The sequence below is a fragment of the Massilia sp. BGA-UO-ETr-WB1 genome (genome assembly GCF_059567845.1).
Genome location: NZ_JCAQOT010000025.1, coordinates 281172 through 506560, shown reverse-complemented (window position 1 = coordinate 506560; position 225389 = coordinate 281172). Strand labels below are relative to the sequence as shown.

198 protein-coding genes, 4 tRNA genes and 1 pseudogene (2 of these 203 cut by a window edge) are annotated in these 225389 nt (G+C 65.0%); 69 read left to right on the top strand and 134 right to left on the bottom strand.

Annotated features, from left to right (window positions below; translation table 11 throughout):
• The 27 genes from AC56DV_RS20405 to AC56DV_RS20275 all read right to left on the bottom strand — a co-directional run.
• Positions 1 to 57, bottom strand: partial view of a hypothetical protein gene (locus AC56DV_RS20405; protein ID WP_496316060.1) — the beginning only. 468 nt of this gene lie to the left of the window's left edge; the window shows 57 of its 525 coding nt (coding positions 1–57); the start codon lies at positions 55 to 57; the stop codon falls past the left edge of the window.
• Positions 58 to 171: 114 nt separating this feature from the next.
• Positions 172 to 648 (bottom strand): lysozyme, encoded by a 477-nt coding sequence (locus AC56DV_RS20400; RefSeq protein WP_496316059.1) that lies wholly within the window; start codon positions 646 to 648, stop codon positions 172 to 174.
• Positions 645 to 1121 (bottom strand): hypothetical protein, encoded by a 477-nt coding sequence (locus tag AC56DV_RS20395; RefSeq protein WP_496316058.1) that lies wholly within the window; start codon positions 1119 to 1121, stop codon positions 645 to 647. Before AC56DV_RS20395 ends, AC56DV_RS20400 begins: the two co-directional genes overlap by 4 nt.
• The gene (locus AC56DV_RS20390; protein ID WP_496316057.1) at positions 1118 to 1357 is read right to left on the bottom strand and encodes a hypothetical protein; all 240 of its coding nucleotides are present in this window, start codon (positions 1355 to 1357) and stop codon (positions 1118 to 1120) included. Before AC56DV_RS20390 ends, AC56DV_RS20395 begins: the two co-directional genes overlap by 4 nt.
• The gene (locus AC56DV_RS20385) at positions 1357 to 1719 is read right to left on the bottom strand and encodes a hypothetical protein (RefSeq protein ID WP_496316056.1); all 363 of its coding nucleotides are present in this window, start codon (positions 1717 to 1719) and stop codon (positions 1357 to 1359) included. Before AC56DV_RS20385 ends, AC56DV_RS20390 begins: the two co-directional genes overlap by 1 nt.
• 40 nt (positions 1720 to 1759) lie before the next feature.
• Complete coding sequence (locus AC56DV_RS20380) at positions 1760 to 3799, bottom strand: phage late control D family protein (RefSeq protein WP_496316055.1); 2040 nt, start codon at positions 3797 to 3799, stop codon at positions 1760 to 1762.
• A 1-nt stretch (position 3800) separates the two neighbouring features.
• The gene (locus AC56DV_RS20375) at positions 3801 to 3974 is read right to left on the bottom strand and encodes a tail protein X (RefSeq protein WP_496316054.1); all 174 of its coding nucleotides are present in this window, start codon (positions 3972 to 3974) and stop codon (positions 3801 to 3803) included.
• Between the two features lie 7 nt (positions 3975 to 3981).
• Positions 3982 to 4887: a phage tail protein gene (locus tag AC56DV_RS20370; RefSeq protein ID WP_496316053.1), complete on the bottom strand. Its 906-nt coding sequence runs from the start codon at positions 4885 to 4887 to the stop codon at positions 3982 to 3984.
• A 9-nt stretch (positions 4888 to 4896) separates the two neighbouring features.
• On the bottom strand, positions 4897 to 7263 hold the full coding sequence (locus AC56DV_RS20365) for a phage tail tape measure protein (protein WP_496316052.1): 2367 nt from the start codon (positions 7261 to 7263) through the stop codon (positions 4897 to 4899).
• A 94-nt stretch (positions 7264 to 7357) separates the two neighbouring features.
• Positions 7358 to 7699, bottom strand: a complete 342-nt coding sequence (locus tag AC56DV_RS20360) for a phage tail assembly protein (RefSeq protein ID WP_496316051.1) — start codon at positions 7697 to 7699, stop codon at positions 7358 to 7360.
• Positions 7700 to 7754: 55 nt separating this feature from the next.
• On the bottom strand, positions 7755 to 8258 hold the full coding sequence (locus AC56DV_RS20355) for a phage major tail tube protein (protein ID WP_496316050.1): 504 nt from the start codon (positions 8256 to 8258) through the stop codon (positions 7755 to 7757).
• 30 nt (positions 8259 to 8288) lie between these two features.
• Positions 8289 to 9458, bottom strand: a complete 1170-nt coding sequence (locus AC56DV_RS20350) for a phage tail sheath subtilisin-like domain-containing protein (RefSeq protein WP_496316049.1) — start codon at positions 9456 to 9458, stop codon at positions 8289 to 8291.
• A 78-nt stretch (positions 9459 to 9536) separates the two neighbouring features.
• On the bottom strand, positions 9537 to 11309 hold the full coding sequence (locus AC56DV_RS20345; protein ID WP_496316048.1) for a hypothetical protein: 1773 nt from the start codon (positions 11307 to 11309) through the stop codon (positions 9537 to 9539).
• Between the two features lie 2 nt (positions 11310 to 11311).
• Complete coding sequence (locus tag AC56DV_RS20340) at positions 11312 to 11632, bottom strand: hypothetical protein (RefSeq protein ID WP_496316047.1); 321 nt, start codon at positions 11630 to 11632, stop codon at positions 11312 to 11314.
• Between the two features lie 9 nt (positions 11633 to 11641).
• Positions 11642 to 12085 (bottom strand): hypothetical protein, encoded by a 444-nt coding sequence (locus AC56DV_RS20335; protein WP_496316046.1) that lies wholly within the window; start codon positions 12083 to 12085, stop codon positions 11642 to 11644.
• Complete coding sequence (locus AC56DV_RS20330; protein WP_496316045.1) at positions 12082 to 12756, bottom strand: hypothetical protein; 675 nt, start codon at positions 12754 to 12756, stop codon at positions 12082 to 12084. Before AC56DV_RS20330 ends, AC56DV_RS20335 begins: the two co-directional genes overlap by 4 nt.
• Positions 12757 to 12763: 7 nt before the next feature.
• The gene (locus tag AC56DV_RS20325; protein WP_496316044.1) at positions 12764 to 14317 is read right to left on the bottom strand and encodes a hypothetical protein; all 1554 of its coding nucleotides are present in this window, start codon (positions 14315 to 14317) and stop codon (positions 12764 to 12766) included.
• A gap of 9 nt (positions 14318 to 14326) precedes the next feature.
• Positions 14327 to 14671 (bottom strand): hypothetical protein, encoded by a 345-nt coding sequence (locus AC56DV_RS20320; protein ID WP_496316043.1) that lies wholly within the window; start codon positions 14669 to 14671, stop codon positions 14327 to 14329.
• Complete coding sequence (locus AC56DV_RS20315) at positions 14672 to 18154, bottom strand: DUF4815 domain-containing protein (RefSeq protein WP_496316042.1); 3483 nt, start codon at positions 18152 to 18154, stop codon at positions 14672 to 14674. It lies immediately after the preceding gene.
• 10 nt (positions 18155 to 18164) lie between these two features.
• The gene (locus AC56DV_RS20310) at positions 18165 to 18647 is read right to left on the bottom strand and encodes a BW3TFN family phage tail fiber component (protein ID WP_496316041.1); all 483 of its coding nucleotides are present in this window, start codon (positions 18645 to 18647) and stop codon (positions 18165 to 18167) included.
• Positions 18648 to 18650: 3 nt separating this feature from the next.
• Entirely contained in the window at positions 18651 to 19688 is a 1038-nt protein-coding gene (locus AC56DV_RS20305; RefSeq protein WP_496316040.1) for a phage tail protein, read from the bottom strand.
• Complete coding sequence (locus AC56DV_RS20300) at positions 19682 to 20512, bottom strand: baseplate assembly protein (RefSeq protein WP_496316039.1); 831 nt, start codon at positions 20510 to 20512, stop codon at positions 19682 to 19684. The genes AC56DV_RS20305 and AC56DV_RS20300 overlap by 7 nt, the downstream gene beginning before the upstream one ends.
• The gene (locus tag AC56DV_RS20295; RefSeq protein WP_496316038.1) at positions 20509 to 20841 is read right to left on the bottom strand and encodes a GPW/gp25 family protein; all 333 of its coding nucleotides are present in this window, start codon (positions 20839 to 20841) and stop codon (positions 20509 to 20511) included. Before AC56DV_RS20295 ends, AC56DV_RS20300 begins: the two co-directional genes overlap by 4 nt.
• Positions 20842 to 20843: 2 nt before the next feature.
• Positions 20844 to 21038, bottom strand: coding sequence for a hypothetical protein (locus AC56DV_RS20290; protein ID WP_056405117.1), 195 nt, complete (start codon positions 21036 to 21038; stop codon positions 20844 to 20846).
• A 77-nt stretch (positions 21039 to 21115) separates the two neighbouring features.
• Entirely contained in the window at positions 21116 to 21652 is a 537-nt protein-coding gene (locus AC56DV_RS20285) for a phage baseplate assembly protein V (protein ID WP_496316037.1), read from the bottom strand.
• Positions 21653 to 21662: 10 nt separating this feature from the next.
• Positions 21663 to 22211, bottom strand: coding sequence for a hypothetical protein (locus AC56DV_RS20280; RefSeq protein ID WP_496316036.1), 549 nt, complete (start codon positions 22209 to 22211; stop codon positions 21663 to 21665).
• A gap of 153 nt (positions 22212 to 22364) precedes the next feature.
• Positions 22365 to 23024 (bottom strand): hypothetical protein, encoded by a 660-nt coding sequence (locus tag AC56DV_RS20275; RefSeq protein WP_496316035.1) that lies wholly within the window; start codon positions 23022 to 23024, stop codon positions 22365 to 22367.
• A gap of 106 nt (positions 23025 to 23130) precedes the next feature.
• Here AC56DV_RS20275 and AC56DV_RS20270 point away from each other — a divergent pair, with 106 nt between their 5' ends.
• The 6 genes from AC56DV_RS20270 to AC56DV_RS20245 all read left to right on the top strand — a co-directional run bounded on the left by AC56DV_RS20270 (position 23131) and on the right by AC56DV_RS20245 (position 30375).
• The gene (locus tag AC56DV_RS20270; protein ID WP_496316034.1) at positions 23131 to 23853 is read left to right on the top strand and encodes an XRE family transcriptional regulator; all 723 of its coding nucleotides are present in this window, start codon (positions 23131 to 23133) and stop codon (positions 23851 to 23853) included.
• A 130-nt stretch (positions 23854 to 23983) separates the two neighbouring features.
• Positions 23984 to 26011 (top strand): methyl-accepting chemotaxis protein, encoded by a 2028-nt coding sequence (locus tag AC56DV_RS20265; protein ID WP_496316033.1) that lies wholly within the window; start codon positions 23984 to 23986, stop codon positions 26009 to 26011.
• Positions 26012 to 26181: 170 nt separating this feature from the next.
• A complete protein-coding gene (locus AC56DV_RS20260) occupies positions 26182 to 28446 on the top strand; it encodes a CehA/McbA family metallohydrolase (RefSeq protein ID WP_496316032.1) in 2265 nt (754 codons plus the stop codon).
• A gap of 105 nt (positions 28447 to 28551) precedes the next feature.
• Positions 28552 to 29205, top strand: coding sequence for a MarR family transcriptional regulator (locus AC56DV_RS20255; RefSeq protein WP_496316031.1), 654 nt, complete (start codon positions 28552 to 28554; stop codon positions 29203 to 29205).
• 50 nt (positions 29206 to 29255) lie between these two features.
• On the top strand, positions 29256 to 29804 hold the full coding sequence (locus AC56DV_RS20250) for a carboxymuconolactone decarboxylase family protein (RefSeq protein WP_496316030.1): 549 nt from the start codon (positions 29256 to 29258) through the stop codon (positions 29802 to 29804).
• A gap of 13 nt (positions 29805 to 29817) precedes the next feature.
• Positions 29818 to 30375: a peroxiredoxin family protein gene (locus AC56DV_RS20245; protein ID WP_496316029.1), complete on the top strand. Its 558-nt coding sequence runs from the start codon at positions 29818 to 29820 to the stop codon at positions 30373 to 30375.
• Between the two features lie 35 nt (positions 30376 to 30410).
• Here AC56DV_RS20245 and AC56DV_RS20240 read toward each other — a convergent pair whose 3' ends face one another.
• The gene (locus AC56DV_RS20240; RefSeq protein ID WP_496316028.1) at positions 30411 to 31415 is read right to left on the bottom strand and encodes a 2-hydroxyacid dehydrogenase; all 1005 of its coding nucleotides are present in this window, start codon (positions 31413 to 31415) and stop codon (positions 30411 to 30413) included.
• 129 nt (positions 31416 to 31544) lie between these two features.
• On the opposite strand from AC56DV_RS20240, the gene AC56DV_RS20235 reads away from it, so the two are divergent.
• Both AC56DV_RS20235 and AC56DV_RS20230 read left to right on the top strand, forming a co-directional pair.
• Positions 31545 to 31988, top strand: a complete 444-nt coding sequence (locus tag AC56DV_RS20235; RefSeq protein WP_496316027.1) for a hypothetical protein — start codon at positions 31545 to 31547, stop codon at positions 31986 to 31988.
• A gap of 142 nt (positions 31989 to 32130) precedes the next feature.
• Positions 32131 to 32649, top strand: a complete 519-nt coding sequence (locus AC56DV_RS20230) for a pyridoxamine 5'-phosphate oxidase family protein (protein WP_496316026.1) — start codon at positions 32131 to 32133, stop codon at positions 32647 to 32649.
• Between the two features lie 17 nt (positions 32650 to 32666).
• On the opposite strand, the gene AC56DV_RS20225 is transcribed toward AC56DV_RS20230, so the two are convergent.
• Together AC56DV_RS20225 and AC56DV_RS20220 are read right to left on the bottom strand one after the other, a co-directional pair.
• A complete protein-coding gene (locus AC56DV_RS20225; RefSeq protein ID WP_496316025.1) occupies positions 32667 to 33014 on the bottom strand; it encodes a YggL 50S ribosome-binding family protein in 348 nt (115 codons plus the stop codon).
• A gap of 66 nt (positions 33015 to 33080) precedes the next feature.
• Positions 33081 to 33227, bottom strand: coding sequence for a hypothetical protein (locus AC56DV_RS20220; protein ID WP_496316024.1), 147 nt, complete (start codon positions 33225 to 33227; stop codon positions 33081 to 33083).
• Between the two features lie 323 nt (positions 33228 to 33550).
• Between AC56DV_RS20220 and AC56DV_RS20215 the strand changes: the two genes are divergently transcribed.
• The gene (locus AC56DV_RS20215; RefSeq protein WP_496316023.1) at positions 33551 to 36514 is read left to right on the top strand and encodes a sensor histidine kinase; all 2964 of its coding nucleotides are present in this window, start codon (positions 33551 to 33553) and stop codon (positions 36512 to 36514) included.
• 3 nt (positions 36515 to 36517) lie between these two features.
• Here AC56DV_RS20215 and AC56DV_RS20210 read toward each other — a convergent pair whose 3' ends face one another.
• Complete coding sequence (locus tag AC56DV_RS20210; protein WP_496316022.1) at positions 36518 to 37462, bottom strand: LysR family transcriptional regulator; 945 nt, start codon at positions 37460 to 37462, stop codon at positions 36518 to 36520.
• A 190-nt stretch (positions 37463 to 37652) separates the two neighbouring features.
• On the opposite strand from AC56DV_RS20210, the gene AC56DV_RS20205 reads away from it, so the two are divergent.
• Complete coding sequence (locus AC56DV_RS20205; protein WP_496316021.1) at positions 37653 to 38282, top strand: response regulator; 630 nt, start codon at positions 37653 to 37655, stop codon at positions 38280 to 38282.
• A gap of 98 nt (positions 38283 to 38380) precedes the next feature.
• Here the strand turns inward: AC56DV_RS20205 and AC56DV_RS20200 are convergent, their stop codons facing one another.
• The gene (locus AC56DV_RS20200; protein WP_496316020.1) at positions 38381 to 39718 is read right to left on the bottom strand and encodes a type II toxin-antitoxin system HipA family toxin; all 1338 of its coding nucleotides are present in this window, start codon (positions 39716 to 39718) and stop codon (positions 38381 to 38383) included.
• A 3-nt stretch (positions 39719 to 39721) separates the two neighbouring features.
• Entirely contained in the window at positions 39722 to 39979 is a 258-nt protein-coding gene (locus AC56DV_RS20195) for a helix-turn-helix domain-containing protein (protein WP_496316019.1), read from the bottom strand.
• Positions 39980 to 40648: 669 nt separating this feature from the next.
• Between AC56DV_RS20195 and AC56DV_RS20190 the strand changes: the two genes are divergently transcribed.
• The gene (locus AC56DV_RS20190) at positions 40649 to 41923 is read left to right on the top strand and encodes a tyrosine-type recombinase/integrase (protein ID WP_496316018.1); all 1275 of its coding nucleotides are present in this window, start codon (positions 40649 to 40651) and stop codon (positions 41921 to 41923) included.
• Between the two features lie 12 nt (positions 41924 to 41935).
• Here AC56DV_RS20190 and AC56DV_RS20185 read toward each other — a convergent pair whose 3' ends face one another.
• The gene (locus AC56DV_RS20185; protein WP_496316017.1) at positions 41936 to 42793 is read right to left on the bottom strand and encodes a hypothetical protein; all 858 of its coding nucleotides are present in this window, start codon (positions 42791 to 42793) and stop codon (positions 41936 to 41938) included.
• Positions 42794 to 43169: 376 nt separating this feature from the next.
• Between AC56DV_RS20185 and AC56DV_RS20180 the strand changes: the two genes are divergently transcribed.
• Both AC56DV_RS20180 and AC56DV_RS20175 read left to right on the top strand, forming a co-directional pair.
• A complete protein-coding gene (locus tag AC56DV_RS20180) occupies positions 43170 to 43358 on the top strand; it encodes a helix-turn-helix transcriptional regulator (RefSeq protein WP_496316016.1) in 189 nt (62 codons plus the stop codon).
• Between the two features lie 342 nt (positions 43359 to 43700).
• Positions 43701 to 44351: an inovirus Gp2 family protein gene (locus AC56DV_RS20175; RefSeq protein WP_496316015.1), complete on the top strand. Its 651-nt coding sequence runs from the start codon at positions 43701 to 43703 to the stop codon at positions 44349 to 44351.
• Positions 44352 to 44386: 35 nt separating this feature from the next.
• Here AC56DV_RS20175 and AC56DV_RS20170 read toward each other — a convergent pair whose 3' ends face one another.
• Together AC56DV_RS20170 and AC56DV_RS20165 are read right to left on the bottom strand one after the other, a co-directional pair.
• A complete protein-coding gene (locus AC56DV_RS20170) occupies positions 44387 to 44734 on the bottom strand; it encodes a hypothetical protein (RefSeq protein WP_496316014.1) in 348 nt (115 codons plus the stop codon).
• Positions 44735 to 44922: 188 nt separating this feature from the next.
• Entirely contained in the window at positions 44923 to 45234 is a 312-nt protein-coding gene (locus AC56DV_RS20165; RefSeq protein ID WP_496316013.1) for a hypothetical protein, read from the bottom strand.
• Between the two features lie 215 nt (positions 45235 to 45449).
• Here AC56DV_RS20165 and AC56DV_RS20160 point away from each other — a divergent pair, with 215 nt between their 5' ends.
• Complete coding sequence (locus tag AC56DV_RS20160; RefSeq protein WP_496316012.1) at positions 45450 to 45701, top strand: helix-turn-helix domain-containing protein; 252 nt, start codon at positions 45450 to 45452, stop codon at positions 45699 to 45701.
• 21 nt (positions 45702 to 45722) lie between these two features.
• Here AC56DV_RS20160 and AC56DV_RS20155 read toward each other — a convergent pair whose 3' ends face one another.
• Together AC56DV_RS20155 and AC56DV_RS20150 are read right to left on the bottom strand one after the other, a co-directional pair.
• Positions 45723 to 46295: a recombinase family protein gene (locus AC56DV_RS20155; protein WP_496316011.1), complete on the bottom strand. Its 573-nt coding sequence runs from the start codon at positions 46293 to 46295 to the stop codon at positions 45723 to 45725.
• Positions 46296 to 46442: 147 nt separating this feature from the next.
• The gene (locus tag AC56DV_RS20150; RefSeq protein WP_496316010.1) at positions 46443 to 46841 is read right to left on the bottom strand and encodes a hypothetical protein; all 399 of its coding nucleotides are present in this window, start codon (positions 46839 to 46841) and stop codon (positions 46443 to 46445) included.
• A 95-nt stretch (positions 46842 to 46936) separates the two neighbouring features.
• Here AC56DV_RS20150 and AC56DV_RS20145 point away from each other — a divergent pair, with 95 nt between their 5' ends.
• The 6 genes from AC56DV_RS20145 to AC56DV_RS20120 all read left to right on the top strand — a co-directional run bounded on the left by AC56DV_RS20145 (position 46937) and on the right by AC56DV_RS20120 (position 57617).
• Positions 46937 to 47149, top strand: coding sequence for a ribbon-helix-helix domain-containing protein (locus AC56DV_RS20145; protein WP_496316009.1), 213 nt, complete (start codon positions 46937 to 46939; stop codon positions 47147 to 47149).
• Positions 47149 to 49977 carry an SNF2-related protein gene (locus AC56DV_RS20140; protein ID WP_496316008.1) on the top strand — a complete coding sequence of 943 codons (2829 nt, stop codon included), beginning with the start codon at positions 47149 to 47151 and terminating at the stop codon, positions 49975 to 49977. Before AC56DV_RS20145 ends, AC56DV_RS20140 begins: the two co-directional genes overlap by 1 nt.
• Positions 49974 to 51251, top strand: coding sequence for an ATP-binding protein (locus tag AC56DV_RS20135; RefSeq protein ID WP_496316007.1), 1278 nt, complete (start codon positions 49974 to 49976; stop codon positions 51249 to 51251). The genes AC56DV_RS20140 and AC56DV_RS20135 overlap by 4 nt, the downstream gene beginning before the upstream one ends.
• Before the next feature lie 17 nt (positions 51252 to 51268).
• Positions 51269 to 53014, top strand: a complete 1746-nt coding sequence (locus AC56DV_RS20130) for a site-specific DNA-methyltransferase (RefSeq protein WP_496316006.1) — start codon at positions 51269 to 51271, stop codon at positions 53012 to 53014.
• 1 nt (position 53015) lies between these two features.
• Entirely contained in the window at positions 53016 to 55817 is a 2802-nt protein-coding gene (locus tag AC56DV_RS20125) for a DEAD/DEAH box helicase (protein ID WP_496316005.1), read from the top strand.
• A 285-nt stretch (positions 55818 to 56102) separates the two neighbouring features.
• A complete protein-coding gene (locus AC56DV_RS20120; RefSeq protein ID WP_496316004.1) occupies positions 56103 to 57617 on the top strand; it encodes a hypothetical protein in 1515 nt (504 codons plus the stop codon).
• Between the two features lie 191 nt (positions 57618 to 57808).
• On the opposite strand, the gene AC56DV_RS20115 is transcribed toward AC56DV_RS20120, so the two are convergent.
• From AC56DV_RS20115 to AC56DV_RS20105, 3 genes are all read right to left on the bottom strand, one after another.
• On the bottom strand, positions 57809 to 58768 hold the full coding sequence (locus tag AC56DV_RS20115) for a DUF932 domain-containing protein (protein ID WP_496316003.1): 960 nt from the start codon (positions 58766 to 58768) through the stop codon (positions 57809 to 57811).
• Positions 58769 to 58927: 159 nt separating this feature from the next.
• Positions 58928 to 59251, bottom strand: a complete 324-nt coding sequence (locus tag AC56DV_RS20110; RefSeq protein ID WP_496316002.1) for a hypothetical protein — start codon at positions 59249 to 59251, stop codon at positions 58928 to 58930.
• Positions 59252 to 59286: 35 nt separating this feature from the next.
• Positions 59287 to 59451 carry a hypothetical protein gene (locus tag AC56DV_RS20105; protein WP_496316001.1) on the bottom strand — a complete coding sequence of 55 codons (165 nt, stop codon included), beginning with the start codon at positions 59449 to 59451 and terminating at the stop codon, positions 59287 to 59289.
• Between the two features lie 490 nt (positions 59452 to 59941).
• On the opposite strand from AC56DV_RS20105, the gene AC56DV_RS20100 reads away from it, so the two are divergent.
• Positions 59942 to 62149: an AAA family ATPase gene (locus AC56DV_RS20100; protein WP_496316000.1), complete on the top strand. Its 2208-nt coding sequence runs from the start codon at positions 59942 to 59944 to the stop codon at positions 62147 to 62149.
• Between the two features lie 273 nt (positions 62150 to 62422).
• Here AC56DV_RS20100 and AC56DV_RS20095 read toward each other — a convergent pair.
• From AC56DV_RS20095 to AC56DV_RS20075, 5 genes are all read right to left on the bottom strand, one after another.
• Positions 62423 to 62512, bottom strand: a tRNA-Ser gene (locus tag AC56DV_RS20095).
• Between the two features lie 22 nt (positions 62513 to 62534).
• A complete protein-coding gene (locus AC56DV_RS20090; RefSeq protein ID WP_496315999.1) occupies positions 62535 to 64592 on the bottom strand; it encodes a putative bifunctional diguanylate cyclase/phosphodiesterase in 2058 nt (685 codons plus the stop codon).
• Positions 64593 to 64594: 2 nt separating this feature from the next.
• The gene (locus tag AC56DV_RS20085; protein ID WP_496315998.1) at positions 64595 to 65698 is read right to left on the bottom strand and encodes an EAL and HDOD domain-containing protein; all 1104 of its coding nucleotides are present in this window, start codon (positions 65696 to 65698) and stop codon (positions 64595 to 64597) included.
• Between the two features lie 286 nt (positions 65699 to 65984).
• On the bottom strand, positions 65985 to 66605 hold the full coding sequence (locus tag AC56DV_RS20080; protein ID WP_496315997.1) for a response regulator transcription factor: 621 nt from the start codon (positions 66603 to 66605) through the stop codon (positions 65985 to 65987).
• 15 nt (positions 66606 to 66620) lie between these two features.
• Complete coding sequence (locus tag AC56DV_RS20075; RefSeq protein ID WP_496315996.1) at positions 66621 to 67964, bottom strand: cache domain-containing protein; 1344 nt, start codon at positions 67962 to 67964, stop codon at positions 66621 to 66623.
• 187 nt (positions 67965 to 68151) lie between these two features.
• Here AC56DV_RS20075 and AC56DV_RS20070 point away from each other — a divergent pair, with 187 nt between their 5' ends.
• Complete coding sequence (locus AC56DV_RS20070; protein ID WP_496315995.1) at positions 68152 to 70212, top strand: carbon starvation CstA family protein; 2061 nt, start codon at positions 68152 to 68154, stop codon at positions 70210 to 70212.
• Positions 70212 to 70412: a YbdD/YjiX family protein gene (locus AC56DV_RS20065; protein ID WP_057155826.1), complete on the top strand. Its 201-nt coding sequence runs from the start codon at positions 70212 to 70214 to the stop codon at positions 70410 to 70412. Before AC56DV_RS20070 ends, AC56DV_RS20065 begins: the two co-directional genes overlap by 1 nt.
• Before the next feature lie 52 nt (positions 70413 to 70464).
• On the opposite strand, the gene AC56DV_RS20060 is transcribed toward AC56DV_RS20065, so the two are convergent.
• A complete protein-coding gene (locus tag AC56DV_RS20060; protein WP_496315994.1) occupies positions 70465 to 71160 on the bottom strand; it encodes a hypothetical protein in 696 nt (231 codons plus the stop codon).
• Positions 71161 to 71536: 376 nt separating this feature from the next.
• Positions 71537 to 72580, bottom strand: coding sequence for an AAA family ATPase (locus AC56DV_RS20055; RefSeq protein ID WP_496315993.1), 1044 nt, complete (start codon positions 72578 to 72580; stop codon positions 71537 to 71539).
• Between the two features lie 39 nt (positions 72581 to 72619).
• Between AC56DV_RS20055 and AC56DV_RS20050 the strand changes: the two genes are divergently transcribed.
• Positions 72620 to 72859, top strand: coding sequence for a hypothetical protein (locus AC56DV_RS20050; RefSeq protein ID WP_496315992.1), 240 nt, complete (start codon positions 72620 to 72622; stop codon positions 72857 to 72859).
• Between the two features lie 51 nt (positions 72860 to 72910).
• On the opposite strand, the gene pnp is transcribed toward AC56DV_RS20050, so the two are convergent.
• Complete coding sequence (pnp, locus tag AC56DV_RS20045; RefSeq protein ID WP_496315991.1) at positions 72911 to 75037, bottom strand: polyribonucleotide nucleotidyltransferase; 2127 nt, start codon at positions 75035 to 75037, stop codon at positions 72911 to 72913.
• A 205-nt stretch (positions 75038 to 75242) separates the two neighbouring features.
• Positions 75243 to 75512, bottom strand: coding sequence for a 30S ribosomal protein S15 (rpsO, locus tag AC56DV_RS20040; RefSeq protein ID WP_056405183.1), 270 nt, complete (start codon positions 75510 to 75512; stop codon positions 75243 to 75245).
• Positions 75513 to 75669: 157 nt separating this feature from the next.
• Between rpsO and AC56DV_RS20035 the strand changes: the two genes are divergently transcribed.
• Positions 75670 to 76164: a hypothetical protein gene (locus AC56DV_RS20035; protein WP_496315990.1), complete on the top strand. Its 495-nt coding sequence runs from the start codon at positions 75670 to 75672 to the stop codon at positions 76162 to 76164.
• Here the strand turns inward: AC56DV_RS20035 and AC56DV_RS20030 are convergent.
• The 3 genes from AC56DV_RS20030 to AC56DV_RS20020 all read right to left on the bottom strand — a co-directional run bounded on the left by AC56DV_RS20030 (position 76161) and on the right by AC56DV_RS20020 (position 79492).
• Positions 76161 to 77714, bottom strand: a complete 1554-nt coding sequence (locus tag AC56DV_RS20030) for a 2-isopropylmalate synthase (protein WP_496315989.1) — start codon at positions 77712 to 77714, stop codon at positions 76161 to 76163. The genes AC56DV_RS20035 and AC56DV_RS20030 overlap by 4 nt on opposite strands.
• 52 nt (positions 77715 to 77766) lie before the next feature.
• Entirely contained in the window at positions 77767 to 78639 is an 873-nt protein-coding gene (gene pssA, locus AC56DV_RS20025; RefSeq protein WP_496315988.1) for a CDP-diacylglycerol--serine O-phosphatidyltransferase, read from the bottom strand.
• A gap of 97 nt (positions 78640 to 78736) precedes the next feature.
• Complete coding sequence (locus tag AC56DV_RS20020; RefSeq protein WP_496315987.1) at positions 78737 to 79492, bottom strand: SIMPL domain-containing protein; 756 nt, start codon at positions 79490 to 79492, stop codon at positions 78737 to 78739.
• Positions 79493 to 79662: 170 nt separating this feature from the next.
• On the opposite strand from AC56DV_RS20020, the gene AC56DV_RS20015 reads away from it, so the two are divergent.
• A complete protein-coding gene (locus AC56DV_RS20015) occupies positions 79663 to 80079 on the top strand; it encodes a YidB family protein (protein ID WP_496315986.1) in 417 nt (138 codons plus the stop codon).
• Between the two features lie 10 nt (positions 80080 to 80089).
• Here AC56DV_RS20015 and AC56DV_RS20010 read toward each other — a convergent pair whose 3' ends face one another.
• The 4 genes from AC56DV_RS20010 to AC56DV_RS19995 all read right to left on the bottom strand — a co-directional run bounded on the left by AC56DV_RS20010 (position 80090) and on the right by AC56DV_RS19995 (position 85455).
• A complete protein-coding gene (locus AC56DV_RS20010; protein ID WP_496315985.1) occupies positions 80090 to 81892 on the bottom strand; it encodes a putative bifunctional diguanylate cyclase/phosphodiesterase in 1803 nt (600 codons plus the stop codon).
• A 276-nt stretch (positions 81893 to 82168) separates the two neighbouring features.
• The gene (ilvC, locus tag AC56DV_RS20005; protein WP_057155844.1) at positions 82169 to 83185 is read right to left on the bottom strand and encodes a ketol-acid reductoisomerase; all 1017 of its coding nucleotides are present in this window, start codon (positions 83183 to 83185) and stop codon (positions 82169 to 82171) included.
• 54 nt (positions 83186 to 83239) lie between these two features.
• Complete coding sequence (gene ilvN, locus AC56DV_RS20000) at positions 83240 to 83731, bottom strand: acetolactate synthase small subunit (RefSeq protein ID WP_057155845.1); 492 nt, start codon at positions 83729 to 83731, stop codon at positions 83240 to 83242.
• Positions 83731 to 85455 carry an acetolactate synthase 3 catalytic subunit gene (locus tag AC56DV_RS19995; protein WP_496315984.1) on the bottom strand — a complete coding sequence of 575 codons (1725 nt, stop codon included), beginning with the start codon at positions 85453 to 85455 and terminating at the stop codon, positions 83731 to 83733. The genes ilvN and AC56DV_RS19995 overlap by 1 nt, the downstream gene beginning before the upstream one ends.
• Positions 85456 to 85936: 481 nt before the next feature.
• Here AC56DV_RS19995 and AC56DV_RS19990 point away from each other — a divergent pair, with 481 nt between their 5' ends.
• The 4 genes from AC56DV_RS19990 to AC56DV_RS19975 all read left to right on the top strand — a co-directional run bounded on the left by AC56DV_RS19990 (position 85937) and on the right by AC56DV_RS19975 (position 88248).
• Entirely contained in the window at positions 85937 to 86506 is a 570-nt protein-coding gene (locus AC56DV_RS19990) for an RNA polymerase sigma factor (RefSeq protein WP_496315983.1), read from the top strand.
• Positions 86503 to 86904 carry a DUF3619 family protein gene (locus AC56DV_RS19985; protein WP_496315982.1) on the top strand — a complete coding sequence of 134 codons (402 nt, stop codon included), beginning with the start codon at positions 86503 to 86505 and terminating at the stop codon, positions 86902 to 86904. Before AC56DV_RS19990 ends, AC56DV_RS19985 begins: the two co-directional genes overlap by 4 nt.
• Before the next feature lie 65 nt (positions 86905 to 86969).
• On the top strand, positions 86970 to 87728 hold the full coding sequence (locus AC56DV_RS19980; RefSeq protein ID WP_496315981.1) for a DUF3106 domain-containing protein: 759 nt from the start codon (positions 86970 to 86972) through the stop codon (positions 87726 to 87728).
• Positions 87718 to 88248 (top strand): RDD family protein, encoded by a 531-nt coding sequence (locus AC56DV_RS19975; RefSeq protein WP_496315980.1) that lies wholly within the window; start codon positions 87718 to 87720, stop codon positions 88246 to 88248. Before AC56DV_RS19980 ends, AC56DV_RS19975 begins: the two co-directional genes overlap by 11 nt.
• Here AC56DV_RS19975 and AC56DV_RS19970 read toward each other — a convergent pair.
• The 13 genes from AC56DV_RS19970 to AC56DV_RS19910 form a co-directional block, all read right to left on the bottom strand.
• Positions 88245 to 88973 carry an rRNA pseudouridine synthase gene (locus AC56DV_RS19970; RefSeq protein ID WP_496315979.1) on the bottom strand — a complete coding sequence of 243 codons (729 nt, stop codon included), beginning with the start codon at positions 88971 to 88973 and terminating at the stop codon, positions 88245 to 88247. The two genes, AC56DV_RS19975 and AC56DV_RS19970, sit on opposite strands and share 4 nt — an antisense overlap.
• Positions 88970 to 89989, bottom strand: coding sequence for a low-specificity L-threonine aldolase (ltaE, locus tag AC56DV_RS19965; RefSeq protein ID WP_496315978.1), 1020 nt, complete (start codon positions 89987 to 89989; stop codon positions 88970 to 88972). Before ltaE ends, AC56DV_RS19970 begins: the two co-directional genes overlap by 4 nt.
• 18 nt (positions 89990 to 90007) lie before the next feature.
• Positions 90008 to 90916 carry a class I SAM-dependent methyltransferase gene (locus AC56DV_RS19960; protein WP_496315977.1) on the bottom strand — a complete coding sequence of 303 codons (909 nt, stop codon included), beginning with the start codon at positions 90914 to 90916 and terminating at the stop codon, positions 90008 to 90010.
• A complete protein-coding gene (gene iscX / locus AC56DV_RS19955) occupies positions 90903 to 91097 on the bottom strand; it encodes a Fe-S cluster assembly protein IscX (RefSeq protein WP_496315976.1) in 195 nt (64 codons plus the stop codon). The genes AC56DV_RS19960 and iscX overlap by 14 nt, the downstream gene beginning before the upstream one ends.
• A gap of 10 nt (positions 91098 to 91107) precedes the next feature.
• Positions 91108 to 91449 carry an ISC system 2Fe-2S type ferredoxin gene (gene fdx / locus AC56DV_RS19950; protein ID WP_056405212.1) on the bottom strand — a complete coding sequence of 114 codons (342 nt, stop codon included), beginning with the start codon at positions 91447 to 91449 and terminating at the stop codon, positions 91108 to 91110.
• A 15-nt stretch (positions 91450 to 91464) separates the two neighbouring features.
• Positions 91465 to 93345 (bottom strand): Fe-S protein assembly chaperone HscA, encoded by a 1881-nt coding sequence (gene hscA, locus AC56DV_RS19945; protein WP_496315975.1) that lies wholly within the window; start codon positions 93343 to 93345, stop codon positions 91465 to 91467.
• Positions 93346 to 93377: 32 nt separating this feature from the next.
• Entirely contained in the window at positions 93378 to 93893 is a 516-nt protein-coding gene (gene hscB / locus AC56DV_RS19940) for a Fe-S protein assembly co-chaperone HscB (protein WP_496315974.1), read from the bottom strand.
• A 26-nt stretch (positions 93894 to 93919) separates the two neighbouring features.
• A complete protein-coding gene (gene iscA / locus AC56DV_RS19935) occupies positions 93920 to 94243 on the bottom strand; it encodes an iron-sulfur cluster assembly protein IscA (protein WP_056405219.1) in 324 nt (107 codons plus the stop codon).
• A 15-nt stretch (positions 94244 to 94258) separates the two neighbouring features.
• Complete coding sequence (gene iscU, locus AC56DV_RS19930) at positions 94259 to 94660, bottom strand: Fe-S cluster assembly scaffold IscU (protein ID WP_496315973.1); 402 nt, start codon at positions 94658 to 94660, stop codon at positions 94259 to 94261.
• A 24-nt stretch (positions 94661 to 94684) separates the two neighbouring features.
• Entirely contained in the window at positions 94685 to 95950 is a 1266-nt protein-coding gene (locus tag AC56DV_RS19925; RefSeq protein ID WP_496315972.1) for an IscS subfamily cysteine desulfurase, read from the bottom strand.
• A 39-nt stretch (positions 95951 to 95989) separates the two neighbouring features.
• Positions 95990 to 96463 carry a Fe-S cluster assembly transcriptional regulator IscR gene (gene iscR, locus AC56DV_RS19920; RefSeq protein WP_056405225.1) on the bottom strand — a complete coding sequence of 158 codons (474 nt, stop codon included), beginning with the start codon at positions 96461 to 96463 and terminating at the stop codon, positions 95990 to 95992.
• Between the two features lie 131 nt (positions 96464 to 96594).
• Positions 96595 to 97341 (bottom strand): uracil-DNA glycosylase family protein, encoded by a 747-nt coding sequence (locus AC56DV_RS19915; protein ID WP_496315971.1) that lies wholly within the window; start codon positions 97339 to 97341, stop codon positions 96595 to 96597.
• Positions 97342 to 97436: 95 nt separating this feature from the next.
• The gene (locus AC56DV_RS19910; RefSeq protein ID WP_496315970.1) at positions 97437 to 98051 is read right to left on the bottom strand and encodes a LysE/ArgO family amino acid transporter; all 615 of its coding nucleotides are present in this window, start codon (positions 98049 to 98051) and stop codon (positions 97437 to 97439) included.
• Between the two features lie 112 nt (positions 98052 to 98163).
• On the opposite strand from AC56DV_RS19910, the gene AC56DV_RS19905 reads away from it, so the two are divergent.
• From AC56DV_RS19905 to AC56DV_RS19885, 5 genes are all read left to right on the top strand, one after another.
• A complete protein-coding gene (locus AC56DV_RS19905) occupies positions 98164 to 99069 on the top strand; it encodes a LysR family transcriptional regulator ArgP (RefSeq protein WP_496315969.1) in 906 nt (301 codons plus the stop codon).
• Between the two features lie 67 nt (positions 99070 to 99136).
• Complete coding sequence (locus AC56DV_RS19900; RefSeq protein ID WP_496315968.1) at positions 99137 to 100357, top strand: efflux RND transporter periplasmic adaptor subunit; 1221 nt, start codon at positions 99137 to 99139, stop codon at positions 100355 to 100357.
• Positions 100354 to 101052 (top strand): ABC transporter ATP-binding protein, encoded by a 699-nt coding sequence (locus AC56DV_RS19895; protein ID WP_496315967.1) that lies wholly within the window; start codon positions 100354 to 100356, stop codon positions 101050 to 101052. Before AC56DV_RS19900 ends, AC56DV_RS19895 begins: the two co-directional genes overlap by 4 nt.
• A gap of 34 nt (positions 101053 to 101086) precedes the next feature.
• Positions 101087 to 102244 carry an ABC transporter permease gene (locus AC56DV_RS19890; RefSeq protein ID WP_496315966.1) on the top strand — a complete coding sequence of 386 codons (1158 nt, stop codon included), beginning with the start codon at positions 101087 to 101089 and terminating at the stop codon, positions 102242 to 102244.
• Positions 102244 to 103410: an ABC transporter permease gene (locus AC56DV_RS19885; RefSeq protein WP_496315965.1), complete on the top strand. Its 1167-nt coding sequence runs from the start codon at positions 102244 to 102246 to the stop codon at positions 103408 to 103410. The genes AC56DV_RS19890 and AC56DV_RS19885 overlap by 1 nt, the downstream gene beginning before the upstream one ends.
• Here AC56DV_RS19885 and AC56DV_RS19880 read toward each other — a convergent pair.
• Both AC56DV_RS19880 and AC56DV_RS19875 read right to left on the bottom strand, forming a co-directional pair.
• The gene (locus AC56DV_RS19880) at positions 103407 to 110516 is read right to left on the bottom strand and encodes a hybrid non-ribosomal peptide synthetase/type I polyketide synthase (protein ID WP_496315964.1); all 7110 of its coding nucleotides are present in this window, start codon (positions 110514 to 110516) and stop codon (positions 103407 to 103409) included. The genes AC56DV_RS19885 and AC56DV_RS19880 overlap by 4 nt on opposite strands.
• Positions 110517 to 110540: 24 nt before the next feature.
• Positions 110541 to 111779 (bottom strand): annotated as a pseudogene (locus tag AC56DV_RS19875) (MFS transporter); the annotation flags it as partial.
• Between the two features lie 180 nt (positions 111780 to 111959).
• Between AC56DV_RS19875 and AC56DV_RS19870 the strand changes: the two are divergent.
• The gene (locus AC56DV_RS19870; protein WP_496315963.1) at positions 111960 to 113654 is read left to right on the top strand and encodes a diguanylate cyclase; all 1695 of its coding nucleotides are present in this window, start codon (positions 111960 to 111962) and stop codon (positions 113652 to 113654) included.
• A gap of 4 nt (positions 113655 to 113658) precedes the next feature.
• Here AC56DV_RS19870 and maiA read toward each other — a convergent pair whose 3' ends face one another.
• Genes maiA through AC56DV_RS19855 form a run of 3 tightly spaced genes read right to left on the bottom strand, consistent with a single transcriptional unit; the run spans position 113659 to position 115883 of the window.
• Positions 113659 to 114303, bottom strand: a complete 645-nt coding sequence (maiA, locus tag AC56DV_RS19865; RefSeq protein WP_496315962.1) for a maleylacetoacetate isomerase — start codon at positions 114301 to 114303, stop codon at positions 113659 to 113661.
• Positions 114300 to 115343 (bottom strand): fumarylacetoacetate hydrolase family protein, encoded by a 1044-nt coding sequence (locus tag AC56DV_RS19860; RefSeq protein WP_496315961.1) that lies wholly within the window; start codon positions 115341 to 115343, stop codon positions 114300 to 114302. The genes maiA and AC56DV_RS19860 overlap by 4 nt, the downstream gene beginning before the upstream one ends.
• Before the next feature lie 3 nt (positions 115344 to 115346).
• On the bottom strand, positions 115347 to 115883 hold the full coding sequence (locus AC56DV_RS19855) for a VOC family protein (RefSeq protein WP_496315960.1): 537 nt from the start codon (positions 115881 to 115883) through the stop codon (positions 115347 to 115349).
• 108 nt (positions 115884 to 115991) lie between these two features.
• On the opposite strand from AC56DV_RS19855, the gene AC56DV_RS19850 reads away from it, so the two are divergent.
• Positions 115992 to 116885: a LysR family transcriptional regulator gene (locus AC56DV_RS19850; RefSeq protein ID WP_496315959.1), complete on the top strand. Its 894-nt coding sequence runs from the start codon at positions 115992 to 115994 to the stop codon at positions 116883 to 116885.
• 24 nt (positions 116886 to 116909) lie between these two features.
• Here AC56DV_RS19850 and AC56DV_RS19845 read toward each other — a convergent pair whose 3' ends face one another.
• Complete coding sequence (locus AC56DV_RS19845; RefSeq protein ID WP_496315958.1) at positions 116910 to 117800, bottom strand: LysR substrate-binding domain-containing protein; 891 nt, start codon at positions 117798 to 117800, stop codon at positions 116910 to 116912.
• A 136-nt stretch (positions 117801 to 117936) separates the two neighbouring features.
• On the opposite strand from AC56DV_RS19845, the gene AC56DV_RS19840 reads away from it, so the two are divergent.
• From AC56DV_RS19840 to AC56DV_RS19830, 3 genes are all read left to right on the top strand, one after another.
• The gene (locus AC56DV_RS19840; RefSeq protein ID WP_496315957.1) at positions 117937 to 118554 is read left to right on the top strand and encodes an FMN-dependent NADH-azoreductase; all 618 of its coding nucleotides are present in this window, start codon (positions 117937 to 117939) and stop codon (positions 118552 to 118554) included.
• Between the two features lie 55 nt (positions 118555 to 118609).
• On the top strand, positions 118610 to 119209 hold the full coding sequence (locus tag AC56DV_RS19835; protein WP_496315956.1) for a gamma-glutamylcyclotransferase: 600 nt from the start codon (positions 118610 to 118612) through the stop codon (positions 119207 to 119209).
• 110 nt (positions 119210 to 119319) lie between these two features.
• Positions 119320 to 120357: a sensor domain-containing diguanylate cyclase gene (locus AC56DV_RS19830; RefSeq protein ID WP_496315955.1), complete on the top strand. Its 1038-nt coding sequence runs from the start codon at positions 119320 to 119322 to the stop codon at positions 120355 to 120357.
• Positions 120358 to 120366: 9 nt separating this feature from the next.
• On the opposite strand, the gene AC56DV_RS19825 is transcribed toward AC56DV_RS19830, so the two are convergent.
• Entirely contained in the window at positions 120367 to 121536 is a 1170-nt protein-coding gene (locus AC56DV_RS19825) for a PA0069 family radical SAM protein (RefSeq protein WP_496315954.1), read from the bottom strand.
• Between the two features lie 140 nt (positions 121537 to 121676).
• On the opposite strand from AC56DV_RS19825, the gene AC56DV_RS19820 reads away from it, so the two are divergent.
• The 4 genes from AC56DV_RS19820 to AC56DV_RS19805 all read left to right on the top strand — a co-directional run bounded on the left by AC56DV_RS19820 (position 121677) and on the right by AC56DV_RS19805 (position 129558).
• Positions 121677 to 123872 carry a methyl-accepting chemotaxis protein gene (locus AC56DV_RS19820; protein ID WP_496315953.1) on the top strand — a complete coding sequence of 732 codons (2196 nt, stop codon included), beginning with the start codon at positions 121677 to 121679 and terminating at the stop codon, positions 123870 to 123872.
• 257 nt (positions 123873 to 124129) lie between these two features.
• Positions 124130 to 124753: a DUF2760 domain-containing protein gene (locus AC56DV_RS19815; RefSeq protein ID WP_496315952.1), complete on the top strand. Its 624-nt coding sequence runs from the start codon at positions 124130 to 124132 to the stop codon at positions 124751 to 124753.
• Positions 124750 to 126627 (top strand): Hsp70 family protein, encoded by a 1878-nt coding sequence (locus AC56DV_RS19810; RefSeq protein ID WP_496315951.1) that lies wholly within the window; start codon positions 124750 to 124752, stop codon positions 126625 to 126627. Before AC56DV_RS19815 ends, AC56DV_RS19810 begins: the two co-directional genes overlap by 4 nt.
• 9 nt (positions 126628 to 126636) lie before the next feature.
• Entirely contained in the window at positions 126637 to 129558 is a 2922-nt protein-coding gene (locus AC56DV_RS19805; RefSeq protein WP_496315950.1) for an Hsp70 family protein, read from the top strand.
• On the opposite strand, the gene AC56DV_RS19800 is transcribed toward AC56DV_RS19805, so the two are convergent.
• The 9 genes from AC56DV_RS19800 to AC56DV_RS19760 form a co-directional block, all read right to left on the bottom strand.
• A complete protein-coding gene (locus AC56DV_RS19800; RefSeq protein ID WP_496315949.1) occupies positions 129555 to 130181 on the bottom strand; it encodes a tRNA-uridine aminocarboxypropyltransferase in 627 nt (208 codons plus the stop codon). The genes AC56DV_RS19805 and AC56DV_RS19800 overlap by 4 nt on opposite strands.
• Positions 130182 to 130220: 39 nt before the next feature.
• Positions 130221 to 131849, bottom strand: a complete 1629-nt coding sequence (locus AC56DV_RS19795) for a methyl-accepting chemotaxis protein (RefSeq protein ID WP_496315948.1) — start codon at positions 131847 to 131849, stop codon at positions 130221 to 130223.
• 117 nt (positions 131850 to 131966) lie between these two features.
• Complete coding sequence (tssA, locus tag AC56DV_RS19790) at positions 131967 to 133064, bottom strand: type VI secretion system protein TssA (RefSeq protein ID WP_496315947.1); 1098 nt, start codon at positions 133062 to 133064, stop codon at positions 131967 to 131969.
• 12 nt (positions 133065 to 133076) lie between these two features.
• Positions 133077 to 135701, bottom strand: a complete 2625-nt coding sequence (tssH, locus tag AC56DV_RS19785) for a type VI secretion system ATPase TssH (RefSeq protein ID WP_496315946.1) — start codon at positions 135699 to 135701, stop codon at positions 133077 to 133079.
• On the bottom strand, positions 135698 to 136162 hold the full coding sequence (tssE, locus tag AC56DV_RS19780; protein WP_496315945.1) for a type VI secretion system baseplate subunit TssE: 465 nt from the start codon (positions 136160 to 136162) through the stop codon (positions 135698 to 135700). Before tssE ends, tssH begins: the two co-directional genes overlap by 4 nt.
• Positions 136163 to 136225: 63 nt before the next feature.
• Positions 136226 to 136717: an Hcp family type VI secretion system effector gene (locus tag AC56DV_RS19775; RefSeq protein WP_056405272.1), complete on the bottom strand. Its 492-nt coding sequence runs from the start codon at positions 136715 to 136717 to the stop codon at positions 136226 to 136228.
• Positions 136718 to 136737: 20 nt separating this feature from the next.
• Positions 136738 to 138228: a type VI secretion system contractile sheath large subunit gene (gene tssC / locus AC56DV_RS19770; protein WP_496315944.1), complete on the bottom strand. Its 1491-nt coding sequence runs from the start codon at positions 138226 to 138228 to the stop codon at positions 136738 to 136740.
• Between the two features lies 1 nt (position 138229).
• Positions 138230 to 138742: a type VI secretion system contractile sheath small subunit gene (gene tssB / locus AC56DV_RS19765; protein WP_496315943.1), complete on the bottom strand. Its 513-nt coding sequence runs from the start codon at positions 138740 to 138742 to the stop codon at positions 138230 to 138232.
• A gap of 18 nt (positions 138743 to 138760) precedes the next feature.
• Positions 138761 to 139330 (bottom strand): tetratricopeptide repeat protein, encoded by a 570-nt coding sequence (locus tag AC56DV_RS19760; protein ID WP_496315942.1) that lies wholly within the window; start codon positions 139328 to 139330, stop codon positions 138761 to 138763.
• A gap of 190 nt (positions 139331 to 139520) precedes the next feature.
• Between AC56DV_RS19760 and tssJ the strand changes: the two genes are divergently transcribed.
• Both tssJ and tssK (AC56DV_RS19750) read left to right on the top strand, forming a co-directional pair.
• Positions 139521 to 140069: a type VI secretion system lipoprotein TssJ gene (tssJ, locus tag AC56DV_RS19755; protein ID WP_496315941.1), complete on the top strand. Its 549-nt coding sequence runs from the start codon at positions 139521 to 139523 to the stop codon at positions 140067 to 140069.
• 49 nt (positions 140070 to 140118) lie between these two features.
• The gene (gene tssK / locus AC56DV_RS19750) at positions 140119 to 141465 is read left to right on the top strand and encodes a type VI secretion system baseplate subunit TssK (protein ID WP_496315940.1); all 1347 of its coding nucleotides are present in this window, start codon (positions 140119 to 140121) and stop codon (positions 141463 to 141465) included.
• A 26-nt stretch (positions 141466 to 141491) separates the two neighbouring features.
• Here the strand turns inward: tssK (AC56DV_RS19750) and gcvA are convergent, their stop codons facing one another.
• On the bottom strand, positions 141492 to 142385 hold the full coding sequence (gene gcvA / locus AC56DV_RS19745; RefSeq protein ID WP_496315939.1) for a transcriptional regulator GcvA: 894 nt from the start codon (positions 142383 to 142385) through the stop codon (positions 141492 to 141494).
• A gap of 103 nt (positions 142386 to 142488) precedes the next feature.
• Here gcvA and tssK (AC56DV_RS19740) point away from each other — a divergent pair, with 103 nt between their 5' ends.
• Together tssK (AC56DV_RS19740) and icmH are read left to right on the top strand one after the other, a co-directional pair.
• Complete coding sequence (tssK, locus tag AC56DV_RS19740) at positions 142489 to 143712, top strand: type VI secretion system baseplate subunit TssK (RefSeq protein WP_496315938.1); 1224 nt, start codon at positions 142489 to 142491, stop codon at positions 143710 to 143712.
• Entirely contained in the window at positions 143709 to 144491 is a 783-nt protein-coding gene (icmH, locus tag AC56DV_RS19735) for a type IVB secretion system protein IcmH/DotU (RefSeq protein ID WP_496315937.1), read from the top strand. The genes tssK (AC56DV_RS19740) and icmH overlap by 4 nt, the downstream gene beginning before the upstream one ends.
• Positions 144492 to 144518: 27 nt before the next feature.
• On the opposite strand, the gene AC56DV_RS19730 is transcribed toward icmH, so the two are convergent.
• The 4 genes from AC56DV_RS19730 to AC56DV_RS19715 all read right to left on the bottom strand — a co-directional run bounded on the left by AC56DV_RS19730 (position 144519) and on the right by AC56DV_RS19715 (position 150967).
• Positions 144519 to 145340, bottom strand: a complete 822-nt coding sequence (locus AC56DV_RS19730) for an OmpA family protein (RefSeq protein ID WP_496315936.1) — start codon at positions 145338 to 145340, stop codon at positions 144519 to 144521.
• A gap of 10 nt (positions 145341 to 145350) precedes the next feature.
• The gene (gene tagF, locus AC56DV_RS19725; RefSeq protein WP_496315935.1) at positions 145351 to 146346 is read right to left on the bottom strand and encodes a type VI secretion system-associated protein TagF; all 996 of its coding nucleotides are present in this window, start codon (positions 146344 to 146346) and stop codon (positions 145351 to 145353) included.
• Positions 146343 to 150131 (bottom strand): type VI secretion system membrane subunit TssM, encoded by a 3789-nt coding sequence (tssM, locus tag AC56DV_RS19720; protein ID WP_496316430.1) that lies wholly within the window; start codon positions 150129 to 150131, stop codon positions 146343 to 146345. The genes tagF and tssM overlap by 4 nt, the downstream gene beginning before the upstream one ends.
• An 83-nt stretch (positions 150132 to 150214) precedes the next feature.
• Positions 150215 to 150967 (bottom strand): M15 family metallopeptidase, encoded by a 753-nt coding sequence (locus AC56DV_RS19715; RefSeq protein ID WP_496315934.1) that lies wholly within the window; start codon positions 150965 to 150967, stop codon positions 150215 to 150217.
• Positions 150968 to 151094: 127 nt separating this feature from the next.
• On the opposite strand from AC56DV_RS19715, the gene AC56DV_RS19710 reads away from it, so the two are divergent.
• Positions 151095 to 151895: a hypothetical protein gene (locus tag AC56DV_RS19710; RefSeq protein ID WP_496315933.1), complete on the top strand. Its 801-nt coding sequence runs from the start codon at positions 151095 to 151097 to the stop codon at positions 151893 to 151895.
• Positions 151896 to 151917: 22 nt separating this feature from the next.
• Here AC56DV_RS19710 and AC56DV_RS19705 read toward each other — a convergent pair whose 3' ends face one another.
• The 3 genes from AC56DV_RS19705 to AC56DV_RS19695 are packed head-to-tail and all read right to left on the bottom strand — an operon-like array spanning position 151918 to position 154382.
• Positions 151918 to 152295, bottom strand: a complete 378-nt coding sequence (locus tag AC56DV_RS19705) for a VOC family protein (protein ID WP_496315932.1) — start codon at positions 152293 to 152295, stop codon at positions 151918 to 151920.
• Positions 152292 to 153062 (bottom strand): alpha/beta fold hydrolase, encoded by a 771-nt coding sequence (locus AC56DV_RS19700; protein WP_496316429.1) that lies wholly within the window; start codon positions 153060 to 153062, stop codon positions 152292 to 152294. Before AC56DV_RS19700 ends, AC56DV_RS19705 begins: the two co-directional genes overlap by 4 nt.
• A gap of 30 nt (positions 153063 to 153092) precedes the next feature.
• On the bottom strand, positions 153093 to 154382 hold the full coding sequence (locus AC56DV_RS19695; RefSeq protein WP_496315931.1) for an MFS transporter: 1290 nt from the start codon (positions 154380 to 154382) through the stop codon (positions 153093 to 153095).
• Between the two features lie 78 nt (positions 154383 to 154460).
• Between AC56DV_RS19695 and AC56DV_RS19690 the strand changes: the two genes are divergently transcribed.
• A complete protein-coding gene (locus AC56DV_RS19690) occupies positions 154461 to 155636 on the top strand; it encodes a citrate synthase family protein (RefSeq protein ID WP_496315930.1) in 1176 nt (391 codons plus the stop codon).
• A gap of 12 nt (positions 155637 to 155648) precedes the next feature.
• On the opposite strand, the gene AC56DV_RS19685 is transcribed toward AC56DV_RS19690, so the two are convergent.
• Genes AC56DV_RS19685 through AC56DV_RS19675 form a run of 3 tightly spaced genes read right to left on the bottom strand, consistent with a single transcriptional unit; the run spans position 155649 to position 158671 of the window.
• Positions 155649 to 156452 carry a ParA family protein gene (locus AC56DV_RS19685; RefSeq protein ID WP_496315929.1) on the bottom strand — a complete coding sequence of 268 codons (804 nt, stop codon included), beginning with the start codon at positions 156450 to 156452 and terminating at the stop codon, positions 155649 to 155651.
• Positions 156453 to 156494: 42 nt separating this feature from the next.
• The gene (locus AC56DV_RS19680) at positions 156495 to 157175 is read right to left on the bottom strand and encodes a response regulator (RefSeq protein WP_496315928.1); all 681 of its coding nucleotides are present in this window, start codon (positions 157173 to 157175) and stop codon (positions 156495 to 156497) included.
• A gap of 2 nt (positions 157176 to 157177) precedes the next feature.
• Positions 157178 to 158671 carry an ATP-binding protein gene (locus tag AC56DV_RS19675; protein WP_496315927.1) on the bottom strand — a complete coding sequence of 498 codons (1494 nt, stop codon included), beginning with the start codon at positions 158669 to 158671 and terminating at the stop codon, positions 157178 to 157180.
• 176 nt (positions 158672 to 158847) lie between these two features.
• Between AC56DV_RS19675 and AC56DV_RS19670 the strand changes: the two genes are divergently transcribed.
• Positions 158848 to 160479, top strand: coding sequence for a cytochrome C (locus tag AC56DV_RS19670; RefSeq protein ID WP_496315926.1), 1632 nt, complete (start codon positions 158848 to 158850; stop codon positions 160477 to 160479).
• Positions 160480 to 160498: 19 nt separating this feature from the next.
• On the opposite strand, the gene AC56DV_RS19665 is transcribed toward AC56DV_RS19670, so the two are convergent.
• Positions 160499 to 162409 (bottom strand): DUF6351 family protein, encoded by a 1911-nt coding sequence (locus AC56DV_RS19665; RefSeq protein WP_496315925.1) that lies wholly within the window; start codon positions 162407 to 162409, stop codon positions 160499 to 160501.
• Between the two features lie 220 nt (positions 162410 to 162629).
• Between AC56DV_RS19665 and AC56DV_RS19660 the strand changes: the two genes are divergently transcribed.
• A complete protein-coding gene (locus tag AC56DV_RS19660) occupies positions 162630 to 163220 on the top strand; it encodes a YdeI/OmpD-associated family protein (protein ID WP_496315924.1) in 591 nt (196 codons plus the stop codon).
• 11 nt (positions 163221 to 163231) lie between these two features.
• Here the strand turns inward: AC56DV_RS19660 and AC56DV_RS19655 are convergent, their stop codons facing one another.
• The 5 genes from AC56DV_RS19655 to AC56DV_RS19635 all read right to left on the bottom strand — a co-directional run bounded on the left by AC56DV_RS19655 (position 163232) and on the right by AC56DV_RS19635 (position 172218).
• Positions 163232 to 163465: a hypothetical protein gene (locus AC56DV_RS19655; protein ID WP_496315923.1), complete on the bottom strand. Its 234-nt coding sequence runs from the start codon at positions 163463 to 163465 to the stop codon at positions 163232 to 163234.
• A 44-nt stretch (positions 163466 to 163509) separates the two neighbouring features.
• Positions 163510 to 165027, bottom strand: a complete 1518-nt coding sequence (locus AC56DV_RS19650) for a S8 family serine peptidase (protein ID WP_496315922.1) — start codon at positions 165025 to 165027, stop codon at positions 163510 to 163512.
• A 1299-nt stretch (positions 165028 to 166326) separates the two neighbouring features.
• Positions 166327 to 166402 (bottom strand) — tRNA-Asn (locus AC56DV_RS19645).
• 87 nt (positions 166403 to 166489) lie between these two features.
• Positions 166490 to 168709 (bottom strand): TonB-dependent receptor, encoded by a 2220-nt coding sequence (locus tag AC56DV_RS19640; RefSeq protein WP_496315921.1) that lies wholly within the window; start codon positions 168707 to 168709, stop codon positions 166490 to 166492.
• 209 nt (positions 168710 to 168918) lie between these two features.
• On the bottom strand, positions 168919 to 172218 hold the full coding sequence (locus AC56DV_RS19635) for a DUF748 domain-containing protein (RefSeq protein ID WP_496315920.1): 3300 nt from the start codon (positions 172216 to 172218) through the stop codon (positions 168919 to 168921).
• Between the two features lie 83 nt (positions 172219 to 172301).
• On the opposite strand from AC56DV_RS19635, the gene AC56DV_RS19630 reads away from it, so the two are divergent.
• Complete coding sequence (locus tag AC56DV_RS19630) at positions 172302 to 173219, top strand: transporter substrate-binding domain-containing protein (RefSeq protein ID WP_496315919.1); 918 nt, start codon at positions 172302 to 172304, stop codon at positions 173217 to 173219.
• 20 nt (positions 173220 to 173239) lie between these two features.
• On the opposite strand, the gene AC56DV_RS19625 is transcribed toward AC56DV_RS19630, so the two are convergent.
• Positions 173240 to 173926 carry a DUF3334 family protein gene (locus tag AC56DV_RS19625; protein ID WP_496316428.1) on the bottom strand — a complete coding sequence of 229 codons (687 nt, stop codon included), beginning with the start codon at positions 173924 to 173926 and terminating at the stop codon, positions 173240 to 173242.
• Positions 173927 to 174130: 204 nt separating this feature from the next.
• Positions 174131 to 174206: transfer RNA gene (locus AC56DV_RS19620), tRNA-Asn, on the bottom strand.
• A gap of 213 nt (positions 174207 to 174419) precedes the next feature.
• On the opposite strand from AC56DV_RS19620, the gene AC56DV_RS19615 reads away from it, so the two are divergent.
• Genes AC56DV_RS19615 through AC56DV_RS19595 form a run of 5 tightly spaced genes read left to right on the top strand, consistent with a single transcriptional unit; the run spans position 174420 to position 178760 of the window.
• Positions 174420 to 175025, top strand: coding sequence for a hypothetical protein (locus AC56DV_RS19615; RefSeq protein WP_496315918.1), 606 nt, complete (start codon positions 174420 to 174422; stop codon positions 175023 to 175025).
• Positions 175022 to 175726 carry an ABC transporter ATP-binding protein gene (locus tag AC56DV_RS19610; RefSeq protein ID WP_496315917.1) on the top strand — a complete coding sequence of 235 codons (705 nt, stop codon included), beginning with the start codon at positions 175022 to 175024 and terminating at the stop codon, positions 175724 to 175726. The genes AC56DV_RS19615 and AC56DV_RS19610 overlap by 4 nt, the downstream gene beginning before the upstream one ends.
• Positions 175716 to 176945 (top strand): ABC transporter permease, encoded by a 1230-nt coding sequence (locus tag AC56DV_RS19605; RefSeq protein ID WP_496315916.1) that lies wholly within the window; start codon positions 175716 to 175718, stop codon positions 176943 to 176945. Before AC56DV_RS19610 ends, AC56DV_RS19605 begins: the two co-directional genes overlap by 11 nt.
• Positions 176938 to 177669, top strand: coding sequence for an outer membrane lipoprotein-sorting protein (locus AC56DV_RS19600; protein WP_496315915.1), 732 nt, complete (start codon positions 176938 to 176940; stop codon positions 177667 to 177669). The genes AC56DV_RS19605 and AC56DV_RS19600 overlap by 8 nt, the downstream gene beginning before the upstream one ends.
• Complete coding sequence (locus AC56DV_RS19595) at positions 177666 to 178760, top strand: hypothetical protein (protein ID WP_496315914.1); 1095 nt, start codon at positions 177666 to 177668, stop codon at positions 178758 to 178760. The genes AC56DV_RS19600 and AC56DV_RS19595 overlap by 4 nt, the downstream gene beginning before the upstream one ends.
• Before the next feature lie 14 nt (positions 178761 to 178774).
• Here the strand turns inward: AC56DV_RS19595 and AC56DV_RS19590 are convergent, their stop codons facing one another.
• Positions 178775 to 179572, bottom strand: a complete 798-nt coding sequence (locus AC56DV_RS19590) for a LytR/AlgR family response regulator transcription factor (protein ID WP_496315913.1) — start codon at positions 179570 to 179572, stop codon at positions 178775 to 178777.
• A complete protein-coding gene (locus AC56DV_RS19585) occupies positions 179569 to 180657 on the bottom strand; it encodes a sensor histidine kinase (RefSeq protein ID WP_496315912.1) in 1089 nt (362 codons plus the stop codon). The genes AC56DV_RS19590 and AC56DV_RS19585 overlap by 4 nt, the downstream gene beginning before the upstream one ends.
• 161 nt (positions 180658 to 180818) lie before the next feature.
• On the opposite strand from AC56DV_RS19585, the gene AC56DV_RS19580 reads away from it, so the two are divergent.
• Positions 180819 to 181427 carry a TetR/AcrR family transcriptional regulator gene (locus AC56DV_RS19580; RefSeq protein WP_496315911.1) on the top strand — a complete coding sequence of 203 codons (609 nt, stop codon included), beginning with the start codon at positions 180819 to 180821 and terminating at the stop codon, positions 181425 to 181427.
• A 23-nt stretch (positions 181428 to 181450) separates the two neighbouring features.
• Here the strand turns inward: AC56DV_RS19580 and AC56DV_RS19575 are convergent, their stop codons facing one another.
• A complete protein-coding gene (locus AC56DV_RS19575; RefSeq protein WP_496315910.1) occupies positions 181451 to 182191 on the bottom strand; it encodes a hypothetical protein in 741 nt (246 codons plus the stop codon).
• Positions 182192 to 182355: 164 nt separating this feature from the next.
• Between AC56DV_RS19575 and AC56DV_RS19570 the strand changes: the two genes are divergently transcribed.
• The 3 genes from AC56DV_RS19570 to AC56DV_RS19560 are packed head-to-tail and all read left to right on the top strand — an operon-like array spanning position 182356 to position 185025.
• Entirely contained in the window at positions 182356 to 183657 is a 1302-nt protein-coding gene (locus tag AC56DV_RS19570; RefSeq protein WP_496315909.1) for a sensor histidine kinase, read from the top strand.
• Positions 183654 to 184289, top strand: a complete 636-nt coding sequence (locus tag AC56DV_RS19565; protein WP_496315908.1) for a response regulator — start codon at positions 183654 to 183656, stop codon at positions 184287 to 184289. Before AC56DV_RS19570 ends, AC56DV_RS19565 begins: the two co-directional genes overlap by 4 nt.
• Positions 184290 to 184308: 19 nt before the next feature.
• Positions 184309 to 185025, top strand: coding sequence for a MipA/OmpV family protein (locus tag AC56DV_RS19560; RefSeq protein ID WP_496315907.1), 717 nt, complete (start codon positions 184309 to 184311; stop codon positions 185023 to 185025).
• A gap of 3 nt (positions 185026 to 185028) precedes the next feature.
• On the opposite strand, the gene AC56DV_RS19555 is transcribed toward AC56DV_RS19560, so the two are convergent.
• The 4 genes from AC56DV_RS19555 to AC56DV_RS19540 form a co-directional block, all read right to left on the bottom strand.
• Positions 185029 to 185604, bottom strand: a complete 576-nt coding sequence (locus tag AC56DV_RS19555) for an outer membrane beta-barrel protein (protein WP_496315906.1) — start codon at positions 185602 to 185604, stop codon at positions 185029 to 185031.
• 138 nt (positions 185605 to 185742) lie between these two features.
• Positions 185743 to 185955: a PIN domain-containing protein gene (locus AC56DV_RS19550; protein ID WP_496316427.1), complete on the bottom strand. Its 213-nt coding sequence runs from the start codon at positions 185953 to 185955 to the stop codon at positions 185743 to 185745.
• A gap of 127 nt (positions 185956 to 186082) precedes the next feature.
• On the bottom strand, positions 186083 to 186385 hold the full coding sequence (locus tag AC56DV_RS19545; protein WP_496315905.1) for a hypothetical protein: 303 nt from the start codon (positions 186383 to 186385) through the stop codon (positions 186083 to 186085).
• 92 nt (positions 186386 to 186477) lie between these two features.
• The gene (locus AC56DV_RS19540; RefSeq protein WP_496315904.1) at positions 186478 to 187659 is read right to left on the bottom strand and encodes a hypothetical protein; all 1182 of its coding nucleotides are present in this window, start codon (positions 187657 to 187659) and stop codon (positions 186478 to 186480) included.
• 209 nt (positions 187660 to 187868) lie between these two features.
• On the opposite strand from AC56DV_RS19540, the gene AC56DV_RS19535 reads away from it, so the two are divergent.
• Positions 187869 to 188858, top strand: a complete 990-nt coding sequence (locus AC56DV_RS19535; RefSeq protein ID WP_496315903.1) for an energy transducer TonB — start codon at positions 187869 to 187871, stop codon at positions 188856 to 188858.
• 23 nt (positions 188859 to 188881) lie between these two features.
• Here AC56DV_RS19535 and AC56DV_RS19530 read toward each other — a convergent pair.
• Both AC56DV_RS19530 and AC56DV_RS19525 read right to left on the bottom strand, forming a co-directional pair.
• Positions 188882 to 188957 (bottom strand) — tRNA-Asn (locus AC56DV_RS19530).
• Between the two features lie 42 nt (positions 188958 to 188999).
• Positions 189000 to 190202 carry an amino acid aminotransferase gene (locus tag AC56DV_RS19525; RefSeq protein ID WP_496315902.1) on the bottom strand — a complete coding sequence of 401 codons (1203 nt, stop codon included), beginning with the start codon at positions 190200 to 190202 and terminating at the stop codon, positions 189000 to 189002.
• Positions 190203 to 190312: 110 nt separating this feature from the next.
• Between AC56DV_RS19525 and uvrB the strand changes: the two genes are divergently transcribed.
• On the top strand, positions 190313 to 192385 hold the full coding sequence (gene uvrB / locus AC56DV_RS19520; RefSeq protein ID WP_496315901.1) for an excinuclease ABC subunit UvrB: 2073 nt from the start codon (positions 190313 to 190315) through the stop codon (positions 192383 to 192385).
• Positions 192386 to 192425: 40 nt separating this feature from the next.
• Here the strand turns inward: uvrB and AC56DV_RS19515 are convergent, their stop codons facing one another.
• Positions 192426 to 193022: a MarC family protein gene (locus AC56DV_RS19515; RefSeq protein WP_496315900.1), complete on the bottom strand. Its 597-nt coding sequence runs from the start codon at positions 193020 to 193022 to the stop codon at positions 192426 to 192428.
• A gap of 100 nt (positions 193023 to 193122) precedes the next feature.
• On the opposite strand from AC56DV_RS19515, the gene czcI reads away from it, so the two are divergent.
• From czcI to AC56DV_RS19495, 4 genes are all read left to right on the top strand, one after another.
• Positions 193123 to 193506, top strand: coding sequence for a cation efflux protein, CzcI family (czcI, locus tag AC56DV_RS19510; RefSeq protein ID WP_496315899.1), 384 nt, complete (start codon positions 193123 to 193125; stop codon positions 193504 to 193506).
• 67 nt (positions 193507 to 193573) lie between these two features.
• Entirely contained in the window at positions 193574 to 194890 is a 1317-nt protein-coding gene (locus tag AC56DV_RS19505) for a TolC family protein (protein WP_496315898.1), read from the top strand.
• Positions 194891 to 194896: 6 nt separating this feature from the next.
• The gene (locus AC56DV_RS19500) at positions 194897 to 196183 is read left to right on the top strand and encodes an efflux RND transporter periplasmic adaptor subunit (RefSeq protein ID WP_496315897.1); all 1287 of its coding nucleotides are present in this window, start codon (positions 194897 to 194899) and stop codon (positions 196181 to 196183) included.
• Positions 196184 to 196201: 18 nt separating this feature from the next.
• Entirely contained in the window at positions 196202 to 199333 is a 3132-nt protein-coding gene (locus tag AC56DV_RS19495) for an efflux RND transporter permease subunit (protein WP_496315896.1), read from the top strand.
• Here the strand turns inward: AC56DV_RS19495 and AC56DV_RS19490 are convergent.
• The 17 genes from AC56DV_RS19490 to ndk form a co-directional block, all read right to left on the bottom strand.
• The gene (locus AC56DV_RS19490) at positions 199330 to 200244 is read right to left on the bottom strand and encodes a hypothetical protein (RefSeq protein ID WP_496315895.1); all 915 of its coding nucleotides are present in this window, start codon (positions 200242 to 200244) and stop codon (positions 199330 to 199332) included. The genes AC56DV_RS19495 and AC56DV_RS19490 overlap by 4 nt on opposite strands.
• A gap of 259 nt (positions 200245 to 200503) precedes the next feature.
• A complete protein-coding gene (locus AC56DV_RS19485; RefSeq protein ID WP_496315894.1) occupies positions 200504 to 201049 on the bottom strand; it encodes a phosphoribosyltransferase in 546 nt (181 codons plus the stop codon).
• A gap of 14 nt (positions 201050 to 201063) precedes the next feature.
• Positions 201064 to 202377, bottom strand: coding sequence for an adenylosuccinate synthase (locus AC56DV_RS19480; RefSeq protein WP_496315893.1), 1314 nt, complete (start codon positions 202375 to 202377; stop codon positions 201064 to 201066).
• A gap of 4 nt (positions 202378 to 202381) precedes the next feature.
• Positions 202382 to 203542 (bottom strand): ATP phosphoribosyltransferase regulatory subunit, encoded by a 1161-nt coding sequence (locus AC56DV_RS19475; RefSeq protein ID WP_496315892.1) that lies wholly within the window; start codon positions 203540 to 203542, stop codon positions 202382 to 202384.
• Between the two features lie 204 nt (positions 203543 to 203746).
• Positions 203747 to 204649 carry a protease modulator HflC gene (gene hflC, locus AC56DV_RS19470; protein ID WP_496315891.1) on the bottom strand — a complete coding sequence of 301 codons (903 nt, stop codon included), beginning with the start codon at positions 204647 to 204649 and terminating at the stop codon, positions 203747 to 203749.
• Positions 204649 to 205941 carry an FtsH protease activity modulator HflK gene (gene hflK / locus AC56DV_RS19465; protein ID WP_496315890.1) on the bottom strand — a complete coding sequence of 431 codons (1293 nt, stop codon included), beginning with the start codon at positions 205939 to 205941 and terminating at the stop codon, positions 204649 to 204651. Before hflK ends, hflC begins: the two co-directional genes overlap by 1 nt.
• Before the next feature lies 1 nt (position 205942).
• Positions 205943 to 207124 carry a GTPase HflX gene (gene hflX / locus AC56DV_RS19460; protein WP_496315889.1) on the bottom strand — a complete coding sequence of 394 codons (1182 nt, stop codon included), beginning with the start codon at positions 207122 to 207124 and terminating at the stop codon, positions 205943 to 205945.
• A gap of 44 nt (positions 207125 to 207168) precedes the next feature.
• A complete protein-coding gene (gene hfq, locus AC56DV_RS19455) occupies positions 207169 to 207405 on the bottom strand; it encodes an RNA chaperone Hfq (RefSeq protein WP_008450615.1) in 237 nt (78 codons plus the stop codon).
• Positions 207406 to 207578: 173 nt separating this feature from the next.
• Entirely contained in the window at positions 207579 to 208922 is a 1344-nt protein-coding gene (der, locus tag AC56DV_RS19450; RefSeq protein WP_496315888.1) for a ribosome biogenesis GTPase Der, read from the bottom strand.
• Between the two features lie 4 nt (positions 208923 to 208926).
• Positions 208927 to 210084: an outer membrane protein assembly factor BamB gene (bamB, locus tag AC56DV_RS19445; protein WP_496315887.1), complete on the bottom strand. Its 1158-nt coding sequence runs from the start codon at positions 210082 to 210084 to the stop codon at positions 208927 to 208929.
• Between the two features lie 37 nt (positions 210085 to 210121).
• The gene (locus AC56DV_RS19440; protein ID WP_496315886.1) at positions 210122 to 210778 is read right to left on the bottom strand and encodes a YfgM family protein; all 657 of its coding nucleotides are present in this window, start codon (positions 210776 to 210778) and stop codon (positions 210122 to 210124) included.
• A gap of 50 nt (positions 210779 to 210828) precedes the next feature.
• Complete coding sequence (gene hisS / locus AC56DV_RS19435; protein ID WP_496315885.1) at positions 210829 to 212187, bottom strand: histidine--tRNA ligase; 1359 nt, start codon at positions 212185 to 212187, stop codon at positions 210829 to 210831.
• Positions 212180 to 213439, bottom strand: coding sequence for a flavodoxin-dependent (E)-4-hydroxy-3-methylbut-2-enyl-diphosphate synthase (gene ispG, locus AC56DV_RS19430; RefSeq protein ID WP_496315884.1), 1260 nt, complete (start codon positions 213437 to 213439; stop codon positions 212180 to 212182). Before ispG ends, hisS begins: the two co-directional genes overlap by 8 nt.
• Positions 213440 to 213475: 36 nt before the next feature.
• A complete protein-coding gene (locus AC56DV_RS19425; protein WP_496315883.1) occupies positions 213476 to 214510 on the bottom strand; it encodes a RodZ domain-containing protein in 1035 nt (344 codons plus the stop codon).
• 13 nt (positions 214511 to 214523) lie between these two features.
• Positions 214524 to 215348, bottom strand: a complete 825-nt coding sequence (gene pilW, locus AC56DV_RS19420) for a type IV pilus biogenesis/stability protein PilW (protein WP_496315882.1) — start codon at positions 215346 to 215348, stop codon at positions 214524 to 214526.
• Positions 215348 to 216520 (bottom strand): dual-specificity RNA methyltransferase RlmN, encoded by a 1173-nt coding sequence (gene rlmN, locus AC56DV_RS19415; protein ID WP_496315881.1) that lies wholly within the window; start codon positions 216518 to 216520, stop codon positions 215348 to 215350. The genes pilW and rlmN overlap by 1 nt, the downstream gene beginning before the upstream one ends.
• Before the next feature lie 104 nt (positions 216521 to 216624).
• Positions 216625 to 217050: a nucleoside-diphosphate kinase gene (gene ndk, locus AC56DV_RS19410; protein WP_496315880.1), complete on the bottom strand. Its 426-nt coding sequence runs from the start codon at positions 217048 to 217050 to the stop codon at positions 216625 to 216627.
• Positions 217051 to 217258: 208 nt separating this feature from the next.
• Between ndk and AC56DV_RS19405 the strand changes: the two genes are divergently transcribed.
• The gene (locus AC56DV_RS19405; RefSeq protein WP_496315879.1) at positions 217259 to 217942 is read left to right on the top strand and encodes a Bax inhibitor-1/YccA family protein; all 684 of its coding nucleotides are present in this window, start codon (positions 217259 to 217261) and stop codon (positions 217940 to 217942) included.
• 56 nt (positions 217943 to 217998) lie between these two features.
• On the opposite strand, the gene pbpC is transcribed toward AC56DV_RS19405, so the two are convergent.
• The gene (pbpC, locus tag AC56DV_RS19400; RefSeq protein ID WP_496315878.1) at positions 217999 to 220134 is read right to left on the bottom strand and encodes a penicillin-binding protein 1C; all 2136 of its coding nucleotides are present in this window, start codon (positions 220132 to 220134) and stop codon (positions 217999 to 218001) included.
• Positions 220131 to 225389: the 3' portion of an alpha-2-macroglobulin family protein gene (locus AC56DV_RS19395; RefSeq protein WP_496315877.1), read on the bottom strand. 438 nt of this gene lie beyond the right edge of the window; only the last 5259 of its 5697 coding nucleotides appear in the window; the start codon falls outside the window, past its right edge — the gene reads right to left on this strand; it ends in the stop codon at positions 220131 to 220133. Before AC56DV_RS19395 ends, pbpC begins: the two co-directional genes overlap by 4 nt.

Here is a 225389-nt window from a genome sequence, read left to right as displayed (position 1 = left end):
CTTCTTGATTTTCGAGAGCATCTCCCAGATGCCGTGATTCACCGGATGCGGGCGCATGATGGCGGCCTCCGAAAACGGCGGCGCACAGCGCGCCGCCCAGTCACCCCAGTATAGCCAGCGCACACGAGCCCGGCGCATCGTCCGCTTTGATCCAGCGCAAACCCGGCCCACCTAGCCCGGCGACAGGAACACCGCCCGCTCCGCCTCGCGCCGCCGCGCCAGCCCGGCCACGCGCCGTCCGCCGGCCTTGTTCCACACCAGGAAGCTGTCGGCCGCCGCCGCCAGCTCCTGCGCCATGGTCTTGCGGCACACCGAGCTGGCGCCGAACGCGCCCAGGCCGATGTTGTAGGCCAGCGAAACGCAGGCGGCGGCGCGCTGCGGCGGCTCCAGGTACAGCGCCGGGCAGCGCTTGAACACGCCCAGCAGGAACTGCGCCACGCGCCGCTCCAGCTCGGCGTCCGCCTGCCGCTGGCTCCACACCATGCCCGGCGCCACGCCCAGCGTCTCGCCCCAGCCTATGGTCCACACGCCCACCAGGTCCTGGTAGGCGCGCAGGCGGCAGCCTTCGAAGCGGCGGATCAGCTCCAGTCCCAGCTGCAGCGCGCCGGGTTCCGGCAGCGCAGCGAAGCGGTCCCGTGCGGCCGTCATTTGCCGCGCTCGCGGATGGCGCGGCCGACGAACCAGAACGCCAGGATGCCGGACAGGATGGCGCGGTCCTCGGCGTCGTAGATTTTCAGGATCGCGTCCCAGCCGCCGATGCCGGCCTGGCGCGCCACCATGAACATGGCCAGCTTGGCCAGGCCGTACATCAGCAGCACGTAATAGGTGGCCAGCGGCCGCACCAGCACGTTGAGCGCGTCGGCCCAGCGGATGCCGCTCAGCTGCATCTGCCCCTGCAGCGCGGCCTTTTGCGCGTCCAGCAGCGCCAGCGTTTCATCGACGCCGCCCTGGAGCTCGGCCAGCGCCTGGCGGCTGGCCGCGCGCGTCTGTTCGAGCTGGAACTGGCGGTCCAGCATGGCCAGCTCGTGCGCGTTGTCGCTGCGCTTGTTGAGAAAGCCGAACAGCTCGGGCAGCAGCCGCAGCAGGCCGCCGCCCAGCATGGACAACAGGGAAATAATCATGAACGTTCTCCTTTCAGATACCAGGCCAGCCAGGCCAGCAGCAGCGCGTCGCCGTAGCCGGGCGCGGCGGTGCGGCCGAACAGCGGCGCCAGCACGATGTCGAGCGCGCCGGTGGTCAGCAGCAGCCAGCCCAGGCGGGCCGCCAGCTGCGTGTGGCGGCCCATGTGGTTGATGGTGTAGAACAGCCCCTGGCACAGGATCGCCAGGGCTGCGATGAGATAGATAGCCGGCAGCATCACTGCCCTCCGACGAAAGAGCGCAGCCGTTTCAGGCCGGCAGGGATCAGCACCTGCGCGGCGATGCCGAGGCCGGCGCCGCCGGCCAGTCGCATGAAATCGCCCACGCTGTGCAGCCAGGGAAAGTAATGCAGCGCCGCCGCCGCGATCACCGGGGCGAAGAAGCCCGCCAGCAAGGCCGAGCCGGCCACTGTGCTGGCGATTTTCAGCGCCGACATCGGCGGCAGATAGGACAGCGACACCAGGCCGCCGAAAAAGCCGGCCAGCAGCGCGTCATACTGCACGCCGAACACCGAGCCGCTCAGCGTGATGGTGCCGGCGGCGATGGCTATCGACGCAGTCGAGCTTGCGGGTTCCGCCATGGGGTTCCTTTCGTAATGGTTTATCTGGATGACGCCTGTACTAAGGCAGCAGGCCGTAGTGCAAGTGGTGGCGATGGTCATGCTGAACGCCAGCGGCACCACGGTTGATGACTGCCTCTTTGGAGGTCGCGTACCACAAGCGCCACGGCTGCAATACCGCCTGGTAGCCGCGCAGCGCCAGCAATGCCGCGGTGAACTGCTGCACCAGCTCGGGCTCAGCGGAACGTGGCGCGTTCACGATCTTGCCACTGCCATCCTTCACCGGGCCATAGCTGGTCTCGATCCTGACCTTGTTCAGATCGGACAGGTCCAGCGCGCGGCTGGTAACATGTGCTTCCGACCAGCCCTTCTTCTTGCCGGCATAGCGCCGCATGCGCTGCAGTCTGCCAGCGTCCGCGGCGGGGTCCTGAAGCAGCGCCTCGTAGGTGCGCTTGTAGTCCGCAAACAGCGGCCGCCAGGCGCCGTTGATGGTCAGGCTCTCCATCGCCGGCACGGCGAACGCCGCATCGAGCAGGTGCTGGTACACGTCGAAGTCCGTCTTGCGCAAGGCCTCGTCCGCGCTAACGCCTAAATCCCCGGCCCAGTTGGCGAAGTCGGCGCGCCAGAGTATTGCCATGCTCCGTCCGCCGCGCGACACGGTCGCCTTCCGGGCATTGCCGGCCAAGGGCTGGATGCCGCTATAGAACGCGCAACGGGCCTCCTGCAACGCCGCCGGCAAGCTGCAAAAATTGTGGACCAGCCTGCGGAACAGCGGCGTATTGCGGGCGTCCACGCCGCCGACGACGTCGGCCGTGGCGCCGCGCTGCACTCCCATGGGATAGCCGTACTTGTTGAACAACAGGGATTTGGCCGTGAGCACGTCCCCGGACTCCAGGGCCATGCCTGCGCGCAGACGTTCATCGACTGCTTCCAGATACGCTTTAAAGTCCGCCTGGCTGCGCAGCAGCGCGCCCTTGCGCAGCGGGCCTGCGGCGACCGGGCTGGCCGCTGCCGCCGCAGGCGCAACCGGCCTGGCCGCGTTGGCGCCGCTCTTGCCGTTGTCCGCCACCACCAGCTTGGGCGGCGCGGCGGGTTTGGCGGCCCCGATCCGCGCCGGTTCGGGCTTGCGGCCATTGCCGCCGTTGACCTCGATCTCGGTTCGCCACGAGTCGCCGTCGTAGCTATGCACCACCGACTGCACCAGGTAGTCGCCGTTGAGCTGCTCCATCATGCCGGCAAGGCGGATGTACTTTTCCGCAGCGATATCGGCCCGTCCCGCCGTGTGCAGGCTGCCATTGAAGGTGGCGCGATTCAGCGCTTGCAGGCGCGCATTGGCGGCGGCCTGCGCCGATGCCGGATTGGGATAGACGTGACGCAGAATATCGACATTGCCGCCGCTCGCCACACCGTCGGGATTGCGGGCTTCCACTTCTATTTGCTTGCCGGTGGCGGGATCCTGCGCCTTGGCCAGCACCGCGTCGTAACTGCTGCGATTGGCCCGCGTAAATTGGAAATCGCTCAGATCGGTCAAGGTCAGCGCAACCGGCGGCAAGGCCGTACCGCTCGCCGACTTTCCAGCGCCCTGCGGCATGACCAGCAGTTTCCCGTCCTTGGCCGTTGCCGTGGCGCCGTGCAGGCGCGCCATGCGCGTGATGAAATTCAGATCGCTTTCGTTGACCTGGTCGGCACGCGGCACCGCCGCGTCCACGCTGCAAACGGGCTGCAGCTTCATGCGCGCTGCCACCGCCTGCACGATAGCGGCCAGGGTCGTCGCCTCGTAGCCGAAGTTCTGCCCAACCTTAGCTGCCGCCGCCATATCGATCGCCTTGCCATGAATGGTCAGCGCCGCCGGTGCATGCTTCAGTTCACTGACATAGTAAGTGCCCAGGTAGGTCAATCCCTTGCCGGCCCAGCCGATGGAGATCCGCAACGCGCTGCCGGTCGGCGGTTCCTGCAGCACCGCCCCGCGATTGTCCAGGTGCAGCTCGCAAGTGTCCGACTCCAGACCCGGCTGGTCGGTGACCCTGAGACTGATCAATCTGTCGCTCAGCTGCTGCGTAATGTCCTGGCCATCGGCTTCAATTTGAAATTCGGCGCGCATTTCAGCTCCACAGTTGAATGACTTCGGTACGCGGCGCAGGCAGCTCCGGCAGGCGTATCAGCAAGCCGGCGGCAAAGGGCTGCGGCTGCGCCGCCAGGCCGGGATTGGCCGCGTAGGCCGCCTCCACGGCGCGCGCCACGAAACCGTAGTGGGCGTGGCATATGGTGTCCAGCATGTCGCCGTCACAGGTTCTGATAATCGTCGCCATAGCGTTTGAACTCCAGGTTGAAAATATGTTTGCGGGCGGCGCCATCGGCCATCAAGCCGTCCAGTTCCTGGCTGATGCTGGTCATATACCAATGGCCCAGCACCTCGCCGTAGCCGGTGGTCAGCAGCAGCGGCTCCAGCGCATTGCCGATGGCGCGCAACTTGTCCAGCTCGCGCGCGCCGCGCTTCGCGGCCGCATACACCACGCCGGACAAGGACAAGGTGTCGCCGCCCTGGCTTACCGCGTGCGCCGCCTCCTTGCGGTTCAGGCGGGCCGCCGCCGTAATGCCGTAGCTGGTCTGCCGTTTCAGCGTGCTGAACGCCGCAGCGGACAGGCCGAAGTGGTACAAGGTACCGTTCTTGGTGCTCAGCATCAGCAAGTGCGGCGTGGCGGCGGTGGTGGCCACCGCCGCCGATGCCGCAGCGGCGGCGCCGCCGACTGCGGACGCCTCGGGCGGCTTGTCCAGCGACGACACCGCCGCCGGCAATGCGGGCTTGCCCGTCATGCCGGAAACCGCCTGGAATTTCTGCTGCAGGCTGCCCACCGCCCCTTCCAGCTTGGCCGCCGCGCCTTTCACCGCCGCGATCTTGCTGTCCACCAGCTTGCCCGCCGCCGCCTGCATGACGCCGATGCTGCGCTGTATCACCTCGCCATCCAGCAGCGGTACCACCCGGTTCAACAGCGCGGTGGACGACGTGACCAGCTTGGTCGCCTCGTCCACATGGCCAACCGCCATGTCGGCCAGCTTGGTGAACCGCACGGCCTGCTTTTGATACTGCTGATCCATCTTCAACGTCACCTGCGCTTCCGCCTTCGCGGCCCGCTCGGTGGCGCGCGCCACTTCGCTCGTGGCCTTGCTGATCAGATCCTTGATACTCATATGGCCCTCCTAAAGCATGGGTACATCAAACAGGCTGCTGCGCTGACGCTGAGCCTGGAACTGGCCCAGCAAACGCTGCAGATGCGGCAGCAATTGCTCGGCAAAACCGCGCGGATCCTTGGCGTCGCCTTGCACCGTGACAGAGATGGATGGACTGAAATGGACATTGGACGGCGCGGCCGCCTGCAATGCCGCCTGTGCCTGGCCTCGCGCAACGTCGCCTGCCGCCGCCGTTCCGCCTGCCGCCATGGCCTGCGCTTGAGCCAATGCTCCGCGCGGATCGGCCGCATCCGGTTTGGCTGCCGCCCGCATACCCGCGTACAGCAAGGCGCCCGCGCCGGCCACCGCCAGCCCGGCCGTGGCGGAGACCGCGAGACTGCGCCTGCCCAGCCGGGGCTCGGCGGCGCCAACCACGCTGCTGGCCGCACTGCCGGCCGCATTGCCGGCCGCGTTGCTGACCGTGTTGCTGGCCCTACTCCCGGCCGTATTGCCGGCCGCCTTGCGCGTCCGGCGTGCAGCCCAGGCCTTGCCCAGCGCATCGATGCCTTCCGCGCCCAAGGCGGCGCCTACCCCGCCGCCGATCAGGCCGCCAACGGCAGCGCCGACAGGTCCGCCAAACGCGCCAAGCAGCGCGCCCACCTTGGCGCCGGCCGCACCGCCAGCCAGGCTACCGCCTACCTTGCCCAGGCCGCGCGCCTTGTCCCCAACCGTACCGGGTCCCCGCAGCACCTCGTACGCCTCGTAGGCCGCGCCCAGACTGCCCAGCGAGCGCCGGCCGAGGCGCCCCAAAACTTTGGGCGCCTGCTTCAGCCGCTCCAGCATGCCTGTCTTGCCGCGCGCCGCAGCCGGTGCGGGCGCTCCCGCCGCGCCGTCAGTCGCCGCGCCGCCGCTTGCCCGGCCGCTTGCCCGGCTGCCTGTTCCGGCAGCCGCGCCGCTTCCGCCGGCCCCGCCCCTGGCCTTCCTGTTCTTCTTGCCCTTCTTCTTCGCGTCGCCCCGCTCCGCACCGGCGCCGCCGGCGTCAATCGCCTCGCCCGGCCAATTCACAACGAACACCTTCTGCGTGCCGCCTACCGCAGGCGCTTCGCCTCCGGCTACCGCAGCCACCGCCTCGGCGGCGCTCCTGGACACCTTCATCCGTCCCAGCATCGCGCCGATGCCGAATTCCCCCGCGCCCCGCAGCATGCCCACGCCGGCCTTGGCCAGCCTGAACGCGCTGATCGCCCCCACTATGCCGACGATGCCAGCCACCGCATGCGGCGACGACTTGGCGAACGCGCCCGCCGCATCGGTCAGCGCGGTCAATCCCTTTGCCGCCATATCGCTGGCGGGCCGGATCGCATCGCCCACGCTGCGCTTGGCCTCGTTGACGGAGCGGTCAAGATCGGACCACAGTTCCTGCGATTGGCCACGCTTTTCCTGCTGGTCCTTCTGCAGGCGATCCATATCGTTCCCGACTTCCTGCGTGGGCAGTTTGTTCAAGTAATTCCGTGCCAGTACCCCGGCAGGCACCGGCGGATGTTCTCCCGAGGCCGCCGCGCTGCGCGTGGCCAGCTTGGCCAGCACTTCCTTTGCGCCCTTGGCCGCATCCTCGGGCGTGGCCGCTGTCTTCGCCTGCTCGTTCAACAAGGCGACGGATTTCACCACCGCCTCCTGCCCGGTGATGCCCAGCTTCTTCATTTCCATCAGCAGCGCAGGCAGCTGCTTCGCCATCTCTTCCGCGCCGAATTCCCCGCCGCTCAGTTGCGCCACCGAAGTCAACGCCGCCTGCATCGCGGCCGGCGTCATCGCGCTGTCCTTGCTGCCGGACGTCTTGCGCAATGCATTCATCAGCGCCGCCGTATCGCCGGCCGACACGCCCTGGCCCACCGAGAACATGGACAGCAACCTGGCTTCATCCAATATGGCCGAACCCTGAGCGCCGCCCGAAGCCAGCTTGCCGGTGGCCTTTGCCAATGCGTCGCGGTCGATGCCGTTGGCGCGCGCGGCCTCTGCCACCTGGTCGCCGAACGCCTTTTTCTCAGCCGCAGTCTGCTTGCCCACCAGCGGCGCCACGTCGTTGACGATGGCCTGGTAATCGGCCGAAATCTTCACCGGCTCCGATAGCGCCTGCCACAGCGTGGCCATGTCGCCCACGGCGGCCTTGCCCTGCTCCAGGCTCTTGCCCATACGCTCGAAGCCGTCCGCCTTCCACTGCATGCCCTTTGAAGCGAGGCTGAGCCGCAAAGGGCTGCGGCTCAGTCGCTCCGCGTGCTTGGCCAAGGCCTCCGCCTGGCGCCGCAGGCTCGCCACCTTGCCCTCCACGTCTGCAAAGACGCGCCCCAGGGTGGGGTCCGCCACGGCCTTGAACAGCACGTTCAATTCCAATTTATCGGCCATCTTCTACTGCCCTCCTTCCTTGCCTTCATCGTCCAGCCACCACAACATATCCTCCAGCGTCATGCCGTCGATCTCCGATGGCTGGAACGCGTACTCACGCGCCAGGCGCCGCGCCAGGCTGCGCAGCTGCGCCGGGGTCACCTGCAGCATCGGATACCAGGCGAAAATAGGCTTCCTGGATGCGGTTGTAATCGGTCAGCTTGAGCTGCTCCAGGTCCGCCGGCGACACTTGCGCCAGGCTGGCGAACAGCGCCAGCTCGCGCTCCTCCACGTCGTTCGGATGCATCTTCTGCGCGCCGCGCATGTCGCGCACGGTGGGCGCGCGCAGCACCAGCTGGTTGGTCTTCACGCCGTTGAACGACTCGGGGCGCGACAGGGTGACGGTGATGGCGTCGGTGCCCGGACGCAGCCAGGCGGGAATGGTGTTGTGGTCCATGGTGATCCTTGAGATGAAAAGGCCCGGCGCCAAGGCCGGGCTTGGGGTTATGGGATTACTGGCCCAGCGCGGCGCGCACGCCGGCCAGCTGGTCCTGGCCGTCGACCATGCGGATGCCGGCCACCGGATCGATCTCGATCACAGGCGCGCCGTCGATCTCCAGCTTGTAGTAGCTGCAGCCCACGCTGTACTTGGTTTCGCCCTTCTCGCCGGTCTTCCAGTCGCCCATGTCCACTTCCTGCAGCAGGCCGCGGAAGGTGGCCACGGCCGCCACCACTTCGCCCTTCTGGTTCTTGAAGGCGCCACGGAAGCTGCCGTTGAAGCTGTTCTGGTCGGACAGGCCGAAGAACTTCAGCACGTCCTTGGCCACGCCGGTCATGGAAAATGCCGCGTCCATGGCCTCCAGGCCCATGTCCATCTTGACCGGAGCGTCCATGCCGCCGGCGCGGTAGTCTTCGGTTTTCACCTTCAGCTTGGGCAGGGTCACCTGGCTGGCCACGCCCGCGTAGGAGTTACCGTCGACGAACAGGTTGAAGTTGTAGAGAGTCTGAGGAATCATGTTGTGGTCCTTTGTAGTAGTCGGGTTTGATTAGTTCGATGCGTCCAGCACTTCGGCGACCCACTGGTTGGTCACCTCGACGCGGAAGTTCGGGTTCTCGGCCGGCGGCACGTCGGTGAAGCGGATGTTCCAGTACACCTTGCCCTGCTCCAGCTGGCTGGCCGAATTCAGCTCGGGGTCCGCGTAGACCTCGAAATTGATAATGCAGCCGGCGTTGCGCAGGTCGCGCATGAAGGCATTCAGGCCCTCGGTCACGTCCTTCACGTAGGTCTTGGTGATGCCGCGGTCCACCGCCCACTTGTGCGCGTACAGGATGGCGTCCATCACCATGTCGGTGGTGCGCACGCGCGTGACGAAGGCCCACTTCGGATCGGCCGACAGCGTGCGGTTGCCCCACAGGCGGAAGCCGCCGTCGCGGATGATGGTGGCGATGTTGGCCTGGTTCAGCAGGTTGGCGCGGCAGGTTGCGTCGCCGTCCAGGAACTCGACCGGGCGCTTGGTGCCGGTGATGCCCACCAGTTCCTTGTTGGACGGCGAAACCCAGAAGCCGTATTCGGCGTCGGTCCAGGCGAACAGGCCGGCGGCGGCGGCCGACGCAGGCGCGTCGACGTCCTTGCTGGTGGCCGCGTCCCATACGCGCACGCCCGGGTCCACCATGTACAGGCGCTTGCTGCCGAAGTTCAGCGCGTGGGTGACGGCCGACTCGTCGTCGGTGTTGGGGCCGTCGATGATGGCGACCGCGCGCAGCTTGCCGGCGATGCCGTCCATCTCGGTGGCCACCGCCTGGGACGAGGAATGGCCGGGCGCGGCCAGCAGGCGCGGGTGCAAGCCCAGGATGGACTTGGCGTCAAGCAGCGCCTGCAAGCCGGTGCGGGCGCCTTGCGCGGTGACGCCGCCGATGATGGCGGTGGTCTGCGCGGCGGCGTCAGCCACTTTGGCTACGCCGACGGCGGCCACCACCGCGCTGGTGCGGGCGTAGATGGCGCGCAGCGACTGGTAGATGGCGCTGTCGGCGCCAAAGGCGGCAGCCGCTTCGCGCAGCGAGGTGATCTTCACCGGTGTGTTCGGCGCGGCCAGGTTGGCGCCGGGAGTGTAGGTATCGACCAGGCCGATCACCGAGCTGGATGGAGTGGCGATCGAGCGTGGGCCGGTGTCGACCAGGGTAACGGTGACGCCGTGGAAGAAGGATGTTGCTGGCATTGTGAATCTCCTAGAAATGAAAAAACCCGCTCGGGGCGGGTTGGAAGGGACTGCGATGGGTGCTGCTGATCGGCGTGCTTAGTTCAAGGTCAGCACGCCGGAACTGATGTTGCCTTTCACGCCGGCGATAGGCGTGGCGGTGGTGTAGTTGAACACCAGGTTGGGATGGTTGATGCGGTAAGTCCCTTTGCCGAATATATTGGACAGATCCCCCTCGTTCGGGCAATACGACCCGGCGATGCCGGAGAAGACGCACTGCTCGAACACAAAGCGCGTCAGGTTGCGCGTGCCCGCCGAAGCCTGCGAAAGCGTCAGGACTTGCATGCCGTCGCCGACCGCGCTGACTGGGCAGTTCTTGGCCGATCCATTGTCAATGGTGAAAAACTGGCGGAAGTTCTCAGTCCCCGCCGCGTTCACGCAAATGGCGAGAGAGTGATAGGTGTAGTACGTGTTGGATTCGGCATCCTCGTATTGCGATCGAAACGCTCCTTGTACAATAGCTGCCTGGCCTGCTGCATTAGTCTTGTGCATGGCCCAACCCAGTCCGGCGCCGTCCACTGTATTGCCTGAAAAGGTGAGCCGCGTGGCGCTTACCGGCGTGCCGTCGTTCAGGAAGATCGCGCCATAGCCTGCCACACCAGACCCCGCCACCAGCAGCAGGAAGCGGTCGCCAAACGGTACAATCAGATGCGAGCCGTACATCCCTTGCCCGTTCACAACAGTGGCGCCGCGCCTGACCAGCGTGCCGTCGGTTTTCACGATGCTCAAATCCATGATTCCACTGTCGTTAGAAAAAGCGAACGCCACCTTGCCATCGGAGAGCCGTCCCATCACTGCCGTGCGCTGAGCGGAAACCGCCGCACTGAGCACCTGGCTCAGCACACCGGCGTTCGTCAAGACGAACAGAAATGCCTTGCCAGGCGTCTGCGTGCCCCAACAGACCTTGTCGTCGCCAAGCGTACTGATGCGACGGGTTACATAGTTGGCAAGCGACCCTACGCTCGCCACAGTTGCGGTCTTGGGTGTGCCAATGATGGCCAGATTTGCATCGTAGACGGCGAAATTCACATCCGAGGTGGGCGAAACCTTGTAAACAAATGCGACCTGTCCGGTGCCGAATCGCTCCATATCAAACGCGCGGGTCCGCGATACCTGATGCACATACATGGCCGCAACGTTTGCCGCGACCGTCACCGCCGCCAAACTGGCCCCGGTAATCAGATTGACCCTGGCGGCAGAGATGGTTCCTCCGGCAAGCCAGCTATAGTAAAGATTGCCGCTCGCTGCATCGAATGCATGGTTCCAGTTGTTCGGACCGCCGCTCGCACCGGCGATGACGACCGGTGCCAGTACCTGGCCATTGCTGCCGTTGCTGCGCTGGCCGGCGTTGAAGAAGAAAATCTTCATCTGCGAAGCGACCGAGACAATCACCGCGATGTTGACGCCATCGGTGACAACATCCGAAACCTGGCAGTCGCCCGTCGCAAGCACCAGGTCCGCTTCCAGAGTGGCGTCTTTCGACGCCCAGCAGGTGCGCAGTTCGGTCAGGTTCTTGTAAACCATGAACAGCATGCCGCCAGCCTCGACCATCTTGTCGCCATAGTCATTGCTCGAATTGCTCAAGTTGCTGTTGGGGACCGATGTGGTCCTCAGCACTGCATTCGATGCCGTTTGCGAGCCGCCCAGAATATTCTGCAGCGATGCCTGCGCGATAGTCACACCGCCGGTTAGCGGGACGAACTTGCCATCGGGGCGGCGAAATACCGGCACACCTGCAGAAAATGGCGCCCCCGCAACCGCGACCTCGGCAATTTGCGTGCCGAGCGCGCTGCTATTGAGATAAATCGTCATGGTCAGGTATCCGCAGTAATCGCGCCGTTGTAGGTCACGCCCACGAAGCCGCTGGTGCGCACGAATATTTTCTGGCCGCTGCCCACCACCAGGCCAGTGACCGTTGCTGGGATAGCATCCATCAGCATCTCCTCGAACATCCAGTCCGCGGCGACGGGAGCGCCGCCTGCGGTGACCGCCAGGGAGATAGTCGCGTTGGTGCGCGCCCGGTTGTTGAACACCAGTGTGCCGACTGCCTTGCGGCCGGGTGCGGACGTAAACAGCTCGACGTCCTGCCCGCCCGGCGGGACTGCCGCCGCGAGCCTTCCAGAATTATTAGCCATCATTCCTCCTTAAAAACTTGCATAAAAAAGTGCCTGGCCGATGTCGCCGGAATCGGCTTTGGCCGCCAACTGGCCATCCACGTAGGACTGGTCGGCCTTCCCGGCAACGCGGCTTTCCACATAGGCAGGGGTGGCCTTCAGGGCCAGCTGGTCGTCGACGTAGTCGGCGTCCGCCTTCAGCGCCAGGCTGGCGGCGACATCGCTCTTGTTCGCCTTCAGCGCCAGCAGCGACGTGATGTCGCCGATGTTGCCCTGGGCCTGCTTGAGCACGGTGACGATTTCCTGCACCGTGTCGAGGTTGACGTCGTCGCTGGCGACCAGGGAACGCAGCGAGAACAAGGCACCGTCCACTTGCGTGAACGCCTCGCGTAGGCGGGCGACATCGGTTTCCAGATCGTTGTCCGGGTGCGGCAGCGGAAGTCCTAGGTGGGGAGTGGATTGAAGTATCGTCACGCCAGCACCTCCGCTGCGCGGCCGTTGCCGATCAGGCCTGCGATCTCCAGCGCTTGCGCGCCGGCCAGCGTGGCCGGGTCGTCGAGGTTGATGTCGTCCGCCAGGCAGAACTTCTCCCACCAGGCGCGCAGGGCACCGTTCGCGCCGACGGCAGCCAGCACGGCTTGCAGTTCGGCCGAGGTGAAGCGCTCGGTGAACTGCTTCCGCGTCAGGCGGCGCGGAGCGGCGACCGGCACGTCAACGGACCAGGTGAAGGCCGGTACGCTGGCGACGTCGGTCAACGCATCCAGCGCAGCTTCCGCAGCATCGCTGGAGCGACGAATTGCCTCGCGCTCGGCCAGCACCGCATCGACTTCCGCCAGCGTCGCCCAGCCGGCCGCCTCGCGTTCACGGGCCCGCCCCAGCTTCCAGTCCAGAGCTTCGATCAGGCGAGCGGCCTCAGACTTGATCCGAATCTGGCGGGCTGCCTTTGCTTGAGTCAGCAGCGCGGCGGCGTCGTGGAATACCGTCGCGCCGTCGCTGTCCAGAAACAGGCAGGATGGATCGGTCAGGTCCAGGTCTACCGGCAAGCCGCTCAGCGGAATGCATACGCCGCGTCCGTGAAACTCCGCAGTTCCATCGATCGAACCGATGCAGCGGCGCGTGATTTCATCGAATATCAGTTTTTTCATTGTTGTCCTAAGCATTTAGCGGAATAAAGGCGAATTCAACGGCTGCGTAGCCGCGGTAAGACAGCGAAGTAGCAAAGCGGCGCATCGGCAGGCGCGGTGACGCGGTCAGCGCTGTATGGTTGTACGGATTAGCGTTACGTTCAGAGTACTGGACATTGGCACCGTCGTAGGTAACCCACTCATTCGTAACATTCCCGTCACCCCACCCTGCGTTACCAGCCTTGGTCGTCAGCCGGACAAACAGCCCAATGCCGTTTCTCAAAGTCGTTTGAGCAGACCACGTAGCCGCTGAGCCATAGCTAATTTTCGCAACCAGCGGCGAGGTGTAGAGCGCATCCATTGCGACATTCGACGCATTGAGAAATGCCATGGCGGTGGCCGATGCGGCCATCGCGGCCACTGCTGTGCTCGATGCAACGACAGCATTCGTTGCCGGCGGCGAAGCGAATATCGCAGTCATCGCCGAAGCCGATGCCGCTACCGCAGTCATTGCCGTGCTTGAAGCCACAACCGCATTTAGCGCAGTCGTGTTAGCTAGCATTGCCGATATGCCGGTGGCGAATCCGACTAATGAAGTCATTGCCGTAATCGACGACGCAACGATGTTGAGGGCGTTTGCGGAGGCAAGCAATGCGCTGATGGTTGATGCCGATGCCGATATGATATTCATGGCAGTGCTTGATGCCGCGATTGAGCCCATGGCGACGGATGAGGGGTAAATCACGCTCATCGCAGCTGACGTAGCTATCAGCGCCGACATAGCAGAAGACGACGCTGCCATGGCATTCATCGCCACTGTCGAGTGGACAATGAAGTTGATAGCCTGTGCGGACGCGGCAACAGCGCTAGCTGGCGACGACGCTGCCGCCAGGGCCGTCATGTCGCTCCACACAACAGGGTCGAGACCGGCGGCACCGGAAGCGAGTTTCGCCATCGCCACCGAACTAGCCCTAAGGATGGCCATGGCTGGCGCGCTGTTGAGCAAAGCGGTCCGCGCAGCGGACGACGCGCCCAGCACGTTCATGGCTGAGGCCGAAGCCGCCAGCGCGGTCACTGCGGTGGTGGATGCAGCCACCGCATCCACATTGGCAAACACCAGCGGATCAAGTCCGACGATACCAACTGCCAGTTTGGTTGTCGCCAGCGGACTTGCGTTGATGGCCGCCACGGCCACGCTGGACGCCAGCAGCGCCGTGCGGGCAACACTGGATGCCGCGACCGCATTCATCCCCTTCGTGCTGCCCGCAACGGCGGCCATGGCCGGCACACTGGCAGCCATCGCCTTCATCGCCTCTTGCGACGACAGCACCAGTTCAAAGCTCTGCCGGTTGCTGGCATCCTCCAGGTAGGCGTCGAGTTCGGCGCTGGTCATGCCTTCGATCGGGGCAATGGCTTCGGGCAGGATGGCGTCGAAGCGGTTCACGCTGTCATAGCTGCGCAGCATGGCGCCGGTCAGGACCAGCGTGGCATCGTCGGCCGTCGCCAGATCCACGGCGGTCAGCCGCGCCTTGGCCCGCGCCAGGTACTGGTTGCGGAAGTCGGTTAAATTGGTACTGGACATGGGTCCTCCTTATAAGCCTGCATACAGCAGCGACGATATCGCCGTCAGCTGCGCGGCGACGCGTTCGTCCTGGCTGGATAGCTGGGTGTTGACGGCGGCGTTGTTGGCCGCCAGCTGCTCGGCCACCAGCGTGTTGACGGCGCCGATGTCGGTGCGCGCGGCCTTGATGGCGGCGATCAGTTCCTGGACCGTGTCCAGGGTCAGATCGTCGCTGTGCAGCAGCGCGTCCAGCGACTCGACCTTTTGGTCGAGCGCCGCCAGCGCGGCGCGGATGCGCGGCACGTCGTCTTCCAGGCTGTTGTCCGGGTGCGGCAGCGGCAGCCCCAGGTGGGGCGTGGTTTGTTGTATCGTCATTTACATCACCATGATGCGAAGGTTGCGGACAAAGGGACGGGCGGCGGCGGAACCGGCGGTGGCCAGGCGCGCCTGCACCACGTTTTCGTTCACGCCGGTCTGCTCGTACACCAGCTCGTGCCAGCCGTTGTCCAGCGCCGTGGTGCGGATCTGCGGAATCGGCGCGGACCAGGTGTCGCCGACGTCGCCGCCTTTCAGCTGCACGGTGGCGGCGGCGCCGCTCGGCAACTTGGCGTCGATCACCACCCGCACCCGCGAACCGGTGCCGGCCTTGACGGTGCGGCTGACGTAGTCGCCGTTCTCGCCCAGCCAGCCCACCATTAGCTGGCCGCCACGGTGCAGCACCGGCGACACCGAACTGTCGCCGCGCAATTGGGCGCGCAGCGTGACGTTGCCGGTGACCGGCGCCGACAGCGCCAGCGGCTGGTTGCTGGACGCGGCGATCTCGCTGCCGTCCGGCAGTACGACGGTGTAGCCGATGGTGGCGTGCGCGCTGGACTTCTGCTCCAGGGCCATCACCATCAGGTCGGTGGCGCCGTTCACCGCCACCGTGCCCAGGTCGATATTGCGCACGGTCTCGGTGTAGTTGGCGGCCAGTACGCGGAACTTGATGTCACGGTCCTGGTGCGGGGTCCAGGTGCTGTTGTTGCTGGACGAGAGCAGCACGCCGATGGTGTACGGCTGCGCGGTCACCCAGGCGGCGCCGTCCCACTTGCCCAGCTCCGCTATCGACAGCGCGGTCTCGGCGTCGTTGCACATGACGACGAAGGCCAGCTCCTCGTTCGCTTCCGTGTAGTACGGCAGCGCGAACAGGGCGCGGGTGGCTGTGCCGTCGGTGCGGATCTGGCTTGGCGACAGGCGCGCTTCGGCCAGCACGCGCAGGGCCGGCAGGCCGGTCTGCACGGTGCGCAGCTGCACCACCACGTCGGTAGCGCCGACCGCCTCGAACCACAGGTCCACGCCCACCAGATGCGCCGGGGTAGGCGACAGGAAGGTCTGCGCCAGCGGGTCGACGCCGACGTTGGCATAGTGCGCTTCGCCCTTCTTGATCACTTCCCACGCATCCTTGGCGCTTTGCTGCATGTTCTTCTCGGCGTTCGCCACCGCGCCGGTGAGGAATTCCTTCAGCAACGCGGCGCCGGTCACGCCCTGGTTGATGGCGCCCATCCAGAATTCCACGCCCGCCGGCTCGCCCTCGCGGCCGAGGAAGGTGGTGTACATGCTCTCCACCTGCGCGCGGATCGGATCGGTCGACGGAGGCTTAGGCACTGGCTTCGGAATGGGAACCGGCGATTCATCGACCTCCGTTTCCGGCACGATCACCGGTACGGCGGGCACCGGCGCCGGTTCGTAGCGGTACACGTACTCGGTGACCACGCGCCGCAGTACGCGGTCCTCGGCCCAGCTGGCGGCGGTGTAGAACGCGCTGCCGCGGCTGCCGCCGCTGCCGATGATCTGCACCAGCTTGCGGCCGACAGGCACGTTCGGCGGGATGTTGAACTGGCCGCTGACCACGCCGTTCGCGTCCGCCACCGGCCGCACTGCCGGGTTGGACTGCGAGCCGGGCGTCACGGCCACGCTGTCGAAACTGGCCCCCACCACGGTCTCGTTCGGACCGAAGCCGGTGATGCTGAATTTCACCGTCACCGGCCGGATCACCTGGTCCTGGTTGCGCGCGCTGCTCAGCGTTTCCACCGACGTGGTGGACGACGGGCCGGCGCTGTCGCCATACGGCACGCGCACCACGATGCGGTTGGTCAGGTTGCTGGTCCAGCTCTCGGTGGTGTAGGTCATCTGGTCGATGGCCGGGTCCAGCACCACGCTGGCGGGCAGCGGCGCGAAAGCCTGGTAGGGATTCACCGCCATGGAGCCGGTGCGGCGGTTCTGCTCCACCAGCGAAATCACGGTGTGCGCCAGCGTGGTCGGCCCCGCCACGTCGTTGCCGTAGCGCGAGGCGGACAGCGCCACCGGCAACGTCAGCGTGCCGCTGACGATGGCGCCGGACTGCACCTGGCCCGCGTCGCGCATGCTGTCGTCCATGAAGGGATCGACGAACACGCCCTTCTTCTGCACCGCTTCGCGGTTCATCGCGTCCGATTGCAGCTGCTGCTGGGCGATCAGCATCTTCAGGCCGTCCAGCTGGTCCTGCACGTGCGCCAGGTCGGACATGGGCACCATGCGCGGGCTGTCGAGGCTGATGCTGGTGCTGGCGTTCCAGTGCTGGTAGATGGTCGCCAGCAGCAGCAGGCCCGCAGGCACGCTGGGCGGCGGCGGCATCCAGTCGCTGGCCACGCCCTTGATCGGCACGATGTCGCCGGCCTCGTTCAGGCACAGGCGGTCCACGCGCGGCATCTTGTAGCGGTAGCTGGCCAGGATCAAGGTGCCGGCCACCGCGCCGGTCACGGTGAAGCCGGCGTTGTCCACCAGCGTGGGCGCAACGGTCACGATGTGCTGGTACTTCACCGTGTAGGTGCTGCCGGCGGCCGGCTCGGCGCCGGCCGGGCTCCAGTCCACCTTGCCGCCGGTGAGCTTGTAGTCGGTGTTCTTCACGTAGACGGTGGCGCCCTGGCGCACTTCCACGATCTGCAGCACCGAGGTGTCGGGCAGCGGATCGAGGCCGCCGGCGATCACGCCGTGGCTCAAGGTCACGCTGCGTTCGGCGGTCATGCTCACGCTTTCCAGCTGCGCAATCGGGCCGTAGTCCACGTTCACGCGCTGCGCCGCCGTGCCGCTCGACACGTGCGGTTCGTCGGCAATGGCATTCAGGTCCGGCGCGGCGGAGTACACGTAGCGTAGCGCGGCGCGCAGCTCCACCTGCTTGCCGTTGGCGCGCGCGGCGCCGGCCGAGATGATGTAGCTTTGCTTGTCGCCTTCCAGCTCGGCGCCACGGCGCACGTCCATGCCGCTGATGATGTAATTGCCGCCGGTGCTGTCGCGGTCATAGCGCTGCAGGGCCACCGATACGGCGTCGATGGTCGGCGGCGCTTCCTTGGCCTTGAGCACGCCGTTCAGCACCTGGTACACCGGGTAGAACTTGCCGGCCTTGCCGTCGCCCGCCACGCCCCACACGGGGTTCAGCTGCAGGCGCGCGGCGCCCGGTTCCATGTAGCCGCGCGTGCCTTGCGCGGGGTTGAGCAGTTCCGGGTCGTCCAGTTCGGTGACGGTGGCTTCCTGCAGGTAGACGCCGACGGCGATCTCGCCTTCCACCGGCACCTTCAGCGTGGCCGGGCCGATGCCGCGCACGGCGCCGGCCAGCCACAGCGCGCCGGACGCCAGGCGGGTGTCGCCGGTGACGCCGTCCACCACGCAGCCGGCATCGCGTATCAGGTCGCCGTCCTTGAACAGCACATTGCCGATGTTGGCGATGCGGTCGATCAGGCCGGTCTGCATTTCATTCAGTTCCGCCGACTGCAGCACGCGCTCGGCACTGAACAAGTGCTTCTCGTGCCGCTTGGCGGGGTTGAAACGGTCGTAATAGGTCATGCACTTCCCCTTAGAACGGTAATACGTATTCGAACGCCGGACGCACCGCGCCGTTGCGGTCGAACATCTGGCTGCGGTCCAGCAGGTACAGCTTGCCGGGGTTGGTGATCTCGTCCGGAGCGAAGTAGCGCTGGCCGGCCGGCAGGCCGCTCTTCAGCTGCGTGCCCAGGAAGATGCCCAGCTCGCGGATACGGGCCGACGGCGCCTCGTTGAAGGCGAACACCACGCGCACGTACAGCCAGCGCGTGGGCGTGGCGGACATGCGGAAGTTGCCCTGCGGGGTTTCGATGGTGCCGGCCGGATCGGGTTCGACGAAGCCCACTTGCGTGGCGGCGCGGCGGCCGATCTCGTTGACCAGGGCGGCGGCGTTCACCGGCTCGGGTTCGGCCTGGGTGTCCCAGGCGGGATTGCCGCTGCCCCAGGCCACATGGACGGGCTGGGCGGCGACCAGTTCGGCGACGGCCACGCGGCCGTCCAGTTGTTTTGCTGGCATGGATCAAACTCCTTCGAAGGTGGTACGGGTTGGTATTGGTTCGCGCCAGGCGCCGGCCCAGCGGCCGGTCCAGGTGCGCGTTTCGATCGCCATGGCGATGGCGGCGCCGTCGCTGCGGGCGTTGCTGCTTGCTTCGTCCTGCACCGGCATGACGTTGACGTAGCCGTCGTAGCCGGTCGAGATGGCTGCTTCCTCAGCCTCGGGCTGCAGCGCGTAGCCCTGCTGCGAGACCATGCCGCCGACCACGTCCACCAGCACTTCCGAGTCCAGCTGGAAGGCGTCCAGGCGCCAGCTGTTGTCGTCCCACACGCGGGTGGAATAGGTGCTGAGGGTGCCGTAGCTGGCGGGCGGGTCTTCCGCCGGCATGGCGGCGGCGGCGCGGGTGCCGAAGCTGAGCTTCACGCCGTCCACGTACACGCCGGAATCGTCGTCGAGCAGGGACTGGTCCAGGCGCGAGAAGTCCAGCTGCACCGGGCGCAGGTCGTAACCGTGGTACATGCGGTAGAAGCGCGCGTGCGCCGGCAGCGACTGCCCCACCAGGTGGCGGATGGCCGCCAGCTGCGGCTGCGCCTGCGCGGTGCCTGGGTCGATCTGCAGCCAAGGACCCTGCTGTTCCAGCGCGGCCTGGTAGCCGATCCAGGACAGGGCGCGCTTCACGGAAGCGGCGCTGCCGCGCTGGCGCAGCCACGGCAGGCCCTGTTCGATCAGCTCCCCGGTGCTGCTGAAGTAAGGCGCGAACTCGGCCAGCTGCCATTCGGCCGCTTGCCACGGGGCGAAGCCGGGCGGACGGCGCGTGCGCAGGCCGGACGGCGCGTCGGCCAGCGCATCGAGCCCAGGGCGCGGCGCTGTGCGGGCCAGCGCGCGTTCCAGCGCGGTGCTGTTGGATGGCAGCAGGCGCGCAGCGTCGGGCAAAAGCACGGGCAAGGGCACGGGCGCTGCGGCGCCGGCCAGCGCTGCGGCGGCAAACGCGCCGGCTACCGCGAAGGCGCCCGCTTCGCTGGCGCTGATGCCACCGAGGTCGCCGACATCGCCGGCTACCATGCCACACCTCCGTCGCGGATCTCGACGCTGCCCGGCTCCACGTACTCGTTCGGCGCCACGCTCACGCCGTCGGTGTCAAGCTGTACGCGGGACACGCCTTCAACGTGCAGGCGCCCCGCCAGCCACGAGGCGGACAAATCGCGGCCGAGGCGCGCATGCTCGGCGATCTGCAGCGGCAGCGCTTCCTGCAGCTGCGCCGCCAGGTCGAGCGGCGCCGTGCTTTCGCGGTAGATGGTGGCCGTCACCGCCAGCTGACGCGCTTGCGCCAGCACCACCGTCAGCGGCACGCCGAGCGGCTTGGCGTCGTCGGCGGCGAAAGCCTGCTGCACGCCGGCCAGCACGGCGGCAGCGTCGGCTTCCGGCTCCGGCCACACGGCCAGCGCCACGCTGCCTGGCGTGGACGGCATGATGGCCGCGTCATGCACCTGCGGACTGGCCGACAGCGCCACGTAGCGGTACTGCTCGGGCGTGCCGTTGCCGGCCAGCGCGGCAATGCGCAACTGCGTGCGCAGGCGCAGGCGCTCGTCGCCTTCCTCCGGCAGGCGCGCCACGTTGTAGAACGCCGCCGCGTGGTCCAGGTCCGTGTCTTCGGCGTAGGCGATCAGGTTGGCGCGCGCCGCGTCGTTGATGCGGGCGCGGATCTGCAGTTCGCGGTAAGCCGCCAGCTGCAGCAGCTTGACCACCGGGTCCGATTCCAGCGCCGCGTTCCAGCCCTCGCCCATGTTGGCGCGAAAGCCGGCCAGCATGTCCTGGTAGATCTGCTCGAAGTCGAGCGCCTCCACCACGTCGGGCGGAGGCAGTTGTGTGAGGTCGATGATGCTCATGTTTGCACTTCCATAATCATGCTGGTCCCCAGGTAAACGCCGCTCAGCTTGAGCGTGACGCTGCCATCGATAACCGACTCCACCGCCACCGCCTGCAGCTGCAGGCGCGGTTCCCAGCGTCCCAGCGCGCGCGCCACTTCGGCCTGCACCGACGATTTCCAGCCCGCCGTCAGCGGCAGGTCCACCATGCGCGGCAGCTCCGAGCCGTACTCGGGCCGTTCACGGCGGCTGCCTTGCGGCGTGGTCAGGATGTCGCGCACGCTTTGCAGCAGATGGGCCACGGCGGTGAGCGGCTGGCCGGTCTGCCGGTCCATGCCGACGATGCCCATGGTCAGGCCGCCGCGCGGACCACGGGCACGCGCTGGAATTCAGCGTGCTGGTCGAGGTGCGCGATCAGTTCGGGACTGGCGGCGGTGATGTGGCCGTGCAGCACGCGGTGCGTGGTGCCGTTGGCCAGCACAATGCTGCGGCTCTTGTAGGCGGTGTCGCGGAAGACGACGGGGGTTTTCGGTTCGGCTTTTGCCATGCTGTAGCTCCTTGAGGTTAACAATGGGCGAAAAAAAACCCGCACGCGGCGGGTCGGGTTCGGGTTTGAAATTCCAGTTAATGCTTATGGTGGTTGCTGTTGCCGCCGCCGTCCATGACGGCGCCGGCGGCATCGACGTTGCCGTCGATTTTGAGGTTGCCTTTGAACGTGGCGCTGGGCGCGTCCACCACCAGCGCGGCGCACTTGAGCGTCACCGTGCCGCTGCTTTCCACGCTGATGCTTTTGCTGCCGCTGGCTTTCAGCGCGCCCGCTTCCCAGTCGTATTCGAGCAGGCAGCCGTCGGGCATGCGCCAGGCCATGGCCTTGGGGCGCGCATCGCCTGCCTGCGCATGCTGGTCGGTGTAGAAACCTGGCAGCACGAAGCCGCCCGCCGGTTCGCCGGACGGCGCCACGATCAGGGCCTGCTCGCCCACCGACGGCGCGCGCCAGTGCCGCGCTTCGCCCGCGCCCAGGCTGAGCCAGGGCAGCATGGCCGATATCCACGGCCCCACCTGCACCCGGCAGCGCGCGTTGGCGTGGTCCACTTCGGCCACCGTGCCGGCCTGTATCAGCGCGGCCAGGCGGCGGTCCAGTTCCGCTATTGCGTAGTCCATGCCGCCTCCATCAGATTGCCGGCTCGGCGCCGGCCGGCCAGTAGTGCGCTTCGCGGCCGGCGCCGGTTTCGGGATCGATGCCCAGCATCAGCGCCAGGCCGCTGCTGTCCTCGTAAGGCCAGGCGGGCTGGCCCAGGTCGATTTCATGGGTCCATTCCAGCAGCCAGGCCAGGCGCCCCGCTTCGGGCGCCGGGTCCAGGTCCAACGCGGGCGCCGGCCCGGCCTGCACGAACTGCGCCACTCCGATGGCCAGGTTCCAGGTTTCGTGGTGGATGGCCAGCGCCAGCCGCGCCGCCAGGCCGCGCACCTGCAGCGCCGCGCCGCTGGCCGCCGCGTCGCAAATGACGCGCGCCTGGAAGCGCGCCAGCAGGCCCATTTCGCCGCTGCCCGGATCGCGCGCCGGCGCCAGCTGCGCCAGTTCGACCAGCACCGCCGGCAGCGCCAGCGCGGCGCCGGCCGCCGGGTAGTGCGCCACGGTGGGCACGTCGTGCAGCTTGGCGGCGAGGCCGGCGCGGATCGCCTCGTGCAGCTGTTCTATGGTTTGTAATGGTTCACTCATGCCGCAAACTCCTGAGGCGAAAAAAAACCCCGTGCGGCAAAACCGGACGGGGAAAGTAAAAAAGCCCGCTTAAGCGAGCTTTGGATGCAATTACTGCGATGATGACTAAATCATATAGGCGCTGTAACACGCCGTCAAGCCCTTTTTCAAAAATTATTCAAAAAAGTCGCCGACCACGCCCTGCTCGCGCAGATACGGCTCCAGGCGGTCCAGCGCCACCTGCTCCAGTTCGCGCAGGCGGGTGCGGATTTTTTCGAAGGCGCGCGCATACGTCATATGGTTGCCGCCGAAATTGCCGGCCAGCTCGCGGAAGCTGATCTCCATCTTCTTGTGGTTCGCGTACAGCTTGCCGATCATGCAGTCCACCGCGAACGGCTTCACCGCCGGGAAGGCCGGCGCCAGCCAGTCGGACAAGCCCTTGATCGCTTCGATGCGCTCGGCAGAGAAGGCGAAACGGCGGTTGCCCTCATCGTCCTCCATCTCGGTGTGGCCGTAGCGCGCCTGAAGCGCCCAGGTCTCCATGCGCGGCAGCTTGCTTTTCACCGCGTGCACGATCAGCGCGCACTGGGCGCGCACTTCCAGCGGGCTGAGGCCCGCAAAATTCACGCGGCGCGAGCTCTGGCCGCGCAGTTGCTCCAGCCATTCGCGCTGCTCGCTGCCCGGATTGGCCGCGCTTTCCAGCATCCGTATCAGCATCTTGCGCAGCGGCGCGTCCTGCGGCGCCTCCTGCCCGGTAATCATGTACGCCACGTGCACGGCCTGCCCCGCACTGGTGAAAATCGCGTCTTTATTCATCGTGTCCACTGCCATCATCTGTCTGCCCTCCTGGTTGTTCAGCTTGCTATAGGGAACAATATATACGAGAATGAATAGGCTAACAATACTCGAATGAATAAATATTGCGCTTATCTATACGCGGATGTATAGTGTAGGCATGGATATCTCTAGCCGGCTGGAATCAGCCATGAAAGCAGCGGGTTACGAATCGCAAAGCGCGCTCTCGCGCGCTTCGGGCGTGCCGCAACCCACCATCAACCGCATCCTCAACGGGGTAGGCAAAAAGGGGCCGGAAGCGCACACGCTGGTGCAGCTGGCTGCCGCCTTGCACGTCACCTTCGAATGGCTGCACGAGGGCATCGGCACGCGCGAGCGCGGCACGGCGCCGGCCGGCGTGCTGCCCGCGCAATACACGCCGGTGGTGGTGGCGCCGGAGGACGACACACGCTTCTACCAGATCCAGAAGGTCAAGCTGCGCCTGTCGGCCGGTATCACCGGCTTCGCGGTGGAGCCGGAAACGCACGACGGCAGCACCCTCAGCGTGCCGCGCCACTGGGCCGACCGCAACGGCTTCAACCCCGAGCGCCTGATCGGCATCAAGGTACGCGGCGAGAGCATGGAACCGTCGCTGTTCGAGGACGACCTGGTGATCATCAATACGGCCGACAACAAACCGGTCGATGGTGTCGTGTTCGCGGTGAACTACGAGGGCGAGCCGGTGGTCAAGCGCATGTCGCGCGACGCCGGCCAGTGGTGGCTTACTTCCGACAATCCGGACCAGCGCAAGTACCACCGCAAGGTGTGCCGGGGCTCCGATTGCATCATCATCGGCCGCGTGGTGCGCAAGGAGAGCGACCGCATTTGATTCCGCCAGGCACACAAACAAGCACACAAACAACACACTGTTCGCCCTGCTCGTCTTCCTAAAGAAATAGGCATAGAATCGATTCAAAGAGTTGCGCCTAAAAAAGTTGCAAACCGGAGGGGGATACATCGTGAACGCTCATTCGTGGCTGGACCGGCTGCTGCTTTGGCAGAAATTCATCATTCTCAGCGTGCTCGCTCTGCTGCTTGCCAGCATCCCGACCGCGCTCTACCTGCGCGAAGCGGGCAAGACGCTGGACGCGGCGCAGAACGAACTGGCGGGCCTGGCGCCGTCCGCCGCCATCCTCAAAGTCATCCAGAACACGCAGCAGCACCGCGGCCTGGCCGCGCTGGCGCTGGGCGGGGTGGCCGGCGCGCAGGAAAAACGCGACGCCAAGCAACGCGAAACGGACGAGGCCTACGAGAAGATGGACGCCATCATCCGCAGCTTCAACAACAAAGCCATCGAACAGGCCTGGGAAACGCCCAAGCGCGACTGGACCACGCTGCGCGGGCAGGTATCGAGCCGCAGCATCTCGGTGCCAGCCAGCTACGAGGCGCACACCGCGCTGGTGCCCAAGCTGCTGGTGGTGAACGACCTGATCGGCGACCTGTTCGGCCTGAGCCTGGACCCCGACCTGGACAGCTACCAGCTGATCCAGGCCATGTATTACCAGCTGCCCTACCTCACCGAGGAAACCGGCAAGATGCGCGCCAAGGGCGCCGGCCTGCTGGCCAAGCAGGAGGCCTCGCCGGAAGACCGGATGGCGCTGTCGGCCATCGTGGCGCGCGTGAACGACAGGATGACGCAGACCGCCACCGCCTACAACAAATCGGTTGGCGCCAATCCCGCAGTGAAAGCCATGGTGGGCGCGCAGTGGCAGGAGGCGCAGGAGCTGGCCATGAAATCCATGCAGCTGGCCACCGAGCAGATTGTGCGCGCCGAGACGCTCACCTATCCCGGCACCGACTACGTGGCGCAAACCACCAAGGCCATCGACGCGCAATTCACCGCCAACCAGGCCGCCAGCAAGGAGCTGGAAATCCTGCTCGAGAAACGGGTCGCCACCCTGCGCAACACGCGCTGGATCATGATCGGCTCCATGCTCGGCCTGATCGTGGTGGCCGGGCTGATCGCGCGCATGATCGCGCGCTCGGTCAGCGTACCGCTGGATGAGGCGGTGCGCATTTCGCAGCGCATTGCGCAGGGCGACCTGACGGCGCACTTCACGCTGGAAGGCCGCAGCGAGACCGCGCAGCTGATGCGCGCGCTGAAGGACATGAACGACAGCCTGGTCAACATCGTGGGCAGCGTGCGCGGCAGCGTCGACACCATAGGCTACGCCTCGAACGACATCGCCAGCGGCAACTCGGACCTGTCCTCGCGCACCGAGGCGCAGGCCTCCAACCTGGAGGAAACCGCCGCCTCGATGGAGCAGATCACCTCCACCGTGCGCCAGAGCGCGGACAACGCGCGCCAGGCCGATGAGCTGGTGACCAGCGCCACGGCCGTTGCCAGCAAGGGCGGCCAGGTGGTGGAGCAAGTGGTGCAGACCATGGGCGCGATCAACGACAGCTCGCGCAAGATCGTGGACATTATCGGCGTTATCGACGGTATCGCGTTCCAGACCAATATCCTGGCGCTGAACGCGGCGGTGGAGGCGGCCCGCGCAGGCGAACAGGGACGCGGCTTCGCGGTGGTGGCGTCCGAAGTGCGCAACCTGGCGCAGCGCAGCGCCAGCGCGGCCCGGGAGATCAAGGACCTGATCAACGACAGCGTGCAGAAGGTCGACGCCGGCAACACGCTGGCGGCGGACGCGGGCAAGGCCATGAGCGACGTGGTGGACAGCGTCAAGCGCATCACCACCATCATGTCGGACATCGTGCACGCGGCCCAGGAGCAAAGCGCGGGCATCGAGCAGGTGAACCAGGCCATTACGCAGATCGACGAAATGACGCAGCAGAACGCGGCGCTGGTGGAGCAGGCCGCCGCCGCGTCGGAGAGCTTGCGGCAGCAGGCGGGCGCGCTGTCGGAGGCGGTGTCCGTGTTTACGTTGCATGAGAACGACACTGCGCACGGCGCCGTGCGCACCGCGCCCCCGCCGGCACGCCCCACCGCGCGCCAGCTTGCGCTGGTCAAACGCGCCAGGACCGTCTGATTTTCGGCGGATTCCGTTCAATTCTGGACAGAATCCGCGCACCTGTCTCAAACGGGACAAAACGAAGCGGTTTATAAAATTTCCGTCTCAATCCCCAAGTAAATTCGAATTTGTCCGGCAACCGGGCCTGCTGCATAGTGGCGCGCACCACCATGCTGAAAGAGGCCCTCATGAAACACCTGAACCATGTGCTGCTGATGCTCGCCATGAGCAGCGGCGCCGCCGCACACGCATCCGAAGCGGACCACCGCGAGTTTGAAGCCACCCTGCACGTGCCTTACCGCGCCGCCCCGGCCGGCGACGGCACGCAGCAGGAAGCGCGCACCTTCACGCTGGAATTCAGCTATCCGCACGTGCAGCGCGCGCAGTCGGCGTTCTGGCTGGTTGAGCTGCTGGGGCCGGACGGCGAAACCGTGCAGCGCTGGCACGGCGTGGAACGCCTGTTCAAGGAGCCGGTGCAGGTGCAGGTGGACTGGAGCGCGCAGAACGGCCGCGCCGCCATGCCGGAAGGCCAGTACCGCGTGCGCATGCGCGCCGTGGCCCAGGACGCCCGCTCCATCAAGGGCAGCGCGGAAGACGCGGTGCTGCAAGCGCTGGCCGAAGCCGATGAGGCGCACGAGCAGGAATGGGAACTGGCCGTGGGCAGCGGCGCCGCGCCGGCCATGCCGCGCTTTAGCGCCATGCCGACCGGCCCTGCAAGCGCCGCGCGCGCCCGCGCCGAAGCCCGCACGGCCGTCGATGCTACGGCTGCCCGCACCGGCGCCGCCGCGGGCAGCGCGCCACAGCGCCTGCGCCAGGGCGCCGCACCGGCCCCCGCCTCCCTGCCCTACACGGTCTACTTCGGCAACCTGCACAGCCAGACCAACCACAGCGACGGCGGCGGGGCGCTGGCCTCCTGCACCGGCGCGCAAGCGCCGCAAAGCGCCGCCTACGGCCCGGACCACGCGTACGCCTACGCCAAAAACCGCGGCCTCGATTTCCTGCTGGCGTCCGAACACAACCACATGTACGACGGCTCCGACGCCACCAACACCTCGGCCGACGCGGCGGCGGCCAAGGCGCTGTACCAGTCCGGCCTGTCCATGGCCAGCAGCTACAACAGCACCAATCCCGGCTTCCTGGCGATGTACGGCCTGGAATGGGGCGTGATCAACAACGGCGGCCACCTGAACATCCTCAACGCCAACGAGCTGCTGGGCTGGGAGAGCAACAGCAGCGGCCAGCTGCTGGCCGACACGGCCACCGCCAAGGGCGACTACGCCGCGCTGTACACGCTGATGCGCCAGCGCGGCTGGCTGGGCCAGTTCAACCACCCCGCCACCAGCGGCCAGTTCGCGGCCGGCGGCGTGGCGCTCGGCTACACCGCCGACGGCGACCAGGCCATGGCGCTGTGCGAGGTGCTGAACACCTCCGCCTTCTCCACCAACACCACCGAGACGGAAACCGGCCGCAGCAACTACGAAGCCGCGTGCAAGAAGGCGCTGGAAGCGGGCTTCCATATCGCCTTCAGCAGCAACCAGGACAACCACTGCGCCAACTGGGGCGCCTCCTACACCAACCGCACCGGCGTGCTGATCCCCACCGGCACGCCGCTGAGCAACGCCAGCTTCATGGAAGCGATCCGCGCGCGCCGCGTGTTCGCCACCATGGACAAGGCTTCGCAACTGGTACTGACGGCCAACGGCCATATCATGGGCGAGCGCTTCAGCAACAGCGGCTCCTTGCAGCTGCAGGTGAACTTCGCCAACAGCGCCGGCAAGACCGCGTCCACGGTGCAGATTTTCGAGGGCGTCCCGGGACGCAACGGCACCGTCACGCAGCTCTCCTCCAGCGCCAGCACCACCATTACGCCATCGAACGGCGAGCACTTCTATTACGCCAAGGTGACGCAGAACGACGGCAACATCCTGTGGTCCGCACCGGTCTGGGTCAGCCAGGGCGCGGTGGTGGAACCGCCGCCGCCCCAGCCACAGCAGCTGGTCCTGAACGGCGGTTTCGAATCCGGCACCGCATCGTGGACCGCGAGCAGCGGCGTTATCACCAACAGCACCAGCCAGGCCGCGCACGGCGGCAGCTACAAGGCCTGGCTGAACGGCTACGGCACCGCCCGCACGGACACGCTGTACCAGCAGGTGGCCATTCCGGCCAGCGCCACCAGCGCCACGCTGAGTTTCTGGCTGAAGGTGGCGTCCGACGAAACCACCACCACCCAGGCCTACGACACGCTCAAGGTGCAGGTGCGCAGCAGCAGCGGCGCCGTGCTGGCCACGCTGGCCACCTACTCCAACCTGAACAAAAGCAGCAGCTACGCACAGAAGACCTTCAACCTGGACGCCTGGAAGGGCCAGACCGTGCGGCTTTACTTTGAAGGCATAGAGGGTTCCACCGTCCAGACCTCCTTCCTGGTGGACGACGTGGCCCTGAACATCCAGTAGAGACCTCCACTGGTTTTTGGGGGCGGTATCCCACCGTCCCCTTTTTTTTGATTCACTTACTTAGGAGTCCTTTACAAATCCAAAAATGGGCTTATAATTCGCTGCATGGACATCAAACCTGAAACCCCATGGGACGGCACCCCGGACGTATCGGCGCGCATCATCACGGCGATCTCGCGCATCGCCAGTGTCATGCGTTCCGGCGTGTGGGAATTCGCCACCAGCGAAAACCTGAATCCGGCCCAGACCGAGATACTGCAACTGCTGCATGCGCGTCCGCACGGCGTGCGGCTGTCGTGGGTGGCGGCGCAGTTGTCCATTTCGGCCGCCAGCGCCAGCGACTCGGTCGCCTCGCTGGTGTCCAAGGGCCTGGTGCGCAAGGCGCGCGCCGAGGATGACGGACGCGCCACGGCGCTGTTCCTCACCGCCAGCGGCAACGCGGTGGCCGAACGCATCGGCAGCGCCGTCAGCTTCGCCGACGATGCGGCGGCCGCCCTGCCTCCGGCCATGCAAGTGCATATGCTGACCGGGCTGCTCAAGCTGATCGCCGAGCTGCAGAAGTCCGAACGTTTTCCGGCGCTGCGGGCCTGCCCGTCGTGCCGTTACTTTGAAGCGAACAAATATCCCGGTGCGGAAACGCCGCACCACTGCGCATTGGTCAACGCGCCGCTGCCGATATCGTTTATCCGCATCGACTGCGCTGAGCATGAAGAGGCCGACTTGGCCACCCAGCAACGGAACTGGGCGATCTTTGCATGACCTTCCGTTTTTTTACTTATTTTTTTAACTTTTATATTTAGGAGTCCTACATGAATACCCAACGCATCCCTCTCGTCACCCCTGCCGGCACCACCGGCGAGCGCCAACAGCTGCTGGGCCAGATCCAGCAGGCCTTCGGCGCCACGCCGAACATGTTCAAGGCCGTGGCCAATTCCACCGCAGCGCTGAAAAGCATGTGGGGCTCCTTCGGCGCCCTGGGCGGCGGTGTCATTCCCGCCAAGCTGGGCGAGCAGATCGCCGTTGCCATCGCGGACCGCAACAACTGCGAGTACTGCCTGGCCGCGCACACCGCGCTGGGCCGCAAGGCAGGCGCCAGCGCCGAAGAGATGAGCGCTGCGCAAGCCGGCCAGTCGGCCGACGCCAGGACCGCCGCCGCGCTGCGCTTCGCAGTGGCCGTGGTGAACAACCGCGCTCAGATCGACGACGCCGACGTGGCCGGCCTGCGCGAAGTGGGCTACAGCGACGAGGAGATCGTCGAGATCCTGGCGCACGTGGCGCTGAACCTGTTCACCAACTACATCAACGTGGCCTTCCAGGTGCCGGTCGATTTCCCGTCCGTCAAACTGCGCGCCAAATAAAGGAGGAAGCGCCATGATCGTCAACCATCCCGCGCCGGAGCTGCAGGTTTCGGCCTGGCTCAACGCTGCCCAGCCCGCCGGTCAGCCAGCCGGCCGGCCGCTAAGCCTGGCCGCGCTGCGCGGCAAGGTCGTGGCGCTGTACGCTTTCCAGATGCTGTGCCCCGGCTGCGTATCGCACAGCATCCCGCAGGCCAACCTGATCCGCGACACCTTCGATGCGGAAGACGTCGCCGTCATCGGCCTGCACAGCGTGTTCGAACACCACGACGTGATGACCAGGCGCGCGCTGGAAGTGTTCATGCACGAATACCGGATCAAGTTCCCGGTGGCGGTGGACATGCCGTCGTCCAACGGGCCGGTGCCGCTGACGATGGAGCAGTACCAGCTGCGCGGCACGCCCAGCCTGCTGCTGATCGACCGCCAGGGCAAGCTGCGCTACAGCCACTTCGGCCGCGCCGGCGACATGCAGGTGGGCGCGCTGATCGGCCAGCTTTTGGCTGAACCTTTGGCGGAATCCGCAACCGGAGCGGCAGCGGACTGCAGCGACGAAGGCTGCGCCATCCGCCGCTAGCCAGGGCTGGCGTAATCCACCTGCTTACCGCCCTATCAAGCAACTATGCAGGCATTGGCGCAAGGCTGGCCTGCCATGTGGCAATCCAGATTGTCGAAAGTGGTTTCGGCGATTTCGCGCAGCGCCTCGGTGGTGAAAAAGCCCTGGTGGCCGGTGACCAGGACGTTGGGGAAGGTCAGCAGGCGCTGGAACACGTCGTCGGAAATAATGTCGGCCGAATGGTCGTGGAAGAACAGCTCGCTCTCCTGCTCGTACACATCGATCGCCAGCGCGCCCAGGTGGCGCGACTTGAGCGCAGCGATCACCGCGCAGGTGTCGAGCAGGCCGCCGCGCGAAGTATTCACCAGCATGGCGCCCGGCTTCATGCGCGCCAGCGCCGCCGCGTCCATCAGGTGGTGGGTGGCCTGCGACAGCGGGCAATGCAGCGACACGATCTCCGACGCCGCCAGCAGCTCCGGCAGCTGCGCCACCGTGCCCAGGGCGCTGAACGCGGCGGGCGGCGCCGGGTCGTAGCCCAGCACGCGGCAGCCGAAGCCGTGGAAGATGCGCGCCGCCGCCAGGCCGATCTTGCCCAGCCCGATCAGGCCCACCGTCTTGCCGTGCAAATTGCTGCCCAGCAGTCCGTCGAGCGCGAAATTGCCCTCCCGCACGCGGGCGTAGGCGCGGTGCGTGTGGCGGTTCAGCGTGAGCACCAGCGCCAGCGTGAACTCGGCCACCGCCTCGGGCGAGTACGCCGGCACGCGCGCCACGAACAGGCCCAGCCGCGCCGCCGCCGCCAGGTCCACGTTGTTGTAGCCCGCGCAGCGCAACAGCACGGCGCGCACGCCCTGCCCCGCCAATGCCGCCAGCACGCCGGCATCGAGCGCATCGTTGACGAACACGCACACCGCGCCGCAATCCCGCGCCAGCACAACCGACTGGAGCGACAGCGCCTCGGTGAAATACTGCAGCGCCACCGCCCCGCCGGCATGGCGGCGCGCCAGCGCTTCGTCCAGAAAGCGGCGGTCGTACGGCTGCGCGCTGAATACGGCGATCTTCATATATGGCTCCAAGGCAGTAAAAGGTTAAGTTCATTACGGCAACTTAGTTTGCTTTTGGGAAAAATTGTGACATAATCATGCTTGCCGCTAAAGCTGCAATCTTAGTACCGAATCACCCGCATCGCCGCCATGAATTACGCATCCGACACCCAAACCCTGCTCGACCAGCGACTGAAAACGACCGGCTGGCAGATCGCCCAAACCGTCGTGCTCGGCCTGCTGGCGGCTTGCCTGTCGCTGTTCGGCCAGGTGTGCCTGGAGCGCGCCCGCCCCATCTTCCCTGCCCTCGACCAGAACTTCGCCGCCTGGCAAAGCGGCTACACCCTGGTGCTGATGGTGATCGGCGTGGTGTGGCTGGTGGCCATGCTGCAAAGGATCAGCTTCTTCCAGGACTGCCTGGAGCGCCTGCGCAGCCAGCGCCGGCTGGATGAACAATACGCGGTGCGCCGGCAGCAGGCCGAGGAAGCACGCGCGGCCAAGCTGGCCGAGAAGGCAGCCAGGGAAGCGGAAGCCGAAGCGGCGCGCGCAATCAAGCTCGGCAAGAATGAGCGCAGCACGAAGTTTGACTACTGAGTTGATTATTCAGTCGACTAGCGAGCCGATTACTGAGCAGGCCCGCAAGGTTAGCCAGCACACAGTCCATTCGCGCAATCGCGCCTAGCATCTTTCCTGAACAGCCGAGGCATCAGGCCTGGGCGATTTAAGGAGAATTGCAATGGACAGCATCAACCGCAATCAGCCGGAACACAACCGCTGCAACCTCACGGGCAGCGAAGCCATCAAACGCATCAAGGACATTGCCGAAGAAGCCAAGAGCGGCTTCTTCTGCACCGCCAACCGCGTCATTCCCATGAGTCCGCTCAAAGTCGACGAAGCGGGCAACCTGTGGTTCCTCAGTGCCGATGACAGCCACCACAACCAGGACATCGCGGCCAATCCGGCGGTGCGCCTGTATTTCCAGGCCTCGCGCCATTCCGGCTTCCTCTACTTCGACGGCCACGCGGTGATCTCGCGCGACCCGGCGATGATCAAGGAGCTATGGAGTTTCACGCTGAAGACCTGGTTCACCGAAGGCGAGAACGACCCGCGCATCACGGTGATCCAGGTGCGGCCGGTGGAAGGCTACTATTGGGACAACAAGCACGGCAACGCCGTGGCCGGCGCCAAGATGCTGGTCGGCGCCGTCATCGGGCAGACGCTGGATGACTCGATTGAGGGGACGATACGGCTGTAGCCGCGTCTGACTGCGGCTTAACCCCAGCCGTACCAGGCGTCGCGCAGTTCGCCCACCTGGACTTGCTGCAGCGTAGCCTGGCTTTCCAGCCAGGCGCGCACCAGTTCGCGGTGACGCTCTTCGACTTTGCCGTAGGCTTTGTCGGAGACGACAAAGCCGCTGAAGTCGCTGTTCATGCCGCCGCCGAAGGCCAGGCCGTTGGCTTCGATGGCTTCCAGCAGGAAGCGGTACAGCAGGCTGTCGCGCTGCGCTTCATCCTGGCCGGCGGCCAGTTTGGCATCGACCATGAAGCCCAGTTCCTGGAACTCGCCCAGGTGCATTTTCTTACGCTGACGCCGGTTGGCGCGGTGATGGGATCGGCTCATGTTTTTCTATCCGGTGAGTTGCAAAGCCGAATTGTCTCACGGCACCGGTGGTGGAGAACAGGGGGCTTAGATGGCTGCGGGCGGCACCGGCGCGGTGGTGGGCGCCAACGCTATTGGCGCCGGCTGGGCGTAGATCACGATAGGCGTGGGGGCGGCCACCGGCCTGCTGACGATCAGATTGACGCTGCCTATCCAAACGGCACACATCGCCACGACAGCGCCCATCATCTACTTGAAGAAATTGGCGGAGTTCGTTTGCAGCATGGCGTTGGCCTCGGCAAATTGAATCCGCTAGCTGGCAGTGAACTCGTCGAATTTTTTGTTCTGGGCTACGGTGAAATGCGCGCGCGCTTCGTGCCTGGAAATAGCTTACATTGCCGTCCATGAAACGCTCAACCTTGCCCCTATACAGAAAAGGCGGCGGCCGCGAGTGCGATTTCCTGCTGGTGTTGTTTTAATAGTCACTCCACCGAAAGGCAGAACAGGCAGAGCAAGAAGCGCACTAGAATGTGAATTTGTCTACAGAGAGCGGGTTCATGTTCAAGCAACTGCGGAAGGTGCTGACCGGACTGGTCCTACTGTTGCTATGCCAGTCTGCGATGGCGCTCAATCCGGCCATCCGGGTGGCCAACCTCAATCACGCCAGCTGGAGCGAAAAGGACGGCGTGCCGTCCGACATCCAGTCCCTTGCGCAGACCACCGATGGCTGGCTATGGCTGGGCACCACGGACGGCCTTTACCGATTTGACGGCGTCAGCTTTGAACGCGTGCCGCTCAAGTCCGGCCGCATCAATGACCTGAGCGCTTTGCCCAACGGCGATCTGCTGATCTCCTTCGTTTGGGCCGGGATGGTAGCGCTACATCCGGACGGCAGCATCACTGAACTGGCCGGCAACGACGATACCTTCCGCATGGGTAACTTCAGCGGGATGATGACCGACCGCGAGGGCGCCATCTGGGCCGTCAGCATGAAAGGGCTATTCCGCTACCGCGCTGGCAAGTGGGAGAACATGCAAAGCAGCCCCAACTGGGCGACCTTGGCCTCCCAGTTGCTGATCGACCAGTACGACCGGGTCTGGTATGTCGACGAATCAGGGCTGTACCGCTACGAACGCACCACCGGAAAACTGATACAGGTCGCCGACGGCGGCAAGCGCGGACCGCTGATCCAGTCTCCCGACGGCCGCATCTGGACCAATGCGAACGGCGTGCTCTATCCGGTGCCGGCACCGGCGCCCGGCGCCACCCTGCCGCGTTCGCCCGAGTTCAATCACCTGCAATCGCGCTGGTCGGGGCAATTCGACCGCGACGGCAATTTTTGGGCGCCGGCTTGCACGCGCGGTCTGTGCCGCGTGGTCCGTGCCGGCGACTTGCCCGACCAGCCGATCAACATCGCCGCGCAGGCCACCGACCGCCTGGATCAAAGCTGGCAACTGAGCGCCATGCCGACGACGCAAGTCCTGGAAGACCGCGAAGGCAATATCTGGGTGGTCACCGCATCCGGCCTGGACCGCTTCCGGGAAAACAAGCTGCAGCCATTGCAACTGGACTCGTCCTCCGTGATCTCCACCATGGTCAAAGACAGCGATGGCCGGGTGTGGATACGGGAAGAGGAAAGCAACAAGCTCTTGCGCCTGGCCGAGGACGGCACGGCCGTGGCCGATCCACGGCGCGGCATCACCGCCATCATTACCGGCCGCGACGGCGCCTTGCTGCTGGCGGGAAAACGCGATATCGAACGCATCCACAACGGACGCTCCAGCCGTATTCCGCTGCCGGCGCCGGGCGGCAAGCCGGCCGACCTGCAGGTACTCGGCATCACCGACGACGGAAAAGTGCTATGGATGGCGGCCGTCCAGACCGGCCTGATGGGCTGGGTAGACGGCCAGTGGAAACCGCGCTCGGCGTTCAACCTGCCCAAGCGCATCAGCATGACGGCGGCAGGCGATACCGGGCAAATGTGGCTGAGCCACAGCGCTGGCTTCCTCAGCCTCTACGACAACGGCAAGCTGACGCGCTACGACATCGGCATGGTCGGCCAGGAATCGGGCATTTTCCCCGGGCCGCAAATGGTGATCGCCGGCGAGCGCGGCATTGCCGTGCTGCGCGGGCACAAATTCGAGGCGCTGGCGCCGCACAACTCGGAAGTGTTGCGCAACGTGACAGGCTTGGCGATCACGCCGGAAGGCGACCGCTGGCTGAACGGCGCGCGCGGCGTGGTGCACATCCGGCGCGATGCCTGGGAAGCGTCGGTCCGGCAGCCGTCGATTCCCCTGGCATATGAGGTAATCGATGCGCTGGAAGGCTATCCCGGCCGCGCCTCGATCCTCAACCGCCTGCCCTCGATCTTCAACGCCGGCAACGGCAAGTTGTGGTTCCGCGCCACCGGCGGCGTGGTGAAGCTGGACACCAGGGCGCTGCGGCCCAGTGCGGTCAAACCTGTCGTGCGGCTGCTGCGGGTGAACACGGACGACGGCAGCCATCCCGCCGGCGGCCGCCTGTCGTTGCCGCCGGACTCGCGCAACTTCAATATCCAGTACACCGCGCCGGGGCTGCGCAAGCCCGAGGCAATCCGCTTCCAGTACCAGTTGAAGGGCGTGGACCCGCATTGGCAGGAAGCCGGCACGCGCCGCGCCGCCTACTACAACAACATCGAACCGGGCCGCTATGTGTTCCAGGCCCGGGCAGTGAATGAGGACGGCATCGTCGGCGACACCATCGCGTCCATGGAGCTGGAAGTGGCGCCCACCGTCACGCAAACATGGTGGTTCAAGCTGGCCTGCTTCGCCGCCAGTGCGCTGGCGCTGTACTGCCTGTACAAGTACCGGCTGAAGGTCGCCACCGACACCCTCTTCCACCAGCTGCAAGTGCGGCAGGAAGAACGGGAACGCATCGCGCGCACCCTGCACGACACCATCCTGCAAACCGTGCAGGCGCTGATACTGCACGTGCACAATGTGGCGCTCAAGCTGCCGGGAGGCAGCGAGCCGCGCGAGAAGCTGGAAAAGATCTTGCAGAATGCAGACCACGCCATCAACGAAGGGCGGCGCCAGGTACAGCAACTGCGCCAGGGCCCGGACATCGAGCAATGCCTGAGGCAGACCGGCGACATGCTGTCGGCAGTTTACACCGGCACCTCCTTTACTTTGAAGGTGAGCGGCAAGCGCCAAGCCCTGGAGCCAAGCATACTGGAAGATCTGTGCGCAATCGGGCAAGAGGCGATGCACAACGCCTTCCAGCACGCGCAGGCCAGCGCCGTCACTGCCAGCCTGGACTACGGCGCCGCACTGCTGGTGCTGCGCGTGGCCGACAATGGACGCGGCATCAATGAGGCGGAAGTGGCCGAGCGCATCAAGGAGCAGCATTGGGGCATGGTCGGTTTGCGCGAGCGGGCCATGCGCATCGGCGCCAAGCTGGGCATCAATGGCGTGAGCGGCAAAGGCACCACCATGGAACTCTCGGTAGCCGGCAGCCGGGCCTACGCGGCGGCGCCCGGCTAGGTGTCATGCGCAGATCAGCGCGCGCCTGTGGTCCGGGGCCGCCTGGCCTGCGTTCAGGTGCGCATGGGCACGCAAGTGCTCGACCAGCAAGTCGATGAATTTGCGCACTTTGGACGCACCGAGTTTATTGCCCCGATGGAGCACATACACCGGCAGCGGCTCCTCCTCGTAATCGGCCAGGATGACCCGCAGCCGGCCATCGTCCACCGCGCTGCCCACCTGGCAGGACAGCAGCCGGCAAATGCCCAGCCCGCCGATTGCCGCATCGATAGCAGCCTCGTTGCTGGTGACCGTCAGGCGCGGCTTGATGCGCACCACCATGGGATCGTCCGGCGTGCCGAAGCGCCATTCCAGCCGTGGCGAAACACCGCTGGCAGCAATCACCGTGTGGCGCAGCAAGTCCGGCGGATGCAGCGGCAAGCCTTTCACCGCCAGGTAGGCGGGCGCGGCGCACAGGATGGGCCGCACCTGCCCCACCCTGAGCGCCTTCAGGCCGGAGTCCGGCAGATGGCCGATGCGCACCGTGACATCCATCCCCTCCTCCACCAGATTGACGGCCCGGTCGACGAAATAAGCCGACACATCCACCTCTGGATACTTGTTCAGGAACTTGACGATGCAGGGCATGATGAAGTCCTTGCCGAACGCGTCGGAGGCCGCGACCGACAGATTTCCCTTCAGCGCGGAATTGGCGGCAGCCACCGCCTCATTGGCTTCGGCGATACTGGCCAGGATGCTGCGGCAATCGGCCAGATAGCGCCTTCCGGCCTCCGTCAGCCGGACGTTGCGGGTCGTGCGCAGCAGCAGCTCCACACCCAACTGGTCCTCCAGCCCCGAGATGGCGCGCGTCACGGCGGCCGGGGACAGATCAAGGCGGCGCGCGGCCGCGGCAAAGCTCTCCCCCTCGCCGACACTGACAAACACATTCATGAGATGGATCTGGTCCATGCCTTGCTCCTGACGAGATACGGGACGGCGCATCATTGCGCCTGGAGCATTATTTCGCACAACGTATCGTGCAACAATGCACTTTCGGGTAACTGTTTTACCCGGCTGGAGCCGCGTCGGCGGACACCCGATCGTGTGATGCCGGCTGCGGCCGCCGGTGGTAGAGTTGAGAAAGGAAAAAGGGCTGAATATGACGAGCGGCGACCCCATTAGCGTCTTGATTGCGGACGACCATCCGCTGCTGCGCAGCGGGATTGCCGGCGTGCTGGCGTCCGATCCGCGCTTCCGCGTGGTGGGCGAGGCTGACGACGGCATCGCGGCGGTGGAGCAGTTCAGGCAATTCCGTCCCGACATTACTTTGATGGACCTGCAGATGCCCGGCCTGAACGGCATCGACGCCACCAAGGCCATACGCCACATCGATCCCCAGGCGCGCATCATCATCCTGACGACCTTCGATGGCGACGTGCAGGTGACCCGCAGCCTGCAGGCGGGGGCCAGCGGCTACATTCTGAAGAACCTGACCCGTACCGAGTTGATCGACTATATCCTCTCGATCCACGCGGGCGGGCGGCCCCTGCCGTCACAGGTGGCCAGCAGCCTTGCGGGCAGCTTCCAATCCGACTCGCTGAGCAAGCGCGAAATCGAAGTGCTCAGGCTGGTCGCCGGCGGGAATACCAACCAGCGGGTGGCCGATGAGCTGGGCTTGCGCGAGGACACCATCAAAGCCCATATGAAAGCCATCTTGCAGAAACTCGGCGCGCGCGACCGCACCCACGCGGTGATGATCGCCATGCGGCGCGGGTATTGGGAAAGCTGATCAGCTCCAGGGTACGGGCAAATTAGCCGCAGATTCCAGTTCGGCTCCTACAAGTTCGCGCCCACCGCGCAGCAGAATTAACTTGTAAGGATCAGGACCTAGTCCTTTGACATTGTCCCCAATTGCTTCGCGGACCGCTCGATGCCTGTAAAAATGGTTGCTGCTATCCTGTCCGGAAATCCCGGTGGTAGACGGGCTGCAACCGCCTCGATCGCCCCCGCCATCCGCGCCAGCACGCGTTCGATAACGTCTTCGGCATCGGCGCGCAGGAAGCACCTGGCTGCGGTGCGGTTGAAGTGCCGGCGCTGCACATCCGAAAAACGGTAGTGCTTGTTCTTGCCTAATAAGGCCATGGCAAGCGTAGCCTTGTGCAAGGAGTATTGATTCGCCCCGCCCCCCTCGATCGGCCAGATGGACATCACATCATAGAGCGGCGTGAGCGCGTAGCGGCCAGCCGGCAGCAAGCGGATGCTGAAGTTCTTGGCATGGCCGTCCGGCGCCGCCATCAGCCAGAACAGCACCTGGCTTGCCAGCAGCGTCGTCAGGTCTTCCTCCGCCCGCTCCGAACCACGCAGCACCGCAGCGAGATCCTGCAGGCCCGGGCCGCCATCACTTTCGTACTTCAAATGCGGCGCCACGCCAAGAGCCTGGCAGAAATCTTCCTGCGGCAGCCGCATGATCCATTGTCCGGACGAATGGAATTTCCTGTCGAAGCGCTCAACGCCAAGCACCTTCTGACCGCCAAATTTCAGGATGGCGGTTCGCGCCACCGGCAAACCGAATTCCTCCAACAGGTTCATGCACAGCCATTCGTTCTCTACCGATGCGGTCAAATCGGCTTTGCGGCGCCCCACCAGCCCCATCGGCAATTTGAGTATGTGGGTGGTGGGCGTGGAACCGTGCGGCCGCATCCAGTTGTCGTTGTGCCATAGCAAAGCCGTCTTCTCCTGTGCCCCGGCAAGTGAAATACGCAGTTCATCGACGTCATCGCCGCGCCCTATCGGTCCCGGCTGCGTTATCTGGATCAGGTGTCGCTCGACATCCTCCTCCGACATGACACTGCCGTTGATGCACTTGACGTCGGCAGGCACCTCATCCTCCTTCAGCAGCTGGATAGCGCCGACACAGTCCCTGCCTATTTCCTGCAGTAAGTCGAACGCCTCGATGGACGCCAGCTTGAAATGCGACGCCAAGCGCTTGCGAATTGGCTCGCTATCGGGAAGCAGGTTGTCGAAGAAGTTGCGGACGACCTCACCTCGCAAGGGCTGGTCTCCGGTGTATGGCAACGACAGCGACAACGGGCGCCCAACTGCCGATTCGCGCCACGCTTCATCGTAACGGAATTGGGTTTCGCCCCGGGTTGGGATAGTCCAAATGCCAACACGATCGCCATTGCTCCACACCGACAGTGACCGCGAGTGTGATTTCCGGCCCATGGTTTACCACTCCGGCGTGTTTGGGCCGCGCTCTTCGCCGATGCCATTCTTCGGTTGCACGAGTATCTCGTGATTCAAGGCGGCGAGCAGCGCCAGCAGTTGATCGACATTGATCGTGCCCGGGTCCAGTTCCATGGCCGAGATGCGGCTTTGGCTGACGCCCAGGCGCTGCGCCAGCTCCGTCTGCGACAGGCCTGCCGATTTCCGCGCCGACTGAAGAAGCGGCCCAAGCTGCTTGGAGAGCGATAAGATTTGCTTCATAGATTCTTTCGATTACCTGTCAAGCGAGTATTTGTAGATTACGCGTATTACTGATATCGGTCAAATACCCACAATACAAGTAACTTGGACAACCCTAATTTCTGCGACGCCCGACGAGGTCACGCCCGACGAAGGGGGCCCGGTCCGGCTTTCTGACACGGGCTATACCGTAAATTGGCGGCGACGGGGTCAGGTCCGGCTTTCTGACACGCGCGGCGACAAGCGAGGGGGTCAGGTCCGGCTTTCTGACACGGGCTCGGCCGTAAGCGGGCGTCGACTTCGGACGCACTGGAGAACGCTGACGGTGGGACTTCGAGTAGCCTAGAACCTGAAATGGGGATACGATCGCGCGCCCTCGGCGCGCGGGGCTGCGCGCGCAGCGCGCAGCAGTTGGGCGATTCGGATAGCCTCGCCCCCTTTAGGGGGCTACGTCTTCGAATCTCACCGTTTCCGTCCGAGCAATAAAAAACGGGCTCCCGCAGGGGAGCCCGTTTTTTATTGTTCTGGCGGAAGCGGTGTCCGCACAGTGGGCGTCCATTGGGGTCCATCACATTCCACGCATCACTTTAAAATCAAACAGTTAAGCGAGATCGACGTCCATTAGAGTCCTTTACTGTTTGCTCAAATCCGCGTACTATTTGATGGTCAATTTGATAGTCAGGAAGTAGAATGGCACGTCAACAGCAGAAGCTCACTGCGCTACAAGTGAGCAAGCTTACCAAACCTGGCCTGTATGGTGATGGCGGCGGTCTTACGCTCCAGATCACAAAGGGCGGTGCCAAGTCTTGGCTATTCCGATTCATGATGACTGGCAAAGCGCACGGCATGGGACTTGGGCCGACGCATACTGTTAGCCTGGCGGAAGCGCGCCAAAAGGCATTAGCAGCGCGTAAGCTCCTCTTGGATGGCATCAATCCGTTGGCGGCGAAGAAGCAAGACCAGCTTGCCACCGCACTAGCGAATGCGCGGATGATGACCTTCGACCAATGCGCCGAGGCGTACATTTCCGCGCACAGGGCAGGCTGGAAGAACGAAAAGCATGCTGACCAGTGGACCAACACACTCAACACGTATGCCAGCTCCATATTCGGACAACTGCCGGTGGCAGAAGTCGACACGGCCCTGGTTATAAAGTGCTTGAAACCTATCTGGCAGACCAAGACAGAGACCGCTAGCCGCTTACGAGGCCGAATCGAGTCGATCCTGGGATGGGCCACAACCAGCGGCTATCGCACTGGGGAGAACCCAGCCCGCTGGAAGGGGCATTTGGATAATCTGCTCGCCACCATCAGCAAGGCTAGCCGCACGAAACACCATCCGTCCCTACCTTGGCAGCACATGAACGACTTCCTTACGCACCTTAGAGCGCGTGCTGGACTGTCTGCTCGTGCTGTGGAGCTTGCTATCCTCACGGCTTGCCGGTCAGGTGAAGTGCGCGGAGCCAAGTGGTCTGAATTCGACCTCGCTAAGAAGGTCTGGACGATACCAGCGGAGCGCATGAAAGCACGTCGGGAGCATGAAGTGCCACTCAGTGAAGCGGCTCTGCGCCTGCTTACAGCCATCCCTGAGACAGGTGACTTGGTATTTACGGGAACTAAAGGCCAGGAATTGTCCGATATGTCACTAACGGCGGTAATTCGCCGCATGAACGACGGTGATTCGCCTGTTTGGGTTGATGCAAATGGCGATGGCATCACCGTTCACGGCTTCCGCAGCAGCTTCCGCATGTGGGCGGCGGAGACCACCAGCTATCCACGTGAAGTCGCTGAGCATGCCCTGGCGCACCAACTTCCAGATGCTGTCGAGCGGGCTTATCAACGTGGCTCTCAGTTCGCAAAACGAGCTGCTCTGATGGCTGAATGGGCAACGTACTGCGATAAAGTGCCCGGAAAAGCTGAAGTGACTCCAATCAAGCGTCGCCACCAAGCGGATACATCGAAATAGAAGCTGAATTCGTTAAAAAAGCGAAGCCTTTTGGGCTTTTTGAGGTAAATAGTGGTTCTGAGCAGCTTCCATTTTGATCAACGCTTCAATGATTTTTGGTCTACTTACCTCATACCGCTTTGCCAGTTTGTCTAGATCAGCAATTGCTTGGTGTGATAGCTCAAAATTGTACTGTTGCTTGTCTTTTTTATTTTCCCGCTTCTTCTTTTGATTCCAATTGTTCCTGATTTTTTTAACATCCAACTCTTTTTGCGCAGCATTGACGCCAATACGGTCATAGAACCTCAGCAGTTCTTCGCAACTAGTGATGGCCTCCTGACCATATGTCTCGCGTGGCTTATCTTGAACTAGCCAATCCCAGGCGTATGCGCATCGAGCCGCTTCCTCTTGGTCTTTAAACCACTTAAAAATGCCATCGGTTTTAAGATACTCATTCCAATCACTTCTCATCTTTTCGATAGCGTTGAGCTTATAGCGGTAATCGATCTCGTAAAAGTCGATTTTAGCTATGAGCAAATTTTTCCCAAATAAGCTTGTAGGGATGGGAAAGAAGTTGATATTCAACGTACGTGATGTGTAATCGAGGAGCCAGTCAATCTGGCGCACATCGTCCTTGATCCAATCCAATTTCTCAATTGGAAGCATAGATTGTTGAGAAACGACTTCAATCAATTCGTTAACTCGCTGCCAGTGCAAAAATCCGGTCAGAAACTCACGCAAGTTTTCTGTTCCAAAACTCTCAATTGGCAAATTTGCGCCGTCTTTGCGTGCCGCTAGCCAAAGCCAATTATTAAACCGTTTATCAGCCAGCCTCTGTATAGCTGCTCCCTGCATGATTTCCTCCTGGCAATTTTTTGACATGGTTCTCATGCCAATTTCTAGAGGTATTCTAGCGTATTTTTAGAGGGAATTTAGACGAAATATAGACGGATTTTAGATCATTTCTAGATTTACACTAGAATGATACTAGATTGCCACGTCGCTCTATCGCCCTAGCATAGCCCTAGTTTAGACGCGGAATGCTCATGTTGGGACGCCCCAACATGCATGACCGCTGCTGGCGGTTCAAGCTGGCATTTCGATGCTGCCTGCGGCAGTCCACGGCTACACAGGAACCACTTCGCCTAGGCTACATCGCTGGCGAACCAACTGTCTCCAGTATAAATGCTGGCAGTTATTTTGACTCTTAAGCGGAAAAATATTCGGTGTCCAGATCGTTTGGAACAAACAACCTGGAGCCGCAAAAATGAAAGTACTTCGCCTGGCACAAGTCATGGACTCAACCGGACTCGGCCGTTCAACTATCTATAAATACATTGCTGAAGAGAAGTTCCCTATACCTCTCCAACTCAGTGAGCGCTGTGTAGGTTGGCTGGAAAGTGAAGTCCAGCAGTGGATCCAATCACGCGTGGATATGCGTGAAGCATCGAAGTGATCCAATGAAGATTTTCCTCTATGCTTTAGCCAATATTTTGCCAGAGTAATGATATAGGGTCATTACTCTACTTTCTTGCCTACTTTCCCGATCAGAATCCCGTCATTTCAGCAGTACCAATTCTCGGTATTGGTAATATGTTTTATTAAAGAGATAGAAGTATAGAGGTAGATGACTAGATGAAAGATATAGGAGGAATAGAAGCGAAAAACATTAAAGGAAAGATATGCCACTGATGTCATAAGTACATCTGGTCGCATTGAAAGGCAATCAGGTAATGACCAGGAAAGGAATTAAATACTGCCATCCATGATGGTATAGAGCAACCAAAGGACTACGAGCATGACCTATCAATTCAATCCCAATCATACCTTTCACTTTGGAACAGAGTACGCTGGACTGCCCATCCAAGATAAAGGACCATTCATCACCGAGTACTTAGAGCGTCTTTACCGTACAATGATCCGCGCCTTGAATCAATACCGTGAAGTCTTCACTTTCAGATTCGATCTACGTCTACCAGCTAATCATATCCCTGATCGCTCTGTTTACGAGAACGAGCTCATTGACCGTTTCATCGAGTCATTCAAAGCAAAGATCAAGCACAACCGCCAAATGGCAAGGAGAGAGAACCCATACGCGCATGACAGCGTTGTACGCTACGTTTGGGCTAAAGAGGTCGGCCATCGAGGTCGCCCCCATTACCATCTGGCCATCTTGCTCAACAGGGACGCTTTCTGTGCGGTAGGGGCGTATGAGCTAGGCAGAGACAACATGTTTAACCGCCTGCATGAAGCATGGGCCAGTGCGCTTGGCTTGCCTGTCAGTGCTGTATCCGGCCTCGTGCACATTCCTGATAACGCTTACTACTTCCTGCGTCGTGATGACCAGAACAGCATGGCAGATTTCTTCTATCGTGCCAGCTACCTGTGCAAGGCTGCTACGAAGGCATATGGCAATGGCGGGCATGGATTCGGTGCCAGTCGGATGTGAGTCTACGAAGGCGGAACAAACTCCGCCTCAGCCTTTCACTTTTTATAGGTCACGGTCAACGTGCCGGTAGCGAGGTTCTTGGCGATCTCATAATCGGGATTCCATGTCGCCACATTGTGAACACCAATGGCCAAGGCAGACACCCAGCCGCCGATGACCGTGGGCGACACTGGAATGGCTGCCGCAGCCACAGTCGCTGCTCTGCCCTTCGTATAGATGCGACAGCGAAGCCCCTTCGACTCAATGAGATTTTCCAAGGTCTCTACCGCCTCGCCCATGTTGAGCCTGTCGATATTCTCAAGGACGAAAGAACCCTTCTGTTCAATCAAGGCCCTGATCTGCTCATTCGAAATGCTCTTGATCGAGTAAACGCCGAAATCCATTTTTTCTCCTTTCATAAACAACGATACTTTTTGCACAGCGGTCAGAGATACAACGCCATGGTTGACGGCCAGCGCATTCGCGCCCCCGGCTCTGTGCGATGTGGCCAAACCAGGCCGGGAACTGCTGGGTGGCGGTGCACTTGTTCAGCGAGAGTGGGTGCTATCCCACCCTGTGCTAATTGGATGAATCAGAGATTGCAGTTCCGTGGCTCTTGCAGTTCCAGGTCTTTGAACTGCACCCACCCAATTGGCTTCTTGGATTCGGCCTCGACCACCTGCACCATTGCGCCGTCCTGGCCGACGATGGACATCGTCCACAGCTTCGATTCGACCTTGCCTTCCTTATCTTTCGGCGAAGCCTTTACGACAATTGGCTTGACCGCAAGGCGGCCGTCTTTCTGGACGGTCGATTTAGGCATCACGCACTGGCCGACGTGGTTTGCGGCCTGTGCGGACAGGGAGACGAAAAGAGCAGCGATGATGAGGGACATCTTTTTCATGATGATTCTCCTATGTGAAAAAACGGATTAACTAAAAGGTCGGAATTACGCGGTGTACCGCTAACAGCGCCTGGGATTCAGCCAGGGAATTTAGCTGCATGTCGGCCTCCAATCGTTCCTTTGGGAAATACTTGCCAAGAGTATTACATGATACTCAAAGTCTGTATACTCAAACTCTGTAGACCTAAAGTATTCATCTCGTCAACCTGTCGTACGTGCAAATTGACGAGCAAAACCCATCTCCACGCGTCCCCGCCAAGATTGTTTTCGGTGCGAGGCTTCGCCATGCCCGCGAAGGGCTGGGACTATCCCAAGAAGTACTGGCTGAGAAAGCCGGGCTTCACCGGACCTACATAGGTCAAGTGGAGCGAGGCGAGAGGAATATTTCGGTAGACAGCATGGAACGATTGGCCGATGCGGTAAGCCTTCCGCTATGGGACATGCTTAAGCCTCTAAGCGCGGCTTAAGCTACTTGGGCCTGAAAGTGTTTAGGCCGGCGTTTTCACTTTCAGGATTCGATACACCGATGCAATGCCGATTGAGCACGCGTCAGCAATTTCCTGCTTGGTTAGCTCCTTGGCCGCGAGCGCTAACACCTTCGCCCGTTTGGCCTGCGCGGTCGGCATCCTGCCGGTATAGGCTCCGCGCTGCTTGGCGGCGGCAATCCCTACCTTCTGCCGCTCCAGCATGTTTTCGCGTTCAAACTGAGCGATGGACGCGAATAAGTTGAACGTTAGCCGACCGGATGGAGTAGCGGTGTCAATCGCCAGGTCAAGAATGCGGATCGTTGCGCCGGCCCGCGCCACCTTTGCTTCGATCTCGACCATGTGGACCATCGAGCGCGCAGCGCGGGACAAGCTGCTGAAGACAAGCACGTCGCCCGTCCTCAGTACGGATAGCACCTTGGCGAACTCTACTCGGTCTTCCATTCGCACGCTGCTGATCTGCTCTTGGTAGATCGACTGATCCGTGCAGCCTGCCCCCTTCAGCTTTGAAATTTGATCTGCGAGCCCTGCGACCTGTTCAACGGTCGAGGTGCGCGCATAGCCGTATGTTGTCATACTGTTCCTTTCTATCAATAGGTTTTAGATGTGGTGAAATTATCAATAGGCTCTAGAATGAGAGGCCGTTTTGATAGTTTTTTGATGGGGCGACGGTCCGGATCATTTGACCCTGCCCTATTGATGGATAACGCCGCTGCAGGCAACTCAATACTCATCGGGCAACAAGAGGGTAGTGATTGAGCGATCAGCGTCAGTGATGACCCACAATCGCTCTTCTCCGACCATGTACGCAGAAAGCAGTTGAGCACCGCTTGCTAAGGCCAACTCATTTGCCTGTGCGTCATCGGGCGGAACAACTCCCCATTGCCCCCCCTGGTGTAGCGCCAAGAAATAAAACGGGGACAGGTTGTGAGCGTCTAACAATCTGAGCGCCCCAGGCGTCGAAACTATATTTCCCATTGGAAAGCGACTCGTTGGGATTGGTCGTTTCATTGTGCCTCCATAAAAAGCAACGCTCAATGCTGCCAAGGCAGCATTGAGCGTTGCGGGTTGATAAATGTAAATGCTTGAAAAATAGAACCTTGAACGTTCGTGGTCGACCATACAGCTCGTTTTTAAGCAATCGTCGTACTACGGTGCGAACTATCTTTGACCTCCCTCAAGAGGCCTTCGCAGCTTTTGATGCATAATGATGCAAAATGATGCATAGAGGACGTACCACCATGAAAACTGTTCGTACAACGGTCTCGCTATCGTCCGACCAACTACAACAGCTACAGTCGTTGGCGGACAAGCACGACCTTTCACTTGCATGGTTGATACGGCAAGCCGTTTCTGAGTACCTGGACCGTGTGAATGATCAGGCAACCTTCCAGCCTCTCAAAAGGACGGCGTTGAAGGAAGAGCATTGATGTTTACTAATTATCAAAGCGGCTATCTCGCGCACCGGCTACAGTTGGAAGGCGGCGAGGAAGAGTCGTTAACCCAAGCCATCGCTGGTGCGAAGGTCGATATGAACCCGCACCAAGTAGATGCAGCGATGTTCGCTCTAGCGTCTCCGTTGTCGAACGGTGTGATCCTCGCTGACGAAGTGGGCCTAGGGAAGACCATCGAGGCAAGCCTCGTGATGGCGCAAAGGTGGGCGGAACGAAAGCGCAAGATCCTTCTCGTCGTCCCGGCAACATTGCGTAAGCAGTGGCAGCAAGAGCTTGAGGAGAAGTTCTCTCTCCCTTCGCGGATCCTCGAAGCAAAGAACTTTCGAGAAGCGAAGAATCAGGGCGCTGATAATCCGTTTGATGCTGAATCAGCATTTGGCAGTGCGACAGTGGTGATCTGTTCCTACGAATTCGCCGCACGTAAGGATATCGAACTTGCACAAGTGCCGTGGGATCTCGTGGTACTGGACGAAGCCCACAAGCTGAGGAACATCTACAAGACAGATGGGGCCAAGACTGCACGCAAGCTCGATGCCGCCCTCAAGGGCCGTCCCAAAGTGATGCTGTCGGCCACGCCGTTGCAGAACAACTTGCAAGAGCTATATGGGCTCGTGTCGATGATCGATCCTCATTTTTTTGGGGACCTAAATTCTTTCAAGGCTCGCTACTGCCGCCCGAAGATGGAACGTGTTGAGTTCGAATCGCTTCGTGAACGCCTGAAAACAATCGTTCGGCGGACACTGCGCCGGCAAGTCCAGGAGGAAGGTGGCATTAAGTTCACGCGCCGCTACTCCATGACAGAGGATTTTCGTCCGTCGGCAGATGAACTTGCGCTTTACGACGAGGTGTCAACCTACTTGCAAAGCGACGACTTGCTCGCGATTAAGCCAGGTGCCCGCCACCTTGTAACCTTGGTCATTAGGAAAATCCTTGCGTCCTCGTCGTTTGCGATACAGGGTACCCTCACAACCATGATTGACCGACTCGAAAAGCAGTTGCCGCTCGAAGCGGTGCTGAACGACTATGAAGGAGCGGATGACATCGCCGACGAGGAAGGTATCGACGAACAAGAGTTACCGGATCCCGTTTCGCTGGAAATTGAGATCGCAAAATTGAAGGGGTTCCGAGACCTCGCGCAGCGAATAACCCAGAACGAAAAAGCCGAGGCTCTGCTAAGGGTTCTCGGACGCGCGTTCGAGTTTGCTGAGCGTCTTGGCGGTGCGAGGAAGGCGGTGATATTCACTGAGTCGGTCCGTACACAGGCTTGGCTGTACGCGCTTCTGACTCAAAATGGATATGCCGGGAAAGTCGCCATTCTCAACGGCAGCAATACCGACGAAAATTCACGCGCCACCTACCAAGCATGGCAACTCAAGCACCAGGGATCGTCACGCATATCCGGCTCTCGCACTGCCGACATGAAGGCCGCTCTTGTGGACCGCTTCCGGCACGATGCCGAAATCATGATCTGCACGGAAGCCGGAGCGGAAGGTATCAATCTCCAGTTCTGCTCGCTTCTCGTAAACTACGATCTACCGTGGAATCCGCAGCGCGTCGAACAAAGGATCGGGCGTGTGCATCGCTATGGACAGAAACACGATGTCGTAGTCGTGAATTTCATCAACAAGGGCAATCGTGCGGATGAACGCGTCTTCGAACTGCTCAGCCAAAAGTTCCAACTGTTCGAAGGAGTATTCGGTGCGTCGGACGAGATTCTCGGCTCCATCGAATCGGGTGTAGATATTGAACGCCGGATCCACGTCATCTATCAGCAATGCCGGAATGATGCGCAGATCGACGAAGAGTTCAACCAGTTGCAGGAGACTCTGAAAATTGAATTGCAAGCGCGCGAGCACGAGACGCGCCGTTCGCTCTTCGAGAACTTCGACGTAGACGTCGTGAAACGGTTGAACCTGCGCCGCGAGAAGGTTGGACGATACCTCAACGAGTACCAGGAAGACATGCTGACACTTGCGCGCATGATGCTGCCGGACGCGGCGTTTGAAGAACATCGTTTCTTCCATGACGGATGCTGGCACGACGTGAACTGGCAACGCACGCTAGAAGTCGATGCATGCTTTTTCCGTCCCAACGAAGGACTCGGGCGAGAACTGATAGAAAGAGCGAAGAGCTCGCTTGTTGGAAGCGGTGCGGCACTTCTTGAATTCGACCTTAACAACACCGAAAACGGCCAGCATTCCTATCTGCGTACGCTGGCCGGCCAGTCTGGGGAATTGGTCGTGGAGAAGTTGACGTTAACCACGAGAAAACAAAGCGTAGAACGCTTAATTGTCGCCGCACGCAGCGACTCCGGCGACGTGCTGCCCGTTGATGCAGGTGAACGCCTACTCCTAGTGCCCGCTTCAGTTAGGGAAGCCAGTGCGGAACTGACACAGGTCACGGGGCTTGAGCTCCAAGTTGAGCAACAAGTAGCGGAACAAGTCGCAGCAGGAAACAAGCGAAACGAACGCTATTTCGAGGAAGAAATCGCAAAGCTAGACCGATGGGCCGATGATCGTCGCGTAGCACTGGACATCCGATTGCGTCAGTTGGATCAGGAAATTAAAGAAGCGAGAAAGGCAGCCCGCCAACTACCAAGCTTGCAGGAAAAGATGGATGCCAAGCGTGCGCTTAAGGTGCTGGAGCGCGAGCGCGATTCGCTCATGCTCGACTACCACGAGGAAAAGAAACGGATCGAGAGCGAGGAAGACCGACTTATCACAGAGGTCGAAGATGCGCTCAAGATTGCCCCTCGCCGGGAACAACTTTTCTCGCTCCGATGGCAACTAAAGGAATTGCAATGATTAACACCACGGACCTTATACGCGAACTGATCTATCAGATCCGCCTCGGGGAAGATTCCGCATACGAATTCAAGGCAGTCACGCTGCGAGGCAATCGCGTCGACGCTCCCGGCCGAGACAGTGTCGCGGACGAACTTGCCGCTCTTGCCAATACGAATGGTGGCTATCTTGTTCTCGGTGTCAACGACAAGACTCGCGAAGTCGAAGGAATAGCTCTCGGCGATCTGGAGACGGTGGATGTTTGGCTCTCCAACATCGTCTCTCAAGCCATCGATCCGCCGCTCTCCATCGAAACTCGCCTGGTCGAAATACCAGACCACCAAGGCATTGCAAAGCCCCTTGTCTGCGTACGCATTCAAAAGAGTCTGTTCGTTCATCGCAGCCCCCACGGCTACTACCACCGCGTTGGATCGACCAAGCGCGAAATGTCGCCTGAACTGTTAGCTCGATTCTTTCAGCAACGAAGCATGGCACGGCTGATTCGCTTCGACGAGCAGATCGTCCCGCAAGCTGGTGAGGATGCGATAGTACCGGCACTGAAGGCGCGCTTCATGCGCGGAGACCTTCCCGAAGCAATGCAACTTCGAAAACTCTATCTCGTTAGCGATGACGCGAATGGCCGCCCCCATCTTAGCGTGAGTGGCGCTCTTCTGATAACAGCCCGCCCGGCCGACTACTTGTCGTCAGCCTACGTTCAATGCGTTGCTTACTCAGGAACCGAGCGGAATGCCGAGTTCCAGATTGACGCCATTGACTGTGACGGACCGGTTGACGCTCAGATCCAAGAAGCTTTTACATTCGTGAAGCGAAATATGAAAATTGAGGCCGTGAAGCGGCCTGGTCGCATCGACATTCCCCAGTACGACCTTGGAGCGGTATTCGAAGCCATTGTAAACGCAGTCGCGCACAGAGACTACGCTATGCATGGCGCCCGCATACGCCTGCATCTGTTCTCTGATCGCCTAGAACTATCCACACCGGGAGGACTGCCAAACAGCCTATCAGTGGAAACTATGGATTCGAACAGCATCAGCCGTAACGAGACGCTCGTCAACCTCCTAAGCCGATACTTCCCTGCGGACCCAATAACCCGCAGGACGAACCTCATCGAACGCCGTGGCGAAGGCGTGCCTACGATTCTGGATGCCAGCGAACGCCTTTCCACTCGTCGTCCGCTCTACGAGCAGATCGACCACACGGAATTAAAACTCACCATATACGCCGCCACTCGAGTCATGAACGGACTACTGGCTCAATTTGGCGAAGAGGAATAACAACAATGACGAAACCAATGAAACTAGAACTCACTTGGACGGGCAAGGACAAACGTCCACGCTTAGAACCGCGCATTCTTTTAGAGGACCATGCACTGTCATATCAACGCCCGCGCCAAGCGCGGGGTACGGCAGATCTGCTAGGAGATAGTTCAACTGAGATCCCTCAAGCATTCAATGACAACGTATTGATCCAAGGCGACAACCTACTGGCTCTCAAAGCGCTGGAAGTAAAATATGCCAATCAAGTGAAATGCGTCTATATTGACCCTCCCTACAATACCGGGTCTGCATTCGAGCTCTATGATGATGCAGTCGAACATTCCACATGGCTGTCGCTGATGAGGGACAGACTCGAAATCATCCGAAATCTGCTCGCGCCGAGCGGATTCGTATGCTGTCATATCGACGACTCCGAAGGGCATTACCTAAAGGTCTTAATGGACGAGGTTTTCGGACGCTCCAATTACGTTGTAACGCTCTATGTCCAAGTTCGATACGCGGACAAAACGCTCAAGCAAGACATGGCGTTTCACAAACAGGTCGAACAAATTCATGTATATCGCAAGGAATACGGAGCGCTGCCAAACCAAAACATCAAGGACCTGTCCTTCGAGAAATTCTGTTACCACGTAGCCGAAGTCGGTAAAGCTAAGGAAATTACTCTCGGAGGAAAACTAGTATCCGTGTTCCCATCTGGCCACTGGAAAGTTGAGAAGCGTGAGGGATCGTCTACGGGACTAAAGGAAATTTGGGCAACAGGCTCTATCCTCGACGGAAATTCTTCCGGCCGCTTCTTCAGAGATTACCTAACCGGACGGGTTGAAGAAGACGGCCTCGGCGCACTGTACAAAGTCGAAGGGATTGGCGATGACGGACTTGGATACAGGTACCTAACTGGCCCTGCGCGCGCAACAGCTACCAAAGGCAAATACTACCAAGGAGTCCCATTGGGAAAACTTGAGCCGGACGCCAAGCCGCAAACTTCACCAATTGAAAACTTTTACGATCTTGCGGCGAACTTCGGCAACTGTCGCCATGAGGGGGGCGTCGAATTCCGCTCGGGTAAGAAGCCTGAAGCATTACTTGAAATAGTACTTAAGCACTTCTCGTCGCCTGGAGATCTCGTGCTGGACTCCTTTGGCGGCTCCGGCAGCACTGGGGCCGCAGCGCACAAAATGGGCCGCCGATGGATAATGATCGAGCTGGGTGAACATTGCCGAACCCACATTGCAGCCAGGTTGAAAAAGGTGATTGATGGCGACGATTCGACCGGAATTTCTAAGTCCGCAAACTGGCAAGGTGGTGGCGGCTTCCGCTACTTCCGCCTTGCTCCGTCCCTTTTAAAGAAAGATAAATGGGGTAACTGGATAATCAATCCTGAATACAATGCTGAAATGTTGGCGGAAGCAGTGTGCCGTCACATGGGGTTCATCTATGCACCGAGCGCCGCGCACTTCTGGCTGCACGGCCATAGTTCGGAGGCAGACTTCATTTACGTTACGACGGGCAGTCTGAGCCACGATCAGCTTCGCACAATCAGCGAGGATGTGGGCTCGGAGCGCTCGCTGATGATCTGCTGCAAGGCGTTCATGGCCGATGCCGAAGCATTCCCGAATCTCACACTTAAGAAGATCCCGAAGTCCATTCTCGGCAAGTGCGAATGGGACCATGATGACTACAGCTTCAGCATCAACGTGCTTGAAGAGCAAGAGGAATGCGTTTCGCTCGTAGAGGCCGACAGCGAGGAAGGTCCAGAATAAGATGAACGAACACATTGATGGCCGCAAAGCAGCCAACCAGATCGCAGCCCGTCTTTCGTTACGGACGCCACAACGGGAGTCCCTCGAAATCCTAACCGACTTGCTCGAACAGATGTCCCTGACTAAAGACGCGGATCTCCAGCGCTGGCTCGCGATAGCCAAGCGCCAATATCCGACGGTCCGTTCGTTCGAGCGAAACTTTCCATCCCTGTGTTTTGCTCTAGCGACCGGGGTCGGTAAGACTCGCCTTATGGGAGCGATGATAGCGTGGTTGTACATCACCGGGCGCAGTCGGCATTTCCTCGTACTGGCACCTAATCTGACAATCTTCGAAAAGCTCAAGCAAGATTTCACAATGGGCAGTCCCAAGTACGTATTTTCCGGTATACCGGAACTCGCACAGACGCCGCCCGTTATAGTGACGGGGGACGATTATGTGGATGGTCGTGGCGTCCGGCTTGACTACGCGGTTCCTTCTACGCTTACCGCCGATATGTTCGGAGCTGACTCGGCTCCCCATATCAACATTTTCAACATTGCCAAGATCAACGCAAGGGACAATAAGCAAGGCACGGTAAAGTCATCAGTCGCGAAGGTGCGGCGCTTCCAAGAGTACCTTGGTGAATCGTACTTTGATTACTTGTCGAACCTCCCTGATCTCGTCGTACTGATGGATGAAGCGCATCGCTACTATGCGAGCGCAGGCGCCCAGGCGATCAATGACCTGCGCCCAGTGCTGGGGATAGAGCTGACAGCTACACCAAAGACAGTTGGTGCAAGTCCGCGCGAGTTTACAAATATTGTCTACCATTACCCGCTTGCTCGCGCACTTGGCGATGGCTACGTAAAAATACCAGCAGTAGCGACCAGAAAGGACTTCCGTCCTGACCAGTACAGCCCGGAAAAGCTGGAGGAGATCAAACTTGAGGATGGCATCCATCATCACGAGTATGTGAAAATCGAACTGGAGAACTACTCTCGGAGCCACGATGCCAAGGCGGTAAAGCCGTTCATGCTCGTCGTGGCACAAGACACGACGCATGCTTCTGCGTTGAAGACCTATATCGAATCGGACAGGTTCTTCGACGGCCGATACAAGGGGCGGGTCATTGAGGTCCACTCGAACCAAACCGGTGAAGAGTCCGATGAGGCAATGCAACGCCTGCTGGCAGTTGAACATGACGAAATGACAGAGGTCGTCATCCACGTCAACAAACTGAAGGAAGGATGGGACGTAACCAATCTGTACACGATCGTACCGTTGCGCGCGTCAGCCTCCGAGATCTTGACGGAGCAAACGATTGGACGCGGCCTGCGTCTGCCATATGGAAAAAGAACGGGGGTAGAGGCTGTAGATAGGCTCTGCATCGTCGCGCATGATCGTTTCCAGGAAATTGTAGACCGTGCAAATGACGCGGAGTCGATAATCCGGAAAACCATCTACATCGGATCTTCGGACGATGCTGACGTGCCTGACCGACAGCCACAGGTCATTACAACAGGATCGGTCGCGGAAATACTGTCTACCGGACGCATGCCTGAGCAGAACGGCATCGCCGTAGAGCAGACGCAGCTTGGGGGAACTGAAGTCCAGCCGGTCGATCCTCGCCGCGCAACTTTCGTTGATTTTGCAATCCGAGCTATCCAACAAGAGGCCGCAAGCCTGCCATCCAGCAAAGCATTAGACAGTGAGGCCGTCCAGCGGCGACTAGTTGACCGCGTGAAAACTTGGGCTCGCGAAAGCGCGCCCACGCAACAAACACTGCCGGGTATGACGACCCAGATTGCGGATCCTGCCAGCGAAGATGAGATGGTAGCAAAGGTCGTTCAAGAGGTCACAGAGCGGATTATTGAGCTGACTATCGACGTGCCGCAGATCGTGGTCCTGCCGACGCGCGAAGTGAACTATCATTTCCTCGATTTTGATTTGGAGCGTCTGGATCGTATTAATTACCAGCCAGTCAGCCAAGAACTTCTCTTGCAATACCTCGAAAACAACCAGCAGGCCCGGATTCAGTGGGATAGCAATGACTCTCGCGAGGAAGTGCTGGAGAACTATGTCGTTCGCCATCTGGTCAGTCAGGACGCAGTCGATTATGACGAGCACGCGGACCTACTCTACAAGCTCGCGGGACAGGTTGTCGGGAGACTTCGGTCGTATCTAGCCGACGCGGCCCAAGTCGAAAACGTGCTCGTCTACTGGCAGCGACAACTCGGAGAATTCGTCTGGACGCAAATGTTGGAGCATGTCTCAATAACGCCCACGGACTACATCGGGAAGATCACGCATGGGTTCGATGTACTACGGCCGGCGAGTTTTACTTTGGCTGCTGGTGAAAAGCCGCGCAATTTCCGGGAACCTATCCTTGAAAAACGCCTTGTCCGACAAATGGTCTTCAAGGGATTCTTGAAGTGCTGTTACCCATATCAGAAATTTCATTCGGTAGACGGTGAGTGGCGTCTGGCGCAAATACTAGAGGACGATACTGACGTGCTGAAATGGATGAAACCAGCGCCAGGACAATTCCGCATTGAGTACGAAGGCGGCAAAAATTATGAACCGGACTTCGTCGTCGAAACGCGGGATAGCTGCCTATTGATAGAACCCAAGCGAGCAGATCAAGTCGAGGTAGACGAAGTAAGGGCAAAAGCCCGTGCTGCCGTCCGCTGGTGCGCATATGCTAACCAGCACTCGGAAAGACACGGAGGGAAGCGGTGGGCGTATCTTCTGGTACCAGACGACGCAATCACACTGGGACGCAGCGTTAACGGACTGACTGCGGAGTTCGAACTCTCGGATTGACCATTCGCTCGAGACCGGCTGAAATTACCAGGCGGGATATATATAAGTCCTCGCCCGGTTTTTAAGCGCATGGCTATGCCATGGGCATGGTCGAACGACAGCGCTGTTCAATACGTTTCACAACTGCTTCAGCAGGCCCATTGAATCCCTTCAGCTAATTCCAAAGTTAGATCACCCATGAACCCTGCTGGCATCGACACTAGTGCACTCCTCACCATGCTGGGCTTGATTGCTGCGGTTTGGGCACTCGTGCCAAGCACTGCCAGGCTAAGCTTTCGGTTAAGCTTGAACAGCTTCGACTGGCTGGTCATCTGGGCCGTGCTGCTCGTCATCCATGGTTTTTTCTTCGAGCCCGTACTCACCACACTTGGGCTCCCCACTTTGGGCCCCTGGTTGTGGGGCTTCGACAAGAGCGCCACCCAGTACCTACTATTCTTGTTACTCGCTGCGTTCGTCTACTGGCGTTCGCGCAGGACTAGGTTGACACGGTGGAACCTTGGACTCTTCGATGATCTGACCACGTCGCTCTTGCACTCCGAGAAGCATGAGGAACTTGCCGACTTGCTCCAACGTCATCTAGGATCGGCACTGGACCTGGCAATGCCCAAGAGCGTGCGCAGCCGTTTGGCTAACGCCATCCGCCCACCGCACCCCGGTCTCCAAGTCGTATTCCACGACGATGGGTCAATCACGTTGGGAACGGGCGCATCGACGAGTTGGCTATTCCACAGATGGTTCAGCTTTCGCGAGTGGCTTGCCGACTTGGTTGGTCCGTCACAGCGAGTCCAGCGCCGTGCTGCCCTCGTTGTGAAGCGGCTGCTTTCGTCATCCCGCTTGGTCGGACATCTCGCCATTGCTCGACCATACCTCTGCCTGAAGGTCATGGAACGCGCGACGCGCCTTGTAGAAAGCTTCCAAGACGAGTTTTTTAACGCGCTACTGGCAGACGAGGCCAGCGTCTTCTACAGCGACCTCAAGAACAACGACAACTTTGGCGAGGGCGGACACCGACTGGCACTGCCGGATGAGAACCGCCTCTTGCGGTTCTATTGCGTTAACGTTGACTTGGCCGCCCGTCTCGGGGTTTACCGGTCAGTCGGCGAGGCCGTACTCGCTCGAATTGATGCGGATGAAGTTCTCAACAAGAAGCTCAATGGGCGACTGCTGACATTTCAAAATATTGGAAAGTACCACGACCCTGTGTATACGGGCATCTGGTTTTTCAGAATTATGGTATTGGAAGGCCTGCATCAGCGCGTCGCCGACCACTTGTGGCTCCACTACATGCCTCATTTCGCCAGCCACCTAGTCGACAGCGCTCGCGAAGTTCTGCCGGAAGATGAAAGTCAGGAGTTTCCAACGCCGCTGGGCTATCTGCTGTATGAAGTGGTTGACGCCACTGTAGTGTGGGTGAAAGATGCCGACGCTCTGACGAAGCCTGGCGACGTGCTGCTTCCCGACCAGCTCGAAGGAAATCACATTTACATTTCCTTCGAAGCCGCAGAAGCCAGCGGCCGGGTTGTCAAGGCCATTCTGATGTCTCCGCGCGTGCCCAAACGACTCAAGGAACAATTGCTTGGTGTAGCGCTGACCACCCTGCGGGACCTGGAGCAAACCGCGCATCTTGCGCCTTTGGCCAGGGTGATGCGGGCGCACCTCATCGAGCCGTACGGATTCAGGGAACAGAACAACTATCTGCATATCCTGAAGCAATGCTTCGATGAACAGGACCATGTGCTTCAGGCTGGCCTGGGGCGATTTAGTGAGGAGCTCGACGCTGCGCACGGAGATGCGCCATGAGACTGCATTGCGTCAGAACGTGAGGGAAATGGATGCATTCCCTACGACTGCTTTGCAGCTCCAGATAGACGGGACCTGATGTCGCAGTTAGGGCAGATGCTGCCGGTCGCTGGACATCGGGCGTCAGTTCAAGTCTGAGCTAGTAGAGATTAGCACGTCAGCCGGACTTCATATCGTCACAAGCAGTCAGTTTATGCGATCATCATTAGTGCCTGATCAAGCGCCCTGTCCTTCACTGCAGCCCCCGGACCAAACCATGCCGATTCCAGTCGATGGTCTGCACTTCGCGCTCGCCGCTCATGGTCCACAAACTCCGTCACGGCGTTGAGCAGGCCAAAAACCGTCCCTTTTGCCGACGCCAGTTCGGCTCCTCGTCCGCGCCCATCAAATAACGCCATGACCTTTGCCGTGATGCGGTCGCTCGCATTGCCGCCGCCTTCGTGCTTCTCGTCTGAAAAGACACGGGAAAGGTAATTCTTCGCCTCATGCGTTTTCACCTTTCGCTCGCTCAGCCCCTTCATTTGGTACATGAAAGAGCTCCACGTTGAAACCGAAATGCCAAGCTGGCGCTTGACGGCCTGCGCATCGAACGCCGTGCTGTGCCGCACTTTCACCGCACCGCTGCTGGCTCCCAAGGCTACCGCCAGCGTATTGTTGCAGACAACGCGAACACTGGTAAACTGCGCCGTCGTCGCCAGCGTACCATCGCATGCGGTGGCAAGAAGGACGTAGCCGTTGCTCACGTCATTGCCCTTGAGCGTTGACGATTGGCCGGTGCGGGCCAACGCCCAAATTTTCCGGCCGCCCTTCAGCACTCCAGCAGTTTCAAGCTCAAAGCCGGAGACCTCTGTAAGGTCTCGGTAGAACTCCAGTATTTCACGCGGCTGCACTACTTGGAAGCGCTGGCTAACAACGGACAGCGGTGCTTGAGTGTCGGAGCGGAACAGCACTTTGTTTTCAGGATACGACGCGATTACGCCAGGGCTGTTGGCCTCGTTCGTCACGAAGCTGACCGGCGATTCGCAGATGCGCCAATCCATGCCAGCTTGTTGCGCCCAGACTTCGATAGGCTGTCCGGCGCCAAGTTGATTTCCCAAGCCATGCCAAGGGGTTTCGTGCAAGTAAGCCATCGTTTCAAGCAAGTGTGCCATTAGGTATTTCCTTTCTTTGTTGAGGCGTATCTAAGCCTCAATCCGAATCCGGACTGAAGGGCAAGTACGATGAGGGGAAGGTATTGCTAGAGGTATGCCCAATGACGGGTATCCCCTTGAACTGTCAGCATCGGGCTGACAAGGGACTGCGGTTAGACGCTACGTTTCGTAAAAAATCGGCTCCAGGACTTCTTCGCTCTTTTTGCCAAAGCTTAATTCGCAGTCCATGCACAGGAAATTATCGAGAATGTTCTCATCGACAATTTCGCCGAGCGCAGCGCCAGCAGAGCCCCCGGCAGCACCGCAAACCAGGGCACCAATGACTGCGCCTGCGACACCACCTAGAACAACGCCAGGTGGCCCTGCAAACGCCCCGGCAAGAGCGCCAAGCTCTGCACCACTGGCGGCGCCAGCTGCGCCACGAACTGCACCAGCAATCGCGCCGACAGCACAGACCAGTCTTCTCGCGTAGTCCTTGGTCACGATCCGGTCGGATTCACATCGTGGGCATCGGCGCGTCATCCTTCAACGCTCCGGGGGGCGAATCGTGCGGCTGCTAGGCTCGACTCCGCATTGACCCTTTTGTAGTGATCGCGCACAGCATTGCGCCGCACTCGCTCCATGTACGTGATGAAGCTTGCCGCTGACAAAAAACCAGCTACAAAAACGATGGAAAATGCCATAAGGTGCTCCAAGGGAGATGCGTGTGGTCGCATGATGAATCCTTCAAAAAGTATGGTTGGAATGAACTAGACGGCTATACCGTCCGTGGAAAAACACCGAGGGCATAACTCCGCAGCCAGATGGCTGCGGAGTTATGCCCTCGGTTGATGAGGTAAGGTCCAGAAGAGGCGCTCCGTGAAGCATTCCCCGATAGATCAGTTCCCTGTTCTCCCTTCAACGATATAGATCTGAAATTTTCTAGCTCGATCCAACTTTTGGGAGCTATCGCCCCATCAGTCAGCGCATGGGTATGCGGTGCCTTCCAAGAAGTGGAAGTGTCTTAGCATTTGATAGCTTATCTAAGCAGTCCGCTCATCACTTTTCACCTTGCCAACAAAGGGCATCCTGCGATGCGATGGCCTGGACAAGACAGCATTTCAAAAATTCAATTTTCATTATGGATTTCGTTGTAGCATTACTTCTCGTTCCTTTTGGAAAGAAGAGCTGCCCGTGATCGAATCCTTAAACATCGCAAAGACGGCGACCTACGGCGAGGCGCCGCAGACCCTCGGCGGGCTCGCACGCTTCAACTTCCTCTTCGGTTCCAATGGTGCTGGTAAGACTACGATCACAAAAGTGATCGCCAATCCTGCTGGCCATCCCAACTGTTCGCTGATATGGAGAAAAGGGACACCGCTCGAAGCATTGGTCTACAACCGCGACTTCGTAGAACGCAATTTCAATACGGCTCCGCGCCTCAAAGGTATCTTCACCCTGGGCGAGCAGGACATCGCCAACCTCGAAGCCATCGCCGCCAAAAAGGCCGAAGCGGACGCGATAGGCAAGACCATCGACCAGTTGAGCAATACACTCCATGGTGCGGACCAGAATTCGGGGAAGAAAGGGGAACTGGTCGAACTGGAAGCCCACATCAAGGACAAGTGCTGGGCTCAGCAGCAGAAGCACGCAAACATCTTCAAGGAGGCGTTCACGGGCTCTCGCAATAGCTCCGAGCGATTCAAGGAGCGAACGCTCACGGAGATGGCATCGAACAAGGCCGAGCTAAAACCGCTGGACTATCTCACCGAGAAGGCCAAGACGGTTTTCGGGCCGACTCCCATCATTGAGTCTGCGGTTCCGGCGCTTGGCACCACAGGAGTCACAGAGCACGAATCAAACCCGATCCTCACTAAGAAGGTTATCGGCAAAGAGGACGTGAATATCGCTGAGTTGATCCAGCGACTGGGCAGCAGCGACTGGGTCAAACTAGGCCAAGTGTTCTACGGAAAGAGCGCGCCGACATGTCCATTTTGCCAGCAGAAGGTGCTCGACGGCTTCGAGGCCAGCCTGTCCAGCTACTTTGACGAGACGTTCGAGCAGGACACCAAGGCCATCGCCGATCTGCAAAACAATTACGCCCGCGACGCTGACACATTACGCGCGAGGCTAAAAGCGGTTGCCGACGCAGAATCGAAGTTCATGGACATGGCGGCATTCGTTGCCGAGCAGTCGGCCATCGAGTCGCGGCTCGCCACGAACACGCTCCTGATATCCAACAAGCGCAAGGAACCGAGTCTCCCCATTCAGCTTGAATCGCTGGCTGAAATGCTTGCCGCCGCCGTGAAGCTGATAGCGGAGGCCAACAGCGCCGTCGCAGCCCACAACAAGATCGCTCAGAATATCACCAAGGAGCGCTCCGACCTAACTGGCCAAGTGTGGAAGTATGTCCTGGAAGTGGAGCTCAAAGCAGACCTGGCCGCATACGTCACCAAGCGCGCAGGGCTCGCGGCTGCGATCACGAAGCTGAGCGGGCAAATCCAAGAGGCCGATGCATCCAAGCTTACAGTCGGGAAGGACATCAAAACGTTAGAGAAGTCGGCGACGAGCATCGAGCCCACCGTCGATGGAATCAACGCCCTCTTGAAGTCATTTGGCTTTCGAAGCTTCGCACTCGCCAAGGCGGACGATGGCCCGTTTTACAAACTGGTCCGCTCCAATGGCAGCGACGCCAAGGAATCGCTCAGTGAGGGCGAGCGGTCGTTCGTTACGTTCCTCTACTTCTATCATCTACTCAAAGGCAGCGAGAACGAGAGCGGAATGACGGCCGACCGCGTCGTCGTATTCGACGATCCCGTCTCCAGTTTGGACAGTGACGTACTGTTCATCGTCAGCAGCCTGATCAAGTCGCTGTTCGACCATGTGCGTGAGCACAAGGGGAACATCAAACAGATTTTCATCCTCACGCACAACGTCTACTTCCACAAGGAGGTTACCTACACATCAAACCATCGCGAAGACAACAAGGCGGGTGAGCGGACTTATTGGACTGTCAGGAAAGGCGACGCAGGGGCCACGGTTCAACAGCACCCATCCAACCCCATCAAGACCTCTTACGACTTGCTATGGGCTGAGCTGCGCCGGGAGGAGAAGTCTCCGTTGACGGTCCAGAATACAATGCGGAGAATACTTGAAAACTATTTCAAGATTTTAGGTCGAATCGATTTCGACAAGATTTGCGACCAGTTCGAGGGCCAGCAGAAGGCCATGTGTCGTTCACTGTTCGCGTGGGTCAACGACGGCTCGCATTTTTCCCACGATGACGCGTTCTACACGTTCGACCAAGCCTCAATCGATGTGTATCTAGAAATCTTCAAACAGGTCTTTGTCAAGGCGAACCAAGAAGCCCACTACGACATGATGATGGCTGGTCCGCAGTGATCTGGGACAGAGCTCGATGTAATGAAACCCGCATAGGGCCATCAAGCGCTGGCGACGGCGGCTAGGGCTTGAACTTCGGGTTGCGACCATAAGCCGTTAGCGAGTTCCCCGCCCTTAACACGGCTCATGACCTATTTCCACGAAAGCGAATAATTTCCAAGGGGAAATATACGACTAACCATCAACCACACACTAATTTGATAGTCAATTTGATTGTCAACTGCATCAACAATCAACAAAAACCAATTAAATCAATTACTTAGCTATAATTAATGGCGGAAGCGGTGAGATTCGAACTCACGAACAGTTTAACCCGTCGGCAGTTTTCAAGACTGCTGCCTTCAACCACTCGGCCACGCTTCCTGGGTGCCAGCATTATACAGAATTACCGCCCTTCCGCCAGCCAGTCTTCCCGCAGCGCTTTTTCGAACTCAAGCGCTGGCAGCGGCTTGGAGAACAGGTACCCTTGCACTTCGTCGCAGCCACTGTCCTTCAGGAAGGCAAGCTGCTCCACCGTTTCCACCCCTTCGGCGATCACTTTGTGGTTGAGCTGCTGGGCGATGCTGATGATGGTGCTGGCGATGGCGCAATCGCTGGCGTCGGTCGGGATGCCGGTGGTGAAGGAGCGGTCGATCTTCAAGGTATCGATCGGGAAGCGCTTCAGGTACGACAGACTGGAGTAGCCGGTGCCGAAGTCGTCCAGCGACAGGGTCACGCCCAGCACAGTAATCCGGTCCATGATGCCGATCACGCGGTCGATGTTGTGCATCAGCGTGCTTTCGGTGATTTCCAGCTCCAGCCACGACGGTTCCAGCCCGTAGCGCTCCAGCGTTTCTTTCACCCGCCCCGGCAGCGCGGAGGTGAATTCGCGGGCGGAGACGTTGACGGCCAGGCGGATCGGCGGCACGCCGGCGTCTTTCCAGGTTTGCGCTTGGGCACAGGCGGCTTCGAGCACCCATTCGCCCACTTGCACCACCAGCCCGGTGGCTTCGGCTAGCGGGATGAATTCGGCCGGCGGCACCAGGCCGCGCTCGGGATGCCGCCAGCGCACCAGCGCTTCGGCGCCGATGATCTTGCTGTCGGCGATGGAGAACTTGGGCTGGTAGTGCAGCTCGAGCTGGCCGTTGCCGAGCGCTTGCCGCAGCCCGGATTCGATGCGCATGCGCTCTTGCATGCCCTGGTTCATGTCGCGGCTGTAGAAGGCCACGTGCTCGGCCTCCGAGTCGCCGCCCTGCTTGGCGCGGTACATGGCGATGTCGGCCAGCCGCAGCAGCGTTTCGGCGTCGGCGCCGTCTTGCGGGTAGACGCTGATGCCGATGCTGGCCCCTACCCTCAGGTCGTGCCCGTCCACCATGAAGGGCTCGTTGAGCGCGGCCAGCAGTTTGTGCGCGACGCGGCTCGCTTCGTAGTGCTGGCCGATGTCGAACAGGCCGACGGCGAACTCGTCGCCGCCCAGCCGCGCCACCAGGTCCTGGTCGCGCAGCACCACGCGGAAGCGCGCGGCGACTTCTTTCAGCAGCGCGTCGCCGATGCGCCGGCCCAGGGTGTCGTTGATGAGCTTGAAGCGGTTCAGGTCGATGAACAGCACGCAGCCGTGCAGCTTGCTGCGCTGGGCCACCGTCAGGGCCTGGTCGACCAGCTTGGTCAGCAGGGTGCGGTTGGGCAGGCCGGTCAGCGCGTCGTAGTAGGCCAGGTGATGGATGCGCTCTTCGGCCAGCTTGCGCTCGGTGATGTCGGTCAGGTAGGCGATCATGCCGGTGGGCTTGCCGTCCATGTCGTGCAGGGTGGACAGCGACAGGCTGGCCCAGAACGCTTCGCCGGACTTTTTCTTGCGCCGCACTTCCATCAGCCGTCCGCCGTGCTCGAGGAAGGAGTCGCTGAAGCCGACGTCTTCGTCGTCGTACAGGAACAGGATGTTGCGCCCCACCGCTTCCACCGGGGTGTAGCCGAACAGGCGCTCGGCGCCCTTGTTCCAGCTGGTGATGAAGCCGTTCATGTCCATCGTCAGCACCGATTCGTGGATCTGGTCCAGGATCTGGGACTGGTGCTGCAGCTGCGCTTCCACTTGCACGTAGGCGTGCGTGCTGCGCTGGGCGATGGAGTGCACTTGCAGCACGCTGGCGGCCAGCGCGGCCAGGCCGGCCAGGTGCTGGCGCTCGGCGTCGCTGTAGTCGTCGCGGCCGGCCACTTCGAAGCGGCCGAAGTACTGGTTTTCGAAACGGACTTCCTGCACCAGGCCGCCCGCCCATGGGTCGTCCCCGCCTGCGCCGCCCGCCGCGCCGCCTTCCGTGCCGGCCGGCAGGTAGCGTCCTTGCGGCGAGTGCACCACGTCGCGGGCGATGCGGCCCAGCTCCTCCGCGAGGGCCGCGCCGCGCAAGCGCAGTACCGCATCGCACAGGGCCGCGCTGCTGCCCAGGAAATCGGAGACCGGGTGGGCCAGCATGGCTATAGGTTCCTGCTCACCTGGATCGCCCAGTGGCACGCTTGCAGCAGGCTGCGCCAGTGCGTTTCGTGGTCGATGCCCAGGTCGTGCAGGGCGCTGGTGTCGGGCATGTCCTGCTCCACCAGCTTGAGCATGTCGCCCATCGGGCCGGCGCGGTCCAGCAGCGCCATCACCACGTCCAGGTCCAGGCTGAGCGCGCTGACGATTTCCGTCATCGGCATGTCGAGCAGCACGTCCAGCAGCGAGAACACGCCGGCCACGAAGGCCATGTCCTGCTGGTCGCGGTCGCCGCCGCGCGCCTTGGCCAGCGCTTCCATGCGCGCCGCGCGCACGGCCGCCAGCGGCAGCAGCGCGTTGGCGCCGCCGTCGTCCTGCTGGCGCGCGTACAGCAGCAGCTGCAGCCAGCGCTGCAGCTGGCGCCGGCCCAGCACGTTGATGGCCTGGCCGAAGCTGTGGATCGGGGATTTGGGCGCGAACGCGGCCGAGTTCACCACCTTGAGCAGGTGGTAGGCCAGCGCCGGGTCTTGCTTGAGCAGGATTTCCAGTTCGCGCGAGTCGGCGTCGCGCGCCAGCAGGCCGAGCAGCGCCAGCAGGCGCTTGCGCGAGGTGCCGTCGGCGGCGCTGCTTTCGCGCTGCGGGTGGCGCACGTAGTCGCCGCTGAACAGGGTAAAACCGGCCGCGCGGCAGGTTGCCAGCCGCGCCGGGGTGTCGACGTTCAGGGCCAGGTGCGGGCCGGCCATGGTGAGCATGACCAGTTCGCTGGGCAGGGTTTCGCGGCAGTCGAAGGCCAGGCTGCGGATGGCGCATTTGGCGGCGTGGATGCCGGCTTCGCCCTCCACCATCAGGCGGTAGCCGGCTTCGGCCAGTTGCTTGCACTTGGCTTGCATTTCATCGGTGGCGCAGTCGGCGGCGGAAATGCGCAGCACGGTGCGCGCCGGCGACAGGAACGCCAGCTGGCTGACGTCGTACTGCTGCAGGCCGGCGATGGTGACGAGGTAGTCCAGCGGCGCCAGCGCGGCGTCCATGTCGGGATAGCCGAACACGGATTGCAGCGCGGCCAGCTGGGGCTCGTTGGGGACGGCGGAAATTTGGAATGACAGGGCCACCCACTCGTTTTGAGCGTTGGACACCGCTGTGAGGCCCACCAGAGGAAATGGGCTTGCTTCAGACAAGGACATCAGAATCTCGGCGTGGGTAGTGCGTACAATAGTAGAGCAAATATTGATTCAGGGCAATTATTTAAGCACCAAATAGCGACGGTTCGCATTCTCCGTTGCCTGGGAGCAGGAATATATCAGAAATTGCCGATTGGACAGGTTCAATACGCTAGAGTGTGCGCTCTGATCGTGACATTTGGAGACATTCGGCGGCCATGCTGCGCCGAGGTCTCATTTACGGCGTGCCATTGGCAAACTGGACGGCATAGCGTATCAATTCGGCCTGCCCTTCGATGCCCAGCTTGCGCTTGATGTTGAGGCGGTGGGTTTCCACCGTGCGCACCGACAAGTCCAGGTCGCGCGCAATCTGTTTGTTGGACTGGCCGTTGGCGATGTGCAGCAGCACCTGGTGTTCGCGCGAGGTGAGCTGGGCGTCCAGGTTTTGCGGCTTGGCCAGCTGGCGGGCCAGCGCGGCACTGTAATAGATGCCGCCGGACATCACCGTTTCGATGGCCACCACGATGTCCTTGCCGGGCGCGTCCTTGAGCACGTAGCCGCGCGCGCCGGCCTGGATGGCTTGCGACACGTATTCCAGCTTGTCGTGCATGGACAGGATGAGCACGGCGATATCGGGGAATTGCTCGCTGAACTGGGCCGTGGCTTCGATGCCGTTGCCGCCGCGCATATTAATATCCATCAGCACCAGGTCCACGGTGCAGTGGCGCGCCTGTTCCAGCGCTTCCTGCGCGCCGCCGGCCTCGGCCACCACTTCGAATTGCGGCACGGCTTCCAGGCGGGCGCGCAGGCCGTCGCGCACCAGGGGGTGGTCGTCCACCAGCAGAATCTTGATCGTCATTGCGTTAGCTTTCGTTTAGCACTCATTCGACACATGGGCCAGCAGCACGGTGCCCGCCGGCGAGGACGAGATGGAGAATTGTCCTCCGATGGCTTCCATGCGCTCCATCATATTGCGTAAGCCGATGCCGCGCTTGGGGTGGACGGCGATGCTGTCGGCGTCGAAGCCGTGGCCGTCGTCGCTGATGCGCAGGGTGACGGCGCGGTTGGCCCCGGTCAGGCTGATCTCGATGTGGCTGGCGCCCGCATGGCGCTCGATATTGGTCAGCGCCTCCTGGGCGATACGGAACAGCACGGTGTTCGCCACTTCGGGCAGGTCCTCGGTGCTGCCTTCGGCGGAGAACACGATGGGCACCTTGCTGCTGAGGCGGAATTCCTCGGCCAGGTGGCTGAGCGCGGCGGCCAGGCCCAGGTCGTCCAGCAGCGCCGGGCGCAGGTTGTGCGAAATGCGGCGCACTTCGCCCAGCACGTTGTTGAGCTGTTCGGCGGCGTGCTCGAACACGCCCTGCGCCGGCACGTTGCCGAGGCGGATGATGCCCGCTTCGATCTGCAGCTTGATCGACACCAGCCACTGCGAAATGCCGTCGTGCAGGTCGCGCGACAGGCGCGCCCGCTCCTCTTCCTGCGACTCCACCACGCGCTGCGCCAGCGCCTTGAGCTTGGCGTCCGCCACGCGCAGCTCGCTGATGTTGAGCGCCACGCCGGCGCCCGCCACCACCAGCGCGGCCGCGATGGCAATGCCGGCAATCCACAGCATGGTGTTCTGGATGTTGGCGCGCTGCTGGGTGTCTACTTTTTCCAGCGCGCGGTCCACGTCGTCCAGGTAGATGCCGGTGCCCAGCATCCAGCCCCACTCCTTGAGCAAAATCACATAGCCCAGCTTGGGCGCCGGCTGGTGGCTGGACGGCTTGACCCAGTAGTAGCGCTCGTAGCCGCCGCCGGCCTGGGCGCGCTGCAGCAGGCGCTGGATGGTGGGCGTGCCGTTCTGGTCCTTCAGCTCCCACAGGTTCTGCCCCACCAGTTCGGGCTGGCGCGGGTGCATCAGGGAGTTGCCTTTTAGATCATAGATAAAGAAATATCCGTCATCACCAAAGCTCAGCGAGCCGAGGATGCGCTTGGCCTCGTCCATGCTGGCCTGGTCCTTGGCGCCGGATTTGTACAGCCGCGAGATGGAGTGCGTGGCCAGCGTCACGTAGTGCTCCAGCTCGGCTTCCTTGCTGGCCAGGTAGGCTTGCTGGATGGTGTCGCGCTGCTGCTGGGCGAGCACGTTGGCCTGGTGCCGCACGGCCAGCGCAATGGCGCACAGGGCCAGGATCAGCGGCGTAATGGCCAGGAAAATGACTTTTTGGCGCAACTTCATAGTGGTGTCCGAGCTCGGTTCCAGGGGCGATGAGGCGGATTGTACGTTGCAAGGGCCGCCCGGCGCTCCGTATTAGTACGTAGTCTATCTGCGTAGTGCTGCGCTTGTGACAGATATTTGTTTCCTGAATACTAGCCATAAGCTGCGCGAAGTCCGCAGCATCCTATATCTCTCTCGGAGGAAATCCATGCAAGCACTCCTACGCAAGCTCGGCTGGGCGGCACTGTCGCTGGCCGGCGCAAGCGCCCTCGGCGTCATCGCGCTCAAGCGCGGCGAAGCCATCAGCGCCATCTGGATCGTCATCGCGGCGGTCTGCGTCTACCTGATCGCCTACCGCTTCTACAGCCTGTTCATCGCCAAGGAAGTGATGAGCCTGGACAAGAACCGCATGACCCCGGCCTACAAGTTCAACGACGGCCTGGACCACGTGCCCACCAATAAATACGTGCTGTTCGGCCACCACTTCGCGGCCATCGCCGGCGCCGGTCCGCTGGTCGGCCCCGTGCTGGCCGCGCAGATGGGCTACCTGCCCGGCATGCTGTGGATCCTGGCCGGCGTGGTGTTCGCCGGCGCGGTGCAGGACTTCATGATCCTGTTCATCTCCATGCGCCGCGACGGCAAGTCGCTGGGCGACCTGATCAAGTCCGAGCTGGGTCCGATCCCGGGCAATATCGCGCTGCTGGGCACCTTCATGATCATGGTCATCATCCTGGCGGTGCTGGCGCTGATCGTGGTGAAAGCGCTGACCGGCTCGCCGTGGGGCAGCTTCACCGTCATGGCCACCATCCCCATCGCGCTGTTCATGGGCGTGTACTCGCGCTATATCCGCGTGGGCCGCATCGGCGAAGTGTCGATCATCGGCTTCGTGCTGCTGATGCTGGCCATTGTCGGCGGCCAGTACGTGCAGGAGAACCCTGCCCTGGCGCCGATGTTCAACTACACCGGCACTGAACTGACCTGGATGCTGATCGGCTACGGCTTCATCGCTTCCGTGCTGCCCGTGTGGCTGCTGCTGGCCCCGCGCGACTACCTGTCCACCTTCCTCAAGATCGGCACCATCGTCGGCCTGGCGCTGGGCATCGTGATCGTCGCCCCTTACCTGCAGATGCCGGCCGTGACCAAGTTCATCGACGGCACCGGCCCGGTCTGGTCGGGCAACCTGTTCCCCTTCCTGTTCATCACCATCGCCTGCGGCGCCGTGTCCGGCTTCCACGCGCTGATCTCGTCCGGCACCACGCCGAAGATGATCGAGAACGAATCGCATGCCCGCTTCATCGGCTACGGCGCCATGCTGATGGAATCCTTCGTCGCCATCATGGCGCTGGTGGCCGCGTCCACCATCGACCCGGGCATCTACTTCGCCATGAACGCGCCGGCCGCGCTGCTGGGCACCACGCCTGAAGCGGCGGCCGCCGTCATCTCCGGCTGGGGCTTCCACATCACGCCCGAAACGCTGGTGCAGACCGCCAAGGACGTGGGCGAGCACTCCATCATCTCGCGCGCCGGCGGTGCGCCGACGCTGGCGGTGGGCATGGCCCACATCCTGTCGAACGTCATCGGCGGCAAGGCCATGATGGCATTCTGGTACCACTTCGCCATCCTGTTCGAAGCGCTGTTTATCCTCACCGCTGTGGACGCGGGCACCCGCGCCGGCCGCTACATGCTGCAGGACTTGCTGGGCGCCTTCCATCCAGCGCTGAAGGATTCCAAGAACGTGTTCGCCGGCCTGCTGGCCACCGCGCTGTGCGTGGCGGGCTGGGGCTACTTCCTGTACCAGGGCGTGGTCGATCCGCTGGGCGGCATCAACACCCTGTGGCCGCTGTTCGGCATCGCCAACCAGATGCTGGCCGGTATCGCGCTGATCCTGGCAACCTGCGTGCTGTTCAAGATGAAGCGCGCGCGCTTCGCCTGGGTCACCATGGTGCCGACCGTGTGGCTGCTGCTGTGCACCCTGACCGCCGGCTTCCAGAAGATCTTCGACGCCAATCCTAAGATCGGCTTCCTGGCCCACGCCGCCAAGTACTCGGCCGCCATTGCCGAAGACAAGGTGCTGGCCCCGGCCAAGTCCATGGCGCAGATGCACCAGATCGTCTTCAACGATTATCTGGACGCGTCGCTGGCGGGCTTCTTCATGGTGGTGGTGTTGAGCGTGCTGGTGTTCGGTGTGCGCACCGCGATGATCGCGCGCGCCAACGCCAAGCCGACCGTGAAGGAAAGCCCGATGCAAGTTATGCCGGTGGTGCAATAATGTTCCAGGAACTGGTACAAGCCGGCCGCTACCTCGGGCAAAGCATGCGCCTGATGGTGGGCCTGCCGGAGTACGACACCTACGTGGCCCATCATGAAAAGACCCATCCGGATCAGCCCATGATGAGCTACGAGGAGTTCTTCCGCGAGCGCCAGGAAGCGCGCTACGGCGGCGCCGGCAAGCGCGGCGGCTGCTGTTAAGCTTCCTTCCCCCTAAAGCCCCATGCTCCCCATGGGGCTTTTTCTTGGTTCTTCACGGATTTCCGGGAAAGTGTTTCGCTGCACGGCGCTTACGGCGGCTGCGTCGCCCTGGGCGGCGTTGGGCATTACCGCTCGCCGGTGCCGGAGTATCGGACACGGGGCGAGCCGGTGGGCTGTTGGCCTGTACGGTAGCGCGTCGCGGGCTTTCAACACGCACGTTGTCAACCGAACGGCCAACTGTTGGGCGCCCGTGCGGCTGCCGCTCGTTCTCTTGCGGCGGGCGGCCTGCCTGAACCGCGCTGCCAAGCAAGCGTGCTATAGCGGCTTTGCTCGCCGACCTGCAGACATCGGCCAGCAGCCATTCATCACTGCCTGGCAGGCGTAGCCAGATGGCCTTCCAGGCGTTGCGGTTGCCGCTGCCTTGCAGATTCGCGAAGCACGACGGCGACACTGCGCGCTCGCCATACTTGATTTCCGCCCCTTCCACCGTGGCGTAGTAGGGCTGCTTGCCGAAACTGGCGCGCAGCCTGGTGCCGTCCGGAAGAAATACCTGCTTCCACTGGTATCCCGCCTCGGATGGCGCCTGCAGCGCCTGTTCGGCTGCCGGCGCCTGCTTTACGAAGTTGTCGATGGCCTGGCAAACGAACGGTTCCAGGTTATAGGTATCCGACCACCATTTTCCGGTGAATTCGCCCAGCGCTTGCAGTGTCTCGAAAGGGAGATGGACCGGGAGTGTATGGATGGACATGGTGTGCCTCTCGAAAAGTGGTTTTTACTATGCGCTGCTAACCAGCGCTAAGCAGTGCTACAACGCGCTACCCGTTACTAAAGTTGCGATGCCGAACGATAGGCAATGCCAGATTGTCTTGCCCATGCTGGTTAGATGCGTCTAGTGACGTTTAGTTCCGGCTTGGCGAAGAATCGTGCGGAATATCGCGGTATATAGCGATGTAGTAAGGGGTAGCATGTTTTAGTAAAAAGCCGAAAACACGAGACACGGCCCAGCGTCGCCGGGCCATCGAGCGGTGCGGCCACAGCGAGGGGAAGGCTGCAAGTTGACGTTTCGCAGTTCGATTCCCGGAAATCCGTGAAGAACCTTTTCCTTTTGGGCGCTCTGCTTGTCCTCAGGGACTCAGGCGCTGCAGCACGGTGGCGATGCGCCGCTCCAGCGGGCCTTCCAGCAGTACGTAAGGCGTGCCGCGCCGTGCCAGCTCGGCCAGATACCAGCTGTGCTGGCGCTGGCGGAATTCCGGCTCGCGCCGCGTGCCGTCCTGCACGAACCCAAAGTCCGGCGCGCACAGGAACACGTGATCGTAGCAGCGTTCCACCATCCGCTCCAGCGCGGCGTCCACCTTGCCGAACATCTCGCCCGAATAGAACAAGGTGGTGAGCGCGGACGTGTCGCAGAACAGATAGCGGCGCGCCTGCTGGCGCTGGCGGTCTTCCCGCCGCTGCTGCATTTCCGCGATGCGCACCATGTCGCCGTAGGCAAGCTGACCGCCCTGCTCCACCCATAGCTCGCGCCCATACTCGGCCGCCCACGCGGTCTCCAGGCGCGCCGCCATCGTTTCCGCCATGGTGGTCTTGCCGCTGGATTCCCCGCCGAGGAAACACACCGTCTGCACGAAGCTGGCGTACACCTCGGGCGACAGGAAGGCGCGGTGCGCGTGCGGGTCGCTGCGGACCAGCGTGCCGGACACCGGCACCTCCTTGCGCGCCTGGTCGACGCATACGTGCTGCACCGCGTGCACTGCGCGCTCTGCGTTCGCTGCCGCTGCCGTCCTTGCGCCTGCGCGCCGGTAAAAATACCGCGTCAGCTCGGCCGCGAAGCCGTCGCCATAGTCCTCGCTGGTGAATACCGCATCGACGGTTGTGCCCAGCACGTCCAGGCAGAGCTGGCCGACAAATTCGCGGTGCACCAGCGCGTCCGCGTCGTTGTGCGGCAGCGCGTGCCGCTCGCCGTCCAGCACCAGCACCCGCGCCTGCGGAAAACGCGCTCGCAGCCACTGCTCGCGCTTCCACGGCTCGCAACCGGGCAGATCGGGCAGCGAATAGCTGATGACAATGGTCTCTTCGCACTCATCTATCGCGCGCCGTATCAGCAGCTCGTGCCCCAGGTGCAGAGGGCTGAACTTGCCGACCACCAGCCCGGTCTTGAAAGCCTTCATGCGTGCGCGCCTTGCAGGTCGGATGAGTACTGCCAGGCCGTGGTCTGCAACGACTGCATCCGCTACTGCACCGAGCCGGAATGCCAGGACAGCGTCTTGGCCGGTGAGCGCATTCTGGCGCTGGACGCGAACAACCGGGAACTGCGTCCAGCGTGGCGCCGCACCGTTGAGGAAATCTGCAAGCAGCAAGGCGTGCTTGAAGAGACCCGGATCAACCGCAACAGCCTGTACGTGCGCTGCAAGCCCGACCCCGCCGACCCGTTCCGCAAACTGCAATAAAAAAACCGCCAGGCTTGCGCGCTGGCGGTTTTGGATGAAGCTAGACCTCGATTACTGCGCGGCGGCTGGCGCTGCGCCTTCTTCGGCGGCTGCTTTCATGGACAGCTTCAGGCGGCCGCGGTCGTCGGTTTCCAGAACCTTGACGCGCACTTGCTGGCCTTCTTTCAGATAGTCGGCAACGGCGTTCACGCGCTCGTTGGCGATCTGCGAGATGTGCAGCAGGCCGTCTTTGCCCGGCATCACTTGCACGATGGCGCCGAAGTCCAGCAGCTTCAGCACGGTGCCGTCGTAGGTCTTGCCCACTTCGACCGATGCGGTCAGCTCTTCGATGCGGCGCTTGGCTTCCTGGCCGGCGGCAGCGTCGACGGAAGCGATGGTGACCACGCCTTCGTCGCTGATGTCGATCTGGGTGCCGGTTTCTTCGGTCAGCGCGCGGATCACGGCGCCGCCCTTGCCGATCACGTCACGGATCTTCTCCGGGTTGATCTTGATGGTGATCAGGCGCGGTGCGAAGTCGGACAGCTCGGTCTTCACGTGCGGCATGGCTTTTTGCATTTCGCCCAGGATGTGCTCACGGCCTTCCTTGGCTTGCGCCAGCGCCACTTGCATGATTTCCTTGGTGATGCCCTGGATCTTGATGTCCATCTGCAGCGCGGTAATGCCATTGGCGGTACCGGCTACCTTGAAGTCCATGTCGCCCAGGTGGTCTTCGTCGCCCAGGATGTCGGACAGCACGGCGAAACGGCCGCCTTCCTTGATCAGGCCCATGGCGATACCGGCCACGTGCGCTTTCATCGGCACGCCGGCGTCCATCAGTGCCAGGCAGCCGCCGCAGACGGAAGCCATCGACGAGGAACCGTTCGATTCGGTGATCTCGGACACCAGGCGCACCGAGTAGCTGAACTCGTCAGCTGCCGGCAGCGCGGCGATCAGCGCGCGCTTGGCCAGGCGGCCGTGGCCCACTTCGCGGCGCTTCGGCGTACCGACGCGGCCGGTTTCGCCGGTGGCGAACGGAGGCATGTTGTAGTGCAGCATGAAGTCGTCGGTGTATTCGCCCATCAGCGCGTCGATCTTCTGCGAGTCGCGGGCGGTGCCCAGGGTCGCTACCACCAGTGCCTGGGTTTCGCCGCGGGTGAACAGGGCCGAACCGTGGGTGCGCGGCAGCACCGAGGTGCGGATCGCGATCGGACGCACGGTGCGGGTGTCGCGGCCGTCGATGCGTGGCTCGCCTTCCAGGATCTGCGAACGCACTACCTTGGCTTCCATGTCGAACAGGATGTTGCCAACTTCCACGCCGTCCGGCGCTTCGGCGCCGTTGGCGGCAGCGTCGGCTACCAGGTCGGCCAGCACTTCGGCGGACATGGCGCGCAGCTTGTCGGTACGGGCTTGCTTGTCTTTGGTCTGGTAGGCTTCGCGGATTTTCGACTCGGCGAACTGCGCCACTTTGGCGATCAGCGCTTCGTTCTTCGGCGCTGGCGACCACTGCACTTCAGGCTTGCCGCCGTCACGCACCAGGTCGTGGATCGCGTCGATGACTGCTTTCATTTCGGTGTGGCCAAAGACCACGGCGCCCAGCATGATTTCTTCGGACAGCTGCTGCGCTTCCGATTCCACCATCAGCACGGCGGTTTCGGTACCGGCCACAACCAAGTCCATCTGCGAGGTTTTCAGCTGGGTGGTGGTCGGGTTCAGGATGTACTGGCCATTGGCGTAACCCACGCGGGCGGCGCCGATCGGGCCGTTGAACGGTACGCCGGCTACGCACAGGGCAGCGGAGGCGCCGATCATCGAGGCGATGTCAGGATCGATTTCCGGGTTGACCGACAGCACGTGAATGATCACTTGCACTTCGTTCATGTAGCCTTCCGGGAACAGAGGGCGGATAGGACGGTCGATCAGGCGGGAAGTCAGGGTTTCTTTTTCGGAAGGACGGCCTTCGCGCTTGAAGAAGCCGCCCGGGATTTTACCGGCTGCGTAAGTCTTTTCAAGGTAGTCAACGGTCAGCGGGAAGAAGTCCTGGCCTGGCTTGGCTTCTTTGCGCGCCACGACGGTTGCCAGCACGACGGTGTCTTCGATCGACACCATCACCGCGCCGGACGCCTGGCGAGCGATCTCGCCGGTTTCCAGGGTCACGGTGTGTTGGCCGTACTGGAAGGTTTTCGTAACTTTGTTAAACATGGGTAATCCCTTTCTATTTGCCGACAGATTTTCAGGAGCTGTCGTTCACCTCACCACAGACGACGGCCGGGGCCGCCGCCTTACAACTTTGCTACTCGTGCTACAGGTATTGCCGGATTGCCCTATTTTCCCGGCTCAGAATGACAAAATGCCCGCGGCAGAGAACTGACGCAGGCATTTTGGCTCAAGCCGGGACGTACAAAGATTACTTACGCAGGCCCAGTTTAGCGATCAGGTCGCGGTAACGGGTTGCATCTTTGTTTTTCAGGTAGGACAGCAGCGATTTACGACGGTTAACCATCATGATCAGGCCACGACGGCTGTGGTGATCTTTGCTGTGGGCTTTGAAGTGACCGTTCAGTTCGTTGATGCGTGCGGTCAGCAGCGCAACTTGAACTTCTGGGGAGCCGGTGTCGTTCTGGCCACGTGCGTTGTCCGCGATGATCGCGGCTTTGTTGATGTTTTCTACGGTCATGATATTACCTTTCACATGCGGTATGCGGAGTCTGAACCCTGCGCACCGTGATTACGATTAAAAATATACTGATCAAAAGACCAGACCCGCGAGTATAGCGGAATTAGCCGTACATGGCTACTATTCACCATCTGCGCAGACTGCGAAGGCAACAAGCATGAAAAAACTGATCATTGCGACAATATTCCCCCTGCTGCTGGCAGGCTGCGCCGGGCTGGGCGGGCCGCCGCCGGCCATCGGCGAGCGCATGGACGCCGTGAAAGCCAAGCTGGGCCAGCCCACCGCCGTCTACCCGGTTGGCGGCGACACGGTGCTGGAATACACCACCCAGCCCTTCGGGCAATATGCGTGGATGGCCCGCTTCGGGCCGGACGGTGCGCTGAAATCCTACGAACAGGTGCTGACGGACGAAAAATTCGCCACCCTGAAAGTCGGCCTGGCCACGCGCGACGAGGTGCTGCGCACCATAGGCCACCCGGCCGAGACGAGCTACCTGTCGCTGCGCGACCTCACGGTCTGGTCCTACCGCTACAAGCAGTCTGGGGTGTGGAACTCCCTGATGCACGTGCACTTCGACCGGGCCGGCATCGTGCGCGAAATGATGGCCGGGCCCGACCCGGCCTACGAGGAAAAGCCGCGCTTCTTCCGCTAGTCCTGCGTGGCCTGCGGGTTGACGCGCTCGATCTTGGAGTGCAGCTTGTTCAAGCCGGACAGGTAGGCCTTGGCCGAAGCCACCACGATGTCCGGGTCCGAGCCGACGCCGTTGACGATGCGCCCGGCGTTCGACAGCCGCATCGTCACCTCGCCCTGCGACTGGGTGCCGGTGCTGATGGCGTTGATCGAGAACAGCACCAGCTCAGCGCCGCTCTTCGCCTGGCTTTCAATGGCGTTGACCATGGCGTCCACCGGTCCGTCGCCCTGCCCTTCGCAGCTGTGCTCCTTGCCGTCCATGGAGAACACCACCTTGGCGTGCGGCGTTTCGCCGGTCTCGGAGCGCTGCGCCAGCGACACGAAGCGGTAGTACTCGTTTTCCTGCGCCACTTCCTCGTCCGCCACCAAGGCCATGATGTCTTCGTCGAAAATCTCCGACTTGCGGTCGGCCAGCTCCTTGAAGCGGCCGAAGGCGGCGTTCACTTCGGCTTCCGAGTCCATCTCGATGCCCAGCTCCTGCAGGCGCTGCTTGAAGGCGTTGCGGCCGGACAGCTTGCCCAGCACGATCTTGTTGGCGGTCCAGCCCACGTCCTCGGCGCGCATGATCTCGTAGGTTTCGCGCGCCTTCAGGATGCCGTCCTGGTGGATGCCGGAAGCGTGCGCAAAGGCGTTGGCGCCCACCACGGCCTTGTTCGGCTGCACGGCGAAGCCGGTAATCTGCGACACCATCTTGGAGGCCGCCACGATCTGCGTGGTGTCGATGCCCACCGTCAGGTTGTAATACGCCTGCCGCGTGCGCAGCGCCATCACCACTTCTTCCAGCGCGGTGTTGCCGGCCCGTTCGCCCAGGCCGTTGATGGTGCATTCGATCTGGCGCGCGCCGCCTATCATCACGCCGGCCAGCGAGTTGGCCACCGCCAGGCCCAGGTCGTTGTGGCAGTGCACCGACCACACGGCCTTGTCGGAATTAGGGATGCGCTCGCGCAGGCGCTTGATGGTGGCGCCGAACATTTCCGGCACCGCGTAGCCCACCGTGTCCGGGAAGTTGATGGTGGTGGCGCCCTCGGCGATCACGCCTTCCAGCACGCGGCACAGGAAGTCCTCATCCGAGCGGCTGCCGTCTTCCGGGCTGAATTCGATGTCGTCGGTGTGGTTGCGGGCGAAGCGCACGGCCAGCTTGGCCTGTTCCAGCACCTGCTCCGGCTCCATGCGCAGCTTCATTTGCATGTGCAGCGGCGAGGTGGCGATGAAGGTGTGGATGCGCTTGCGTTCGGCCGGCGCCAGCGCTTCGGCGGCGCGCGCGATGTCGCGGTCGTTGGCGCGCGACAGCGAGCAGACCACCGATTCGCGCACGTGCGAGGCGATGGATTTGATGGATTCGAAGTCGCCCTGCGAGGCGGCGGCGAAGCCGGCTTCGATGACGTCCACCTTGAGCCGTTCGAGCTGCCTGGCGATGCGCAGTTTCTCTTCGCGCGTCATGGAGGCGCCCGGCGATTGCTCGCCGTCGCGCAGTGTGGTGTCGAAAATGATGAGGCGGTTGCTGAGGCTCATAACGAATTCTCCTTATGGCTGGGGTGGAACCGCCTGCATTACAAAGCGCTAGCTAGCGGCGTTCGCTCTCGTCGACCGGTTCTTCATCGGTCTGGATGATGCTCACCGGTTTGCCCTTGGCCAGGCGCCAGATCGACACCAGGTAGCCGGACAGGCCGTACGCGATGAACAGCGGGAACAGCACTTTCGGCGGGTCGATCGACACCAGGGCGAAGAACAGTGCGATCAGGAACACGGCGATAAACGGCACCGACTTGCGGAAGTTCACGTCCTTGAAGCTGTAGAACGGCACGTTGGTCACCATGGTCAGGCCGGCGAACAGGGCGATGGCGAACGAGGTCCAGGCCAGTTGCAGGCCGGGCACTTCCAGGTCCACCATCAGCAGCACGAAGCCGCCCACGATGGCCGCCGCGGCCGGGCTGGGCAAGCCCTGGAAGAAGCGCTTGTCCACCACTTCGATATTGGTGTTGAAGCGGGCCAGGCGCAGCGCGGCGCCGGCGCAGTAGACGAAGGCGGCGATCCAGCCCAGCTTGCCCATGCCGCGCAGCGACCATTCATAGATCACCAGCGCCGGGGCGGCGCCGAAGGACACCATGTCCGACAGGGAGTCGTACTGCGCGCCGAATTCGCTTTGGGTATTGGTCAGGCGCGCGATGCGGCCGTCCAGGCCGTCGAGCACCATGGCGATGAAGATGGCCCAGGCGGCGTGCTCGAAACGCTGGTTCATGGCCATGACGATGGCGTAGAAACCGCAGAACAGCGCTCCCGTCGTGAAGGCGTTGGGCAGCAGGTAGATGCCGCGCGAACGCGGGCGGTCGCCGCCGCCCTCGCCCCGGGCCTTGCGCGCGAACCGGGCGAAACGCGAGTTCTTGGGCTTGGCCGGTGCTACGCCATTTTTAGGTCTGCGACGGGGGAAATTTGCCATTGGGTTCCATTTCTAGTGCTGCGGTGAGTACATTGTTCCACCCTATTATATAAGGGACACCGCAGCAAAAGAAATGAACTGAAAAACCACGCTTTGCTTACTTGAATTTCACTTTGCCAACAACGCGCATCTCCAGGGTGGTTTCGCCGGGCTCGAAACTCGGCTCGGACACTTCCGCGCTGTCCATGGCTTTGCCTCGCATCATCATCATCTGCGCGGGAGCGGCCGCCGCTTCGCGGACGTAGGCGCCGGAGCCTTCGAAGTCCACCGTGTCCAGCGTGGCGTCGCCGACCTTGCGGCCCATGGCGTTGGCGATGGCGGCGATGCGCTCGTTCAGGTTCTGGTAGGTGGCGGCGATGCGCTGCTCGTCCAGCTTCTTGGTGGCGGCCGGCGACAGGCCGAAGTTCAGGTTGTTAAGCGTCAGCACCTTCTGCGCGGCGGCCACGGTTTTCGGCAGCTTCTCGAGGTTGGTGGTGGTCACTTGCAGGTACTGGCCCACGCGCCAGGCGGTCGGCACGCGCGGCTTGGGCGCGGCGCCCGGCGCGATCGGACGGTCTTCCGGGTACACCGGATAGGTGTAGTAGCCCTGGGTTTTGAGGCTGGCCTGCGGGTCTTCCTTCTTCACGATGTCCAGGCCCTGCTTCATCTTCTGGTTCACGCGCGAGGCGGCGGCGGCCTTGTCCTTGTCCTGCTCTTCGATGGCCAGCGTGGCGACGGCCTGGTCGTTATTGGCGCGCACTTCGCCCTGGGCCGGCACGATGACCAGGGTGCCGCTGGTCGGGGTTTGCTGGGCTTGGGCGTGGGCGCCCAGGATCAGCATGGCGGCGGCGAGAATGGTCTTTTTGGCGGTCATTGTGTTGCTCCTTGGTTAAATCGTGGAGCAACTTTACCCGAAAATAGCGATGCTCCAAGCACAACTAAGTGAGCGTTTGTAACAGTGCGGACTTTTTTCGGCGTGATAATATGAACAACAGCTATCGACAGCAGCTTCAACACCCTCAACGCGGTCAACCGGAGAACAACATGGGATTGCTCGATCAACTCGCAGGACAGGTGCTCGGCTCGCTGGGCTCGCAAAAACAGGATCCGGTGCCGCAAGGCGACCTGGTCAGCAGCGTGATCGGCCTGATCGACCAGGCCGGGGGGCTGCAGGGACTGATCCAGAAACTGCAGGCCAGCGGCCTGGGCGACCAGGTGGCGTCCTGGGTCGGCACCGGCGAGAACCAGGCCGTGTCCGGCAACCAGATCATGGATGCGCTCGGCTCCGGCCAGCTGGCGCAGATCGCCCAGCAGGCCGGGCTGGAACCGGAACACGCCAGCACCGGCCTGGCCCAGCTGCTGCCGCAAATCATCGACCAGCTGACGCCGCACGGCGCGGTGCCGCAGGACGACATGGTGGCGCAAGGCATCAGCCTGCTCAAGGGCAAGCTGTTCGGCTAAGCGCGGAAATTCAGGCCAGCGCGCGCAGCAAGCGCCCCTGGCCGTGCGGCGCCACCCTGCCGCCGCCGTACCATGCCTGGAAGCCGGCCGCTTCCAGCGGCCGCGCAAACAGATAGCCCTGCGCCTCGTCGCAGCCGGCCAGCTTCAAGAAGGTATGCACTTCGCCGCATTCCACGCCTTCGGCCACCACGCGGTGGCCGAGGTCGCGCGTCAGCGAGATCATGGTGCTCACCAGCGACTGCTTGCGCTGGTCGCTCTCCAGCCCGATGATGAAGGACTGGTCGATCTTGACCACGTCGGCCGGCATGCTTTGCAAATAGGACAGGCTGCTGTAGCCGGTGCCGAAATCGTCGATGGCCAGCCGCACGCCGATGGCGGCAATCGCCTCCAGCGTGGCGTGCGCGCGCCCGGGATGCGACATGATGGCGCTTTCGGTGATCTCCAGCTCCAGGCAGGAGGCCGGCAGGTCGTACATGTGCAAGCCGTGCTCGACCTGGGCCACGAAATCGGGCTCCAGCAGGTTGGCGGCCGACACGTTAATCGACAGCTGCAAGTCCAGCCCGGCGTGGCGCCACAGGCGCTGCTGGCGCAGCGCCGCGTTCAGCACCCAGGCCGTGGTGGCCTGCGCCAGCCCCGAACGCTCGACCACCGGGATGAACTCGCCGGGCGACAGATTGCCCAGTTCGGGATGCTTCCAGCGCAGCAGCGCTTCGGCGCCCACGCAGGTCCCGGTTTCCAGGTCCACGCGCGGCTGGAACACCAGGCGCAACTGGCCGCCGCTTTCCAGCGCGCCGCCGAACTCATTGAGCAGCAGGAAGCGGCGCTGGCATGCCGCGTCCTCGCTGCGCGAATAGACCGCGATGCTGCCGGGCTGACTGATGGCGTCATGCGCCGCGCTCTGGGCCGTACGCAGCACGTCCAGGCAGCTGGCGCCGCCCAGCACGAACGGCGCCACGCCCACCGACGGCGTGGCGATATGGCGCGAACTGGCGATGCCGGCCGCGCGGCGCAGCTTCTCCTTCAGCACCGGCACATATTCTTCCACTGTCATGCAGGGCGGCGCGAGCAGCGCGAACTGCGCGTCGCCCACGTGGTAGACCCGGCGGCTCGGCCCCAGCTGGCTGCGCATCCACTGCGCCGCCTCGGTCACCAGCTCGTCGAGGTAGGAGGAGCTCTTGACGCGCGCGGCACTGTCGAGCTGCTCGGGCGTGGCCAGGTTGACCACCACCGCCAGCCGCAGTTCATCCGGCGGGCTGTCGCGCTGCATGTCCTGGAAGTCTTCGATGAACTGGTTGCGGTTGGGCAGGCCGCTACGCGCATCGACACGCCCCACCGCATGGCGCAGCTCGATCTGCGCCATCACCATGGCGGCCAGGTCGGACAGGTAGGCGATTTCCTCCTGCGTGGTCCGGCGCGGCGCCAGGCCCAGCACGCACATGGCGCCCAGGCAGTGGCCGTCCGCCGTGATCAGCGGCGCGCCGGCGTAGTAGCGCACGCCGCTGGCGGCCAGCGGGCTGTCGCGGAAGTGATCGTCCTCCAGCAAATCGGGGATCACCAGCACGCCGGCGGTGTCGGCCACTTCGCCGCAGGGCGCCTTCAAGCGCGGGATCGACGTGTGCTCGACGCCGACGCGCGACTTGAACCACTGGCGGTCGGCGTCGGTGAGCGACACGGCGGCAATGGGCAGGTCGAACACGCGCGCGGCCATGCGGGTGATGCGGTCGAAAGCCTCGCTGGGCGGCGTGTCGAGCAGGCGCAGCTTGTACAGGGCGTCTAGGCGGTTTGCTTCGTTCTGATGGCTGAAAATGGTCATGGCTGGTCCGGTCAGTGTCGATGTGGCGCGCGCGGACGCGGCGGCGGCAGCGGGCGGGGTAATCAATGCGGGACGGGGCACTGGCACGTGCCGGAGCGGCACGAGAATTCGATTGCGGTGAGCGGGAATGGGGCTCGGAAGAGTAACTATTGCTGAGTAGCAGCATAGCATGCCGCAACGAAAAGTGCACGCGCGGCATGTACGTATAGCATAAAAAAAAACCCGCCGGCTTGCGCGGGCGGGCTGATGCGTAGCGGGCTTGCGCCCGCGGCGGCATTAGTTTTTCGACTGGTCGACCAGCTTGTTTTTCGCGATCCAGGGCATCATGGCGCGCAGCTTGGCGCCCACTTCTTCGATCGGGTGCTCGGCGGTCAGGCGGCGGCGGGAAATCAGGGTCGGTGCGCCGGCCTTGTTTTCCAGGATGAAGCTCTTCGCGTATTCGCCGGTCTGGATGTCCTTCAGGCACTGGCGCATCGCTTCTTTGGTTGCCGAGGTCACCACTTTCGGGCCGGTCACGTACTCGCCGTATTCGGCGTTGTTCGAGATCGAGTAGTTCATGTTGGCGATGCCGCCTTCGTAGATCAGGTCGACGATCAGCTTCAGCTCGTGCAGGCACTCGAAGTACGCCATTTCCGGAGCGTAGCCCGCTTCGGTCAGGGTTTCGAAGCCGGCCTTGATCAGCTCGACCGCGCCGCCGCACAGGACAGCCTGTTCGCCGAACAGGTCGGTTTCGGTTTCTTCACGGAAGTTGGTTTCGATGATGCCGGCCTTGCCGCCGCCGTTGGCCGAAGCGTACGACAGGGCGATGTCGCGGGCGTTGCCGGACTTGTCCTGGTACACGGCGATCAGGTGCGGCACGCCGCCACCCTGGCGGTAGGTGCCGCGCACGGTGTGGCCTGGCGCTTTAGGAGCAACCATGATCACGTCCAGGTCGGCGCGCGGCACGACCTGGCCGTAGTGCACGTTGAAGCCGTGCGCGAAGGCCAGCACTGCGCCCTGCTTGGCGTTCGGCGCCACGTTTTCGTTGTAGACCTGGGCGATGTTTTCGTCCGGCAGCAGGATCATGATGACGTCGGCCGCTTTGACGGCGTCGTTCACTTCAGCCACCTTGATGCCGGCCGCTTCCACTTTCTGCCAGGAGGCGCCGCCTTTGCGCAGGCCGACGGTGACGTTGACGCCGGAGTCGGTCAGGTTCTGCGCGTGGGCATGGCCCTGCGAGCCGTAGCCGATGATGGCAACGTTTTTGCCCTTGATCAGGGAGATGTCGGCGTCTTTGTCGTAGAAAACTTTCATGGTCATTCCTTGGTGAGATATTCGGTGAATTACTTGATTGATTTTTATTGAGACTTAAACCTTGAGGATGCGTTCGCCGCGTCCGATGCCCGAGCCGCCGGTACGGACGGTCTCCAGGATCGAGGTGCGGTCGATCGAATCGATGAAGGCGTCCAGCTTGCTCTTGGCGCCCGTCAGCTCAATGGTGTAGGTCTTCTCGGTGACGTCGATGATGCGGCCGCGGAAAATGTCGGCGGTGCGCTTCATTTCCTCGCGCTCCTTGCCCACCGCCCTGACCTTGATCAGCATCAGCTCGCGCTCGATGTGCTGGCCTTCGGTCAGGTCGACCACCTTGACCACTTCAATCAGGCGATTGAGGTGCTTGGTGATCTGCTCGATGATGTCGTCCGAGCCGGTGGTGACGATGGTCATGCGCGACAGCGTCGCATCTTCGGTCGGCGCCACGGTCAGCGTTTCGATGTTGTAGCCGCGGGCCGAGAACAGGCCCACCACGCGCGACAGCGCGCCGGCTTCGTTTTCCAGCAATACAGAAATAATATGTCGCATTACAGATCCTCCGAACCCAGCAGCATTTCGGAGAGGCCTTTGCCTGCCTTCACCATCGGCCACACATTCTCGCTCTGGTCGGTAATGAAATTCATGAAGACCAGCTTGTCTTTCATCCGGAAGGCATCCTTGAGCGCGTTCTCGACGTCGCCCGGCTTTTCAATGCGCATGCCGACGTGGCCATAGGCCTCGGCCAGCTTCTCGAAGTCCGGCAGCGAATCCATGTAGGACTCGGAATAGCGCGAACCGTAGTCGATCTGCTGCCACTGGCGCACCATGCCCAGGAAGCGGTTGTTCAACAGGATGATCTTCGGCGTCAGGTGGTACTGTTTGCAGGTCGCCAGTTCCTGGATGTTCATCTGGATCGAGCCTTCGCCGGTGATGCAGGCGACGGTGGCGTCCGGATTGGCCATCTGCACGCCCATGGCGTACGGCAGGCCGACACCCATGGTGCCCAGGCCGCCGGAATTGATCCAGCGGCGCGGCTTGTCAAACTTGTAGTACTGCGCGGCCCACATCTGGTGCTGGCCGACGTCGGAGGTGACGTAGGCGTCGCCGCCGGTCACTTGCCACAGTTTCTCGACCACGTCCTGCGGCTTGATGACCAGGTCCGAACTGCTGTACTTCAGGCAGTCCTTGCCGCGCCATTCATTGATCTGCTTCCACCAGTTGCCCACGGCCGGATTCGGCTTCTGCTCGGAAGCGTCCAGCTGGGCCAGGAACTCGACCAGCACGTCCTTGACGTTGCCGACGATGGGAATGTCGACCTTGACGCGCTTGGAGATCGACGATGGATCGATGTCCACGTGGATGATCTTGCGCGGATTGGTGGCGAAGTGTTTCGGGTTGCCGATCACGCGGTCGTCGAAGCGGGCGCCGATGGCGATCAGCACGTCGCAGTTCTGCATCGCCATGTTGGCTTCGTAGGTGCCGTGCATGCCCGGCATGCCGACGAATTTCTCGTCGGAGGCGCGGTAGGCGCCCAGGCCCATCAGCGTGTTGGTGACCGGGAAGCCCAGCTTGTCGACCAGCTTGTTCAGCTCGGGCGAGGCGTTGGCCAGGATCACGCCGCCGCCGGTGTAGATCATCGGGCGTTCGGCTTGCAGCAGCAGTTGCACGGCCTTGCGGATCTGGCCGGAGTGGCCCTTGTCCACCGGCTTGTACGAGCGCATTTCGATCTCCTTGGGATAGGAGTACTGCGCCTTGTGCATGCTGATGTCTTTGGGGATATCGACCAGCACCGGGCCGGGACGGCCGGTACGGGCGATAAAGAATGCTTTCTTGATGGTTTCCGCCAGGTCTTTCACATCCTTGACCAGGAAGTTGTGCTTGACCACGGGGCGGGTGATGCCCACGGTGTCGCATTCCTGGAAGGCGTCCTGGCCGATGGCGTGGCTGGGCACTTGGCCCGAGATCACGACCATGGGAATGGAATCCATGTAGGCGGTGGACAGGCCGGTGACGGCATTGGTCACGCCCGGTCCGGAAGTTACCAGCGCCACGCCGACTTTCTGCGAGCAACGCGAATAGGCGTCGGCGGCATGGATAGCGGCCTGCTCGTGACGGACGAGTACGTGCTGGAATTTGTCCTGCTTGAAGATGGCGTCGTAGATGTAGAGCACTGCGCCGCCGGGGTAGCCAAAGACGTGTTCTACGCCTTCCTCAGCTAAACAGCGAACGAGTATCTCTGCGCCCGTGATGGGTGCATGTGCTTCGGTGTTCATGAAACATTCCTTTCAAGGTCCATAGGAGATTGATCGGATGCTCTTTCCTGGCGAAGCTATGCAATGCGGGGCAGTTCTCCTGGCTTCCCTTCTTTCTGCGGTCACGTCACTTATTCGCGTACCCATAGATACGGTGCAAAGTGGCGCTAAACGCAACTCGTTTGGCCGGAGTGTCTGCCGCGGTTGTGCATACCTCTCGCGCTTGTGGCGCGGGTTAGAGCAAACTGCTGACAAATGAAAGCGGGCGATGTCGGTGACAGCGTTGTGTGCTGCCGGACAAAACCAAGGGCTTCGTGGTGTGCAAAGCGATCTATACGTTACTGCGCCGCACCAAATTGGTCAAGCAAAATTGTGAGCAACATTCAAATTGATTGCCATTCTGGTGCATTTTCATGTTGGCAAGCTGTAAAAACATGCGGAAAGGCCCGTTTTTTGCTAGGATGCAGCCTGTTCATCTCCCCCGCAGTACGCTCCCCGACGCATGGCAACAGACAAAGAATTATCGGATTTTCTCGAAAACGTCGAGCGGCGCGCCTTCAAACAAGCCGTCTACGCGGTCCGCAAGGACGAAAGCGCCCTGGACATCGTGCAGGACGCGATGATCAAGCTGGCTGAGAAATACGGCGACAAGCCGGCCGCCGAACTGCCGATGCTGTTCCAGCGCATCCTGCAGACCACCATCCTGGACTATTTCCGCCGCGAAAAGGTGCGCAACACCTGGGTCAGCCTGTTTTCGGGCATGGGCTCCGCCGCCGACGAGCATGACGACTTTGATATACTCGAATCGTACGAGGCCGAGCAGGGTTCCCAGGCGGCCGAGTCCAGCGCCGACAAAGTCGAGCGCATGCAGACCCTCAGCGCCATCGATGACGAAGTACAAAAGCTTCCGGCGCGTCAACGGGAAGCCTTCCTTATGCGTTACTTACATGATCTGGACGTGGCCGAAACGGCCGAAGCGATGGGATGTTCCGAAGGGAGCGTGAAAACACATTGCTCAAGAGCAACTCACACTCTCGCCGAAGCGCTCAAAGCCAAGGGAATTAAATTATGAATACCGACGATCTGAACTTTGCCTATCGGGTGCGCCACGCACTCAACGAGAAGCTGGACGACCTGCCGGCTTCGACCACCGATCGCCTGGCCGCCGCCCGCAAGGCCGCCATGGCCCGTAAAAAAGCGCACGTGCCGGTGCGCGTGACGCAATCCGAGCTGGCCACGGCCGGCGCCGGAGGTTTCTTCAGCAACCCGTTCAGCTGGCTGGGCCGCATGCGCGTGGCCGTGCCCATGCTGATCCTGGTGGCCGGCATGGTCGGCGTGTACCAGTACGAAGAGCAGCAGCGCATCGCCGAACTGGCCGAGCTGGACGCGGCCGTGCTGTCGGACGAACTGCCGCTGTCGGCCTACCTGGACCATGGCTTCAACGCCTATCTTGAGAACCGCGAGCAATAAGGATGGCGCGTATCAGTTTGCTTACCCTGTACCGGTTTAAAGGTGAATTGGTCAGTTTGGGGGTGATGGTCTGGGCCGCCGTGGCGAGCGCGCAAGTGGCTGCCCCGGCGGCCACTCCCGCTGCAACTCCGCCGGGCAAGCACGCCGTCGCCCCCATCGCCCTTGAAAAACCGCTGTGGAAAGACCTGACGCCCGCGCAGCAGCGCGCGCTGGAGCCGCTGGCGGCCGAGTGGAACAAGCTGGAAGGCCTGCGCAAGCAGAAATGGCTGGAGATCGCCAACCGCTTCGCGTCGATGAAGCCGGACGAGCAGCAGCGCGTGCACGAACGCATGCGCGACTGGCTGCGGCTGACGCCGGACCAGCGCCGCCAGGTGCGCGAGAATTTCGCCCGCACGCAAAAGATCACCCCGGGCCAGAAATCGGCCCAGTGGGAGCAGTACCAGCAGCTGCCGGAAGAGAAGAAGAAACAGCTGGCCGACAAGGCGCCCAAGAAACAGGTTGCCAATCCGCCCACGCCGACGCAGAGCAAGGCGCCGGTCGTGGCGCCGATCAAGGCCAAGCCGCCCGGCGCGGCCCTGGCTCCGGGCGCGCCGGGCGCGGCGCCCGCCGCCGGCGTGCCGGGCAGCGCTGTCCCGGCGGCCGGCGCGGCGGGCAATGCACCCGGCCTGGCGCCCAGCCTCGCAGCCGGCGGCGCCGCCGCCCACCTGCCGGGCGCATCCAACGTCGTGCCGGGCTCAATCCCCCCTGCCGCAGCCCCGGTCGCCGCGCCGGCAGCGGCCGGCGCCTCCCCGACCAGCCAGCCCGCATCCGCCAATGTCAAATAGCGCCCTGCTCGACCAGCCAGCCCCCACCGTCAAACGCCGTTTGATCTCCATGGTGTATGAACTGCTGCTGGCGTTCGCGGCGCTGTTCCTGCCCTTCCTGATTTTTGAAATCGTCTCAGGCGCGTCGCACACGCAGACGGCCGAGCACATGCGCCAGATGCTGGCCTTCCTGGTGCTGGGCGCCTACTTCATCCATCAATGGGCGCGCGAAGGCCAGACCCTGGCCATGCGCACCTGGCGCATCAAGGTGGTGCTGCCGGGCCACGCCCACGTGCCGCCCAAGATCGCCGCGCTGCGTTACCTGCTGAGCTGGGGCTGGGTGCTGCCCGCGCTGGTGGTGAACTACGCCTTCGGCCTGAGCCGCTGGCAAGCGCTGAACGCCATCGGCGTCGGCATCCTGGCCTGGTCGCTGACGGCCTTCTTCAGCAAGGACCGCCAATTCCTGCACGACCGCCTGGCCGGCACCCGCCTGGTGCAGCTGCCCAAGCCCGAGAAAAAAGCGAAAACCGCAACCGCTTAAAAGCGCTCGAAACCCTGCAGGTAGCGCCATTCGCCGACCGGCAGGCTGGACATGGCGATGCGGCCGATGCGGATGCGCTTCATGGCCACCACTTTCAGGCCCACCAGTTTGCACATGTGTTGGATCTGGCCCGGCTTGGGCGACTTCAGCGCGAAGCGCAAACGCTTCTCGTTTTGCCAGCTCACCTTGATCGGCGGCAGCGGCTTGCCGTTGTAAGGCAGGCCGTGGTTCAGCAGCGCCAGGCCGTTGTCGGCGATGTTGCCCTCCACTTCCACGATGATTTCCTGCTCCAGCCCCTCGCCCAGCTTGCGCGTGATGCGGAAGTCCTGCGTCAGCACCACCAGGCCGCTGGCCATGGTCTCCAGCGGCGACTCGAGCGACAAGTTCACCAGGTGGCGCTTGAGGAAGCGCTCCCCGCGCGCGGCCTCGGTGCGGGTGGCCTCGCTCAGCAGGCTGAATACGGGCTGGCCTTCCTTGTCGATGCCGGCGCTGATGCCCGCCGGCTTGTTCAGCAGGATGGTGACGGGCGCGATCTCCAGCAGCGTGGCGTCCTTGTCCAGTTCCACGGTCTGTTCCGGCGCGACACGCGCGCCCGGCTCCTCGACCAGTTCGCCGTCCACGCGGACGAAGGCGCCTTCGATGTACAGCTCGGCCTCGCGGCGCGAGCATGGGAGCATGTCCGCCACGCGTTTGGCGAGGCGGACGGTGTTGTCTTGTTCTGTCATAACTTGTTGAAATAGGCCGCGAAAACGGCGGCCGTGCGTTCGAGGCCGGCGCGCGGCGCATCGAGATGGGTGACGAGGCGCAGGCGCGGCGCCATGGAAACGCGGATCCGCGCAGCCTGCAGGGCGGCCTGCAGGCCCGCCGTGTGCTGCGGCGGCACGTCCACGTAGAAGATATTGGTTTGCGGCGTGCTGACTTTCAAGCCGGGGATTGTCGCCAGTTCGGCGGCCAGGAAGGCGGCGTTGTCATGGTCGTCCGCCAGGCGGCCCACGTTGTGCTGCAGCGCGTACAGGCCCGCAGCGGCGATGACGCCGGCCTGGCGCATGCCGCCGCCCAGCATCTTGCGCCAGCGCTTGCCCTGCTCGACCAATGCGCGCGAGCCGCACAGTACCGAGCCGACCGGCGCGCCCAGGCCTTTCGACAGGCACACGGACACGCTGTCGAAGCCCTGTACCGCGTCGCGCAGGCTAACGCCCTGCTGCACGGCGGCGTTGCAGATGCGGGCGCCGTCCAGGTGGGTAGCCAGGCCGCGCTGGTGCGCGTAGGCGGTGGCTTGCGCCACGTAGGCCGCCGGCAGCACGCGGCCGCCGATGGTGTTTTCCAGCGCCAGCAGGCGCGAACGGGCAAAGTGCACGTCGTCCGGCTTGATGTTGGCCTCGATGTCGGCAATGGCGATGCTGCCGTCGGCCTGGTTGGGCAGAGGCTGCGGCTGGATGCTGCCGAGGACCGCCGCGCCGCCGCCTTCGTAACGGTAGGTGTGCGCTTCCTGGCCGACGATGTATTCGTCGCCACGGCCGCAGTGGGCCAGCAGCGCGATCAGGTTGGATTGGGTGCCGGACGGCGCGTACAGCGCCGCCTCGTAGCCGAACAGTTCGGCGGCGGTGTCCTGCAGCAGGTTGACGGTGGGGTCGTCGCCGTAGACGTCGTCGCCGGTGTCGGCGGCGCGCATCGCGTCCAGCATGGCTGGGCTGGGGCGGGTTACGGTGTCACTGCGAAGGTCTATCCACTGCTCACTCATGTTCCCGCCCTTTTTCGATTATTCAGCTTTGGCTAACTGCTCCGCGAAGAAGCGATTGCCCATTTCTTCCAGTCCCAGCGTCTCCAGCACTTCCTGCAAGCGCTCCGTCGGACGGCGGCGCGGCAGGTTTTTGTAGCTGGCGATGATGAGCTCATTCTTCATCGAGTGCTCCCAGCCCACCAGCTCCGTCACGTTGACGTGGTAGCCGTGCGCTTCCAGTTGCAGGCAGCGCAGCACGTTGGTGACCTGGCTGCCGAATTCGCGCGTGTGGATCGGGTGGCGCCAGATTTCGGTCAGCGGGCTTTTCAGCTGCTTGGCCTTGTTCTTCTTCAGCACCGTGGCCACTTCGGCCTGGCAGCACGGCACCAGCACCATGAACTTGGCCTTCTTCTTCAGCGCGAAGGCGATGGCGTCGTCGGTGGCGGTGTTACAGGCGTGCAGCGCGGTGACGATGTCGATCTGCTCGGGCAGGTCCTTCGACTCGGTCGATTCGGCCACCGACAGCGGCAGGAAGGACATGCCCTTGAAGCCGAACTTGGCGGCCAGTTCCTGCGAGCGCGCCACCAGCTCGGCGCGCGTTTCGATGCCGTAGATGTGCGAACCGTCTTCCAGGTGCTTGAAGAACAGGTCGTAGATGATGAAGCCGAGGTAGGACTTGCCGGCGCCGTGGTCGACCAGCGACACGCCGGGACGCAGTTTCCCCTCCTGGGCTTGCACCTCCTTCAGCAGCGGTTCGATGAACTGGTACAGGTGGTAGACCTGCTTCAGCTTGCGGCGGCTGTCCTGGTTCAGCTTGCCATCACGCGTGAGGATGTGCAGCTCCTGCAGCAAGGCCACGGACTGGCCTTCGCGGATTTCGGGCATGTTGGCCGCCGCCGTGACGGTGTCGCCCAGCGGTGCGGTTTTAGCGTTCTTAAGCTGCTTCATCGATCCACGCCTGCTGGATCGCTTCCAGAATCTTTTCGCCGCCACGGGTGTGGTCGTCGTCGAAACCGTCCAGGTCCACCACCCAGTTGTGCAGGTCAACGAAACGGACGGTAATCGGGTCGATCCCGGGGTATTTGTCGTACAGCGCTTCGGCGATGGCCGTGATGTCACTCCATTTCATGCTGCGCTCCTCAGTGCCCGCCTTCGCTGGCGTGGTTGATGGTGTACTTCGGAATCTCGACCACCAGGTCTTCGTCCGCCACCACCGCCTGGCACGACAGGCGCGACACCGCTTCCAGGCCCCAGGCCTTGTCCAGCAGGTCTTCCTCGGTTTCGCTGGCTTCGCTCAGCGAATTGAAGCCTTCGCGCACCAGCACGTGGCAAGTGGTGCAGGCGCAGCTCTTCTCGCAGGCGTGTTCGATGTGGATGTCATTTTCCAGCATGACGTCGCACAGCGTTTTGCCGGCGGGAGCTTCGACAACGGCGCCTTCAGGGCACAGCTTGGCGTGTGGCAGGAATACGATTTGTGGCATGTCTATCTTTCTCTTTTAAACTACCTGGTCCAGCGATTTCCCGGCCAGTGCGCTGCGCACGCTGCGGTCCATGCGGCGCGATGCGAATTCTTCAGTGCCGCGCGCCAGGGCTTCCACGGCCAGCTTGACGGCTTGATGGTCCACCGTGCCGTCCATGGACTGCTGCAGCACGGCGCGGGTCCTGGCCATCAGCGCGTCCACGTCGGCGCGCTCGGAGTCGTCCAGCAGGCCCGCGTCCTCGTCCAGCGCGGACTGGGTGGCCAGCAGGATGCGCTCCGCCTCCACCTGTTCCTCGCGCAGGGCGCGCGCCTTCATGTCCACGTCGGCGGACTTGTAGGAATCCTGCAGCATGCGCGCCACGTCGTCGTCGCCCAGGCCGTAGGACGGCTTGACCGAGATCGACGCTTCCACGCCGGAGCGCAGTTCGCGCGCCGACACGGACAGCAGGCCGTCGGCATCGACTTGATACGTGATGCGGATGCGCGCCGCGCCGGCCGCCATCGGCGGAATGCCGCGCAGCTCGAAGCGCGCCAGCGAACGGCAGTCCGTCACCAGCTCGCGCTCGCCCTGCAGCACGTGCACGGCCAGGGCGGTCTGGCCGTCCTTGAAGGTGGTGAACTCCTGCGCGCGGGCGCAAGGAATGGTGGAGTTGCGCGGGATGATCTTCTCGACCAGGCCGCCCATGGTTTCAATGCCCAGCGACAGCGGGATCACGTCCAGCAGCAGCCAGTCGTCGCCCGGCGCGCGGTTGCCGGCCAGCAGATTGGCCTGGATGGCGGCGCCCAGCGCCACCACTTTGTCCGGATCGATATTCGCGTGCGGGATGGTGTGGAAGTACTCGCTCACGGCGCGCTGCACGTGCGGCATGCGCGTGGCGCCGCCCACCATCACCACGCCGTCCACGTCGTCCGCGTCCACATTGGCGTCGCGCAGCGCTTTCTTGATGGCGTTCATGGTCTTGCCGACCAGGTGCTTGGTGATCTCGGCGAAGGTCTCGGCGGTGATCTTCAGGTGCACTTCCTCGCCCGAGCCCAGGAAGGCGTCCACCGTCACTTCGGACTTGGTGGACAGCAGTTCCTTCGCTTCGCGCGCTTTCACCATCAGCACGGCGGTGTCCTCGTCGGACAGCGGGGCCAGCTTCTCCTGTTCATGGATCCAGCAGAACAGGCGGTGGTCGAAGTCGTCGCCGCCCAGCGCGGAATCGCCGCCGGTGGACAGCACTTCGAACACGCCCTTGCTCAGCTTCAGGATCGAGATGTCGAAGGTGCCGCCGCCCAGGTCGTACACGGCGAACAGGCCTTCCGAAGCGCTGTCCAGGCCATAGGCGATGGCGGCGGCGGTCGGTTCGCTCAGCAGGCGCAGCACGTTCAGGCCGGCCAGCTGGGCCGCGTCCTTGGTGGCCTGGCGCTGCGCGTCGTCGAAGTAGGCCGGCACGGTGATCACGGCGCCCACCAGGTCGTCGCCCAGCGAGTCTTCGGCGCGCTGGCGCAGCGTGGCCAGGATTTGCGCCGAGGTCTCCACCGGCGACTTCACGCCGGCCACGGTACGCAGCTGCACCATGCCGGGTTCGTCGACGAAGTCGTACGGCAGGTTCTCGGCGTAGGCGATGTCCTTCAGGCCACGGCCCATGAAGCGCTTGACGGAGACGATGGTGTTCTTCGGGTCGGTGGTCTGCGCGGCCTGGGCCTTGTAGCCGATGTTGGCGTGGCCGTTCGGCAGGTAGCGCACCACGGAAGGCAGCAGCGGGCGGCCCTCCTCGTCGTTCAGCACTTCGGGGATGCTGTTGCGCACGGTGGCGACCAGCGAATTGGTGGTGCCCAGGTCGATACCCACCGCCAGCCGGTGCTGGTGCGGCGCGGTCGACATGCCGGGTTCGGAAATCTGCAGTAGTGCCATAGGTTCTCTTGCTTTATGCCTGGTGGCGAGGCTTACGCCTCAAGGGCGTCGAAGGCGAAGCGGACTTCTTCGCCGAATTTTTCCAGGAACATCAGGGCGCGCACGCCCTGCGCGGCGGCGTGGAAGTCGCCTGCCGTGATGCTGCGCTCGATGTCCTGCAACTGGTCTTTGCGCGCGGCGCGCAGCTGGCCGTCCAGCTTGTCCAGCAGTTCCACGTCCTTGCCGCTGCGCGCGTCGTCCAGCTCCTCGCGCCATTCCATCTGCTGCATGAGGAAGGCCGCCGGCATGGCGGTGTTCGACTCGGTCTGCAGATCCACGCCATTCAGCTCGCACAGGTATTGCGCGCGCTTCTGCGGGTTTTTCAGGGTCTGGTAGGCTTCGTTGGCCCGCGTGGCCCATTGCATGGCGACGCGCTTTTCGGCGTCGGTGGCGTTGACGAAACGGTCGGGGTGGACGCGGCTCTGGACGTCGCGGTAGGCGCTGTCAAGCGCCCCCGTATCGACGGCGAACTGCTGCGGCAGGTGGAAAAGTTCGAAGTGGTTTTGCACGGCGCATTACTAAGAAAACTGCGGATTTAAATACGGAAGCTTTCGCCGCAGCCGCAGGCGTCTTTCTCGTTCGGATTGTTGAACTTGAAGCCTTCGTTCAGGCCTTCGCGCGCGAAGTCCAGCTCGGTGCCGTCGATGTACGGCAGGCTTTTCGGGTCGACGAACACTTTCACGCCGTGCGACTCGAACACGCTGTCCTCGTCCGTCACTTCGTCCACGTACTCCAGCTTGTAGGCCAGACCGGAGCAGCCCGTGGTGCGCACGCCGAAGCGCAGGCCGATGCCTTTGCCGCGGCGTTCGATGTAACGGTTGATATGCTTGGCCGCTTTTTCGGTCAGGGTAATTGCCATGCTGTCCTCCGGCGTTTAGGCCGCTGTTGCCACTGGTGCCGCGTGTTTGGCCTTGTAGTCTTCAACTGCCGCCTTGATGGCGTCTTCAGCCAGGATGGAGCAGTGGATTTTCACCGGCGGCAGGGCCAGTTCTTCGGCGATGGCGGTGTTCTTGATGGCCAGCGCTTCGTCCAGGGTCTTGCCCTTGACCCATTCGGTCACCAGCGACGACGAGGCGATCGCCGAGCCGCAGCCGTAGGTCTTGAATTTCGCATCTTCGATCAGGCCATCGGCGCCGACCTTGATCTGCAGCTTCATCACGTCGCCGCAAGCAGGCGCACCCACCATGCCGGTGCCGACCGATTCGTCGCCCTTTTCAAAGGCGCCGACGTTGCGTGGATTTTCGTAGTGGTCCAACACTTTTTCCGAGTATGCCATTTTGATGCTCCTGTAATCTTTAAATTAGTGCGCTGCCCATTGGATCGAATTGATGTCGATCCCTTCTTTGAACATGTCCCACAGCGGCGACAATTCGCGCAGCTTGCCGACCTTGGACTTCATCAGTTCCACCGCGAAGTCGATGTCCTTCTCGGTGGTGAAACGGCCGATGGTGAAACGGATTGAGCTGTGCGCCAGTTCGTCGCTGCGGCCCAGGGCGCGCAGCACGTAGGACGGTTCCAGCGAGGCCGAAGTGCAGGCCGAACCGGACGATACCGCCAGGTCCTTGACCGCCATGATCAGCGATTCGCCTTCCACGTAGTTGAAGCTTACGTTCAGGTTGTGCGGCACGCGGTGTTCCATGTCGCCGTTGATGTAGGTTTCTTCAATGTCCTGCAGGCCGGCCGCCAGGCGGTCGCGCAGCGCCTTGATGCGCGCGATTTCGCTCTCCATTTCCACTTTCGCCAGGCGGAACGCTTCGCCCATGCCGACGATCTGGTGGGTCGGCAGGGTGCCGGAGCGCAGGCCGCGCTCGTGGCCGCCGCCGTGCATTTGCGCTTCGATGCGCACGCGCGGCTTGCGGCAAACGTACAGCGCGCCGATGCCTTTCGGGCCGTAGGTCTTGTGGGCGGTGAAGGTCATCAGGTCGACCTTGGTCTTTTGCAGGTCGATCGCCACCTTGCCGGTCGCTTGCGCGGCGTCGCAGTGGAAGATGATGCCTTTCGAGCGGCACAGCGCGCCGATCTCGTCGATCGGCTGGATCACGCCGATCTCGTTATTGACCAGCATGACCGAGACCAGGATGGTGTCCGGGCGGATCGCCGCTTCCAGCTGGGCGATGGTGATCAGGCCGTTGTCCTGCGGTTCCAGGTAGGTGGCTTCGAAGCCCACGCGTTCCAGTTCGCGCACCGTGTCCAGCACGGCCTTGTGCTCGGTCTTCACGGTGATGATGTGCTTGCCCTTGGTCTTGTAGAACTGCGCCGCGCCCTTGATGGCCAGGTTGTTCGACTCGGTGGCGCCGGAGGTCCAGATGATTTCGCGCGGATCGGCGTTCACCAGCGCAGCCACGTGGCCGCGCGCCTCTTCCACCGCTTTTTCGGCGGTCCAGCCATACATATGGCTGCGGGAGGCGGGATTGCCGAACTGCTCGCGCAGGTAAGGGATCATCATGTCGGCCACGCGCGGGTCGATCGGCGTGGTGGCCGAGTAGTCCATATAGATAGGGAAGTGCGGCGCGGTCTTGAATTCAACCGGGGCTACCTGGGCGACGTTTTTTTCTGGGGCGTTCATCTATTACTCCAATCAGCGTATCTGCGTACTGCGAATCTATTAACCGACGGCGGCGTTGCGGTGCATCACCACCACGGCCTGCTCGGCGTGTTTTTGCCTTTGTTGATCGACCAGATCCTGCAGCGATACGGAGTCCAGGTAATCGACCATCTTTTCATTCAATGTGGCCCACAGCTCGTGGGTCATGCAACGCGCGCCGGTGGCGGCGTCGGCCCCGTGGCAGTTCTCCTTGCCGCCGCACTGGGTGGCGTCCAGCGGCTCGTCGACGGCGATGATGATGTCCGCCACCGTGACTTTGTCGGCGCGGCGGGCCAGGCTGTAGCCGCCGCCGGGGCCGCGGATCGACTCGACGATCTCGTGGCGGCGCAGCTTGCCGAACAGCTGCTCCAGGTAAGACAGCGAAATCGCCTGGCGCTGCGAAATGCCAGACAGCGTGACCGGGCCTTTGCCTTGGCGCAAAGCCAGATCGATCATCGCAGTCACTGCAAAACGGCCTTTGGTGGTCAGACGCATCACAACCTCGGTTCGGTTAAAATATCGTTCCTTCCAAGCAGTCGAAACTCTGATTAGTTGAACGATTTAGTCAAGTATACCAAACTTGACCAATTTTGTCAGGCACCCCTGGCAAGCAGTTTGCTTACCCTTCAGGCACGCAGCAGCCGCAGCGGCCCGAACAGGGCGTGCATGTCGCGGTTGCCGATAAATGACAGGTTATAAGGGTGCTCGGCCACGATCTGCGGCAGCGCCTGCACCACGGGCAAGCGGTTCAGCTGCTCGGCGATCTTTCCCCACAGAATTAGCGTAGGCTGGGCTTGCTCCAGCGCGGCGATCACCGTTTCAAAGAACGGCAGCCAGGCTTTCGCATCTTTCACTGGGGCAACGTGCGGCCGGAACACCAGCGAGGCGTTCAGCAGCAGGAAGCCGTGCGCGGTGAGTTTGTGCTGGATGTCGGCCAGGGTCCGGGTCATGCCGGCATCGGAGCGCGCCTGGGCGGCCACGGCGGCCAGCGCCGCGCCGGCGGTGTTGTCGGCGCTCAGCAGGCCGTCCGCCACCAGCAGCATTTTCATGAAGTTGCGCAGCGAGGTGGCCTTGTTGACCGGCTTGGACAGGCCGCCGCCCTGCTCTTCCGACCACAGCCCCTTGACGGCGCCGTCCATGAAGCAGACGCCGGTGGCGCTTTCCGCGCGCGGGTACGGGCCTTCGCCCACTAGCACGTAGCGCACCTGGTCCAGCGGCAGCTCGAAAGCGGCGAACAGGCGCAGTTCGGTGGGCAGGTAGTGGTCCGCGGCCAGCGCCGGCAGATAGGCCGGATCGGCCGCCGCCATCGCTTCCAGGCCGCGCAGCAGGACCGGGCGCCACGAGGCGTCGGCACGGTCCAGTGCTTGCAGCATGGGGGCTGGGAGGGGCGGTGTATTAGGCATGGGGCAAGATTTTACCTTAGCCCCGCATTCCCCGCTTGCGCCCCCCCGGTCCGCTCCGCCGCCGCTCAGCTCCCCAGCACCAGCCCGGCCGCCAGCGCCAGCATGATGCAGCCGGTCAGGGCTTCGATGCCTTTCCACACCAGGGGCCGCTGGAACACCTCGGACAGGCGGCTGGCGCCGAAGCCCAGCGCGGTGAACCACAGCAGCGAGGCCGTCATGGCGCCGACCGCGAAGCTGGCGCGCTGATGGGCCGGATAATTGCCGCCCAGCGAGCCTAGCAGCACCAGCGTGTCCAGATAGACATGGGGGTTGAGCAGGGACAGCGCCAGCACGCTGACCAGCGCGCGCTGCAGGCTGAGCGGCACCGCGCCCGGCTGCACCTCCAGCGCGTCCGTGCGCAGCATGGAGGCCCAGCTGCGCAAGCCGTACCACACCAGGAAAGCCGCCCCGCCCCAGCGCGCCAGCCCCATCAGCAGCGGCGAGTCCTGGATCAGCGCGCCCATGCCAGCCACGCCGGCGCCGATCAGCACCACGTCGATCAGGATGCAGGTGGCCACCGTGACGGCCACGTGCTGGCGCCGCACGCCGACGCGCAGCACATGGGCGTTCTGGGCGCCGATGGCCATGATGAGGCTGGCGCCCAGACCCATGCCGTTGAGGAAGACGTGCGGAGTGAACATGGCAAGCTCGCTGTTGAGTGGAGATGCAGCCATTTTCCACGGCTTGCCGGGCAAGATGAAGCTGGATTAATATTCTTCAGGATACTTAAGAATTGCTAATCTGGAGAATGCCATGCTGCCCGACACCCGCCAGGCCGAAGCGCTGCTCGCCATCATCGACACCGGCAGCTTCGAGCAGGCCGCCGCGCTGCTGCACGTGTCCGCCTCGGCCGTATCGCAGCGCGTCAGCGCCATGGAAGTGGCGCTGGGCACGCCGCTGGTGATCCGCAGCCGGCCCTGCCGCCCCACCAGCGCGGGCCAGCGCCTGGTGCAATACCTGCGCCGCAGCAAGCTGCTGGAGGAGGAATTCCTGTCCGGCATGCAGGAAGAGGATGCGCGCCCGCTCAGCGTGTCGCTGGCCGTCAACAACGACACGCTGGGCACCTGGCTGCTGCCCGGCCTGGCGCCCTTCCTGATCCGGGAAAACATCCTGCTCGACCTGTCGCTGGACGACCAGGACCACACCTACACGCTGATGGAGCGCGGCCAGGCGCTGGCGGCCATCTCCACCGAGGCGCAGCCCATGCGCGGCTGCGTGGCCCAGCCGCTGGGCGTGGTGCGCTACCGCATGATGGCCACGCCCGGCTTCGCCGCGCGCTGGTTCCCGCACGGCCTGAGCCGCCAGGCCGCCCTGGCGGCGCCGATGATGGTGTTCGACCGCAAGGATTTGCTGCAGGCGAACTTCATGCAGCGCGAATTCGGCCTGCTGCCCGGCAGCCATCCCTGCCACTACATCCCGGCCAACGAGAGCTTCCTGCGCTGCATAGACCTGAGCCTGGGCTACGGCATGGTGGCCGAGCAGCAATTCGGCGACCGCCTGGCCAGCGGCGCCCTGCTCGACCTGGCGCCCGGCAAACACACCGACGTGGCGCTGCACTGGCACACCTGGCGCGTGCAGTCGCCGAAGCTGGAACGCCTGAGCGCGGCGGTCGTGGAAGCGGCGCGCGGTGCGCTGCGGCCCAGCCAGCCGCCAGCGTAGGCGCTTGCAGGCCGGGCCGATTTGCAGCACTATCTGCTAACAAATTAACAAGTATGCCGAGGTACCAATGCCGTCTCCCGATCTCTCCAAACTGAAAATCGAACGCAACCCGCAGGCACAGGTGCCGGGCCAGCGCTCGCGCCGCCGCAAGTGGCTCAAGATCGGGCTCGCGGTGCTGGCGCTGGCGGCGGCGGGCTTCGTCGTCAGCCGCCAGGCGGGCGGCAAGGCGGACGTGGAAACGGTGACGGTGTCGCAGGCTTATCCCGCGCAGAACTACACGCTGCTCAACGCCACCGGCTACGTGGTGGCGCAGCGCAAGGCGGCGCTGTCGTCCAAGGCCACCGGGCGCCTGGAGTGGCTGGGCGTGCTGGAAGGCTCGCGCGTGAAGAAGGACGAGGTCGTGGCGCGGCTGGAGAACCGCGACGTCAGCGCTACGCTGGGCCAGGCGCAGGCCAACATCAAGGTGGCGCAGGCCAACCTGGAACAGGGCCAGGCCGAACTGCAGGACGCGCAGCAGGCCTTCAAGCGCGCGGGCGAACTGCTGGACCAGAAGTTCATCGCGGCGGCCAGCTACGACAGCGCGCTGGCGCGCTACAACAAGGCCAGGGCGGCCATCGCGGCGCAGCGCGCGGCCATCGCGGCGGCGCAGGCCAATGCGCAGGCGGCGCAGGTGGCGCTGGACCAGACCGTGATCCGCGCCCCGTTCGACGGCGTGATCCTGACCAAGAGCGCCAACGTGGGCGACAACATCACGCCCTTCTCTTCCGCCGCCGACAGCAAGGGGGCGGTGGTGACCATCGCCGACATGGATACGCTGGAAGTGGAGGCGGACGTGTCCGAATCGAGCCTGTCGAAAATCAAGGTGGACCAGCCGGCCGAAATCCAGCTTGACGCGTTCCCCGAGCTGCGCCTGGCCGGCGTGGTGTCGCGCATGGTGCCGACCGTGGACCGCAGCAAGGCCACCTTGCTGGTGAAGGTGCGCTTCATCGACCGGGATCCACGCGTGCTGCCGGACATGAGCGCCAAGGTGGCCTTCCTGTCCAAGCCGGTGCCGCCGGAGGACAAGGCGCCGGTGACGGCCGTGCAGCCGGCCGCCATCGCCACGCGCGACGGCAAGCCGGTGGTGTTCGTGGTGGCGGACGGCAAAGCGCGGCTGGTGGCCGTGGGCAGCGGCCGCAAGGTGGGCGAGCTGGTGGAGGTCAAGGGCGTGAAGCCGGGCGACAAGGTGGTGTCGAACCCGGACGCCAAGCTGCAGGACGGCCAGCCGGTGTCGGTGGCGAAGAAATGACGGCGCCCGGCAAGGAAGCGCTGGTGCGGATCGAGCACCTCGTCAAATCCTACCAGCGCGGCGGCCAGCACGTGCCGGTGCTGACCGACATCACGCTCGACATCCAGGCCGGCGACTTCACCGCGCTGATGGGCCCGTCCGGCTCCGGCAAGAGCACCCTGCTGAACCTGATCGCCGGCATCGACAAGCCGGACTCCGGCCTGCTGCGCGTGGACGGCCTGGACATCGCGTCCATGTCCGAGACCGACCTGGCGCACTGGCGCTCGGCCAACGTGGGCTTCATCTTCCAGTTCTACAACCTGATGCCGGTGCTGTCCGCGTTCGAGAACGTGGAGCTGCCGCTGCTGCTCACGCCCCTGTCCCGCCGCGAGCGGCGCGAGCGGGTGGAGCTGACCCTGTCCATGGTGGGCCTGTCGGACCGCATGGACCACACGCCCAACGAGCTGTCCGGCGGCCAGCAGCAGCGCGTGGCCATCGCGCGCGCCATCGTCACCGACCCCACGCTGATCGTGGCCGACGAACCCACCGGGGACCTGGACCGGCAATCGGCCAGCGAGGTGCTGGCGCTGATGCAGCAGCTGAACCGGGAACTGGGCAAGACCATCATCATGGTGACGCACGACGCGCACGCGGCGCAGCAGGCGCGCACCCTGGTCCACCTTGAAAAAGGCGAGCTTATCGCCACGCCCGCCTAGCCGGCCCGCGCCACGTATCTGCCATGTACCAGCCATGTACCTGCTCAAGCTGATCTCCAAGAACGCCCTGCGCCACAAGCTGCGCACGGCGCTGACCGTGCTTGGACTGGTGGTGGCCACGCTGTCCTTCGGCCTGCTGCAAACCGTGGTGGACGCCTGGTACGCGGGCGCCGAGGGCGCGTCCAACACCACGCTGGTCACGCGCAACGCCACCTCGCTGGTGTTCCCGCTGCCGCTGGCCTACCAGGCCCGCATCCGCGCGGTGGACGGCGTGACCGGCGTGGGCTACGCCAACTGGTTCGGCGGCGTCTACAAGGACCCGAAGAACTTCTTCGCGCAATTCGCCATCTCCGGCCAGAGCTACCTGGACATCTACCCGGACTACCTGCTGCCCGAGGAGGAGCGGTCCGCCTTCCTGCGCGACCGCAAGGGCGCCATCGTCGGCCGCAAGCTGGCCAACCAGTACGGATTCAAGGTCGGCGACACCGTCCCCATCAAGGGCACCATCTATCCCGGCCAGTGGGACTTCGTGGTGCGCGGCATCTACGATGGAAAACAGGACTCGACCAACACCGCCACCATGTTCTTCCACTGGGACTACGTGAACGAAGGCCTGAAGAAGATCTATCCGCGCCGCGCCAACCAGGTGGGCGTGTACGTGGTGCGCATCGCCCGCGCCGAGGACGCCGCCGCCACCTCCAGCGTGATCGACGGCCAGTTCCGCAACTCGCTGGCCGAAACGCTGACCGAAACGGAGAAGGCGTTCCAGCTCGGCTTCGTGTCCATGTCCGAAGCCATCGTGGTGGCGGTGCGGGTGGTGTCCTTCGTGGTCATCGTCATCATCATGGCGGTGATGGCCAACACCATGGCCATGAGCGCGCGCGAGCGGCTGGGCGAGTACGCCACGCTCAAAGTGCTGGGCTTCGGGCCGGGCTACCTGGCGGCGCTGATCTTCGGCGAGTCGCTGCTGCTGTCCGTGTTCGGCGCCGCGCTCGGCGTGGCCCTGCTGTTCCCGCTGGCGGCCATCATCGGCTCCGCCATGGGCACCATGTTCCCGGTGTTCCAGGTGGCGCCGCTCACCGTGCTGCTGCAGGCGCTGGCCGCGCTGCTGATCGGCGTGGTGGCGGGCATTGCGCCGACCATCCGCGCGGTGCGCGTGAACATCGTCGAGGGCTTGAGGAGCATAGGCTGATGCGGATTCCCCTCTCCTACATCGCGCGCAACCTGTGGGCCAGGCGCCTGACCACCGTGCTGACGGCCAGCGGGCTGGCGCTGGTGGTGTTCGTGTTCGCCACGGTGCTGATGCTGGACGAAGGCCTGCGCACCACGCTGGTCACCACCGGCGAATACGACAATGTAATCCTGATACGGCGCTCGGCCGAAAGCGAAGTGCAGAGCGGCGTGGAGCGCGCGCAGGCCAATATCGCCGCCAGCCACGCCGCCATTGCGCTCGGCGCCGATGGCCAGCCCATGATCTCGAAGGAAACCGTGGTGCTGATTTCGCTGCTCAAGCGCGGCTCCGACAAGCCATCCAACGTGGTGATACGCGGCATAGACCAGCGCGGGCTGGTATTGCGGCCGCAGGTGAAGCTGAGCTCCGGCCGCATGTTCCGGCCCGGTGCTTCGGAGATCGTGGCCGGGGCCAGCATCGCCAAGCGCTTTGCGGGTGCGGGCATCGGCGAGAAGCTGCGCTTCGGCCAGCGCGAGTGGACAGTGGTGGGCCTGTTCGACGCCGGCAACAGCGGCTTCGACTCCGAGATATGGGGCGACGCGGACCAGCTGATGCAGGCTTTCCGCCGCAACGGCTATTCGTCCATGGTGCTGCGGCTGGCCGACAGCGCGCTGTTCGAGCGCTTCAAACAGGACATCGAGTCCGACCAGCGCCTGACGCTGGAGGCCAAGCGCGAGCAGACTTTCTATTCGGACCAGTCGCGCGCGCTGTCCACCTTCATCAGCATCCTGGGACTGACGCTGTCCATCATTTTCTCGATCGGGGCGATGATAGGCGCGGCCATCACCATGTATGCGTCGGTGGCCAACCGCACCGGCGAAATCGGCACGCTGCGCGCGCTGGGCTACCAGCGGCGCAACATCCTGGCCGCATTCCTGGCCGAGTCCATGCTGCTGGCGCTGGCCGGCGGCGCCGTGGGGCTGGTGTTCGCGTCCTTCATGCAGTTCCTGTCCTTCTCCACCACCAACTTCCAGTCCTTCTCGGAACTGGCGTTCGGCTTCCGCCTGGACGGCGCCATCGTCGTCAAGACTTTGCTGTTTTCGCTGGTGATGGGCTTCATCGGCGGCTTCCTGCCCGCCGTGCGCGCCGCGCGCATGAAGATCGTGGACGCGCTGCGCGCGGCTTAGCCTTTCTTGATCCCTTCCCTGATCCGCCCTGCCATTGCCTGCGCGCTGGCGCCCAGCATGATGGTGTGGTGGTTGCCCGGAACTTCGATCTGCTCAAGTTCATCGGCCACCAGCGCGCCCCAGCCCAGGTCCGGTTCGCCGAACTGCTGCGCGAAGCCTTCCGATCCGCTGAACAGCACCACCGGTACCGAGTCCGCTTCCGCCTGGCGCGGCGGCGCGTAGCTGCGCAGCGCCTCGTCGTTGGCGGTAGTGACGGCCAGCATGTGGCGCACCTGCTCCTGCCCTGCCCCCGGCGGCAGCAAACCTTGCTGTTTGGCCGCTTCCAGCACCTGCAGCCACTGCTGGTCCGCCGCCACGCCGCGCAGGCTGTCCCAGTCCATGCTGATGGCGGGCAGCAGGATGCCGAGCAGCACCGCGTCGTCGCTGAGCCAGTCCTTGCTGGCCATCTGGCCGTAGGCGCCGTTGCGGTACAGAGGCTGCGCGCTGGCGTTCTGCGCGCGCGAATCGATCAGCGCCAGCATGACGATCTGGTCGCCCGCCTGGCGCAGCTGCCGCGCCATTTCATAGGCGATGCAGCCGCCCATCGAGTGGCCGACCAGCGTGTACGGGCCGGACGGCTGCTGCGCCTTGATCAAAGCGATATACGCCGCAGCCATGTCTTCGATGCGGCGCAGCGGCGCCGCTTCGCCTTGCAGGCCGCGCGCCTGCACGCCGAACACCGGCTGGCTGGCGCCCAGGGCGCGCGTCAGCTCCACGTAGCCCATGGTGTGGCCGCCGTAAGGGTGAATGCAGAACACCGGCGGCAGATTGCCGGTGCCGCGCATGCCGATCAGTTGCGAGCCGCGCGAAGCCCGGCCGGTGCGCAGCGCCTGCGCCAGCGCTTCCACCGTCGGGTTCTCCATCAGCACGGCGTTGGTCAGGCTGCAGTCGAAAGCCTGCTCCAGGCGGATGATGACGCTCAGCGACGACAGCGAGCTGCCGCCAAGGTCGAAGAAGTTGTCGCCAGGCTGCACCGAGCCGACACCGAGGATTTCTTCGAATACTTTTGCCACTTCCATTTCGTAGGCGTCGCGCGGTGCGGTGCGCGGGGCCGATGCAGTTGGTGCATCTGCCACTTGCGCAACTTCGGCGCGGGTCACGGCCTCGAAACGCGGGGCGGCCTGGGTGGCGGACGTGCGCGCTTCCGGCCAGTAGCGGTAGCGGTCGAACGGATACAGCGGCAAGGCGATGCGGCGGCGCGCGGCGGCGCCGTGCAGCTTGCGCCAGTCCGGCGTTACGCCGTGCGTCCACAGGCGCGCCAGGCTTTGCATGACGGCGGCGCAGTCGGAAGCGCCGGCCGCGGCCAGCGTCGGACCGGCGAAGTGCACGGTCTGCTTCAGCGGGTGGCGCTGGATGATGGCGCTGAAGGTCTGGCCGGGGCCGACTTCCAGGTAGATGCCGCCGGGCGCCTCCAGCAGCAGTTCCAGGCCTTCGGCGAAACGCACCGTCTGGCGCATGTGGCGCACCCAGTGGGCCGGATCGGTGGCCTGCTCCGCCGTCACCCAGGCGCCGGTCACGTTGGTGACGTAGGGGATTTGCGGCGCGCGCAGCGTTATGCCGGCGAACAGCGCTTCGAACTGGCCCAGTATCGGGTCGAGCATGGCGGAATGGAAGGCGTGCGAGGTCGGCACACGCTTGCTGCGCAGGCCGGCCGCAGCCAGCGGCGCCGCCAGCGCGTCGATGCCTTCCATGGTCCCGGCCAGCACGCAGGCGCGCGGGCCGTTCACCACCGCCAGGTCCACGCCCTTGCCCAGGAAAGCCTGCACCTCGGCGGCGCTGGCTTCCACCGCCAGCATGGCGCCGGCCGGCAGCTGCTGCACCAGCTGGCCGCGCGCGGCGATCAGCTTGAGCGCGTCCGGCAGGGACATCACGCCGGCCAGGCAGGCGGCCACGTATTCGCCGAGGCTGTGGCCCATCATGGCTTGCGGCTGCACGCCCCAGTGCATCAGCTGGCGCGCCAGCGCGTACTCCACCAAGAACATGGCGGGCTGCGTGATGGCCGTTTGCGCCAGCTGGCGCGCGGCCTGTTCCTGCGCTTCCGGCGCGGGATAGAGCAAGGCGCGCAGGTCCAGGCCCAGCAGGGGCAGCAGCAACTCGGCGCAGGCATCCACACAGTCGCGGAATTCGGGCGCGGTTTCGTACAGCTCGCGGCCCATGTTCACTTGCTGCAGCCCCTGGCCGGGGAACAGGAAGGTGAGCTGGCCGGCGGCACTGCCGGAGGCCGAAGCGGTGGCGGTGGCGGTGGCGGCGGAGGCCGAGGCCAGCGCTTCCAGCGCTTCCACGGCGCCGGCTGCATCGGCGCACACGATGGCGCGGCGCTGCGGCAGCTGCGCACGGCCGGTCTGCAGCGTGTAGGCCAGGTCCGCCAGGTTGGCGCCGGGATGCGCGCGCAGGTGCTCTGCCAGCCGCACCGTCATGGCGTTCAGCGCGGTGGCCGACTTGGCCGATAGCGCCAGCACCTGAGGCAAGCCGCCTGCCGCCTGGGATGCCGGGTGCTGCGCCGGTTGCTGGGCAGGCGGCTGCGCCTGTTCCAGAATCACGTGCGCATTGGTGCCGCCGATGCCGAACGAACTCACCGCCGCGCGGCGCGGCGAATCCGCTTCGGACCACTGCACCGCCGCCTTGTTGACGAAGAACGGGCTGTTTTCCAGCCCCAGCTTCGGGTTGGGCGCCTGGAAGTGCAGCATGGCGGGCACCACGCCGTGGTGCACCGAGAGCGCCGCCTTGATCAGCCCCGTCACGCCGGCCGCCGTATCCAGGTGGCCGACGTGCGCCTTGGCCGAACCCAGCATGCAGTATCCGCGGTCCGCCGTGTATTTGCGGTAGGCTTGCGTCAGCGCGGCCACCTCGATCGGATCGCCCAATGGCGTCGCGGTGCCGTGCGCTTCCACCAGGCCGATGCTGCGCGGGTCCACGCCCGCGCGCTGCAGCGCCTGGTCGATCACCTCGGCCTGGCCGTTCACGCTGGGAGCCGTAAAGCCCACTTTCATGCTGCCGTCGTTATTGATGGCCGAACCTTTGATCACGGCCCAGATGGTGTCGCCGTCGCGCTGCGCATCGGCCAGGCGCTTGAGCACCACCAGCGCGCCGCCGCTGCCGCGCACCGTGCCGCCGGCGCCCGCGTCAAAGGCGCGGCAATGCCCGTCCGGCGACAGGATATGGCCTTCCTGGTACAGGTAGCCGGTGCCATGCGGCACCTCGATCGATACGCCGCCTGCCAGCGCCATGTCGCAATCGCCCATCTGCAGCTGCTGGCAAGCCATGTGCACCGCCACCAGCGAGGTGGAACACGCGGTCTGCACCGTCAGCGCCGGGCCGCGCAGGTTCAGCTTGTGCGCCAGGCGGGTGGACAGGAAGTCCTTCTCGTTCAGGATGGTGGTCTGGAACAGCTCCGCCGCCGACTCCGGATTCGTGTTCAGGAAGTGCTGCAGGTATGCAGCGCGCCCGGTGCCGCCGTACACGCCGATGCGGCCGGCATAGCCTTCGCTGCTGTAGCCGGCATGCTCCAGCGCCTGCCAGCCCAGTTCCAGGAACAGGCGCTGCTGCGGGTCCATCAGTTGCGCTTCGCGCGGCGGATAGCCGAAGAACGGCGCGTCGAAGCAGGCCACGTCGTCCAGGATGCCTTTGCGCTTCACGTAGCGCGGGTCGTCGATCAAGTGCTGCGGCACGCCCGCGTCCAGCAACTGCTGGTCGCTCAGCTCCGTAATGGAATCCACGCCGCCGCGCAGATTGGCCCAGAATTCCTCCACATTGGCGGCGCCGGGGAAGCGGCCTGCCATGCCGACGATGGCGATGTCCGTGCGCCCTGCCGCGCCGCCTGCGGCCGGCACGCTGCGCAGCGGGCCGTGGTTACGCTCGCGGAACTGCGCGTCCAGGTCCTGGCCGTCGCTCAGCGCGGTGCGCAAGTGGTTGGCCAGCGAGCGGATGGTGGGGAAGCGGAACAGGTCCATGGTGGGCACGGTCAGGTTCAGTTTCTCGTCCAGCTGCACCTCCACTTCCACCAGGCTGAGCGAGTGGCCTCCCACGTCGAAGAAGCTGTCGTCGATGCCCACTGCGGGCAGGTTCAGCACTTCCTGCCAGATGGCGGCGATCTGCTGCTCCAGGCGGTCGCGCGGCGGTGCGCTGGCGGCGTCGGCCGCCATGCCCGGCGGCGCCGGCAGCGCGCGGCGGTCGATCTTGCCGTTCGGCGTCATCGGCCACGCGTCCAGCAGCACGAAGGCGGCCGGCACCATGAACTCGGGCAGCTTGCCCTGCATGTGCGCGCGGATGGCGGCCGTGGTGACGGCCGCGCCTTCCTGCGGGATGGCGTATGCCACCAGGCGCTGGTCCTGGCCGGAATCGCGGCTGGCCAGCACCAGCGCTTCGCGGATGCCCTCATGCTCCATGATGACAGCTTCCAGCTCGCCCAGTTCAATGCGGAAGCCGCGCAGCTTGACCTGGTGGTCCAGGCGGCCCAGGAACTCCAGGCTGTCGTCCTGCAGGTAGCGCGCCAGGTCGCCGGTCTTGTACATGCGTTCGCCCGGCGCGCCGAATGGATTGGGGACGAAGCGCTCCTCGGTCAGGTCCGGGCGGCCCAGGTAGCCGCGCGCCAGGCCCACGCCGGCGATATACAGCTCGCCCGCCACGCCGCGCGGCACCGGCTGCAGCAGCGGGTCCAGCACGTACAAACGGGTGTTGGGCAGCGGATGGCCGATGCTGACGCATGTGGTATCCGGCGCCAGCACGGTCATGGTGGCGCAGACCGTGGTTTCGGTCGGACCGTAGGCGTTGATGAAGCGGCGCCCGGCGCTCCAGCGCTTCACCAGCTCCAGGTTGCACGGCTCGCCGGCGGTGATCACGGAACGCAGCGTCGGCAAGTCCGACGGGGACAGCAGCGCCAGCACGGACGGCGGCAGCGTCACCACCGAGACGGCGTGGCGGTTGATGGTGTTGACCAGCGCGGAGCCGGGCATCATGTCCATCTTGGGCGCAAGGCACAGGCTGGCGCCGGCGCACAGCGCGGTGAAGATTTCGCTCACCGATGCGTCGAAACTGAAGGAGGCGAACTGCAGCACGCGGCTGTCCTGGTCGACGTGGAATCCCTCCGCCATCGCATGCACCATGTTGGACAGGCCTTGGTGCTCCAGCATCACGCCTTTCGGGCGCCCGGTGGAGCCGGACGTGTAGATCACGTACACCAAGTCGTCCGGTCCGGACGCCAACGGCGGGTTGGCTGCGGATTCCTTCGCGATGCGGTCCCAGTCGGTATCCAGGCAGAGCACGCGCGCATCGCCGGCCGGCAGGCGCCCGCGCAGCGACTCCTGCGTCAGCAGCAGGCCGACTGCGGCGTCCTTCAGCATGTAGGCCAGGCGGTCCTGCGGGTAGTCCGGGTCCAGCGGCAGGTAGGCGCCGCCCGCCTTCAGGATAGCGATCAGGCCGATCACCAGTTCGGGGCGGCCGCGTTCCATGCTCAGGCCAACCAGCTCGCCCTGCTTCAGACCCTGCCCGCGCAGGTAGTGCGCCAGGCGGTTGGCGCGCCGGTTCAATTCGTCGTAGCTCAGCTCCTCGCAGCCCGATTCAGCGCTGCCGAAGCGCAGCGCGATGGCGGACGGCGCGCGCTCCACGCGCTGCTCGAACTGGCGGTGCACGCAGGCCATGGGGAACGGCGCGTCGGTGGCGTTGCGCGCTACGCTGGTGTCCAGCTCGCGCTGCGTGAGCATGGGCAGGCGTTCCAGCGCGATCTGCGGCGCCTGGGTGGCGGCCAGCAGCAAGGTCTGATAGTGCTCCACCAGGTAGGCGATGCTGTCCTGGTCCCACAGGTCGGTGTTGTACCAGCACACGCCGCGCAGCGCGCCGTCCACCTCTTCCACCACGAAGTCGACGTCGAACTTCACGCTGCGCAGTTCCAGCGGATAGGATTCGAGCTGCAGGCCGGACAGGTCCAGCTTCGCGCCGGCCAGTCCCATGCGCGCAGCCGCCAGGCCCTGCATGTGCGCCAGCTGCGCCTTCTGATACGTGAACGCCACCTGGAACACCGGGCTGCGGCTCATGTCGCGCGGCAGGCCGAGTTTCTCCACCAGCAGCGGGAACGGGAAGTCCTGGTGGTCCTTGGCGCCCACCAGCACTTCGCGCACCTGGTGCAGGAACTGCGCAAACGGCGTGTCGCCCGCCAGCTGCATGCGCAGCGCGCACGGGCTGGCGAAGTAGCCCACGGTGCGCTCGTAGCCTTCCGGCGGACGGCCGAAGCGCGGCGAGCCGACGGCCAGGTCGTCCTGCCCGGTGTAGCGGTACAACAGCGCGTAGAACGCGGCCAGCAACACCGTGTAGAAGGTGACGCCTTCCTGTTTGGCCAGCGCGCGCACCTGGCGCGTCAGTTCGGCGTTCAGCTCGAACCCGTGGCCGGCGCCGGCGTGGCTCTGGATCGGCGGGCGCGGACGGTCGGTCGGCAGGTCCAGGCTGGCCGGCGCGGCCAGCTGCTTTTTCCAGTAGGCCCAATGCTCGTCGCCGCGCGGCGACGCCAGCAGCGCGTCCTGCCAGCCCACGTAGTCGATATAGGACAGGCTGTGCGGCGGCAGTTCCGGCGCTTTGCCGGCCACGCGCGCCTGGTACAGCATGCCCAGTTCTTCCATCATGATGATCAGCGACCAGGTATCGGTGGCGATGTGGTGGCTGTTCAACAGCAGCACATGCTCGTTCGCGCCGCTGGAAAACAGGTGGCTGCGGAATATCGGCCCGTGCTTCAGGTCGAACGGCAGGTGGGCCGCTTCGGTCAGGCTGGCGTGCAGGCGCTGCGCGTCCCAGCCGCTGGCGTCCACCTGCTGGAAGCCTGTGGGTCCCTGCGGATGCACCAGCTGCACCAGTTCACCGTGCGGCGCGGAGTACGTGGTGCGCAGGACCGGGTGGCGCTGCACCAGGTCCTGCATTGCCCCTTCCAAGGCGTCCACATCGAGCCCGGTGCGGATGGTCCAGGCCATCGGCAGGTTGTACTCGGCGCCGTCCGGATTCAGGTTCCACAGGAACCACATGGCGCGCTGGCCACGGGAGAGGGACGCGGTGTGGCCATCCTGGCCGGGGAAATTGGTATGCATGGTGGGGTTTTCTGCTTAGTTGGGTGCTGCGTTGGGTGCTGCGTTGGGTGCGGCGGTGGACTCGGCGTCCGGAAGGCGGTGCGCGAACAGCATCGCTGCCGCGCCGGCGGCTGCCGCGCACATCAGGCTGGCCGGCACGCTGCTCAGCGCAGCCAGCTGGCCCCACAAGGCGGCGCCGGCCGCGCTGGCGCCCATGATGGCCATCTGATACATGGACATGCCGCGCGCCCTCACCCAGTCGGGCAAGGCCAGCTGCACGGACAGGATCAGCGCGTTGGCGGTGGAGATCCAGGCCATGCCGGCCACGAACATGACCGGTGCGGCAACGTAGACATTCGGCGACAGCGCCACCGCCAGCATGGTGGCCGACTGCAGCAGCGCGCTGCCGGTGACCAGGGCGCGGCGCGGCAGCGCCTGGCGCAAGGCGGGCAGCAGCAGCGCCGCCGCCACGGTGCCCGCGCCCATGCAGGCCAGCAGCACGGTAAAAGTGCCGGCCGCGCCGCCATGCAGGCCGCGCGCCAGCAGCGGCAGCAGCGCCAGCAAGGCCGTCGAATGGAAGAAGAACAGGAAGATGCGCGCCAGCGCCGCCTTCATATGGGTGGCCCCGGCCACGAAGCGCAAGCCCTCGCCCATGGAGCGCAGCAGGCCCTCCGGGGCGGCTGGCGCAGGCGCGTGCTCGCGGCGCCAGCGCATGATGAGGAAAGCGGACAATACCGACAGCACGGCGTTCAGCACGAAGACCCAGGCGCTGCCCGCGCCGGCGATCAACGCGCCGGCCAGCAGCGGCCCGACGATGCGGGACGCGTTCATGGACACGCCGTTCAGCGCCAGCACCGCCGGCAGCTGCGCGCGCGGCACCAGCTCCGGCACGATGGCCGCAAACACCGGCCAGCGCATGGCCAGGCCGATGCCGTTGGCGAAGGTCAGCACCAGCAGCAGCGTAGGCGTGATGGCGCCGGACAGCACCGCCGCGCACAGCAGCACGGCCACGCCGGCGACCCAGAACTGGGTAGCGATGAAATAGCGTCTGCGGTCCAGGATGTCGGCCAGCGCGCCGCTGGGCAGGCCAAGCAGGAACACCGGCAAGGTGGACGCGGTCTGCACCAGCGCCACCCACACCGGCGAGGTGGTCATGGCCGTCATCATCCACGCCACCGCCACGTCGTTCATCCACATGCAAACGTTGGCGATCAGCCAGGTGCACCACAGCATGCGGAAGGTTGGGTGCTGCAGGGGCGCGAGCGCGGAGGAAGGGGGAGACATGGAGAGGCAATGTTTTCGGGACCGGGCATTGTACTGGAAAGGCGCCCAAAAATCTTAAATAAATGCAACAATGATTTCCATTTTAATAATTTAGCGGAGGAATTTACAGACACAAGTGTAGATACTTTGTGTCACACTATGATGACCGCCAGACAAACTCTTTCAATCTCCGCCACACCCATGCCTTTGCCGACCTTCCGACCCTTGCTGTGCCTGCTGCTCCTGGCGGTGCTATTGGCGCAGGGCGCGCGCCATGCGCAGGCGGCGCAGGCGGCACCAGCGCGCAAGGTGCTGGTGCTGTATTCGCTCGGCTCGGACTCCGCCTCGGTATGGCAGCAGCTGGTGCACAAAGGCTTGTACCAGGAACTGGCCAGCAAGCGCGGAGGCGCCCCGCCCGACATTTTCGAAGAGCGCTTCGATTCGGTGCGCGTGGGCGAACAGGCTTCGCTGGACAGCATGGCGCCCTACCTGCGCATCAAGTACGCCAACGTGAAGCTGGACGCCATCGTCACCGAGAACTACCTGGCGGCTGGCTTCCTGAACAGCCATCCCGAACTGTTTCCCGGCGTACCGCGCTATTACGTGAACCACGGGCGCCGCAACTGGCGCCCCAACGACGGCGAAGCGCTGGAGCTGGCGCCGGACTACGGCCGCATGCTGGGCGTGATTCCGCTGGTGGCGCCCAGCGTCAAGCGCATCGTGGTGGTGGGCGACCAGACGCCGCGCGTGCAGGAATGGATCGCCGGCGTGCGCGCCGCCTCGCGCCCGTACAGCAAGCAGATCGCCTTCGACTACTGGGACAGGCAAAGCTTCGCCGACCTGTACCGCCGCACCGCCATGCTGGGCCAGGATACCGCCATACTGATGTTCGCCACCTACCGCGACAACAGCGGCGACAGCGGCCTGCCGTCGGACGTGACGCGCAAGCTGGCGGCGGTGTCGCCGGTGCCGGTGTTCACGCACGTGGAGTCGCTGGTGCTGCCGGGCGTGGTGGGCGGCTATGTGCTGAGCGGCGAAGCCATCGGCCGCGTGATCGCGCGCATCCTGCACGGCCAGCCGGCCGACTTGAGCGGCGTGCAGCGCTACATCTTCGACCATCCCACCGCCGAACGCCACCAGCTGCGCAACCTGCCGCCCGAAGCGCTGCTGCGCAACCGCCCGGTGGGCGTGTGGGAGCTGTACCGCTGGCAGATTATTTCGGGCGTGACGCTGATCCTGCTGGAGGGCGTGCTGATCACGGTGCTGGTGCGCGTGCTGCGCTCGCGGCGCACCGCGCTGGCGGCGCTGAACGACGAGCGCAACAACCTGGAAGACCGGGTGCTGCAGCGCACGCTCGAACTGCTGACGGCAAACACCAAGCTGGAACAGCTGGCCACCACCGACCCGCTGACCGGCATCGCCAACCGGCGCCGGATGACCGAGCAGATCGCCAAGGAGCTGGACCGCGCGCGCCGCTACAAGCATCCGCTGGCGCTGCTGATGGTGGACATCGACCACTTCAAGCGCATCAACGACACTTACGGGCACGAGGTGGGCGACCAGGCCATCGTGGCGGTGGCCGGTGCCCTGTCGGCCGCCATGCGCAGCATCGACCTGGTGGCGCGCTTCGGCGGCGAGGAATTCGTGCTGCTGATGCCGGAAGCGTCGCTGGAGACGGCGGGCGGCGCTGCCGAGCGCCTGCGCGAGACGGTGTCCCAGCTGCGCATCGACCTCGATGGCGGCCTGACGGTTTCGCTGACGATCAGCGTGGGCGTGGCGGCTTCCTATCCGCAGGAAGCGCCCGATTCGCCCTCCTCCCTGCTGGTGCGGGCCGACAAGGCACTGTACCAGGCTAAGAAGGAAGGCCGCGACCGGGTGGTGCTGGCCGCGGCGTGACGGCTTACTCGGCGTCCGGCTGCTGCGCGGGGTGCGCGGCCTGGAACGCGGGCAACGCGGCGCAATTGGCGGCGATGCGCGCGATGTTCGGATACGGCGCCAGGTCCACCTCGAAACGCTCCGCATTGAACACCTGCGGCACCAGGCAGCAATCCGCCAGGGTCGGCGTGTCGCCGTGGCAGAAGCGGCCGGTGGCGCCGTCGCGCGCCAGGTGCGCTTCGAAGGTGGCCAGGCCCAGGCGCATCCAGTGCCGTATCCACTCCAGCTTTGCCGCCTCGTCCAGCTTCAGCGTATGCACCAGGTATTTGAGCACGCGCAGATTGCTGAGCGGGTGCGTGTCGCAGGCGATGGTCATGGCCAGCGCGCGCACGCGCGCGCGGCCCGCCGCGTCGGCCGGCAGCAGCGCAACCTGGGGAAAGCGCTCCTCCAGATACTCCATGATCGCCAGCGACTGCGTCAGCAGCGTGCCGTCGTCGTCCAGCGCCGGCAGCAGCGCGCCCGGGTTGACTTCGCGGTAAGCCTCGCCCAGCTGCTCGCCGCCGCCGCGCAGCAGGTGCACCGGCACCGCCTCGTAAGGCAGCGCCTTCAGGTTGAGCGCGATGCGGACGCGGTAGGCGGCCGAGCTGCGGAAATAGGTGTAGAGCTTCATGCGCCCTGCCCCTGCCGTCCCTGCCGCTCCTGGTAATGCGCCACGGTCTGGTCGATGGCGCCGAAGATGCTGGCGCCCTGCGCGTCGAACATCTCGATGCGCACGCTGTCGCCGAACTTGAGGAAGCCGGTGGCCGGCTTGCCGCCTTCGATGGTTTCGTACATGCGCACTTCGGCCAGGCAGCAATAGCCCACGCCGCCGTTGGCGATGCTGGAACCATGCAGGCTGCCCTGCTTGTTCGACACGGTGCCCGAACCGATGATGGTGCCGGCCGCCAGCTCGCGCGTTTTGGCGGCGTGCGCCACCAGCTGGGCGAAGCTGAAGGTCATGTCCTCGCCGGCGTTCGGCTTGCCGAAAGGCTGCGCGTTCAGGTGCACGGTAAGCGGCAGATGCAGCTTGTTGTCCGCCCAGTGCGCGCCCAGTTCGTCCGGCGTGACGGCCACCGGCGAGAAGGCGCTGGCCGGCTTGGAGTTGAAGAAGCCGAAACCCTTGGCCAGCTCGTTCGGGATCAGGTTGCGCAGCGAAACGTCGTTCACCAGCATCACCAGGCGGATGGCCTGGGCCGCGTCGGCGTCGCTGGCGCCCATCTTCACGTCGCCGGTGACGACCGCCACTTCGGCCTCCAGGTCGATGCCCCACTCTTCGGTCAGCGCGTAGATGTTGTCGCGCGGGCCGACGAAGCTGTCCGAGCCGCCCTGGTACATCAGCGGATCGGTGTAGAAGGAGGCCGGCACGTCGGCGTTGCGCGCCTTGCGCACCAGCTCCACGTGGTTGATGTAGGCCGAGCCGTCGGCCCACTGGTAGGCGCGCGGCAGCGGCGAATGGCAGGCGCTTTCGTCGAACGGCTGCGCGTCGGCGGCGCGGCCTTCGTTCAGGGCGGCGTACAGCGCGGCCAGCTGCGGCGCGCTGAAGTCCCAGTTGTCCAGCGCGGCCTGCAGGGTGGGCGCGATGCCGGCGGCGCTGACGCACTGCTTCAGGTCGCGGCTGACGATAACCAGGGTGCCGTCGCGGCTGCCGTTCTTCAGGGTGGCTAATTTCATTGCTTATTCTCCAGTGGCGGGGGCGTGCATCCAGGCGGCGTGCTTGGGCGCTTTCTTGGTCCTGGACCATTCTTCCAGCATGTCCCATTTGACTTCGTCCAGCTTGCGCATCATTTCCGGCGTGCCGGTGTTGACCGACAGCTCCAGGCGGTGGCCGTTCGGGTCGAAGAAGTAGATGGACTTGAAGATGGTGTGGTTGACGGGGCCGATCACGTCGATGCCGGCGGCGCTCAGGCGCTCCTTCGCTTCCAGCAGCTCGTCCATGCTGTCCACTTCCATGGCCAGGTGCTGCACCCAGGCCGGCGTGTTGTGGTCGCGGTCCATCGGCGCCTGCGTGGGCAGCTCGAAGAAGGCCAGCACGTTGCCATGGCCGGCGTCCAGGAACACGTGCATGTACGGGTCCGGCGCCTTGGTGGACGGCACTTCGTCTTCGGCGATGGCCAGCACGAAGTCCATGTTCAGGTGCTTGACGTACCACTCGACGGTTTGCTTGGCGTCCTTGCAGCGGTAGGCGACGTGGTGGATTTGCTTGATCTTCATGGTGGTCTCCCGGGGTCTGTCCAGCTAATGCCGATTATTTCCGCTATTAGACTCCCGAATCAGATATCATACAAACGGTATTTTTCAATCGATTTATCGGATTTCCCAATGAGTCCTACGCTGCGCCAGATGCGCGCCCTGGTCGCCATCGCCAAGACCGGCAGCTTCACGCTGGCCGCCGAATACCTGAACCTGACGCAGTCCTCGCTGAGCGGCCAGATCAAGGAGCTCGAGCAATTGCTGGGCGTGAAGGTGGTGGAGCGCAACACGCGCCGCGCGCAGCTGTCCGAGCTGGGGCGCGAGCTGTATCCGCTGTTCGACAAGATGATCGAGGACCTGGACGGCGCCATGGCCGACATCGCCAACCGCAAGGCGCTGAAAAAAGGCACGGTGCGGGTGGCGGCGCCGCAGATGATGGCCTGCACCCTGCTGCCGGAAGTGATCGCCGCCTACCGCGCGGCCTACCCGGCGGTGCAGGTGATGCTGGTGGACTGCCCGGTGGAGAACGTGTCCGGCCGCGTGTTCAGCGGCGAGGTGGATTTCGGCATCGGCCCGGAGCGCGACCCGGCGGCGGAGATCGCGGCGCAGCTGCTGTTCGAGATGCCCTTCGTGCTGGTGCTGCCGGTGGCGCATCCGCTGGCGGACAAGCAGAGCGTGACGTGGAGCGACGTCAACGAGCATCCGCTGATCGCGCTGCAGGGCCAGTTCACCGAGCGGCTGCTGCGCGACGTGGCGCTCAATCCCTACAACGAAGTCACTTTCATGACCACCGCGCTGGCCATGGTGAACGCCGGCCTGGGCGTGACGGCCTGCCTGCCGTACGCGGAACCGATGGTGAAGCTGTACGGCTTGCAGATGCGGCTGCTGCAGCAGCCGGAACTGACGCGGCGTTTTTTCGTCTACACCAAGAGCGCGCGCTCGCTGTCGCCCGCCGCGCAGAGCTTCGCCGACTTCCTGTTCCGGTTCGTGGCGGCCCACGAGTGGAACATCCCGCAGTCGTAGGACCCGGGCTCCACGCCTCAAGCCTCAGGCCAGGCAGCAGTTGCTCTGGTAGCCCAGCACCAGTTCGTCCAGCAGGCCGCGCACGGCCGGCACCAGGCCGCGCCGCGACGGGAACACCGCGTGCACCAGGCGGAATGGGAAGTTCAGCTGCGGCAGTACGCGCTCCAGCAGGCCGCTGTCCAGATCGGCCTGCACCTGCGCCTGCGGCAGCTGGGCCACGCCCAGGCCATCGATGGCGGCCAGCTTCAAGGTCGGCATGTCGTCCGTCACCATGCGCGGCGCGTGCGTGACGCTGACGCTGGCGCCGGCCACGTTGATGAAGTTCCACACGAATTTGTCGCCCGGCCGCGCCATGGCCAGCGTGGGCACGTGCGCCAGGCCGGCCGCGTCCGTGGGGCGCGGCAGCTGTTCGAACAGGCGCGGGCTGGCCACCAGGATGGGTTCGGAGCGCGCCAGCACCCGCACCGCCAGGTCGCTGTCGTCCAGCGGCGGCGTGCGCACCCGCAGCGCGATGTCGATGCCCTCCTCGATCACGTCGACGCGGCGGTTGGTGGCGTCGATGGACACGCGTACCAGCGGATTGGCCGCCAGGTACCTGGAAATGATGCAGCCGACGCCGTTTTGCAGCAGGCCCAGCGGGGCACTGAGGCGCACCAGGCCCTGCGGCGTGGAACGGGTGCGCTCGATGGCGTCGCGCGCGGCCTGCGCCTCGGCGACCACGGCGGCGCAGTGGCGGTAAAAGGTCTGGCCCGCCTCTGTGACGGAAATACGACGCGTGGTGCGGTTCAATAGGCGCACTCCCAGATCTTTTTCCAGGGCAACTATATGCCTGCTGAGACGGGATGCCTGCATGCCCAGCGCCGACGCGGCAGCGCTGTAGCCGCCATGTTCGACAACTTTAGCGAAAAGATACATGTCGTTAAGGTTTTCCGCTGCCATTTCGTCAAGTCCGATTATTCTAATTTTGCAAAAGTGCTTTGCATTATCCCCTCTTCCGCGATGATTGTTGCAGGTATACCCTGCCCGCATTGTTCTATTTATTGCGACCGTCATGAATATCTTGCACATCGATTCAGCTTGCCTGGGCGATAACTCGGCTTCCCGCCAATTGAGCGCCGCCGCCGTCGAGGCGCTGTGCGCGGGCAGCGCGCAAGCCCGCGTGGTCTACCGCGACCTGTCGGCCGCGCCGCTGTCGCACGTGAGCGGGCCGCTGATGCAAGTGATGCGCTCGGAATGGAACGCGGCGCTGCCGATGAACGCCGAACTGAGCGCGGAAGCGCTGCTGACCGAGTCGCTGCTGGCCGAGTTCATGGCAGCCGACGTGCTGGTGCTGGGCGCGCCGATGTTCAACCTGTCGGTGCCGTCCACGCTGAAGGCCTGGCTGGACCGCGTGCTGCAGCAGGGCCGCACCTTCGACGTGGGCCCGGACGGGCGCACCGTGGGGCTGGCGGCCGGCAAGCGCGTGGTGCTGGTGTCCACCCGGGGCGGCCAGCCGCACGAGATGCTGGCCGACCACCAGGAGTCCTACCTGAAGGCGGTGTTCGCCATCATGGGCGTGGCGCAGGTGGACGTGGTGCGCGCCGAGGGCATCGCGCTGGGCGCGGAACTGCGCGCGCAAGCCATCCAGGGCGCGCTACGCCAGGCCGCCGGGCTGCGCGTGGCGGGATAGCGCCGCCGTTGCGACGGGTGCTGCCGCGCGCGGCACTGTTCGCTATAATTTGCCCATGTCAGCCAACACTATCGAGATCAACCGGCAGATGGACAAGTTCGCCGGACACCACAGCGTGTGGGTGTTCGGCTATGGCTCGCTGATCTACAAGGCGGACTTCCCCTACCTGCAGCGGCGCCCGGCCAATATCGCCGGCTGGTCGCGGCGCTTCTGGCAAGGCTCGCACGACCATCGCGGCACGCCCGCCGCGCCGGGCCGGGTGGTCACCATCATCCCCGAGGCCGGCGCCATCTGCCACGGCATGGCTTACCTGATCACGCCGGAAGTGTTCGAGCACCTGGACTACCGGGAAAAGAACGGCTACCTGCGGGTGGCGGTGGAGATGGCGTTCGACGACACCGCGGCGGGTGCCAGCGCAGCCGCCGAGGCGGCCGAAGGCGTGGTGTACGTGGCGCGCGAGGACAACGAAGCCTTCCTGGGCGAAGCGAGCGAAGAGGACATCGCCCGCCACATCGCGCGCTCGGCCGGCCCCAGCGGCCCCAATAGCGATTACCTGACCCACCTCGCCATCGCCCTGCGCGAACTCGGCAAGCACGACGCCCACGTTTTCACCATCGAGCAATACCTGCTGGAGCTCATCGCCAGCAACAAATAAGCTGCGGCAGGCAGCAAGCCGGCGGCAGCGTGAGAATGTGTGCATTTTCCATGTATACAAGCTGCTATTCTCTCTTTACCGGCCGTGCTCGGCCATCTGAGGACGCCGCTATGAAACTGCCTCCCCCGATGTATGGTATTCCGCAATACGGTATTCCGCCACTAACCGTTCACGAGCTCGTGCAAGCGATGCAGTGCATGCCTGTGGGCGTGACGATCATCGACAGCGCCTTGACGATGCGATTCTGGAACGATGCGTTCTGTCACCTGTTGGATTTCACGGCGGACATCATGCGTCCCGGCGTAACGCTGCAGGACTTGTTCTACTTTAACGCCCGGCGCGGAGAGTTCGGGCCCGGCGATCCCGAACGGCAAGTCGAGGAGCGCATTCAACTCAGCAAGCAGTTCCAGCCCCACCATTTCACCCGCACGCGGCCGGACGGCACGGTGCTCGACATCACCGGCAGCGTCATCCACGGCGAAGACGGCGAGGCCCAGGGCTTCGTCACGATCTACCAGAACGTGACGCTGGAACATCAGCACGAGCAGCGCCTGCTGGCCGCCAACCAGGAACTGCGGATTGCCTATGACGACTTGAAGCAGGCGCAAATCGGCTACGCGGAGATGGAAGAGGACCGGCGCCGCTATTACCAGCTGGCCGCGCGCGATCCGCTGACCGGCTTGTTTACGCGCTACTACATGGAAGATGCGGCGGCCCGCATGATCGAATTGCACGAGCGCGAGGAGTCGGCGCGGCTGGCTCTATTGCTGTTCGATATAGACCACTTCAAAGACATCAACGACGCGTGCGGACACCTCAGCGGCGATGCCGTGCTGCGCTGCGTGGGCCAGCTGCTGGGCGAGTTGTCGCGCCGCGTCGATGTGGCGGTACGCTACGGCGGCGACGAATTTGCCATCTTCCAGTCCGGCGTCAGCGACAACGATTGCCTGGCATTCGCCGAACGCTTCCGCAATGCGGTGCAAGAACTTCGCTTCGACGGCAACCTGGCCGGCCGCCGGCTCTCCATCAGCGCCGGCGTCGCCGAGCACCGCATCGGCGAATCCATGAATGACCTGATCGCGCGCGCGGACGCCGCCCTGTACGTGGCAAAGCGCGCCGGCCGCAATTGCTCGCGCAAAGCGCCGTAAGCCGCTCTCTCAGAACAAATCCATCTGCCCCGCCGCGGCTGCGGCCCTGGCTTTGGCGCCCAGCGCAGGGACCACCAGCGGGCGCTTGAACCGGGAGGCGTCGAGCTGGCTGAAGCGGCTGCCGCGCTTTTCCATGCCGAAGCGGCGGATGGCTTTCTCGGCGCGCTGCCGTATCAGGTCGGCCCACACGCCCTCGCCTTTCATGCGCTTGCCGAAATCGCTGTCGTAGTCCTTGCCGCCCCGCATGTCGCGCACGCGGTTCATGACGCGCTGGGCGCGGTCCGGGAAGTGCGCTTCCAGCCATTGCTGGAACAGCGGGTTCACTTCCCACGGCAGCCGCAGCACGATGTAGTTGGCGTGCATGGCGCCCGCTTCGAAGGCCGCTTCCATCACCCGCTCCAGGTCCGGCTCGGTCACGAAGGGGATCACCGGCGCGATGCTGACGCCCACCGGAATGCCGGCCTCGGCCAGCATGCGGATGGTGCGCAGGCGCCGCGCCGGGGCCGCCGCGCGCGGCTCCAGCGTGCGGGCGATGGCCGGGTCCAGCGTGGTGATGGTGATCGCGGCCGAGGCTTGCCCCTTGGCCGCCATGTCCGCCAGCAGGTCGATGTCGCGCTCGATCAGCGACGACTTGGTGATCAGCCCCACCGGATGCCCGCATTCGTGCAGCACCTCCAGCACCCGCCGCGTAATGCGCAGGCTGCGCTCGCAGGGCTGGTAGGCGTCCGTGTTGACGCCCAGCGCGATCGGCTCCGGCACGTAGGACGGCCGCGCCAGCTCCTGCCGCAGCAGCTCGGGCGCGTTCACCTTGGCGAAGATCTTGCTCTCGAAGTCCATGCCGGGCGACAAGCCCAGGTAGCTGTGCGTGGGCCGCGCGAAGCAATAGATGCAGCCGTGCTCGCAACCCCGGTAGGGGTTGAGCGACACGCTGAACGGGATGTCCGGCGAACTGTTGCGCGTGAGAATGGATTTGGCGACTTCGTCCGTGACATGCGTCTTCCACACGCGCGGCTCGCCGCCCTCCTCCCCGTCCCCCTCCTGCTCCCAGCCGTCGTCGAACTGCTCGCGGCCATAGACTTCGTAGCGGCCCTGCAGATTGCTGACCGCGCCGCGCCCTTTCCGCGCGCGCAGCGGCGCCGGCGGCAGCATGGCTTGGCCTTCAAAATCGTCGTCGTCCATGGCTATCTCGATACTGTACGCATATACAGTATTCTATGCCGCATGGCGCATCCGCGCAACAGTGATTATTGGAGAGAATCCGCCGCAAAGCGGCAGCGCATAATCACCAAGGTCACCCGATAATCCGACAGGGAATTCTCATGCTGAAAAACCTGAAGATCGCCACCCGCCTGGGCCTCGGCTTTGGCAGCGTCGTTGTGCTGCTGCTCATTTTGTCCATCATCAGTGTCCAGCGCCTGGGCACCATCAACGAAAGCACCCGCGTCATCTACGAGGAACATTACGCCAAGGTGGTGCTGATCAACGGCGTGCTGACCAACAGCATGGACAATGCGCGCCAGATGCGCAACATCCTGCTCTCCACCAGCGATGCCGAAGTCGACAAGTACCGGCGCCTGGTCGATGCCAACCGCAGCGAAATGACCGACGGCCTGGGCAAGGTGCAGAAGCTGCTGAGCACGGATGCCGGCAAGCAGATGTACAAGGACATCGTCGCCAAGCGCGAGCTGGTGGCCGCCAAGTACGAGCCCTTCTACGCGCTGGTGAAGACCGACCGCAAGGCGGCCATCGAGTTCTTGAAGACCGATTTCGTGCCCACCAACGACGTGTTCTGGGCCGCGCTGGAAGCGCTGGCGAAATCGCAGGGCGAGCTGATGGACAAGGCCGCCCACGACGCCACCGCCACCTATGAATCCACGCGCACGCTGGTGATCGTGCTGGCGGCGGTCGCCATCGTGCTGGCGGTGGGCATTGCCGCCTGGATCACGCTCAGCATCGTGCGCCCGATCCGGCAGGCGGTGCTGGTGGCCGAGCGCCTGGAAGCGGGCGACTTGTCGATTGAAATCAACGACAGCTCCAAGGATGAAACCGGCCAGCTGCTGCGCGCCATGCGCAACCTGGTCGCCAAGCTGAACCAGGTGATCTCGGGCCAGAAGCGGGCCGTGGAAGCGGCCAACAGGGGCAACTTCGACAGCCGCATCGACCTCAACGGGCTGCACGGCTTCCAGAAGGAGCTGGGCGAAGGCCTGAACCAGCTGATGGTGACCACCGGCGCCAGCATAGACGACGTGGTGCGCGTGATGGGCGCGCTGTCGGAAGGCGACCTGAGCAAGACCATCACCAAGTCCTACGAGGGCGCGTTCGACGAGCTGAAGCGCTACGCCAACAACACCGTGGAGAAGCTGGGCCTGGTGATCGACGGCCAGCAGCGCGTGGTGGCGGCGGCCAACCGGGGCGACTTCCAGGCGCGCGTGGAACTGGCCGGGCTGCAGGGCTTCCAGAAGGAGCTGGGCGAAGGCCTGAACCGGCTGATGGTGACCACCGGCGCCAGCATAGACGACGTGGTGCGCGTGATGGGCGCGCTGGCGGACGGTGATCTGAGCAAGACTATCGACAAGCAGTACGAGGGCAGCTTCGCGGAACTGAAGGAATACGCCAACAACACCATGGCCAAGCTGCTGCAGGTGGTGACGGAGGTCAATTCCGGCGCCCAGTCGCTGGCCAGCGCGTCCGAGGAAGTGAGCGCCACGGCGCAGGCGCTGTCGCAGGCTTCCAGCGAGCAGGCCGCCAGCGTGGAGGAAACCAGCGCGTCCATCGAGCAGATGACCTCCTCCATCGCCCAGAACACGGACAACGCCAAGGCCACCGACGGCATGGCGGCCAAGGCCTCGCAGGAAGCGACCGAGGGCGGCGAGGCGGTGGACGCCACCGTGGCGGCGATGAAGCAGATCGCGCGCAAGATCGGCATCATCGACGACATCGCCTACCAGACCAACCTGCTGGCGCTGAACGCGGCCATCGAGGCGGCGCGCGCGGGCGAGCACGGCAAGGGCTTCGCGGTGGTGGCGGCCGAGGTGCGCAAGCTGGCCGAGCGCAGCCAGGTGGCGGCGCAGGAGATCGGCGAAGTGGCCACCAGCAGCGTGGAACTGGCCGAGCGGGCCGGCGTCCTGCTGGAACAGATGGTGCCCAACATTAAGAAGACGTCGGGGCTGGTGCAGGAAATCGCCGCCGCGTCCGAGGAGCAGTCGGCCGGCGTGGCGCAGATCAATTCGGCGGTCAACCAGCTCAGCCAGACCACCCAGCAGAACGCCAGCAGCTCGGAGGAGCTGGCGGCCACCGCCGAGGAAATGAGCAGCCAGGCCGAGCAGCTCCAGCAGACCATGGGCTTCTTCAAGGTCAACGCCGCGCCGCAGCAACAGCGCCGGCAGGCCCAGGCCCAAGCCCCGTCGCCTGCGCGCAAGCCGGCCGCCGTGAAAGTGGTGCGCAACCGGGATGTGTACGCGTCGGCCGCTCCCGCCAGGGAGGAGCTCGACGAGGCCGAGTTCGTCCGCTTCTGAGCGGTTCCGGAACGGCTTTCGCATAACGCGGGGCGGTGCGCCCCTGCGTTGCCACCCTTTTCCGCCCCGCCGCCCCCGCCCGGCAGCGGGGCGGCGCTTCGCCGCCGGGCCGCTAGCTGGTATCATGCGCACTGTTCCAGGTGCCGTGCGCCCGGCGCCGATGCGCCGCGCACGCTATCCGATGTCACCAACACCGCCAGCCCATGGCCGCGCTCCCTGCTGCGGCGGGCTGCTTTTTGACCCGAATCGACCACAACATGACCAATACCAACAACAACCTGCCTTCGCTTGGCGCCCGCATCGCGCTCGCCTTCGGCACCTTCTTCCGCACGCTGTCGGACCCGCAGTTCGCCGCCCGCCTGCAGCGCATCAACTCGCGCGTGGCCGGCGCCACCGCCGCCGCGCCGGCCGCAGCCCCTGCTGCTGCACCTACGGCCGCTCCTACTGCGGCGCCGACGGCCGCGCCCACCGCGCCGCCGGCCCCGGTGATCCTGCGCGAAGCCACGCCGGACGCCGCCCTGCAGCTGCTTAGCCTGCTGCAGCGCGAAGCGCGCCTGATCGACTTCACCCAGGAAAACCTGAGCGCCTACGCGGACGCCGACATCGGCGCCGCCGCGCGCGTGGTGCACGAAGGCTGCGCCAAGGTGCTGCGCGAGCACTTCACCATCGAGCCGGTGCGCGCCGAAGCCGAAGGCACGCGCGTGACGCTGGAAGAAGGTTTCGACGCGGCCGCCGTGCGCCTGACCGGCAACGTGGTGGGCAAGGCCCCGTTCAAGGGCAGCTTGAGCCATCGCGGCTGGCGCGCCACCAGCGTGCGCCTGCCGAAGCTGGCCGAGGCGCATGACGCCAAAGTACTGGCCCCTGCGGAGGTGGAACTGTGAACGACGACCTGAACAACACCCCGCGCTACGCCATCGGCATCGACCTTGGCACCACCCACAGCGCATTGTCCTATGTGGACCTGCAAGCCAGCGACGGCGAGAAAACCGCACAAGCCGTGCTCGGCGTGCCGCAGCTGACCGCGCCCGGCACGGTGGAGGAACTGCCGCTGCTGCCGTCCTTCCTGTACCTGCCGCACCCGGACGAAATGGCGCCGGGCCAGCTGGCGCTGCCATGGCAGGCTGACGGTGAAAGCGAAGCGCCAACCGCCGTGGCCGGCGAAATGGCGCGCAGCCGCGGCGCCACCACGCCGATCCGCCTGGTGTCCAGCGCCAAGAGCTGGCTGTGCCACCCCGGCGTGGACCGCCGCGCCGCCATCCTGCCGAACGATGCGCCGGAAGAAGTGACGCGCGTATCGCCGCTGGAAGCGTCCACCCGCTACCTGTCGCACCTGCGCCAGGCGTGGGACGCGGCGCACCCGGACGCGCCGTTCACGCAGCAAGCCGTCACTGTCACCATCCCGGCCTCGTTCGACCCGGCCGCGCGCGAGCTGACGGCCGACGCGGCCAAGGCCGCAGGCTACGAGGCGCTGACCCTGCTGGAAGAGCCGCAGGCGGCGCTGTACAGCTGGATCCAGGGCAGCGAAGGCCGCTGGCGCAAGGAAGTCAAACCCGGCGACATCATCCTGGTGGTGGACGTGGGCGGCGGCACCAGCGACTTCTCGCTGATCGCCGTGCTGGAGCGCGACGGCGTGCTGGAACCGCACCGCGTGGCCGTGGGCGACCATATCCTGCTGGGCGGCGACAATATGGACCTGGCGCTGGCACACCTGGTGGCGCGCAAGCTGGCCGCCAACGGCACCCAGCTGGACGCGTGGCAGCTGCGGGCGCTCACCTACGGCTGCCGCGCCGCCAAGGAAGCCCTGCTGGCCGACGCCAGCGTGGAGAGCTGGCCTATCGTGGTGCCGAGCCGCGGCTCGAAACTGATCGGCGGCTCGATCCGCACCGAACTGACGCGCGCCGAAGTGACGACGTTCATCCTGGACGGCTTCTTCCCGCAGGTGGAAGCATCGGCCCGCCCTGCCGTGCGCACCCGCGCCGGCCTGACGCAGCTTGGCCTGCCGTATGCGCAGGACGCCGCCGTCACGCGCCACCTGGCGTCCTTCCTGGCGCGCCAGCTGGGCGCCACCAGCGAGCTGCAAGGCTACGAAGGCAAGCAGAGCGCCGACGCGACGTTCCTGCATCCGACCGCCGTGCTGTTCAACGGCGGCGTGTTCAAGTCCGAACTGCTGGCCAAGCGCGTGATGGACACCATCAACGACTGGCTGTACCTGGAAGGCTCCGAGCCGGCCCGCATGCTGAGCGGCGCGGATCTGGACCTGGCCGTGGCGCGCGGCGCCGCCTACTACAGCTACGTGCGGCGCGGCAGCGGCGTGCGCATTCGCGGCGGCACGGCGCGCTCCTATTACGTGGCGGTGGAGTCGTCGATGCCGGCCATCCCGGGCATGGAACCGCCGATCCAGGCGCTGTGCGTGGCGCCGTTCGGCATGGAGGAAGGCAGCGAGATGGAACTGCCGGGCCAGGAGTTCGGCCTGGTGGTCGGCGAGCCGGTGGACTTCCGCTTCTTCGGCTCGTCCACCCGCCGCCAGGACCAGATCGGCGACATGCTGGACTTCTGGGGCCCTGAAGAACTGCAGGAGCTGAACGCCATCCAGATGACGCTGTCGCCGGAAGGCCGCCAGCCGGGCGACGTGGTGCAGGTGCGCCTGCACGCGCAGGCCACCGAATCGGGCACGCTGGAGCTGCTGGCCGTCTCCAACGACAATGGCCAGCGCTGGAAAGTGGAGTTCGACGTGCGCTCGGGCGCCAGCGAGTAACGCCGCCGCATGAAGCAATACCTCGTCAGCATCGACCTCGGCACCACCAACACGGTGCTGGCCTACGCCGGCCCCGGCTCGGACGACGTCAAGCTATTCGACATCGACCAGCTGGTGGCGCCGGGCGAGGTGGGCACGGCGGCGCTGCTGCCGTCGCTGCGCTACCACCCGGCCGAAGGCGAGCTGGCGGCGGGCGAGCTGCAACTGCCGTGGCGCCTGCCGGACGTGGCGGGCGTGGCGGAAGTGGCGGGCGGGCGCCTGGCGCGCAAGCTGGGCGCGCAGGTGCCGGGACGGCTGGTGGCCAGCGCCAAGAGCTGGCTGTCGCATTCCAATGTGGACCGCATGGCGGCCATTTTGCCGTGGGGCGCGGCGGCCGACGTGGCCAAGGTGTCGCCGGTGGCGGCCAGCGCCGGCTACCTGGCGCATTTGCGCGCGGCGTGGAACCAGCGCTTCCCCAAGCACCCGCTGGAACAGCAGCAGATCGTGCTGACGATACCGGCGTCCTTCGACGAGGGCGCGCGCGCGCTCACGCTGGAAGCGGCGCGCATGGCCGGCTTGCCCAAGCTGCGCCTGCTGGAAGAGCCGCAGGCGGCTTTCTACGACTGGCTGTACCGGCACCGCGCCACCCTGGCGCAGGATCTGGCGCAAACGCGGCTGGTGCTGGTGTGCGACGTGGGCGGCGGCACCACGGACTTCAGTCTGATCAAGGTGGAACTGCCCGCCGGCGGCGGCGACCCCGTGCTGACGCGCATCGGCGTGGGCAACCACCTGATACTCGGCGGCGACAATATGGACCTGGCGCTGGCGCGGCTGGTGGAGGCGCGGCTGGCCGGCGGGGACGCGGACGGCGGCGCCGCCACGCGGCTGTCGGCGGCGCGCATGGCGCAGCTGACGGAGCGCTGCCGCGCCGCCAAGGAACAGTTGCTGGCGACCGATGCGCCGGACAGCGTGGCCGTCACCATGCTGGGCGCGGGCTCCAGGCTGATCGGCGGTTCGCGTTCGGTGGAGCTGACGCGCGAGGAAGTCGAGCGCATGGTGGTGGACGGCTTCTTCCCGATGGGCGGCGCGCACGAGGAGGCCAGGCGCACGCGCGGCGGCATCGTGGAGTTCGGCCTACCCTACGCCAGCGACGCCGCCATCACGCGCCACCTGTCCAGCTTCCTGCACCAGCACGCGGCCGCCGCGCGCGAGGCGCTCGGCATGGACGACGCGCGCGGCGATGCGTCGCTGCCGGTGCCTGACACGCTGCTGCTGAACGGCGGCGTGTTCCGCGCCGACGCGCTGGCGAAGCGGCTGGAGACCACGCTGTCCGCCTGGCGCGGCGCGCCGGTGCAGGTTCTGCATAACGACAATCCGGACGTGGCGGTGGCGCGCGGCGGCGTGGCCTACGCCATCGGCAAGCAAGGCCGCGCGCCCACCATCGGCGGCGGCTCCCCGCGCTCCTACTTCCTGCTGCTCGACGGCGACACGGCCAACGCCCGCGGCGCGGCCGCAGCGCCCGAAGCCGACGCCGGAGCCGAATCCGCGCAGCGCCCCCGCCCAGGCCGCCGCGCGGTCTGCATCCTGCCGCGCGGCGCCGAAACCGGCAGCGAAGTACGCCTTGCCGAACGCACCTTCGCGCTGCGCCTGGGCCGGCCGGTGCGCTTCCACATCGTTTCCTCGACCGCCGACGCGGGCGCCGCGCCGCGCGCCGGCGAACTGGTGGAACTCGACCCGTCTTCCTATGTGCGCCTGCCGCCCATCGCCACCGTGCTGCGCGACAGCGGCGACGCGGCCGCCCGCAAGGAGATCCCGGTGCAGCTGGCCGCCTCGCTGAGCGAAGTAGGCACGCTGGAGGTGCACTGCGTGGCCAACGAAGGCGGCAAGCCGCAACGCTGGCTGCTCGAATTCCAGCTGCGCGGCCACGGCGCCCCCTCGGCCGAAGACGGCGCCGACGAAATCATCCTGCCGCCGCGCTACAAGGACGCGCTGGAGAAAATCGACCGCATCTTCGGCAGCCGCGCGCAGCAGGTGGACAGCAAGGAAGTGCGCCAGCTGGGCCGCCAGCTCGACCATCTGCTGGGCGCGCGCGAGTCCTGGCCCACGCCGCTGCTGCGCCATCTGTTCGACGCGCTGCTGCAGCGCGCCAAGGGCCGCCGCCGCTCGGCCGAACACGAACGCGCCTGGCTCAACCTGGCCGGCTACTGCCTGCGCCCCGGCTTCGGCCACGCGCTGGACGAATGGCGCATCGAACAGCTGTGGGCCATGTTCGACAGCGGCCTGCAGTACCACAAGGACAGCCAGGCCTGCTCGGAGTGGTGGACCTTGTGGCGCCGCGTGTCCGGCGGGCTGGACGCCACCCAGCAACTGCGCCTGCTGGACGATTTCGCCTTCAACCTGCAAGCCGACGAACAGGAACGCGGCCGCCGGCCCGTCACGCTGGTAAACGGCAGCGAGGAAGACATGCTGCGCCTGGGCGCGTCGCTGGAACGCATACCGTCCGCCTACAAGGGCGAGATCGGCGAATGGCTGCTGGGCCAGGTGCGGCAGCTCGCCACGGCGTCGGCCGCCAAAGCCGACAAGGCCGACGCGGCGCTGGGCCGCTTCCTGTGGGCGCTGGGCCGCGTCGGTTCGCGCCAGCCCTTCCACGGCAGCGCGCACGACGTGGCGCCGGCCGAGGCGGTTGAGCAGTGGCTGGCGGTGCTGCTCACGCTGGACTGGAAGAAGGTGGAGCCGGCCGGCTTCGCCGCCGCCCACCTGGCGCGCATGACGGGCGACCGCACGCGCGACATCAGCGAAGAATTGCGCGCGCAGATCCTGCAGCGCATGGAAGCGACGCGCGCCCCGGCAGCCTGGAGCGCCATGGTGCGCGAAGTGGTGCAGCTCGACCAGGCCATGGAGAAGCGCATGCTGGGCGAGGCGCTGCCGCCGGGGCTGAAGCTGCTCAGTTAGTCCCCCTGCCCGGCCCGCGCATAGCCCTGCTGCTGCGCCACGAAGCCGTCGAACGCCGCGATCAGCGGCGCGAACTTTTCCTCGTCGTTTTCCAGCTGGGCCAGCGCATACGCGGTGGCCTCCAGCGTGGACAGCTGGTCCGGCGCGTGCGCCTTGCGGATCAGGTAATGCGACGCCGGCACACCGCGCAGCGGCAGGCGGGGCAAGCGCTGCAAGGCGGGGTTCAGATACAGCATCTTGCGGCTTTTGCGCCAGGTGGCGTCCAGCACCACCAGCCGCAGGGCGGACGGCTCGCACGCCCAGGCAGGATCGAACGGCGGCGGGGGGGCGATTCCCATGGAGGCGTCGCCCGGCGTGTCCGGGTACAGCAGCAGCGGACGGCGCGCACCGGCCAGCAGCGCATCCAGCCGTTCCGGCGCGAACGCCTCGCCCACTTCCAGGCGGCTGCCAGGCAGGCACAGATGCAGCAGCCGCGCGCTGTTCTTGGCGTTCGCCACTTCCATCGGATGCTGCAGAATCAGCACTTCAGCGGCGCTGGCCAGCGGCGCAATCCAACGGCAAATGCAACTGGATTGCGGCCGCAGGCAGGCCGCGCACATGGGACGTTTGTTTGATAGGGACATGCGCGATTGTAGCGCATGCCCCTGGCGGCTAAGGCAAGCCTAAGTCAGGCGCGCCATTTCGCGCCCGGCCACCGCGCGCCGCGCAGGCCGGCCCGGCAACGCCGCGCCGGACGCGGAGCCCATCTGCTGCTCCGACAGCTTGAACACGCTGACCGACTGCGCCAGCTGCGCCGACTGCTCCTGCATGGCCGCTGCCGCAGCGGCGGCCTGCTCCACCAGCGCCGCGTTCTGCTGCGTCACCTGGTCCATCTGGGTGATGGCGAAGTTCACCTGCTCGATGCCGGCGCGCTGCTCTTCGCTGGCGTCCGCGATCTCGGTCATGATGCCGGACACCTTGGAAATGCTGGCGACGATGTCGCCCATGGTGCGGCCCGCCTTGTCCACCAGACCGGTGCCGGCCTCCACCTGGTGCACGGAGGTGTCGATCAGCTGCTTGATCTCCTTGGCGGCCGAGGCGGAGCGCTGCGCCAGGGTGCGCACTTCGGACGCCACCACGGCAAAGCCGCGCCCCTGCTCGCCGGCGCGCGCCGCTTCCACCGCCGCGTTCAGCGCCAGGATGTTGGTCTGGAAGGCGATGCCGTCGATCACGCTGATGATGTCGACGATCTTGCGCGACGAATCGTTGATCGATCCCATCGTCGCCACCACTTCCGACACCACCACGCCGCCATGGCTGGCGATCTCGGACGCGTTCACCGCCAGCTGGCAAGCCTGGCGCGCGTTCTCGGCGTTGATCTTGACGGTGGCCGTCAGCTGCTCCATCGAGGACGCGGTCTCCTCCAGCGAGCTGGCCTGCTCCTCGGTGCGGGCTGACAGGTCGAGGTTGCCCGCCGCGATTTCGCTGGACGCCTCGGCCATGTTGTCGGTGCCGCCGCGCACCTGGCCGACAATGTTGACCAGGTTGGAGTTCATATTCTTCAGCGCGTGCATCAGCTGGCCCGTCTCGTCCTTCGACTGCACCACGATATCGCTGGTCAGGTCGCCCGACGACACCGACTCGGCCACCTTCACCGCTTCGCTGATCGGCCGCGTGATGGTATGCGTGATGTACCAGGCGAAGCCCACGCCCAGCGCCACGGCGGCCACGCCCAGTATGATGAGCATGTTGCGGCCGCTCTCGTAGCCTTGCCGGATTTTCGCCGCCATCTCGTCGAGCTGGCGCTTCTGCGTGTCGGCCAGCTTTTGCAGCGCGGCCAGGTAGACGATGCGGTTGCGCTCCATGTCCTGCTCGAAGATGCGCTTGCCCAGCTCCAGGTCGCCGTCCGCCTTGGCCTTGAAGACGACCTTGCGCGCGTCCACGTAGGCCTTGCGCGCCGCCAGGATGGCCGCGTGTTCGGCCTTGCCGTCCGGGTCCTGCAGGATGGTGCCGAGCGCGTCCTGCAGCTCGGTGGCGCGCCCCGAAGCTTGCGCCATCTGCTGCTCGAAGCCCTTCTGGTCGCCCGCGTCCTGCACTTTCCAGGCGGCGGTGGTGCGGGCGGCATTCACTTCCACCACCTTCTGCCACTCGGCCACCATGCGCTCCACCCGCACATGGTCCTGCAGCAGCGCGTCGGTCATGGCGCTGGCCTGCTGCATGCGCACGATGCCGACCAGGGTCAGTGCGGTCAGCAGCAACAGCACCACGGTGAACGCCAGTCCCAGCCTGACGCCGATTTTCAGGTTCTTCATCCCAGTCTCCTCGTGCCGAGTTTTGGCGCTTTTTTATCAGTCTGAGCGCATTTCTATTGGAATGCAACAATTAACTGAAAGCAATTTTTTCAAGGAAAAACTGGACAAAGCCGGTAATCAGGCTGCCGGCGGGGCCGTTCCCAGCAATTCGTCCATCTGCGCGATGGCGCCGGGTTCCTTCAGCACGGCGCGCAGCCACAGGTGCAGCGGCAATTCGCCCCAGCCGGCCGCCTTCTCGGCCAGGTAGGCTACCGGGCTATGCGGCTCGGTGCGGCGGAAGAATTCCGCCACTTGCCGCAGTTGGGCCAGCGCCTGCGCGCGGTTCTGCGGCGGGCCGCCCTGGGCGCGGCGCCCCCCGGCCAGGGCTGCGGCGTCCGCGCCGCCCGGCATGCCGCCATCCGCCGGCGCGCCATCGATACACTGCGCGCCCTCGTCCGCGCCGGCAGGCGTGGCCAGCGGCTCGATGAAGCCGATGGCGTTCAGCAGCGCTTCGCGCGCGGCGCCGAAGCCCGGCCCGTCCGCCCCCAGCTGCGCATCCATCGCGTGCTCCAGTTCCTGCAGGGACGCCAGGCAGTAGCGCGCGTCGGCCAGCAAACCGTCGTTGAACTGCGGCGAGTTGCGGCGCCGCTCCGCATCCAGCTCGGCCAGGCCCGGCCCTTCCGCCAGCGCCACGGCCGGCGTGCCCCAGCCGGCATTGTCGGCGGCGGCGGCGCTGGCCGCGTTCAGGCGCTGGCGCGCCGCGTCGAAGCTGCCCATGGAGACGGCGCCGCTTTCCGTCACGGCGATCTCCTTCACCAGCTGCGGGGTGCGCGTCAGCAGCCAGTACAGATTGCCCACGCGCGGCCCGGTGTCGCCGTCCTCGATGGCGGGATGCAGGCCGTCCCAGTAGCGCCGGCACAGGCCGGCCAGCAGCGCGTAGCCGTCACCCAGGCCGCGGAAGCCGCGCGTCCTGGCGTGCGCCTCCGCCAGCCACGCGGCCAGCCGCAGGTCCTTGCTGCGGCCTTCGATCAGCGCGGCGCAGCGCGAGGCCACGAAGGGCCAGTCGGCCTCTTTCAGCGCCGTCACCCACGCGCCCTGGTCCAGGGTGGGGTCGTCCGCCAGGCGCGCCTTGACGATTTCGTCCACTTCGCTGCTGAAGGAAATGTCTTCGCCGCAGGCTTGCGGCCCGCCGATGGGCTGCAGCAGTTGCGCGAGATTGAACACAGGCGTCAACATGGGTGCTCTCCTTTACTTGATGGTGTATTTGAACTGGCCCTGGCGGCTGGCGCCGGCCTTGATGCTGGCGATGGCCACGCCGTCGGCCATGCGCGCCAGCACCGCCTCCGCAATCGCCGGCAGCAGGGTGCCGTTCAGGATGCGGTCCACGTTGCGGGCGCCGGAGTCGACTTCCGTGCAGCGCGCCAGCACCGCCTCGACCACCGCGTGGTCGTAGCTGAATTCGGCCTTGTGGCTGGCGCGGATGCGCTGCGCGATGCGTTCCAGCTTGAGCCCGATAATGCGCGCCAGCGCCTCGTCGGTGATCGGGTAGAACGGCACCAGCTGCATGCGCCCCAGGAAGGCGGGCTTGAAGTGCTTCATCAGCTGCGGCCTGGCCAGCAGCTCCAGCTCCTCCGGCGCGGGGCGTTCGGCAAGCGGCTTGTTCAGGCAGGCCTGCATGATGGCGGCCGACGCCACGTTGGAGGTGGCGATGATGATGGTGTTGCGGAAGTCGATCTCGCGCCCTTCCGCGTCGTCCAGCACGCCCTTGTCGAACACCTGGAAGAACAGCTCGGCCACGTCCGGGTGGGCCTTCTCTATTTCATCGAGCAGCACCACGCTGTAGGGCGCGCGCCGCACCGCCTCGGTCAGCACGCCGCCCTCGCCATAGCCCACGTAGCCGGGCGGCGAGCCTTTCAGGCCGGAGACGCTGTGCGCTTCCTGGTATTCGCTCATGTTGATGGTGATGAGCTTGCGCTCGCCGCCGTACAGCAGGTCGGCCAGGGCCAGCGCCATCTCGGTCTTGCCCACGCCGGACGGGCCGGTGAACAGGAACACGCCCTTGGGCTTGTCCGGGTCGTCCAGGTTGGCGCGCGCGGTGCGCACGCGCTGCGCCACGGCCGCCACGGCGTGCTGCTGGCCGAGGATGCGCGCCCGCAGCGCCTCCTCCAGTTTCTGCACCGCGCGGATCTCGTCGCGCACCATTTTGCCGAGCGGGATGCCGGTCCAGGCGGACACGATGCAGGCCACCGTGTTGGCGTCCACCTGCTGCGGCACCATCGGTTCGCTGCCCTGCAGCGCAAGCAGTTCCTGCTCCAGCGCCGCCATGGTGACGCCGCCGCCCACCGGCGGATAGCTGTTGCGCTGCACTTCCATGGCCGCGTGCAGGGCCTTCTCGCGTTCCCAGCGCTCGCTGTGCTTGCGGTATTCCAGCTGCAGCGTTTCGCGCGCCACGCGCAGCTCGCGCAGGCGCGCGCCGTGCCGGCCGTCCTTGCCCCCGTCCGCGTCCTCGCGCTCCAGCGCGGCGATCTCGTAGCCGATGCGCTCCACGCGCCGCTGCGCCTGCTCCACCAGCTGCGGTGCCGCGCTCTGGCCCAGCGCCACGCGGGCACAGGCGGTATCGAGCACGCTGACCGCCTTGTCCGGCAACTGGCGGCCGCTGATGTAGCGGTGCGACAGGCTGACCGCCGCCACCACGGCGTCGTCGTTGATGCGGATGTTGAAGTGTTTCTCCATCAGCGGCGCCACGGCGCGCAGCATGGCGCACGCGATGTCCTCGGCCGGCTCCTCCACCTTCACCACCTGGAAGCGGCGCGCCAGCGCGGCGTCCTTTTCGAAGTACTTCTTGTACTCGCTCCAGGTGGTGGCCGCGATGGTGCGCAGCTCGCCGCGCGCCAGCGCCGGCTTGAGCAGGTTGGCCGCGTCGTTCTGGCCGGCCTGGCCGCCGGCGCCTATCATGGTGTGGGCCTCGTCGATGAACAGCACGATGGCGTGCGGGCTTTTGCGCACTTCCTCGATGACGTTCCTGAGCCGGTTCTCGAATTCGCCCTTGACGCTGGCGCCGGCCTGCAGCAGGCCCATGTCCAGCGCGCGGATCTCCACGCCGCGCAGCACCTCGGGCACATCGCCCGCCGCGATGCGCAGCGCCAGGCCTTCCACCACGGCGGTCTTGCCCACGCCGGCCTCGCCGGTGAGGATGGGATTGTTCTGGCGCCGCCGCATCAGAATGTCCATCGCCTGGCGGATTTCCAGTTCGCGCCCGATCACGGGATCGAGCTTGCCGTCGCGCGCCTGCTGCGTCAGGCTGGTGGTGTACTGGTCCAGCGCGGGCGTCTTCCCGCCCGGCTGCCGGAGCGGATCGCCGCCGTCCGCCGCCGGCGCGGCGTCGCGGGCCTGCTCCTCCTGCGAGCCGCGGGTGTACTTCTCCATATTGTGCTTGAGCTCATCCACCGGGAAGCGCGCGAACAGCCTGGAGCCGCGCGCGGCCAGCTGGGCCAGGTCCGGCTCGGTGAGCAATGCCAGCAGCAGATGGCCGCTGCGGATCAGGTCCGGCTGCGGCAGCGACAGCGAGGAAATCAGCCAGGCGTGCTCCAGCAGCGCCGGCAGGTGCCGGGAAAACACCGGCGTGCGCGCGCTGCCGTTCTTGAAGCGGGCGATCTCGTTGCGCAGGTCGCCGTCCAGCGCCTCCAGGCTGATGCCGCACTTGCGCGCGATCAGCACGAAGTCGCTCTGCTCCTGTTCCAGCAGCGCCAGGAACAGGTGTTCGATGTCGACTTCGTACTGTCCCAGGCCGACGCAGATGCTGGCGGCGCGGGTGGCGGCCAGGCGCGTGGTGTCGTTCAGTTTTGCGATCAGGGTTTTCAAGTTGATGCTCATGCCTGTGCTCCGCTGTGGTGGATGGCGTAGTGCAGCGTGGACGGCTGCAGCACGGCGTCGAAATTGACGGGTTCGAATACGGGAAAGACCGCCAGCACGCCGCTGATGACGAAGTTGACGCGGTTGACGCTGCCGGCCTGCTGTTCGATGCGCGCCTGCACCTGCCGCAGGCGCGGCTCGTGGCGCTCGATGGCCGCCTTCAGGCTGGCGCAGATGCGGGCCCGGTCTTCGCTGCTGCTCAGGCACATGCCGGCGAAGTCGACCAGGCCGTAATTGACGATGGAGGCGGCGCATTCGGGGTAGCCTTCCAGCAGCGCCTCCGGCAGCGCGGCGCGCGTGTTCAGCAAGTCTTCCAGGTCGCGCGCGACGGCGTCTTTCAGCTGTCCGGCCGTCAGGCCCGCCGTTGCCTGGCCGCGCGCCCCCGTCAGGCGGTCCATCAGGCCGGGAACAAAACCGTTCATGGCTGCTCCTCTCAAAAAATATACCGCAGCGGTTTCCACTGCGGCATGCTGCGCACTAAGGCATCAGGCGATGCGGTTGGCGGACAGGTCCCAGCCGCCGGAGGTGTTGCCGCCGGCGCCGCCGCTGATCTTCTGCTGCGTGTATTTCCAGCGCACCTTGGAGAACTTGAACCCCACTTCCTCGGTGAGGATGTCGCCCTCCTCCACCGCCGGCGCCACCGCGCCGATCAGCACGTTCTCGATCTCGATCTCGAAGTACTTCACGCGCTCGCCCTGCGCGTCGGCCCGCATGAACTCGAACTTGGCCTTGGGGATGGTGCGGCCGGCCGCGCAGGTCTGCAGCAGGATGGGCGAGGCCAGGTCGGCCAGCTTGGAGATGACGATGTCGCGGTGCTCGCAACGCTCGGCCGTGTGGCCGCCGCCGGTGGAGGCGGTGGCGGACTTGGGCTGCTCCACGCCGAAGTTGACCGATTTGCATTCGATCCAGTCCTTGTGGCGGTCATCCGCCGATTCGCCCTTGATGCCATCAATGTACAGATAGACGTCGATTGCCATTGCATGCTCCTAGGTTAGGTTTAGTAGTTGGTCGATTGCGGCAGCTCCGCGACCAGTCGGAGGGAAACGGAGAGTTCGTCGAGCTGGAAGTGCGGACGCAGGAAGGACACGGCGCGGTACACGCCGGGCCGCCCCGGCACCTCGTGCACCTGCACCGACGCTTCGCGCAGCGGGAAGCGGGCTTTCTGGTCCTGGCTGGCGTTATCGTCCAGCAGCACATACTTCATCAGCCAGCGGTTGAGGAAGTCCTCGACGCTGGAGGCGGCCGCGAAGCTGCCCACCTTGTCGCGCATCATGGCCTTCATGTAGTGGGCGATGCGCGAGACGGCGAAGATGTACTGCAGCTGCGACGACAGCACGGCGTTGGCGTTGGCGGCCTCCGAGCTGTACTTGCGCGCTTTCTGCGCCGACTGGGCGCCGAAGAAGGCCGCGTAGGCGGTGTTCTTGCAGTGCACCAGCGAGATGAACCCGAGGTCGCTCAGCTCCTTCTCGCGGCGGTCGGTGATCGCCACTTCGGTCGGGCACTTGAGCGCCACTTCGCCCTCGTCGGTCTTGAAGGTGTGGGTCGGCAGATCGTCCACCAGGCCGCCGCCCTCCACGCCGCGGATGGCGGCGCACCAGCCGTATTCGCCGAACGCCTTGGTCAGCTTGGCGCCGAAGGCGTAGGCGGCGTTGCACCACAGGTATTTGTGGTGGTCGGTGCCGTCCACTTCCTCCACGAAGTTGAAGCCCTCCACCGTGTTGCCGTCCACCGGGTTGAACGGCAGGCGGCCCAGGAAGCGCGGCAGCGTCAGGCCGACATAGCGCGAATCCTCCGATTCGCGGAAGGCTTTCCACTTGGCGTATTCCACCGTGTCGAACACCTTGGCCAGATCGCGCGGCTTGCCCAGCTCCCCATAGCTTTCCAGCCCGAACAGCTCGGGCGAAGCGGCGCTGACGAAGGGCGCGTGCGCGGCCGCCGCCACGTGCGACATCTGCTCGACGAAGTACATGTCCTCCGGCTGGCGCGAAATCTCGAAGTCGCCCAGCAGGGCGGCGTACGGCGCGCCGCCGAAGGTGCCGAATTCTTCCTCGTAGACCTTCTTGAACATGGTGCTCTGGTCGAACTCCAGCGCGCTCTGGAAGTCCTTTACCAGTTCGCGCTTGGTGGCGTTGAGCATGCGGATCTTCAGGTTCTGGCCGGTGGCCGAATTCTTCACCAGGTAGTGCAGGCCGGTCCAGCTCTGCTCCAGCTTCTGGAACGCGGGCGCATGCATGATGGCGCTGAGCTGGCGGGAGATCATGGCGTCCAGTTCCGCCACGCGCGCATCCAGCGTGCCGCTCAGGTTGTGCGACACCGGCATGCTGCCTTCCAGCACCTGGCTCACCAGTTCGGCGATGATGTCCTTGGCGCGCTCGTGCTCCACGCTGGACTTGGCCACCTTGCTCTGCTCGACGATCTCGTCGAGCAGGCTGGCGGCTTGCCCGGCGTCCGCAGACGCGGGTTGCAACTGCTGCAGTTGTGCCGGCATGTCACTCCCCCTTTGCCGCTGGCGGCGCCAGGCTGTTGAGCTGGTCCGTGTTGTTCAGCACATTGGTCAGCATGTCTTCCAGGCGGTCGTTGCCGGCCAGCTTGTTGCGCAGATCGGCCAGCTTGCTGCGCGCGTCCAGCAGGCGGCTGAGCGGCTGCACCTGGCGCACCACGGATTCCGGCCGGAAGTCGGCCATCGAGCGGAATTGCAGCTCGACCGGGAACTCGCCGCCGGCGGGATCATCGGTCAATTCGTTGGCCACCTGGAAGCGCGCCACCGGCGCCACGCCGGCCAGCACTTCATCGAAATTGTCGCCGTCGATGTTGATGAACTTGCGGTCCTTCAGGCGTTTCTGCCCGGCCTCGGCGTTGCCGCCGAAATCGCCCACCACGCCAACCACGAAGGGCAGTTCCTTGTTTTCCATGGCGTCGCCGATCTCGACGTCATAGCTCATCTGCACGCGCGGTGCGCGCACCTTGCCCAGCCGTTTCTGGACGCTGTCGCCACTGGCCATCTTGGTTCTCCTTCAGGGTTATTTGAGCGCGCCGAAGGGGTCGGCGGCGGAGGTTGAAGACACGGCAGGCTTGGCCGGCGCGCGCTGGGGGCGCTGCGGCTTCGGCGCGGCGGCCGGCGGCACCAGCACCTCCTCGCCGATGCTGGTGCGCAGCACGCGCGCCAGATCCCTGGCCTCGGTGCGCAGCGAACCGCTCAGGTTGTTCTGCTGGCTCAGGTCCGCCAGCGCCTTGGTGGACAGGCGCAAGCCGCTGACGGCGATGATGCTGTTGCCCACCTGGTCGCCGGGGTCGCGCTGCAAAGCTTCCTGCGCGTGCAGGATGGCTTCGCCGTAGCTGGCGCGGTCGAACTTCATCTGCGCCATCGACAGCCACGGCGACTTCTCGGCCGGGTAGCTGCTGGCGGCGCTGCGCAGCAGGCTCAGTGCCTTGTCCTGCTGGCCGGAAGCGGCCGCACGCCCGGCTTCCGCCAAGGCGCTGTCCAGGGTGGCGGCGGCTGCCCTCTCGGGCCGCGCGAGCGGCGCGTCGGTAGCGCAGCCGGACAGCAGCAGCGCGCATGCAAGACTGGGGAAAACTATTCCGTGCTTCATGGTGGTCTCCTTCGGTGCGGGTGGAGGCCATTATTGAGTCAGGAAATACAACAGCGGTTGCGATTCCGCAAGCCCCGCGCTTGCCCGCGCGCCGCAGCGGTTCGCTGCTTGCGCCGCCTCAAACACGCGCATGCGGCGCTTGGCTTTAATGGACGAACGCCAAGCCCGCCAAGCGCAAAAAGGAAGCCCCATGAAGCAAACCGCAGCAGTGACCGTCGCAGCCCTCGTCCTTTCCGGCTGCGCCGCCGGCACCATCGCCGGCGGCGCCATGGAACTGGCCGGGCTGCGCAAGCCGCCCGAGCTTCCCGAACTCCAGAAGCCCCCGCGCCAGGTAGCGATCCGGCTGCATGCGGGCGGCAACCTGAACGCCGGCGGCGACGGGCAGCCGCTGGCGCTGTCGGCCCGCATCTACAAGCTGCGCCAGAGCGCCGCGTTCGAGCGCGCCGGCTACCACGGCTTCCTGAATGCGCACACCGAACGCGAACTGCTGGGAGCGGACCTGGTGGAGGTGAAGGAGGTGCAGCTGATACCCGGCCAGCGCTACGAGGCAATGGAAAGCGTGGGCCGCGAAGCCTCGCACATCGGCGTGGTGGCGCTGTTCCGCAAGCCGGCGCCGCAGCGCTGGCGCGCCGCATTTGCCGCCGACGACGCGGAAAAGACCGGCATCACCATCGGCCTGCATGCCTGCGCGCTCAGCGTGCAAGGCCAGTCCCTGGCCGGCACCCGCTGCCAGCCCTGAACCTCACCCGGAAGAACGACGAAGGAGAACGTATGAACAAGGAGAGCCTATGAACACGGCCGCGAAGGTACTTTGGGGCGAGGGCCTGTTCCTGCGCCCGCAGCACTTCCAGCAGCAGGACCGCTACCACGAAGCGCGTTTGCAGCTCACCGCGCAGGCGCTGCAGCCCTACCTGTGGGGTGTGCTGTCTGTGGAATGGGACACGGCGGCGCTGCAGGCCAACATCCTGCGGCTGCATGCGCTGTCGGCCATCTTCCGCGACGGCGAATTGAGCGACGCCCCCGCCAGCGATCCGCTGCCGCCGGCGGTGGACCTGGGCGCGCTGCCGCCCAGCGTGCAGGAAGTGACCTACTACGCCGCCCTGCCCTCGCTGGCGCCGGACGGCAGCAACTGCGCGCCGCCCGGCGCCCGGCAGCACGGCGCGCGCTACGCGCAGGGGGAACGCACCACGGCGGACATCTACACCCAGGCGGCGCCGGCCGAGTTGAGCTATCTGCGCAAGGCGGTGCGGCTGGTGTCGGACCAGGAACCGCGCGGCGGCTACGAATGCTTTCCGCTGATACGGCTGCGCCGCATCGTCTCCGGCGGTTTCGAGCCCGATCCCTCCTTCATTCCGCCCAGCCTGTCGGTGGCGGCCGCGCCGCGCCTGAAGATCCAGCTGGAGCAGCTGATGGACGCGCTGCAGGCCAAAGTCAACGCGCTGCAGGGCCACATGCGGGAGCCGAGCCGCAACGTGATCGAGTTCCGCTCCGGCGACGTGTCGGCCTTCTGGCTGCTGCACACCGTGAGCACCGCCAGCGCCACGCTGATGCACTACCTGCGCCATCCGGCGCTGCATCCCGAGCGCCTGTTCGAAGCCATGCTGGGTCTGGCCGGCGCGCTGATGACTTACTCCAAGGCCTACACGCTGGCCAGCCTGCCGTCCTACCTGCACGAGCAGCCCGGCCCCTGCTTCGCGCAGCTGGACGGCATCGTGCGCGAGCTGCTGGACACCGTCATCTCGGCGCGCTACTTTTCCATCGCGCTGGCCGAGGAAAAGCCCTGCTACCACCGGGGCAAACTGGACTCGGGCAAGATCGACCACAAGACCACGCTCTACCTGGCCATCGGCGCGGCCATGCCGGCGCTGGAGCTGGTGGAAGTGGCACCGCTGCGCATCAAGGCCGGCGCGCCGGACGACGTGGAACAGTGCGTGCTGTCCGCCATGCCGGGCGTGAAGCTATCGCACGCGCCGCAGGTGCCGGCCGCCATCCCGGTGCGGCCGGACACCTGCTACTTCATCCTCGAGAACAAAGGCGTGCTGTATGAGCAGATGCTGAAAGCGCAGTCGATCTCCATCTACGTCCCGGCCGGCATCCGCGAGCTGCGCCTGGAACTGATCGCGGTGACGGCATGAGCGCCCGCCGCCTCCCGCCGCAGGCCTTAGCTGTGCCTGAGCTGGGCCGCGAACAGCGCTATCTCTTCCTGCATCCACGCGCGGAAGGCCAGTACCTGCGGCTTGGCCGCCGCGCTGGGCGGGCTGACGAAATAGTAGTCGCTCAGGCTGGGCACGCCGATATCGAACAGCCGCACCAGTTTTCCATCCGCGATCTTCTGCACCGCCACCACGTGGCGCACCAGGGCAACGCCCTCGCCGTCCATGGCCGCGCGCATCAGCATCGACAGGTCCTCGAACATCACGCCCCCTGTCGGCTCGGGCAGATCCAGCCCTGCGGCCCGGAACCACGGCTGCCAGGGCTCGTTCGAACGCAGCAGGGTGGCGTGGGCCAGATCGGCAGGCATGGCTGGCAGCGCGCCGCCACGGTAATTGGGGCTGGCGGCGGGAAAATACGCATCGCCCATCATCCGGTCCACCACCATCCCCCGATACTGGCCGCGTCCGAAGCGCACGCCGACGTCGATCTGTTCCTTTTCCAGGTCCTGCAGCTGGCCGCTGGCGAGCAGCACCACTTCCACCTCCGGGTGGCGCTCAATGAACCGCCCCAGCCTGGGCGCCAGCCAATGCGCGGCGAAGGAAGGAATGGACGATACCGTCAACCGCAGGCTTCCGCGGTCGAGGCGCACCGCCTCCGCGCCGGCGGCGATATCGCCGAAAGCCCTGGCCAGCACCTGCGCGAATTTCAAGCCGTCCGCCGTCACTGTCACCTTGCGGCCGTGACGCAAGAACAGCGGCGTGCCCAGCTCCTGCTCCAGCGCCCGCACCTGGTGGCTGATGGCGCCATGGGTCAGGTGCAGTTCGTCGGCCGCGCGCGAAAAATTCTCGTGCCGGGCCGCCGCCTCGAATGCACGCAGTTGCTGAAAGGAGGGCAGCCGCATCTACTTGTGAAAATTATTAGCAAGGAAAGCCAAAATATATCGCTACGTGTCCTATTGAGCAAGCCTTACCATCGGAAAATTCTTCACATAGCCGGAGCGCATCATGAGTAATCTGTACACCGATAGCCAGTCCTTCCGCGAAATGCGTCTGCAACTGAGCTTGCAAACGCTGCAGCCGTACCTGTGGGGCGTACGGTCGGTGCAGTGGGACGCGGCGGCGCTGCAGTCCAACTGCCTGCGCCTGAACGCGCTGTCGGCGATTTTCCGCGACGGAGGCCTGTGCGACGCGCCGGCCAACGATCCGCTGCCCCCGGAGGTGGACCTCGGCATGCTGCCGCCCGGCCTGCGCGAAGTGACCTATTACGCCGCGCTGCCCCTGGCTGCGCTGAACAGCGGCACGCATGCGCCGGGCGATGCCGGCGGCCTGCGCAAGGGGGTGCGCTTGCTGTCGCAGCTGGAAGCGCATGTCGGCTACGAATGCTTTCCCCTGCTGCGGCTGCGCCGGGATGCCTCGGGCGCCTTCGTCCCCGACCCTTCATTCGTGCCGCCCAGCCTTTCGGTGGCGCACGCGCCGCGCCTGAAAGCCCAACTGGAGCGCCTGGTGATTGCGTTGCAGGCGAAGGCCGACGCGTTGCGTGCCCATGTCCAGGAACGGCAATGCGGCGCGGCCGCCGTCGCGGCGGCCGACATCGCAGCCTTCTGCCTGCTGCAGTGCGTGAGCGCGGCCGGGGCCACGCTCACGCACTACCTGCGCCATCCGGCGCCGCACCCCGAGCGCCTGTTCGAAGCCATGCTGGCGCTGGCCGGCGCGCTGACGCCCTACTGCAGGGCCGGCACACCGGCCAGCCTGCCGTCCTACCAGCATGAGCAGCCCGGCCCATGCCTGGAGCAGCTGGGCGGAATCGTCCGCATGCAGCTGGACGCGGCCATTTCGCCGAGCAGCGTTTCCATCGCGCTGGCCGAGGAGCGGCCCGGCTACTATACGGCCGCGCTGGAGGCGGGCCGAATCGGGCGCGGCGCCACGCTCTACCTGGCCGTCGGCGCGGCCATGCCGGAAGCTGAGCTGGCGGAACTGGCGCCGTTGCGCTTCAAGGCCGGCGCGCCAGACGACGTGCAGCGCTGCGTGCAGTTCGCCATGCAGGGCCTGAAACTGTCATACGTCCCGCAGCTTCCGGTCGCCGTGGCCGCGCAACCCGGCGCCTGCTACTTCGCGCTGGAGAGCACAGGCGCACTGTATGAGCAAATGATCAGGGCGGAAGCGATTTCCATCTACGTCCCGGCCGGCATCGACGGGCTGCGCCTCGGACTGATCGTGGTGACGCCATGACGGCCCAGATCGAACGGCGCGCCGCGCCTACCCTGTTCGGCAACCGCGCGGGGGCAGTACCGGCGGCCGGTCCGCGCATCGAATCGCTGCTGGACCTGATGCACGAGGGCTTCTACGTGCTGTTCATGCTGAAGAACGGCTCCGCCCCGCCGGGCGAGCACGAGTTCGCGGAGAAGGTGTCCGCCTTCCTGGCCGGCTTTGAAAACGAGGCGCGGCGTCTGCGCGCGCAGGGCGAGGACATCGAGGCGGCGAAGTACGCCTACTGCGCCGCGCTGGACGAGATCATCCTGGCGTCCGGTTTCCCGATCCGCGAGCCGTGGGAGCGGCGCCCGCTGCAGCTGACGGTGTTCGGTGACCAGCTGGCCGGCGAGCACTTCTTCGACCGCCTGGAGGAACTGCGCGGCAAAGGCGGCGCGCGGCTGCAGGCGCTGCAGGTGTTCCATCTCTGCCTGCTGCTCGGCTTCAAGGGGAAGTATGCGTTAGACAGCAGCGACAAGCTGGCCTGCCTGACCACCCGCCTGGGCGACGAGATCGCCCACATCAGGGGCAAGAGCCGGGGCTTCGCGCCGCGCGCGGAACGGCCCGACCAGGTGGCGCACAAGCTGCGCAGCGACGTGCCGCTTTGGACGCTGTCGGCGGTGTTCGCGCTGGCGGCGCTGTGCGTCTACATCGGCATGAAGTCGTCGCTGGACAACGCCACCCGGCAGGGCATGGCGGCCTATGCGGACTTGGTCAAGCTGGCGCCGCGCCCGGCCAGCCTGACCATCACACTGCCCTAGCGTGCGCGCCGGCCGCCCCGCATTGCGCTACTGCGCAATGCGGAACTCGATGCGGCGGTTGCGCGCGCGGCCTTCGCTGGCCGCGTTGTCGGCCACGGGCCTGTCCGGGCCCTGGCCGGATACGGCGATCATGTCCGGGCTGATGCCCTTCTGCGCAAGATAGGTCCGCACCGCTTCGGCGCGCGCCAGGCTGAGCGCCACATTGCTGTCGCGCAGGCCGACGTTGTCCGTGTGGCCGATCACTTCCACCTTCTTGCCCTTCACCTTGTGCAGCGCGCCGGCCATCTCGTCGAGGATCTCCTTGCCGGACATCCGTATCGCGGCCTGCCCGCTCTCGAATTCGATGATGCGACTGGCCAGCGTGGCGTCCAGCAGTTCCTGCTCGGCCGCGCTTACGCGCAAGCCGTTGTTGACAGTGTAGGTCGGATTCAGGCTGGTGGCGGCGTCGCTGGCGATCTGCTGCCGCTGCGCCTCGTTGGCCACCTCGCCGCGCAGCGTGACGTTGTTGCCGTCCACTTTCAGTTCGCCCTTGCTGATCAGCTTCAGGTTGGGGCCGATCAGCTTTTGCACATAGCCGCTCCAGTTGGGCGGCAGCGCCACGTTGCCGATGCCGATCTGGTCCACCACGCGCTCGGCGCCATACAGCTCGCGCAGGCGCTGCAGCATGGCCGCCTTGCTGGCTTCGTCCGGCACGGTGCCGGTGACCACCACCTGGCCAGGCTTGGGCGTGGCCGGCAAGGCAGGCTGGGCGCGGGCCGGCCCGCTGGCGGCAACGGCGGCGACGATGGCGACGATGGTGACGGTAGCGGCGGCGGCGCGGCACAGCGCTGCGGCGGAAAGGTAGCGCATGGCATGCTCCTCAAATAAAGGTTTCGTGAAACAGCGCGCAGGCCGATCGCAGCGTGAGGCGCTCCTGCTCTAGGCAGGCCGACAGGCGCAGCACCTTGTGGTCGCCGCCGATCATGTCGTCCACCCAGCCGGTGCTGTCGAAGGCGATCTGCTGCGCCTCCGCGTACTGCGGATCGATTACCCCGCGCAGCGTGGCCGGCGAGGCGCCGGCAAAGCCCAGCACCAGCATCGGCCGGCCGGACAGCTCGCACACCAGCAGTGCCAGTTCCACGTCCGCCTGGCGCAGGAAGGGTTCGGCCAGCGACAGCCACAGCGCGGCGGCCGCCGGCCGGTGCAGGGGGTCGCCCGGCAGCGGCAGCACCAGGCTGCGATCCAGGCGCGTGCTGCCGCTCCAGCCGAAAGGCTGCAGCAGCAGGCCCACCGCCAGTATCATCTGCCGCGCGGAGATGCGGCGGCCGTCCTGCGCCAGCATGGCCTCCAGGCCGGCCAGCGTGGTGCTGCCGAGGAAATCGTCCAGCACGGAGGCGTGCGCCGCGTCGTGCGGATCGACTTCCAGCACGGTGGCGGACAAGGCATGCAGCTGCGGCGCCGGGTGCATGGCCAGCGCCGCAGCCGCCGTGCTGCCGGCCAGCGCGGCCCAGAGCGGCGCCAGCACGATGGGGCTGTGCCGCAGGAAGCTGCCGGGGTCGTCGATCTCCAGCGTGCTCATTGCCAGGAAGGGAAAGCGCCGCTGCGACTGGTCGCAGCTGGCCACCAGGTGGCCGGCAATGGCGTGCCTGCTGCGCGTGCCGACGAAGGCGAAATGCAGCGGGCGCATGGCGTCGTAGTGCAGTTTCCAGCGCGGCTCCGCCGTCAGCCCGGTCATGGTGTCGGCCAGCCAGCTGTCCAGCAGCCCGGCCAGCGCATGGTTGTCGCCGGCCTTGATAAAGTCGCTACGCGCGGGGATTTTCCCGAAGTAGCCCACGCGCGCCAGCTGGGGCAGCCGCCCCATGGCCGCGCGGCTCATTGCGCCGCTCCCGGCGGCAGCGCGGCCAGCGCGGCGGGGCCGGCCGGCACGCTGGGCCCGGCCGGCTGAGCCGGCGGATCGGCCGCCGGCGGCAGGCCGCCGACGATGGACTCGGGCAGCTTCATGCCGCGGAAGCCCTGGTCCTGCGGCGCGCTGCCGCCGCCGGCTTCGGGGCTGCTGGTGATCTTCAGGTCCAGCGCCACGCTGATGCCGCCCTGGGTCCAGCGCAGCTCGTGCACGCCCTCTTCCTTGCGCTTGCGCGCGGCGGCGTCGATCATGCGCTTCAGGCCGAACTGCCCCGGCTCGTTGAACAGCTCCACGCTGCGGCCGTCGAAGGCCACCGCCGTGATGCGCGCGCCCGGCACGCCCTGCGGGCCGGGATGGACCATGCTGGTCCACTGCGCCGGCGTGTTCCGGTAGCGCAGCTGCTGGCCGTCTATCTCCACCGTGTATTCCAGCGTGCCCGGCGCGGGCAGCGGCTGGATCTGGAACACGGTCTGCGCGGCGGCCGACGCGGTGGCGATGCCGCCCGCGCCCAGCGGCGCTATCCAGCCGGGGAAGCGCGCCACCGCCTGCGGCGACAGCGCAATGCCCATGTCGGCCCAGGTGCGCGGCGCCAGCACATCGCCGCGCCGCACCACCAGCGGCCCCATGGAGGTGGTGACGAACTTGGCAACCAGCCCCTCGGGGCCGAAGAACTGGCCGATCTCCATGCTGCTGGCCTCTATCCTGGCGCCCGGCGAGAACGGATATTTGGCGGCCAGCGTGCGCTGGAACGGCTCGTACACCTGCGCCAGCCAGGTCTTGTTGATTTCCGCCTCTGCCGGGCCGATGATGACGGCGAAGGTCTGCATCAGCGGGCGCACCAGCAGCGGCCGAATGGCACGCTTCTGCGCGTCGCCCATCCCGGTCAGCATCTGCTCGTCGACGAAGCGCAGCGCGTCGGCCAGCTCGGAGCCGGTGCCTTCCAGGGGCTGCTGCATGAACTGGCGCGCGCCGGGGCCGGGATCGCCCTGGTTCTTCAGTATGTTCAGGCGGGTGCGCAGGCGCGACAGGGTGTCCATGTAGCCGCGCAGCAGCGTGGCGTCCTTGTCCCTGGCCGCGACCAGCTTGGCCACCGCCGCGAACTCGCGCCCCACCACCCCCATCGGCCGCTCGAAGCGGGCCGGGTCCAGCTGCACATTGACCGGGGCCGGCGAGCGGCGCAGCAAGGTGTGCTTGATCCAGTCCGTAAAGCTGCGCTGCGCCTTCTTCGCTTCGGCGTTCGCCAGTGTGGGGTTGTCCCACGAGGTCTGCTCATGGGTGGTGTTGAGCAGCTTGATGATGGGCGAGGACTGCGGGTCGCCCAGCCGGTTCATGGCCGCCACCGCGCCGTTGAAGCCGTCCAGGTCCGCCACGGCCACGCCCTGCACGAACTTCTGCCACTCCCTGGCGTAATCGGCCTTGTACATCTCCACCAGGTTCTTCTGGATCTGCTCGGGGCTGCCCTCCAGGGTCAGGTCGTCCTTGCTGGCCGTCTTCAGGACCCAGTCGGTGCTTTGCAGCTCGCGGCTGGCGGCGTCGCGGAAGGCCCCCTGCACGTAATTCTCCCAGGCCTCGCGGGTGAAGGCGCCGGGAATGGCGTGGCTGCCCGCCATCAGCGCCTGGTCCTGCTCGCCGACGATGCGCACCACCGTCATGGCCGGGAAACGCGCGCCGGCGCGCGCCTTGATGTCGGCATACACCCGGTCGCGCGCGGGCATGCCGCGCACCACGCGGCGCAGGTTTTCGCGCGCCTGGTCCACCATCGCCAGCTTCTGTTCGATGCGCGGCCAGGACGGGTCGCCCGACTGCGCCAGGTAATAGGTCAGCAGCCGCTCGGCGCTGCGTATCATCTGCTCGCGCGGCATGGCGCCGCGATTCGCCTCCAGCCAGCCGCGCCAGTAGCGCGTGAGCTGGTCGTTCAAATGGCCGGCTTCGGCGCGCGGCGTATCGGCCAGCATCAGGTAGGTCTTGAGCGCGTTGTAGGCGTCCTCCACGTTGAGCGGATTGGCGTCGACGTACTGGCGCGCGGCCGGTGCCGCCGTCGCCGCACCTGCGGCTGCGGGCCCCGGCGCCGCCAGCTGGTCCGCATTGGCGTTCATCTCGAACAGCAGCGCCTCCAGGCTGGCCGCCACCGGCTTGACCATCACTTCCTTCACGCCGGCGTAATACTCCTCGCGCAGTTTGCGCTCCAGCAAGCCGCCCTGGTACAAACCCATGCTGAGCGACCACGGGCGGTCGCGCCCGAACTTTTCCAGCTGCTCGATGCGGTCCTGCAAGATTTCCAGCGCCTCCAGGCGCGACTGCAGGTCCAGCCGTTTGTCCTGCAGCCTCACCACCTTGTCCAGGTCCGCCTGCACATTGGCCGCCAGCTGGCGGTTGCCCATATAGGACCAGGTCCAGCCTCCCAGCGCACCGCCCAGCAGCAGGACGGCGCCAAAGAACGCCGCATACCTGAAGCGCGCACTGGCGCGGCTTGCGTATTGCGACACCAGTGCCTTGTCCGCGAACACCACGTCGCGGAACAGCTTGAGCAGGAAGTAGCCGCCGGCCGAGCCATACGGCATGGGCGCCGCTTGCTGCTGCTCCGGCTTGAGCGCCAGCTCGAAGCGCTCCGCGATGCGCTGCGACTGGGCGCTGACAGGCTGCCCTTCCTGCAAGGCGCTGGTGAAGTAGAAACCCCGGAACACCGGCTTGAACTGGAAAGGATTTTCCTCGAACAGCGTGGCCAGGAAAGCCCGCAACGGCGCGCGCATCGAGGCGAACTCCATGGGGAAGGTGAACACGCCCGGCGCCATGCGCGTGCGGCGCGGCTGCGCCATGTTGGCCATGCTCATTTCCACCAGGCCCGCGTGCAACTCATCGAAACCCTGGTCGAAGAACGCCAGCAGCTCTTCGCTGCCCGCCTTGCGCTTGTAGGGCATGGTGGCGCCCCACACGCGTTCGCGCTCGCTGCGTTCGCACTGGCAGAAGAAGTCGCTGAAGCCCGCGATCAGATCCGCCTTGGTAAACAGCACGTACACGGGCGCGAACACTTCCAGCCGCTCGATCAAGTCCTGCACCCGCTTGCGCAGGCTGCGCGCCAGCTTGAGCGCGCCGTCCGGATCGCTGCGCAGCTCCGCAATGCTGACCGCGACGATGATGCCGTTGACCGGCGCGCGCTTGCGGTGCTTCTTCAGCAGATCCAGGAAGCCGCGCCATTCGGCCAGGTGCTCGTCTTCCACCGCGTAGCGGCCCGCGGTATCGAGCACGATGCCGTCGGCGGTAAAGAACCAGTCGCAATTGCGGGTGCCGCCCACGCCATGCACAACGCGCGCATCGGCAAACGGGAACTGCAGGCCGGAGTGGGTGATGGCGCTGCTTTTTCCTGCGGACGGGTTCCCGATGATCATGTACCACGGCAGCTCGTACAGCGCGCGCGATCCCGGCATGCGGCCCAGCTTCGAGCCCTTGATGGTGGCGATCGCCTTCAGCATGCCGCTGCGGATCGCGTCCACTTCATGCCGGCCGGCGCCGTCGGCCGGCGGCGGTGCCTCGGTTGGCGCCATGGCCGCCTCCAGCCCGGCGGCCGCGCGCGCCGCATGGCGGCGGCGCAGCCAGCGCACCAGCAGCCATGCCAGCAAGGCCATAGCCAGCGCAGCCACTGCCCAGATCAGCGCCAGTTCCAGCAGCTCGGCGCCGAGATAGAACAGCGCGGCCACGGCGATGAAGCCGGCGATGGTGAGATTGCGGGAGTCGGTGAGGAACAGCCAGGTTCGTCGCATCATGATAGCTCCGTGGCGCCAGTCGGCAGACCCGAGCTATGGTGCCACCGGCATCACGAAGCATTCTTGAGGCAGAACAACTCTCAGCGTTTGCGTTGCGTCGCGCCCGGCAAACGCAGCTCGGCGTGGCCGAAGTCCATCATGGTCCAGCGCCCGCCCCAGGTCAGGCCTGCCGCTTCGGCGGCCTCGCCGTACAAGCGGTAGCCGCGCATGGCCCAGGGATCCTTTTCGGAGATCACCAGTTTGCCGTCGCGCAGGAAGGCGCAGTCGGCGGCCAGGCCGAACTGATGGTAGCTCTGGAAAGCCCTGGCGTTGGTCACGCTGGCGCTTGCGCTGGCCAGCAGGTCCTGGCGTTCCGGGCTGCGGTAGCCTTCGAGCAGCGCCATGTCGTAACCGTGGCGCTCCTTCATGATGCGGAACACCGCCAGCAGCCGCTGCTCGAAATCGGGATGGAGCTGTTGCCAGCTGCGGTTGGCGCCCGCCAGCAAGGGCCGCGCGCGCACTACTTCGGCGGTGGTGAAAGCCAGCGGCGGCAGGGACGGCGGCGGCACCAGCTGTTCGCCCTTCAGCAAAGCCGCCACCTGGCCGTTCGCTTCATATCCCCCGCCATCGAACGCAGGCAGCGCCAGGCGGCGGGACGCCACCAGCGCCAGCGTGGGCGGCAGCAGCAGCACCAGCGCGCCGCACGCCAGCAGCCACGCGTAGCGCTCGCGCAGCAAGGCGCGGCAGCAAGGCAGCGCCAGCGCGACCAGGGCGTCGCGCCCGGCCGGGAACAGCAGCAGCCAGCCGCTGAGGCACACCAGCAAAAACAACAGCAGCAAGGAAATGACAAGCATAGTGCGCTCCGTCAAAGCGTGGCCGGACGGCTGGCCGCACACTGATGGCGGCAGTACCGGAATCGCTCCATCGTATGCCGTCCATCGGCAAGCGGATCCGAAGCAGATCAAACCTTGGGAGGATAGATTGGATAAATCCATACCGCCGCAGAGGCCGGGCCTGTTTGCCGCCGCACAGCCGGGCGATGGCAGCCGGCGCATCCTGGCCAGCCTGGAAAACAGCGGCAAGGCGAATACGCCGAGTGCGCGCCTGGCGCGGCTGCGGCCCGGCCAGCTCGTGGCGTTACTGACCTTGCTGGCGGTGGTTGCGGCGGCTGTCGCGGGCTTCAGTTATCTGGGTCTGGCGCCGGCCCGGCACAACGAGGCGCTGGCGCCGATTGCGTCTGCGTCGCCGCTGCTCGCAGCACCGGAAGAAGCGGAGCGGCGCGCAGCCGCCATCGTCAACGAGCCGCTGCCGGCGATCGCCCCGGCTCGAAACAAGCAGGCCACGGCTGCGGCCACAGGCGCGACGGCCGCGACGGCCGCCAAGGCCGCTGCGGCCGGGCCGCGCGGCCCGCAGCCGAAAGCGCTGGTGGCTGCCGCGCCCGGGTCGGCGCATCCGGCTGTGCATGGCGAACGCGGGACGCAAGCGCGTCGCTACCAGGCGCACCAGGCGACGCCCACAGGCGCGGCACGGTCCGCCGCCGCCGCGCCGCAGGCGGATAACGATGTGGCGCTGCTGGCTGCACTGGTGGCGCACAGCGGCGGCCAACCGTCCGCCGTCCTGCACACGCGCGACGTGGTGGAACGCAGGGACGGCGACAGCACCGACTCGCTGCTGCGCCGCTGCCAGCGCCTGGGCGGCGCCGAGGCGGGTCTGTGCCGCGCGCGCATCTGCAATGGCCAATGGCTGCACGAAGCGGCCTGCCGCACGCCGATGGGCGACTGACTGGTTGTGCCGCCAGCCCGGATCAGGCGCGTTCGGAGATCTCGATCAGGTTCTGGTCCGGGTCGCGCAGGTAGACCGAGCGGATCGGCCAATTGGCGCCGGTGCGCGCCACCGGTCCCTCCTCGATCGGCACGCCCAGCTGCGCCAGCCGCTCGATCACTTCGTCCAGCGGAATGGACGCGATAAAGCACAGGTCCAGCGAACCGGGCGTGGGCTGCGCCGCCTTCGGCAGGAATTCCTTGCCGTATTCATGCAGGTTGATCTTCTGCGCGCCGTACTTGAACGCCACGCGGCCGGCGCCGAATGTCTCCAGCTGCATGCCCAGCACCCGCGTGTAGAAATCGATGCAGCGCTCGCGCTCGCGCGTGGTCAGCACCAGGTGATCCAGGTGGTCTATCATCTCGCCTCCAGCTCCTTCAAGAAATTCGATACGGCCTCCAGCACCGCCTCCGGCTGCTCCTGGTGCGGCGTGTGGCCGCAGTCCGGCAGCATGGCCTTGCGCGCGCGCGGCGCCTGCGCTTCGATGGCGTCCAGTTGCGCTGCGGTTCCGTACTGGTCGCCGCAGCCCTGCAAGGCCAGCACCGGGCACGCAATCGATGGCAGCAGGTATTCGATATTCCAGCGGCTGAACGCCGGCCGCAGCCAGGTGTCGGCCCAGGCGCCGAAAATCCGGTCCGTCTTGTCGCCGTGATAGCGCGACAGGCCGCGCAGCTTGCCGGCGCCGTACGCCGCGCGCGCCTCGCGGATGCCCGCCAGCGTCACCTCTTCCACGAACACATGCGCCGCTTCCGTCGCCACGCCCAGCAGGCCTGGCGGCTGGTCCGCAGCATGGATCAAGGCGATGCTGCCGCCGTCCGAATGGCCCACCACCGCGTAGGGCCGCCCGTCCAGCAGCGCCAGGACCTGCGGCAGCTCTTCCAGCGCATACCGGTGCAGATAGTGCACGCTGCGGCCGGTGCGCAAGGGGTCGGACTGGCCGTAGCCGCGCCGGTCGTACACCAGCCCCTGGCAGCCGGTCTGCGCGCACAGGCGCGCGGGGAAATCCTTCCACATCGCGGTGCAGCCCAGCCCTTCGTGCAGGAAGACCAGCACCGGCTTGCCGGCCCCGCCGCCATCCGCCGCGATCCATTCGTAATACAGCTGGCCGCCTTCGGCCAGTTCCAGCATTGCCATCGTGTTCTCCTCCGCTATGCCAGCCTACAGATTACACTGCCACGGCTCCGCGCGGCGCCGCGACAGGAGCATCAGCGGCCATGCCAGCGACAGCGCATACAGCAGCAGGCAGGCGCCGGCCAGCATCATGGCGCACTGCACGCCGGACAGCTCCGCCGCCGCGCCCCACAGCAGGCTGCCGCCGGTTTGCCCGAGCGCCATCGCCATCAGGTAGACCGACAGCGTGCGCGCCCGCACCTCGCTGGGAAACGACGACTGGGCAGTGCTGTTCAGCGTCGTCACCATGGCGGACCACGCCACGCCGCCCATGACCGACAATGCCATCAGCGCCGCCCAGGCCTGCACGTACGGCATCGCCAGCAGCATGGCGCCGAAGATCGCCACGGCGCCGGCCAGCAGAGGGCGCCGCGCGAACCGGGCCCGCAGTTCCGGCAGCACGAAGGCGGCCAGCACGGCGCCGATGCCGACGCAGGCCATCAGGCTGCCGAACGCGCCCGCTTCCCGCAACAGCACGTCGCGCACGAACAGCGGCAGCAAGGCGGTGTAGGCAATGGCTGCGCCAAAGATGCAGACCGTGTGCCGCAGCAGGCGGCGGTAGGCGGGCGAGCCGAATGCAGCCTGCAGGCCTGCGCGGAAGCCCTGCCAGCTGATGCCGCCATCCTTCGCGCCCTGCTCCCGGCCGCTGCCGCGTATCCAGTCCAGGTACACCAGCAGCAGGCCGCCGAAGGACAAGGCGTTGAACAGGAACAGCGGCGCGGCGCCCACCCACAGGAACAGCACGCCGCCCAGCGCCGGGCCGGCGGTTGCGGCGACATTGAAGCTCAGGTTGTTCAGCGACGCGGCAGCCTCCACTTCCTCCGGCTGCACCAATCCGGACATGGCGGCCTGCCAGGCCGGCCACATGAAGGCGGAGCCGGTGCCCATCATGAAGATCAGCGCCAGCACGGCGGGCGGCGACGCCAGGCCGCTGGCCGCCAGCGACGCCATGCCGGCAGCGGCCAGCGCCATGAAGAGGTTGACGGCGAACAGCAGCTTCGGACGCGGCACCGCGTCCGCCACCACGCCCGCCAGCAGCCCGAACATCAGCATGGGCGCATAGCTTGCCGCCGGCACCAGCGCGGAGGTGTGCGCCGACGGCGAAATGGTGGCCACCAGCCAGGCTGCGGCGAAGGTCTGCGTCCATGTGCCAAGGTTGGACAGCAGGTTGGCCAGCCAGAGCTGGCGGTAGCGCCGGTGCCGCAGCGGCTGCAGCATCGGGACCTTGCGGCGCGCCGTAGGCGTGGGCGGGTTTGCGAGTGGTGTGGGCTTGTGCATACAATGAGTCTATGCGGCGCCTGAAAACAGCGTCAATCTTGACTCCGGCAATCAACATAAATATTCAGCAAACAAGGCATGAAGAAGGAAATCTCATCCAAGGAAGCGGCGGCCATACTCGGCGTGTCGGCCGCCACGCTGTACGCCTATGTCAGCCGGGGCCTGCTCGCCTCCATCGCCGACGGCAAAACGCGCAGCAAGCGCTATGCGCACGAGGAAGTGCTGCGCCTGGCCGCGCGCAAGGCGGACGGCAAGCGCGCCGGACACGCGGTGGCCGCGGCCATGAGCTGGGGCGTGCCGGTGCTGGAGTCGCACATCTCGCTGATCGCGGACGGCAAACTGTTTTACCGTGGGTATGACAGCAGCGCGCTGGCGGCGCACGCCACGCTGGAGCAGGCCGCAGCCATCTTATGGGGCGAGGCTGGCACGCCTGCGGCAGCGAAGCCGCCTGCAGCGACGCAGCCACTGCCCGCGCTGCCGCCCGCCGCCGCCGCGCTGGCGCGGACCATGGCGCCGCTGGAGCGCGCCATGGCGTTCCTGCCGCTGCTCGCGGCGGCGCACACCGGTGGCCAGGAAGGCGCACCGCCCGCGCAGCTGATGCGCATGCTGGCGGGCCTGCTGCTCGATGCGGAGATCACCGCCGCGCCGCTGCACCTGCAGGTGGCGCGCGCGTGGAACGTGCAAGGAGCCGGCGCAGAGCTGCTGCGCGCAGCACTGGTGCTGATGGCGGACCATGAACTGAACACCTCCGCCTTCACGGTGCGCTGCGTTGCCTCCACGGGCGCAGCGCTGCCTGCGGTGCTGTGCGCGGGGCTGGCCGCGCTGTCGGGCCCCGAGCACGGTGGCCACTACCTGATGGCAAAGGATGTCATCGTGGCGCAATTGAATGAAACGGGCGCCGCTGCTTTAGCGCCCATGCGGCCCGGTTTCGGCCATCCGCTGTATCCGGACGGCGACCCGCGCGCCAAGCTGCTGCTGGACATGATGAAGCCTTTGCCGCAAGCGGCAGGCGTATTGGCGCTGGCGGCCGAAGCGGCCGCGATCAAAGGCGCCGAACCGAATTCGGACTTCGCGCTGGCGGCGCTGGAACTGGTGCTGGAGCTGCCGCCGCACAGCGGCATCGTGCTGTTCGCGCTGGCACGTTCCGCAGGCTGGCTGGCGCACGCGGCCGAACAGGCGGCGGACGGCGGCATGATACGGCCGCGCGCCCGCTACGTCGGCGAGTTCGGCGAGTTCGGTCCCTCCGGGCCTTGAGCCAGCGCGCGGTCAGCCGCGCTTGCGGGCCTTGGCCTGGTTCTGCTGCGCGAACTCCAGCTCCTCGTACAGCGCCAGGAATTCCTGCGACAACTTGTGGCGGCTGTCCAGGTGGATCATCGGCAGGCAGCGCTCGTGCGACTCGCGCACCTTGATGGAGCTGGACAGTTTGTTCTGCAATACCGGCAAGCCTTCCGCCAGCAGTTCGTCCACCATGCGCTGCGGCAGATTGGCGCGCGGCTGGAACTGGTTGACGATAATGCCTTCGATCTCCAGCGCAGGATTGTGGTCCGCCTTGATTTCACCGACGTTGTTCATCAGCGTGTACAAAGCCTGGCGCGAAAAGTCGTCGCAGTCGAACGGAATCAGGCAGGTGTCCGCCGCGATCAGCGCCGATTGCGTGAAGAAGTTGTAGGCCGGCGGCGTATCGATGATGATCTCGTCGAACTCCTTGGACAGCTCGTTGAGCGCGTCGCGCAGCTTGTAGATCTTGTGGCGCGATTCCAGCTTGGACTGCAGCTCGCCGATTTCCGGGTGCGACGGCATCAGCGACAGGTTCTCGAACTTCGTCTCGTGCACGTAGCTGCGCGCCGACAGCGAGAACACCATGAAGTTCAGGGTCTGCTCGAAATAGCCCGCCACCGTGGGCTCGATTTCCTTGGCCGCGTCGCCCAGCAGGTAGCGGCTCGAATTGCACTGCGGGTCGATATCGATGAGCAGCGTCTTCTTGCCATGGTAGGCCGCAATGGCGGCGAGATTCACGGCTATGGTCGATTTCCCGACGCCGCCCTTCTGGTTGAATATCACACGTTTCATGCCTGCTCCGTACGTTGAGTCTGCGAGGGGATCCAAACAATTTTAGCAGATTGCCAACTCGAACCTGTAGCCGACGCCATACACCGACTGCAAACACTCGGCAGCAGCGGGCCGCGCGGCCAGCTTGCGGCGGATATTCTTGATGTGGGAATCGACGGTGCGGTCGCTGATATCGCGCTGATCCTCGTGCGCCACATCCAGCAGCTGCTGGCGTGAATACACCCGCTCGGGATGCTCGACCAGCTCGGCCAGCAGGCGGAACTCCACCGGCGTGAGCGCCAGCGGCGCGCCCGCCACCAGCACCCGCATGCTGGCGCGGTCCACCGCGAACAGCGGCGCAGCCTGCAGCAGCGCGCCGGACGCGCGCCGCAGCTGGGCGCGCACGCGCGCCACCACCTCGCGCGGGCTGAAGGGTTTGCACACGTAATCGTCGGCGCCCGCCTCCAGGCCCAGCAAGCGGTCCACCTCGTCCACGCGCGCCGTCAGCATGATGATGGGCGCCTGCAGGAAGCCGCGCGCCGCCTGGCACAGCCCCAGGCCGTCCATCCCCGGCAGCATCAGGTCCAGCAGCACCAGGTCCACCGGCGTGGCGCGCAGGAAGTCCAGCGCCTGCGCGCCGTCGGCGATGCAGGTGGCGCGGTAGCCGCTGGCGTGCAGGTAGTCCGCCAGCAGCGCCGCAATCTTGATATCGTCCTCCACCACCAGTACGTGGGCGTTTTCCATGCTTATATGGTTTCCTTATGGGTTTCCCCGTGAGTTTGCGGCCGGGACAGGGGCAGGCGGAGACGAATGCGCACCCCGCCCAGCGCGGACGGCTGCGCCACGATTTCGCCGCCGTGCGCCGCCACCAGCGCTTTGCAGATGGACAGTCCCAGCCCGCTGCCGCCGCGCTCGCGCGTGCGTGCGCGGTCCACGCGGTACAGGCGCTCGAACAGGCGTGCGTAAGCGCCGGGCGGCACGCCGGGCGCACTGTCGTCGATCGTCAGTTCGGCGTGGCCGTCGCGCATGGAAAGCGCCACTACAATGCGGCCGCCCGCGTCCGTGTAGCGCACGCTGTTCTCCAGCAGATTGATCACCACCTGCTCCAGCCGGCCGGCGTCGGCGCGCACCAGTACCGGCTGCCCGCCAGGCGCAGCCCAAGCCAGATCCAGCCCGGCGGACCGCGCGCGCGCGCGGTAGCGCTCCAGCAGCGGCGCCAGCACGCCCTGCCATTCCAGTTCGCGCAGCTCGCAATGCAGGTCGCCGGCGTCCGCCAGCGCCAGCTGGTGCAGATCGTCCACCAGCTTGGTCAGGCGTAGCACCTCGCCGTGCAGCGATTCCAGCGCGCCCGGATCGGCCTTGCGGATGCCGTCCAGCAGCGCCTCGATCTCGCCGCGTATCACCGTCAGCGGCGTGCGCAGCTCGTGCGATACGTCCGCCATCACCTGCCGGCGCTGCTGTTCGTTGCGCTCCAGTTCCTGCGCCATGGCGTTCACGTGCAGCGCCAGCTCGCCCAGCTCGTCGCGGCTCAGCACCGGCGCGCGCGCGGAAAATTCCCCGCGCGCCAGCCGCGCCGTTACGCCGTGCACCGCCGCCACGGGCCGCAGCAGGTGGCGCGCCAGCGCCGCCGCCAGCGCGACGGCCACCAGCAGCAGCGCCCCGGCCAGCAGCAGGATGTCGCGCACCTGCGCGCGCAGGAAGCTGGCCGCGCCGCTGCTGGCGCCGCTGGCCTGGCGCAGCTGCAGCAGGTGCACGCTGCCCACTTCGCGCCCGTCCACCACGATGGGGCGCTGTATGCCGGGCGGCGGATCGCGCGGGCCGATCACGGGGCGGCCCTGCTCGTCCTGCACCGACAGGCGCTGCGCGAACGCCATCGGGTCGCGCAACGGGCCCGGACGGGGCGGCGGCTCGCCCGGCCGCGGCGGACCATAGCCGTCGCGGCGCGGCGGCGGACGGCGCAGCGGCGCGTCCGGCTCCACCATCAGTTGCGGCGCCATCCTATCCAGCACGTCCTTCATGGCGCGCGGCCGGTTGCGCAGCCAGTCGAAACCGCCCTCCTGCTTGTAGCGGTCGGCCAGCAGGCCGCTGACCTGTTCCAGGTCCTGCACATGCATCTCGTTCAGGTAGGCGACAAAGCCGCGCTGCAGATTGACACTGGCCAGCCAGGCCATGGTGCCGATGCACAGGATGACGATGGCGCTGACCGCGAGCGCGATCTTGCGGGCAATGGTCAGCCGCATGCGCGCTCCGTCGGAATATGGGGTCGGTTCATCCCGCCATCATACCTGCCGAATGTGCAGGAATTGTGCATGTGGCGCGAATCCCACGGCCGGCGGCATCGCGGCGCCCGGCTCCATTTTTCCTCCACATTGTGGCGCCACGATGCGCTGTATCAGAACAAGACAAGGAGAGCACCATGCACGCAACTATCCGCCTCGCGGCAACCGTCCTGGCAGCATCGCTGGCCGCGTGCGGCGGCAGCGGCGAGCAGGCCGCCGGCGCCGCTGCCCCGGTGCTGCTTGCGGCCGGCGGCGCCAGCCCGGCAGCCGCCACGGCGGACGCCGCCGGCGCCAGCGCCATCACCGGCATCAGCACCGGCATCAGCACCAGCACCAGCACTAGCACCAGCACAAGCAGCGGCACCAGCGCCGATATCGGCGCCACCGTCACCGTGACCACCGCAGCCGTTTCGCGCGCCGCGCTGGGCGCTCCGGCGCCCGCAGCGCCGGTCCCGCAGGCCAACCCGGACGGCGCCTCGCTCACCGTGAGCCGGGCCGGTTTCATCGACACGGCCAATCCCTTCTTCACCCCCATGGGCAATGGCCGCAGCTGCGCCAGCTGCCACAGCGAAGACGCCGGATGGAGCGTAACGCCGCGCGGCCTGGCGCAGCGCTTCGAGCAGAGCCAGGGCGCCGATCCGGTGTTCCGCCTGGTGGACGGCGCCAATTCCCCCACTGCCGCCGTGGCCACGCTGGACCAGAAGCGCCTGGCCTACAGCATGCTGCTCACCAAGGGGCTGATCCGCGTCGGCATGGCCATGCCCGCCAATGCGGAATTCACGCTGCTGCGCGCCGACGATCCCTACAACTTCGCCAGCGCGCGCGAGCTGTCGCTGTTCCGCCGCCCGCTGCCGTCGGCCAACCTGGCCTTCCTCAGCAGCGTGATGTGGGACGCCCGCGAAAGCCAGCCTGGCGCCAGCATCGACAGCGGCTTGCTGGCCCAGGCCCGCGACGCCGTGCTCGGCCACGCCGAAGCCGCCCAGCAGCTGAGCGCCGCCAGCCAGCGCGCCATCGTCGATTTCGAGAGCGGCCTGTTCGCCGCGCAGGCCACCAGTGCCGCCGCAGGCAGCCTGCTGGAGAACGGCGCCAGCGGCGGGCCGCAGGCACTGGCCGCCACCGGCTTCTACCTGGGGATAAACGGCCTGGCGGGCGACTCGCGCACGCAAGCACCGTTCAACCGCAACGTGATGACGATGTTCGGCGCCTGGCGCAACCTGGCCGCACCGCCGGCACCGGCGCGCCCGCTGCCCGGCCAGCGCAATCCGCCGCCGCCCGCACCTGCCAGCGCCGCCAACCTGGCGCGCGCCTCCATCGCGCGCGGCGAGGCGCTGTTCAACAATCGGCCATTCAATATCGCGCAAGTGGCGGGCTTTCCGCAGAACGGCGCCCAGCCCCAGCGCGGCAGCTGCGCCAGCTGCCACAACGCGCCCAACGCAGGCAGCCATTCCAGTCCGCTGCTGCTCGACATCGGCGTGGCCGACGGTCGCTTCCGCACCCCGGACATGCCGCTCTACACGCTGCGCAACAACGCCACCGGCGCCATTGTGGCCACCACCGATCCCGGCCTGGCCATGCTCACCGGCCGCTGGCGCGACGTCGGCAAGATGAAGGTGCCGGTGCTGCGCAACCTGAGCGCCCGCGCGCCCTACTTCCACAACGGCTCGCAGTCCGACCTGCAAGGCGTGGTGCGCTTTTATGACCGCCGCTTCCAGATCGGCCTCACGCCGCAGGAAGTGGCCGACCTCACGGCGTTCCTGAAAGCGCTGTAGCGGCCTGCGGGGCGCCGCATCAGGGCCGCCCCGCGTCCTTCTGCGCGTAGTCGCACACGCCCTGCGGGAAAATGCGCCGCAGCCAGTCCGCCTGCGCGGCGGAGAACTGCAGGCCCGCAGGATAGGTGCCGTCGGCCAGCGCCGCCGCCACCGGTTTCAGCACGCACTTGAAAACGTCCCCTTTGATCGAGCCGCCCGCCACCATGCGCGGACTGCTGAAGATGGGATAAGCTTTGGTGCAGGCGCCCTGCGGCTTGCTGTCCAGGATACCGTCCCAGACGGATGGCCCGGCGGCGATCAGCGTACTGCCGCTGTCGAAGCACTTGTCGGTGAAGTCCGCCGGAGCGGCGCCGCCGGCCAGGTGACGCTCGAGCACCGGCAAGGCCTCCATCACGCGCGCGCTCAAGTCCTCGTCCAGGCGCGTAAACCAGATCACCTGCTTTTTCGCCTCGGCCGGATTGGCGTCCAGCAGGCGCTGGCGCACCGAGAAGGACTGGCGCGCGTTGTGCATGTCCAGCTTCGGCTCCAGGTAAGGCCGCAGGTCGATCACCGGCATGCCCAGGCGCTGGCCGGTGAACACGTGGCCGGACGCATACGCCTTCTGAATGGCCGCCACGTCGCCCGCGCGGCGCGGCGACGGCGCCCCGACAGGATCGCGGCAGGTTGCGCTGCGCTTCATGTTGCGGCTGTCGAACGGGTCGGCGTCCTTGTCCCAGTTCACGAATTCGGCCTGCTCCTTCCAACCGCCCACGCAGGCATTGATGCGCAAGAACTCATCCACGCCGATACGTCCCTGCGCCAGCGCCGCCAGGCCGTACTGCACGCCCACGTTGTCGACCGGGATGGGCGCGTAGCCGGCGGCATCGGCGCCGTACACCTCGGCCAGGTCGTTCCAGTGCGTCCACTTAACGTTCGCGAATACATTGGACGGGTAACCGTACTGCCTGGCCCCGGCGTCGAACTTCGGGTCCTTGTAGACGGGATTGAGCACGGTCGGCATCGCCATGCGCCAGCCCGCGATGCACTCGGTGGACGCGTCGCTGGCATTCATGCCCTGGACCAGCGCGTGGTTGCGCCACTTCGTCCACAACGAGGCGGGGTTGCGCTCGGCCTCCTCCTTGAAGTACTGGCCCAGCAGCGGACAGTCCGAAATCGGAATGGTCTGCGTCACCATGTCCGGGTAAGACTGGATGGCGATGCCCGCATCGAGCAAGCCGGGCTGATTCTGCGCGAACATATACTGCTGCACCGCGCCGCCGGAGCCGCCGATGCCTATCGTGGCCTGCGGCTTGCCGTAGGCCTCAACGAAGCGCGCCTTGGTCAGCAAGGCGGTCCGCGCCGCCAGCAGCATGTTGTAGTGCACGCCGGTTTCGTTGCCGGAGGAGCTGGCCACCGCATAGCCCTGCTCCAGCAGCTTGGGCATCAGCAGCCGTTCGGAGCTGTTCAGGCGCTCGTTCACCCACATGGGAATGCCCTGCTGGTGGCCGATGCCCACGCCGCCGCGCATCCAGTAGACCAGCTTGCGGTTCCACGCGGCCGGCTCCAGCATGGCGATGGTGTACAAAAAGCGGTTGATGCTGCCCACCTCCACGCGCACCACGAACGGCGCCTTGGCGCCGTTGACGGTGACGGTGCGCATATCCGACGGCGGATCGGCCGCGTCGTAGGTCTTGAAGCGGCTGCCGTTGTAATAGAAGTGCAGCACGCGGGTGTGGATGTTGCAGTGCTGGCTGTGGCCCAGCAGCTTGCGGTCCGCGTCGAACACCGGGTGGCCTATGCCCTGCTGGTTGTCCACCAGCGGCTGGCCCAGGCCCGCCTCCTCGGTGCGGCAAATAAAGGGCTGCTGCAGCGGCTGCGCCCACGCCTGCCCGCAGGCGGCCAGTCCGATCAGCGCTGCAGCGCGGGCGGTCCAGAGTCTCCAATCTGCCATGCCGTGCCTCCTTGTGATTGCCTGCGCTACTTCGCCGGCCGCCGGCGCAGCACACGACACCAGGCAACTCAGCGCGAATCTCGGGAAGATTTTCATCTGTCGGGCGGCGGTCTATGCGATAGGCCCAGCATAGCATAGCAAGCAGCCGTGAGCGGCCCGGAGCTATGCTATATTGACAACCTTTCTGCCTGCCCTATCGCCAAAAACAGGACTGCCGACCATGAAGAAAAACACGAATTCCAAGGTAGACGAGTATGTGAACGAGTCCACGTCATGGAAGGAAGCGCTGCGCAAATTGCGCGCCATCGTGCTCGATTGCCAGCTGGACGAGGAACTGAAATGGGGCGTGCCCTGCTACACCTTCAACGACGCCAATATCGTGCTGCTCCACACCTTCAAGGAGTACTGCGCCATCCTGTTCTTCAAGGGCGCCCTGCTCAAGGACGAAGAAGGCATCCTGATCCAGCAGACCAAAAATGTGCAGGCCGGGCGCCAGATCCGCTTCACCAGCGCCAGCCAGGTGGACGAGCTGAAAGCCGCCGTCAAGACCTACATCCAGGAAGCCATCGCGGTGGAAAAGGCCGGCCTGACGGTAGAATTCAAGGACACGGCGGACTTCGACATGGCGGAAGAATTCCAGGCCAGGCTGGACGACTCGCCGCAGCTGCAGGAAGCTTTCGAAGCTTTAACGCCGGGCCGGCAGCGCGCCTACCTGCTGCACTTTGCCGAAGCCAAGCAGTCCAAGACGCGCGCGGCACGCGTCGAAAAATGCATTCCGCACATCCTCGCAGGCAAGGGGCTGAAAGATTAGCGACGCGGCAGCTAGCTGATGTGCCGGCGCGTATCCGGCACAGGAATGCGCTCCCCCTGCGGCGACACGATCCAGCCATCCAGCTTCTGCCGCAGTTCAGCCACATTCTCCGGCGCGATATCGGCCAGGATGCTGTTACCGCTGTGATGAATGACGCGCCCCTGCGGGAACCCGCCGAGCAAGGCGAGCGCCTCCTCGGCGGAAACCGCCGCAGCACTCGTCCGTCGTAAGATAAGCTGGCTCATAACTTCAATATAGCACGCGGGCCAGCCGCCGGCTGCCACTGCCATCAGGGCAGCAGGCCCAGCCCCTCCAGATCCTTCGGAAAGCCCAGCGGCTTGGCCGCCGCGTTAATCACCGCAAGCATGGCCGTGGCCCGCTTGCGGTCGCGCGCCATCGCCAGCACCTTGGGCTGCGCGGCCAGCAGCACTGCGGCCGCGCCAGCCGCCGCAGGGCAAGCCATCGACGTGCCGCTCATCACGCCATAGCCCTTGCCCGGCAGCGTGGAAACGATGCCCACGCCAGGCCCGGTCAAATCGACCTGCGGGCCGATGTTGGAAAACTGTGCAATGAAAATCTGCTTGTTGCTCGTCGCAGCCGGCGGGGCGATATCCAGCTGCTCCGACGAGTCGGCCGGGAAAGTCCCCTGTTTTCCTGCGGCCGACACCGCAACCGATTCCGCCCATGCGGCAGGATAGGACACCGGCTGGCGGCCATCGTTACCCGCCGCCACGATGCACAAAGTGCCCTGGTCAAAGGCGGACTTGATGGCGTCGCGCACCGCCTCGTCGGGCGTGTCGCCGCCCAGGCTGAGGTTCAGCAGATCGCACTTGTCCGCCACGCCCTGCTCTATCGCGCGCAGGATGTCATAGTTGCTGGCCCCGCCGCCCGCGTTCGGAAACACCCGGTAGCTGTACAGCGTAGCGCCCGGCGCCACGCCCTGCTTGCCGCTGGGCTGCTGGCCGCGCGCGCCGACGATCCCCGCCACATGCGTGCCATGCTCGCCTTCCAGCTTGGCCGGTCCCCATCCGCCGGCGTCGTTCTCGTCGGCGACAAAGGCGGCGCCGCCGGCAACCTCGAGATCGGGATGGCCACCATCGACACCGGTATCGATCACGCCGACCCGCACACCGGCGCCGGCATCGGCCGCGTGGTGTCCATACAAGGTGTCCAGATAGTCGGGCGTGCCCAGGTCGACCGGCGCGATGCCTTTAACGCTGCCATCCTTGATCGTCACCGAACGCTCACACAAGCCCCAATAGCCGGCCGGCCCGTAGATCAGCAGCAGTTCCAGCTTCCTGCTGGTGGTGGTGAACTTCAAGCTCACCAGGCCCTTGGCGTTGGTGGTCCCCTGCTGGCCCACGCCGGCAGCCAAATCCGTAAACGCCACCACCTGTGCCCCCTTCACCGGTTTGCCGCTGCCGGCATCCGTCACCTTCACGCTGATGCCGGCTGCCGCCTTGGCCTGCGCCTTGCCGGTGGACTGCTTCAGGATCTGCAGCCTCGGGCTGCGCGCTACGTGGTACAGCACCTCCGGCACCAGCTTGATGCCCGCATTGCTGGCCTTCAGCGCCGCCGCCTCCGCATCGCTCAGCTCCACCAGCTTCGGCCCCGTCTCAGCCGTCGAATGGACCACTTTCACTGCCCTCGGCTTGGCCGCCTTGGCCGTGGTTTGCAGCCCCGTCCGCACGAACAAGGCGCGGGTAAATTTCTCCTCGCTGGTGGCAGTCAGCTTGAGCGCCGGCGAATACAGCCCGCGATTGGACAGCAGCACATAACGTTGGACATTGGATGGTTTGACGGCCATTGCGATCTACCCTTCTGAATGGAAACGAGACCTGGGGATAGTACCGTCTTTGGCAGGAAGTTGCTAACACGATAAGCAATTCGTCTCTGGGCCGCACCGGCGCAGAGACCAATCGAATCTTGCGCCCGTTCCGGGCCGTCAGCTTGCGCGCTTTCTGGAATTGGCAAGCGCCTCTAAGAGCAGGCCTGAAGTATTCAGTGTCGTCTCTTTCCTTATTTTTCAATCGGAACTCGGCCTCCTCACACATATGGGTTTCAGCGATTTTCTGATCAAGGAATGTCGCCACCATCAAGTCAGGCAATTGGCACAGCGGAGTTTCCCAATAGTGGCGGCAACGCTGCATTAGTCCGCTTGTCGCTTCTCCTTGCCAAGGCCCCATCACTGCATGCACTGATAATTGGTTTGCCATAATTACTCTACTTATCGAGGAAGAGCAGCCTCTGGTCGAAACCGGATAGCGGCCCTCAGTGTAACGGCGGATGCGGGTTCGCGCATCTATGGCATGTGACCGGGGCTGGGCATGCCCAAAGGTTCAGTGGGCTAAATCAGTCTAAACGGGGCCGTCTGCATCTGAATCGGTCTAAAATCCCTGCCCGTTTATCTGTAAGAGTCTACAAATTCATGAGAGATGTCTAATTTGATCCAGTTTCAAAGGGCGAAAATCTAAAACGAACCATATTCCATTACGCCGGTCCAATCTTTAGACACTTTTCGAGAGGAGCGTATCATGGCATATGAACCAAGGGGGGCGGTCTACCTGCCCATCAGTGACTTCCTGAAGCCATCGCCACGCGCAAGGACGCAATGCATGGCGCGTCGTGTGGTTGCGCTTTCCTGACGACGATCACTGGATCCGGGCTGCCGATTGCAGAACGCACTTTAACGACCTGCAGCGAAATCAGTCTACACGCAAAACTGAAATGTCTACAGCGGTCTAGCTTTCCCTGGCCGACTGGCTAATCGGGTCTATAGATTCCCTGGCGAAAGCGAATGCGGTCTAGAAAATCGTAACGCTTCCGTGATTCTGGACTCCGGTAGACCGTAATCCTGCCGTTTGGAGCAAATTAGACTGGCTGCAAAAAAAAGCCCCCGCTGTGCCAAGGCTCCTCCTAAAACCGTGCGTGCGGGCGCTCTATGCTCAGCGACCGACGTCGCACCCACCTTGGAGGCGGCCGCACGAATAACTCTTAGAACTGCTGGGGGTGCTCCATCCTCGAGCCTCTATGCACAAATAAATTTACCCTAGAACGCAAAAAGCCCAACCGTTCAAGGCTGGGCTTTTTGCTTGCTGCTGAATTCTGGCTCCCCGACCTGGACTCGAACCAGGGACCTGCGGATTAACAGTCCGTCGCTCTACCGACTGAGCTATCAGGGAAAAGAGGCCACATTATAGTGAGCCTTGTTCAGGCTGTCCAGAGCCGGTCGAAAATATTCTTCCGGCCCCGGACCGCCTGCTGGCTGCTTAGAAGCTGCCCTTGAACTGCACACCCCACTGGCGCGGCTCGTTGATGAAGCCGGTCAGGTTGTTGAAGTCGATGGCGCCGGTGATGCGCTGGGTGTCGGTGATGTTGCGGCCGAATGCTGCCACTTCATACTTGCCGCCCGCCCAGTTGTAGCCCACGCGCACGCCGCCTTCGGTCAGCGGCTTGCCGGTGAACTCTTTGGCTTCGTACAGGAAGAAGTTCACCTTGCTGCGGTAGGACCAGTCGGTCAGCACGAACAGGTTGCCTTCAGCCAGCGGCCAGTTGTAGCGCGCGCTGGCGTTGAAGATCCACTTCGGCGCCTGCGGCAGCGCGTTGCCGTCGATGACCACGCGGCCTGCCGCGTTGATCGGATCGGTCACCGTGCACTGCGCGCACTTGTTCACCGACAGCGATGGATCGTTGATCTCGGTGAAGTTGTACGAGCCGCTCAGCGCAACCTTGAACTGGTTGGTGATGAAGCCTTCGATCTCGCCTTCCAGGCCGTGGCCCTTGGTCTTGGCTGCGTTGATCAGCTTATTGACGTTGGAGTTGCCGCCAACGACGGTCAACTGCTGGTTCTTCACGTCGTACTGGTACACGCTCAGCGAAGCGCGCGCGCGGCGGTTCAGCAGGTCGGCTTTCACGCCGGCTTCCACCGAGGTGATGGTTTCAGCGTCGGCCACGGTGATCGGCACCGAGGTCGAGGCGGCGGCGATACTCGGGGCGCGGAAGCCGGTTGCCAGGCGCGCGTAGACGCTGACGTCCTTGTTCAGCGCGTAGGTGCCGCTCAGGTCCCAGTTGATCTTGTCCTTGCTGGCGTCCACCGACTTAGGTCCGACCAGCGTGGTGTTGATCGCTTCCAGGGTGTTGAAGTCCTTCTTGTCCTTGGTGTAGCGCAGGCCGCCGCGCACGGTGAACTGGTCGTTCACTGCGTAGTTCACGGAACCGAAGGCCGCCCAGGCGGTGTTCTTCTGCTGGCTGGTGACGCGGGTGGTGCGCGCGCCGGCTACGTTGAAGTTGTCGGTAGTGCCGGTGGCGTCTTCGTTAAAGTAGTACACGCCCGCCTGCCAGTTCATCGGACCGGCGTTCTTCGATTCGACGCGGAACTCCTGCGAGTACTGCTTCAGGTCGGGAATGCTGCCTGCGGTCTCCACCTGGAACGGCACGGCCGGCGCGTTGCCAGGGTTGCCGCCGTCGATGTCGCCGCGGCTCAGGTATTCGCTGATGGCTTCGTAGCCAGTGACGGAGTACAGCTTGACGGCGCCCAGGTCCCAGCTCAGGCGCACATTGCCGCCGGCGGTTTTCAGGTTCTGGAAGTTCTGGCCGTTGGTGTAGATCTTGTCGGCGTCGAAACCATCAACCAGGTCGTTGGTGCCCTTCTTGATGATGTTGGCGCGGAACAGGCGCGAGCTGCCGCTGGTCACGCGCTGGTGCACGTTGAACAGCGCGTTGAAGTCGGCGTTCGGCTTGTACAGCACTTGCACGCGCTCGGCGTGTTCGTTGTAGCCTTCCATCGAATCGTCTTCCTTGGTGAAGGCGTTCGAGACGTAGTCGTCGCGGTGCTGGCGCAGCGCGGATACGCGCATGGCCCACTCGTTCGACAGCGGGATGTTGACCGCGCCTTCCACGTTGGTGGTGCCGTGGCTGGCGTAGGACAGGTTGTAATAGCCTTCGGTGCCTTTCAGGCTGGGCTTGGCGGATTCGAACTTGACCACACCGGCCGGGGTATTGCGGCCGAACAGCGTGCCTTGCGGGCCGCGCAGCACTTCCACGTTGGCCAGGTCGAACATCGGGTAACCCTTCAGGATAGGGTTCTCTTGCACGACGTCGTCATAGATCAGCGACACAGGCTGGGATGCGAAGGTGCTGAAGTCGGCATTGCCGTAGCCACGGATGTAGAAGCGCGGGAACACGCGGCCGGTCGACGATTCCACGTTCAAACTAGGTACTTTGCCTGCCAGTACACGGATGTCCTGGCCGCCGGACAGGATCACGTCCAGCTTTTCATCCTTCAGCGAGGAGACCGAAACCGGCACGTCGCGGATGTTTTCGGTACGGCGCTGCGCGGTCACGGTGACCGTTTCCAGCTGGCCGGCCTGGGTTGCCTGTGCATCAGCCGATTGGGCCATGGCGGCGCCGGCTGGCACCAGTGCGCTCAGCGCCAGTACGGCGCTGCCGGTGCGGGAAAAACGCTTCTGCATCTTGGACATCTTAATCATTCACATTCCTGTCTGGGTCGTGCTTGGTTAGAGAGAGTGTGTCTCCGCCCCTCCCTTGCAGGGAGTGTTATGTTGCGCAAAATGCAAAAGGCCGCGCTAGTGGCGCGGCCCCAACACCTTGCATCAAAGTGCGCGAATTATATATGCCCTATATCGACGCGAACAACATTTTTTTCATGATATGTGTTATGCAAGGCCCGGGCAGCCGGTCAGCGCAGCGCGAAGTCCACGCCGCAGAATGACGGCGAGGCCTTGGCGGTGACGATGAAAACACGCTCGGCCGGCACCGCGCCGGTGGTGGTCAGCCATTCCTTGGCGGCTTGCGCGCGGCGCGCGCCCAGGGCCAGCACATCGGCGTCCGAGACGGTGGAATTGGCCAGCATCAGCTTCTCCATCTCCGCAGGCGGCAGCGTCTTTTGCAGGCCGAGGGCGTTTTTCGGCTTGGCGAAGGTCTCGTCCTTGTACACGCGCGCCAGCAAGGCCGGATATTCGTCCTTGCCCACCTCCACGCCGCCTTCGGGCATGGCGCCGCGCGCCTGCAGGTCGCGCGTTTTCAGCTGGCGCACCTTGCGTTCGATGGCGACGTGCTTGAGCGCTTCCAGGTCGGCGGCCGGGTCCACGCGGCCGGTGATGTCGAGCTTCAGGCCGGGGCGCTCGGTGAGCGCCTTGGACAGGGAGCGCAGCCGCGTTTCGCTCGCAGGCAGCAGGTTGGCGCGGCCGGCGTCGAAGTCCAGCTTGGACAGCTCTTCGCCGCCGCCGAACAGGGACCCGATCAAGGCGAACGGCGAGGTCACCGTTTTCACGATGGCGTTACCGATGATCTTGAGGATGATGCCGCCGACCGAGAACTCAGGGTCGTCCAGCGAGCCGCCGATCGGCACGTTGATGTCGATCACGCCATTGCGGTCGCTCAGCAGGGCCACGGCCAGGCCCACCGGCAGCTTGGTCGCTTCCGGGTTGGTGCTTTCGCTGCCGAAGGTGAGCTGGTCGAGCACCAGGCGGTTTTCAGCCTTGAGCGCGCGGTTTTCGAGCAGGTAGCTGACTTCGAAGGTCAGCTTGCCTTTTTCGATACCGTAGCCGACGTATTTGTCCGCGTAGGTGGACAGTTGCGCCAGTTCCATGCCGCGCACTTCGGCTTTCAGGTCCAGCGACAGGTCGCGCTTCAGCGGGTTGACGCGGCCGGAGATCAGCAGCGGAGCGCTGTTCACTTCGCCGCGCAGGGACACGTTGGCATTGCTGTTCGCGTCCGACGACAGGCCGGTGACAGTGCCGCCTATGCCTTTCAGGTTGGCGGTGTAGTTCGGTTTGATGAAGTTGTCGGTGAAGCGCACGCGCCCGCCGGACAGGGTGAGCTGGCCGATGCGGATGGGGGGCAGCGGCGTGGTATCGGCTGCGGGGGCGGCGGCCAGCGCGGTACTGGTGCCGCTGCTGGCGGCGGGGGCGGCCTTGGTTGCATTGGCTGCGTCGGCCTTGGCGGCTTTGGCGGCCTTGGCCTGCGCAATGGCGTCCTTGGCGCGCGAGCCGGCTTCGGTCAGGCTGCGGTCCTCGTTGGCTGCGCTGCGCTTGATGTCCTGCACGTTGAGGCGGCCGGTGGGGTCGATGATCACGCGCGCAAAGAAGTCGCTCAGCGCCACCTTGTCCACGCTCATGGCAAACGGCTGCAGCTTCAGGTCCATGCCGCCGAACGACAGCGCCTTCCAGCTCAGGAAGTCGTTGGAGCTGGACTTGTCGACCGTGGCCAGGTTGTTCACGCTGACGTCGCCTTTGAAGCCGCCTTGCAGCGCGCCGTCCTTGCCCGTCTCCAGCAGTAGCTTGCCCTTGGTGCTGACCGCCGCCTGCGTAAAGCGCAGGTTGACGTAGTCGGTGGCGTATGGCTGCAGCGGCAGCAGGCCGATGTTCTTCAGGTCCAGCACCAGGTCGGCGTTGAACGGCGCCAGTCCTAGCGTGCCGGCGATGCCCAGCTGGCCGGTCTTGTTCACGGTGGCTTTCAGATCCAGCTTGCTGCGGCTGGCGGGGGCGCTGGACACGTCTTGCAGCGCAAGGCTGACGGGCGACAAGGCAAACACCGACGGCTCGGCATGGCTGCGGTCGTCCACCTTCAGCGCCCAGTCCTGGATGTTCACGCGACCCACCGTTACCAGGTAGGGTGCGTCGTCGTCCGGCTTGGCGGTGGGCTTCGCGGCGGCAGGCGTCGCGGCGGCGGCGCGCTTGCCCTGCGTGTAGGCGAGGTTGGCGCTGGTGGACGCCATTTCGGCGATCGCCACAGTCTTCTTGCCGGTGTCGGCTACGATGCCGCGCACCGACAGGGCGAATTTTTCAACGCCGGCCTTGGTGGCCGCTTGCGGCGTGTCGTCCGCGTAGCGCAGCGAGGTATTGGTGAACTCCAGCTCCTTCAGCGATACCAGCGTGCCGGCCGACGGCTGCGCGGGCTTGGCGGCGGCCGACGGCGCTGCAGGCGCTGCAGGTGCTGCGGGCGCTGCAGGTGCTGCGGGCGCTGCCGCCGGCAGCATCAGCTGCCCGAAATTGAGCTGCCCCTTGCGGTCGCGCGCCACGTCCACATCCAGCCCGTCGAAGGCCACCCGCGCGAGGTCGTAGCGGCCGGCGAAAATATCCAGGCTGGCCAGTTTCGCATCCAGCGCCGCCAGCTTCAGCAAGGGCTTGCCGTCCGGCTGCGTCAGCGCCAGGTTCTTCAGGCTGGCGTCGCCGCGTATCACCAGCGCGGCGGCTTTATCCTTGGGCTGCACAAAGCTCGCCGTCAGGCGCGTGCTGAGCGACGCGCTGGGCAGCTTGAAATTCGGCTTCCCTGGCAAGTAATCCAGGTAGCGCGGCAGCGCCACGTCGTCCAGGTTCAGCTCCACCTGCACTTCCTTGGCGGCGCCGAAAGGCAGCGCCTTGCCCTTCAGGAGCAGCGGCGCGCCATTGATTTTCGCGCTCAGCAAAGGCTCGACAAACACCTGCACGTCGGCCGGCATGGACGACACGAACGGCACGCCCAGCTTCAGCCCTTCCACCGTATGGGTGGCGCGCGCCGGCATGTCCTCGAAGGCGATGCGCCCTCCTTCGAGCTGGATATTGTTCACCGCATAGCGCGCCGGTTCCGGCGACGGCGGCTGGCTGGCGGCCAGCGCGATGATGTCGTCTATGCTGTAGTGGTTCGCATCCGTGCGCACCAGGTGCACATAGGGCTGCGCCAGGCGCACCTGCTGCACCACCGGCGCCATGCGCCACAGCGACTCGCCGGCCAGGTCCAGCGACAGCGTATCGAAACTGGCGAACACGGCCCCGCCCTGCGGCTCCATCAGCTTGAAGCCGCGGATCTCCATCGCCAGCGTGAAGGGGTTGAACGTCACGCCGTCGATGGTGAGCTGGCGGTGCAGCTTGTCGGCGGCCAGCTGCACCGCCTGGCTTTTAACAATCGCTGGCAGCGCCAGGAAGCCGATGCCGGCATACAGCGCCAGAGCGCCGGCGGCAACTGCCGGCACGACGCGTAGTAGTGTAGTTTTTTTCATAGAACCATATTAGCCAATCTGTTGGCTTATTGAAAGTTTGCATTGTTGGACAACCGGCGCGATCATGCAGTATGGTTGCGCCCATGCCAAAATCGCTAGCCCGTCTTTGCACCCGCGCCGCACTTGCAGCAGCCCTGCTGGCGGCAAGCCATGCTGTTGCCGTCGATGTGGTCATCTTCGACCAGCCGGTCTCCAAGGCCGACCGGCGGCGAGAATACGCGAATGCGCTGCTGAGCGCCGTACTGGAGCGCACAGTGCCCGAGTTCGGCCCCTACCAGATCCGCCACGCGGTGGTGCACATGGAGCGTCCGCGCCTGTTCCAGGCGCTGAAGGATGGCAAGCTGGCCAACCTGACAGCCTATCCCGCAACGCCGGACTGGATGCGCGAACTGAAGCCGGTGCCGATTCCGATCGACATGGGCTTGCAGTCGTGGCGCATCTTCCTGATCGACGCGAAAACGCAGCCCGCGCTGCGCGCCACGCGCACGCTGGGCCAGCTGGCGCGCCTGAAGGCCGGCAGCGGCAGCGCCTGGGCCACGCTGCAGTCGCTGAAAGACGCGCACCTCACCGTGGTCACGGGCAGCAACTACACCGGCCTGTTCCAGATGCTGATGGCGGGCCGCTTCGACTACCTGCCGCGCGGCGTGAACGAAATCTTCGCCGAATACGATACCCACAAGCCGGATTACCCCGCCCTGGCGGTGGAGGAAACCCTGCTGCTGCATGACCGGATTCCGTCGCTGTTCTTCGTGTCTCCGCGCGAAGAGCGGCTGCACCGCCGCATCACGGCCGGCATGGAGGCTTTGCTGCAGGACGGCTCGCTGGAACGCCTGGTGCTGGAGTATCACCGCAACGACCTGCGGCGCGCCAAACTGTGCACCCGTAAACGCTTCGAGCTGCCCAACAGGCAGCTCGATCCGGCCCTGTTCGGGCGCAAGGAGTTGTGGCTCAATCCCTTCGACGCGCGCCACGGCTTCTGCCCGGCGCCGCTGCCGCGCTGACGCGGCGTAGATACTGCAGCCTACATGCCCAGGGACTTGAGCAGTTCGTCGTTGTCTTCCTGCGACTGCGAGGCGGCGGCATTGTCGGAGGACGGGCTGGAATGGTCCATGTCCATCAGCGCGTCAGGGTCCGGCGCGTCGTGCGGGTCGAAGTCGTGCAGGCGGATGAATTCCGTGCGGTCGATCGCCAGCTCCAGGTAGAACACATTGTTCTTCTCAGTGTAGAACGACACGCGGCGCATTTCCGGGCGGTCCAGCGGTGTATCCACGTTCAGCATCACCTGCTTTGTCAGCACTAGCATTTTCGGCTGGTTCTGCGTGATGTTGGTTTGCAGTTCGCGGCGGATCTTGCCGGTGAAGTCACCGACGATCTGGTTCATCAGCTCGCCCAGGATGTTGGACACTTCATCCGACGTGTGCGAGCCGGCCAGCTCGGACTTCGGCATCCCCATGTGCAGCATGTAGCGCTCGTACAGCTCCATGGCCGTGTCCTTGCCGAAGTTCAGCACCACCAGGCCGGTGAAGCCGCCGTCGAACAGCACGAAGCAGCCGATGTCGGGCTTCAGGCCCACTTTGGTAATCCGCTGCACCATCGCGGAGTAGTGCACCGTGCTTTGCGTGGCAATGTTCAGCACGCGCGTAACCGAGTCGCACAGACTGGTCAGCAAGTCCTCGGTGCCGTATACAACCTTTTCATCCGTTACCATCTTCATCCCTTTTATTTTCTGTTCACGAGCACTGCTCGTGTGCGCATACTGCAAGAATACTGGCCGGTGCAGCACTCGTCCACTTCATTCAGCCATTCTGCGGCAATTGCCGTTGCCATAATGCGCAACACATGCAGGAAATGTTGCTTACGGGAAAGCAAAAAGCCCAACCGGTGAGGGCTGGGCTTCTTGGCTTGAAAATTCTGGCTCCCCGACCTGGACTCGAACCAGGGACCTGCGGATTAACAGTCCGTCGCTCTACCGACTGAGCTATCAGGGAATTGAGGCCCGAATTATATACGCGAGATTTCGAATTGACCAGAGCCGGGCGACATTTTTCCCGTCTGCCTGAAAACCGGCGCCGCAGCCGGCCGGCTTCGGCGCCGCCGCCCGCCGGTTTCAGCGCCGGCAAACCCTGTTTCGTCGCATGCCGGTGGCTGCCGCGCCGCCCGGTCCTTAGCCTGTCGTTATCAGTCAACCACAGGAGAATCTCATGAAACACACCATACTCGCCATACTGCTGGCCGGCGCTAGCCTGATGGCCGCTGCCGCGCCGCAGGAAGTGGCGCCGGCCGGCTTCGTCCAGGCCCGCCAGCAGTTCCAGGCCGGCGCCGCCGGCGACAGCGGCGCGCGCGACGCAGCCGCCGCCGCGTTCCAGGCGCTGGCCGCCAGCCATCCCGGCCACCCGCTGCTGGCCGCCTACGAGGGCGCCGCCATCGCGCTCAAAGGCCGCGATGCGCTTCTGCCCTGGAACAAGATGAAGTTCGCCGAGAGCGGCGCAGACGCCATCGAGAAGGCGCTGGCCCAGCTCACGCCGGCCCACGACGAAATGCTGTTCGGCGGCGCGCCGCAAAGCGTGGAAACGCGGCTGGTGGCGGCCACCACGCTGCTGGCCCTGCCCGATTTCATGAACCGCCGCGCCAGCGGCCTGCGCGCGCTGAACGCGGCGCTGAAGTCGCCCGTGTTTGCGCAGTCGCCCGCACCGGTGCGGGTGCGCCTGCTGGCGCTGGCCGCCAGGCAGGCCGCCGCCGACCAGCGCAGCGCCGACGAAGCGGACTATCTGCGCCAGCTGGCCGCAGCACGCCTGCAGGCCCAATGATGCGCGCCGCCGAACCCTTGATGTCGCTGCGCGGCATCGCCAAGTCCTACACCCTGGGCGGCAACACCGTGCACGCGCTGCGCAACGTCGAACTGGCGGTGGTGCGCGGCGAGATCGCCGCCATCACCGGCCCGTCCGGCAGCGGCAAGAGCACCCTGCTCAATCTGTGCGGCCTGCTGGACCAGGCCGACTGCGGCGAACTGCTGTACGCCGGCCAGCCGCTGCTGGCGGCGGACGAGGCGCGCAAGACGCTGCTGCGCCGCCAGACCATCGGCTTCGTGTTTCAGAGCTTTAACCTGGTGCCGGTGATGAACGCCTACGACAATGTCGAGTTTCCGCTCTACCTGCTTGGCGTGCCCGCCGCCGAGCGCGCGCGCCGCGTGGCTGCGGCGCTGGCGCGCGTGGGCCTGGAGGGACTGGGCCGGCACCGCCCGGACCAGTTGTCCGGCGGCCAGCGCCAGCGCGTGGCAATCGCGCGCGCGGTGGTCAAGCAGCCGCAGCTCGTTATCGCGGACGAACCCACCGCCAACCTGGACGCCGCCACCGCCGCGCAAATCGTCGGGCTGATGAAGGAGCTGGCGCATGAACACGGCACCACCTTCCTGGTGGCCACCCACGACGAGCGCATGATGCGCCACTGCGACCGCGCGCTGGCGCTGGCCGACGGCGTGCTGCAGGAAGGAACCCGCCATGCTCACTAAATTCAAATGGCTGTCGATGGCGCTGAAGAACGCCATGCGCAACCGGCGCCGTTCGGTGGTCACGCTGGCCATCACGGCCACCGGCACGGCGGCGGCGCTGCTGGGCGGCGGCTTCGCGCTGTACACCTACGAGTCGCTGGCCGAAGCCAGCGCGCGCGACACCGGCCACCTGGTGCTGGCCGCGCGCGGCCACTTCGACGGCGTGGAGAACATGCCGCTCGAGCATGGCATGCGCGACGCGCCGGCGCTCACGCAGCGCTTGCTGGCGCGGCCGGAGGTCAAGCGGGTGCTGCCGCGCGTGCAGTTCTCGGGACTGATCAGCAACGGCGACAAGAGCGAGATTTTCCTCGGCACCGGCGTGGACGCGGCGCAGGAATTCCTGGTCAAGGGGCCGTTCATGAAGCGCGAGGCCGGCGAGCTGCTGGACAATCCGGCGCCCGGAAAAGGCCCCGGCATGGTGATCGGCAAAGGCCTGGCCAGGATACTGAACGCGCAGCCCGGCAGCGTGCTGACGCTGATGGCCACCACCGTCAACGGCAGCCTGAACGCGGTGGACGTGCACGTTACCGGCATCGTCAGCACCGGCATTTCCGATATCGACAAGCGGCTGGCCATGGTGGACCTGGCCACCGCGCAGGCGCTGCTGCTGACGAACAAGGTGAGCACGCTGAGCGTCTACCTGAACGATATCGCCCTCACCGGCGCCACCGCCGCCGCGCTCAGCGCTCCCGGCGGCGCGCAGGAGGTGCGCACCTGGCTGCAGCAGGCGGTGTTCTACCAGAGCGTGAAAGGCCTGTACGACCGCATTTTCGGCTTCCTCGGCGCCATCGTGCTGGTGATCGTGCTGTTCTCGGTCACCAACACGCTGGCCATGGCGGTGCTGGAACGCACGCGGGAAATCGGCACGCTGCGCGCCATGGGCGCCACGCCGGGCGAGGTGATGCGCGTGTTCACGCTGGAAGGGCTGGCGCTCGGCAGCGGCGGCGCGCTGGCCGGCATGCTGCTGGCGGGCGGCGTGGCGCTGTTCCTGCTGCTGGCCGGCATCCAGATGCCGCCGCCGCCGGGCCGCAGCAACGGCTACCCGCTGATGGTGTCGGTCTCGGCGCCAATGTATGCGGGCGCCGTGCTGGCGGTGGCGCTGCTGTCGGCGGCCGCTTCGTGGTTCATCAGCCGCAAGGCTGCCCGTCAATCCGTTGTGGAGGCGCTCGCCCATGTTTAAGAAACTCATCCTCGCCGCCATGCTGGCGGCTGCGGGCCACGCCTGGGCCACCGACGTCGAAGCGATACTCAAAAAGGCCGACGCATTCCGCTTGCCCAGCGCATCGGCGCAACTGGAAACGCTGGTGCAGACTTTCAAGGGCGGCAAGCCGGACAAGGAAAAGCGCTACCAGGTGCTGGTGCGGCCGGGCGGCAAGTCGCTGGTGCTGTCGCGCTCTCCCGGCGAAGCGGGCCAGAAGGTGCTGATGTCGGGCGACGACTTCTGGCTGCTGGTTCCCGGCAGCGCGCGGCCGCTGCGCATTACGCCCATGCAGAAGCTGCTGGGCGAAGCGTCCACCGGCGACATCGCCAACATGACCTGGGCCGGCGACTACAGCGGCACCGTGGTGCGCGAGCTGGAGGTGGACGGCGTGCCGTGCCTGGAACTGGATCTGACCGCGCTGCGCAAATCGCTCAGCTACCAGCGCGTGGTGCTGCACGTGGCCAGGAGCGACTACCGGCCGGTGCACGCGGACCTGTTCGCGGCGTCGGACCGCAAGATCAAGCAGGCGCGCTTCGGCGTGGAGACGCGTGACGGCCGCACCTCGGTCACCCGCATGACGCTGATCGACGAGATCCAGACCAGCCGCGAAACGCTGGTGCATGTGCAGAGCAACAAGCCGCGCCAGTTCGGCGATGAGCTGTTCAATCCCATGTACCTGAGCCGCAACGACGTGGCGCCATGATGCGGCGCCGCCCTTCTCCGCGCGCAGCGGCCGGCGCCTTGGCGGGCGCGCTCGCTGCCGCATGCCTGTTTCCCGCCCCGGCAGCCGCCCAGGACAGCGCCACGCTGAACCTGCGCGCGCAGGCGGAGTCGCTCGATACCGCCCGAGGCAGCGCCACGCGCACCTTCGGGCATGCGGAGCTGCGCTGGCAGTACAACGCCCCCTGGCAGAACGCCCTGCGCGGCGCCGTCACCGCGCGCAGCGGCGGCGGGGGCAGCGGCAGCGGGGGCAGCGGCGGCGGCGGCATGAAGGTCAACGAGCTGTCGCTCGAACGCCCGCTGGGCAGCGGCTTCCTCACGGCAGGCAAGAAAGTGATGAGCTGGGACGTGGGCTATGCCTTCCGCCCGCTGGACGTGGTACAGCAGGAAGACCGCCGCGCGCTCAATCCCGTCACGCTGGAAGGCGTGCCCATGCTGGCGTGGGAGGCATTCGACGCCGACCGGGCGCTCACGGTGGTGCTCTCCAACCCCGGCCGCAGCCGCGCAGGCCAGCCAAGCGGCGACGGCTCGCTGGCCGTGCGCCTGTACCGCCAGAGCGGCGCGCGCGACGAATACACCGTGCTGCGGCTGTCCGCCCGCAACGGCATCGAAGGCGGGGTATCGTTCTCGCAGGTGGCGTCGCCGGAATGGGAACTGCACGGCTCCGTGCTGCTCCAGCAGCGGCACGACGTTTGGCAAGCCAGCCGCACCGCACCGCCGCACTGGCAGCGCAGCGCCGGCAACAACGGCGGCGGCAAGGCGCTGGCCGGATTCACGTGGACCAACGAAGCCAGGTTTTCCGTGCTGGGCGAAGCGTGGCTGGACCGCACCGCGCCCACGCAACCGTACCGGCAGCAACGCAACATCCTGCTGCGCGCCGCGCAAAACAGCGGCGACTTCGACGTCTCGGCCGACATCCTCTGGCAGCCGCAGAATGGCAGCAGGATCGCCAGCGCGGCGGTATCGTGGAAACCCGGCCCCTGGCTATTCAGCGCCAGCCTGCGCCGCTACGGCGGCCCCGCCGGCGCTGCCATCCGCAGCCTCGCCGTGGCCACCGTGCGATATGCCTACTGACGAATCAAGCCCTATCACATCTGCCGGAACAAGTGCGCGTACAAAGGGCTCACGCGCAGCCGCTCGGCGCGGTGCTTCAGCACCAGCGACAGCTTGCCCGCCTCGTCGCGCACCGCGCTCAGCACGCAAGCCGAGTTGACGATGGTGCCGCGATGGACTTGCCAGAACAGCTTGTCGTCCAGCTGCGGCAGCAGTTCCTTGAGGCTCATGCGTATCAGCGCCTCGCTGTCTTGCGTGACCACGTTGACGTATTTGTCGAGCGCTTCGAAGTACACCACGTCGGCCACCGGGATCATGCGCACCTGGTTGCCCACCGCCGCGCGGATCACGCTCAGGCGCTCGGCCGCAGCGGTGGCCGATGCCGACAACGGCGGCAGCAGCGCCCGCATCTGCTCCAGCAGCCCATCCAGCCCGCCGCCCTGCGGTTGCGCAGCCAGCCGCGCCTTCAGGCGTTCGATGGTCTTGCCCAGCCGCGCATCGCTGATCGGTTTCAGCACATAGTCGGCCGCCTCGCGCTCGAAAGCCTGCACCGCGTATTCATCGTACGCCGTAACGAACACGATCTGCGGGAAAGGCTTGGCGCCGCTCCACTGCTCCGCCAGCTCCTCAGCCGCCTCCAGCCCGGTCTTGCCCGGCATTTTGATATCGAGGAACAGCACGTCCGGCTGCAGCGCCAGCGCTTTCTCCAGCGCGTCCGCGCCGTGCGCACAGGTGGCAACCAGTTCGGCCTCGGGCCACAGCCGCTTGAGCGCATGCGCCAGCGTGGCGGCCAGGATAGGTTCGTCTTCGGCGATCAGTACTTGGATAGTCATGGTGTCCAGGCAGGAAGAGTGATGCGTGCAATGGCGCCTTGCGGCGCCGCAGGTTCCAGCGTCAGCGTAGCGCGCCCGCCGTATATCGCGTGCAGCCGCTCGCGCGTGTTGGCCAGGCCCACGCTGGTGCCGGCCTTGCCCGGCCCGGCGTGCAGGCCACGGCCGTTGTCTTGCACCGTCAGCGCCAGCATGCCGCCGGCCAGCTGCGCGCCAACCGCGAGGTGGCCGCCTTCTATCGTCGGCTCCAGGCCGTGGGCGATGGCGTTTTCCACCAGCGGCTGCAGCAGCATGGGCGGCACGGCCACGCCGCGCAGCTCGGGCGGCAGTGCAAAGGAATAGCTCAGGCGCTCGCCCATGCGGATGCGCATCAGCCCGAGGTAGGCTTCCATCAGCGCGAACTCCTGCGCCAGCGTGGTGCTCTCGGCGCGCGACGAGGTGAGCGTGGCGCGCAGGTACTGGATCAGTTGCTCCAGCATCTCCTGCGCGCGCGGCGGGTCGATGGCGATCAGGCCTTGCAGGTTGGCCAGCGTGTTGAACAGCATGTGCGGTTCGATCTGCGCCTGCAGCGATTGCAGTTGCGCCTGCACCGCCTGGCGCGCCACGGTCTCGGTGCGCGCGCGTTCCTGCGCCAGCGCCGCCTCGGCGCGCAGCACGCGGTCGCGGCTGGTGAAGAAGATGGTGGCCGCGCCTGCGGCCAGCAGCGTGAAAATCATCATCCCGGACGAGATGTTGCTGCCGATGCTAGTCCAGTCGCCTAGGTCATACCCCAGCATCCAGCCGCCCAGCCGCAGGCCCAGCACCTGCGCCACCGGCACCGCGACGGCCACGATCACGGCGAACGGCAGCCAGTGCGGACGCTGGTGTTGGCCCCACAGCGCCAGCCGCGTACCGTCGATCATCAGCAAGGCGATGCTGCCGATGCAGATGGAAATGAGCCAGTTGCCGAGGAAGCCGCCACCCAGGCGGAGAATGTAGGTGGTGGCCAGCCCGCAGACGAGGTTCAGCACCTGCCCGTAAAGGAAGTCGGTCGCCAGGCGGCGATATGGGAAGCCCGGCTTGGTGGCAATAGCGGCAGTGGTGGACATGGCGGCGCAACGTGGGGACGATGGCGCATTGTCCGGGTCTATTGCGCAATTGGCAACCGCCGTGCGACGAAAACGCCCGTGAGTGGAGCGAAACCGGCCTGCTGCTGCGCGAACATCGGCAGAGCTTGACTAGAATCAAATTCTAGAACAATATTCTAGCCATGAACACCACCGTCCTCCCCGCCGCCGACCGCAAGTCGGCCATCCTGTCCGCCGCCCTCGCGGTCTTTTCCGAAAAAGGCATCGAGGCCGCGACCATCGACGATATCCGCCAGCGCAGCCAGGCATCGGTGGGCAGCATCTACCACCACTTCGGCACCAAGGAAGGCATTGCCGCCGCGCTGTTCATGCAGGGACTGGACGATTACTGGGCGCAGCTCATCGAGCGCACCGGGCAGGCCGAGGATGCCGAACGCGCCATTCACGCCATGATCGCCACCCACCTGGAATGGGTGACCGCCAGCCCGGAACTGGCGCGCTTCCTGTTCTCGCGGCGCCAGGCGGTGGCGCCGGCGCACGAACAGGCGGTACGGGCGCTGACCTCCGGCCACTTCAAAACCCTGCTCGACCTGCTCAAGCCCTGGTTCCGGCAAGGCATCCTGCGCCGCCTGCCGCACGAGCTGTACGCACCGCTGCTGCTGGGCCCAGCGCAGGAACTGGCGCGCCACTGGCTGAGCGGCCGCGTGACGCTGGACCCGCGCGCCGCCATCGACGAACTGGCCAGCGCCGCCTGGCGCAGCCTGGCCGCAGAACCATCCCGCAGCTGGTAGCGCCGGCAACGGACCCGTCCCGGTTACTCGTACAGCGTTCCCACGGCCAGCGGCTTGCTGCGGGCAAGCACCTCGCCCTGTGCGGGCCAGTCGGCAAAGCGGTAAATGGCGACCTGGTAATTGCCCATGGTGGGATTTTCAAACGGATGGCCGCGCTCCACGGCGAGCGGCATGAGCGCGCCGGCGGCGTCCTTGTGCAGCACCTCGGGCGCTGGACCGGACGCCGTGTACACGAACTTCACGCCCGCGCATTTCTTGCCGATTAGGCGCAAGCGGTAGCCGGACTCGCGCTGCGCACTCAGCAACTGCTCACACGCGGCGCGCAGGCTGGCGCCGTCGTACACGCCGTCCTCGCGCTCTCGGATCGAATAGCGGCCGCTGAAGTGGTAGTGGCCCTTCTGGCGGTTCAGGCGCAGCACGGCATCCTCATCGAAGGCCTGCTTCAGCATCGGCAGCGTGAGGCGGCCGATGGCGTCCACCGGCAGCGTCATGTTCACGCTCTCCCCCGCCAGTTGCACCTCCAGGCCGTCCAAAGGCAGTTCCGGGCGGTTCGGGCGAATCTGCAGGTGCGCCTGGATCAATGGCCGCGTCTTCAGATAGGGCGCGAAGAAGCGCGCGGCCTTGTAGGCGTGGCGGTAGCTGTGCCACTCTGCATCGCGCTGGGCCGGAATCACCACCTTGGGCAAGGCCTCGTCCGCGTGCGCGTGCGCGGGCCACAGCGCGCAGGACAGCAGCGGCGCCACCATCAACATCGGCATTTTCATCAGATCCGCTCCTTTGCATTCATTGCAGCCCGGCGGCATTCTACGGCATCGCGCGCGCGCCGCCATATGCCGGAAGTCAGGTGGGCATGACTTTCGGCACTTTGATGCGTGGACCTGCTCAAGTAGAATGGCACCCGCTTAACCTTGCCAAATTGACAGGCCCAATGAACAACATCAGCAACAGCCCACCGCGCGCGTCCAGCCGCTACCCCGCCGCCGCGCTGGTCGCCAGCGTTACCCTGGCGCTGCTGGAACTGGCGCCGCCATGGGCTGCTGGCCCTGGGCGCGCCGAACTGCACAACGCCGTCGGCCAGTTGGCGCGCTATCTGGCCAGCCTGTTCACGCCCGCGCCATCGCTGGTGCGCGCCGGCTCCGACCGCGCGCGCATGGCCTACGAACTGTTCCTGTGCGGCGAAGCGCTGCTGATGGCGGCCTTCATCTGCCTGCTGTGGTGGCGCATCCGGCCCGCGCTGAAGCGCGCCCCTGCCGGCGGGAGCCGGCTGCTGGCAATTCCGCTGCTGACGATCCAGCTGCTGATCGCCGTGGCGCTCGATTCGCTGGCCTTCCACCTGATCTTCGCCATGCAGCTGGCCGCGCTGCTGCCGCTGCGCCGCGCACTGGCCTGGCTGGCGGTGCAGCTGCTGCTCGGCATAGCCATGGACGCGTGGGTGCTCACCAACGCCCGCATCTACCTGAGCGATAACGGCATCGGCACCACGCTGGCCATACTCACCTCCGAACGCTGCGTGCTGCTGCTGGGTTTCGCCCTGGCCTACATGGTGCGGCAGGAGCAACAAGGCCGCATCCGGCTGGCCGCCAGCAACGCGCAGCTGCGCGCCACGCAGTCGCTGCTGGGCGACACGGTGCGCGCGTCCGAACGCATGCGCATCGCGCGCGACCTGCACGACGCGGTCGGCCACCATCTGACGGCGCTCAATCTGCACCTGGACCTTGCGCTGCGCCAGTCAATAAACCAGTCCACCGGCCGGCCCGTCTCCGCGCTCGGCACCGCCCGCGAGCTGTCGCAATCGCTGCTGGCGGAGGTGCGCGGCGTGGTCAGCGCCGAACGCCAGGAAAGCGGAATCAAGGTGCGGCAGGCCTTGCAGCTGCTGTGCGCGGGCATCCCCTCGCCCGCCATCGAACTGGCCATGGACAGCCGGGTGGACGACTGCCCGCCCGCCGCCGCGCACACAGTGTTGTGCTGCGTGCAGGAAGCCGTCACCAACGCCGTGCGCCATGCGCGCGCCACGCTGCTGACGATAGACATCCAGGCCGACGACAATGGCCTGCTGGCGCGCATTGCCGACAACGGCCAGGGCAGCGGGGGCGCACCGGAGGGCAACGGCCTGGCCGGCATGCGCGAGCGGCTGGCCGAACATGGCGGCGTGCTGCGCACGGCCTGCGGCGCCGGCCGCCACGGCTATTGCCTCGAATTCTTGCTGCCGCTTGCAGGAGCGCGCGCATGATCCGCGTGGTGCTGGTGGACGACCAGATGCTGGTGCGCAGCGGCATACGCGGCCTGCTCGATCTCACGCCGGACATCCGCGTCGTGGCCGAAGCAGCCGACGGCGCCGAAGCGGCCGGGGTGATTGCGCAGGCGGATGCCGACGTGCTGCTGCTCGACGTGCGCATGCCGCATTGCAGCGGCATTGAACTGCTGCGCCGCGAACAGGGCCGCCTGCCGCCCACCATCCTGCTCACCACCTTCGACGACGACGACGCGCTGTTCGACGGCATGCGTGCCGGCGCGCGCGGCTTCCTGCTGAAAGACATATCGCTGGAACGGCTGGCCGAAGGCATCCGCAGCGTGGCCGCAGGCGCCACGCTGTTCCGCCCCGCTCTCACCGAACGCACCCGCGCCGCCTACGAAAAGCCGGCCGCCGCGCCGTCGGCCGTGGCGCTCTGCGCCCCGCTCACCAGCCGCGAAACGGAAATCCTCGCGTTGATGGCGGCAGGCTTCAACAACGCCGAAATAGCCCAGGCGCTCGGTCCCAGCGAAGGCACCATCAAGAACCATGTCTCCAGCATCCTCTCCAAACTGGGCGTGCGCGACCGCGTGCGCGCCGTCCTGCGCGGCCTCGAACTGGGACATATCTGAGATGGCGGTGAAGATGGCGATGAAACTTGCAGCGGCAAGCCTGCTTGCCGTAGCCATGGCGCCCGCGCCGGCGCAATCGGACCTGAGCCTGCTGCCGGAGGGGTCGAAGGAAGTGACGCTGGGCGCCACGCTGGGCAATTCGCCCAGCCGCTATGGCAGCGCCACGCGCTCCACCTATCTGATGCCGCAGTTTTCCGTGGAATGGAGCAACGGCGTTTTCGTGGAAGGGCTGGTGCTCGGCATGCATATGTCGGACCAGCCGCTGCTGCGCTATGGCCCACTGTTGGCGCTGGACTTCGGCACGCAACTAGCCGATGGCAGCAAGGGCAGGTTCCGGCCGGTGGCCGGCGGTTTCGTCAACTACGTCCCGATGCAGGAATTGTCGCTGCACGCGCACGTATTCGCGCCCTTGGGCGACGCCGGGCGCGTGCGGCTCAACGCGCGGGCGGGCACACATGCGACGCTGGCGCCGCGCCACCAGCTGTTTGCCGGCGTGGGCGCCAACCTCCTCGGCGGCGGCGCCATGCAGGCGGACTTCGGCACCGAGCGCTACCGTCCCTCCGGCGGCCTGCGCGACGTGTACGCGGACCTGCGCTGGCAGTGGCAGTTCAGTCCCAAATACACCGTGATCGGCGCGGTGCAAGCCAGCCGCCTGCTTGGCGATGCAGCCGCCAGCCCGCGCACCAGCGAGCGCACCGGCATCACCACCGCCGTCACGCTCAGGTATAGCTACTGAAGATCAGAAGCCCACCTTCACGCCCAGCTGCAAGGCGTTGTGCTTGAGGTTTACGCCATCCTTGCGGGTCCGGCCCAGGTTCTCATATTCCACCGTCAGCGCGGCCTCCTTCGTCACGTTGTAGGCCACGCCCACGCCCAGCAAGGGCTTGGTGGACGACACGGTGCCGGGACCGGCGGCGCCCTCATAGCGGTTGCGCGTGACGCCCAGTTTGCCGAACACCGACCAGCCGTCGTTGAAATGATGCGTGGCGCGGCCGGCCAGGTAGAAATTGCTCGCCTTGAAAGTGGGCTCGCTGGCCATGCCCAGCAGCGCCTTGTCGAAACGCGCCTTGCCGCCCTGCGCATAGCCGGCCTCCAGCGCCAGGTAGTCCGTCAACGCAAAGCCGCCATACACCTTGAAGATGGTCCCGGCGTCGTCGCTGGCGGTTTTGCCGTTGGCGGGATTGCGGTACGTCAGCGTGCCGCCCTTGGATGCGGTGACGCCCGCGTAATAGCCCTCGGCGGGAGCGGCGGCGGAAGCCGCGAACGGGGCCAGCACGGCAGCGGCCAGCAAGGTGGAGATCAGTAATGTGGTCATACGTTTCCTTAAATTGAGAGCTGATTCCGGCAACCTCGGAAGGCCGAATCAGTGCTGCAATTTTAGGAAGACTTGGTCAAACACGCATGTGCCGAAAGACATGGTTGAGGCAGACCCGCCCCAGCGTTCAGCCCCTCCTCATTCCGCTACCCGAATCGGGTTAACGATGTCGATACCGGCGAAATCTCGCTCGTTATCCGTTACGACAATGCAGCCATTCGCAATCGCGATAGCTGCGATGACGGCGTCGAGCGCACTTCGTGGATGACCGCTTACCTTACCTTCGGCCATCAGTTGGGCCCACGCGAGTCCAGCTTTCTCATCGAATGGCAGGATACGACCTGCAAACAGAGCCTGCGGCCCCTGCGGTCCGCTGAACCAGCCTCGTCGCGCTGCTCAGCCATCCAAGCGACTAGAGACGCGGCCGGCGCCGGTTTTGTGAAGTTGCTGATGATATTGGTGTCGAGCAGGTACCGCATCAAATGCCGACCTTCCGCCCTTCATCCTGCGAACGGACCAGATAGAGTTCAGAACCGATAAGTGGGGATGCCAACAGCGCCTTCAGTATCCCACCCTTGCTGGACGGCTCCCCATCGACGTCCTGCTTAACCGCCGCGCGAAGCCGATCAGACTCCGCCCCCCCTTCCGCAAGCCGCCGCGCAATAGTCCGGACCAACTCCCGGTCCGCCACGCGACCAGTCACCTGAAAGCGCACTAATTCCTTTTCGACTACCCGATTCCGGAAGTTGGCGCTTGCGCGTTGTTGAGAAGGCTTGCTCATTTCGGATCTCCAGCGGATATGCAGAATATAACTACAAGCTAGTGAACCTGCAAGGCCGCCGAGGAGCGCCGATAGCATACATCTTATGCCCCCTACTTCTGCGGCACGGGCAACAGCTTCACCAGCTCGGCGATGTACACATTGCGCGCGGTCTGGATGATGGCCATGTCGCGCTGCAGGTCCGCGAGCTTGACGTCGGTGGCACGCACCATCTCCAGCTGCTGCCTGGCCTCCGGGGACAGGTCGGCCAGATCGTACGTGACGCCGTTGATCTGCATTTTATCGATGTTGCCCATGGTGTTGACGGTCTCCGTATGCGGCTGCGGTTGCGGTTTCCCGGCGGACGATTTCGCAGCTCTCGCCAGGGCCAGTTTGCGGTTGATGTTACTTACAGCGGTAATGGCCTCGGCCGCCTTCTGCGGCGACGCGTGCCACCCTTTGCGCCGGTGTTCGCGGCATGCGCGCAAGGCCATGGCGCGGCCTTCCTCCGGTCCCGGCGCCAGCTTCCATCCGCCGCCGGCCAGCGCGCCCGCAAGGCGCTTGAACAGCTCGGCCGGCATCGCCTCGTCGCGCAGCACCGCCTCGCTCGGCTCGAAGCGCCCGGCCTGGGTCATGGCCACCATGTAGTCCGTCGCTTCGGTGACGATGACCTGCCCGCCGGGCGCAACGTGCACCAGCGGACAATATGGCGCCAGTTCCGGCAGCAGATGGTTTGGGTAAATGGCGTGCTGCCAATAGCGCGTGGCGATGCGCGAAAAATGGCGGAAATCGGCTATCGGAATGAAGCGCGCATCCGCAAAGGGCAGGATTTCCACCTTGGGCTTGGTGGGCGTGACGGTGTCGTTGGACACATCCAGATAGAAGGTGCCGAGCTGAAAAGCGTTCTGGAAAAACTCGCCCCGCAAATCGCCCCACATTCGGCGGAACTGGCCTCCCGCCTTCCGGAATGCCGAAAAAGCCGCATAGCCTGCCGCCGCGCGCTCGCTCAGCTGCAGCGCGGCAGGGTCCACCTGCTGCTGCAGGCGCTGGGCCACCGCCAGCGATATTTCCAGGCACTGCCCCATCGGATAGGGCTTCCCAAGCTTGACCGGCTGCGCGCGCTGCAGCGGCGGATCGACGTGCGCGCGGATGGCGAGGAAGAATGCTTCCAGCTCCGGCAGCGCATGCTGCAAATGGCGTTCAGTCAGTTCAGCCTGACGGGCCCGGTCGAAGGTGCGGGGCTCGCTGGGGAGCCCGATGTTGGCGGCAACAGGAGGGAAGGAACGTTTGTACATAACCCGGGAAGAGTTGATGAGTTTCTACAACGTCAAACAGTCCCACGATCATACGGCATCTGAATAGCAAAAAGCCAACCTTGAATGAACCAGGCGCTCGCTCGGCCCCTAAGTCAAGGGCCGTGAGAATTCAATAGATTTTATTGTCGGATGGTGAACTACAATACTCAACAGTTTTCCAATAGGCAATATTTTCAGCTAATAAATCAATGAAAAGCATCGGTTTCATACTCCATCGTTTTGTTGTGGTGGCCGCCCTAGCTAGCATTGCAGGATTGGCCAACGCGGCCCCCATCTGCCCGGACGCAAGCTCCTGCATTTCCGCCATTCTAATCAGCGCGCGGACCGGCGCGCACGCAGACGAAGTCGCCCAGATGGTCCGCCTGCAAAAAATGGTGCCCGATTGGCGAAGCGACCTGAAGAAGAAGCCTCGTCCAGGGATACGCGATGAGGTCATCGGCATAGGCGCACCCGACGTCGCCTTAACGAGAGTGCTGCAAAACGCACAGCAAGACTTCGCCCATTTGCCCGAATATCAACGCGCGCTAACACTTCACTATCTGCAGCAGAAACAATTCCATCTGGCGGAAAAACAGGCGAAAGATGGCATAACGATCCAACCAGCTCATGCGCCTTTCTGGACCGATCTGGCAGCCGTATTAGCAGCAAGGGAGCAGTATGACGATGCCGTCGCAGCCCTGGCCGTGGCGCATAACTGGGCGCTCGACCCTGCCGCCATGCGCCAAGCGTATGTGAAGACATCACACGCCAACGACTCGGGCGCCATTTTCGACAAGACCGTAAAGCTGCTGGATAAGCAGTCGGCCGATCTGGCACAACTGGAGGCGGCCTTCCCGCCGCTGGTGCTCAGCCGTAAAGACCCGGCAACCGGCAATCAGGTTCCCCGCCCAGGTGTCGATGGATGCACCAAGCCAGCCTGGGCCTACTCATCGTTGCGCTATGAGGAGCAAGGCGCGGTAAGATTGGCGCTTCTGGTGGACAATCAAGGCAAACTGGTACGGGCGAAAAAAATTGCATCAAGCGGGTACAGCGAGCTGGACAACGCGGCATTACTCGCAATGGCAGGTTGTCAGTTCACTGCGGCCAAACTGGATGGGGCATTAGTGCCAGCATGGTTTGTCGTAGAGTACAACTGGACGCTGGAAATAAGCAGACAGGCAAAAGAAAAAGCCCAGTAATTGCTCACTGGGCTTTCATATTCTGGCTCCCCGACCTGGACTCGAACCAGGGACCTGCGGATTAACAGTCCGTCGCTCTACCGACTGAGCTATCAGGGATCAATCGAACCAAGCTTGCGCTTAGCTCGAAGAAACAAGATTTTAGAGGACTTTGGCGATGGCGTCAACCACCTTGTCGATATTGGTCGAGTTCAGCGCGGCCACGCAGATGCGGCCCGTGTCCACTGCGTAGATCGATTCGGCGCGCAGCGCTTCCACTTGCGCCTTGGTCAGGCCGGAGTAGGAGAACATGCCCACCTGCTCGCGCACGAATTCGAAGTCGTGCGCCGGCGCTTTTTCCTTCAGCTTCTTGACGAAAGCATTACGCATTTCCTTGATGCGCACGCGCATGGCGGCCAGTTCGTCTTCCCACAGCTGGCGCAGTTCCGGCGTGGTCAGCACGGTGGCCACCACTTTGCCGCCGTGCACCGGCGGGTTGGAGTAGTTGGTGCGCACCACGCGCTTGAGCTGCGACATCAGGCGCGCGGCTTCGTCGGCCGATGCGGCCACCACGCTCAGCGCGCCCACGCGCTCGCCGTACAGCGAGAACGACTTGGAGAAAGAGTTCGACACCAGCAGCGGGCCGCCGGTGGCTGCGAAGCGGCGCACCACGGCGCCGTCTTCGGCGATGCCGGCGCCGAAGCCCTGGTAGGCCATGTCCAGGAACGGCACTAGGCCGTTGGCCGCGACCACGGCGATGATCTCGTCCCACTGGGCCGAGGTCAGGTCGGCGCCGGTCGGGTTGTGGCAGCAGGCGTGCAGCAGCACGATGGAGCCGGCCGGCATGGCCTTGATGTCGGCCAGCATGCCGGCGAAGTTCACGCCATGGGTGCCGGCGTCGTAGTAGGTGTAGTTGTTGACCTTGAAACCGGCGCTCTCGAACAGGGCGCGGTGGTTTTCCCAGCTCGGATCGCTGATGTAGACCTGCGCGCCGGGGGCGAAGCGCTGCAGGAAGTCGGCGCCGATTTTCAGCGCGCCGGTGCCGCCGATGGCTTGCACGGTCACTGCACGTTTCTCTTGAATTACGGCGCTGTCGGCGCCAAATACCAGCTCTTGCACTGCCTTGTCGTAAGCGGCCAGGCCTTCGATCGGCAGATAGGTGCGCGGGGTGGGCTGGGCGATCAGCGCCGCTTCCGCCTTCTGCACGCACGACAGCAGCGGAACCTTGCCATTGTTGTCATAATAGACGCCTACGCCAAGATTGATCTTGGCCGGGTTGGTGTCGGCATTGAAGGCCTCGGTAATGCCGAGGATCGGGTCGCGCGGGGCCATCTCGATGGCGCTGAAAACGGAAGGGTTCGTCATGATAAGATTGGATTCGATTAGAAGCGGTTCGCAGCGGATACGTGTCAGCGCCCGAACAAAATCCGGTTTTAAGCGCCAACAATCGCATATTCTATCAAAGGTCTGACCTCATGGCTGATTCGCAACCTAATAATTCTGCAGCACCCACCGTCGTCACCTTCCCGGATTCGCCCTTCAAGCTGCACCAGCCCTTCCCCCCGGCCGGCGACCAGCCGACCGCGATCGACAGTCTGTGCGAGGGCATCAGCGACGGTTTGTTCTTCCAGACGCTGCTCGGCGTGACCGGTTCCGGCAAGACCTACACCATGGCCAACGTGATCGCCCGCATGGGCCGTCCCGCCATCGTGTTCGCGCCCAACAAGACGCTGGCCGCGCAGCTCTACAGCGAGTTCCGCGAGTTCTTCCCGGAGAACGCGGTCGAGTATTTCGTATCCTACTACGACTACTACCAGCCGGAAGCCTACGTGCCGCAGCGCGACCTGTTCATTGAAAAGGACTCGTCCATCAATGAGCACATCGAGCAGATGCGCCTGTCCTGCACCAAGTCGCTGATGGAACGGCGCGACGTGGTGATCGTGGCCACCGTGTCGGCCATTTACGGTATCGGTAATCCGAACGAATACCACCAGATGATTCTGACGCTGCGCCAGAAGGACCGCGTGGCCCAGCGCGACATCATCGCGCGCCTGATCCAGATGCAGTACACCCGCAACGAGGTGGACTTCGGGCGCGGCACCTTCCGCGTGCGCGGCGACACCATCGACATCTTCCCGGCCGAGCACGCCGAGCTGGCGGTGCGCCTGGAGATGTTCGACGACGAGCTGGAATCGATCCAGTTGTTCGATCCGCTGACCGGCCGCGTCAAGCAGAAGATCCCGCGCTTCACGGTCTACCCGGGTTCGCATTACGTGACGCCGCGCTCCACCGTGCTGCGCGCCATCGAGACCATCAAGGACGAGCTGCGCGAACGGCTGGAGTTCTTCCGCAAGGAGACCAAGCTGATTGAAGAGCAGCGCCTGGAACAGCGCACCCGCTTCGACCTGGAGATGATGGCCGAAATCGGCTTCACCAAGGGCATCGAGAACTACTCGCGCCACCTGAGCGGCGCCAAGGCCGGCGAACCGCCGCCGACGCTGGTGGACTACCTGCCGCCGGACGCGCTGATGTTCCTGGACGAGTCGCACGTGCTGATCGGCCAGCTGTCGGCCATGTACAACGGCGACCGTTCGCGCAAGACCAACCTGGTGGACTACGGCTTCCGCCTGCCGTCCGCGCTGGACAACCGGCCGCTGAAGTTCGAGGAGTTCGAAGCCAAGATGCGGCAGACCGTGTTCGTCTCGGCCACCCCGGCCGACTACGAGAACAAGCGCGCCGACCAGGTGGTGGAACAGGTGGTGCGCCCCACCGGCCTGGTGGACCCGATGGTCATCGTGCGCCCTGCCCGTACCCAGGTGGACGACCTGATGTCCGAGATCCAGGACCGCATCGCCAAGAACGAGCGCGTGCTGGTGACCACGCTGACCAAGCGCATGTCCGAGCAGCTCACCGAGTACCTGGGCGACCACGGCATCAAGGTGCGCTACCTGCACAGCGATATCGAAACCGTGGAGCGGGTGGAGATCCTGCGCGACCTGCGCATCGGCACCTTCGACGTGCTGGTGGGGATCAACCTGCTGCGCGAGGGCCTGGACTTGCCGGAGGTGTCGCTGGTGGCCATCCTGGACGCGGACAAGGAAGGCTTCCTGCGTTCCGAGCGTTCGCTGATCCAGACCATCGGCCGCGCGGCGCGCAACCTGAACGGCGTGGCGCTGCTGTACGCGGACCGCATGACCGATTCGATGGAGCGCGCCATCGGCGAGACCGAACGCCGCCGCGCCAAGCAGATCGCCTTCAACACCGCCAACGGCATCGTGCCGCGCGGCGTGCACAAGGTGATCAGGGACATGATCGACGGCGTCTACAGCCCGCAGGACGCGCGCGAGCAGCTGGAGGTGGCGCAGGAAGCGGCCAAGTACGAGTCGATGAGCGAGAAGCAGGTCAGCAAGGAGATCAAGCGCCTGGAGAAGGCAATGCTGGACCACGCCAAGAACCTGGAGTTCGAAAAAGCCGCGCAGGTGCGCGACCAGCTGCATGTGCTGAAGCAGCAGCTGTTCGGCGCCCCCGGCGCGGACAACGTCGCGTAACGCCAGCGGGTTGCGCGCTCATGCGCCAACCCGCCGTTCGTCACAGCGTCTTCACGAATTCCCGGATACCGCCCAGCAGCATCTCGATCGACATCGCGGCCAGGATCAAGCCCATAAGGCGCTCGAAGGCCGTCATCACCTGTGGACCCAGCACCTTCTGCAGGCGCTCCGCGCCCAGGAACACGGCCAGCCACACCACCACCACGGCGGCCAGCGCGGCCACGTGGATCAGCACTTCGCCGGTGCTCTCGCGCGAGAACAGCAGCACCGTGGCCAGCGCCGAGGGGCCGGCCAGCGCGGGTATCGCGAGCGGCACGATGAAGGGCTCGCCGCCTTCGCTGCGGCCCAGCACACCGTCCGGATGCGGGAAGATCATGCGGATGGCGATCAGCAGCAGGATCACGCTACCGGCAATGCGCAGCGACGCTTCGGACAACTGCAGCGCCACCAGGAAGTGGCGGCCGAAGAACATGAAGACCAGCAGCACCACGAAGGCGATCATGCATTCGCGGACAACGATGCGCGGACGGCGCGCGGGCGGCACGGGCCCCAGCGCTGTGGCGAACAGCGGCACGTTGCCGAAGGGGTCGGTCACCAGCAATAGCAGGATGAAGGTCTGGAAAAAATTCTGGGTCATTAAGGGCTTTCGGGTGTGGGCAGGCCGGTCTGTGCGGCGCGCCAGCCGCGAGTTTACTACACGGCAAGGAGGCGGCGGAGAATGCTGCTAGAATTGGAGCATGCGTAAATTGTTCCTGATCCTGCTGCTTGCCATTCTGCCGCTCCAGTATGCCTGGTCAGCGGCGGCGGCCTATTGCGGGCATGAACAGGAACAAAGCCAGCATTTCGGCCATCACGCGCACCAGCACAACGCGCAAGCCGGTTCGCACGACGGCGACGATGCCGGCGGCGATGGCAACGATGGCGACGGCAAGCTGCCCGGCAAAGCCAAGGTGCACGCCGATTGCGCGGTTTGCCACCACGCGGTGCAGGCCTCGCTGCTGTCCGGCATGGCGCCGCCGCCGGATGCCGCCAGCGCCGGCTATCCGCCCTGCTCCGATCCCCGCTTCACATCACACATCGCCGACGGGCCGAAAAAGCCCGATTGGCATCCCGCTGCCTAGCGCGGCGGGACTCTTTCCACCTTACTGAAGTCCCGTCGAATTTCTTTTCCCGATACTGGAGAATTCGATGGTCAAATTCCTTTGGCCGCTAGCCATGGCGACGCTTGTCGCGCCCATGCATGCGGCCGCACGACAACCGGAGCCGGCGCAGCAGCAGCAACCGGCTCTCACCTTGCGCGCCGCCCTGGCGCTGGCCGCGCAAGCCAATCCCGTGCTGGCGGCGGCGCGCCACGAAGCCGCATCCCAGGACGGCCTGGTCATGCAGGCTGCCGCGCGTCCCAACCCCACGCTGTCGTTCGAGCGCGTGGGCCGCAGTGGCAACAACAACGGCGAAGCCGACGGCGAAAAAACCTGGCAGCTGAGCCAGCAACTGGAACTCGGCGGCAAGCGCGCGGCGCGCGTGGCCGCCGCCGAACGCGGGCGCGATGCGGCCAGCGCGGCACTCGAAGCGCAGCGCGTGGAACTGCACGCAAGCGTGGTGACGGCCTTCTACGACGTGCTGGTGGCGCAGGAGCGCCTGCGCCTGGCGCAAGACGGCAGCGAACTGGCGCAGCGCGCCACGCAGGCGGCCAACAAGCGCGTCGCCGCAGGCAAAGTGTCGCCGGTCGATGAGACCAAGGCGCGCCTGGCGGAAGCCAATGTGCGGCTGGAGCAATCCAGCGCGGCAGCGGCCCTGGCCTCGGCGCGCCAGCGGCTTGCCGCATACTGGCGACAGCCTGGCGCCAGCGGTTCGGGAAGCTCGGGCGGCGCGGAGAGTGCGGCGGGGCTTGGCGGCTTTGAGCGCGTGGAAGGCGACATCGGCGTACTGCCGGAGCCGCCGTCGGCCGAGGCAATGGCAAGCTGGCGCGCGCAGTCGCCCGTCCTGCAGCCGGCGCGGCTGGAGCTGGAGCGCCGCAAGGCGGTGTCGCAACTGGAGCTGGCCAACCGCGCGCCGGACCTGACGGTCAGCGTGGGCAGCAAGCGCATGGCCGCCCCCTCGCGCAGCCAGACCGTACTGGGCTTGTCGCTGCCGCTGCCCCTGTTCGACCGCAACCAGGGCAACGTGCTGGCGGCGCAACGGCAGGCCGACAAGGCGGATGCCGAGCTGGCCGCCGCCGCGATGCGGCTGGAATCCGAGCTGGCCCAGGCTGCGCAGGACCTGCGCGCCGCGCGCCAGGCGCTGGAGCTGCTGCGCGGCGAGATCCTGCCCGGAGCGCAGCAGGCCAGCGAAGCCGCCCGCAAGGGTTTCGAATTCGGCAAACATAACTTCATCGACGTGCTCGACGCGCAGCGCACGCTGCTGCAGGCGCGCGCGCAATACCTGTCCACCCTGTCGGACGGACACCGCGCCGCTGCCGCCATCGAACGCATCCTCGGCCACAGCGCGCCGAACAACGCACACTGAACCGCCATGAAACTGACCAGAAAACAAACCATCGCCATCGCAGCCATCGTGCTGTCCGGCGCCGCCCTCGCCGCCGTCATCATGCTGCCCGGCGCGCGCACAGCCACCACCGAGGAAGCCGCGCATGGCGGCAAAGAGGAACACGGCGGCGAGCACGCCAAAGCGGACGCCAGGGAAGGCGCCGCAGGAAGCAAGCCGGACCAGGCCGAACATGAGAAACATGAGGCACATGCGGACGAAGCGCCGCAGGCCGCCTTCAGCGACGCGCAGATCAAGACCGCCGGCATCACGCTGGCGGTGGCGGGACCTGCGCCGATCGAGCCGGCCATCGCACTGTCCGGCGAAATCCGCTACGACGGCGACCGCACCGCGCACGTGGTGCCGCGCCTGGCCGGCATGGTCGAAAGTGTGAGCGCCGAACTGGGCCAGCAGGTCAAGAAGGGGCAAGTGCTGGCCGTGCTGTCCAGCCGCGAGCTGTCCGAACTGCGCAGCGAACTGCTGTCGGCCCGCCAGCGGCAGACGCTGGCGCAAACGCTGCTGGCGCGCGAGCGCAAGCTGTGGGAAGAGCGCATTTCGGCGGAACAGGACTACCTGCAGGCGCAGCAGCAGGCAAACGAAGCCGGCATCGCCGTGCGCAACGCGCAGCAGAAACTGGAAGCGCTGGGCGCCGGCGCCCTCCCCGCATCCGGCCCGCTGAACCGCTACGAAGTGCGCGCGCCGTTCGACGGCACCGTGCTGGAAAAGCACATCGCCGCCGGCGAAGCCGTCAAGGAAGACGCCAACATCTTCACGCTGTCCGACCTGTCCAGCGTATGGGCCGAGTTCGCCGTCACCGCCCCCCACCTCGACGCGGTGCGCGTCGGCCAGCAGGCATCCGTGCAGTCGGTCTCCTCCGGCGCCAGCGCCATGGGCACGGTGGCCTACGTGGGCGCGCTGCTGGGCGAGCAAACGCGCGCGGCCACGGCCCGCATCCGGCTGAAGAATCCAGGCACCGCCTGGCGCCCCGGCCTGTTCGTCAACGTGCGCGTGTTCCCGCCAGCAGCCGACGCGGCCAACGCGGTCACGGCGGCCGTGGCGGTGCAAAGCGGCGCCGTGCAAACGCTGGATGGCAAAGCCACCGTGTTCGTGCGCACGCCCGCCGGCTTCAGGGCGCACACCGTGACGCTGGGCCGCAGCGACGGCAAGCTGGTGGAAGTGCTGTCCGGCCTGGCGCCCGGCGCGCGCTACGCGGCGGACGGCAGCTTCGCCATCAAGGCCGAACTGGGCAAGTCCGGCAACGAACACGCCCACTGACGCGAAAGGCCTACCATCATGTTTGAACGATTGATAAGCGGCGCCATCGCGCAGCGCTGGCTGGTCATGCTGCTGGTGCTGGGCATGGCCGCCCTTGGCGTCTACAACTACCAGCGCCTGCCCGTCGACGCGGTGCCGGACATCACCAATGTGCAGGTGCAGATCAACACCGCCGCTCCCGGCTACTCGCCGCTGGAAACCGAGCAGCGCATCTCGCTGCCGCTGGAAACGGCCATGGCCGGGCTGCCGCAGCTGGACCAGACGCGCTCCCTGTCGCGCTACGGCCTGTCGCAGATCACCGTCACCTTCAAGGACGGCACCGACATCTACTTCGCGCGCCAGCTGGTGAGCGAACGCCTGCAGGAAGCGCGCGGGCGGCTGCCGAAGGACGTCTTCCCCGCCCTCGGCCCGATCTCCACCGGCCTCGGCGAAATCTACCTGTGGACGGTGGAAACCAAGGAAGGCGCCAAGAAGCCGGACGGCACGCCCTATACGCCGACCGACCTGCGCGACATCCAGGACTGGATCATCAAGCCGCAGCTGCGCACCGTGCCGGGCGTGACCGAGATCAATTCGATCGGCGGCTACGCCCGCGAATACCAGGTGGCGCCGCACCCTGACAAGCTGGCCTCCTACGGCCTGACCGTGCGCGACCTGGTGGCAGCGCTGGAGCGCAACAACGGCAACAGCGGCGCCGGCTACATCGAACGCAACGGCGAGCAGCTGCTGGTGCGCGCCCCCGGCCAGCTGGCCACCATGGACGACATCGCCAACGTGGTGCTGACCACCGCCGACGGGATACCGGTGCGGGTGCGCGACATCGGCCAGGTGCTCGAAGGCCGCGAACTGCGCACCGGCGCCGCCACCGAGAACGGCCGCGAAGTGGTGCTCGGCACGGTGTTCATGCTGATCGGGCAGAACAGCCGCACCGTGTCGCGCGCGGTGGACCAGCGCATGGAGCAGATCAACCGCAGCCTGCCGCCGGGCGTGCACGCGGTTACCGTGTACGACCGCACCACGCTGGTGGACAAGGCCATCTCCACCGTGCGCACCAATTTGCTGGAAGGCGCGGTGCTGGTGGTGGCGGTGCTGTTCGCCTTCCTGGGCAACCTGCGCGCCGCGCTGATCACCGCCATGGTGATTCCGCTGTCGATGCTGTTCACCTTCACCGGCATGGTGTCGTACAAGGTCAGCGCCAACCTGCTCAGCCTGGGCGCGCTGGACTTCGGCATCATCGTCGACGGCGCCGTGGTCATCGTGGAGAACTGCGTGCGGCGGCTGGCGCACGCGCAGGCCGCGCTGGGCCGCCCGCTCACGCGCAGCGAACGCATGGACGAGGTGTTCGCCGCCGCGCGCGAGTCGCGCCGCCCGCTGCTGTACGGGCAGCTCATCATCATGGCCGTGTACCTGCCCATCTTCGCCTTCAGCGGCGTGGAGGGGCGCATGTTCCATCCGATGGCGCTCACCGTGGTGATCGCGCTGTTCGGCGCCATGTTGTTGTCGATGACCTTCGTGCCGGCCGCCGTGGCGCTGTTCATCGGCGACCGCGTGAGCGAAAAGGAGAACGCCGTGATGCGCGCGGCCTCGCGCTGGTACGCGCCGGTGCTGGACATGGCCATGGCCAACAAGCCGGTGGTGCTGGCCTTCGCGGCGGTGGCGGTGCTGCTGTCCGCGCTGCTGGCCACGCGCATGGGCAGCGAGTTCGTGCCCAGCCTGGACGAAGGCGACATCGCGCTGCAGACGCTGCGCATCCCCGGCACCAGCCTGACCCAGTCGGTGACGATGCAGCAGCAGCTGGAACGCAAGCTGATGAAGGAATTCCCCGAGATCGAGCGCGTGTTCGCGCGCATCGGCACGGCGGAGGTGGCGTCCGACCCGATGCCGCCGAACAGCGCGGACGGCTTCATCATGTTCAAGCCGCGCGACCAGTGGCCCAAGCCGCGCAAGACGCGCGAGCAGCTGGAGGCGGCCATCCGCGCCAGCGTGGAGCAGCTGCCGGGCAACAGCTACGAGTTCTCGCAGCCCATCCAGCTGCGCTTCAACGAGCTGATTTCGGGCGTGCGCAGCGACGTGGCGGTGAAGGTGTTCGGCGACGACATGGCGGTGCTGAACGAGACGGCGGAACGGATCTCGGCCACGCTGGCGAAGGTGCCGGGTGCCACCGAAGTGAAGGTGGAGCAGACCAGCGGCCTGCCGGTGCTGACGGTGGCCGTGGACCGCGCCAGGCTGGCGCGCTACGGCCTCAATTCGGCCGACGTGCAGGATACCGTGGCGGCGGCCGTGGGCGGCCAGCAGGCCGGCGACGTGTTCCAGGGCGACCGCCGCTTCGACATCGTGGTGCGGCTGCCGGAGCAGATGCGCAGCGACCTCGATGCGATCCGGCGCCTGCCGATCGCGCTGCCGGGCAAGGGCTTCATCGCGCTGGGCGAAGTGGCGACGCTGGACATTGCGCCGGGACCGAACCAGGTCAGCCGCGAACAGGGCAAGCGGCGCGTGGTGGTCAGCGCCAACGTGCGCGGGCGCGACATCGGCTCCTTCGTGGCGGAGGCCGAGCAGGCCATACGCCGGCAGGTGAAGCTGCCGCCGGCCTACTGGATTACCTGGGGCGGGCAGTTCGAGCAGCTGCAGTCGGCCGTGGAGAGGCTGAAGCTGGTGGTGCCGGCCGCGCTGCTGCTGGTGCTTGGCCTGCTGTTCGCCATGTTCGGCAACCTGAAGGACGGCTTGCTAGTGTTCAGCGGCATCCCGTTCGCGCTCACCGGCGGCATCGCCGCGCTGGCGCTGCGCGGGCTACCGCTGTCGATTTCGGCGGCGGTGGGCTTTATCGCGCTGTCCGGGGTGGCGGTGCTGAACGGGCTGGTGCTGATTTCCTTCATCCGCAACCTGCGCGAGGAAGGCCGTACGCTGGACCAGGCAGTGCGCGAAGGCGCGCTGGGCCGCTTGCGGCCGGTGCTGATGACGGCGCTGGTGGCCGCGCTGGGCTTCGTGCCGATGGCGCTGGCCACCGGCACCGGCGCCGAGGTGCAGCGGCCGCTGGCCACGGTGGTCATCGGCGGCATCCTGTCCTCCACCGCGCTGACCATGCTGGTGCTGCCGATGCTGTACCGGCTCGCGCATGGCCGCTCGGGCGGCACGCCGCGCGCGGCGCGCTAGCCGGCCTTGCTGAAGCGCCTGTCGCACACGTCCATCGAGTAGGACGCAGGCCACAGCGCTTCGTAGACCGCGCCTTGCAGTTTGGGACGCAGCTTCAGGTAAGTCTCCTTGTCGTTGGCACGGCAGGCGAAGGAGGCGAACTTGTTGGCGTTCCAGGTGGTGTTCGGATAGCGCGCCAGCAAATCCTCGAAGCCGGCCTTCATCACTTTCCACTCCGGGCCGGTGCCGTCGGTGGCGAAGGGAATGGCCGAGTCGCAATTGCAGTCTTCGCCCCAGTACAGGCGCGCATACATGCCCTGCCCTTCGGCGCTGCGCGTGACGGCGGCGGCGCGGCGCGCGAAGGCATCGAACTCGCGCGCGCTGCCGCCCCAGCGGGGACTATAGACGCGGGCCATCTGCACGTGGATCTCCTGGTCGAACGGGAACGCGGCCACCGCCTGCTTGTATGCCGCCTCAATGACGGGACGCGGCGCGCCGGTCTCCATCAGGTTGGTGATATTCAGGCTGTGCCACAACGGACAGGTGGCCGACAAGGACTTGCTCTGCGCCAGCCGCGCGGTGGCCTTCGCCATGCGTTCATGGAACAGCTCCCAGGCCTCCTTCGGCACCTTGTGCGCGTAGCCGCCGCCGCGTGCCTTCCACGCGTAGGCGCTCCAGTACAGCGTTTCGGCCAGCGCCTGCGCCAGCGAATCTGGATACTGGCTGCGCCATTCGGCCAGTTGTTTGGGGTAGGCGTCCCACACATTCCAGGCGCCGAAATAATGGTTGAGCGCGGACGCGTAGATCATCATTCTCGGCTGCCCATCAGGGAAGCGCTCCTTGCCGCTGCACAGGGACTTGAAAGTCGCCTCCAGTCCCGCGTGGTCGCGTTCCTGCCACTGCGATTCCACCGGCAAGACGGCCAGATTCATCAGCGTCTGCATATCCTGCGATGCCGAGTCCGGCTGCGGAACCCGTTGCTGCCCCGCCGCCCCCGCACTACACGCCACGCCCAGCAGCCCTGCCGCTACGCCTGTCCGCCACCATACCATCCAGTCCATACGTTCTCCCTGCCGGCAGTCCGGCGACGTGTTCAGGGCAGTATAGGTCAATTTCCATGTGGCAATATATCCGATTGTCACAGGCGTAAAAAAAGCGGCCATCCGGCCGCTTTTTTGTTCAGGAAGCTTCTTATTTCGAAGCGTCGCCTTTCTTGATCCATGCCGCCAGCTGGTGCGGGCGGATGCCGTCGTAGTCTTCGAACGGCTGGTGGATCCATGGGTTGTGCGGCAGTTCTTCCATCTGGTAGTCAGGACGGAACGCCGAGCTGCCCTTGGTCCAGATCACGGCCGACTTCACTTCGGTCACGCCTTCGAAGTTCTGCTTCAGGTGCTCCATGACCTTGATCAGGGTTACGCCCGAATCGGCCAGGTCGTCCACCAGCAGGATGCGGCCCGACAGCGGACCCTTGGTCATCGTCATGTACTTGGCGATGTCCAGGTCGCCCTGCACGGTGCCCTTGTCGGCGCGGTAGGAGCTGGTCGACAGGATCGCCAGCGGCACGTCGAAAATACGCGAGAACACGTCGCCGGGACGCACGCCGCCGCGCGCCAGGCACAGGACCATGTCGAACTTCCAGCCCGATTCATGCACCTTGAGCGCCAGGCGCTCGATCAGGCGGTGGTATTCATCCCAGGACACCCACAGGTGCTTGTCGTCGGATTGAGGGGTGCTCATTAGTTCTATCCTTCTTACTCGTACGGATGGCGCAGTACGATGGTCTCTTCGCGGTCCGGGCCGGTCGATACCATATCCACTGGCACGCCAACCAGTTCTTCGATGCGCTTGATATAAGCGCGCGCGTTTGCAGGCAGCGCGGCCAGCGATTTAGCGCCGACAGTGCTTTCGCTCCAGCCCGGCATCTCTTCATAGATGGGCTGGCAGCGGCCTGCGTCCTCTGCGCCGACCGGGAAGATGTCCACGGTGCGGCCGTCCAGCGTGTAGCTGGTGCAGATTTTGATGGTTTCCAGGCCGTCCATGACGTCCAGCTTGGTGATGCACATGCCCGACACGCCGTTGATCTGGACCGAGCGGCGCAGCAGCGCGGCGTCGAACCAGCCGCAGCGGCGGGCGCGGCCCGTCACGGTGCCGAACTCGTGGCCGACCGACGACAGGTGGTGGCCAACGCCGGCGTCGGTAGGCAGTTCCGAAGGGAACGGGCCGGAGCCGACGCGGGTGGTGTAGGCCTTGGTGATGCCCAGGATGTAGTGCAGCATGCCAGGACCGACGCCGGCGCCGGCAGCGGCGTTGCCGGCCACGCAGTTCGACGAGGTGACGAACGGGTAGGTGCCGTGGTCCACGTCCAGCAGCGAGCCTTGCGCGCCTTCGAACAGCAGGCTGCCGCCGGCCTTGTGCGCGGCGTACAGGGCGCTCGACACGTCGGCCACCATCGGGCGCAGGCGCGGCACGTAGGCCAGCGCGTCGTCCAGGGTCTTCTGGTAGTCGATCTTCGGCGCCTTGAGGTAGTTCTCCAGCACGAAGTTGTGGTAGTCCAGGTTTTCCTTCAGCTTCTCGGCGAAACGCTCTTCGTTCAGCAGGTCGGCGATGCGGATGGCGCGGCGCGCCACCTTGTCTTCATAGGCCGGGCCGATACCCTTGCCGGTGGTGCCGATCTTGGCGGCGCCGCGGGCCGCTTCGCGGGCCGCGTCGAGCGCGCTGTGGTACGGCAGGATGACCGGGCAAGCCTCGGAGATCTTCAGGCGCGACGCCACTTCCACGCCAACCGCTTCCAGCTTGTCGATTTCGCGCAGCACGTCCGGCACCGACACCACCACACCGTTGCCGATGTAGCAGGCCACGCCTGGACGCATGATGCCCGACGGGATCAGCTGCAGCGCGGTCTTCACGCCGCCGATGACCAGCGTGTGGCCGGCGTTGTGGCCGCCCTGGAAGCGCACCACGCCCTGGGCGTGATCGGTCAGCCAATCAACGATTTTACCTTTGCCCTCATCGCCCCATTGGGTGCCGATGACAACCACGTTCTTTGCCATATTTTTTTTCGACATCACACTAACCTAAGTTTTTAAGAATCCAGTTGCTACCACTATCGTCGAGCACCAGCGCGCGGTCGCACTCGAACTCGTCCTGTTCATTGCTGTGACCCGGCAAACTCTGGATCACAACTTCGCCGGCTTTGCGCAGCTCGGCAATCTTGTCTTTCAGTTCAGGCGCGTTGCCCCACGGCGCGCGGATCGAGTGCTTGCGCTCGGCCGTGGGCAGCAGGCGCGCCAGTTCGCGCAAGTCCATCGAGAAGCCGGTGGCGGGACGGGCCCGGCCAAACGCTTCGCCGACGTGATCGTAGCGGCCGCCGCGCAGCACCGCGTTCGGCAGGCCCGGCACGTAGACGGCGAACATGGCGCCGCTTTCGTACTGGTAGCCGCGCAGGTCGGCCAGGTCGATCGCCACGTCGGCACGGCCGATTGCGGAAGCGGCCAGCGCGGCCAGTTCGGCCAGCGCCTTGCCGATCCCAGGCAGTTCCGGCAGCACTTCGCGGGCGCGCTTGAGCACGTCCACGTCGCCGTACAGGTTCGGCAGGGCCAGCAGCGCGGAACGCACGGCCGGCGCGTAGCCGGCGGTCTGCAGTTCCAGGCCCGGCACGTCCTTGGCGCGCAGCAGCAAGTACAGCGCGGCCTCGTCCTTGGCCGCGTTGGCGTCCTCGGCCAGGATGGCGCGCAGCACGCCCACGTGGGACAGGTCCAGGCGCACGTCGGTGAAGCCGGCCAGCGCCAGGGAGGCCAGCGCCAGTTCCTGGATCTCGGCGTCCGCTTCCAGGCCGGCGTGGCCATAGATCTCGGCGCCGATCTGCAGCGGCTCGCGGGTGGTGTGCAAGCCCGACGGACGGGTATGCAGCACGCTGCCGGCGTAGCACAGGCGGGTGACGGTGGCGCGGTTGAGCAGGTGCGCGTCGATACGGGCCACTTGCGTGGTCATGTCGGCGCGCAGGCCCAGCATGCGGCCGGAAATCTGGTCGACCAGCTTGAAGGTGCGCAGCTCGGTATCCTGGCCGGCGCCGGTCATCAGGGACTCGACGTACTCCAGCAGGGGCGGCATGACGAGTTCGTAGCCGTACAAGCGGAAGTTATCCAGCATCAGGCGGCGCAATTCTTCAATCTTGCGCGCTTCGGACGGCAAAACGTCCGCAATATGTTCGGGCAATAGCCAATTCGGCATGGAGAAAACCGGAAACGGTGTTGTTGAGATATCGATCATGCGCCCCAGCGGGAACGCACACGGCAATCGGAGGGCCGAACCGCATATTTTACGCGAAAATGCGGGCGGATGGAAATAAAAGCTGGTCGGGCGGCGCTGGCGGGTTACGCGGGCAGGCCGCCAACCCGCCCTGCGGGGTGTGCAGGGCGGGTTGGGTGGGATAGCTTACTTTTTGGCGGGAGCCGGGGCGGCAGCGCCGCCGGCGCCGCCGCCTTTGAAGTACTTGAAGAACTCCGAGCTCGGGTCGAGCACCAGCACGTCGCTGCGGTTCTTGAAGGACTCGCGGTAGGCGCTCAGGCTGCGGTAGAACTTGTAGAACTCCGGATTGCGGCCGAACGCGTCGGCGTAGATCTGGCTGGCCTTGGCGTCGCCCTCGCCCTTGATGGTTTCGGCGGCGCGGTAGGCTTCGGCCAGGATCACGGTGCGCTGGCGGTCGGCGTCGGCGCGGATCTTCTCCGAGTCGGCGGTACCGGTGGAGCGCAGTTCGTTGGCCACGCGCACGCGCTCGGCCTTCATGCGTTCGTACACGGAGTTGTTGATCTGCTCCACGTAGTCCACGCGCTTCAGGCGCACGTCGATGATCTCGACGCCGATCTGCTTGGCTTCCACGATCACCTTGGTGCGGATCTGCTCCATGACCTTGCCGCGCTGGCCGGAAATCACTTCGCGCACGGTGCGCTTGGTGATCTCGTCGTTCAGCGCCGCTTTCACGATCTGGTACATGCGGTCGCGCGCGCGGCTTTCGTCGCCGCCGAAGGACACGAAGTACAGGCGCGGCTCGACGATGCGCCATTTGACGAAGGCGTCCACCAGGATGTTCATCTTCTCGGCCGTGATGAAGCGGTCGGCATCCGGCGAATCGATGGTCATGATGCGCTTTTCCAGGTACAGCACGTTCTGGAACGGCGGCGGCAGCTTGAAGTGCAGGCCGGGCTCGGAAATCACCTGCTTGACTTCACCCAGCGCGAACACGATGGCGTACTTGCGCTGGTCGACCACGAACACGGTCGAGGACAGCAGCATCAAAGCGATGAAGCCGCCGATCAGGATGGTAACTATGCGATTCATTAACGGCTCTCCCGATCACGTGAGGTCTCGCGCGAACGGCTGTCGCGCGGGCGGGTATCCACCGGCGGCAAGCCATCGGATGGCAGCATCACGGCGGTGGGCGGCGGCGGCGTGGCGTTCGCTTTCGCGGCGGCGTCGCTGGCGGCTGCCTGGGCGATCAGTTTATCGAGCGGCAAATACAGCAGGTTGTTGCCGGCGCGGGAATCGATCATCACCTTGCTGGTGCTGCTGAAGATCTGCTGCATGGTGTCGAGGTACATGCGGTCGCGCGTGACGCCGGGCGCCTTCGCGTACTCGGCCTGCACCGACTTGAAGCGCGCCGCGTTACCCTCGGCGTTCTCCACCACTTGCGAACGGTAGGCTTCGGCGTCCTGGGTCAGGCGCGAAGCGGCGCCGCGCGACTCGGGAATGACCTTGTTGGCGTAGGCCTGGCCTTCGTTCTTCAGGCGCTCGCGGTCCTGCCCTGCCTTGACGGCGTCGTCGAAGGCGGCTTGCACCTGCTCCGGCGGCTGCACGCCCTGCATGGTCACGTTGGTGATCTGGGCGCCGGACGCGTAGCGGTCCAGCACTTGCTGCATCAGCTGCTGGGTTTCGAACGCCACCTTCTCGCGGCCCTCGTACAGCACGAAGTCCATCTTGCTCTTGCCGACGACTTCGCGGATGGCCGTCTCGGCCACCTGCATCACCGTCTCTTCCGGATTGGTGTTGCTGGTGATCCAGGCGACCGGATTCTTCAGCGTGTACTGCACCGCGAACTGGATGTCGATGATGTTCTCGTCGTCGGTCAGCATCAGCGATTCGCGCAGCTGCTTGTTCTTGACGTTGTTGCGGTAGCCCACTTCCACCGTGCGCACCTGCGACACGTTGACGGTGACGTCGCTCTGGAACGGATACGGCCAGCGCCAGTTCAAGCCGGCGGGCGTGACGTGCGAGACCTTGCCGAAGGTGAACACCACCCCCGTCTGGCCTTCCTGCACGATGAAGGCGCCGCTGGCCAGCCACACCAGCGCGGCGATCGCACCGACCGCGCCGATGGTGAAGCCGGCGCCGCGCATGTCGCCGCCGCCGCTGCCGCCACCGCCGCTGCCGTTATTGTTGTTGCGCTTCTGGCCGAACAGGCCGTTCAGGCGCTGGTTGAAGTCGCGCCAAAGCTGGTCCAGGTCCGGCGGACCTTCACCGGGTTTCTTGCCTTCTTGGGCCTGCTTGTTGCCGTCCTTGTTGTCCGAGCCCCAGCGGGGATCGTTCAAGTTCAGCTTCAAGCCTATTCTTTTTTTTAAGGAGGAGAAAGGCATACTAATGTGATCCAACTTGGGTGAAAGTGGAATGGCCCTCGGAATCCGGATCCTGATCTTCATCGTGCAGATCCTGGTCCTCGTTGGGCGCCTCGTACAGATAAGCCTTGCCGGGTGCGGCCTTGGCCGCTTCGGTGATCGCGCTGCGCAGCAGGTCCAGCCCCGCGCCAGTGCGCGCACTGGTGAAAACGCGAGAAATTTTAGCATATTCATCACGCTCGACCGCCGGCTCCAGGCCGGCCGCGTCGATCTTGTTCCAGACCAGGATCTGGGGAATATGATCGGCGCCGATTTCGCGCAGCACCAGGTTGACCTGCTCGATCTGCTCCATGCGCACCGGGCTGGCGGCGTCGACCACGTGCAGCAGCAGGTCGGCGTGGATGGTTTCCTCCAGCGTGGCGCGGAATGCCGCCACCAGCTGGTGCGGCAGTTCCCGCACGAAACCAACCGTGTCGGAGATCACCACGTTGCCCACTTCCTCGCCCATGTAGACGCGGCGCGAAGTGGTGTCCAGCGTGGCGAACAGCTGGTCGGCGACGTACACGCCGGCCTTGGTCATGGCGTTGAACAGCGTGGACTTGCCGGCATTGGTGTAGCCGACCAGGGACACGGAAAACGTCTGGCTGCGGCCGCGCGAACGGCGCTGGGTCTCGTGCTGCTTGCGCAGCTTGGCCAGGCGGGCGCGCAGCGCTTTCACGCGCTCGCCGATCAGGCGGCGGTCGGTCTCGAGCTGGGTCTCACCCGGACCGCGCAAGCCGATACCGCCCTTCTGGCGTTCCAAGTGGGTCCAGCCGCGTATCAGGCGCGTGGCCAGGTGCTGCAGCTGGGCCAACTCAACCTGCAGCTTGCCCTCGTGGCTTTGCGCGCGCTGCGCGAAAATATCCAGGATCAGGCTGGTGCGGTCCAGCACGCGGATCTGCAGCCGCTTTTCCAGGTTGCGCTGCTGCGCAGGAGACAGGGCGTGATTGAAGATGACGATCTCAAGCTTGAGATCCTGGACGGCAAAGCCGATCTCGTCGGCCTTGCCGCTGCCGACGAAATACGCTGCGTCCGGACTGGAGCGCTTGCCGGTAATCGTGGTCACCGGGTCCGCTCCCGCCGAACGCGCGAGCAGCATCAGTTCCTCGACGCTGGCGGCAAAATCGCCCTGACCGAAGTCTACCCCGACTAAAGCTGCGCGCATGCGACCGCCAGGCAAGGTGGGAGGCGAAAATCAATACTCAATGATTATTCCGCTTCGGATTCGATGTTCAGGTTGACGGCACGGGCCGGAACCACGGTCGAAATGGCGTGCTTGTACACCATCTGGGTCACGGTATTGCGCAGCAATACCACGTACTGGTCGAACGATTCGATATGTCCCTGCAGCTTGATGCCGTTGACCAGGTAGATCGAGACAGGAACGTGTTCCTTGCGCAGCGCGTTCAGGAATGGGTCTTGTAACAGTTGCCCTTTGTTGCTCATAACAGCTCCGTTTTATGTTGTTGTGTGTGAATTGGAGGCGACTCGCTGTATTTCAAGTGCCAAGCATCAATCTCTGCCTGGAGAATGATGCCTTCAAGCTACTGTAACCTGTTTTTGACATTTGTGCAGGGCGTACCGTGCAGAAATGTCAACAAATCAGCAATAAGGCCCGATTATTTTTCGCGCTTGTCGAACGGGTTTTTACCGGTGCGCAATTCAATGCGCAGCGGCGTGCCGACCAGGTTGAACGTGTCGCGGAAATGCTTCTCCAGGTAACGCTTGTACGGGTCGGACACGGCGTCCAGCGCATTGCCGTGGATCACGATCACCGGCGGGTTCATGCCGCCCTGGTGCGCATAGCGCATCTTCGGGCGGATCGAGCCCTTGCGCTTCGGTTCCTGCTTCTCCACCGCTTCCTGCAGCGCGCGGGTCAGCTTGGGGGTCGACATGTCGGCCATGGCGGCGGCGTAAGCCTGGTCCACCGACTTCATCAGCGGGCCGATGCCGGACGCCTTCAGCGCCGAGATGAAGTGCATCTTGGCGAAGGACAGGAAGTCCAGCTTGCGGTCCAGGTCGATCTTGATCTCGTCGCGGTCGTCCGACTGCAGGCCGTCCCACTTGTTGACGGCCACCACCAGCGCGCGGCCGGTTTCCAGCACGAAGCCGGCGATGTGGGCGTCCTGCTCGGAGATGTCCTGCTGGGCGTCCAGCATCAGGATCACCACGTTCGCTTCCGAGATCGACTGCAGCGTCTTGACCACCGAGAACTTCTCGATGGCTTCGAACACGCGGCCGCGGCGGCGGATGCCGGCGGTGTCGATCAGGGTGTACTGCTTGCCGTCGCGTTCGAACGGGATTTCGATCGAGTCGCGCGTGGTGCCCGGCATGTCGAAGGCGATCACGCGCTCTTCGCCCAGCAGGGTGTTGATCAGCGTCGACTTGCCGACGTTGGGACGGCCCACCAGCGCGATTTTCACGCCGCGCTCGGCAGGCTCCAGCTCCTCGGCATCTTCCGGACGCTGCTCGAAGGCCTTGTCCAGCGCTTCCTGCACCAGGTCATGCACGCCGTCGCCGTGGGCGGCGGAGATCACATACGGGTCGCCCATGCCCAGTTCGTAGAAGTCGGACACCACGGCGGTGTAGCGCATGCCTTCCGACTTGTTCACCACCAGCAGCACGGGGCGGCCGGTCTTGCGCAGGAAGTCCGTGATGGTCTTGTCATGCGGCGTCAGGCCTTGGCGGCCGTCGACCAGGAACACCACGATATCTGCCTCCGCGACGGCCTGCTTGGTCTGCAGCGCCATCTGGTACATGATGCCTTCCTTGGCGACCGGCTCGAAACCGCCGGTGTCCACCACCAGGAAGGGGCGTTCGCCGATGCGGCCTTCGCCATAGTGGCGATCGCGCGTCAGGCCTGGCAAGTCCGCCACCAGCGCGTCGCGCGAGCGGGTCAGACGATTGAATAAGGTCGATTTCCCGACGTTCGGGCGACCTACGAGTGCTATTACCGGCTTCATTGTATTACTCGACCGCGAGCGCGGTCACTGTCCCTGATTGGGTTTGGAAAATCAAATTCGAGCCAGCGATGACAGGCGACGACTTGATCGCCCCGCCGTCGGTGCTGACCCGACCTATTAGTGCGCCATCTTCGCGCGACAGGAAATGGATGTAGCCCTGCATGTCGCCCACGGCCACGCTGCGGCCTACCGAGGCCGGCGTGGACAGGCGGCGGAATGCCAGCTTGTCGCTCTTCCAGGCGCTCTGGCCGCCTTCGCGCGAGAAGGCCGCCACGGCGCCCTTCTCGTCCGCCGTGAACACGAAACGCTGGTCCACCGCCACGCCGACGTCGGAAGACACTTCCTTGGTCCAGCGCGCCTGGCCGGTGGCCAGGTCGAAGCAGCCCACGCGGCCCTGGTAGGTCACGGCGCAGATGTCTTTCTCGAACACCACCGGGGTGCCGGCCACGTCGGCCACGCGTTCCAGTTCGGTGGCGCCTTTCGGCTCGCCCACCGACACTTCGAAGCGCGGCACGCCGGTGGCCAGGGTCAGCGCCAGCAGCTTGCCGCCCGGCTGGCCGACGTAGACGTTGCTGCCGTTGATGACCATGCCCGGCGCGTTGCGCAAGGTCAGGGCCGGCGTGGTGCGCAGCACCGACCAGCGCCTGGCGCCGGTCTTGGCTTCGAAAGCCGTGATGCGGTTGTCCACCGAGCGCACCACCACCACGTCGTCCGCCGCCACCGGCGAGGACAGCACTTCGCTCGAGGCTTGAGCCTTCCACAATTGCTTGCCGCTGCCGTCGAAGGCGATGATGTTGCCCTTGACGCCGCCCACCACGACGATTTCGCCGTTCGGGCTGGCGCCCACGCCGGCGGTCAGGTCGCTGCCGGCCTTCACGCGCCACAGCTGCTTGCCGCTGGCCGCGTCCAGGCGCGCCACGCCGCCGTCGGCGTCGGCCACGAACACGCTGCCGGCCGCTGCCGCAGGGCTGAAGTTGTACGCGCCGGATTTGCCCAGCGAGTACTTCCACGCGGTTTTCACCGCCATCGGGTTTTTCAGTTCCACCAGCGCGGCTGGCTTGTCCTTCGGTTCATCCGCGAACGGATTGATCTTGTCCAGGGTGCTGCAACCTGCGGCCAGGGCCAGCAGGCTTACGCCGACTACTTTACCGGTAATGCGCATAGATTTCCTTGACGTGACTTGTTGTGGCCAGGCGCGCTTACGCAGCGGCCTTTGGTTCAGCCGGCACGGTGCCGCCGATCGCTTCGAGCTTCAGCTGGATCAGCTGGCGGCCCGGGTTCTTCTTGTCGGTGGCGTTCAGCGCTGCCAGGTAGGCGGTGCGCGCTTCGGCCAGCTTGTTCTGCGCGGCCAGCACGTCGCCCTTGCGGTCGGCCACGGAGCCTTCGAACTGCTTCGGCACGGCCACGGCCAGCACCTTCAGCGCTTCGTCGTAGGCTTTCTCGTCCAGCAGCACGCCGGCCAGGCGCACGCGCGCAATCGCCTTGTGCTCTTCGTTGCCGTGCTCGATGGCCCAGTTCAGCTGGGTCTTGGCGGTCTTCAGGTCGTTCGCGTCGAAGGCCTGCTTGGCGGCCGCCAGCGCGGTCATGGTGGCGTAGGTGGTGCTGGCGAACTTGCTCTGCATGTCGGCCGTGGCGCGCTGCACCTTGGCCGCATCCTTGGCGGCGATGGCGGTCTGCAGCTCGTCGTACAAGGCCGAGGCCGAGGCGGCCTGGTCGCGCTGGTAGTAGTTCCAGCCGTTCCAGCCCGAGTAGGCCGCCAGGCCCGCGATCAGTACCCACGACGTCAGGTTGCCGTACTTGGCCCACCAGGCTTTGAAGTTAGCTAATTGTTCTTGTTCTTCGAGATCGTATGCCATGAGATTCGGTCAGGTTAAAGGTTAATCAATTGCAGCGCAGTGCTTGTTGCTTAATGTTTGCAGTTTTCGTCGTGCACGTGGAAATGGTGGTGCTCCTCGCCATCGCCGGTGATGTGGTCCACGATGTAGTCCACCACGTCGTCGAACGCCACGGTGGCTTGCTGGTGCTCGCCCTCTTCGCCGCGCATCGCTTTCACGTTGGCGGTGGCGTTGGCCACTTCCGACTCGCCGATGATGACGGCAAACGACGCGCCGCTGCCGTCGGCCTTCTTCATCTGGCTCTTGAAGGAGCCGGCGCCGCTCAGCGCGGCGCAGTGCAGCACCACGTCCAGGCCGGCGTCGCGCAGGCGCTCGGCCAGCACGAAGGCTTGCATCTGGGCGTCCTCGCCCTGGTGCACCATGTACACGTCGCACTGGTTAGGCTCGGCCGGTTCGCCGGCCACCTTCATCAGCTCCACCAGGCGCTCGATGCCCATGGCGAAGCCCACCGCAGGGGTAGGCTTGCCGCCGAAGGTTTCGATCAGCGGGTCGTAGCGGCCGCCGGCGCAGACCGTGCCTTGCGTGCCCAGTTCGTCGGTCACCCACTCGAACACGGTGCGGTTGTAGTAGTCCAGGCCGCGCACCAGGCGGGTGTTGATGGTGAACGGGATGTTGTTGTGGTTCAGGATCTTCTGCACGCCGTTGAAGTGCGCCAGCGACGCTTCGCCCAGGTAGTCCAGCAGCTTGGGCGCGTTGTTCACCAGTTCCTGCATGGCCGGGTTCTTGGTGTCCAGGATACGCAGCGGGTTGCTGTGCAGGCGGCGCTGGGCTTCGGCGTCCAGCTGCCCGCTGTGCGCTTCCAGGTAGGCGATCAGGTCCACGCGGTGCGCCGCGCGCTCGGCCGCGTCGCCGATGGAGTTCAGTTCTAGGCGGATGTTCTCCAGGCCCAGGTCGTCCCACAGGCGGCGGCACATCATGATCATTTCGGCGTCCACGTCCGGGCCGGTGAAGCCCACGGCTTCGCAGCCGAACTGGTGGAACTGGCGGTAGCGGCCGCGCTGCGGTTTCTCGTGGCGGAACATCTGGCCCTTGTACCACAGGCGTTTCGGGCCTTCGTAGACCAGGTTGTTCTCGATCACGGAGCGCACCACGCCGGCCGTGCCTTCGGGGCGCAGGGTCAGCGCGTCGCCGTTCATCGAATCGGTGAAGGAATACATTTCCTTCTCGACGATGTCGGTGACGGCGCCGATGGCGCGCGCGAACAGGCTGGTGTTCTCGACGATGGGGGTGCGGATCTGCTGGAAGCCGTAGCTCTGCACCACGGACTGCGCGGTGTTCTCGAACAGTTCCCACAGGTGGGCGTCCTGCGGCAGCAGGTCGTTCATGCCTTTGACGGCCGTGATTTTTTCAGCTTTTTTATTTTCAGACATATTCTTTGCCGTAGTTCTTCTTAACGTAATCCAGCACGATGGCCTGGAATTCCTGGACGATGTTTTCGCCGCGCAGGGTGGCGAATTTCTGGCCGTCGACAAACACCGGCGCGGCCGGCGATTCGCCGGTGCCGGGCAGGCTGATGCCGATGTTGGCGTGTTTCGATTCGCCGGGACCGTTGACGATGCAGCCCATCACGGCCACGTTCATCGCTTCCACGCCCGGGTATTCTTTCTTCCATTCCGGCATCGAGTCGCGCAGATAGGTCTGGATGTCGTCCGCCAGCTCCTGGAAGGTGGTCGAGGTGGTGCGGCCGCAGCCCGGGCAGGCGATCACCATCGGGGTGAACTTGCGCAAGCCCATGGTCTGCAGGATCTCCTGGCCGACCACCACTTCCTTGGTGCGGTCTCCGCCCGGTTCCGGGGTCAGCGAAATGCGGATGGTGTCGCCGATGCCTTCCTGCAGCAGCACCGACAGCGCGGCGGTCGAAGCGACGATGCCCTTGCTGCCCATGCCGGCCTCGGTCAGGCCCAGGTGCAGCGGGTAGTCGCAGCGCTTGCCCAGCTCGCGGTACACGGCGATCAGGTCCTGCACGCCGGACACTTTGCACGACAGGATGATCTTGTCGCGGCCCATGCCCAGCTCCTCGGCGCGCACCGCGTTTTCGATGGCCGAGGTGATCAGCGCTTCGTACATGACCGCTTGCGCGGTCCATGGATTGGCGCGCGCGGCGTTCTCGTCCATGATGCGCGCCAGCAGCGCCTGGTCCAGGCTGCCCCAGTTGACGCCGATGCGCACCGGCTTGTCGTACTTGACGGCCACTTCGATCATCTGCGCGAACTGCGTGTCGCGCTTGGCGCCCTTGCCCACGTTGCCGGGGTTGATGCGGTACTTGGACAGCGCCTTGGCGCAGTCCGGGTAGTCGGTCAGCAGGGTGTGGCCGTTGTAGTGGAAATCGCCGACCAGGGGCACGTCGATGTCCATCCTGTCCAGCTGTTCGCGGATGTAGGGCACGGCGGCGGCCGCCTCCGGGCGGTCCACTGTCAGGCGCACCAGCTCGGAGCCGGCGCGCGCCAGTTCCTTGATCTGGATCGCGGTCGCCACGGCGTCGGCCGTGTCGGTATTGGTCATCGACTGCACCACCACGGGCGCGTTGCCGCCGACCCAGATCTTGCGGTCGCCATGGGCCACCAGCACGCTGCGGCTGCCACGGCGCGCTTGCGGGCCGGAGGGGATTGCGGTGTTCGACATCGGGACGTCCATCTTGTTCGATTAGCTTTACTTAACTTACTTGATATTCACGCGTGCAATTGTACCGCCTGGCACTTCAGGCAAGGCCAGCGGCTGGCCGCGCAGGGTGGCCTGCACGTTGCCGGGCTTGCCGACGATCAGCAGCGCCGTGTCGTTGATCTCGAACTGCTCGGTGCTGCCGGCCTTGACCAGGCGCGCGATCAGCGACGGCTTGCCGGGACGGCGGATTTCCACCCACGAATCGTCCGTAAACTTGAGCACCAGCGTGGCCGGACCGGTTGCCGCGGCGGCCGGCGCTGCCGGGGCGGCCACCGGGGCGGCCGCAGGCGCAGGTGCGGCCGGTGCTGCGGGAACCGGTGCCGGCGCGGCGGCGGCCGGCGCGGGAGCGGCCGGTACGGCGGCTGCCGGCGCGGCACCAGGCACAACCGGATTGACGCCGGCCGTGGTGCTGCCACCGGAGGCGCTGTCGGCCGGCGGCACGGACACCAGCGGCACATTCGGCGAAATCAGCGGCGCGGTATCGGCGCCGGGCTTGGTGACCGTCTCCAGCGCAGGCGCGCCGGCGGCCGGCGCGCTGGCGGCCGGCGTTTCATCCTTCACCGCTTTCAGCACATTGGGCAGCAGGCCGGCCTGGTAGGCGCCGGCCACCGCCACCACCACCGCCACCACGGCGGCGCCCATCAGCCAGCCCGCAGGCTTGGACGAGCGTTCCGTGAGCGACGGGAAGCGCGACTCGGAGAACGTGGCCGAGATTTTCTCGCGGCGCACCGGCGTGGCAGTCTCATGGCTGGGCGCCGGGTTCACTTCGATCATGGCCACCAGCGGCGCGGCGTCCAGCTTCACCACCTTGGCGTAGGCGCGCACGAAGCCGCGCGTGACCGCCATATTGGGCAGCGCGGCGTAATCGCCCGCTTCCAGCGCCACCACCTGGCGCGGCGCCAGCTTGAGCTGGTCTGCAATCTGGTCCACCGTCAAGCCCATCGCCTCGCGCTGCGCTTTCAGCTGCGCACCGGGCGTGCCCTGCTGGTTCCGGTTCTGGTTCTCAGGCTGATCCGCCCGTTCTGAATTCATAGGTATACCTGTCTCACTCATCAAACGCCCCACGTTGATAGGCAGCATACTCCGGCGAGCCGGAATGGTGGCGGCGCAATTGCGTCGCCCAGGCCGATTCCGCGCCCGTGTCGCCGAGTTTATGCTGCACCCTGATTGCAAGCCACAGCACGTCAGCCGACAGGCTGTCCATCTTGGCCAGCTTGCTCAGCCGGGTAATGAAAAAACCGGCGCGCACATAGTCGCGCCGCTCGTAATAGATGCGCGCCAGGTTGGCGCTGGTGGCCGCAACATCCGGCGCAATCTTCAATGCCGGCAGCAAATACTTCTCTGCCGTGTCGTAATCTTTCTGTTTCAGCGCGCAACTGCCCGCGTTGTTGTAGGCATCCGCCGGCGACTGGTAGGAACGCACTGCCAGCGCCGCGTCGAAATACTTGAACGACTCGGCCACGCGGCCGTGGCGGCACAGGAAGGAACCGTAGTTATTGTTCACTTCCGGGCTGTTCGGCGCCAGTTTCAGGGCGCGCACGAAGTTGTCCTCCGCCAGCTCGCGCTCGTCCATGGCCATGTAGGTCAGGGCGCGCATGCTGTAGGCGTCGGCCAGCTCGGGGTCGGCGGCCAGCGCCTTCTTGATTTCATCCAGCGCCACCGCGTACTGGCCCTGCTGGTAGTAGCCGATGGCCAGCTGCATGCGGATTTCGGCGCGCTTTTGCGCCGCCGTCTGGTCCGACGCGGTGGCCAGCTCGGCCTTGCCGCTGTGGCCCGGCACCGGCGCCGATGTCGACGCGCAGCCGCACAGCAGCCCGGCCAGGCCGAGGGCGGCCAGGCGCAGCAGGCAGCGGTCGGCTAGCGCGGTCATCAGGAACGGATCTCCACGATCTTGCCGAAATCGGGGCCGAATTTCTTCTGGTATTCGGCCATCTTGCCCATGCGCTCCTGCACCTTGGTGCGGTCCTGCACTTCGCCGGCCAGCTGGCCGCAGGCGGCGTCGATGTCGTCGCCGCGCGTCTTGCGCACGGTGGTGACGATGCCGGCGTCCATCAGGATCTGCGCGAACTGCTTGATGCGCTCGTTTTTGGAGCGGAACAGGCCCGACTCAGGGAAGGGATTGAACGGAATCAGGTTGAACTTGCAGTTCACGCCGAACTCGCGGTGCTTGACCAGCGCCACCAGCTCGCGCGCGTTCTCGTCGCTGTCGTTGAAGCCGTCCAGCATGCAGTATTCGAAGGTGATGAAGTCGCGCGGCGCGAATTCCAGGTAGCGCTTGCACGCCGCCATCAGTTCTGCCAGCGGGTATTTCTTGTTCAGCGGCACCAGGCCGTCGCGCAGCGGGTCGTTCGACGCGTGCAGCGACACCGCCAGCGCCACCGGCACCACCTGGGACAGCTTGTCCATCATCGGCACCACGCCGGAGGTGGACAGGGTGACGCGGCGGCGCGACAGGCCGTAGGCGTTGTCGTCCAGCATGAGTTTCAGCGCGGTGGCGGTCGGCTCGAAGTTCAGCAGCGGCTCGCCCATGCCCATCATCACCACGTTGGTGATCTGGCGCTCGCCTTTCGGGCCGGGCTCGATGCCCTTGGTGCGGCGCAGTTCGAATTCGGCCATCCACAGCTGGCCGATGATCTCGCCCACCGTCAGGTTGCGCGAGAAGCCCTGCTTGCCCGTGGAGCAGAAGCGGCAGTTCACGGCGCAGCCGGCCTGGGTGGAAATGCACAGCGTGCCGCGGTTCTCTTCCGGGATGAACACGGTTTCGACGGCGTTGCCGTTGCCGACGTCGACCAGCCATTTGCGGGTGCCGTCGGTGGAAGTGTGGTCGCTGATGATGGCCGGCGCCGTGATGCGGGCGCGGGTTTTCAGCTTGTCGCGCAGCGACTTGGCCAGGTCGGTCATCGAATCGAAGTCCGACGCGCCGAACTGGTGGATCCAGCGCTGCAGTTGCTTGGCACGGAACGGTTTCTCACCCAACTCCGCACAGTAGGCGATCAGCTGTTCCGGATCGAAGTCCAGAAGGTTGGTGAGGGTCGTGTCCATACTTATACTCAATTCATTCTAAAAAAAGGCTGCGCCCCGGACGAGGCCGGGGCAACAGGTACAGCTCAAATCAACGTGCTACCGTGCTTCGCCGGGGGCGAAGATTAACGGGAGTAAACGTTCAGTGCCGGGAAGTAGTAAGCGATTTCCACAGCAGCGGTTTCAGCGGCGTCAGAGCCGTGAACGGCGTTGGCGTCGATGGAGTCAGCGAAGTCGGCGCGGATGGTGCCTGGTTCAGCTTTCTTTGGATCGGTAGCGCCCATCAGATCGCGGTTCTTGGCAATGGCGCCTTCGCCTTCCAGGACCTGGATCATGACAGGACCGGAGACCATGAAGTCGACCAGGTCTTTGAAGAATGGACGGGCAGCGTGCACAGCGTAGAAGCCTTCTGCTTCGGCGCGCGACAGTTGAGCCATACGCGCAGCGACGATCTTCAGGCCAGCGCCTTCAAAACGGCTGTAGATCTGGCCGATAACGTTTTTAGCGACTGCGTCTGGTTTGATGATCGACAGGGTGCGTTCGATTGCCATGTAAAAAACTCCAATAAAAAGAAAGGTTTAAAACGAAATTGATGATTCAATCAACCCTTGATTTTACCATAGAACCCCATTCCGGACCGAGATTCGGTGCCATCGGCTGATTTTAAGCCCCTTCTAAGCCGGTTTTTGCTCCTTTTGCGCAGAGCATGCTATGCTTTTAGCAAGCGGTGCTCCGCACCTATCCATTGGAGGCAACATTATGAGCAACTTGCAGCAAACCTATGACTATTCAGGCAAGGGCGTAGCAGTACGCCACAATGTCCTGCGCAACACCTACTGGCTGCTGGCGCTGTCGATGATCCCGACCGTGCTGGGCGCGGCCGCCGGCGTGGCCCTGCACGTGCCGGTGCCGACCGGCATCATGGGCTTCATCGTCTTCATGGCGATCGCCTACGGCTTTATCTGGGGCATTGAAAAGAACAAGAACAGCGGCCTGGGCGTCGGCCTGCTGCTGGGCTTTACCTTCTTCATGGGTCTGATGCTGACGCCATTGCTGACGCGCACCCTGGGCTTCTCCAACGGCGGATCGCTGATCATGCTGGCCTTCAGCGGCACGGCGGCCGTGTTTGCCACGCTGGCGAGTGTCGCCACCGTGTCCAAGCGCGACTTCTCGGCCATGGGCAAGTGGCTGTTCGCGGGCGTGATCGTGGTGATCGTGGCCAGCGTCGCCAACATCTTCTTCCAGATGCCGGCGCTGCACATCGCCATCTGCGTGATGGTGATCGGTATCTTCTCCGCCTACATCCTGCATGACGTGCAGCAGATCGTGAACGGCGGCGAAACCAACTACGTGAGCGCCACGCTGTCGCTGTACCTGAACGTGTACAACATCTTCAGCAGCCTGCTGAGCCTGCTCGGCATCGCCGGCGGCGACCGCGAATAAGCGTTAGCAACATCCCTGAAAAAGCCGGCAGATGCCGGCTTTTTTTTGCCGTTTTTTTATTGCGCGGCGCCGCGCACCTGGAAGCGGGTGGTGGCGATGGGGGTGCCGGCGGCGTCGATCAGCGCCAGTTCGTGGCGGCCGGGCTCGGGGCGCCAGGCCAGGCTGGCGCCGGCGGGGCCGAGGGTGGCGCCATCCAGTTGCCAGCGCAGGCCCTGCCCGGCCTGGGCCTGGAAGAACACGCGCTGGCGGGCGTCCGGGATGTCGGGGTCGATGGCGATGATGCTGGTGTCGGCCGGGTACAGGATGCGCGGGGCGCGGCGGGCGTCCTGCAGCAGCGCCACTTCGGCGCTTTCGGTGCCGGCGACGAACCATTCAGCGCGCGGCGGCTCGAAGGCGGGCTGCCAGGCCACGTCACGGCGCAGTACGCCGGGCGGCGCGGCCGGGGCGCGGCTGGGCACATGCTGGTGCAGGTAGTCCATCACGTCGCGCCAGACTGGGGCGGCGCCCGTCACGCCGGATACGTCCCACATCGAGCTGCCGTCGAAATTGCCGACCCATACGCCCACCGTGTAGCGCTCGCTGTAGCCCAGGCACCAGTTGTCGCGCATATCCTTGCTGGTGCCGGTCTTGACCGCCGCCCAGAAGGTGGTGGCCAGTTCGTTCTTCAGGCCGAAGGTGGCGCTGCGCGCAGCGCGGTCGGACAGGATGTCGCCGATGATGAAGGCGGCGCGCGCGTCGAGCACGCGGCGCCTGGCTTCGGGGGCGCGCGGCAGCAGGCTGGCCGTGCCCTGCAGGCCGCCGCTGGCCAGCGTGCGGTAGGCGTTGGCCAGGTCCAGCAGGCTGACGTCGGCCGAACCCAGCGCCAGCGAATAGCCGTAGTAGTCGGCCGGCTCGGTCAGGCTGTCCAGTCCCAGCTCGCGCAGGCGGCCGTGGAAACGGTCCAGCCCCACCATCATCAGCGTGCGCACGGCCGGCACGTTGAGCGAACCGGCCAGGCTGGTGCGGGCGCTGACGTAGCCCTTGAATTCCTTGTCGTAGTTCTGCGGGATGTACAGGCCGGAGGCGGTGGAGATGTCGACCGCCGTGTCGTCCAGCAGCGAGGCGGCGGTGAGCTGTTTGCGCTCCAGCGCCAGCTGGTACAGGAAGGGCTTGAGCGTGGAGCCGGCCTGGCGCAGCGCCGCCACGCCGTCCACTTCGCTGCCGCCGGCGTTGCCGACATAGGCCAGGATCTCGCCGCTGGCATTGTCCAGCACCACCAGCGCGCCATCCTTCACGTTGCGCTCGCGCAGGGAGATGATCTGCTGGCGCAAGGCCGCCTGCGCGTGGCGCTGCAGAGCGCCGTCCAAGGTGCTGCGCACCTGCTGCGACGGCGCCGTCAGCAGCTTGTGCGCCACCTGCGGCGCGGGCGCCAGCACGGCCATGGCGGCCGAGCGCGCGAAGGCGTTGGCGGCGGTGCTTTCGATGCCGGCGCAATTGGCGTGCGCTTTCAGTTCCTTTGCCAGCGCGCAGGCGCGGCGCGCCACCAGCCTGGGCGCGGCCGACGGCGCGCGCAGCAGGCTGGCCAGCACCGCCGATTCGGCCACGTTCAGGCCGGACGGCGCCTTGCCGAACAAGCCGCGCGCGGCCGCGCCTATGCCTTGCAGCTCGCCACGGAAGGTGACCAGGTTCAGGTAGGCTTCCATGATCTGCGGCTTGGTCCAGGCCTGGTCCAGCTCCCGTGAGGCCTTGACCTGGTCCCATTTTTGCGTCCAGCTGCGGCCCGCAGCGGCGGGCTGCAGGGACGGGTCGAGCTGCGCCGCCAGCTGCATGGTGATGGTGGACGCGCCGCGCGGTCGGCGGCGGAACAGGTTGTCCCATGCCGCCTTGCCGATCGCTTCCAGGTCGACGCCGTCGTGCTGCATGAAGCGCTGGTCCTCGGCCTGCATCACGGCCGCGCCCAGGGCTGGCGAGATGTCGTCCAGCTTCACCCATGGCAGCCGGCGCGCCGCCAGGTCCACCCGCAGCGACTGGATCGGCGCGCCGTTGCGGTCCAGCAGGGTGGAGTCGGAGGCGCGGTAAGACGCTTGCACTTCCGCCAGCGTGGGCACGGCGGTGGCCGTGGCGCCGGCCATGGCCAGCACGGCAGCCAGCGCCTGAGCCGCCGCGCCTCGCCGGGCCGCGGCACGGCAAGTCCCCGACAGCAGGCGGCTCATTTCACGCTCACGGCCGCATTGGGCAGCTCGGCGAACGCCTCCGGGCTGTACATGGCTTCAACGCGCGTTGGCGGCAGCTGGAACTGGCCGGCGTTGTTCAGCCGGACCGTGTACTCGACGCTCCATTTCCCTTTCGGCACGAACTCGTAGTAGGAGCGGAACGCGTCGAAGGTGCGTTCCTGGAAGGCGGGCCATACCCAGCCTTTGCTCTTCTCGCCCGCCGTCAGCAGTTGCGAGTCCTTGCCCAGGCCCGTGCCCAGCACGGAGGCGCTGGCGGGGATGGGGTCGTCGACCACCACCCAGGTCATGTCGGCCTGCGCTTCCAGGTCCAGGCGCACGCGGTACACGTCGCCGCGCGTCCATGCGCCCTTCACTGCCTGCTCCACCGGCGTAATGGTTTTGACGATCTTGTAGCCGGACGATACCGGCGCCTTGAGCGGAATCGCGGCCAGGCTTTGCACCGTCACCCAGGGCTTGCCGCTGCCCGCGTGCTTGAGCGACAGCTCGGATGCGCCGCGCGGCCAAGGCAGCAGCGCGCTGCCGCTGACGGTCCTGGCGTCCAGCGCCACGCTCTTGCTGGCGTTGCCGATGGCGGCGGTGCTGCTGCCGTTCACAGGCTCGCGCTCGAACTTGTCCGAGAATTTGTCCAGCGCCAGCACGCCCCAGGCGTTGGCCACCGTGGTGTTCCAGCGCCCCTTGTGCTGGCGGCCCAGCGCGCCGCGCGCGAGGCGGCCGATGTCCGGCTGCCAGGAAGGATTGTCGCTCACGGCCAGCAGCAGCCGGTTGGCGTTCACGTCGCCGGACACCATCAGCCACCACCAGTTGTCATTGCGCTCGGTGGAGAAGCCCATGGTGGTGCCTTGCAGGTTCAGGCGCGAACGCAGGATCTGCTGCGCCTGCGCCAGCCGCTTGTCGCGCTCGGGCAGCTGCTGCACGCGCTGGTGGATCAGGTACCAGTCGATGACGGCCGACGTCGGCCACAGGTTCGGTTCGGGCGTGAACGATTCCAGTTCGGCGGCGGTGACACGGTTGACGCGCGACAGCGCTTCCAGCGCAGCCACCTTGCGCACCGCGAGATCGGCCGTGGCCAGCGGCGAGCCGCGCGTGATGCGGCCCTGCACGAAGTTCAGCAGCGCGTCCTCCATGCGGGCTTTCAGCTCGGGCGGGAAGGCGAAGCCGGCTTCCTGCACGGCGGACAGCACGTAGGCCGTCAGCGTGTCGCTGCCGCGCTCCATGATGGGGAAGTATTTCAGCAGGCCGTCGCTGTCCAGGTAGGCGGGCAGCTGCGCGGCCAGCTTCTGCCAGCGCTCGGGGTCGCGCAGGGCGATGGCGCGGGACGTGTTCTGCTCGAAGCAGGTGTAGGGGTAGGCCTGCATGTAGTCGCGCACGCCGGGCAGATCGCTGCCCAGGCGCGAGGCGAACAGCGTCTGCACGCCGCCCCGGCCCGGCAGGGCGTCGCCGGGGATTTCCACCTTCATGGTTTGCGGCTGGTCGAGCTGCAGCAGCGTGGCCTGCAGCGTGCGCACCGGCACCGCAGCCTTCACGGACTGTTTCACGCGCAGGCGGTCCGCCCCGGCGTCGCCGGCGATGTTCGCCGTCACATCCCACGCCAGCCCGGTGGCGCCGGCGGGCACCTGGTAGTCCCATCCCACTTCCTGCGCCATGCCGGCCGCGATGGCCACGCTCTGGCGCGGCAAAGCCTTGCCGGACACCTGCGCGCCCAGTTCCACTTTCAGGTCGCGCCCGGTGGTGTTGCGCAGCGTGAAGCCGGCGCGGAACTTGTCGCCTTCGCGCACCATGGCGGGCAGGCCGGAAAGCAGCATCACATCCTGCGAGCTGCGGATCTCGGTACGGCCGGTGCCGAATAAGTCCGCGTTGGCGCTGGCGATGGCGACAATGCGGAACGCCGTCAGCGAATCGTTCACCGGCACCGGCACGCTGGCTTCGCCGTTGGCGTCCAGCTTCACGCGCGCCTTCCAGAACAGCAGCGTGTCGAACAGCTCGCGCCCGCCGCCCTTGCCGCCGCCGCCGCCGTGCGGCACCGCCTTGCGCCCGAAGTGGCGCTTGCCGACCACCTGCATCTGCGCCGTCGACGTTTCCACCTGCAGCCCGCGCTGCTGCATCATCGTCTCCAGCAAGTCCCAGCTGGCGTTCGGCATCAGCTCCAGCAGGCCGACGTCGACCGCCGCCAGCGCCACCTCCGCGCCGGCCGGCGCCGGCGAACCGTCCGCGCGCGTGACCTTCACCGACACTTGCGCCTTCTCGCGCACCTGGTACACCTGGCGGTCGGTCTGCACCGACACTTTCAGCTCATGCGCGGCCCAGCCTACCTTCAACTGCGCCACGCCCATCTTGTAGGCCGGTTTGCCCAGGTCCACCAGCGCGGTCGGCTGCACGCCCGCCACACGGCCGCGCACCACCAGCGCGGACACGAACATGTTCGGCGCGTAGTTCGGCTTGACCGGAATGCTGAACACCGGCGAGCTGCCGGACAGGGGCCGCACATAAGTGTCCAGGATGCCCTCGCGCTCCACCGTCACCAGCGCGGTCGCTTCGCGGAACGGCATGCGCAACTGGAAGGTGGCCGTCTCGCCCGGCTCGTAGCGTTTGCGCTCGGGCAGCAGGTCGATACGGTCGTCGTCGCTGGCCTTGAACCACCAGTCGTCGCCGTCGGCCACCCAGGTTTCGCGGTTGGTGACGGCCAGGCGCTGCTCGCCGTCCTGCGTTTTCGCGCGCAGGATCAGGTTGCCCGACTCCGGCGCGGCCACCTCGCAGATCAGCAAGCCCTTGGCGTCGGTCTTGCCTTCGCAGGCCTTGCCGAGCGCCTTGATCTCGCTGTTGTTCTCGTAGGCGTAGAAGCCGCCGATCAAGCGCCGCCGGTGCGAATAGTTCAGGCGCTGGAAGAAGTCCACCTCCACCGGCGCGCCGGCCACCGCCTTGCCCTGCGTGTCCAGTACGGCCACCTGGAACTTGAGCTTGGCCTTGCTCAGCACCCAGCTGTCCGGCTTGATGCCGATGACGTAGTTCGACGGCCATAGCGGCACGCTGGTTGACGAAGACAGCGTTTCGCCGTTCGCATCCTGGTAGGACATCTCGGCCAGCAGCGTGGCCGGCTGCTCCAGCCTGGGCAGCTTGTCGACCACGAAGCGCGCGCCGCCGGCACGGTCCAGCGTCAGGCTGCGCGTGTGCACCGGGCCGTTCGCGTCACCGCCCTCGCCTTCCATGTCCGGGAACTCCCCCTCGCCTTCACCATCGTCTTCCTCGTCGAAGGCCGGCGCCTGCTCCACTTTGCCGGCCCGCACATCGCCCATGGCAAAGGCGAAATCGTCGTAGTCCTCGAAATGCACGCCACGGGCCAGCTGCGTGGTGCGCAGCTTGACCTGGGCGCCCGCCGCGCCGCCTCCTGACAGATAACTGAGCTGCACGTCCAGCGTCACCTGCTCCGCCTGCACCACCGGCGTGGACGGGCCTTGCAGCAGCGCCTTCATGGTCGGCACGCGGAACTGCTCCACCCGGAAGGTGCCGCCAACCCGGCCGTCGAACATCACCTCGTAAGTGCCCTGCTTCGCGTCCGCCGGAATGGTCCAGCTGCTTTCCGCCACGCCGCCGCCGGCCCAGGCCAGCGGCAATTCATATTTCTGCTCGCTGCCCTGGTGCGTGATCACCAGCTTCGACTCCCTGGCCTGCTGCGCGGCGTACGCGAAGCCGTCCGAGCTGCGGCGGCGCAGGAAGTGCTTCATGTGCACCGTTTCGCCGGTGCGCAGCAAGGTGCGGTCGAACACCGTGGTGGCGATGGTCCTGTCGGCGCGCAGGTCTTCGGTCGGCACATTGAAGCGCCAGGTCTCGATGCCCTCGGACCAGTTGGACAGGGTGAACGTCATGTCGCCGCCGCTGCGGGCGCTGACGAAATAGCCTTCGCTGTACGGGCAGCCGTCGTGCACCAGTTCTTCGCGTATGCTGGCCACGCCCATGGCGTCGGTGCGGCCCTGCCACAGCAACTTGCCGGTGCAGGCGCGCACCGCCACCTGCGCGTTGGGCACCGGCTGGCCCTTGTCGAGCGAGGTCACCCACACCACCGACGACTCGGCGCCGTGCTTGAAGTGCGCCACCATATTCGTTACCAGCGCCGCCGCGCTGACATAGGCCTGGCTGGGCTTGCCCTGCAGCGCCAGCCCGAGCTTGGGACTGGCCAGTTCCACCACGTAGAAGCCCGGCTTGCGCAGCGGGATGCCGATCACTTCGAAGGCCTTGCCGCCGCCCGGCTTGGGCAGCGTGAAGCGCTCTGTCTTCGGCTGCTGCTTGCCTTTCGGTTCACTGAACACGGACTCCTTCAGCCCCCACAGCTCGCCCGGCACCCAGCCCACGCTGCGGTTCTTGCCGGTGAGGCGGCGCAGCCAGTCCATCACTTGCTGGTCCTGCCGCCCTTCCGGGCCGTCCACGCGCAGCATGGCGCCCGCAGCACCGGCTGCGTTGGCGACGTTGGCGGCAGCACCGGTCTTCGCCATGCGCGCGGCGATGCCCGCTTCCACGTTGCGCACCGTGACCGGCAGCAGCTTGTCGCCGCGCGCTTCGATGATGCCGAAACGGGCCGGGAACTTCACCAGCGGCGGCATCTCGCCGGTCTGCACCGCCAGCGGGAAGCGGGCCTGGTTCAGCAGGCTGCGGCCCGCGTCGTCCTTCAGCGCGTCCGGCAGCACCAGGCGCAACCGGGCTTTCTCCGGGAACGGACCGGAGATGGTCACGCTGTTCACATACTCCGCCTTGGCGTCTTCCTTCGACACTTGCGGGCTCCAGCGCTTGCCGCCCGGCCCCGTGATGGCGACTGCGCGCGCATCCGCCATGCGCACCGGCGCGCTGAAGCTCACCCGCACCGGCTGGAACGGTATGCACGGGCCCTTGGCGGACGAGCGTTCGCAATGGAAGGCCGCGCTGAAGTCCGGGCGCGTCTTGAAGCCCAGCACCTGGTCGTGCGCGTTGGCCAGGCCGTCCGGCGTGGCGATGGCGGCGCCCCACACCAGCGTGACCTTGGCGTTCTGCGGCAGGCTGCGCTTGCACTGCAAGACGCTGAGCCGCGCCGGCTTGCCGCGCTGCCCTCCCGCCGCGTGCACCGCGCGCACCTTGCGCGCCTCCAGCACCTGCCGGCGCTCGTCGCCTTGCAGCAGCCGCACCGGTATTCTTTCGTTGATGCCTTCCGCCGTGCAGTAGGCGTGCTGCGCGATGTCCGCCTCGCGCGCCACCGCGTCGAGCGTGAGCAC

Excerpts from the sequence above, each read along its gene's own strand:
- AC56DV_RS19405 (WP_496315879.1), top strand. The coding sequence starts at position 217,259 with ATGAGCAACTTGCAGCAAACCTATGACTATTCAGGCAAGGGCGTAGCA.
- AC56DV_RS20275 (WP_496316035.1), bottom strand. The coding sequence starts at position 23,024 with ATGATGGCAGTGGACACGATGAATAAAGACGCGATTTTCACCAGTGCG.
- AC56DV_RS19830 (WP_496315955.1), top strand. The coding sequence starts at position 119,320 with ATGAAACTGCCTCCCCCGATGTATGGTATTCCGCAATACGGTATTCCG.
- AC56DV_RS19820 (WP_496315953.1), top strand. The coding sequence starts at position 121,677 with ATGCTGAAAAACCTGAAGATCGCCACCCGCCTGGGCCTCGGCTTTGGC.
- AC56DV_RS19805 (WP_496315950.1), top strand. The coding sequence starts at position 126,637 with ATGAAGCAATACCTCGTCAGCATCGACCTCGGCACCACCAACACGGTG.
- AC56DV_RS20175 (WP_496316015.1), top strand. The coding sequence starts at position 43,701 with ATGACCTATCAATTCAATCCCAATCATACCTTTCACTTTGGAACAGAG.
- iscR (WP_056405225.1), bottom strand. The coding sequence starts at position 96,463 with ATGCGTCTGACCACCAAAGGCCGTTTTGCAGTGACTGCGATGATCGAT.
- AC56DV_RS19500 (WP_496315897.1), top strand. The coding sequence starts at position 194,897 with ATGAAACTGACCAGAAAACAAACCATCGCCATCGCAGCCATCGTGCTG.
- AC56DV_RS19555 (WP_496315906.1), bottom strand. The coding sequence starts at position 185,604 with ATGACCACATTACTGATCTCCACCTTGCTGGCCGCTGCCGTGCTGGCC.
- pnp (WP_496315991.1), bottom strand. The coding sequence starts at position 75,037 with ATGTTTAACAAAGTTACGAAAACCTTCCAGTACGGCCAACACACCGTG.
- AC56DV_RS20130 (WP_496316006.1), top strand. The coding sequence starts at position 51,269 with ATGAAACTAGAACTCACTTGGACGGGCAAGGACAAACGTCCACGCTTA.
- rpsO (WP_056405183.1), bottom strand. The coding sequence starts at position 75,512 with ATGACCGTAGAAAACATCAACAAAGCCGCGATCATCGCGGACAACGCA.
- AC56DV_RS20285 (WP_496316037.1), bottom strand. The coding sequence starts at position 21,652 with ATGGACTACGCAATAGCGGAACTGGACCGCCGCCTGGCCGCGCTGATA.
- AC56DV_RS20375 (WP_496316054.1), bottom strand. The coding sequence starts at position 3,974 with ATGCTGGACACCATATGCCACGCCCACTACGGTTTCGTGGCGCGCGCC.
- AC56DV_RS20345 (WP_496316048.1), bottom strand. The coding sequence starts at position 11,309 with ATGACGATTTATCTCAATAGCAGCGCGCTCGGCACGCAAATTGCCGAG.
- AC56DV_RS19625 (WP_496316428.1), bottom strand. The coding sequence starts at position 173,926 with ATGGTAACGGATGAAAAGGTTGTATACGGCACCGAGGACTTGCTGACC.
- AC56DV_RS20205 (WP_496316021.1), top strand. The coding sequence starts at position 37,653 with ATGACGAGCGGCGACCCCATTAGCGTCTTGATTGCGGACGACCATCCG.
- AC56DV_RS20240 (WP_496316028.1), bottom strand. The coding sequence starts at position 31,415 with ATGAAGATCGCCGTATTCAGCGCGCAGCCGTACGACCGCCGCTTTCTG.
- AC56DV_RS20035 (WP_496315990.1), top strand. The coding sequence starts at position 75,670 with ATGAAAAAACTGATCATTGCGACAATATTCCCCCTGCTGCTGGCAGGC.
- AC56DV_RS20225 (WP_496316025.1), bottom strand. The coding sequence starts at position 33,014 with ATGAGCCGATCCCATCACCGCGCCAACCGGCGTCAGCGTAAGAAAATG.
- hflK (WP_496315890.1), bottom strand. The coding sequence starts at position 205,941 with ATGCCTTTCTCCTCCTTAAAAAAAAGAATAGGCTTGAAGCTGAACTTG.
- AC56DV_RS19635 (WP_496315920.1), bottom strand. The coding sequence starts at position 172,218 with ATGAAAAAAACTACACTACTACGCGTCGTGCCGGCAGTTGCCGCCGGC.
- uvrB (WP_496315901.1), top strand. The coding sequence starts at position 190,313 with ATGGCTGATTCGCAACCTAATAATTCTGCAGCACCCACCGTCGTCACC.
- AC56DV_RS20325 (WP_496316044.1), bottom strand. The coding sequence starts at position 14,317 with ATGTCCAGTACCAATTTAACCGACTTCCGCAACCAGTACCTGGCGCGG.
- AC56DV_RS20070 (WP_496315995.1), top strand. The coding sequence starts at position 68,152 with ATGCAAGCACTCCTACGCAAGCTCGGCTGGGCGGCACTGTCGCTGGCC.
- AC56DV_RS20370 (WP_496316053.1), bottom strand. The coding sequence starts at position 4,887 with ATGAGTATCAAGGATCTGATCAGCAAGGCCACGAGCGAAGTGGCGCGC.
- ndk (WP_496315880.1), bottom strand. The coding sequence starts at position 217,050 with ATGGCAATCGAACGCACCCTGTCGATCATCAAACCAGACGCAGTCGCT.
- AC56DV_RS19700 (WP_496316429.1), bottom strand. The coding sequence starts at position 153,062 with ATGCTGGAACTGGCCGAAGGCGGCCAGCTGTATTACGAATGGATCGCG.
- AC56DV_RS20180 (WP_496316016.1), top strand. The coding sequence starts at position 43,170 with ATGAAAGTACTTCGCCTGGCACAAGTCATGGACTCAACCGGACTCGGC.
- pssA (WP_496315988.1), bottom strand. The coding sequence starts at position 78,639 with ATGGCAAATTTCCCCCGTCGCAGACCTAAAAATGGCGTAGCACCGGCC.
- AC56DV_RS20145 (WP_496316009.1), top strand. The coding sequence starts at position 46,937 with ATGATGCATAGAGGACGTACCACCATGAAAACTGTTCGTACAACGGTC.
- AC56DV_RS19640 (WP_496315921.1), bottom strand. The coding sequence starts at position 168,709 with ATGATTAAGATGTCCAAGATGCAGAAGCGTTTTTCCCGCACCGGCAGC.
- AC56DV_RS19545 (WP_496315905.1), bottom strand. The coding sequence starts at position 186,385 with ATGAGCAAGCCTTCTCAACAACGCGCAAGCGCCAACTTCCGGAATCGG.
- AC56DV_RS20310 (WP_496316041.1), bottom strand. The coding sequence starts at position 18,647 with ATGCCAGCAAAACAACTGGACGGCCGCGTGGCCGTCGCCGAACTGGTC.
- fdx (WP_056405212.1), bottom strand. The coding sequence starts at position 91,449 with ATGCCACAAATCGTATTCCTGCCACACGCCAAGCTGTGCCCTGAAGGC.
- AC56DV_RS19560 (WP_496315907.1), top strand. The coding sequence starts at position 184,309 with ATGAAACTTGCAGCGGCAAGCCTGCTTGCCGTAGCCATGGCGCCCGCG.
- AC56DV_RS19685 (WP_496315929.1), bottom strand. The coding sequence starts at position 156,452 with ATGAAACGTGTGATATTCAACCAGAAGGGCGGCGTCGGGAAATCGACC.
- AC56DV_RS20125 (WP_496316005.1), top strand. The coding sequence starts at position 53,016 with ATGAACGAACACATTGATGGCCGCAAAGCAGCCAACCAGATCGCAGCC.
- hflX (WP_496315889.1), bottom strand. The coding sequence starts at position 207,124 with ATGCGCGCAGCTTTAGTCGGGGTAGACTTCGGTCAGGGCGATTTTGCC.
- AC56DV_RS20390 (WP_496316057.1), bottom strand. The coding sequence starts at position 1,357 with ATGCTGCCGGCTATCTATCTCATCGCAGCCCTGGCGATCCTGTGCCAG.
- AC56DV_RS20060 (WP_496315994.1), bottom strand. The coding sequence starts at position 71,160 with ATGTCCATCCATACACTCCCGGTCCATCTCCCTTTCGAGACACTGCAA.
- AC56DV_RS19845 (WP_496315958.1), bottom strand. The coding sequence starts at position 117,800 with ATGTATCTTTTCGCTAAAGTTGTCGAACATGGCGGCTACAGCGCTGCC.
- iscU (WP_496315973.1), bottom strand. The coding sequence starts at position 94,660 with ATGGCATACTCGGAAAAAGTGTTGGACCACTACGAAAATCCACGCAAC.
- AC56DV_RS19850 (WP_496315959.1), top strand. The coding sequence starts at position 115,992 with ATGAGTCCTACGCTGCGCCAGATGCGCGCCCTGGTCGCCATCGCCAAG.
- AC56DV_RS20055 (WP_496315993.1), bottom strand. The coding sequence starts at position 72,580 with ATGAAGGCTTTCAAGACCGGGCTGGTGGTCGGCAAGTTCAGCCCTCTG.
- ltaE (WP_496315978.1), bottom strand. The coding sequence starts at position 89,989 with ATGAGTGAGCAGTGGATAGACCTTCGCAGTGACACCGTAACCCGCCCC.
- AC56DV_RS20165 (WP_496316013.1), bottom strand. The coding sequence starts at position 45,234 with ATGAAAAAGATGTCCCTCATCATCGCTGCTCTTTTCGTCTCCCTGTCC.
- tssB (WP_496315943.1), bottom strand. The coding sequence starts at position 138,742 with ATGGCCAGTGGCGACAGCGTCCAGAAACGGCTGGGCAAGGTGCGCGCA.
- AC56DV_RS19580 (WP_496315911.1), top strand. The coding sequence starts at position 180,819 with ATGAACACCACCGTCCTCCCCGCCGCCGACCGCAAGTCGGCCATCCTG.
- AC56DV_RS19960 (WP_496315977.1), bottom strand. The coding sequence starts at position 90,916 with ATGAAGCAGCTTAAGAACGCTAAAACCGCACCGCTGGGCGACACCGTC.
- czcI (WP_496315899.1), top strand. The coding sequence starts at position 193,123 with ATGCGTAAATTGTTCCTGATCCTGCTGCTTGCCATTCTGCCGCTCCAG.
- AC56DV_RS19730 (WP_496315936.1), bottom strand. The coding sequence starts at position 145,340 with ATGCGCTACCTTTCCGCCGCAGCGCTGTGCCGCGCCGCCGCCGCTACC.
- AC56DV_RS19880 (WP_496315964.1), bottom strand. The coding sequence starts at position 110,516 with ATGCATACCAATTTCCCCGGCCAGGATGGCCACACCGCGTCCCTCTCC.
- rlmN (WP_496315881.1), bottom strand. The coding sequence starts at position 216,520 with ATGGACACGACCCTCACCAACCTTCTGGACTTCGATCCGGAACAGCTG.
- hscA (WP_496315975.1), bottom strand. The coding sequence starts at position 93,345 with ATGGCACTACTGCAGATTTCCGAACCCGGCATGTCGACCGCGCCGCAC.
- AC56DV_RS19535 (WP_496315903.1), top strand. The coding sequence starts at position 187,869 with ATGAAAAGCATCGGTTTCATACTCCATCGTTTTGTTGTGGTGGCCGCC.
- AC56DV_RS19660 (WP_496315924.1), top strand. The coding sequence starts at position 162,630 with ATGAAGAAAAACACGAATTCCAAGGTAGACGAGTATGTGAACGAGTCC.
- AC56DV_RS19615 (WP_496315918.1), top strand. The coding sequence starts at position 174,420 with ATGAAACACACCATACTCGCCATACTGCTGGCCGGCGCTAGCCTGATG.
- AC56DV_RS20215 (WP_496316023.1), top strand. The coding sequence starts at position 33,551 with ATGTTCAAGCAACTGCGGAAGGTGCTGACCGGACTGGTCCTACTGTTG.
- AC56DV_RS19570 (WP_496315909.1), top strand. The coding sequence starts at position 182,356 with ATGAACAACATCAGCAACAGCCCACCGCGCGCGTCCAGCCGCTACCCC.
- AC56DV_RS20235 (WP_496316027.1), top strand. The coding sequence starts at position 31,545 with ATGAATTACGCATCCGACACCCAAACCCTGCTCGACCAGCGACTGAAA.
- AC56DV_RS20250 (WP_496316030.1), top strand. The coding sequence starts at position 29,256 with ATGAATACCCAACGCATCCCTCTCGTCACCCCTGCCGGCACCACCGGC.
- AC56DV_RS20350 (WP_496316049.1), bottom strand. The coding sequence starts at position 9,458 with ATGCCAGCAACATCCTTCTTCCACGGCGTCACCGTTACCCTGGTCGAC.
- AC56DV_RS20380 (WP_496316055.1), bottom strand. The coding sequence starts at position 3,799 with ATGCGCGCCGAATTTCAAATTGAAGCCGATGGCCAGGACATTACGCAG.
- AC56DV_RS19855 (WP_496315960.1), bottom strand. The coding sequence starts at position 115,883 with ATGAAGATCAAGCAAATCCACCACGTCGCCTACCGCTGCAAGGACGCC.
- AC56DV_RS19495 (WP_496315896.1), top strand. The coding sequence starts at position 196,202 with ATGTTTGAACGATTGATAAGCGGCGCCATCGCGCAGCGCTGGCTGGTC.
- AC56DV_RS20365 (WP_496316052.1), bottom strand. The coding sequence starts at position 7,263 with ATGGCCGATAAATTGGAATTGAACGTGCTGTTCAAGGCCGTGGCGGAC.
- AC56DV_RS20245 (WP_496316029.1), top strand. The coding sequence starts at position 29,818 with ATGATCGTCAACCATCCCGCGCCGGAGCTGCAGGTTTCGGCCTGGCTC.
- ilvN (WP_057155845.1), bottom strand. The coding sequence starts at position 83,731 with ATGCGACATATTATTTCTGTATTGCTGGAAAACGAAGCCGGCGCGCTG.
- tssM (WP_496316430.1), bottom strand. The coding sequence starts at position 150,131 with ATGCGACGAACCTGGCTGTTCCTCACCGACTCCCGCAATCTCACCATC.
- AC56DV_RS20395 (WP_496316058.1), bottom strand. The coding sequence starts at position 1,121 with ATGATTATTTCCCTGTTGTCCATGCTGGGCGGCGGCCTGCTGCGGCTG.
- hfq (WP_008450615.1), bottom strand. The coding sequence starts at position 207,405 with ATGAGCAACAAAGGGCAACTGTTACAAGACCCATTCCTGAACGCGCTG.
- AC56DV_RS20315 (WP_496316042.1), bottom strand. The coding sequence starts at position 18,154 with ATGACCTATTACGACCGTTTCAACCCCGCCAAGCGGCACGAGAAGCAC.
- der (WP_496315888.1), bottom strand. The coding sequence starts at position 208,922 with ATGAAGCCGGTAATAGCACTCGTAGGTCGCCCGAACGTCGGGAAATCG.
- AC56DV_RS19505 (WP_496315898.1), top strand. The coding sequence starts at position 193,574 with ATGGTCAAATTCCTTTGGCCGCTAGCCATGGCGACGCTTGTCGCGCCC.
- AC56DV_RS20270 (WP_496316034.1), top strand. The coding sequence starts at position 23,131 with ATGTATAGTGTAGGCATGGATATCTCTAGCCGGCTGGAATCAGCCATG.
- AC56DV_RS19905 (WP_496315969.1), top strand. The coding sequence starts at position 98,164 with ATGCTGCCCGACACCCGCCAGGCCGAAGCGCTGCTCGCCATCATCGAC.
- AC56DV_RS19695 (WP_496315931.1), bottom strand. The coding sequence starts at position 154,382 with ATGCACAAGCCCACACCACTCGCAAACCCGCCCACGCCTACGGCGCGC.
- AC56DV_RS19840 (WP_496315957.1), top strand. The coding sequence starts at position 117,937 with ATGAATATCTTGCACATCGATTCAGCTTGCCTGGGCGATAACTCGGCT.
- maiA (WP_496315962.1), bottom strand. The coding sequence starts at position 114,303 with ATGAAGCTCTACACCTATTTCCGCAGCTCGGCCGCCTACCGCGTCCGC.
- AC56DV_RS19705 (WP_496315932.1), bottom strand. The coding sequence starts at position 152,295 with ATGATAGACCACCTGGATCACCTGGTGCTGACCACGCGCGAGCGCGAG.
- AC56DV_RS19885 (WP_496315965.1), top strand. The coding sequence starts at position 102,244 with ATGCGGATTCCCCTCTCCTACATCGCGCGCAACCTGTGGGCCAGGCGC.
- AC56DV_RS20400 (WP_496316059.1), bottom strand. The coding sequence starts at position 648 with ATGACGGCCGCACGGGACCGCTTCGCTGCGCTGCCGGAACCCGGCGCG.
- AC56DV_RS19870 (WP_496315963.1), top strand. The coding sequence starts at position 111,960 with ATGCCTTTGCCGACCTTCCGACCCTTGCTGTGCCTGCTGCTCCTGGCG.
- AC56DV_RS19925 (WP_496315972.1), bottom strand. The coding sequence starts at position 95,950 with ATGAACGCCCCAGAAAAAAACGTCGCCCAGGTAGCCCCGGTTGAATTC.
- AC56DV_RS20385 (WP_496316056.1), bottom strand. The coding sequence starts at position 1,719 with ATGGCGGAACCCGCAAGCTCGACTGCGTCGATAGCCATCGCCGCCGGC.
- AC56DV_RS19675 (WP_496315927.1), bottom strand. The coding sequence starts at position 158,671 with ATGCGGCTGACCATTGCCCGCAAGATCGCGCTCGCGGTCAGCGCCATC.
- hisS (WP_496315885.1), bottom strand. The coding sequence starts at position 212,187 with ATGTCTGAAAATAAAAAAGCTGAAAAAATCACGGCCGTCAAAGGCATG.
- gcvA (WP_496315939.1), bottom strand. The coding sequence starts at position 142,385 with ATGCGGCTGCCCTCCTTTCAGCAACTGCGTGCATTCGAGGCGGCGGCC.
- AC56DV_RS19480 (WP_496315893.1), bottom strand. The coding sequence starts at position 202,377 with ATGTCGAAAAAAAATATGGCAAAGAACGTGGTTGTCATCGGCACCCAA.
- AC56DV_RS19650 (WP_496315922.1), bottom strand. The coding sequence starts at position 165,027 with ATGGCCGTCAAACCATCCAATGTCCAACGTTATGTGCTGCTGTCCAAT.
- AC56DV_RS19985 (WP_496315982.1), top strand. The coding sequence starts at position 86,503 with ATGAATACCGACGATCTGAACTTTGCCTATCGGGTGCGCCACGCACTC.
- AC56DV_RS19980 (WP_496315981.1), top strand. The coding sequence starts at position 86,970 with ATGGTCTGGGCCGCCGTGGCGAGCGCGCAAGTGGCTGCCCCGGCGGCC.
- AC56DV_RS19540 (WP_496315904.1), bottom strand. The coding sequence starts at position 187,659 with ATGTACAAACGTTCCTTCCCTCCTGTTGCCGCCAACATCGGGCTCCCC.
- iscA (WP_056405219.1), bottom strand. The coding sequence starts at position 94,243 with ATGGCAATTACCCTGACCGAAAAAGCGGCCAAGCATATCAACCGTTAC.
- AC56DV_RS20355 (WP_496316050.1), bottom strand. The coding sequence starts at position 8,258 with ATGATTCCTCAGACTCTCTACAACTTCAACCTGTTCGTCGACGGTAAC.
- AC56DV_RS19990 (WP_496315983.1), top strand. The coding sequence starts at position 85,937 with ATGGCAACAGACAAAGAATTATCGGATTTTCTCGAAAACGTCGAGCGG.
- AC56DV_RS19600 (WP_496315915.1), top strand. The coding sequence starts at position 176,938 with ATGTTTAAGAAACTCATCCTCGCCGCCATGCTGGCGGCTGCGGGCCAC.
- AC56DV_RS20015 (WP_496315986.1), top strand. The coding sequence starts at position 79,663 with ATGGGATTGCTCGATCAACTCGCAGGACAGGTGCTCGGCTCGCTGGGC.
- AC56DV_RS19890 (WP_496315966.1), top strand. The coding sequence starts at position 101,087 with ATGTACCTGCTCAAGCTGATCTCCAAGAACGCCCTGCGCCACAAGCTG.
- AC56DV_RS20090 (WP_496315999.1), bottom strand. The coding sequence starts at position 64,592 with ATGCTGGCCCACCCGGTCTCCGATTTCCTGGGCAGCAGCGCGGCCCTG.
- AC56DV_RS19800 (WP_496315949.1), bottom strand. The coding sequence starts at position 130,181 with ATGTCCCTATCAAACAAACGTCCCATGTGCGCGGCCTGCCTGCGGCCG.
- tssJ (WP_496315941.1), top strand. The coding sequence starts at position 139,521 with ATGAAGCAAACCGCAGCAGTGACCGTCGCAGCCCTCGTCCTTTCCGGC.
- AC56DV_RS19715 (WP_496315934.1), bottom strand. The coding sequence starts at position 150,967 with ATGCTTGTCATTTCCTTGCTGCTGTTGTTTTTGCTGGTGTGCCTCAGC.
- pbpC (WP_496315878.1), bottom strand. The coding sequence starts at position 220,134 with ATGAGCCGCCTGCTGTCGGGGACTTGCCGTGCCGCGGCCCGGCGAGGC.
- AC56DV_RS20200 (WP_496316020.1), bottom strand. The coding sequence starts at position 39,718 with ATGGGCCGGAAATCACACTCGCGGTCACTGTCGGTGTGGAGCAATGGC.
- ispG (WP_496315884.1), bottom strand. The coding sequence starts at position 213,439 with ATGTCGAACACCGCAATCCCCTCCGGCCCGCAAGCGCGCCGTGGCAGC.
- AC56DV_RS19490 (WP_496315895.1), bottom strand. The coding sequence starts at position 200,244 with ATGAATCTGGCCGTCTTGCCGGTGGAATCGCAGTGGCAGGAACGCGAC.
- AC56DV_RS20150 (WP_496316010.1), bottom strand. The coding sequence starts at position 46,841 with ATGGTCGACCACGAACGTTCAAGGTTCTATTTTTCAAGCATTTACATT.
- AC56DV_RS20295 (WP_496316038.1), bottom strand. The coding sequence starts at position 20,841 with ATGGGCATCGTCGGCATGGACCGGCAGACCGGCCAGCCGCTCACCGCC.
- AC56DV_RS20340 (WP_496316047.1), bottom strand. The coding sequence starts at position 11,632 with ATGGCTAATAATTCTGGAAGGCTCGCGGCGGCAGTCCCGCCGGGCGGG.
- tssA (WP_496315947.1), bottom strand. The coding sequence starts at position 133,064 with ATGTTGACGCCTGTGTTCAATCTCGCGCAACTGCTGCAGCCCATCGGC.
- AC56DV_RS19835 (WP_496315956.1), top strand. The coding sequence starts at position 118,610 with ATGTCAGCCAACACTATCGAGATCAACCGGCAGATGGACAAGTTCGCC.
- AC56DV_RS19775 (WP_056405272.1), bottom strand. The coding sequence starts at position 136,717 with ATGGCAATCGACGTCTATCTGTACATTGATGGCATCAAGGGCGAATCG.
- AC56DV_RS19655 (WP_496315923.1), bottom strand. The coding sequence starts at position 163,465 with ATGAGCCAGCTTATCTTACGACGGACGAGTGCTGCGGCGGTTTCCGCC.
- AC56DV_RS19425 (WP_496315883.1), bottom strand. The coding sequence starts at position 214,510 with ATGAATTCAGAACGGGCGGATCAGCCTGAGAACCAGAACCGGAACCAG.
- AC56DV_RS20135 (WP_496316007.1), top strand. The coding sequence starts at position 49,974 with ATGATTAACACCACGGACCTTATACGCGAACTGATCTATCAGATCCGC.
- AC56DV_RS19590 (WP_496315913.1), bottom strand. The coding sequence starts at position 179,572 with ATGACTATCCAAGTACTGATCGCCGAAGACGAACCTATCCTGGCCGCC.
- bamB (WP_496315887.1), bottom strand. The coding sequence starts at position 210,084 with ATGCGCATTACCGGTAAAGTAGTCGGCGTAAGCCTGCTGGCCCTGGCC.
- AC56DV_RS19565 (WP_496315908.1), top strand. The coding sequence starts at position 183,654 with ATGATCCGCGTGGTGCTGGTGGACGACCAGATGCTGGTGCGCAGCGGC.
- AC56DV_RS19915 (WP_496315971.1), bottom strand. The coding sequence starts at position 97,341 with ATGCTGCAAGCACTGGACCGTGCCGACGCCTCGTGGCGCCCGGTCCTG.
- AC56DV_RS20075 (WP_496315996.1), bottom strand. The coding sequence starts at position 67,964 with ATGAAGTTGCGCCAAAAAGTCATTTTCCTGGCCATTACGCCGCTGATC.
- tagF (WP_496315935.1), bottom strand. The coding sequence starts at position 146,346 with ATGAGCCGCGCGGCCATGGGGCGGCTGCCCCAGCTGGCGCGCGTGGGC.
- AC56DV_RS20030 (WP_496315989.1), bottom strand. The coding sequence starts at position 77,714 with ATGAGCCTCAGCAACCGCCTCATCATTTTCGACACCACACTGCGCGAC.
- AC56DV_RS20305 (WP_496316040.1), bottom strand. The coding sequence starts at position 19,688 with ATGGTAGCCGGCGATGTCGGCGACCTCGGTGGCATCAGCGCCAGCGAA.
- AC56DV_RS19760 (WP_496315942.1), bottom strand. The coding sequence starts at position 139,330 with ATGAAGCACGGAATAGTTTTCCCCAGTCTTGCATGCGCGCTGCTGCTG.
- AC56DV_RS19795 (WP_496315948.1), bottom strand. The coding sequence starts at position 131,849 with ATGAAGAACCTGAAAATCGGCGTCAGGCTGGGACTGGCGTTCACCGTG.
- AC56DV_RS19665 (WP_496315925.1), bottom strand. The coding sequence starts at position 162,409 with ATGGCAGATTGGAGACTCTGGACCGCCCGCGCTGCAGCGCTGATCGGA.
- tssK (WP_496315938.1), top strand. The coding sequence starts at position 142,489 with ATGAGTAATCTGTACACCGATAGCCAGTCCTTCCGCGAAATGCGTCTG.
- AC56DV_RS20230 (WP_496316026.1), top strand. The coding sequence starts at position 32,131 with ATGGACAGCATCAACCGCAATCAGCCGGAACACAACCGCTGCAACCTC.
- AC56DV_RS19970 (WP_496315979.1), bottom strand. The coding sequence starts at position 88,973 with ATGACAGAACAAGACAACACCGTCCGCCTCGCCAAACGCGTGGCGGAC.
- AC56DV_RS19475 (WP_496315892.1), bottom strand. The coding sequence starts at position 203,542 with ATGCCGAATTGGCTATTGCCCGAACATATTGCGGACGTTTTGCCGTCC.
- AC56DV_RS20185 (WP_496316017.1), bottom strand. The coding sequence starts at position 42,793 with ATGAGAACCATGTCAAAAAATTGCCAGGAGGAAATCATGCAGGGAGCA.
- AC56DV_RS20320 (WP_496316043.1), bottom strand. The coding sequence starts at position 14,671 with ATGACGATACAACAAACCACGCCCCACCTGGGGCTGCCGCTGCCGCAC.
- AC56DV_RS20330 (WP_496316045.1), bottom strand. The coding sequence starts at position 12,756 with ATGAAAAAACTGATATTCGATGAAATCACGCGCCGCTGCATCGGTTCG.
- AC56DV_RS19815 (WP_496315952.1), top strand. The coding sequence starts at position 124,130 with ATGACCAATACCAACAACAACCTGCCTTCGCTTGGCGCCCGCATCGCG.
- AC56DV_RS19630 (WP_496315919.1), top strand. The coding sequence starts at position 172,302 with ATGCCAAAATCGCTAGCCCGTCTTTGCACCCGCGCCGCACTTGCAGCA.
- AC56DV_RS19995 (WP_496315984.1), bottom strand. The coding sequence starts at position 85,455 with ATGAACACCGAAGCACATGCACCCATCACGGGCGCAGAGATACTCGTT.
- AC56DV_RS20155 (WP_496316011.1), bottom strand. The coding sequence starts at position 46,295 with ATGACAACATACGGCTATGCGCGCACCTCGACCGTTGAACAGGTCGCA.
- AC56DV_RS19440 (WP_496315886.1), bottom strand. The coding sequence starts at position 210,778 with ATGGCATACGATCTCGAAGAACAAGAACAATTAGCTAACTTCAAAGCC.
- pilW (WP_496315882.1), bottom strand. The coding sequence starts at position 215,348 with ATGACCGCGCTAGCCGACCGCTGCCTGCTGCGCCTGGCCGCCCTCGGC.
- AC56DV_RS19910 (WP_496315970.1), bottom strand. The coding sequence starts at position 98,051 with ATGTTCACTCCGCACGTCTTCCTCAACGGCATGGGTCTGGGCGCCAGC.
- AC56DV_RS20010 (WP_496315985.1), bottom strand. The coding sequence starts at position 81,892 with ATGACCATTTTCAGCCATCAGAACGAAGCAAACCGCCTAGACGCCCTG.
- tssE (WP_496315945.1), bottom strand. The coding sequence starts at position 136,162 with ATGAACGGTTTTGTTCCCGGCCTGATGGACCGCCTGACGGGGGCGCGC.
- AC56DV_RS20255 (WP_496316031.1), top strand. The coding sequence starts at position 28,552 with ATGGACATCAAACCTGAAACCCCATGGGACGGCACCCCGGACGTATCG.
- AC56DV_RS20290 (WP_056405117.1), bottom strand. The coding sequence starts at position 21,038 with ATGGCAAAAGCCGAACCGAAAACCCCCGTCGTCTTCCGCGACACCGCC.
- AC56DV_RS20190 (WP_496316018.1), top strand. The coding sequence starts at position 40,649 with ATGGCACGTCAACAGCAGAAGCTCACTGCGCTACAAGTGAGCAAGCTT.
- tssK (WP_496315940.1), top strand. The coding sequence starts at position 140,119 with ATGAACACGGCCGCGAAGGTACTTTGGGGCGAGGGCCTGTTCCTGCGC.
- AC56DV_RS20360 (WP_496316051.1), bottom strand. The coding sequence starts at position 7,699 with ATGGACCACAACACCATTCCCGCCTGGCTGCGTCCGGGCACCGACGCC.
- AC56DV_RS19860 (WP_496315961.1), bottom strand. The coding sequence starts at position 115,343 with ATGAAATTAGCCACCCTGAAGAACGGCAGCCGCGACGGCACCCTGGTT.
- AC56DV_RS20195 (WP_496316019.1), bottom strand. The coding sequence starts at position 39,979 with ATGAAGCAAATCTTATCGCTCTCCAAGCAGCTTGGGCCGCTTCTTCAG.
- ilvC (WP_057155844.1), bottom strand. The coding sequence starts at position 83,185 with ATGAAAGTTTTCTACGACAAAGACGCCGACATCTCCCTGATCAAGGGC.
- AC56DV_RS20210 (WP_496316022.1), bottom strand. The coding sequence starts at position 37,462 with ATGGACCAGATCCATCTCATGAATGTGTTTGTCAGTGTCGGCGAGGGG.
- AC56DV_RS20065 (WP_057155826.1), top strand. The coding sequence starts at position 70,212 with ATGTTCCAGGAACTGGTACAAGCCGGCCGCTACCTCGGGCAAAGCATG.
- AC56DV_RS19525 (WP_496315902.1), bottom strand. The coding sequence starts at position 190,202 with ATGACGAACCCTTCCGTTTTCAGCGCCATCGAGATGGCCCCGCGCGAC.
- AC56DV_RS20115 (WP_496316003.1), bottom strand. The coding sequence starts at position 58,768 with ATGGCACACTTGCTTGAAACGATGGCTTACTTGCACGAAACCCCTTGG.
- AC56DV_RS19690 (WP_496315930.1), top strand. The coding sequence starts at position 154,461 with ATGAAGAAGGAAATCTCATCCAAGGAAGCGGCGGCCATACTCGGCGTG.
- AC56DV_RS19610 (WP_496315917.1), top strand. The coding sequence starts at position 175,022 with ATGATGCGCGCCGCCGAACCCTTGATGTCGCTGCGCGGCATCGCCAAG.
- AC56DV_RS20080 (WP_496315997.1), bottom strand. The coding sequence starts at position 66,605 with ATGACGATCAAGATTCTGCTGGTGGACGACCACCCCCTGGTGCGCGAC.
- tssH (WP_496315946.1), bottom strand. The coding sequence starts at position 135,701 with ATGAGCATCAACTTGAAAACCCTGATCGCAAAACTGAACGACACCACG.
- AC56DV_RS19680 (WP_496315928.1), bottom strand. The coding sequence starts at position 157,175 with ATGGAAAACGCCCACGTACTGGTGGTGGAGGACGATATCAAGATTGCG.
- AC56DV_RS19895 (WP_496315967.1), top strand. The coding sequence starts at position 100,354 with ATGACGGCGCCCGGCAAGGAAGCGCTGGTGCGGATCGAGCACCTCGTC.
- tssC (WP_496315944.1), bottom strand. The coding sequence starts at position 138,228 with ATGCCGGCACAACTGCAGCAGTTGCAACCCGCGTCTGCGGACGCCGGG.
- AC56DV_RS19585 (WP_496315912.1), bottom strand. The coding sequence starts at position 180,657 with ATGTCCACCACTGCCGCTATTGCCACCAAGCCGGGCTTCCCATATCGC.
- AC56DV_RS20260 (WP_496316032.1), top strand. The coding sequence starts at position 26,182 with ATGAAACACCTGAACCATGTGCTGCTGATGCTCGCCATGAGCAGCGGC.
- icmH (WP_496315937.1), top strand. The coding sequence starts at position 143,709 with ATGACGGCCCAGATCGAACGGCGCGCCGCGCCTACCCTGTTCGGCAAC.
- hflC (WP_496315891.1), bottom strand. The coding sequence starts at position 204,649 with ATGAATCGCATAGTTACCATCCTGATCGGCGGCTTCATCGCTTTGATG.
- iscX (WP_496315976.1), bottom strand. The coding sequence starts at position 91,097 with ATGAAATGGAGTGACATCACGGCCATCGCCGAAGCGCTGTACGACAAA.
- AC56DV_RS19605 (WP_496315916.1), top strand. The coding sequence starts at position 175,716 with ATGCTCACTAAATTCAAATGGCTGTCGATGGCGCTGAAGAACGCCATG.
- AC56DV_RS19900 (WP_496315968.1), top strand. The coding sequence starts at position 99,137 with ATGCCGTCTCCCGATCTCTCCAAACTGAAAATCGAACGCAACCCGCAG.
- AC56DV_RS19595 (WP_496315914.1), top strand. The coding sequence starts at position 177,666 with ATGATGCGGCGCCGCCCTTCTCCGCGCGCAGCGGCCGGCGCCTTGGCG.
- AC56DV_RS19575 (WP_496315910.1), bottom strand. The coding sequence starts at position 182,191 with ATGAAAATGCCGATGTTGATGGTGGCGCCGCTGCTGTCCTGCGCGCTG.
- AC56DV_RS19485 (WP_496315894.1), bottom strand. The coding sequence starts at position 201,049 with ATGAGCACCCCTCAATCCGACGACAAGCACCTGTGGGTGTCCTGGGAT.
- AC56DV_RS20170 (WP_496316014.1), bottom strand. The coding sequence starts at position 44,734 with ATGGATTTCGGCGTTTACTCGATCAAGAGCATTTCGAATGAGCAGATC.
- AC56DV_RS20300 (WP_496316039.1), bottom strand. The coding sequence starts at position 20,512 with ATGAGCATCATCGACCTCACACAACTGCCTCCGCCCGACGTGGTGGAG.
- AC56DV_RS19975 (WP_496315980.1), top strand. The coding sequence starts at position 87,718 with ATGTCAAATAGCGCCCTGCTCGACCAGCCAGCCCCCACCGTCAAACGC.
- AC56DV_RS19825 (WP_496315954.1), bottom strand. The coding sequence starts at position 121,536 with ATGGACGACGACGATTTTGAAGGCCAAGCCATGCTGCCGCCGGCGCCG.
- AC56DV_RS20020 (WP_496315987.1), bottom strand. The coding sequence starts at position 79,492 with ATGACCGCCAAAAAGACCATTCTCGCCGCCGCCATGCTGATCCTGGGC.
- AC56DV_RS20280 (WP_496316036.1), bottom strand. The coding sequence starts at position 22,211 with ATGAGTGAACCATTACAAACCATAGAACAGCTGCACGAGGCGATCCGC.
- AC56DV_RS19670 (WP_496315926.1), top strand. The coding sequence starts at position 158,848 with ATGCACGCAACTATCCGCCTCGCGGCAACCGTCCTGGCAGCATCGCTG.
- AC56DV_RS20140 (WP_496316008.1), top strand. The coding sequence starts at position 47,149 with ATGTTTACTAATTATCAAAGCGGCTATCTCGCGCACCGGCTACAGTTG.
- AC56DV_RS20105 (WP_496316001.1), bottom strand. The coding sequence starts at position 59,451 with ATGGCATTTTCCATCGTTTTTGTAGCTGGTTTTTTGTCAGCGGCAAGC.
- AC56DV_RS19515 (WP_496315900.1), bottom strand. The coding sequence starts at position 193,022 with ATGACCCAGAATTTTTTCCAGACCTTCATCCTGCTATTGCTGGTGACC.